Source organism: Microbulbifer regidiadema (SeqCode) (genome assembly GCF_052467605.1).
Genome location: NZ_CP174316.1, coordinates 2,419,035 through 2,649,720, shown reverse-complemented (window position 1 = coordinate 2,649,720; position 230,686 = coordinate 2,419,035). Strand labels below are relative to the sequence as shown.

General features: G+C 50.9%; 202 protein-coding genes, 2 tRNA genes and 2 pseudogenes (2 of these 206 only partly in view). 117 read left to right on the top strand and 89 right to left on the bottom strand.

Annotated elements, in window-relative coordinates; all coding sequences use genetic code 11:
• Together ACJJIF_RS12235 and ACJJIF_RS12230 are read left to right on the top strand one after the other, a co-directional pair.
• On the top strand, positions 1-1,624 hold the 3' portion of the coding sequence (locus tag ACJJIF_RS12235; RefSeq protein WP_444928630.1) for a TonB-dependent receptor. The gene continues 989 nt to the left of window position 1, outside the view; the window shows 1,624 of its 2,613 coding nt (coding positions 990-2,613); its start codon lies off the left edge, out of view; the stop codon is at positions 1,622-1,624.
• Positions 1,625-1,754: 130 nt separating this feature from the next.
• The gene (locus ACJJIF_RS12230) at positions 1,755-3,638 is read left to right on the top strand and encodes a phytase (RefSeq protein WP_444928629.1); all 1,884 of its coding nucleotides are present in this window, start codon (positions 1,755-1,757) and stop codon (positions 3,636-3,638) included.
• A 233-nt stretch (positions 3,639-3,871) separates the two neighbouring features.
• On the opposite strand, the gene ACJJIF_RS12225 is transcribed toward ACJJIF_RS12230, so the two are convergent.
• The 3 genes from ACJJIF_RS12225 to ACJJIF_RS12215 form a co-directional block, all read right to left on the bottom strand.
• Positions 3,872-4,582, bottom strand: coding sequence for an outer membrane beta-barrel protein (locus ACJJIF_RS12225; protein WP_444928628.1), 711 nt, complete (start codon positions 4,580-4,582; stop codon positions 3,872-3,874).
• Positions 4,583-4,714: 132 nt separating this feature from the next.
• On the bottom strand, positions 4,715-5,272 hold the full coding sequence (locus ACJJIF_RS12220; RefSeq protein ID WP_444928627.1) for a replication protein P: 558 nt from the start codon (positions 5,270-5,272) through the stop codon (positions 4,715-4,717).
• 19 nt (positions 5,273-5,291) lie between these two features.
• Positions 5,292-6,593: a DnaT-like ssDNA-binding domain-containing protein gene (locus ACJJIF_RS12215; RefSeq protein ID WP_444928626.1), complete on the bottom strand. Its 1,302-nt coding sequence runs from the start codon at positions 6,591-6,593 to the stop codon at positions 5,292-5,294.
• On the opposite strand from ACJJIF_RS12215, the gene ACJJIF_RS12210 reads away from it, so the two are divergent.
• From ACJJIF_RS12210 to ACJJIF_RS12180, 7 genes are all read left to right on the top strand, one after another.
• Positions 6,587-6,745, top strand: a complete 159-nt coding sequence (locus ACJJIF_RS12210; RefSeq protein WP_444928625.1) for a hypothetical protein — start codon at positions 6,587-6,589, stop codon at positions 6,743-6,745. The two genes, ACJJIF_RS12215 and ACJJIF_RS12210, sit on opposite strands and share 7 nt — an antisense overlap.
• A gap of 49 nt (positions 6,746-6,794) precedes the next feature.
• The gene (locus tag ACJJIF_RS12205) at positions 6,795-9,038 is read left to right on the top strand and encodes a heavy metal translocating P-type ATPase (protein WP_444928624.1); all 2,244 of its coding nucleotides are present in this window, start codon (positions 6,795-6,797) and stop codon (positions 9,036-9,038) included.
• A complete protein-coding gene (locus tag ACJJIF_RS12200) occupies positions 9,039-9,407 on the top strand; it encodes a cupredoxin domain-containing protein (RefSeq protein ID WP_444928623.1) in 369 nt (122 codons plus the stop codon).
• A gap of 156 nt (positions 9,408-9,563) precedes the next feature.
• A complete protein-coding gene (locus ACJJIF_RS12195) occupies positions 9,564-10,391 on the top strand; it encodes a DUF417 family protein (RefSeq protein ID WP_444928622.1) in 828 nt (275 codons plus the stop codon).
• A gap of 373 nt (positions 10,392-10,764) precedes the next feature.
• A complete protein-coding gene (gene gbpA, locus ACJJIF_RS12190; RefSeq protein ID WP_444928621.1) occupies positions 10,765-12,399 on the top strand; it encodes an N-acetylglucosamine-binding protein GbpA in 1,635 nt (544 codons plus the stop codon).
• A 769-nt stretch (positions 12,400-13,168) separates the two neighbouring features.
• Positions 13,169-13,315, top strand: a complete 147-nt coding sequence (locus ACJJIF_RS12185; RefSeq protein ID WP_444928620.1) for a hypothetical protein — start codon at positions 13,169-13,171, stop codon at positions 13,313-13,315.
• 252 nt (positions 13,316-13,567) lie between these two features.
• The gene (locus ACJJIF_RS12180) at positions 13,568-14,575 is read left to right on the top strand and encodes a CsgG/HfaB family protein (protein ID WP_444928619.1); all 1,008 of its coding nucleotides are present in this window, start codon (positions 13,568-13,570) and stop codon (positions 14,573-14,575) included.
• Between the two features lie 607 nt (positions 14,576-15,182).
• On the opposite strand, the gene ACJJIF_RS12175 is transcribed toward ACJJIF_RS12180, so the two are convergent.
• Complete coding sequence (locus ACJJIF_RS12175) at positions 15,183-16,163, bottom strand: integron integrase (protein WP_444928618.1); 981 nt, start codon at positions 16,161-16,163, stop codon at positions 15,183-15,185.
• Positions 16,164-17,036: 873 nt separating this feature from the next.
• Between ACJJIF_RS12175 and ACJJIF_RS12170 the strand changes: the two genes are divergently transcribed.
• The 39 genes and pseudogenes from ACJJIF_RS12170 to ACJJIF_RS11980 all read left to right on the top strand — a co-directional run bounded on the left by ACJJIF_RS12170 (position 17,037) and on the right by ACJJIF_RS11980 (position 46,526).
• Positions 17,037-17,681 carry a hypothetical protein gene (locus ACJJIF_RS12170; RefSeq protein WP_444928617.1) on the top strand — a complete coding sequence of 215 codons (645 nt, stop codon included), beginning with the start codon at positions 17,037-17,039 and terminating at the stop codon, positions 17,679-17,681.
• A gap of 114 nt (positions 17,682-17,795) precedes the next feature.
• A complete protein-coding gene (locus tag ACJJIF_RS12165) occupies positions 17,796-18,128 on the top strand; it encodes a hypothetical protein (RefSeq protein WP_444928616.1) in 333 nt (110 codons plus the stop codon).
• A 139-nt stretch (positions 18,129-18,267) separates the two neighbouring features.
• Positions 18,268-18,594 (top strand): hypothetical protein, encoded by a 327-nt coding sequence (locus tag ACJJIF_RS12160; RefSeq protein WP_444928615.1) that lies wholly within the window; start codon positions 18,268-18,270, stop codon positions 18,592-18,594.
• A 206-nt stretch (positions 18,595-18,800) separates the two neighbouring features.
• Positions 18,801-20,165 carry an IS4 family transposase gene (locus tag ACJJIF_RS12155; RefSeq protein ID WP_507021839.1) on the top strand — a complete coding sequence of 455 codons (1,365 nt, stop codon included), beginning with the start codon at positions 18,801-18,803 and terminating at the stop codon, positions 20,163-20,165.
• A 55-nt stretch (positions 20,166-20,220) separates the two neighbouring features.
• Positions 20,221-20,697 carry a hypothetical protein gene (locus ACJJIF_RS12150; protein WP_444928613.1) on the top strand — a complete coding sequence of 159 codons (477 nt, stop codon included), beginning with the start codon at positions 20,221-20,223 and terminating at the stop codon, positions 20,695-20,697.
• Positions 20,698-21,199: 502 nt separating this feature from the next.
• The gene (locus tag ACJJIF_RS12145; protein WP_444928612.1) at positions 21,200-21,532 is read left to right on the top strand and encodes a hypothetical protein; all 333 of its coding nucleotides are present in this window, start codon (positions 21,200-21,202) and stop codon (positions 21,530-21,532) included.
• A 106-nt stretch (positions 21,533-21,638) separates the two neighbouring features.
• On the top strand, positions 21,639-21,971 hold the full coding sequence (locus ACJJIF_RS12140; RefSeq protein ID WP_444928611.1) for a hypothetical protein: 333 nt from the start codon (positions 21,639-21,641) through the stop codon (positions 21,969-21,971).
• A gap of 100 nt (positions 21,972-22,071) precedes the next feature.
• Positions 22,072-22,341, top strand: a complete 270-nt coding sequence (locus tag ACJJIF_RS12135; protein WP_444928610.1) for a hypothetical protein — start codon at positions 22,072-22,074, stop codon at positions 22,339-22,341.
• 108 nt (positions 22,342-22,449) lie between these two features.
• Positions 22,450-22,785, top strand: a complete 336-nt coding sequence (locus ACJJIF_RS12130) for a hypothetical protein (RefSeq protein WP_444928609.1) — start codon at positions 22,450-22,452, stop codon at positions 22,783-22,785.
• A gap of 108 nt (positions 22,786-22,893) precedes the next feature.
• Positions 22,894-23,196: an IS66 family insertion sequence element accessory protein TnpA gene (gene tnpA / locus ACJJIF_RS12125; RefSeq protein ID WP_444928608.1), complete on the top strand. Its 303-nt coding sequence runs from the start codon at positions 22,894-22,896 to the stop codon at positions 23,194-23,196.
• A complete protein-coding gene (gene tnpB, locus ACJJIF_RS12120; RefSeq protein ID WP_444928607.1) occupies positions 23,190-23,546 on the top strand; it encodes an IS66 family insertion sequence element accessory protein TnpB in 357 nt (118 codons plus the stop codon). Before tnpA ends, tnpB begins: the two co-directional genes overlap by 7 nt.
• Positions 23,547-23,581: 35 nt before the next feature.
• Positions 23,582-25,171 (top strand): IS66 family transposase, encoded by a 1,590-nt coding sequence (gene tnpC / locus ACJJIF_RS12115; protein WP_444932334.1) that lies wholly within the window; start codon positions 23,582-23,584, stop codon positions 25,169-25,171.
• 338 nt (positions 25,172-25,509) lie between these two features.
• Positions 25,510-26,648 (top strand): IS3 family transposase gene (locus tag ACJJIF_RS12110; protein WP_444928606.1). Its coding sequence is split into 2 segments (ribosomal slippage): positions 25,510-25,759 and positions 25,759-26,648, totalling 1,140 coding nucleotides; the frame shifts between segments, so codons are not numbered across the junction.
• A 611-nt stretch (positions 26,649-27,259) separates the two neighbouring features.
• Complete coding sequence (locus ACJJIF_RS12105; RefSeq protein WP_444928605.1) at positions 27,260-27,769, top strand: hypothetical protein; 510 nt, start codon at positions 27,260-27,262, stop codon at positions 27,767-27,769.
• 102 nt (positions 27,770-27,871) lie between these two features.
• Positions 27,872-29,011 carry a hypothetical protein gene (locus tag ACJJIF_RS12100; protein ID WP_444928604.1) on the top strand — a complete coding sequence of 380 codons (1,140 nt, stop codon included), beginning with the start codon at positions 27,872-27,874 and terminating at the stop codon, positions 29,009-29,011.
• Between the two features lie 356 nt (positions 29,012-29,367).
• Entirely contained in the window at positions 29,368-29,826 is a 459-nt protein-coding gene (locus ACJJIF_RS12095) for a hypothetical protein (RefSeq protein ID WP_444928603.1), read from the top strand.
• A gap of 129 nt (positions 29,827-29,955) precedes the next feature.
• Positions 29,956-30,318, top strand: a complete 363-nt coding sequence (locus ACJJIF_RS12090) for a hypothetical protein (RefSeq protein ID WP_444928602.1) — start codon at positions 29,956-29,958, stop codon at positions 30,316-30,318.
• Positions 30,319-30,406: 88 nt separating this feature from the next.
• Positions 30,407-30,847, top strand: coding sequence for a hypothetical protein (locus tag ACJJIF_RS12085; protein ID WP_444928601.1), 441 nt, complete (start codon positions 30,407-30,409; stop codon positions 30,845-30,847).
• 1,221 nt (positions 30,848-32,068) lie between these two features.
• A complete protein-coding gene (locus tag ACJJIF_RS12080; protein ID WP_444928600.1) occupies positions 32,069-32,527 on the top strand; it encodes a DUF6368 family protein in 459 nt (152 codons plus the stop codon).
• A gap of 162 nt (positions 32,528-32,689) precedes the next feature.
• A complete protein-coding gene (locus ACJJIF_RS12075; RefSeq protein ID WP_507021909.1) occupies positions 32,690-34,054 on the top strand; it encodes an IS4 family transposase in 1,365 nt (454 codons plus the stop codon).
• Positions 34,055-34,101: 47 nt separating this feature from the next.
• A complete protein-coding gene (locus ACJJIF_RS12070) occupies positions 34,102-34,362 on the top strand; it encodes a hypothetical protein (protein ID WP_444928598.1) in 261 nt (86 codons plus the stop codon).
• A 68-nt stretch (positions 34,363-34,430) separates the two neighbouring features.
• Positions 34,431-34,814: a hypothetical protein gene (locus tag ACJJIF_RS12065; RefSeq protein ID WP_444928597.1), complete on the top strand. Its 384-nt coding sequence runs from the start codon at positions 34,431-34,433 to the stop codon at positions 34,812-34,814.
• Between the two features lie 255 nt (positions 34,815-35,069).
• The gene (locus ACJJIF_RS12060; protein WP_444928596.1) at positions 35,070-35,684 is read left to right on the top strand and encodes a hypothetical protein; all 615 of its coding nucleotides are present in this window, start codon (positions 35,070-35,072) and stop codon (positions 35,682-35,684) included.
• A gap of 102 nt (positions 35,685-35,786) precedes the next feature.
• Positions 35,787-36,236 (top strand): hypothetical protein, encoded by a 450-nt coding sequence (locus ACJJIF_RS12055; protein ID WP_444928595.1) that lies wholly within the window; start codon positions 35,787-35,789, stop codon positions 36,234-36,236.
• A 125-nt stretch (positions 36,237-36,361) separates the two neighbouring features.
• A complete protein-coding gene (locus ACJJIF_RS12050; protein ID WP_444928594.1) occupies positions 36,362-36,769 on the top strand; it encodes a GFA family protein in 408 nt (135 codons plus the stop codon).
• A gap of 713 nt (positions 36,770-37,482) precedes the next feature.
• Positions 37,483-37,983, top strand: a complete 501-nt coding sequence (locus tag ACJJIF_RS12045) for a hypothetical protein (RefSeq protein ID WP_444928593.1) — start codon at positions 37,483-37,485, stop codon at positions 37,981-37,983.
• A 406-nt stretch (positions 37,984-38,389) separates the two neighbouring features.
• A complete protein-coding gene (locus tag ACJJIF_RS12040; protein WP_444928592.1) occupies positions 38,390-38,821 on the top strand; it encodes a hypothetical protein in 432 nt (143 codons plus the stop codon).
• 112 nt (positions 38,822-38,933) lie between these two features.
• A complete protein-coding gene (locus ACJJIF_RS12035) occupies positions 38,934-39,767 on the top strand; it encodes an acyl-CoA thioester hydrolase/BAAT C-terminal domain-containing protein (RefSeq protein ID WP_444928591.1) in 834 nt (277 codons plus the stop codon).
• A gap of 424 nt (positions 39,768-40,191) precedes the next feature.
• Positions 40,192-40,341, top strand: a complete 150-nt coding sequence (locus ACJJIF_RS12030; RefSeq protein ID WP_444928590.1) for a rhodanese-like domain-containing protein — start codon at positions 40,192-40,194, stop codon at positions 40,339-40,341.
• A 17-nt stretch (positions 40,342-40,358) separates the two neighbouring features.
• A pseudogene (locus ACJJIF_RS12025) lies at positions 40,359-40,457 on the top strand (hypothetical protein); the annotation flags it as partial.
• On the top strand, positions 40,458-40,580 hold the full coding sequence (locus ACJJIF_RS12020) for a rhodanese-like domain-containing protein (RefSeq protein WP_444932398.1): 123 nt from the start codon (positions 40,458-40,460) through the stop codon (positions 40,578-40,580).
• 316 nt (positions 40,581-40,896) lie between these two features.
• Entirely contained in the window at positions 40,897-42,330 is a 1,434-nt protein-coding gene (tnpC, locus tag ACJJIF_RS12015; RefSeq protein WP_444928589.1) for an IS66 family transposase, read from the top strand.
• An 11-nt stretch (positions 42,331-42,341) separates the two neighbouring features.
• Positions 42,342-42,668 (top strand): hypothetical protein, encoded by a 327-nt coding sequence (locus ACJJIF_RS12010; protein WP_444928588.1) that lies wholly within the window; start codon positions 42,342-42,344, stop codon positions 42,666-42,668.
• Positions 42,669-42,770: 102 nt separating this feature from the next.
• Positions 42,771-43,100, top strand: a complete 330-nt coding sequence (locus ACJJIF_RS12005; protein ID WP_444928587.1) for a hypothetical protein — start codon at positions 42,771-42,773, stop codon at positions 43,098-43,100.
• A gap of 139 nt (positions 43,101-43,239) precedes the next feature.
• Positions 43,240-43,710: a hypothetical protein gene (locus tag ACJJIF_RS12000; protein ID WP_444928586.1), complete on the top strand. Its 471-nt coding sequence runs from the start codon at positions 43,240-43,242 to the stop codon at positions 43,708-43,710.
• 82 nt (positions 43,711-43,792) lie between these two features.
• Positions 43,793-44,128: a hypothetical protein gene (locus ACJJIF_RS11995; RefSeq protein ID WP_444928585.1), complete on the top strand. Its 336-nt coding sequence runs from the start codon at positions 43,793-43,795 to the stop codon at positions 44,126-44,128.
• Between the two features lie 874 nt (positions 44,129-45,002).
• Positions 45,003-45,476: an SF0329 family protein gene (locus ACJJIF_RS11990; RefSeq protein ID WP_444928584.1), complete on the top strand. Its 474-nt coding sequence runs from the start codon at positions 45,003-45,005 to the stop codon at positions 45,474-45,476.
• A 70-nt stretch (positions 45,477-45,546) separates the two neighbouring features.
• Positions 45,547-45,870: a hypothetical protein gene (locus ACJJIF_RS11985; protein ID WP_444928583.1), complete on the top strand. Its 324-nt coding sequence runs from the start codon at positions 45,547-45,549 to the stop codon at positions 45,868-45,870.
• Between the two features lie 131 nt (positions 45,871-46,001).
• Positions 46,002-46,526 (top strand): hypothetical protein, encoded by a 525-nt coding sequence (locus ACJJIF_RS11980; RefSeq protein ID WP_444928582.1) that lies wholly within the window; start codon positions 46,002-46,004, stop codon positions 46,524-46,526.
• 262 nt (positions 46,527-46,788) lie between these two features.
• On the opposite strand, the pseudogene ACJJIF_RS11975 reads toward ACJJIF_RS11980, so the two are convergent.
• Positions 46,789-47,037 (bottom strand): annotated as a pseudogene (locus ACJJIF_RS11975) (transposase); the annotation flags it as partial.
• Positions 47,038-47,093: 56 nt separating this feature from the next.
• Positions 47,094-47,705, bottom strand: a complete 612-nt coding sequence (locus ACJJIF_RS11970; protein WP_444928581.1) for a TetR/AcrR family transcriptional regulator — start codon at positions 47,703-47,705, stop codon at positions 47,094-47,096.
• A gap of 133 nt (positions 47,706-47,838) precedes the next feature.
• On the opposite strand from ACJJIF_RS11970, the gene ACJJIF_RS11965 reads away from it, so the two are divergent.
• On the top strand, positions 47,839-48,915 hold the full coding sequence (locus tag ACJJIF_RS11965; protein WP_444928580.1) for an MBL fold metallo-hydrolase: 1,077 nt from the start codon (positions 47,839-47,841) through the stop codon (positions 48,913-48,915).
• 384 nt (positions 48,916-49,299) lie between these two features.
• Here ACJJIF_RS11965 and ACJJIF_RS11960 read toward each other — a convergent pair whose 3' ends face one another.
• The 7 genes from ACJJIF_RS11960 to ACJJIF_RS11930 all read right to left on the bottom strand — a co-directional run bounded on the left by ACJJIF_RS11960 (position 49,300) and on the right by ACJJIF_RS11930 (position 55,528).
• Complete coding sequence (locus ACJJIF_RS11960) at positions 49,300-50,571, bottom strand: alpha/beta hydrolase (protein WP_444928579.1); 1,272 nt, start codon at positions 50,569-50,571, stop codon at positions 49,300-49,302.
• A 146-nt stretch (positions 50,572-50,717) separates the two neighbouring features.
• Positions 50,718-51,464 (bottom strand): copper resistance protein B, encoded by a 747-nt coding sequence (locus tag ACJJIF_RS11955; RefSeq protein WP_444928578.1) that lies wholly within the window; start codon positions 51,462-51,464, stop codon positions 50,718-50,720.
• A complete protein-coding gene (locus tag ACJJIF_RS11950) occupies positions 51,457-53,238 on the bottom strand; it encodes a copper resistance system multicopper oxidase (protein WP_444928577.1) in 1,782 nt (593 codons plus the stop codon). Before ACJJIF_RS11950 ends, ACJJIF_RS11955 begins: the two co-directional genes overlap by 8 nt.
• A gap of 11 nt (positions 53,239-53,249) precedes the next feature.
• On the bottom strand, positions 53,250-53,738 hold the full coding sequence (locus ACJJIF_RS11945) for a DUF411 domain-containing protein (RefSeq protein ID WP_444928576.1): 489 nt from the start codon (positions 53,736-53,738) through the stop codon (positions 53,250-53,252).
• Between the two features lie 108 nt (positions 53,739-53,846).
• Positions 53,847-54,191, bottom strand: a complete 345-nt coding sequence (locus ACJJIF_RS11940) for a hypothetical protein (RefSeq protein ID WP_444928575.1) — start codon at positions 54,189-54,191, stop codon at positions 53,847-53,849.
• A gap of 82 nt (positions 54,192-54,273) precedes the next feature.
• Positions 54,274-55,071, bottom strand: a complete 798-nt coding sequence (locus ACJJIF_RS11935; protein WP_444928574.1) for an oxygen-binding di-iron domain-containing protein — start codon at positions 55,069-55,071, stop codon at positions 54,274-54,276.
• Positions 55,072-55,084: 13 nt separating this feature from the next.
• Positions 55,085-55,528, bottom strand: a complete 444-nt coding sequence (locus ACJJIF_RS11930; RefSeq protein WP_444928573.1) for a pseudoazurin — start codon at positions 55,526-55,528, stop codon at positions 55,085-55,087.
• A 262-nt stretch (positions 55,529-55,790) separates the two neighbouring features.
• Here ACJJIF_RS11930 and radA point away from each other — a divergent pair, with 262 nt between their 5' ends.
• Positions 55,791-57,185, top strand: a complete 1,395-nt coding sequence (radA, locus tag ACJJIF_RS11925; RefSeq protein ID WP_444928572.1) for a DNA repair protein RadA — start codon at positions 55,791-55,793, stop codon at positions 57,183-57,185.
• An 84-nt stretch (positions 57,186-57,269) separates the two neighbouring features.
• Here radA and ACJJIF_RS11920 read toward each other — a convergent pair whose 3' ends face one another.
• The 4 genes from ACJJIF_RS11920 to ACJJIF_RS11905 form a co-directional block, all read right to left on the bottom strand.
• The gene (locus tag ACJJIF_RS11920) at positions 57,270-58,379 is read right to left on the bottom strand and encodes a YHYH protein (protein ID WP_444928571.1); all 1,110 of its coding nucleotides are present in this window, start codon (positions 58,377-58,379) and stop codon (positions 57,270-57,272) included.
• 52 nt (positions 58,380-58,431) lie between these two features.
• Positions 58,432-58,692 (bottom strand): hypothetical protein, encoded by a 261-nt coding sequence (locus ACJJIF_RS11915; RefSeq protein WP_444928570.1) that lies wholly within the window; start codon positions 58,690-58,692, stop codon positions 58,432-58,434.
• A 381-nt stretch (positions 58,693-59,073) separates the two neighbouring features.
• Positions 59,074-60,132 (bottom strand): helix-turn-helix domain-containing protein, encoded by a 1,059-nt coding sequence (locus tag ACJJIF_RS11910; RefSeq protein ID WP_444928569.1) that lies wholly within the window; start codon positions 60,130-60,132, stop codon positions 59,074-59,076.
• A gap of 729 nt (positions 60,133-60,861) precedes the next feature.
• Positions 60,862-62,463, bottom strand: a complete 1,602-nt coding sequence (locus ACJJIF_RS11905; protein ID WP_444928568.1) for an AbgT family transporter — start codon at positions 62,461-62,463, stop codon at positions 60,862-60,864.
• Positions 62,464-62,780: 317 nt separating this feature from the next.
• On the opposite strand from ACJJIF_RS11905, the gene ACJJIF_RS11900 reads away from it, so the two are divergent.
• The 5 genes from ACJJIF_RS11900 (at position 62,781) to ACJJIF_RS11880 (ending at position 73,661) form a co-directional block, all read left to right on the top strand.
• The gene (locus ACJJIF_RS11900; protein ID WP_444928567.1) at positions 62,781-63,482 is read left to right on the top strand and encodes a glutamine amidotransferase-related protein; all 702 of its coding nucleotides are present in this window, start codon (positions 62,781-62,783) and stop codon (positions 63,480-63,482) included.
• A gap of 476 nt (positions 63,483-63,958) precedes the next feature.
• Entirely contained in the window at positions 63,959-66,832 is a 2,874-nt protein-coding gene (locus ACJJIF_RS11895) for a TonB-dependent receptor (protein ID WP_444928566.1), read from the top strand.
• 943 nt (positions 66,833-67,775) lie between these two features.
• Positions 67,776-68,819 (top strand): HlyD family secretion protein, encoded by a 1,044-nt coding sequence (locus ACJJIF_RS11890; protein WP_444928565.1) that lies wholly within the window; start codon positions 67,776-67,778, stop codon positions 68,817-68,819.
• On the top strand, positions 68,816-71,554 hold the full coding sequence (locus ACJJIF_RS11885; protein ID WP_444928564.1) for an ATP-binding cassette domain-containing protein: 2,739 nt from the start codon (positions 68,816-68,818) through the stop codon (positions 71,552-71,554). The genes ACJJIF_RS11890 and ACJJIF_RS11885 overlap by 4 nt, the downstream gene beginning before the upstream one ends.
• A complete protein-coding gene (locus ACJJIF_RS11880) occupies positions 71,544-73,661 on the top strand; it encodes an ATP-binding cassette domain-containing protein (RefSeq protein ID WP_444928563.1) in 2,118 nt (705 codons plus the stop codon). Before ACJJIF_RS11885 ends, ACJJIF_RS11880 begins: the two co-directional genes overlap by 11 nt.
• 577 nt (positions 73,662-74,238) lie before the next feature.
• Here the strand turns inward: ACJJIF_RS11880 and ettA are convergent.
• Positions 74,239-75,903, bottom strand: a complete 1,665-nt coding sequence (ettA, locus tag ACJJIF_RS11875; protein ID WP_444928562.1) for an energy-dependent translational throttle protein EttA — start codon at positions 75,901-75,903, stop codon at positions 74,239-74,241.
• 180 nt (positions 75,904-76,083) lie between these two features.
• Here ettA and ACJJIF_RS11870 point away from each other — a divergent pair, with 180 nt between their 5' ends.
• The 5 genes from ACJJIF_RS11870 (at position 76,084) to fnr (ACJJIF_RS11850) (ending at position 81,555) form a co-directional block, all read left to right on the top strand.
• Positions 76,084-77,190 (top strand): enoyl-CoA hydratase/isomerase family protein, encoded by a 1,107-nt coding sequence (locus tag ACJJIF_RS11870; protein ID WP_444928561.1) that lies wholly within the window; start codon positions 76,084-76,086, stop codon positions 77,188-77,190.
• Between the two features lie 72 nt (positions 77,191-77,262).
• Positions 77,263-78,168, top strand: coding sequence for a 3-hydroxyisobutyrate dehydrogenase (gene mmsB / locus ACJJIF_RS11865; RefSeq protein ID WP_444928560.1), 906 nt, complete (start codon positions 77,263-77,265; stop codon positions 78,166-78,168).
• A gap of 383 nt (positions 78,169-78,551) precedes the next feature.
• Entirely contained in the window at positions 78,552-79,250 is a 699-nt protein-coding gene (locus ACJJIF_RS11860) for an OmpW/AlkL family protein (RefSeq protein WP_444928559.1), read from the top strand.
• A 117-nt stretch (positions 79,251-79,367) separates the two neighbouring features.
• A complete protein-coding gene (hemN, locus tag ACJJIF_RS11855) occupies positions 79,368-80,756 on the top strand; it encodes an oxygen-independent coproporphyrinogen III oxidase (RefSeq protein ID WP_444928558.1) in 1,389 nt (462 codons plus the stop codon).
• A gap of 70 nt (positions 80,757-80,826) precedes the next feature.
• On the top strand, positions 80,827-81,555 hold the full coding sequence (gene fnr, locus ACJJIF_RS11850; RefSeq protein ID WP_444928557.1) for a fumarate/nitrate reduction transcriptional regulator Fnr: 729 nt from the start codon (positions 80,827-80,829) through the stop codon (positions 81,553-81,555).
• Between the two features lie 61 nt (positions 81,556-81,616).
• Here fnr (ACJJIF_RS11850) and ACJJIF_RS11845 read toward each other — a convergent pair whose 3' ends face one another.
• Positions 81,617-82,642, bottom strand: a complete 1,026-nt coding sequence (locus ACJJIF_RS11845; RefSeq protein WP_444928556.1) for an adenosine deaminase — start codon at positions 82,640-82,642, stop codon at positions 81,617-81,619.
• Between the two features lie 316 nt (positions 82,643-82,958).
• Between ACJJIF_RS11845 and ACJJIF_RS11840 the strand changes: the two genes are divergently transcribed.
• Together ACJJIF_RS11840 and fnr (ACJJIF_RS11835) are read left to right on the top strand one after the other, a co-directional pair.
• Positions 82,959-83,825 carry an SDR family oxidoreductase gene (locus ACJJIF_RS11840; RefSeq protein ID WP_444928555.1) on the top strand — a complete coding sequence of 289 codons (867 nt, stop codon included), beginning with the start codon at positions 82,959-82,961 and terminating at the stop codon, positions 83,823-83,825.
• Between the two features lie 224 nt (positions 83,826-84,049).
• Positions 84,050-84,781: a fumarate/nitrate reduction transcriptional regulator Fnr gene (gene fnr / locus ACJJIF_RS11835; RefSeq protein WP_444928554.1), complete on the top strand. Its 732-nt coding sequence runs from the start codon at positions 84,050-84,052 to the stop codon at positions 84,779-84,781.
• 202 nt (positions 84,782-84,983) lie between these two features.
• Here fnr (ACJJIF_RS11835) and ACJJIF_RS11830 read toward each other — a convergent pair whose 3' ends face one another.
• Entirely contained in the window at positions 84,984-85,178 is a 195-nt protein-coding gene (locus tag ACJJIF_RS11830; protein WP_444928553.1) for a hypothetical protein, read from the bottom strand.
• Positions 85,179-85,748: 570 nt separating this feature from the next.
• Here ACJJIF_RS11830 and ACJJIF_RS11825 point away from each other — a divergent pair.
• A complete protein-coding gene (locus ACJJIF_RS11825) occupies positions 85,749-86,450 on the top strand; it encodes a putative adhesin (protein ID WP_444928552.1) in 702 nt (233 codons plus the stop codon).
• Positions 86,451-86,520: 70 nt separating this feature from the next.
• Here ACJJIF_RS11825 and ACJJIF_RS11820 read toward each other — a convergent pair whose 3' ends face one another.
• Both ACJJIF_RS11820 and ACJJIF_RS11815 read right to left on the bottom strand, forming a co-directional pair.
• Positions 86,521-86,964 (bottom strand): SpoIIAA family protein, encoded by a 444-nt coding sequence (locus ACJJIF_RS11820; RefSeq protein WP_444928551.1) that lies wholly within the window; start codon positions 86,962-86,964, stop codon positions 86,521-86,523.
• 28 nt (positions 86,965-86,992) lie between these two features.
• Positions 86,993-87,568, bottom strand: coding sequence for a hemerythrin domain-containing protein (locus tag ACJJIF_RS11815; RefSeq protein WP_444928550.1), 576 nt, complete (start codon positions 87,566-87,568; stop codon positions 86,993-86,995).
• A gap of 730 nt (positions 87,569-88,298) precedes the next feature.
• On the opposite strand from ACJJIF_RS11815, the gene ACJJIF_RS11810 reads away from it, so the two are divergent.
• From ACJJIF_RS11810 to ribA, 12 genes are all read left to right on the top strand, one after another.
• Positions 88,299-88,796, top strand: a complete 498-nt coding sequence (locus tag ACJJIF_RS11810) for an outer membrane beta-barrel protein (protein ID WP_444928549.1) — start codon at positions 88,299-88,301, stop codon at positions 88,794-88,796.
• 218 nt (positions 88,797-89,014) lie between these two features.
• Positions 89,015-90,283, top strand: a complete 1,269-nt coding sequence (glyA, locus tag ACJJIF_RS11805; protein ID WP_444928548.1) for a serine hydroxymethyltransferase — start codon at positions 89,015-89,017, stop codon at positions 90,281-90,283.
• A gap of 147 nt (positions 90,284-90,430) precedes the next feature.
• Positions 90,431-90,898, top strand: a complete 468-nt coding sequence (gene nrdR, locus ACJJIF_RS11800) for a transcriptional regulator NrdR (protein WP_444928547.1) — start codon at positions 90,431-90,433, stop codon at positions 90,896-90,898.
• A complete protein-coding gene (gene ribD, locus ACJJIF_RS11795) occupies positions 90,895-92,040 on the top strand; it encodes a bifunctional diaminohydroxyphosphoribosylaminopyrimidine deaminase/5-amino-6-(5-phosphoribosylamino)uracil reductase RibD (protein ID WP_444928546.1) in 1,146 nt (381 codons plus the stop codon). Before nrdR ends, ribD begins: the two co-directional genes overlap by 4 nt.
• Complete coding sequence (locus ACJJIF_RS11790) at positions 92,040-92,702, top strand: riboflavin synthase (RefSeq protein ID WP_444928545.1); 663 nt, start codon at positions 92,040-92,042, stop codon at positions 92,700-92,702. The genes ribD and ACJJIF_RS11790 overlap by 1 nt, the downstream gene beginning before the upstream one ends.
• A gap of 78 nt (positions 92,703-92,780) precedes the next feature.
• The gene (gene ribBA, locus ACJJIF_RS11785) at positions 92,781-93,902 is read left to right on the top strand and encodes a bifunctional 3,4-dihydroxy-2-butanone-4-phosphate synthase/GTP cyclohydrolase II (protein WP_444928544.1); all 1,122 of its coding nucleotides are present in this window, start codon (positions 92,781-92,783) and stop codon (positions 93,900-93,902) included.
• 93 nt (positions 93,903-93,995) lie between these two features.
• Positions 93,996-94,466, top strand: a complete 471-nt coding sequence (gene ribH, locus ACJJIF_RS11780; RefSeq protein ID WP_444932346.1) for a 6,7-dimethyl-8-ribityllumazine synthase — start codon at positions 93,996-93,998, stop codon at positions 94,464-94,466.
• 65 nt (positions 94,467-94,531) lie between these two features.
• Positions 94,532-94,975 carry a transcription antitermination factor NusB gene (gene nusB / locus ACJJIF_RS11775; protein ID WP_444928543.1) on the top strand — a complete coding sequence of 148 codons (444 nt, stop codon included), beginning with the start codon at positions 94,532-94,534 and terminating at the stop codon, positions 94,973-94,975.
• 10 nt (positions 94,976-94,985) lie between these two features.
• The gene (gene thiL / locus ACJJIF_RS11770; RefSeq protein WP_444928542.1) at positions 94,986-95,927 is read left to right on the top strand and encodes a thiamine-phosphate kinase; all 942 of its coding nucleotides are present in this window, start codon (positions 94,986-94,988) and stop codon (positions 95,925-95,927) included.
• Positions 95,928-95,962: 35 nt separating this feature from the next.
• On the top strand, positions 95,963-96,451 hold the full coding sequence (locus ACJJIF_RS11765; protein WP_444928541.1) for a phosphatidylglycerophosphatase A family protein: 489 nt from the start codon (positions 95,963-95,965) through the stop codon (positions 96,449-96,451).
• 17 nt (positions 96,452-96,468) lie between these two features.
• The gene (locus ACJJIF_RS11760; RefSeq protein WP_444928540.1) at positions 96,469-97,104 is read left to right on the top strand and encodes a retropepsin-like aspartic protease family protein; all 636 of its coding nucleotides are present in this window, start codon (positions 96,469-96,471) and stop codon (positions 97,102-97,104) included.
• Positions 97,105-97,121: 17 nt separating this feature from the next.
• The gene (gene ribA, locus ACJJIF_RS11755) at positions 97,122-97,739 is read left to right on the top strand and encodes a GTP cyclohydrolase II (RefSeq protein ID WP_444928539.1); all 618 of its coding nucleotides are present in this window, start codon (positions 97,122-97,124) and stop codon (positions 97,737-97,739) included.
• 70 nt (positions 97,740-97,809) lie between these two features.
• Here ribA and pulA read toward each other — a convergent pair whose 3' ends face one another.
• Positions 97,810-101,130 carry a pullulanase-type alpha-1,6-glucosidase gene (gene pulA / locus ACJJIF_RS11750; protein WP_444928538.1) on the bottom strand — a complete coding sequence of 1,107 codons (3,321 nt, stop codon included), beginning with the start codon at positions 101,128-101,130 and terminating at the stop codon, positions 97,810-97,812.
• A gap of 497 nt (positions 101,131-101,627) precedes the next feature.
• On the opposite strand from pulA, the gene rsgA reads away from it, so the two are divergent.
• Positions 101,628-102,746 (top strand): ribosome small subunit-dependent GTPase A, encoded by a 1,119-nt coding sequence (gene rsgA, locus ACJJIF_RS11745; RefSeq protein ID WP_444928537.1) that lies wholly within the window; start codon positions 101,628-101,630, stop codon positions 102,744-102,746.
• A gap of 139 nt (positions 102,747-102,885) precedes the next feature.
• Here rsgA and ACJJIF_RS11740 read toward each other — a convergent pair whose 3' ends face one another.
• The 6 genes from ACJJIF_RS11740 to ACJJIF_RS11715 all read right to left on the bottom strand — a co-directional run bounded on the left by ACJJIF_RS11740 (position 102,886) and on the right by ACJJIF_RS11715 (position 111,704).
• On the bottom strand, positions 102,886-103,734 hold the full coding sequence (locus tag ACJJIF_RS11740) for a sugar phosphate isomerase/epimerase family protein (RefSeq protein ID WP_444928536.1): 849 nt from the start codon (positions 103,732-103,734) through the stop codon (positions 102,886-102,888).
• Positions 103,731-105,107, bottom strand: coding sequence for a DUF6005 family protein (locus ACJJIF_RS11735; RefSeq protein WP_444928535.1), 1,377 nt, complete (start codon positions 105,105-105,107; stop codon positions 103,731-103,733). The genes ACJJIF_RS11740 and ACJJIF_RS11735 overlap by 4 nt, the downstream gene beginning before the upstream one ends.
• Before the next feature lie 38 nt (positions 105,108-105,145).
• Positions 105,146-106,456, bottom strand: a complete 1,311-nt coding sequence (locus tag ACJJIF_RS11730) for an AMP-binding protein (RefSeq protein WP_444928534.1) — start codon at positions 106,454-106,456, stop codon at positions 105,146-105,148.
• Positions 106,440-108,359: an IucA/IucC family protein gene (locus tag ACJJIF_RS11725; RefSeq protein ID WP_444928533.1), complete on the bottom strand. Its 1,920-nt coding sequence runs from the start codon at positions 108,357-108,359 to the stop codon at positions 106,440-106,442. Before ACJJIF_RS11725 ends, ACJJIF_RS11730 begins: the two co-directional genes overlap by 17 nt.
• On the bottom strand, positions 108,346-110,196 hold the full coding sequence (locus tag ACJJIF_RS11720) for an IucA/IucC family protein (protein ID WP_444928532.1): 1,851 nt from the start codon (positions 110,194-110,196) through the stop codon (positions 108,346-108,348). Before ACJJIF_RS11720 ends, ACJJIF_RS11725 begins: the two co-directional genes overlap by 14 nt.
• Positions 110,197-110,321: 125 nt before the next feature.
• Positions 110,322-111,704, bottom strand: a complete 1,383-nt coding sequence (locus ACJJIF_RS11715; RefSeq protein ID WP_444928531.1) for an MATE family efflux transporter — start codon at positions 111,702-111,704, stop codon at positions 110,322-110,324.
• A gap of 756 nt (positions 111,705-112,460) precedes the next feature.
• Here ACJJIF_RS11715 and ACJJIF_RS11710 point away from each other — a divergent pair.
• Positions 112,461-114,515, top strand: coding sequence for a TonB-dependent receptor (locus ACJJIF_RS11710; RefSeq protein ID WP_444928530.1), 2,055 nt, complete (start codon positions 112,461-112,463; stop codon positions 114,513-114,515).
• A gap of 85 nt (positions 114,516-114,600) precedes the next feature.
• On the opposite strand, the gene ACJJIF_RS11705 is transcribed toward ACJJIF_RS11710, so the two are convergent.
• The 5 genes from ACJJIF_RS11705 to ACJJIF_RS11685 form a co-directional block, all read right to left on the bottom strand.
• Positions 114,601-116,451, bottom strand: coding sequence for a DUF885 domain-containing protein (locus ACJJIF_RS11705; RefSeq protein ID WP_444928529.1), 1,851 nt, complete (start codon positions 116,449-116,451; stop codon positions 114,601-114,603).
• A 126-nt stretch (positions 116,452-116,577) separates the two neighbouring features.
• Entirely contained in the window at positions 116,578-118,494 is a 1,917-nt protein-coding gene (gene dxs / locus ACJJIF_RS11700; protein ID WP_444928528.1) for a 1-deoxy-D-xylulose-5-phosphate synthase, read from the bottom strand.
• Between the two features lie 95 nt (positions 118,495-118,589).
• A complete protein-coding gene (locus tag ACJJIF_RS11695) occupies positions 118,590-119,483 on the bottom strand; it encodes a polyprenyl synthetase family protein (protein ID WP_444932345.1) in 894 nt (297 codons plus the stop codon).
• Between the two features lie 15 nt (positions 119,484-119,498).
• The gene (locus tag ACJJIF_RS11690; RefSeq protein WP_444928527.1) at positions 119,499-119,753 is read right to left on the bottom strand and encodes an exodeoxyribonuclease VII small subunit; all 255 of its coding nucleotides are present in this window, start codon (positions 119,751-119,753) and stop codon (positions 119,499-119,501) included.
• Positions 119,754-119,839: 86 nt separating this feature from the next.
• A complete protein-coding gene (locus ACJJIF_RS11685; RefSeq protein ID WP_444928526.1) occupies positions 119,840-121,315 on the bottom strand; it encodes a PQQ-dependent sugar dehydrogenase in 1,476 nt (491 codons plus the stop codon).
• 802 nt (positions 121,316-122,117) lie between these two features.
• On the opposite strand from ACJJIF_RS11685, the gene ACJJIF_RS11680 reads away from it, so the two are divergent.
• Positions 122,118-122,687: an HNH endonuclease gene (locus ACJJIF_RS11680; RefSeq protein WP_444928525.1), complete on the top strand. Its 570-nt coding sequence runs from the start codon at positions 122,118-122,120 to the stop codon at positions 122,685-122,687.
• Positions 122,688-122,735: 48 nt separating this feature from the next.
• Here ACJJIF_RS11680 and ACJJIF_RS11675 read toward each other — a convergent pair whose 3' ends face one another.
• The 6 genes from ACJJIF_RS11675 to ACJJIF_RS11650 form a co-directional block, all read right to left on the bottom strand.
• Positions 122,736-123,749: a D-alanine--D-alanine ligase gene (locus ACJJIF_RS11675; protein ID WP_444928524.1), complete on the bottom strand. Its 1,014-nt coding sequence runs from the start codon at positions 123,747-123,749 to the stop codon at positions 122,736-122,738.
• Between the two features lie 4 nt (positions 123,750-123,753).
• The gene (gene mepA / locus ACJJIF_RS11670; protein WP_444928523.1) at positions 123,754-124,695 is read right to left on the bottom strand and encodes a penicillin-insensitive murein endopeptidase; all 942 of its coding nucleotides are present in this window, start codon (positions 124,693-124,695) and stop codon (positions 123,754-123,756) included.
• Positions 124,696-124,771: 76 nt separating this feature from the next.
• Positions 124,772-125,845 carry a histidinol-phosphate transaminase gene (gene hisC, locus ACJJIF_RS11665; RefSeq protein ID WP_444928522.1) on the bottom strand — a complete coding sequence of 358 codons (1,074 nt, stop codon included), beginning with the start codon at positions 125,843-125,845 and terminating at the stop codon, positions 124,772-124,774.
• Positions 125,842-126,882: an FHA domain-containing protein gene (locus ACJJIF_RS11660; protein ID WP_444928521.1), complete on the bottom strand. Its 1,041-nt coding sequence runs from the start codon at positions 126,880-126,882 to the stop codon at positions 125,842-125,844. The genes hisC and ACJJIF_RS11660 overlap by 4 nt, the downstream gene beginning before the upstream one ends.
• Positions 126,873-128,171 (bottom strand): S1C family serine protease, encoded by a 1,299-nt coding sequence (locus tag ACJJIF_RS11655; protein WP_444928520.1) that lies wholly within the window; start codon positions 128,169-128,171, stop codon positions 126,873-126,875. Before ACJJIF_RS11655 ends, ACJJIF_RS11660 begins: the two co-directional genes overlap by 10 nt.
• Before the next feature lie 111 nt (positions 128,172-128,282).
• Positions 128,283-130,064, bottom strand: coding sequence for a trans-sulfuration enzyme family protein (locus ACJJIF_RS11650; RefSeq protein WP_444928519.1), 1,782 nt, complete (start codon positions 130,062-130,064; stop codon positions 128,283-128,285).
• A 538-nt stretch (positions 130,065-130,602) separates the two neighbouring features.
• Here ACJJIF_RS11650 and ACJJIF_RS11645 point away from each other — a divergent pair.
• Positions 130,603-131,103, top strand: a complete 501-nt coding sequence (locus ACJJIF_RS11645) for a hypothetical protein (protein ID WP_444928518.1) — start codon at positions 130,603-130,605, stop codon at positions 131,101-131,103.
• Positions 131,104-131,107: 4 nt separating this feature from the next.
• Here the strand turns inward: ACJJIF_RS11645 and ACJJIF_RS11640 are convergent, their stop codons facing one another.
• The 6 genes from ACJJIF_RS11640 to ACJJIF_RS11615 all read right to left on the bottom strand — a co-directional run bounded on the left by ACJJIF_RS11640 (position 131,108) and on the right by ACJJIF_RS11615 (position 140,725).
• Positions 131,108-133,660, bottom strand: a complete 2,553-nt coding sequence (locus ACJJIF_RS11640; protein ID WP_444928517.1) for a protein kinase domain-containing protein — start codon at positions 133,658-133,660, stop codon at positions 131,108-131,110.
• Between the two features lie 126 nt (positions 133,661-133,786).
• Positions 133,787-136,372, bottom strand: coding sequence for a protein kinase domain-containing protein (locus tag ACJJIF_RS11635; protein WP_444928516.1), 2,586 nt, complete (start codon positions 136,370-136,372; stop codon positions 133,787-133,789).
• A 102-nt stretch (positions 136,373-136,474) separates the two neighbouring features.
• Positions 136,475-137,449 (bottom strand): FHA domain-containing protein, encoded by a 975-nt coding sequence (locus tag ACJJIF_RS11630; RefSeq protein WP_444928515.1) that lies wholly within the window; start codon positions 137,447-137,449, stop codon positions 136,475-136,477.
• A gap of 1,292 nt (positions 137,450-138,741) precedes the next feature.
• Positions 138,742-139,305: a YceI family protein gene (locus ACJJIF_RS11625; RefSeq protein WP_444928514.1), complete on the bottom strand. Its 564-nt coding sequence runs from the start codon at positions 139,303-139,305 to the stop codon at positions 138,742-138,744.
• Positions 139,306-139,317: 12 nt separating this feature from the next.
• Positions 139,318-139,923 carry a cytochrome b gene (locus ACJJIF_RS11620; RefSeq protein WP_444928513.1) on the bottom strand — a complete coding sequence of 202 codons (606 nt, stop codon included), beginning with the start codon at positions 139,921-139,923 and terminating at the stop codon, positions 139,318-139,320.
• Between the two features lie 133 nt (positions 139,924-140,056).
• Positions 140,057-140,725, bottom strand: coding sequence for a hypothetical protein (locus ACJJIF_RS11615; RefSeq protein ID WP_444928512.1), 669 nt, complete (start codon positions 140,723-140,725; stop codon positions 140,057-140,059).
• Positions 140,726-140,887: 162 nt separating this feature from the next.
• Here ACJJIF_RS11615 and ACJJIF_RS11610 point away from each other — a divergent pair, with 162 nt between their 5' ends.
• On the top strand, positions 140,888-142,384 hold the full coding sequence (locus ACJJIF_RS11610) for a dipeptidase (RefSeq protein WP_444928511.1): 1,497 nt from the start codon (positions 140,888-140,890) through the stop codon (positions 142,382-142,384).
• Positions 142,385-142,526: 142 nt separating this feature from the next.
• Positions 142,527-143,429: a 1-acylglycerol-3-phosphate O-acyltransferase, YihG family gene (gene yihG / locus ACJJIF_RS11605; protein WP_444928510.1), complete on the top strand. Its 903-nt coding sequence runs from the start codon at positions 142,527-142,529 to the stop codon at positions 143,427-143,429.
• A gap of 57 nt (positions 143,430-143,486) precedes the next feature.
• On the opposite strand, the gene ACJJIF_RS11600 is transcribed toward yihG, so the two are convergent.
• Positions 143,487-143,924, bottom strand: coding sequence for a host attachment protein (locus ACJJIF_RS11600; RefSeq protein WP_444928509.1), 438 nt, complete (start codon positions 143,922-143,924; stop codon positions 143,487-143,489).
• Between the two features lie 291 nt (positions 143,925-144,215).
• Between ACJJIF_RS11600 and ACJJIF_RS11595 the strand changes: the two genes are divergently transcribed.
• The 3 genes from ACJJIF_RS11595 to ACJJIF_RS11585 all read left to right on the top strand — a co-directional run bounded on the left by ACJJIF_RS11595 (position 144,216) and on the right by ACJJIF_RS11585 (position 145,908).
• Positions 144,216-144,644 (top strand): Hsp20/alpha crystallin family protein, encoded by a 429-nt coding sequence (locus ACJJIF_RS11595; protein WP_444928508.1) that lies wholly within the window; start codon positions 144,216-144,218, stop codon positions 144,642-144,644.
• A gap of 72 nt (positions 144,645-144,716) precedes the next feature.
• A complete protein-coding gene (locus ACJJIF_RS11590) occupies positions 144,717-145,133 on the top strand; it encodes a CBS domain-containing protein (protein ID WP_444928507.1) in 417 nt (138 codons plus the stop codon).
• Positions 145,134-145,332: 199 nt separating this feature from the next.
• A complete protein-coding gene (locus ACJJIF_RS11585; protein ID WP_444928506.1) occupies positions 145,333-145,908 on the top strand; it encodes a PhnA domain-containing protein in 576 nt (191 codons plus the stop codon).
• Positions 145,909-146,001: 93 nt separating this feature from the next.
• Here the strand turns inward: ACJJIF_RS11585 and ACJJIF_RS11580 are convergent, their stop codons facing one another.
• Positions 146,002-146,244 carry a DUF6868 family protein gene (locus ACJJIF_RS11580; RefSeq protein WP_444928505.1) on the bottom strand — a complete coding sequence of 81 codons (243 nt, stop codon included), beginning with the start codon at positions 146,242-146,244 and terminating at the stop codon, positions 146,002-146,004.
• Positions 146,245-146,629: 385 nt separating this feature from the next.
• Here ACJJIF_RS11580 and ACJJIF_RS11575 point away from each other — a divergent pair, with 385 nt between their 5' ends.
• Both ACJJIF_RS11575 and fghA read left to right on the top strand, forming a co-directional pair.
• Positions 146,630-147,763 (top strand): S-(hydroxymethyl)glutathione dehydrogenase/class III alcohol dehydrogenase, encoded by a 1,134-nt coding sequence (locus ACJJIF_RS11575; protein WP_444928504.1) that lies wholly within the window; start codon positions 146,630-146,632, stop codon positions 147,761-147,763.
• Positions 147,764-147,777: 14 nt separating this feature from the next.
• Positions 147,778-148,632, top strand: coding sequence for an S-formylglutathione hydrolase (gene fghA, locus ACJJIF_RS11570; protein WP_444928503.1), 855 nt, complete (start codon positions 147,778-147,780; stop codon positions 148,630-148,632).
• 124 nt (positions 148,633-148,756) lie between these two features.
• Here the strand turns inward: fghA and ACJJIF_RS11565 are convergent, their stop codons facing one another.
• A complete protein-coding gene (locus ACJJIF_RS11565; RefSeq protein ID WP_444928502.1) occupies positions 148,757-149,221 on the bottom strand; it encodes a hypothetical protein in 465 nt (154 codons plus the stop codon).
• Between the two features lie 443 nt (positions 149,222-149,664).
• Here ACJJIF_RS11565 and ACJJIF_RS11560 point away from each other — a divergent pair, with 443 nt between their 5' ends.
• The gene (locus tag ACJJIF_RS11560; RefSeq protein ID WP_444928501.1) at positions 149,665-151,872 is read left to right on the top strand and encodes a S9 family peptidase; all 2,208 of its coding nucleotides are present in this window, start codon (positions 149,665-149,667) and stop codon (positions 151,870-151,872) included.
• A gap of 77 nt (positions 151,873-151,949) precedes the next feature.
• Here the strand turns inward: ACJJIF_RS11560 and katG are convergent, their stop codons facing one another.
• The 11 genes from katG to ACJJIF_RS11505 form a co-directional block, all read right to left on the bottom strand.
• Positions 151,950-154,223, bottom strand: coding sequence for a catalase/peroxidase HPI (katG, locus tag ACJJIF_RS11555; RefSeq protein WP_444928500.1), 2,274 nt, complete (start codon positions 154,221-154,223; stop codon positions 151,950-151,952).
• Positions 154,224-154,606: 383 nt separating this feature from the next.
• A complete protein-coding gene (locus ACJJIF_RS11550) occupies positions 154,607-156,955 on the bottom strand; it encodes a DNRLRE domain-containing protein (RefSeq protein WP_444928499.1) in 2,349 nt (782 codons plus the stop codon).
• 86 nt (positions 156,956-157,041) lie between these two features.
• Positions 157,042-157,554: an Lcl C-terminal domain-containing protein gene (locus ACJJIF_RS11545; protein ID WP_444928498.1), complete on the bottom strand. Its 513-nt coding sequence runs from the start codon at positions 157,552-157,554 to the stop codon at positions 157,042-157,044.
• Between the two features lie 128 nt (positions 157,555-157,682).
• Positions 157,683-159,266 (bottom strand): ethylbenzene dehydrogenase-related protein, encoded by a 1,584-nt coding sequence (locus ACJJIF_RS11540; RefSeq protein ID WP_444928497.1) that lies wholly within the window; start codon positions 159,264-159,266, stop codon positions 157,683-157,685.
• A 169-nt stretch (positions 159,267-159,435) separates the two neighbouring features.
• Positions 159,436-160,038, bottom strand: coding sequence for a glutathione S-transferase N-terminal domain-containing protein (locus tag ACJJIF_RS11535; protein ID WP_444928496.1), 603 nt, complete (start codon positions 160,036-160,038; stop codon positions 159,436-159,438).
• 126 nt (positions 160,039-160,164) lie between these two features.
• Positions 160,165-160,416: an HP1242/YdcH family protein gene (locus ACJJIF_RS11530; RefSeq protein WP_444928495.1), complete on the bottom strand. Its 252-nt coding sequence runs from the start codon at positions 160,414-160,416 to the stop codon at positions 160,165-160,167.
• Positions 160,417-160,726: 310 nt separating this feature from the next.
• Positions 160,727-161,419, bottom strand: a complete 693-nt coding sequence (locus ACJJIF_RS11525) for a TetR/AcrR family transcriptional regulator (protein WP_444928494.1) — start codon at positions 161,417-161,419, stop codon at positions 160,727-160,729.
• Positions 161,420-161,625: 206 nt separating this feature from the next.
• Positions 161,626-162,645, bottom strand: coding sequence for a cytochrome d ubiquinol oxidase subunit II (cydB, locus tag ACJJIF_RS11520; protein ID WP_444928493.1), 1,020 nt, complete (start codon positions 162,643-162,645; stop codon positions 161,626-161,628).
• Positions 162,642-164,030 (bottom strand): cytochrome ubiquinol oxidase subunit I, encoded by a 1,389-nt coding sequence (locus tag ACJJIF_RS11515; protein ID WP_444928492.1) that lies wholly within the window; start codon positions 164,028-164,030, stop codon positions 162,642-162,644. Before ACJJIF_RS11515 ends, cydB begins: the two co-directional genes overlap by 4 nt.
• A gap of 291 nt (positions 164,031-164,321) precedes the next feature.
• On the bottom strand, positions 164,322-164,879 hold the full coding sequence (locus tag ACJJIF_RS11510) for a GbsR/MarR family transcriptional regulator (protein ID WP_444928491.1): 558 nt from the start codon (positions 164,877-164,879) through the stop codon (positions 164,322-164,324).
• Positions 164,880-165,014: 135 nt separating this feature from the next.
• Positions 165,015-165,968, bottom strand: a complete 954-nt coding sequence (locus tag ACJJIF_RS11505) for a DUF1853 family protein (protein ID WP_444928490.1) — start codon at positions 165,966-165,968, stop codon at positions 165,015-165,017.
• Positions 165,969-166,275: 307 nt separating this feature from the next.
• On the opposite strand from ACJJIF_RS11505, the gene ACJJIF_RS11500 reads away from it, so the two are divergent.
• Positions 166,276-167,178, top strand: a complete 903-nt coding sequence (locus ACJJIF_RS11500; protein WP_444928489.1) for a bile acid:sodium symporter family protein — start codon at positions 166,276-166,278, stop codon at positions 167,176-167,178.
• Between the two features lie 182 nt (positions 167,179-167,360).
• Entirely contained in the window at positions 167,361-168,278 is a 918-nt protein-coding gene (locus ACJJIF_RS11495; protein ID WP_444928488.1) for a glycosyltransferase family A protein, read from the top strand.
• Between the two features lie 58 nt (positions 168,279-168,336).
• Here the strand turns inward: ACJJIF_RS11495 and ACJJIF_RS11490 are convergent, their stop codons facing one another.
• The 3 genes from ACJJIF_RS11490 to ACJJIF_RS11480 all read right to left on the bottom strand — a co-directional run bounded on the left by ACJJIF_RS11490 (position 168,337) and on the right by ACJJIF_RS11480 (position 172,874).
• Complete coding sequence (locus tag ACJJIF_RS11490) at positions 168,337-170,697, bottom strand: autotransporter family protein (protein WP_444928487.1); 2,361 nt, start codon at positions 170,695-170,697, stop codon at positions 168,337-168,339.
• 144 nt (positions 170,698-170,841) lie between these two features.
• On the bottom strand, positions 170,842-171,606 hold the full coding sequence (locus ACJJIF_RS11485) for an OmpW/AlkL family protein (RefSeq protein WP_444928486.1): 765 nt from the start codon (positions 171,604-171,606) through the stop codon (positions 170,842-170,844).
• Between the two features lie 338 nt (positions 171,607-171,944).
• Positions 171,945-172,874 (bottom strand): LysR family transcriptional regulator, encoded by a 930-nt coding sequence (locus ACJJIF_RS11480; RefSeq protein WP_444928485.1) that lies wholly within the window; start codon positions 172,872-172,874, stop codon positions 171,945-171,947.
• Positions 172,875-172,987: 113 nt separating this feature from the next.
• Between ACJJIF_RS11480 and ACJJIF_RS11475 the strand changes: the two genes are divergently transcribed.
• The 4 genes from ACJJIF_RS11475 to ACJJIF_RS11460 are packed head-to-tail and all read left to right on the top strand — an operon-like array spanning position 172,988 to position 175,746.
• Positions 172,988-173,203 (top strand): hypothetical protein, encoded by a 216-nt coding sequence (locus tag ACJJIF_RS11475; RefSeq protein WP_444928484.1) that lies wholly within the window; start codon positions 172,988-172,990, stop codon positions 173,201-173,203.
• A 2-nt stretch (positions 173,204-173,205) separates the two neighbouring features.
• Positions 173,206-174,135 carry a sodium-dependent bicarbonate transport family permease gene (locus tag ACJJIF_RS11470; RefSeq protein WP_444928483.1) on the top strand — a complete coding sequence of 310 codons (930 nt, stop codon included), beginning with the start codon at positions 173,206-173,208 and terminating at the stop codon, positions 174,133-174,135.
• A 6-nt stretch (positions 174,136-174,141) separates the two neighbouring features.
• Entirely contained in the window at positions 174,142-174,633 is a 492-nt protein-coding gene (gene purE / locus ACJJIF_RS11465) for a 5-(carboxyamino)imidazole ribonucleotide mutase (protein ID WP_444928482.1), read from the top strand.
• Positions 174,634-174,645: 12 nt separating this feature from the next.
• Positions 174,646-175,746 carry a 5-(carboxyamino)imidazole ribonucleotide synthase gene (locus tag ACJJIF_RS11460; RefSeq protein WP_444928481.1) on the top strand — a complete coding sequence of 367 codons (1,101 nt, stop codon included), beginning with the start codon at positions 174,646-174,648 and terminating at the stop codon, positions 175,744-175,746.
• 3 nt (positions 175,747-175,749) lie between these two features.
• Here the strand turns inward: ACJJIF_RS11460 and mnhG are convergent, their stop codons facing one another.
• The 8 genes from mnhG to ACJJIF_RS11420 form a co-directional block, all read right to left on the bottom strand.
• Entirely contained in the window at positions 175,750-176,091 is a 342-nt protein-coding gene (gene mnhG / locus ACJJIF_RS11455) for a monovalent cation/H(+) antiporter subunit G (protein WP_444928480.1), read from the bottom strand.
• A complete protein-coding gene (locus ACJJIF_RS11450; protein WP_444928479.1) occupies positions 176,075-176,413 on the bottom strand; it encodes a cation:proton antiporter in 339 nt (112 codons plus the stop codon). Before ACJJIF_RS11450 ends, mnhG begins: the two co-directional genes overlap by 17 nt.
• Entirely contained in the window at positions 176,413-176,886 is a 474-nt protein-coding gene (locus ACJJIF_RS11445) for a Na+/H+ antiporter subunit E (protein WP_444928478.1), read from the bottom strand. The genes ACJJIF_RS11450 and ACJJIF_RS11445 overlap by 1 nt, the downstream gene beginning before the upstream one ends.
• 21 nt (positions 176,887-176,907) lie before the next feature.
• On the bottom strand, positions 176,908-178,413 hold the full coding sequence (locus ACJJIF_RS11440) for a Na+/H+ antiporter subunit D (protein ID WP_444928477.1): 1,506 nt from the start codon (positions 178,411-178,413) through the stop codon (positions 176,908-176,910).
• Positions 178,410-178,784 (bottom strand): Na+/H+ antiporter subunit C, encoded by a 375-nt coding sequence (locus ACJJIF_RS11435; RefSeq protein ID WP_444928476.1) that lies wholly within the window; start codon positions 178,782-178,784, stop codon positions 178,410-178,412. The genes ACJJIF_RS11440 and ACJJIF_RS11435 overlap by 4 nt, the downstream gene beginning before the upstream one ends.
• 1 nt (position 178,785) lies before the next feature.
• On the bottom strand, positions 178,786-179,205 hold the full coding sequence (locus ACJJIF_RS11430) for a Na+/H+ antiporter subunit B (RefSeq protein ID WP_444928475.1): 420 nt from the start codon (positions 179,203-179,205) through the stop codon (positions 178,786-178,788).
• On the bottom strand, positions 179,202-181,487 hold the full coding sequence (gene mbhE / locus ACJJIF_RS11425) for a hydrogen gas-evolving membrane-bound hydrogenase subunit E (protein WP_444928474.1): 2,286 nt from the start codon (positions 181,485-181,487) through the stop codon (positions 179,202-179,204). Before mbhE ends, ACJJIF_RS11430 begins: the two co-directional genes overlap by 4 nt.
• A 219-nt stretch (positions 181,488-181,706) precedes the next feature.
• Complete coding sequence (locus ACJJIF_RS11420) at positions 181,707-182,678, bottom strand: glutathione S-transferase family protein (RefSeq protein WP_444928473.1); 972 nt, start codon at positions 182,676-182,678, stop codon at positions 181,707-181,709.
• A gap of 156 nt (positions 182,679-182,834) precedes the next feature.
• Between ACJJIF_RS11420 and ACJJIF_RS11415 the strand changes: the two genes are divergently transcribed.
• Positions 182,835-182,987 carry a hypothetical protein gene (locus tag ACJJIF_RS11415; RefSeq protein WP_444928472.1) on the top strand — a complete coding sequence of 51 codons (153 nt, stop codon included), beginning with the start codon at positions 182,835-182,837 and terminating at the stop codon, positions 182,985-182,987.
• 39 nt (positions 182,988-183,026) lie between these two features.
• Here ACJJIF_RS11415 and ACJJIF_RS11410 read toward each other — a convergent pair whose 3' ends face one another.
• Positions 183,027-183,764, bottom strand: a complete 738-nt coding sequence (locus ACJJIF_RS11410) for an OmpW/AlkL family protein (protein WP_444928471.1) — start codon at positions 183,762-183,764, stop codon at positions 183,027-183,029.
• A gap of 1,137 nt (positions 183,765-184,901) precedes the next feature.
• Between ACJJIF_RS11410 and ACJJIF_RS11405 the strand changes: the two genes are divergently transcribed.
• The 3 genes from ACJJIF_RS11405 to ACJJIF_RS11395 all read left to right on the top strand — a co-directional run bounded on the left by ACJJIF_RS11405 (position 184,902) and on the right by ACJJIF_RS11395 (position 188,789).
• Complete coding sequence (locus tag ACJJIF_RS11405; RefSeq protein ID WP_444928470.1) at positions 184,902-187,130, top strand: hypothetical protein; 2,229 nt, start codon at positions 184,902-184,904, stop codon at positions 187,128-187,130.
• A 34-nt stretch (positions 187,131-187,164) separates the two neighbouring features.
• Positions 187,165-187,473, top strand: a complete 309-nt coding sequence (locus ACJJIF_RS11400) for a hypothetical protein (RefSeq protein ID WP_444928469.1) — start codon at positions 187,165-187,167, stop codon at positions 187,471-187,473.
• Between the two features lie 218 nt (positions 187,474-187,691).
• Positions 187,692-188,789 carry an IS630 family transposase gene (locus ACJJIF_RS11395; RefSeq protein ID WP_444928468.1) on the top strand — a complete coding sequence of 366 codons (1,098 nt, stop codon included), beginning with the start codon at positions 187,692-187,694 and terminating at the stop codon, positions 188,787-188,789.
• Between the two features lie 549 nt (positions 188,790-189,338).
• Here ACJJIF_RS11395 and ACJJIF_RS11390 read toward each other — a convergent pair.
• From ACJJIF_RS11390 to ACJJIF_RS11375, 4 genes are all read right to left on the bottom strand, one after another.
• Positions 189,339-190,601: a hypothetical protein gene (locus tag ACJJIF_RS11390; protein ID WP_444928467.1), complete on the bottom strand. Its 1,263-nt coding sequence runs from the start codon at positions 190,599-190,601 to the stop codon at positions 189,339-189,341.
• Between the two features lie 37 nt (positions 190,602-190,638).
• Positions 190,639-191,526, bottom strand: coding sequence for a hypothetical protein (locus ACJJIF_RS11385; RefSeq protein WP_444928466.1), 888 nt, complete (start codon positions 191,524-191,526; stop codon positions 190,639-190,641).
• A gap of 818 nt (positions 191,527-192,344) precedes the next feature.
• Positions 192,345-195,533 carry a DEAD/DEAH box helicase gene (locus tag ACJJIF_RS11380; protein WP_444928465.1) on the bottom strand — a complete coding sequence of 1,063 codons (3,189 nt, stop codon included), beginning with the start codon at positions 195,531-195,533 and terminating at the stop codon, positions 192,345-192,347.
• Between the two features lie 150 nt (positions 195,534-195,683).
• Positions 195,684-198,659 (bottom strand): DUF2339 domain-containing protein, encoded by a 2,976-nt coding sequence (locus ACJJIF_RS11375; protein ID WP_444928464.1) that lies wholly within the window; start codon positions 198,657-198,659, stop codon positions 195,684-195,686.
• A gap of 1,241 nt (positions 198,660-199,900) precedes the next feature.
• Here ACJJIF_RS11375 and ACJJIF_RS11370 point away from each other — a divergent pair.
• The 3 genes from ACJJIF_RS11370 to ACJJIF_RS11360 all read left to right on the top strand — a co-directional run bounded on the left by ACJJIF_RS11370 (position 199,901) and on the right by ACJJIF_RS11360 (position 202,623).
• Complete coding sequence (locus ACJJIF_RS11370; RefSeq protein ID WP_444928463.1) at positions 199,901-201,100, top strand: pyridoxal phosphate-dependent aminotransferase; 1,200 nt, start codon at positions 199,901-199,903, stop codon at positions 201,098-201,100.
• Between the two features lie 139 nt (positions 201,101-201,239).
• Entirely contained in the window at positions 201,240-201,716 is a 477-nt protein-coding gene (locus ACJJIF_RS11365; RefSeq protein WP_444928462.1) for an Lrp/AsnC family transcriptional regulator, read from the top strand.
• Positions 201,717-202,218: 502 nt separating this feature from the next.
• Positions 202,219-202,623 (top strand): DUF4345 family protein, encoded by a 405-nt coding sequence (locus tag ACJJIF_RS11360; protein WP_444928461.1) that lies wholly within the window; start codon positions 202,219-202,221, stop codon positions 202,621-202,623.
• A gap of 59 nt (positions 202,624-202,682) precedes the next feature.
• On the opposite strand, the gene ACJJIF_RS11355 is transcribed toward ACJJIF_RS11360, so the two are convergent.
• The 5 genes from ACJJIF_RS11355 to ACJJIF_RS11335 form a co-directional block, all read right to left on the bottom strand.
• Entirely contained in the window at positions 202,683-203,513 is an 831-nt protein-coding gene (locus ACJJIF_RS11355) for a sterol desaturase family protein (RefSeq protein WP_444928460.1), read from the bottom strand.
• A 165-nt stretch (positions 203,514-203,678) separates the two neighbouring features.
• Positions 203,679-204,746 (bottom strand): helix-turn-helix transcriptional regulator, encoded by a 1,068-nt coding sequence (locus ACJJIF_RS11350; protein ID WP_444928459.1) that lies wholly within the window; start codon positions 204,744-204,746, stop codon positions 203,679-203,681.
• Positions 204,747-204,749: 3 nt separating this feature from the next.
• On the bottom strand, positions 204,750-205,316 hold the full coding sequence (locus ACJJIF_RS11345; protein WP_444928458.1) for a lytic transglycosylase domain-containing protein: 567 nt from the start codon (positions 205,314-205,316) through the stop codon (positions 204,750-204,752).
• Positions 205,317-205,438: 122 nt separating this feature from the next.
• Positions 205,439-207,166, bottom strand: coding sequence for a proline--tRNA ligase (locus ACJJIF_RS11340; RefSeq protein WP_444928457.1), 1,728 nt, complete (start codon positions 207,164-207,166; stop codon positions 205,439-205,441).
• A gap of 222 nt (positions 207,167-207,388) precedes the next feature.
• Positions 207,389-207,787, bottom strand: coding sequence for an HU family DNA-binding protein (locus ACJJIF_RS11335; RefSeq protein ID WP_444928456.1), 399 nt, complete (start codon positions 207,785-207,787; stop codon positions 207,389-207,391).
• A gap of 288 nt (positions 207,788-208,075) precedes the next feature.
• Between ACJJIF_RS11335 and ACJJIF_RS11330 the strand changes: the two genes are divergently transcribed.
• From ACJJIF_RS11330 to ACJJIF_RS11250, 17 genes are all read left to right on the top strand, one after another.
• Positions 208,076-208,348, top strand: a complete 273-nt coding sequence (locus ACJJIF_RS11330) for an FmdB family zinc ribbon protein (protein WP_444928455.1) — start codon at positions 208,076-208,078, stop codon at positions 208,346-208,348.
• Between the two features lie 77 nt (positions 208,349-208,425).
• Positions 208,426-210,204 carry an aspartate--tRNA ligase gene (aspS, locus tag ACJJIF_RS11325; RefSeq protein WP_444928454.1) on the top strand — a complete coding sequence of 593 codons (1,779 nt, stop codon included), beginning with the start codon at positions 208,426-208,428 and terminating at the stop codon, positions 210,202-210,204.
• 105 nt (positions 210,205-210,309) lie between these two features.
• Positions 210,310-211,053: a YebC/PmpR family DNA-binding transcriptional regulator gene (locus ACJJIF_RS11320; RefSeq protein WP_444928453.1), complete on the top strand. Its 744-nt coding sequence runs from the start codon at positions 210,310-210,312 to the stop codon at positions 211,051-211,053.
• Between the two features lie 150 nt (positions 211,054-211,203).
• The gene (gene ruvC / locus ACJJIF_RS11315) at positions 211,204-211,737 is read left to right on the top strand and encodes a crossover junction endodeoxyribonuclease RuvC (protein WP_444928452.1); all 534 of its coding nucleotides are present in this window, start codon (positions 211,204-211,206) and stop codon (positions 211,735-211,737) included.
• A 50-nt stretch (positions 211,738-211,787) separates the two neighbouring features.
• Positions 211,788-212,399 (top strand): Holliday junction branch migration protein RuvA, encoded by a 612-nt coding sequence (gene ruvA / locus ACJJIF_RS11310; protein WP_444928451.1) that lies wholly within the window; start codon positions 211,788-211,790, stop codon positions 212,397-212,399.
• 24 nt (positions 212,400-212,423) lie between these two features.
• The gene (ruvB, locus tag ACJJIF_RS11305; RefSeq protein WP_444928450.1) at positions 212,424-213,446 is read left to right on the top strand and encodes a Holliday junction branch migration DNA helicase RuvB; all 1,023 of its coding nucleotides are present in this window, start codon (positions 212,424-212,426) and stop codon (positions 213,444-213,446) included.
• An 11-nt stretch (positions 213,447-213,457) separates the two neighbouring features.
• Positions 213,458-213,862, top strand: a complete 405-nt coding sequence (ybgC, locus tag ACJJIF_RS11300; protein ID WP_444928449.1) for a tol-pal system-associated acyl-CoA thioesterase — start codon at positions 213,458-213,460, stop codon at positions 213,860-213,862.
• Positions 213,863-213,866: 4 nt separating this feature from the next.
• Positions 213,867-214,556, top strand: coding sequence for a protein TolQ (gene tolQ / locus ACJJIF_RS11295; RefSeq protein ID WP_444928448.1), 690 nt, complete (start codon positions 213,867-213,869; stop codon positions 214,554-214,556).
• A gap of 20 nt (positions 214,557-214,576) precedes the next feature.
• The gene (gene tolR, locus ACJJIF_RS11290) at positions 214,577-215,008 is read left to right on the top strand and encodes a protein TolR (protein ID WP_444928447.1); all 432 of its coding nucleotides are present in this window, start codon (positions 214,577-214,579) and stop codon (positions 215,006-215,008) included.
• A gap of 7 nt (positions 215,009-215,015) precedes the next feature.
• Positions 215,016-215,810 carry a cell envelope integrity protein TolA gene (gene tolA, locus ACJJIF_RS11285; RefSeq protein WP_444928446.1) on the top strand — a complete coding sequence of 265 codons (795 nt, stop codon included), beginning with the start codon at positions 215,016-215,018 and terminating at the stop codon, positions 215,808-215,810.
• Entirely contained in the window at positions 215,807-217,102 is a 1,296-nt protein-coding gene (gene tolB, locus ACJJIF_RS11280; protein WP_444928445.1) for a Tol-Pal system beta propeller repeat protein TolB, read from the top strand. Before tolA ends, tolB begins: the two co-directional genes overlap by 4 nt.
• A gap of 98 nt (positions 217,103-217,200) precedes the next feature.
• Complete coding sequence (locus ACJJIF_RS11275) at positions 217,201-217,686, top strand: OmpA family protein (protein WP_444928444.1); 486 nt, start codon at positions 217,201-217,203, stop codon at positions 217,684-217,686.
• A gap of 18 nt (positions 217,687-217,704) precedes the next feature.
• Complete coding sequence (locus ACJJIF_RS11270; RefSeq protein WP_444928443.1) at positions 217,705-218,556, top strand: YbgF trimerization domain-containing protein; 852 nt, start codon at positions 217,705-217,707, stop codon at positions 218,554-218,556.
• Between the two features lie 106 nt (positions 218,557-218,662).
• Positions 218,663-219,322 carry a 7-carboxy-7-deazaguanine synthase QueE gene (queE, locus tag ACJJIF_RS11265; RefSeq protein WP_444928442.1) on the top strand — a complete coding sequence of 220 codons (660 nt, stop codon included), beginning with the start codon at positions 218,663-218,665 and terminating at the stop codon, positions 219,320-219,322.
• 35 nt (positions 219,323-219,357) lie between these two features.
• Positions 219,358-220,035: a 7-cyano-7-deazaguanine synthase QueC gene (gene queC / locus ACJJIF_RS11260; RefSeq protein WP_444928441.1), complete on the top strand. Its 678-nt coding sequence runs from the start codon at positions 219,358-219,360 to the stop codon at positions 220,033-220,035.
• A gap of 135 nt (positions 220,036-220,170) precedes the next feature.
• Positions 220,171-220,246: transfer RNA gene (locus tag ACJJIF_RS11255), tRNA-Lys, on the top strand.
• A gap of 107 nt (positions 220,247-220,353) precedes the next feature.
• Positions 220,354-220,429, top strand: a tRNA-Lys gene (locus tag ACJJIF_RS11250).
• 246 nt (positions 220,430-220,675) lie between these two features.
• Here ACJJIF_RS11250 and ACJJIF_RS11245 read toward each other — a convergent pair.
• The 8 genes from ACJJIF_RS11245 to ACJJIF_RS11210 all read right to left on the bottom strand — a co-directional run.
• Positions 220,676-220,948 carry a hypothetical protein gene (locus tag ACJJIF_RS11245; RefSeq protein WP_444928440.1) on the bottom strand — a complete coding sequence of 91 codons (273 nt, stop codon included), beginning with the start codon at positions 220,946-220,948 and terminating at the stop codon, positions 220,676-220,678.
• Positions 220,949-221,098: 150 nt separating this feature from the next.
• Positions 221,099-222,301, bottom strand: coding sequence for an acetyl-CoA C-acyltransferase (locus ACJJIF_RS11240; protein WP_444928439.1), 1,203 nt, complete (start codon positions 222,299-222,301; stop codon positions 221,099-221,101).
• Positions 222,302-222,369: 68 nt separating this feature from the next.
• Complete coding sequence (locus tag ACJJIF_RS11235) at positions 222,370-223,605, bottom strand: acetyl-CoA acetyltransferase (protein WP_444928438.1); 1,236 nt, start codon at positions 223,603-223,605, stop codon at positions 222,370-222,372.
• Positions 223,606-224,046: 441 nt separating this feature from the next.
• A complete protein-coding gene (locus ACJJIF_RS11230; protein WP_444928437.1) occupies positions 224,047-226,332 on the bottom strand; it encodes a TonB-dependent receptor in 2,286 nt (761 codons plus the stop codon).
• Positions 226,333-226,401: 69 nt separating this feature from the next.
• A complete protein-coding gene (locus ACJJIF_RS11225) occupies positions 226,402-226,632 on the bottom strand; it encodes a hypothetical protein (protein WP_444928436.1) in 231 nt (76 codons plus the stop codon).
• Between the two features lie 289 nt (positions 226,633-226,921).
• Entirely contained in the window at positions 226,922-228,583 is a 1,662-nt protein-coding gene (locus ACJJIF_RS11220; protein ID WP_444928435.1) for a class I adenylate-forming enzyme family protein, read from the bottom strand.
• An 11-nt stretch (positions 228,584-228,594) separates the two neighbouring features.
• Positions 228,595-230,112, bottom strand: coding sequence for a carotenoid oxygenase family protein (locus ACJJIF_RS11215; RefSeq protein WP_444928434.1), 1,518 nt, complete (start codon positions 230,110-230,112; stop codon positions 228,595-228,597).
• A gap of 66 nt (positions 230,113-230,178) precedes the next feature.
• Positions 230,179-230,686, bottom strand: partial view of an NAD(P)H-dependent flavin oxidoreductase gene (locus ACJJIF_RS11210; RefSeq protein ID WP_444932298.1) — the 3' portion only. The gene runs 440 nt beyond the window's last position; 508 of the gene's 948 nt are visible here — the last part of the coding sequence; its start codon lies off the right edge, out of view; it ends in the stop codon at positions 230,179-230,181.

The window sequence follows — 230,686 nt, the reverse complement described above, 5'->3', positions numbered from 1 at the left end:
CAAGGACCGCCTGGAAGAACAGGAAATTCTTTCTGCGGTATTGGGGGGGGAGCATAATTTTGAGCTGTGGGGGCTCACTTATGCCCTGGGGTACTCCCAGGCCGAGGAGTCGGAGCCCAATCGACGCGATACGGATTTTGTCTTGAGCGACCTGCGTTTGGGCTATGTTGAGGCCGGTGATACGCCGCAGATGGCGGTGGGCAGTGAGGATATTGAGGCGGTTTTGGACCCCGCCAGTTATGCGTTGGACGAGTTGGTTATTGAAGATAACTTTACGGAAGATAAAGAGATCAGTTTCCGTATGGATATCAGCCGGGAAGTGGATTGGGCTGGAAGTCCTTCAGTCATTAAGTTTGGATTGCACGAGCGGCAGCGGGAAAAGACCGGGGATTTGAATGCGCGGGTATATGATGGGTTTGCAGGTGATTACACCCTGGCTGACTTTTCTCGTAGCAATATTCACTATAACCTGGCGGCATTCGGGCCCGGCGTAAATGTCGCTAGTCTGAACCATTTTATCAGCGCTAACTTGTCTGATTTTGAGATAGATGAGACAGAAACCGCTCTGGCCTCCGCCCGTGATTACGCTATGCATGAGGATATCACGGCCCTGTACGCGATGAACTCGATTGAGTTGGATCGCTCCCAGCTGGTTTTCGGTATTCGCTATGAGCGCACAGAGTTTAGTGCTGAAGGCGTTAATGTGGCGGAGTCAGCAGAGCCTCTGCCGGGGGCCGACTTAATTGCGGACGAGGTCTATGCCACTGAGGTTAATTACGAGCGGGATTACGACCATTTCTTTCCCAGCATTAATTATCGATTTGACTACAGCGATCATATAGTACTGCGAGCAGCCTATTCGGAGTCCTTGTCGCGCCCATCATTTGGTTACCTAAATCCCTCTTCGGGTAAAATTGAATACGATGATGGGGAGCTGGAAGTCGAGGCTGGCAACTCGGAGCTGGATCCCTATGAGTCCCAAAATATCGACCTATCTGCGGAATACTATGCAGATGAGCTGGGAATGTTCTCGGTGGGGCTTTTTCACAAGCGTATCGATAACTTTATCGTAATGTCGGAAGTCTCCAGCAGCGTCGACGTTACCCGCTTTGTGGGTAACCTGGCGGTGGATGAGGCCGAAGTATGGCAGCCGATTAATGGCGATAGTGCCCGTATCAGTGGTGCCGAACTGGCTTGGACCCAGGGTTTTGACAACGGCTTTCTACTCCGGGCCAATGCCACCTTTACCGACTCTGAAGCCGATCTGGGGCTCGATAGCAGCGATCGCAATGATAAAATCTCAATGCCCTCCCAGGCGGATTTTGTCGGTAACTTTATCGTGGGTTATGAACGCGATGCTTTTAGTATGCGCCTGTCCGCCGCTTTCCGCAGTGAGCGTTTGCTGCAAGTGGATCTGGAAAATGCGGCCAATGACCGCTATGAGGAAGATCATTTACAGTTGGACTTATCGGCCCGCTACCGCTTTGATAATGGTCTCCAGTTGACCTTTACCGGAGTAAATCTCACAGATGAACCCTACTATGTTCACACGTCGGGCTTTAATGGCCAGTACGAAGAATATGGCCCGACCTATGCGATTGGATTGAGTTACAGCACTTTCTAAAATTTTTACTGATTTTTGCTATAGGTGTGGTTTCACAATTTGATAAGGCCTCCGCAGGTTTACGGGGGCTTTATTGTTTATAGCAAGCCCCTTTCTGATTGTTGCTTGTCACTCTACAGCGGGTTTTATTATGCGTTTTTCAATTGTCGGCGTTTTATCCTGTGTGGTGTTTCTTGGTTGCGATGTGGGAACTGATAGTAAAAATTTATCCTCGCAAAAGCCCACCTCTTTAAATGGTGTTATCGCAGAACAAATTTTGCCTATCAATTTCTTCGAGCAGCGATATTTGCTGCTGTCTAGTGAAACTCAGGGGCTGCTGCTGGTAGATGAGTTCGCAGAAGTGCAGGCGCAACAACCGGGCAGCATAGAAGCGCTGGCAATACAGCCGAGAGGCGATGGCAACTATTTGATCGCGGCTTACGAGGAGCAGGCAGCTCAATTGCAGCTATATCAACTGTTTGCGGGAATGGGGAGCGCATTACGCTTTGAGCTTTTAGGAAAGTTCGAGAATTTTGCGCCGGTTAGCGCGCTGTGTTTTGCCGTGCAGGAGGGGCGAAATCACCTGTTTGTTATTGGTGAGAGTGGGCTGGGATTTGAGTATCTACTCACTGCTAGTGGCGCGGGCTGGGACCTGACGGAGATTCGCCCACTGTATTTGGGGGAAGGGATTAATAGTTGTGCTGTGGATAGTCGTCGCGGGCGCTTGTTGGTATCACAGCCACCGCTCGGAGTGTTGGCACTGAATGCCGATGCAGAGAGCGATGAGGCGCGCGAGCTTTTACTCTCCACCGAACAGCTGGGTGATGAATTTGGCAGTTTACGCTTGGATTATCAGCGCGATCAAATTTGGCTGCTTGTCCAGCAGGGTATAGTGGCTTTTGACTTGTCAGGGGGTGGCAGTCTAGATCAGTCCTGGGAGTTTCCCGGAAAAGGCGCCGCTTCTCTAGCTGCTTTTAACGATAGACTGGCCCTTTTAGAGGGTAGCCAGCGCGAAGTTGTCTATATTCCGGTAAGCACTAAGCCGGTGCAGGCTACCGCTGATTCGCTGGAGGCTGTGCCCGTTATTTGGGCAACAGGGGAAACCGATCCGGTATACTCCTCGGGGGATGCTGCCGATGACCCCGCTATTTGGGTTAATTCTCACTCGCCAGAAAACAGTTTGATTTTTGCCACGGATAAAAAGCGGGGGCTCAATATTTATCATCTCTCCGGCGGGCTAAAGCAGAACTTTCCGCTCGGAAAACTCAATAATGTCGATATTCGCAAAATCTCTCATCCCCATATGGATGCAATTGCTGTGGCCTCTAATCGCACGGATCCCGGTTTGGATATATTTGCTATTAGAACCAATGGCGAGGTAGAACACTTGGGATACCGGAGTATCGATCTAAGCGATCCTTACGGTCTATGCCTACAGCAGGATGACGATGGGCTTTATGCCTGGGTTTCCGACAAGGGATCCAGCCTGCACCAGTTCAAACTTAAAATCCCAAAACTCGCCAAAGGCGTTGAGATTGAGCGGGGCATCCGCCTAGATAACTATGCTCAGATTGAAGGCTGTGTTGTAGATGACCAGTTCGCAACCCTGTTTTTTGCCGAAGAGAAGCGGGGTATCTGGCGCTTGGATCTAAACGCTGGGGCCGAGGTGGCCCCGGTGTTGGTGGCAGAAGTTGACGGTAAGCAGTTAGTCGCCGATATCGAAGGCTTGGCGTTGTATCAAGCAAATAAAAAAGGATATCTAATGGCCTCCAGTCAGGGTAGCGATACCTATGCGCTGTTCAGCCGTGATGGAAGTGAGTTTCTCACACAGTTTAAGGTGGGAATAAACCCCCAATTAGGGATTGATGGCAGCTCTGAAACCGATGGTCTGGCAATAACCAGTGCAAACTTGGGGGCTCAGTATCCGCAGGGGCTATTAGTGGTTCAGGATGGGCGCAATCGTATGCCCCGCGCCAGGCAGAACTTTAAGTTAATTGACTGGCGAGATATCAATCTTTTGCTGCTCCAGCAATAGAATAAAATTATTTACGGGCTCTTATTCTTATTCCGGGTAGAGTTATTGCTATCTGGTAGATAGCATGTGGGTAAAATAAAAAATTTATTTTTTTGTAATATTAATCTGCTATATGTTTTTATTGTAGTCTAAACGCGGATCTCTTTATGTCAGGGATGTTCAATTGCGGTGCGCAGTACAATACATTATCTGTCGATGGGTGTATTAGCGGGATGCTAGTGGTGCAGTAATTATCAGAATTTTCGTTCCAGCCCCAGAGATAGGCTTTCTGCGTTGAAGTCTACTCCCGAGGCCTCCAGTGTCTCCCATTCCAATCTTAAGGCCCATCGTTTCCCGTAAGTGTAATTCATCCCTATACCATAACCCCAGTGAGAACCGTTATGATTTGTCGAGGTTTTTTGGTTGTAACTGTAGAGTTGAGGCGTATATTGCCCGCTGGGTAACTGTTGTGGAATATGTAATTTTGCCGCTTGCTGTGTGGTGATTTCCCCTCGCCAAAGGCCGCCGCCCAAGCGGGCAAACAGGTTTAAATGAGTATTGAGAGGGTAGATGCCCAGCAGGAAAGAGCTGAGTAGCTGTTTATTGAGCCGATATGAAGCGCGGATATATTCACCGTGCTCATTCTCGGTGCGAAAGCTGACCTCGGCAGAGGAGGGTTTTTGATAATTGAACTCCACAGCGATATATTTGCCCCATTGAAAGCCGCCGTAGAGTTTTATATTGCTGCCATTCTTGTCACATTGATAGCGACCATCGATGGATTTTTGGACAATCTGTGATTTTATCTGTGGGGTAGCAAAGGAACAAAACTGGGTATTTGAGGTTATACCGAGTGTTGCTCCGATATATTTCTGAGAGGGGGCTTCTGCACTGACACTTATAGAAAAAAAGAGTGTTAGAGTGGAAGCCAGGTGGGTTTTTAGTGAATTCTTTAAATATTTCATAACCTGCCTCGTGCTCTATTATTCCAAACACAAAATTAGGTTACGATGATTCACATAACAAGCAGTTGGCGTAAGGGCCATTGGGTTTTGGCCCTGTATTCGAAGATAAGTTAAGAACTTATAGATTAATTTCTAAATACCCAGTTCAGTTCTCAGCTTGGCGAGCCTTTGTGCATTTTCCTGTTTGGATAGCGGCGAGCCAGGGTTTTCTTCCAGTTTTAATTGCTCTGGAGCCGATAATTTTTCGCCTTCCAACACCTTTGCACAGATTTTTCGGTAGTGCTCAGCAAAGACCGGGTAAGCGATGGCTTCGGGATTGTTGGCGAGAAAAAACCAGTTGGATTCACGCCCTGCGTGATACACAGCCAGGTGGCTCCAGTTGTAATTGGTTTTGGGACTGGGTGCATTACAGGCCTCGCGGTAAGCGGCACGGGCTTCCGGCAAACCACTTTCCCCGGCGGCACACAACTGTAACATTTTGTGTACCGTGGGTAGGTATTCACTCTGTAAAATTGCTCGCTTGGCACCTTGCATAATTTCCTGGGGTGCAAAAGCTAGCAGGGCCTCCAGCCACAGGCGCTTGGCGTGGTGAAGCGTTTCAGTATCGGGAAAGGCTGCACTGAACTGGTTGTGGTAATTGAGCTTAAACAGGGCAAAAACTTCATTAATCGCACGCTTCTTTTCATTCAAGACCTCCTGGTTTTGTTCATTACCAGTTTGTGTCTGTGAGTATGTCGCCGATCGACCGGTCGCGGGTGCGCTGGTTACTGTTGTTGTCTTGTGGGTTGCCATAAGAATTTCCTATTGCCAGTTTGTTGCGCTCTGCCCACTGATGGCGCGCGTGCCGCACAAATACGGCGTCCCAGCTTTTTCGTGCGGCATTTTGACCGCGCCAGTAAATAATAAATTCTGCTACTAAAGAGAGCGCGAAGTCGCGATCTATCTCGCATTGGTTCATCAAGTGGCTCAGACAGTCACCACCGGGTTGCCAGTTGCGGGAGATAGGCTTGGCCACCGGGTTTTTCTCAATACCCTGGCAGTAATAGGCCCACTCCTCGCGCGCATATTCGATAAAGAGCTCACCCCAGCGGGCACTGTGGCCCCCGCGCTCGGTCCACTTGTAGATAAATTCCGGCAGTAGCTCGGCGGCAAAACGCGGGTTGATGGCCAGGCGCTGCAATTGCTCCCAGGTGTGTTCGCTGGGTTGCCAGTCGCGGGACATAGCGGTGGGTTTGCGCTTTTCGATAAAAGGCGTGTCCTGCTTCTCCCAGTCCTCCATGATCCAGTCATTGAACTCCAGATCCCAGGAGATGGACTGCTTGCCGCTGGAGCGGTGGTAGTCGAGAAAGCGCTGTAGGCCGCGGCCGACAAAAGTACTGGGGACCCCCTCATCCGCCAGCTTGCGCAGGGTCTCATCGCCGGGCTGCCAGCCGCTGGGTAGGGGCTGCTTGCGCTGGGCGGTAGCGCGAAATGCCTCCCACTTACTTTTCACCTGGCGCAGGAACAGGGAGCCAAAGGAGTGGCGGGGTTCGCCGCGCTCGCGCCAGTAGGTGACAAACTCCGGCAGCTGCTCCCGCACAAAGTGCTCGGGAATGCCCAGCTGGGCGATACGCGCCATGGTTTCACTGTCTGGCTGCCAGCTGGGGGCAATAGTGTTGGCACTGCGATTGGACGGACTTGGAGGGGTACTCAGTGGGCGCTTGTATTCACCGGGCAGGGCAAACTTCAGAATCTCGCTACTGCCAAATGGCGCTGCTCCCAGCAGCAGGGCGCCCTGATTGCGCAAGCTGGTGGCCACCCGCTGGATATCGGCTGCCTGCCAAAAGGGCAGCAGCAGGTACAGCTGTTCCCCTTCAGCGGTATACCAATCCCGACCTCCGTAGGGCTCCAGGGGGAGGAATGGAGACAGGTCGCCGAGTGCGGTAAGCAGCACCGCTTCCTCCAGGCCGACAGTCGCGGCCAGAGAGGGGGAGATGCTTAGGGGTCTTTCGGGAAGCAGGGGATGTGTCATGGCGCGATAATAACATTCCGACGGATCGCATGCGCGATCATTGGCGAATGCTCAGACTTTTCCGGCCCCTGGTGGCAGCCACTAAGCTAAAAGGTGCATTGGCGGCGGACTTTCGCCAGGCCCTGTTGCTGCTAACTATTGCCTTCCCCTAGCGGTAAGGTTGTAACTTTGTCGCTGTAATTGGTGTATTGGGAGAGCAAAATGACGAAGGAGCAACAGTCAGCGCCAACGGTGTTCCGTTTAAGTGGCGTCAATTGTGCCGGCTGTATCAACAAGATTGAGACTGCGGTCAAGGCGGTTGCGGGAAGTGCCGAGGCGCGGGTCAACCTTGCGGATAAAACCCTGTCAGTTTACGGCGCGGTCAAAGCGGAGTCCTGTATTGAGGCCGTGCGCGATGCGGGTTATGGCGCGGAACTTCTGCAATCGAATGAGCGGCAGCAGCGCGCCGAGCAGAGGGCGCAGATACTGCGCCATTATCGACAGCAGCTGTGGCGCTCGGCATTTGCTCTGGGGCTGGGGGTGCCGATGATGGCCTGGGGCTTGATAACCGGTAGGATGTCGGTAAACACCCCTGCCGAGCAGTTGTCCTGGGGCATTATGGGGCTGATGACCCTGGCAGTGCTGGTCTTCTGTGGTGGGCATTTCTTCAGCGGTGCCTGGAAAGCGCTGCGCCACCACAATGCCACTATGGATACGCTGGTGGCACTGGGCACCGGAGCGGCCTGGCTCTTCTCTATAACTGTGGTATTGGTCCCCCAGCTACTGCCGGAGGCGGCGCGGCATGTGTACTTTGAAGCCAGCGCTATGATTATTGGCCTGGTCAGCCTGGGCCAGGCGCTGGAGATCCGCGCGCGCGGACGCACCAGTGCAGCGGTGGAGAAGTTGCTGGATCTCCAGGACACCTCGGCGCGGGTATGGAGAGATGGCCGCGAGCTAGACCTACCGATTGAATTAGTGCAAGTGGGGGATCAGCTGCGGGTGCGTCCCGGAGAGAAAATTCCGGTAGATGGCACTGTGCTGGAGGGCAGCAGCCTGGTGGATGAAGCCATGCTCACCGGCGAACCGACACCGGTGGCAAAGGCTGCGGGTGACAACCTCGCCGCCGGAACCCTGAATAAGAACGGCAGTCTGCTGTTTCGCGCGGAGAAAGTGGGTTCCGATACACGCCTCGCGCAAATTATTGAAATGGTGAAGAGCGCCCAGAGTTCCCGTGTACCCATTGCGCGTTTGGCGGACAAAATATCCGGCATTTTTGTGCCGGTGGTGATGATCATTGCCATCGCAGCTGCGCTGATCTGGTTTAACTTTGGCCCGGATCCCCGCGTGGCGCATATGCTGGTGGTGCTGACTTCGGTACTGATTATTGCCTGCCCCTGTGCCCTGGGCCTGGCGACCCCCATGTCGGTCATGGTGGGAGTGGGCAAGGGCGCCGAGTACGGCGTGCTGGTGCGCAACGGCAAGGCTCTCCAGCAATCCTGTGCCCTGGATGTCCTGGTTGTGGATAAAACCGGTACCCTCACCGAGGGCGCACCGCGCCTGACGAATATCGACAGTGACGGAGACAGCGATGAATTGTTGCGTTTACTGGCGAGTCTGGAGCTGGGTTCTGAGCACCCTTTGGCCGAAGCCATAGTGGCGGCAGCCCGCGAGAAAGCCCTCGAATTGCAGTCTCCTGATAATTTTGCAGCGATCACGGCTCACGGTGTCAGCGGTGATATCGACGGCCATCGCGTGCTGCTGGGAAATAGCAAATTAATGCAACGAGAGGCCATTTCTCTGGGCGCCTGGAGTGAGCGCGCGGCCAAATTGGCCGAAGCGGGGCGCACGGTGATGTACGCCGCCGTAGATGGCAAGTTGCGGGGCCTGATCGCTGTGGCCGACCCGATACGCGCCGATGCGCAAGCGGCTATCGCGCGCCTGGGCAGGCTGGGTCTGCGCATTGAAATGCTGACCGGGGACAATCGCGGCAGCGCTCAAGCGGTTGCTCGACAGCTGGGTATCGAGCGGGTTCACGCAGAGCTATTGCCGGAAGATAAGGAGCGCATCGTTGCCGAATTGCAGAAAAACGGTGAGCGAGTGGGTATGGTGGGTGACGGTATTAACGATGCTCCGGCTCTGGCGCGCGCGGATGTGGGCTTCGCTATCGGCGCCGGCACCGATGTCGCTATTGAGAGTGCGGATATCACCCTGATGCGCTCTTCTCTGCACGGGGTGGCCAATGCGGTGGAGTTATCCCGGGCCACTTTGCACAACATCAAGCAGAACCTGTTTGGTGCATTTATTTATAACTCGCTGGGTATCCCGATAGCCGCCGGCGTCCTCTACCCAATTACCGGTATGCTATTGAGCCCTGTTGTCGCCGGGGGCGCTATGGCGCTCTCCTCTTTGACCGTGGTAAGTAATGCCAATCGCCTGCGCTTGTTTAAACCGTCGGAGGCCCGCTAAATGGCTGTAGTTCTCGTCAATATTGCCGGTGCGCTAATGGTGCTAGCTGTGATTGGCTGGTTTTGGTTGGTGCCGCAGAAGCGGGCCAGCCAGGCCTCGCCCAGCGGGAATAGTGCCCGCATACTGGTTAAGGACGGTGTTTACGAGCCGGATCTTATTCGCCTGCCCGCCGGTGGCGCTGCAATTTTGCACTTTTATCGGCAAGATCCCAGTCCCTGCTCCGAGTGGGTACTGTTTCCGGACCTGGAGATCAGCGCCCAGTTAGCCCTGAATCAGGATACCCCGGTGGAAATACCCACAGCCGAGCCGGGCGAATACCCGTTCACCTGCCAGATGCAAATGTACCGGGGCACGCTGATATTGGAGTAGCGCCAAATACAGCCACCTCTATGGGGGTGTAATAATTCTCCGGGTAAAGACGACAAAGGCTTCGCCCATCCATCAGAACCCGCTGTTCCGCTATTGCGGGAGGCGGGTTCTGATGGATGCTGGCTAAGCCCTAATTTGTTAAGAGGTCGTCAATTAATGTCTTTTTTCCTACGCAAACTTCCCTTTGCCCTGGTCGGAGTCGCCTGTGCGCTGATTGCCGTGGCACTTTTCTCTGGCCAGTGGGGTGGTCTCAAGCGCGTATTTGAATTTTACGGTGTTGCGAATGAGGGGGTAGTTGCCAGCATACGGCTACTGAGCGCATTTGTTTTTTCCTCCGTGGCTATTTTAAGTGTACTTGCTCTGTGCTTAGAGCGCGCTGTTAAGCCCCTGGCGATTTTTCTGATTTTACTTTCACTCGTGCCCCTGCTGAGCCTTCTCGGCAGTGATCATTGGATCGATTCGCTGGGGGGCTTTCCGGCAATTGGTTCGGGGCAGGGCGTGATTAAGTATTTTTCCCTGTTGGTTTTGGGAATCACCTGGTTGTACCGCGATTCTCTGAGTCCACAAAAACTGATATGGCTTAATTACTTCCCTGTTGGCTTGGTATTGCTCTGGATTGGCGGGATGAAATTCACAGCCCTTGAAGCGCAGGGCATCGAGAGCCTGGTAAGCACCTCGTCGCTGCTATCTTGGTTATACAATTTATTCAGTGTGCAAACAGCCTCAAATCTTATCGGTATTTATGATTTGGTGGCTTTGATTGTTTTGGCGTTGGGTATTTATATTCGAAAGCTGTTTTGCTTGGGGGTGCTGCTTTGCGCCGCAGTATTTATAACGACTCAGACTTTTCTCTACACCTTTTCGGGCAGCTGGGTTTCCCCGGGGCAACTAAGTGGTAGCGGTATTTTTATTATTAAGGATCTATGGTTTATTGCCAATTTATTAGTCATTCTCAGTTTTAGAGGTGTCGCGATAAAAGCTTAAGGTTGGTGGGGTTGAAGGGTTCACCTGAAGCCCCGCAGCTTTCCTGTGGATATATTTTCTGTTTTGCTTTTTTATTTTGGAAAAAAGTTCCAATATCCTGCTTTTTTGTTTTTAAAAAAGTTCCTTGGTGTTAAGAATGTTTTTGGTTTTGGTGGCGATCATTTAAGGGTTTGATGTTTTTCGTGCGTAAAATTTACCTTTGGGTGACGGAGCGGGGGTTGTTCAGTGAAATTGCCGAAATAACAGGAACCGTGTCAGTGAGTGGCGGTCCATAACTCTGTCGCTAGCGTTCTAGGATTAACATCCTCAAAAGTAAAAGTTTGTATTCAGCAGGGGAAGGATGTTGAATACAAAGTAATAAATGGGCAGAGATATGATTTTACGTAAGAAAAAACTAGCATCCGTATTTAAACAGCCAATCGTCAATCGCACATTAATGGCCGTGATACTGGCCGGAGCCAGCTCCAATGTTTTCAGTCATGGTTATGTTGAGGTCGGTGATAGTGGTGTTGCTTCCGCACGGGGAACCTTGTGTAAATACGCCTTGGATACCGGTGAAATGAACCTGAATTGCGGTGCTGTTCAGTGGGAACCACAAAGTCTTGAGGGCCCTGAAGGTTTCCCCGATAGCGGTCCAGCCGATGGAGAGATCGCCAGTGCTGGTAGCAGTTCCTGGTCCGAACTTAATGAACAGACATCGGACCGCTGGGTTAAAAACTATATAAGCTCTGGTTGGCAAACCTTTCAATGGTACTTCACCGCCAATCATGTAACTCGCGACTGGAAATACTATATTACCAAAGAAGACTGGAATCCGAATTCAGTTTTGACTCGCGATCAATTTGATCTTGATCCCTTCTGTGAAATAGATGGCAATTATGAGCAGCCAGATGTGAATACAGCTCATGATTGCCAAGTGCCAGATCGTGAGGGCTATCATGTCATTCTGGCGGTTTGGGATGTAGGGGATACGGTTAATGCTTTTTACAATGTTATCGATGTCGAATTTGATGGTGATAACGTTACCAATACCGAGTGGAGTGCTGCAGGCAGGATCAACCCAACCCAGGATTTGAGCGTTGGCGACAAGGTTTATACCCGTGTATTTGACGGCTCCGGTGAAAACTCCTCTTACAGTACTACTCTGGAAATTACCTCTGAGGAGCAGGGTATAGCAGAAAACTGGTCGCATGATTTAGCGGAGCTGATTAACGCAGAGCAGACCGATATCCGTGCCGGTGATTTTGACGGGAATAATAGTTTTGAGCCCCTATATGGTATCAACCAAATTTATCTACAAGATGGCAGCGGCCTGGAGAATGTAGAGATCGGTTATGAGATTAACGAAGAGGCGCCCAACTATGAAGTTACCGTAAGCGGCCTTGATAGTGAATACACGATTACAGGCGGTGCTATTTCGCTAGATTTGGCTCTGAGTGCTAGTGGGGATGTCAGTGTTGAAGTGACTGTGGTCAATCACGATGGCGATACCTTGGCAAGCTACAGCAATGACATTAACGATGGCGATACGGCCAGTACCAGTCTGACGCTGTCTGAAACTGTTGCAGGGCACCATATGGTTGTGGTGGTGGTAAAAGATCGCGATGGCAATATGCTCGATCAGAATACCCTCAACTTCTATTTGGTTGAAGATACATCCAGTGGCGATGACGATTCCTCCAGTGAAGATAGCGATACGTCCCACGGGGATGGCGGTGATTCCAGTGGTGATAATAATACCTCGAACGAAGACGGCGAGACCTCGACGGGGGGTGGTGATTCCTCTAATGGCAATGACCAGACTTCCACTGATCAGGACTACGACTATGTCTTCCCGCAAGGCAATGAAAACTATACGGCGGGTACCAAGGTGTTGGGCAGTGATGGCAATGTCTATGAGTGCAAGGACTCTGCCTACGCTCACTACTGTAAAGAAGTAGAAAGAGGTGCAATACAGTTTGCCCCGGGAGTTGGCGGCAACTGGACAATACTCTGGGAGAAATTGTAATTTAATCTGGATAATATAAAAAAGGCCCCAAATGGGGCCTTTTTTATTTACCTGTTGATTGCTGTTTTTTAACGATAACTTTTAAATTGAGCTAAAGGTATAGAGGCCTTTGGCGACTTCTACATTTGGCGGTCGCCTAAATTTGTTGAAGGGGTTGTAACCCTTTTTAAGCTTCTGCCAAAAAGAATACCTTGATTGTCCCGGTATTGAGCTAAAATTTCCTATTCTAGAGGGAAGGGAATACATAACCCCTGATCACTTTTTGGCCCGACTCTATGTGTCATCAGGGCGCTACCGGTTATTCAGTGGTGCTGGTCATATTGGTTGGGGTATCCCAGATTAAAGGATAGGTGGTATTAGCTCCAGGGATTTAGCCGGTTAGCACAGATAAAGTAAAAACCCCCTTTCAATTTTGGGCCTAGTTTCCCTACTGCCATTTAGTTCTCTTTAAGTTAAACCAATCACTGAGCCATATGTAAACAATAATAAAGTTGGGTTAATCCTTATGGTTTTTTTGTTTGGATAGGGTTCGTGTCAATATTCTTCTACATCTTGAACCTTAGATGGCCCAAGTGGCTTGAGAGATGCTTATAGTCGGGCATTAAATTCAGAGTGATTACTTACTTTGTTGGTACGATAGTGTGGCGTCATTCGGTGTGCTGATTTTACAAGATTTTTAATGACCGTTGTGTTAAATTAGTCTCAAGAAACAGGTAAGTTAATAGTGATCATAAAGATTACTTAATAAACATGAAAAAAGGGAGATGTTGTGAGTAGCTGGGTTCAGTATGGTTGCGTGAAGAAAATAAATAAAAACCAGTTTTCTGAAAATCAGCAATTAGATCTAGAGTCTGAGGGTTCATTGAGTAAATTTTCTATCAGTAAAGTAGATGGTTATAAAATTAATAAGTCATAACTAATATGAAGATCTGTCCTTTGATCGCTTGGTATGAGGCGTGGGAGGGGCGAGTCTTACAGGAAACTAGTGTGGTGTAAAAATAGATTGCTGTTATAGAAAAACCTTGAGATATAGGTCTGAAACATATTTATAATTTGCAAATAGCTATTTTTATAGGTTTTTATGCCTACACTTAGTTTGTCACAGAACACTAGTTAATGAAAATGTAAAAGGCCGTAGTCCCCAGCACTTTCGTCTGGATAGGTTGATGTGTGTTCAGGTGAACAAACGGATAACATTATTAAATTAAATGTAGGCGTTCTTATCAAAAAAGGAGTAAAGAATATGAAGGCTGTATTTGGTTATTTGCTGGTATTTATGGGCTTGTTTAGTGGGCCTGTTTTTGCGCAGAAGGTAACTATAGCAATTGGTGACATTGAATACCGGGCAAAGGACAGTAGTGAAAATAAAAGATATATGGCCTATGGGAATGGTTCAAGAGAGGATACTCGTGCTTTTGTTGATATGCTTACAACTGCTTTGGTTAAAGCCAGAAAATTTGAAGTCATAGAAAGAGATAGAATGGCCGTGATTTTGAAAGAGCAAGGCCTTAGTATGGAGGGAGTAGTTAATGGCGGTTACGATGGAGATGGGTTCAATTTAAAGGGTGTAGACTACATTCTGACTGGAGCTATTACTGAATATGGCGAAACAGCTAATGCAATGAAGGTCGCGGGATTTTCTACTGGCAAAAGGATAGCAACTATGGCGGTTGATATTCGTGTACTTGATGTTGCAAATGGCTCAATAGGCTTCGCAGATACAGTAAGAGCTGAAGCGAAGGGAGGAAATGCTTTAAATGTAACTGGCTTTGCTAGTGTTGGGGACAATAGTAGTGGAGCTTTACTGGGGCAGGTTATGCGGGAAACAGCAAATAATATAACAAACCTAATTGTTTCCACTATATATCCTATAAAAGTTGTTGCCGTGACCAAAAAGGGTGATGTGATGTTGAATTATGGAAACGGCTACCTGAAGGAAGGCTATCAACTAGAAATATACAGCCAAGGTGAGTCCTTCATCGATCCCGATACTGGCGAAGAGCTAGGCAGCGAAGAAGAGTTGATAGGGAAGGTTTCTGTCTTTAGTGCGCAAGCAAAATACTCTAAAGCCAAGGTTATTGATAAAATTGCAGAAATTGAAAAGGGAATGGTTGCTCGAGTCGTTAGTAAGGAGAAGGCCAAGGAAGAGAAGGCTGACAAGAAGAAGCTATGGTAAGTAATTTGTTGCTCAAATAATAGTAAGCCAGCCTGAAAAAATTCATCTGTAATTTTTTCAGGTTGGTAAATTTCACATCTGAGTTGTATCCCTTAATTCCTATAATAATCAACACATTTGACGGTAATAGTGGTTACGGCCCAATTGTAGCTATGTGCTACGAACCCATAGAAAGCTTTTTTTCTGGAAAATCGTAGGCGGGGTTTTGAAGTATGCGAGAGCTCCTTGCTGAATTAAGAGTGTTGCTATTATTCAACTTGAGGCAATACTCCCTCGAAAAGTCCAGTACAACTCGAATATCTATGTCGACTGGTTTATAGGCAGGGCTTTTGTCTTGGTTCCCATGCAGTAACTCGCATCAAAATTTTTGCAAACTATGAAAGAATATCCACCCAGTCAGGTACCCGGGTCTTTTAATTTGGGTAAGGTACAGGAGTAGCTGTAAGCTGGGGCAAGTAGTAATAATTAACAATATAATTACTGAAGATTTGACATTAATGGTATTACCTGGGGACATATTTAATGTAAAATTGTAGACGGATAAAATCAACAAAGCTTGGCCCAAAGCCAGCTACTACTCATAGGCATGGCTGCCAGGAGACTGAAATCAGTCAAGAGGGCTGGTAACACCACGCTCGTGTACACCTATAACATGGGTATAAATCATGGTTGTACTGATATCGCTGTGGCCGAGCAGCTCTTGAATACTGCGTATATCAGTACCAGCACGCAGAAGATTGGTGGCAAAAGAGTGGCGAAATGTATGGCAACTCGCCTTCTTGCGAATATTGAGGGTTGAAACGGCCTTGGAAACAGCTCGCCTCACTTGCTGCTCACCAATATGATGCCGTCGCATCATATTGCTGCGAGGGTCTTGCGCTCGAAATCGAGCGGGGAATACATACTGCCAAGCAGCACTCGTAGCTGCTTGTGGGTACTTTTTCGCCAGAGCGAAAGGTAAATAGACATGTCCATAGCCCTCCGCCAAATCCTGCTGATGTAGAGAAAGCGCATGTGCTATCTGCACCTTGAGGGGCTTAATTAGAGACCGAGGCAGTAGTGTTCTTCGCCACTTCTCCCCCTTGGACTCCCGTACTATCAAACATTGATCACTAAAATCAATGTCCTGTACCCTAAGCCGCACAGCCTCCATAACTCTAAGGCCTGAACCATACATTAATGAAGCAGCAAGCTTATTTGGGCCGCTAAGGTGCTCTAATACGGAGGTTGCCTCTTCATGGCTAAAAGTAACAGGCAATCGCTTAGGCCGATGGCTTTGTTCAAACTTTAGTTGCCCTAATTCAATATCCAGAAACTGCTTATATAGAAAGACAATTGCATTCAAAGCGGTTTTTTGGGTATTGGCTGATACATTGCGATTAGCAGCAAGGTGACTTAACCACTGATCTATTTCAGCCTTTCCGAGATCTTGCGGATGTTGCATCCCATGAAAGCGTATAAAGTCTTTCACCCAGAAACAGTAGGCCTTCTCTGTTTTGTATGCCAAATAGCGAGACCGTATAAACGTCCTAAAACGGTCCATAAAGCGGGATGGCCGCTGGGGTAGCGGAATAGGGATGTCATCCATTTCTACAGCCTCAATACTGTATGGATTAACAGTCTAATAAGTATTTAATCGGGAGTCACCTAGATTTTCGATCAGTTTGACCGTTATTTTTGGCTAAGGGCCGGAATACGTAAAAAATTGATACATTACAAGGGGTTAGGGAAATGCTGTAAAATGGAGATAGTAGTCAAAGTGATCGTTTTTGCATTTGGTACAATCGTTCTAAAAAGGAGGTAGCATACTGATTTTCCTTGGGTTTTGTGTGTTTTTTCGTTAGATTGATTCCAGGATAGTAATCAGGATAATAGTGGTCAGAATGATTACTATATAAATGTTATTGTGGCGGTCGATTTTATTGATTTTTCGTAGTAACTGAAGCTTTAGTGCCACTAAATTGCAGCCGATATTGAGCCCTTTTTACTGGTTGCTATTCAAGCAGTTTCGTTCCTAGGGTATTTGCTCAAGTGTGGTAGAGGTGGGCAGTCTGCTGCAATTTCGTGGAGTGCCAGTAAAATAGGAATTGGTTGGGGAAAGTGCGGTATTCTTTCCCCGTAAATATTGGGCAGCGGCCAACCAAGCTATGGTTGGCAAAGTGCTAGTAGTCGGTCCCGAGCGCGCCAACCATAACCAGGCTAGGCAAGCTCGCCCACCCCCTTCGGGGCTGGGCTGGACAGCCTACGCGTTGCTTCGGCTGCCCTTGCTAGCGGCGTTATTGTGGCGGTCGGTTTTATTGATTTTCCGTGGTAACTGAAGGTTTAGTGCTACTAAATAGCATCCGGTGTTGAGCGATTTTACTGATTGCTATTCAAGCAGTTTCGCTCCTAGAGTGTTCGCTCGGGTGTTGTAAAAAGAGGCAGTCCGCTGCAATTTCGCGGATTGCCAGTAAGATAGGAATTGGTTGGGGAAAGTGCGGTATTCTTTCCTCGTAAATATTGGGCAGCGCCCAGCCAAACTATGGCTGGCAAAGTGCTAGTAGTCGGTCCCGAGCGCGCCAGCCATAACCAGGCTAGTCAAGCTCGCCCAACCCCTTCGGGGCTGGGCTGGACAGCCTACGCGTTGCTTCGGCTGCCCTTGCTAGCGGCGTTAAGCGCAAACATGGAAAGTCCAACTATCGTTAATAATCTTGATGGCTATCTTCAGTGCCTTAGAAGGCTTAGCAACAATGCTTGCGACTTCTGGGCAAATTCGTATGTACATGATGGCAATCTTGAAAAGGGGCTTATAAGCCACCTAAATGGCCAAGATGTGTCCATTGGTAAATCGTATAGAACCAATTACGAAGGCATCAGCGCTGAGTTATCCAAACACGTATTTCAAAAAGTAACCTGTGTAAGTGAAGACCAAAAAAATCTCATTGAATGGGATATAACCGAATACATTGAAATGGCTTGCAGAGAGGTTGATGAAGAAGCCAACCCAATTTACAAAGAACAATCTATGATCTTCCAGGCCAAATCAGAGTTTCATGGTGAATACATCTACTTGGTAGTTCCGGCTTCCAATCAGGCAATAGTTGTCGGTTTTGCAACACGCGCTTAACAAATTGCTGCATCCGACCACCTACACTGTGCTGTACGCTTACGCTAGCACAAAGCAGCTACGCTCCGGTGGCGGCTGAGCAAGGCGTTATGCATTATGGGGGTTTTAGTCAAAATGAATAATGCGGTTAAAATAATGCTAGGTACCTCGAGTGGGATACTCATTGGGATAGGTACCGCTTTTCTGGCAACGCTTTACTCTCAGATTTTTGGGATTGTTATGGGTTTGACTCTACTAATTTCAGGTATTTCTGGCTTAGTGGTTGTCAAGCACCCGTCTAAAGCTTTTTTCTATGCATCGGCTACCTCACAAGTTCTTATTGGTGCTTCCGTTTTTGGGGTAACTGCTGCCTCAAAGCCTCATCTTTTCAATTTTTCGTGGTCTCTTGCTGTTGTACTATTGGCTTTGTTTTCAATTATATTGGGCCGCAAACATGGTCATGCATAACAAGGTTAGGCAATATCAGTCGCTTCGCTCCTTGGACAGCCTGGTCATTGCGCCAGCTGTGCATGGCTTCGCCATTATTGCACAGCCACCACAACAACAAGTCTGCCGTTGCTAACGGCGTTATGTGTAAATTAGAATTATGAAAAATTTAAGAATTGGTGGTTTTTTCCTGCAGTTTCATGGCTATATTCTGCTGGCCTGTTTTGTAGGATTGATATTGTTTTCGTTGTTCTCTGGCGTTGTTGGTGTTTCATTGGCGCAGATTCTTGTACTTAGTATATTTATCGTATTCACCGCAGCATTAATCTTAACCGGTAAGAAAGTTAAGTTAGGAAACCGCAAATATAAGATTATTGGACTTGCGCTTGCCGCTATTAGTCTTGTTACATCTCCAGTGGGCATGATCTTGGGTCTGGTGTCTCTATTTTTCCAAGTAAAGGGAAGTGGTGAATATACAAACACATAACAATCGGCTGCAGCGCGAAGCCCAGCACTCCAGTTGCCTTGTGCTGGTTCGCTGCGCTCCCAGCTCAACACAAGGCAACTTCCGCATTGGGCTCGGCTGAGCCGGGCGCTAAGTTTTATACACAAGTTTTTCCAGTTTTATTATGTAAATCAATAAGTTACAGTTTGTCCTGGTAAGAATTACAGATTTGATTTGATTGGATTATTATGCAGGACTGGGTCATGGACGAAGTAAAAAATCAGGTTATGGGTGATACACGCTTGAATAAGCGCTTGTCCAATATTCTTAGTAGTTTAAGTTCAGATCCAAAGAGTAGCATTCCCTGTGCAAACAAAACTTGGGCAGAAACGTTTGCGGCTTATCGTTTTATCGAAAATGATAAAGTCAACTTTGACTCTATTATGAGCGGCCATAAATCAGCAACTCTTGAGAGAATCAAGGCGCAGCCCGTTGTTCTTATCCCTCAAGATACCACCTTTCTAAATTTTGCCACTGACTTAGAAAGTAAAGAGATGGGAACACTTAGGCGGAAAGAGACCAATCAGCAACTGTTGCACACCTCCATCGCTATAACGCCATCAAGAGTTAACTTGGGTGTCGTTGAGGGCAGTATGTGGCAGAGAGATAAGGAGTCAAGCGCCAATTCCCGCTATACCAAGTCGATAAAGGATAAGGAGAGTCGACGCTGGCTAGACCATTACGAATCTGCTTGTCAGATACAGGAGCGCTGTCCTGAAAGCACAATTGTGAGTATTGCTGATAGAGAGGGTGATATTCATGAGTGGTTTCAACTGGCTGAAGATCAAAGCGAACAGAGGCGGGCGAGCTATATCGTTCGAGCTAAGGCCAATCGCACTTTAGAGATCGATGGAGAAGAAACGGTTTTGCTTTGGGATCATATGAATGAGCAGAAATCTATTGGTCAATACACGGTAGATATTCCCAAGCGGAATGGAGAACCTGGAAGAAAAGCCAAAGTTAGCGTATCCACTACTGAAATACGATTACTAGGAAAAGGAAAATCTAAAAGACCACTTTCTCTCTATGCTGTACTGGCTAAAGAATTAACCCCACCAGAGGGTGAGAAAGGGATTGAGTGGATGCTGTTGACGGATCTTTCAGTTGAAGACTTTAAGCAGGCGAGGGTTATCATTGAGTGGTATCGAAGCCGGTGGGAAATTGAAACCTATTTTCGAGTGTTAAAAGGTGGATGTCAGATAGAAAGTAATCGTTTTAGAACAGAGCAGCGAATGCTGAACTGCATTGCGATCTATATGATTATTGGATGGCGACTACATTCGATAACTACACGAGCACGAAGACTTCCTGAAGCACCGTGTACGAGTGCCTACTCTGAAAAAGAATGGCGTATGATATGGATGATGCGAGATAAAACTACTCCACCAAATGAACCCCCAAGCATGAGGGATATAACCCGCATGCTGGCAGGTTTAGGAGGTTTTTTGGGGCGTAAAGGGGATGGTGAGCCAGGGGTGAAAACCGTTTGGCAGGGATACACCAAGCTACTTCATTATATTGAGGCAGCAGAAGCTCTAAATGGACTTAAATAATGTGTATAAAACACAGGCCGGGCGTTAGGTGACATGTTCATATAAGGGAGATCGCGTGAATAAAGAAGAATTAACAAGTATCTTCAAAAAACTGGGGGCTGATTATCCGGAGTCATGGGCAGACAGTCAAATCGATGAAAATATACCTCAACTAGCAAGATTCATGTTTCTTAAGGGAGCATGGAATGGTGTTGTTCCAGACAATGAAGAATGGATCGATAATGTAATGGGACAATACGATGAAGATGATGATTCTCCATACAGTGGTATGGGGCATTCAATCAAGAAAATGATTGATTGTGGTGTGCCTCGTGAAGCGATCACTGAATTATCAAGATGTATTGCAGCAGAAATGATCTTTCATATTGGTTACATGCTAGATGACCCAGAAAGTATACCTGGAAATGAATATGTCGATTGGGCATTAGTTCAATTAGATGAGCAAGGTAATCCCCAAAATCAAATTTCTGGGTTACACGAGAGTGTTTTAGAAACAGATCCCACTGGGAGAGAAATGTGTCCCAGAGAGTAGCACCTAACAAGCGCGTGCAATCTGACCTCCGGCCACTGTCACCTTTTTTGCCAAAACCCGCAAAAAAGGCGCCAGTAGCCTCCGGCAGTTGACGCGGGCGTTAAATGCCGAGGAAAATTAATGCCAGCAATTAAGCGGCGATTAGCGGTAATAGTGGTAGCTACTACCCTTTACATTGCGCTAAACGTAGTAACTGTTTTGATCCAGTTTATCCCAGGGATGGTTAGCTATTTATTTTGGGGTGTCATCGGCCCGTTGGCCGCGATCATAGCTGCCTGGATTTACCTTAGAATTGGAGTCGAGAGCAGACGAAATTGGGTAATGTCATCTCTAGTGGCCACAGGTTTGTACGTGGCCCTAGGATATTCTTCGCTCTACTATATTGGGAGCTTATGGGCATCTGTGTAAAGCATTTAACAAGCGCAGGCATAGCGACGGCTTTTCTGTTGCGGCTGCGCCTCCACTACAAAGCCGCGCGTGCTGCGAGCGTTAGGCGATAAGAATGGCGATTGAGATTTACTATGATTCAGCTCTTAAAGGCACAGACATACGTGGAGCCGCTATTCATATTGATGATGTTCTTCATGAACAGTTAATAAATTTGTGTGTTTCGAATGAAGTTAAATATAGCCACCTAGTTGCTATAGCTCTTATCGAAGACGATCAATGTCTAGATATAGATCCTGGAAATACAGAACGGTTTATCCTTGAGCTAAGAGCTTTAATGGATGAAGACACTTTGTTTGAACCAGTAAAACCAAGCATTGAACGGTTTATTTGTGTTTTAAATAAGGCAAATGAACATCATAGTAAATTAAATGTGTACCTTGACTGAATTTTACCGCCTAACAAGTGGCGGCAATACGCAGCCTTTGGCTGCCGGACTCAGCACTGTGTGCTTCGTCGTTGCGCCAGGCGTTAGGCGGTAAAGGATCTTGCGATTGGAATCTGTAGAAGACATTTGGAAAGACAAGTCATTTGACGAGTCTAGTCTGTCGGTTTTGGAAGAGATACTCATTAAAGACCCTTGCAAAGTATCTTTTTTTGTCGAACAGTTCCATGAACCAAAAAATAGAGTACTAGGCTGGGATTTCCTTTATCTTATAATCCTATATGCCTTGCCTTACAAACCTGCTATTGATTATGCAATTGGCGAAGAAGAATGGGCAGAGGAAGATTTTTCAGAGTTTGAATGGTACAGCAAGGGAGGTTACTCCCCCGTATTGGAAACTGAATTTTTAAATTGGCTTAGCTACAATGCGCCTAACCAATAGCTGCATCGGACTCGTCAAAGTGTCACGCCTTTTGTTCCAAAAGTCGCGCCACTTTAACTCCCCGTTGAGCTAGGCGTTATAGAGCAGCAGGGTTCGAGTAATGGAAGTACCTATATCCCAAGAATTCGTAAAAATCTGTAAGCAAATTAAAGCCAAATCGTATTCAATCTCCCAGTGGTCCGAAATAGAATCCGATGATATGTTTCACTCAGGTTCTTTTCGTGGTGGCTTTGATGCAGATGAACAGGAGTTCTGCTTTAGCTTTTATGACCAAGCTGGAGATGAGTATTGGTTTCAAGTAAGTCTTTCTTCAATCATAGAAATAGCTAGTGGTATACAGCTTAAAATTGTAGGTAGGGCTGCAGAGTGAAGGCCTATAACAAGGTGCTCAAACACCGTTCCGGCCGAAAGCGGCCTCCACTGGACGCGCAAAAAGCGCGCGCCGTTTAGCACGGCGTTATAAGTCATAGGAAATATCGTGCTTCAATGGGATGAAACAGAATTTGTTGGGATTTTGGAAGTAATCCCTGAGGTTGTCGAGGACGAAGGCGGTGGACCATTTTATGTTTTCAGAGTCCAGGAGAACGGCCTTGAACTAGAACTTACAATATTTCCTTTTGAGGAGGACGTTCGATTCAGGTTGTTCCGAGAAAATCAGAATCATGTCTTGTTCGAATATCAAATAATGGGGTGCAAGTTCGCGCGTCATAACCCTGCACCCAACCAAGAGGGTTACCTTTCGTTCATAAGCAAGACTGGTATCGAGGTCACGCTCTCTGTTAAACCAGATATCGAGATTCTAATTAGTGAGTAGTCAACTTATAACAAGTAAAGGCACCCGGTAAGCGCTCAATAAAGCCCACCTAAAAATCCAAGTGCCCATCCGCTACGATCCTGGTTTTTAAACGATCAGGAGATCTACATGACAGAGCAAAGTAAATCAGGCTTCTGGATGATGCATGTCACTAAGTGGAAGGATAGCGGGCTTTCACAGACAGCCTACTGCCGGGAGCATCAGCTCAGACTCAGTACCTTTACTTATTGGCGCGGCAAGGAGGCCAAGAAGACCCCGAAATTGATTCCGCTATCAGTATCACCGAGATCTACTGATGAAACTGTAGTTGTGACTCTTCCTGGAAATGCAAAGATACATCTCCGTGAATCCACACTCGAACGGACACTGCCAATGGTTTTACACCTACTTCGAGAGCAACCTGAATGTTGAGGCCAAGACAGTCTGCGGAGATCTATCTTTATGCCGAACCTGTGGATATGCGCAAATCTATTGATGGTCTGGCGGCGATAGTGGAAGCAGAGATGGAGCTATCACCAATGCAAGATGCTATCTTTGTCTTCTGTAATCGCGGTCGAGACAAGATTAAGCTTTTGTATTGGGAGCGCAATGGGTTTATCGTTTGGTATAAACGATTGGAGAAACAGCGATTTCAGTGGCAATGGAGTGATATTTCAAAATACCACATACGTAATGGCAAGGATTTAAACCAGCTCCTTGATGGACTTAATATCTGGGAGCAGGAACCCCACCAAATCTTGCACCTTAACTCTGTTATATAGCTGTTCATCACGGTAAAATAGCAGCCATGGAAAACATGGACGCGAAACTATTACCCACCGATCCAGAAGCGTTAAAAACGCTTCTGCTTGAGCAATCTAAGAAAATTTTTGAGCAGGATTCCAGGCTTAAAGAAAATCACAAGCATATCCGCTTTCTCGAAGAGCAAATTGCTTTGCTTCGCAATCAGCGCTTCGGCAAAAGCAGTGAGAAAAGCTCGCCAGACCAGATTGGCCTGTTCAATGAAGCCGAGTCTGAGGCGACAGATAGCCTGTGTGAAGAAGAGGGTGAAGGCGAAGCTACTGAGGCAGTAATAGAGTCTGCTAGTTACACTCGAAGAAAATCATCCGGGCGCAAACCTCTACCTGCTGACCTTCCCCGTGTACGTATAGAGCATGATCTTCCTAAAAAAGAAAAAATCTGTGATTGCGGCTGTGCACTTAAAGCTATTGGTGAAGAAGTCAGTGAACAGCTGGATATTATCCCGGCAAAGATCCAAGTTCTACAGCATGTCCGTAAGAAATATGCTTGTGGCAACTGTGAAGTAGGTGTAAAGACTGCGGCATTGCCTGCTCAACCTATCCCAAAAAGCAATGCCAGCCCTAACTTGCTGGCATATATCACCACAGCCAAGTACCAGGATGCCATGCCTCTGGCGCGTCTGGAAAAAGGTTTTCAGCGTATTCAAGTTGAATTGCCCAGAAGCACTCTGGCTAATTGGATGATACGTTGCAGTCACCTAGTGCAGCCACTCCTTAACCTTTTTAATGACAAGCTAAGAGAAGGGCCAGTCATCCAGTGTGATGAAACTCCTCTACAGGTATTAAACGAGCCAGAAAAGTCCGCACAAAGTAAATCCTATATGTGGATACGGCGAGGGGGGCTCCCAGATCAAAAAGTGATCCTGTTTGACTATTCACCCAGTCGCAGTGGCGCTATTGCTAGCGATTTACTTTCTGGCTATAGAGGTTATCTACAAACAGATGATTATTCTGGCTATTATGCAGTTGCCACAGAGGAGCAAATTACTCACCTTGGCTGCTGGGCACATGCACGCCGGAAATTTGTAGAAGCGCAAGTGACAACCAAAGCTAAGAGTAAGAATAAAAAATCCGGCAAAAGTAAACCCAGTAGAGCTGACATTGCAATCAACTACATTACCCATTTATACAATATTGAACGAAAAGGAAAAGAGCTGAGCGCTGAAGAAAGGTATCAACTGAGACAAAAAGAGAGTCTACCTGTGCTGGACAAGCTGCATGCCTGGCTCGAAAAAACACGTCCCAAGGTAATCCCGAAAAGCACTCTTGGAAAAGCGCTGAACTATTTGCATAAAAACTGGCGCAAGCTACAGATCTACACTGCCAGCGGTAATTTAAAGATCGACAACAATGCAGCGGAGAACGCCATCCGCCCCTTCGTTGTTGGCCGGAAAAACTGGCTCTTCAGTGCAACCCCAAGAGGCGCCCATGCCAGCGCCGCCCTATACAGCCTGATCGAAACCGCTAAAGGCAATGACCTCGAACCTTACGCCTATCTCTGCAAAGTATTTAGTGAACTGCCCAAGGCCCAATCTCTTGAAGATATTGAAGTGTTACTACCCTGGAATATCAAACAGGCAGATTAGTAGGGGGGTATCACACCCCCTACTAATCTGCCAGGTGGGGTTTATTGAGCGCTTACGGCACCCGACGCCAAAACCGCCGCTTCGCTTTGGTTTTGACGCAGGTGCTTTAGGCGTTATATTTCAGAGAAATCATGATAGATAGCAAGAAAAATCCAGTTGAATGGAGTCAATTAATGAGTGAGCTAGAAGATGCACATGAGCATCTAGGTGATCTCATTAAAGAAATGGGATCTAAGGGGAGCGTCGATATCGAGGGCTATTCTATAGATATAGCCTGTAGTGGTCTAATACTTCCGGACACTTCGCTAAGATGGTAAAACTACCAAGTGAGGTGACGTATGACAACAAAAGGTACACGCCGGCAATTCAAGCCGGAGTTCAAGAAAGACGCTGTAGCTCTTGTCTCTGAACAAGGCTATTCGATTTCTAAGGCCGCAGAGGCTGTAGGGACCACTGCTAATAACTTGCGACGCTGGGTAAAGGAGCTGAAGCAGGAAGAGAGCGGAGTAAGGTTGGATGCAGGCGAGCGCGCTGAATTGGATCGGTTGCGACGTGAAAACAAGCGCTTGCGGATGGAGAAGGAAATCCTAAAAAAGGCCAGCGCCTTCTTTGCGAAAGAAATGAAGTAAAGTACAGCTTCATCAAAGAGCAGAAAAGTAGCTTTCCAGTTAGGATGCTTTGCCGAGTAATGCAGGTAAAAAAGAGAAGCTATTACGATTGGTGCCATCGCAGTGATAGCTCAATAGATAGCCAAACATGGCAACTATGCCATCGCTTGAAGGCCTTATTTGCAGAATCTCGGCAGAGCTTGGGAAGCCGCCGACTAATGAAGCTATTACGCAGAGAGGGCTTTAAAATTGGGCGCTATCGAGTCCGAAAGCTAATGAAAAAGCTAGGTTTGGCAGTAAAACGCAAGAAGCGTTTTGCGTTGACGACAGATAGCAAACACCAACTGCCCATTGCAGAGAATCTTCTGAATAGGGATTTTTCGCCGAGTGCTAAAAATCAAGTTTGGGCTACGGATATTACATACATCTGGACGCTACAGGGATGGTTGTACTTGGCGGTAGTAATTGATCTCTATTCACGCCGGATAGTTGGTTGGCACCTAGATCGCCAGATGGAAACGGCTTTGGCGAGTCGTGCGCTGATGATGGCCGTCAATTTACGCACACCACCGCAAGGCCTTCTACACCACTCTGATCGAGGCAGTCAGTATGCCAGCCATACCTATCAGGCGTTGCTGAAGGAGCATGGAATGGTATGTTCAATGAGCCGTAAAGGAAATTGCTGGGACAACGCACCAACAGAACGGTTTTTTAGCAGCCTGAAGCGAGAGTGGCTAACGGGAAATCTCTATGAAACAAGGGTGGACGCGACAGCAGATGTGAGAGCCTATATTGCTTATTACAACTCATGCAGAATACACACAACATTGGGGGATGTAACCCCTATCGAATTTGAGAAATGTGCTTAAAGAGGTGTCCGGTTGGACTTGACCACAACAGCCCATATATATGCGCACTTAAATCGAGCGTGGAATTCCCGTGATTTCAAAGGTGAAATGAGTGAATCTCAATGGGAGGAGTTTCGTTCTTTTCCCTCTGATTTGGAGCCAATCGCGTAATGAAATATAACCAGCGGCGGCACAATCGGCCTTCGGCCTGGACTCAGCACTGCGTGCTTCGCCTGTGCGCCGGACGTTATTGTGGCGGTCGATTTTATTGATTTTTCGTAGTAACTGAAGCTTTAGTGCCACTAAATTGCAGCCGATATTGAGCCCTTTTTACTGGTTGCTATTCAAGCAGTTTCGTTCCTAGGGTATTTGCTCAAGTGTGGTAGAGGTGGGCAGTCTGCTGCAATTTCGTGGAGTGCCAGTAAAATAGGAATTGGTTGGGGAAAGTGCGGTATTCTTTCCTCGTAAATATTGGGCAGCGGCCAGCCAAACTATGGCTGGCAAAGTGCTGGTAGTCGGTCCCGAGCGCGCCAACCATAACCAGGCTAGGCAAGCTCGCCCAACCCCTTCGGGGCTGGGCTGGACAGCCTACGCGTTGCTTCGGCTGCTCTTGCTAGCGGCGTTAGGAAAATATGAAAAAGCAACGTCCCACAATCCCTATTGCTGGATGGAAATTGGCTACTCACCTAGAGGCCACCCGTGAGATTCAAAATCAAAAGGGTGTGCCAGCATACGGTTGTGATTGCGAGTGGTGTTTTAACTGGAAGCATTGTCTAAAGGTAATTCTTCCCGAAGACTTACGGGGGCAACTTACAAGAGTTGGGTTGGAGCTAGATCATCCTACCGATCTATATAAATACGAAAGTGATGAAGGTGGGACCAGCATAAGGGTTGTTTATCATGCTGTAGGTAAAATCCTAGAAGGTCCGAACCAATGGAAAAGTACCGACTTAGGTGAAATGCTTATGTATTCCACCATTAGAGAGAATCCCTATTTATCTCTGGTAGTGTTTCCACAAAGTCAGTCCCATGATGAATCTCCGGTACTAAAAAATACATCTGCAAGTGAACTTGTGCGTATTGATTTACGTCTTGTAATTCCAAACGAGGTAATAAGAAACAATGTGCCAAAATTCGCCTAACAAACACAGGCTGTCGGACGGCAAAACCTTCGCTCCTTTGTCGCTACGGCTTTGCCGCCGCAGCTGTGGGCGTTAGCTTCTTCTCAAACAATGGAGTAAAACTTGTCAGGAAATACTGGTGGTGTTTTGTCTTACTGGAACATGAAAGAATTTTCACCAGATGCAAAACCAAACTCTATATCTGAATTCCCTTTATATTCTGATGCACACATCACTGGCGAGCTTAATGATGAGAAAGGGCCATATAAATTTCTAAATATGATCTCAGGAACTAATGGTCCTGGTTCAATAAATGATGCAATTACACTAAGAATGTTCTGGTATATAGATGACCAGAGTTCATACGGTGTAAAAACAGACACATCGAAATATCATGGAGGGTGGGTCACAGACGAGATTGCAGCTCTTGCTTCATTGAAGCTTGGCATACGTGTCAAAGCGGGAGCTGTAACAAGAAGCTATGATGCGTACTCTGATGATGAGTTTGGAAGACCTAGATCGACGAGAGAAAAGAAACCAGAGATCAATATTGGTATTAGAGGTGCTGTATTACCTAGTGTTGTAAAAACAGTGAATATCTCTGAACTCGGAGACTTATATTCTCTTCACTACCTAGATGAAGAGCAATATATTGCTTTGGTAAGAGCATCAAGAATGTATCAAGATGCATTATGGATTGCTGAAAGCGAGCCTGAGTTAGCATGGTTAATGCTTATTTCATCTTTGGAAACGGCAGCTAATCAATGGTCATCTGAACAAGATACACCAGTAGAAAGGCTGAAGGCATCAAAACCCGCCCTAGCAGAAATGCTTTTCGATAGTGGTGGTGATGTGTTGGTAGAGAAAGTAGCTAATGAGATTATTCACTCTTTGGGTGCTACAACTAAATTCATTAAATTTTGCTTGGAGTTCATGCCTGACGAACCAGAGAAGAGGCCGCCAGAGTGGATGAGAGTGAAATGGACAAAAACTGGTTACAGAGAAATTTTAGGTAAGCTATACGGGTATCGCTCATCAGCTTTACACGGTGGTACGCCATTTCCAGCTCCTCTCTGTTCTCCACCAGACTCCATATCAAAAGAAGAATACCCAACTGAAAAAGGAAGTTTAGGACTTGCAGCACATACACTAGGTGCAAGCTGGAAAGCAGAAGACTTACCAATTTCAATGGATACTTTTCATTACTTTGCCAACGGTGTTCTGAATAAATGGTGGTCAAGCCTTCTGAGTTCCAGAAGCTAACAAGAAAATCAAAGGGACGCCTACGGCGCCCCTTATTTAGGCGCTAAGTTTTATACACAAGTGAACCAGTGAAAGTTACTACTCTGATAAGCTCTACAAGAGTATTGAGAGCTTCAACTCTATCTACTACAGGCAAGATCAGATACCTAAGTAGAGAGGGATGCTGGTTATTATATAACCAATATGCGCTCTACTCCAGGGAGAGCGTTAGATTTAGCGTAAAACTCAAGCGCTTTTGGTCTTACAGACGGTTAAATTTCATCCATTCCAGTCGGGAAGCTAGGCTATTTCTCTGTATGAGGCTTTGAATAGGATTCAAATATGTGTATAAAACACAGTTTAGGCGTTAGGTGAATATGAGATCAATACTTTTAACTATTTTTTTAGCTCTTGCTTCACAAGCGACTGCTTGTGGTGAGTGTGATCTTGTAGATACTTTGAGCCGGATCTCTGAATTCAAAAATATTTCACGAGAGAAACTTTCGCTAGCCATTGACCAAGGAAAGTGGAATAAGTGGAAAAGCGCTTATGCGCTTTGCTACAAAGAAGAGTCTTCACAGTGTTACTTAATTATCTTCGGGGCAGGTGACCCGCATGTAACCGACATGAGTAAAATCGAACATGCAAACCTCGGTAAATTAGGTGCACCAGGAACTAAGTATGAAAACGTAAAAACAACAATAACTAAATGGTTTTATTCGGACGACAGGTTCTTTCAGTTAGAGCTAAAAACCGTTGCTTATAGAGATAGACAGAGACTTACAGTAACAGAACCTGTATTTGTAAAGAAGAATGGCGAACTTATTTATCGGTAAGTCACCTAACCAAGCCAGGCAGTACGCTCCGGCGCTGCGCGCCTCCGCAGGACGGCCTACGCTATGCACTGCGCGCATACATAGCGTAGGCCGCCTCTGCTGGCAACGTTATGTGTCAGGAGAGATAGATTGATAAATATTGGAGATACGAAAATATCGTTTAGCGATATCGTTAAAGGATCAATCGATTGCTCGGGTACGATAAGAATCGAAAGGGAGAATTGTTCAGTCTCTGGAAGTTTTATTTATTCCAAAAATAATAGTCCTCTAGATTCACTTCTTAGCTTATCTTCTGTAGATGAGGTTTCTTGGAAATCAGATTGTGAGAACTTGATAGTTACAAAATGTCGCGAAAACGAAGAGTATGTTTTCAATGTCAATTTATGCATTGATTCAATTGATAAAGATGAATATTGGGAAGTTAAAGTTGTAACAGCTCCTGTTCAAAAAATTAGTGTAAACAATGACGCTATCAAACTTACGTTCAAGTAAAACACATAACCAGTGCAGGCAAAATCGCCCGCAAGCGGGCTGGACCTCCCTGACGGTCGGCCTTTGCTGCAGGCGTTATGTGTAAACCATGATTGACCGAGAATCTAGAAATAAACTTGCTGAGCTTATTCGTCGCTTGGTTGCTGGCATAATTACAAATGACGAGTTTGAAGATGCTTTACCTCAGTCAAAAGATGATGCTGTATGGGGGGTTTTTCATCACGGGGTTTGGTGTCTGTACAGCGATATGAAAGAGTATAAACTTAGAGGCAAAGAGGCACTTTCCAATGAAGAGCGGTCTGTTGTAGCGCGTTGGATTCTTTTCCTAAAGTCAGATATTGAGTATAAGTGGCCCTCTGCTAGTTTCAGAGACAGATTTCTTAACTCAATCAGTTTCGGAGCTTTCGGGCAAAGCACTCTCGAAAAGTGGCAAGAACATGGTGAGTTGGCATATTGGCCTTTCACTGATATAGCTCAGTACAACAAGGCAAAACTGGGTAAAGGGTATCTCGGTGCCAAAAATACATAACAAATCAATCAACTTCGCGCCTACGGCGCCGGACAGCTTGCACTACGCTTCGCTTCGTTCCAGCTGCCGGTTATTGAGGCGTTATTGTGGCGGTCGGTTTTATTGATTTTTCGTGGTAACTGAAGGTTTCGTGCCACTAAATAGCATCTGGTATTGAGCAATTTTACTGATTGCCATTCAGGCAGTTTCGCTCCAAGAGTGTTCGCTCGGGTGTTGTAAAAAAAGGCAGTCCGCTGCAATTTCGCGGATTGCCAGTAAGATAGGAATTGGTTAGGGAAAGTGCGGTATTCTTCCCTCGTAAATATTGGGCAGCGGCCAGCCAAACTATGGCTGGCAAAGTGCTAGTAGTCGGTCCCGAGCGCGCCAGCCATAACCAGGCTAGGCAAGCTCGCCCAACCCCTTCGGGGCTGGGCTGGACAGCCTACGCGTTGCTTCGGCTGCCCTTGCTAGCGGCGTTATTGTGGCGGTCGGCTTCATTGATTTTTCGTAGTAACTGAAGCTTTAGTGCCACTAAATTGCAGCCGGTATTGAGCCCTTTTTACTGGTTGCTATTCAAGCAGTTTCGTTCCTAGGGTATTTGCTCAAGTGTGGTAGAGGTGGGCAGTCCGCTGCAATTTCGTGGAGTGCCAGTAAAATAGGAATTGGTTGGGGAAAGTGCGGTATTCTTTCCTCGTAAATATTGGGCAGCGGCCAGCCAAACTATGGCTGGCAAAGTGCTGGTAGTCGGTCCCGAGCGCGCCAACCATAACCAGGCTAGGCAAGCTCGCCCAACCCCTTCGGGGCTGGGCTGGGCAGCCTACGCGTTGCTTCGGCTGCCCTTGCTAGCGGCGTTATTGTGGCGGTCAATTTTTAGATGGTTTGTAGTTGCTGCAAGTAACAATCTCTACCTGAACACGCTTCGGCAGAGATTTCTCCTGCAAGCTGACACCGCAGTTTCGTTCAAGTGTCTTCGTTTTAAGTCAACAAGCCCTGCAAGTCAGTTGCACCATTGTGGAGTGCCAATCAGCTAGTTAATTGGTGGGGAAAGTATGGTATTTTTCCCTGTAAATTTATCGGGCAGTGGCCAGCCAAAGTTGGCTGGCAGAGAGCAAGTAGGTCGTTCAGTGCGCGCCAGCTATAACCAGGCCAGGCAAGATCGCCCAGCCGGAGGCTGGGCTGGACAGCCTACGCTTCGCTTCGGCTGCCCTTGCTGGCAACGTTATAGCTCTCCGAGAATCTGACATGGGACCAATATCAGATATAATTGTCGGTTATGATATCGATGATGGAATTAAGAAAGACTTCGTCGCCTTCGTCCAAGAACTAGGCGGGGAATTCCATGGCAATGGTATTTTATACAAAGGACGCTCTTTCTTGTTTGGCTTTGGCTGGAATTATCCAGAAGAGATAAAGGAATATTCGCATTTACAAGGTTTGGCCTCAATAATAGCCAAGAACAAAATCCACATATCTGCAAACTGCAATGATCTCAAAGATCATAAATGTTTGGCTGAACTTTGTTACGCTGTATGCTCGAAATTTAAAGGGGTGGTAGAGTTCTGCGACGATTTAAATGATAGAACAGATGATGATTCATTAGCCTCACACCCTCAACACTACAACAACGGCTACACCAGCCAGCTTGGCCCTGATTTAATGAAGATATGGTTACATCATGATGATTTTCATATGGTCAAGTAAAAGCTATAACAAGGCGCTGCTACGGAAAATTTACTCGCTAGCGCTCCTAAGTTTCCGCAGAGCGCGGCGCTAAGTTTTATACACAAGTTTTTTCAGTTTTATTATATAAATCAATAAGTTACAGTTTAGCCCAGTAAGAACGACAGATTTGGCTGGATAATTATGCAGGACTGGGTCATGGACGAAGTAAAAAATCAGGTTATGGGTGATACACGCTTGAATAAGCGCTTGTCTAATATTCTTAGTAATTTAAGCTCCGACCCAAAGAATAGCATTCCTTGTGCAAACCAAACTTGGGCAGAAACGTTTGCAGCTTATCGCTTTATCGAAAATGATAAAGTCAATTTTGACTCTATTATGAGCGGCCATAAATCGGCAACTCTTGAGAGAATCAAGGCGCAGCCTGTTGTTCTTATCCCACAAGATACTACCTTTCTAAATTTTGCCACTGACCTAGAAAGTAAAGAGATGGGAACACTTAGGCGTAAAGAGACCAACCAACAACTCTTGCACACCTCCATCGCGATAACACCATCCAGAATTAATTTGGGTGTTGTTGAAGGTAGTATGTGGCAGAGAGATAAGGAATCAAGTTCTAATTCCCGCTATACAAAGTCGATAAAGGATAAGGAGAGTCGACGCTGGCTAGACCATTACGAAACGGCTTGTCAGATACAAGAGCGCTGCCCTGAAAGCACAATTGTGAGTATTGCTGATAGAGAGGGTGATATTCATGAGTGGTTTCAGCTGGCTGAAGAACAAAGTGAACAGCGGCGGGCGAGCTATATTGTTCGAGCTAAGGCCAATCGCACTTTAGAGCTCGATGGAGAAGAAACGGTTTTACTTTGGGATCATATGAATGAGCAGAAATCTGTTGGTCTATACACGGTAGACATTCCCAAACGGAATGGAGAACCTGGAAGAAAAGCCAAAGTCAGCGTATCCACTACTGAGATACGGCTACTTGGAAAAGGAAAATCTAAACGACCACTTTCTCTCTATGCTGTATTGGCTAAAGAATTGAACCCACCAGAGGGTGAAAAAGGCATTGAGTGGATGCTGTTAACTGATCTTCCAGTTGAAGGCTATAAGCAGGCGAGAGTTATCATTGAGTGGTATCGAAGCCGGTGGGAAATTGAAACCTATTTTCGGGTGGTAAAAGGCGGATGCCAGATAGAAAGTAATCGTTTTAGAACAGAGCAGCGAATGTTGAATTGTATTGCGATCTATATGATTATTGGATGGCGACTACATTCGATAACTACACAAGCAAGAAGTCTTCCTGGTGAACCATGTACGAGTGCTTACTCTGAAAAAGAATGGCGCATGGTATGGATGATGCGAGATAAAAGTTCCCCGCCAAACATACCTCCGAGCATAAGAGATATAACGCGTATGCTGGCAGGTCTAGGAGGATTTCTAGGACGTAAAGGGGATGGCGAGCCAGGGGTTAAAACTGTTTGGCAAGGATATGCTAAGTTACTCCATTATATTGAAGCAGCAGAGGTGTTAAATGGATTTAAGTAATGTGTATAAAACACAGGCAAAGCGTTATGTGTCAATGAGTAGGAAATATGATTGATGTCATTGATGGGTTTAAAGCAGGTGGTTGCGGTAAAATTTTTATCAGACACTTACTTAAGCTTATTTTTACATTGTGTGCTTCAATAGTTCTTGTAGGGTTGATTCGCGTCTTACTTGGGAAAGATGAAATAATACCTCTTGGTGCTGAATTCATAGGGGTTTTAATAGCTTTGGTATTAGTGCACTTAGTTGATTTTATGCGTGCGGTAATTAAAAATGGCGAGCATTCTGATATACCCCCAACCACATAACCAGGCCAAGCAGGCTGGACGGCCTACGCTATGCTTCGGCCGCCCCTGTTGGCAACGTTAGAGAACCAATGAATAACGAACATAGGGCGCGGGATTGGATTAACTTTATTTTAGAGAGATGTCAGTTCCCTGATGCACCAGCGCTAAAGAATCACCTCGATAAAGCCGTGTTTTCTGAGTTCTGTCAGTGCGGTTGTAATAGTTTCAAGGTCCTGGTCCCGGCTTTCACCAAAGCAATTGCAGTTCCAGGTAAATATGGTGTAATTTTTGAGGCAAACTTTAATCTTGCAGAAGCCGGTAAAACGTTAGAGATCCTAATATTCTCAGGAAAATCAGGAATGGTTGAATACATTGAAATAGACTGTTGTGGTAACAACTTGCCTGTTCCAGAAGCAGTTGAGGTTGTTGGGGAACCGTTTCATGTCAGTGCCGGTAGTGCGCTAGCTCTCTAACAAGAGCCGGCACAAGCGCGCACTTCGTGCGCTGGACTCGCAACAAGTTGCTCGCCTGTGCGGCGGGCGTTATTGTGGCGGTCGATTTTATTGATTTTTCGTAGTAACTGAAACTTTAGTGCCACTAAATTGCAGCCGATATTGAGCCCTTTTTACTGGTTGCTATTCAAGCAGTTTCGTTCCTAGGGTATTTGCTCAAGTGTGGTAGAGGTGGGCAGTCTGCTGCAATTTCGTGGAGTGCCAGTAAAATAGGAATTGGTTGGGGAAAGTGCGGTATTCTTTCCTCGTAAATATTGGGCAGCGGCCAGCCAAACTATGGCTGGCAAAGTGCTGGTAGTCGGTCCCGAGCGCGCCAACCATAACCAGGCTAGGCAAGTTCGCCCAACCCCTTCGGGGCTGGGCTGGACAGCCTACGCGTTGCTTCGGCTGCCCTTGCTAGCGGCGTTAGATGTATTAAGGATTCATAGAATGGGGTCATTATTTCGAATACTTGTTGTTGCTGGCGCATTGCTAGCAATAGTATTTTGGTCAATGCCGTTTATAGATTATATGTGGCTATCCAATGATGAGTTACAAATTCTCGATTTAGGTGGCTTCGGTTCAAAGCTTCCCCAAAGTGAAGCTTATTATTGGTTTACGTTGCTACTTTGGTTAGTCATTTCGGCTGGTTTGTACTTCTATAAAAAAATCGCTCGTACGGCATTTGTTGTTTGTCTTATTGTTTTTACATTTGCTGGGCTATTTGATGGCATTATGGTGCTTTCACCAATAGAGGCTGCCCTGTCATCAATTATTACGCTATCAGATGGCGCTATAATCGCAACAATGTATTTCACATCTGTAAATGCCAAATTCAATGAAAACATCTAACCAGGCCAGCCAGCATCGCTCCCTGCGGTCGCTGGACCTCGTTTCACTCGGCCGCTGCTGGCGGCGTTAAATGAAACCAAGCTCAAACTATGGAGATTTATAATGAAAAAATGGATTTATGTAATTTCGGCTTACCTTTTTGTTGGATATTCTCACTCCATATATGCCGATCCTTTTGGAATTGGAAAAGACTACGCCGATATTTGTAGCGCAAGCATATATAACCAGAAGTCTGAAGGTTTTGGTTATTGCCTTGGCTTTTACATTGGCGTTGTAAAAAATTATAACTATGCGTATCAAGCTGGAATTATGCATCCATACAAAATGAGTGATTTAGATTACAGCAACCCAGAAGTAATGGAAAAGTTCGGCGAGATTGGTGATGCATCTTCAAATGGTGTTATTCGTGCATACTGCACCAAAAGTAAAGCAACATACTTAGACGAATTGAAATCTGTAGTTCCAAATATTATATCCGATAGCGAGCTACACAAAATTCCCGCAAATGCCGCAATAATGAAGTCGTTAGAAAAGCTTTATCCATGTGCATAAGCAAAAAATCATTTAACAAGGCCAAGCACAATCGTGCAATGCAAAAAGCGCATTGCACTGGACAGCCTACACTACGTTTCGGCCGCCTGTGTTGGCGGCGTTATGTGAGCAAAAAGGAATGAGTCATGAGCCTAAATCTAAAAGAGGTTGATGGGGTAAAAATTCAGCCAAAGCATTTAGCCTCATGTCATTGCGGCTCTGTAAAAATTGAGCTGGATCTACCTGATGGCCTTATAGATCTTCGGCGTTGTGATTGTTCTTTATGCCGTAGGAGAGGCGCAATTGCTGCGTCAGTTTCGCTAGATGGTATTACTGTCTTAGAAGGACAGGAGCATTTGAAACTCTATCAATTCAATACCAACACAGCGAAACACTATTTCTGCGGTAAGTGCGGAGTTTACACACATCATCAGAGACGCTCCAATCCAACTCAATACGGGTTCAATGTTGCGTGTCTAGAGGGTATAAACCCGCTAAAGGTAGAAGGTATTCCAACCTACGATGGTGTAAACCACCCGGCGGACCGAGGGTAACCCACATAACAATCACGGGCAGTGAAGCTCCGGCCCTTCGGGCCTCTGCGGGACGGGTTACCTTATGCACGTTTTGCGCGGTCGCTTCGCTCCCATTTTCGCGCAAAACGCACATAAGGTAACCCGCCCCTGCCGTGGGCGTTATTGTGGCGGTCGGCTTCATTGATTTTTCGTGGTAACTGAAGCTTTAGTGCCACTAAATTGCAGCCGGTATTGAGCCCTTTTTACTGGTTGCTATTCAATCAGTTTCGTTCCTAGGGTATTTGCTCAAGTGTGGTAGAGGTGGGCAGTCCGCTGCAATTTCGTGGAGTGCCAGTAAGATAAGAATTGGTTAGGGAAAGTGCGGTATTCTTCCCTCGTAAATATTGGGCAGCGGCCAGCCAAACTATGGCTGGCAAAGTGCTAGTAGTCGGTCCCGAGCGCGCCAGCCATAACCAAGCTAGGCAAGCTCGCCCAACCCCTTCGGGGCTGGGCTGGACAGCCTACGCGTTGCTTCGGCTGCCCTTGCTAGCGGCGTTATTGTGGCGGCCGATTTTCAGATGTTCTGTAGCTGCTGCAAGCATCAATCTCTATCTGAGCACTTTTTTCTGAGAGTTTTCCTGCAATTTGGTACTGCAGTTTCGTTCCAGTGCCATCGTTTTAAGTCAGCAAGCCCTGCAAGCCAGCTACGCCATCATGGAGTGCCAATCAGATAGTTAACCGGTTGGGAAAGTATGGTATTTTCCCCTTTAAATTTATCGGGCAGTGGCCAGCCAAAGTTGGCTGGTAGAGAGCAAGCAGGTGGTTCAGTGCGCGCCAGCCATAACCAGGCTAGTCAAGCTCGCCCAACCCCTCCGGGGCTGGGCTGGACAGCCTACGCGTTGCTTCGGCTGCCCTTGCTAGCGACGTTAAACGTAAATATGGAAAGAACCGTAGTATCAATAAGCTGGGCCACCATGTTATTTTTAGTGGTAACAGTGGTTTTAGGTAGGGGAGAACTTCCTGAGCATGCAATTATTCCTGCTCTAAACACCGCAGCCTTTTGGGCGGTTGTTACTGGGCCGTTTTGGCTTATGGGTTTTTCTACAGTTTCACTAATTGCAGGTTGCATTGCCATTAGCAAAGGCCAAGCAGCCAAAAACAACTCTATCGCTCAAAAATATGGCTGGGGTTTAGCGGGCGTGGCGCCTATAGCATTTATATTTACAACCTTAATTGTTGCGGCGCTATTATGAGAGCTGAAACGTTTAACAAGGCGCTGTTGTCACAGCCTTCGGCTGCTGGGACGGCCTGCTGCGCAGTCCGCCCCAAAGCTTAGCGCTAAGTTTTATACACAAGTGAACCAGTGAAAGTTACTACTCTGATAAGCTCTACAAGAGTATTGAGAGCTTCAACTCTATCTACTACAGGCAAGATCAGATACCTAAGTAGAGAGGGATGCTGGTGATTATATAACCAATATGCGCTCTACTCCAGGGAGAGCGTTAGATTTAGCGTAAAACTCAAGCGCTTTTGGTCTTACAGACGGTTAAATTTCATCCATTCCAGTCGGGAAGCTAGGCTATTTCTCTGTATGAGGCTTTGAATAGGATTCAAATATGTGTATAAAACACAGGCTTAGCGTTAAGTATTAAGGTGGCTATGGAATATAGTATTGAGAAAATCGAGAAAGCGCTGCTGGAATATTTTGAAATAAACAGGCAAGGCCTATCAGATAAGAAAATAAAGCTCATAGATATAGGGGTGTTTCCTTGGCACGCTAAAGTGGAAATATCTTTTTACGAGTCAGGTGATAATGCTGCCACCGATGACATTGCAGCATGGGGCCTTTATGACTATGCGAACATGTATGAGGGCGGCTGGGACTCTGGTTTGGAAGTTGCTAAAGATCTCGAAAGTGAATGGAAAAAAGATAATGATATTCTACCTTTCCTTTTTGATTTTTCGAGTGCAGTAACCTCAGCTGAGGTTAGGGCTGTTATTCAAAAACTCAATCTCGAGTCAGGCTTTTATGTACAGATATTAGATCCTGATTCTAGTGATTTTGAGAATTACTGCGAATGGTGGGCGTAGACATACTTAACAAATCAATGAACTTCGCGCCTTCAGCGCCGGACAGCTTACACTACGCTTCGCTTCGTTCCAGCTGCCGGTTATTGAGGCGTTAGCACTACAAAGGAAAATTATGCGTATTAAATCAACTTGTCTTTTTATCTTTTTTTGTTTCTTAGTCAATCAAGCAAATGCGAAAGATTATGAATACATTGTAAAAAAGGTAAATTATAAAAATCTCGTTGCAAATCTTTATCTCCCTGTAACCGATAAAAAGGTTCCCGTGGTTATCGCTATTGGTGGTTCTGAAGGAGGCATCAGCACGGGCGATTCAAATGGAAAAATGATTGCGCCACATGGTATTGCGGTGTTAGGTCTTGCTTTTTTTAAAGAAGATGGCATATCGAAAACACTGGATCATATTCCATTGGAATATACCTTTAATGCAATAGACTATTTAGAAACAGTTCCAGAAATTGATTCGTCAAGAATTGGATTTGTCAGTGGTTCAAGAGGCTCAGAGTTATCTTTTTTAGTTGCATCTCATGATAAACGAATAAAATCTTTAGCTGTAACCACGCCAAGTAAAGTCGCTTGGTATGGTATGACAACGGCAAGTTCAGCTTGGACGTTAAACGGAAAAGATGTTCCTGCACTAAGTTTAGAACTTGATAAAGATGCTCCCCTATTAGACAGGTTTATAGCAGCATTAAAAAACGAGGAAAATGTTAAGAAGGCTATGTTTGCCTTTGAAAAAATCAATGGTCCAATTTTACTTATTTCTGCGGAAAAAGATCATATATGGCCTTCAACGAAAATGTCTAATGATATTGTTAACTACCTGAAAGAACATCACTTCAAGTATTCTGTCGTTCATCATTCCTATCCAACGGGTCACGGTTTCAGTCAAGAAACTGCACCAGAAATTAGGCAGTCGATAATTGATCATTTTTTGCATACGTTGTAGTGCTAACAAGTTGCTAAATTTCGTTCGTAAACTCACTGGGAAAATTACTGCTGGCCGTTCCGGCCAATACGCAGTATTTTCCCATTAGCAAAGCGCTAAGTTTTATACACAAGTGAACCAGTGAAAATTACTACTCTGATAAGCTCTACAAGAGTATTGAGAGCTTCAACTCTATCTACTACAGGCAAGATCAGATACCTAAGTAGAGAGGGATACTGGTGATTGTTTAATCAATATGCGCTCTACTCCAGGGAAAGCGCTAGATTTAGCGTAAAACTCAAGCGCTTTTGGTCTTATAGACGGTTAAATTTCATCCATTCCAGTCGGGAAATTAGGCTATTTCTCTGTATGAGACTTTGAATAGGATTCAAATATGTGTATAAAACACAGGCAAAGCGTTATGTGTAAAACCAGGAGTAAAGTGATGGATCAAATCGATTTCTATAAAACAAAACTAAATTACGAAACCGACTCATGGGATCTTGGCGAGGCAATTAATAATAGAGAGAGCGTAATTGTTATTGATGCTCGGGCAGAAAGTTCTTATGAAGATGAGCATATCCTACAGCAATAAACATTCCCTATAGAACCATGAGCCATGAGACAACATCAAATCTTGATAAGTCCAAGCTTTATGTCACTTACTGCGATGGTATCGGCTGCAACGCATCCACAAAAGGCGCTCTAAAAATGGCAGAATTAGGCTTTGAGGTTAAAGAGCTACTGGGCGGCCTGGATTGGTGGCGCAAAGATGGCTATGAAACCAACGGTATGAATGCGAGTGAAGGCAAAAAAATCGCATGTGGCTGCTAACTACACATAACCAATTGCGGCACAATCGCCGCTACGCGGCTGGACAACCAAACCTACGGTTTGTCTGCCCGTGCGCAAGGCGTTAGAGTTACAAGGAGTCAGGAATGAGGGTGATTTTTTGTTTACTTTTGTTGTAACTACTCACCCCTAACTGCCACCTCATCAAAAAAACTATCAGATTTTTTAAAGCAAAGAAACAGAAAAGCTGAGACAAATGCTCTAAGTAAACTCGCTTTATTGTTATCCGCAACGATCTGAGACACGCCAAAATTTGTGATATCCTACACCTTCGAGATAACGGGTTCACTTTTCGGTTATGGCCAACATTAACAAAACTTCTGTGCGCGAGGAAATGGATCGCCTAAAAGCCGAGTTCCAGCGCCAGTGTGCCGAGAAGTTGTTAAGCCAGGAAAGTCGCCTGCTGCTGCAAAGCGTGTTTACTCTGCTAGAGTTGATACTCGCCATTTTTCTGGAGAAAAAAACGGCCAAGACGAATAAAAACTCCAGCAAGCCATCCTCCCAAACGGACAAAGATGAATCCGCATTGCCCCATAAAGGCAGTAAGGGGAAAGGGAAAACAGAAGCCGTTCAGGCCGCTGATAACCATCGCATCACAGAAACTATCTCCATCAGCGAAGTCCGCTACTGCAGTGACTGCGGCGAAGACCTAACAAGCGTCCCGTGCTTAAGTCATGAACGACGCACTCGTATTGATATTCAGTTTGAAAAAGTAGTCGAGCATGTCGATGCCGAAGTAAAAGCCTGCCCCACTTGCACCCATACCGTGAAAGGCGAGTTCCCTGCCGATATGGCGGGACCATTGCAATACGGCAATGGCCTGAAAGCCTACGCGATCAACCTGTTGGTCTGTCAAATGATCGCCTTAAATCGGGTGCAGAAGGCGGTTAAAGCCATGATCGGGCAAGTGATATCAGAAGCTACTCTGTTGAAATTTGTCCTGCGACTACATGAAGCCCTGGCGGACTGGGAGCAATCAGCTCTTGAGGAATTATTGCAAAATCCCTCGCTTAACGTAGATGAAACCTCCCTGAGGGTCGAGCAAAAGAATCATTGGATTCATGTGTATGCCTCCGGAGATATTACCCTCAAGTTTTTACACCGAAGTCGCGGTAAGGAAGCAATTGAACACATTGATATCATACCACGCTATGGGGGCGTCATTATTCATGACTGCTGGGCCTCGTATTTGTCTTATACCCACTGTGGGCATGGCCTGTGTGGCTCGCATTTGTTGCGTGAATTGACCTTTATCGTTGATGCCAATGGGTATGAGTGGGCGAATGATATGAAACGCTTACTGCAAGCCACCTGCAAAATAGTCTCGGTGAGAAAACGCAAAAAACTGATTAAAAAGGAATACGCTGTTCTGCAACAGCAGTATCGGGAAATTATTGCTAGAGGTGAGCAGGAATTACCCGAGATTCCAGCTAAACCCAAAGGCCAGCGCGGCAAAATGGCGAAGACCGATGCGCATAATCTATGGGAACGCTTGAAAAATTACGAAATGGCGGTTTTATTGTTTGCCAAAGAGAGCCACGTCTCCTTTACCAACAATCGTGCGGAAAGGGACCTGCGCATGTCAAAGGTTAAGCAAAAAGTATCTGGTTGTTTTCGATCGGCACACTATGCACAGGCCTATTGTCGCATTTCGAGCTATTTACAAACTATGGCTAACAAAGGCCATAACCCTTTGATTGCAATTCAGATGGCGCTTTCGGGCCGTATTTAAATCGGTAGGGGGTGAGTAGTTACCTTTTGTTATCAATTTGTACTTATACGATAGGAGAGGAACGAAAAGGTATTAGTTGCCCTCCTTTGCCTACCGATTATGTTGGTGAGGCAGAACCAGAAGTTGAAGCTCAACTTCATATATTGCGTGCATTATTGTTTGAAGAAACTTCTTGGTGTGTACTTTATCCTGAACGTATTTCTTGGTCAGAAGGCTACAAAGATTTTGCCAAATCTGGTGAGCAGGTATGGGAAATCAAAGTCGGGAAAGATAATTTTAAGTTGGTTAAGCACGTGTACTTCAATCCCAATACTAAAAAAGTGCTGGTTCGCGAGTGAAAGGTAACCCTAACAATTACAGCCAGCAGGACAAACCTACGCTTTGCTTCGGTTTGCCTCTGCTGTAGGCGTTAGCTGTACTAGCCAAACGTGTAGAAATTTATGGGCGTAATAGCAATAAGACTAGATCCAAGGAAATTAGAGAATCCTGATACGGATATGCGTTACGATATTCCTAATAAAATTCAGTTGCATTCAGGAGGAACAATAACTGATGACGGATATGATTATTTGGACGAAGGAGACTATATAATGGTTATCTACTTGTCCTCGAAGAATCCTGAGTCAGATGTGGATATCGTAGTCGATATTTTGTCAAGGAATACATTTTCAGGAAATAGCGTACTAGATGTAGCCCAAATTGGAATTAAAAGCTCTGATAAATACGAATTAAAGTATCCTTCTGGTAGCAGCATGGAGGTTAATTTTTAGGAATGACTCAAGAAATCATGTTTTCAAAAACAGCTAACAAGTTGCACCAGTCGACATTTTCCCGTCGCTCCTTTTTGTGTTTGATGGCGCAAACGGGCTCCTCCAAAAATGCGGCTATGCAAGGCGTTAGCAAATATAAATGGAAAATTTAGAAGTAGAATTTGAAAGGCTGATTCTTCAGCACCTCCAAAGTGTTGAAAGTCCATTTGAAAGGGAATTAGAGAAATTGGTTGCAGGTGGTTTTGCGGCATCTGCAGAGGTGTTTCTCATAGCGTATGATTCCCCTCATTTTGATGAAGATTTTCCAGTTTTTGCATGTGCCATGGAGTCTGCTAAAAAATTCAAAGGAAAATCTCAGCGGATACTCTCGAACGAATTCGAATACGTGGTAGTGCCATCGGAGATATACAATGATGAAAAATATGAAGATATTGAGCCTTGGGGATCAGCTTCAAGAATCGTTGAGAGATGGATTTGCGAGAGATGGAAATCCGCTAGTATAGAACTCACTAAAATCCCGGTTGTAATTGGGCATCACGATAGTTTTTTTAAAATAGATGTAATCACAGGGGAGTCCGTTTCATGGGATGCTGTTGTCGAAAAAATATAAAGCTAACCAGTCAGGTCAGGTGATGTAAAATGCTCGCGCATTTTCCACGCTTGCCTTCATGGCTAAGTTCTTGAGGGGTATTTTGAATATTTACATGGTTTCAAGATGGGGTAATGAAGTGCTAGATGAATTTGAACGTGGTCCAGATGGTCCAGATACAAACTTCTTGGTGCGTGCGAAATGCCCCGAAAATGCGGCCCTTTTGGTAAACGAGTATCTTACGTATTATTCTAATGAGGGAGTTCGGGATTACTGCGAGCACATAGCCATGCTTGGAGAAGACAAAATCCATTCCAAAGAAGCTGTGATTCACGGCCCGTTTATATCGCATGCATTTTTCTCAAACAAAAGTACGTACAAAAGTTGGCAGTTGGAGTCAAGAGAAAACAATAAATGGGAGCAGTATGAGCCGGAATGACAAACTTAACAAAGCAAGCCGAAAATCGCACTTCGGTGCTGGACTCGCTATCGCTCGCCTTTGCTTGCGGCGTTAGTGCGACAAGCGAAGCTTGTTGCATCTTGCTGGGTGAAAGTCCCAGCTTGGTAAGAGTTAGCCACTCACCAGTATCGAGTCTTGCGCGTTGTGCGGAGCTTTAAATTAGGAGTATTTGAGAGGCAGGATGCACGAGCGAACAATCAACGTGAAGCGTAGACAGAGAAATATGTAGGCCATAGGGAGTGCGCGCTCCTGAAGTGCTGGTATCGCTTCGAAATGCAAATTCTAGGTGACGAGGCTTGTAACGTGGTCGAAGTCCATGCAAAGCAATCGACTCAGGAGTGAATTTGTTTTCGCTACCTGAATGGCAAGATTGTGGAGATCTAGCGGAGTTCTTAAGCCGTGGCATACATACAGAGATGTAATGAGAACTTGTGAGACCCAAGGTAACTCCCAAAGGAATGGGTAGGGCAGTGTAGCTGAATAAGCGAGACGAACGATGGTGTCTTGGGAGTCGGACCAGCTCATAGTAGTCGGAGGGCGGGAAAGCCGTCTACAGGGCGAAGGGGCTGGCAGTTATATTGAGCTTGCAGTCGATACATACACCGGACATGTAGGGCTGGATATTGTATGAAAACAAAAGTGCAAGCATTACATTCAGTTGAATCTGAGTTTATACACTTCAGTCATTGGGTGAAAAGGCGAAGATGGGAGGAGTGAATAGCTTTAATAGGATTTAGCTGCGCGGTAAATAATATAACTGAGGAGCCGGATGCGGTAATTCCGCACGTCCGGACCTGCGTGGGGGCAGTCGGTAACCGGCTGTCCTACCACTACGTGCTACCAAGAGGAAGAAATGTCGAAGCCGTGGAGTAAATTACAAAAAGAGTTTTACCTACTTCGTGCAGAGGGGCTTAAATTTCAACTGCAGTGTCGTTCCTATCGAATGGATTCTCAAATGGGGAGTACGAGTTGCCCTCGCTACTGGATAACTCTCGGAAAAGATATAATCTGGGATTATCCAAAAGATTTTGTAGGTAAGACACACCCGGATAGGAAACCAACAGAGTGGTATCCTTATGAAACTGATATACCAGATATATCAAATTTGATTCGGGAATATATTGATACCCCCAAAGACGAAATCATGAAAAAGGTTTTTGAAAATGATTGTTGGGGGCTTATAAATATACTCAGAGCTGCTGATAAGCGTATTGGTACTAGGAGATTACCCGAATTAAAGAAGAAAACTGGTAATAAAGCCGCTTTAAAAGTAATTGAGGAGCGTATGTCCACAGCACTAACAAAACAATCAACCGGACTCCGCTAAGCGTGGTTCGCCTTGCTCACAATAACACACTTAGCTCCGCTCGGTTATTGTGGCGTTAGGGATAAAGTCAATGTCTAAGTTTTGGGTGGTTGATACGAAGGCCAAAATTGCACCGGAGAGCTCCTATGAGCAAGACGGTAGCGAATGGTATTACGGTCGCTCAATAGTTCCTGCCAAATCAGCAGAAGATGCTATAGACCTGCTCAAGATGGCATTACGAGATAAGCACGTTGAAGTAGATACCATCCTCGCAGTTGTTGATTACAGTCATCAAAGCTGGGAATCGGATGACGATGAACTCTACGAAACCGTAGAATCCTATGAAAAATCAAAAGCGAATAACGATGTGGTAACTGGGGTATTTGTATCAGGAATGTATTTGGAGACTGAATAGCCATGTCAAAGGGAGCAATGACATTAGCGGAAGGAAGCCAGAAGAATAAATTTAAAACTGAGCCACATTAGTTTTGAATGGCAATCAAGAGAGAGAATACGTTTACGTACTGCATACGACAAACTATCTGTTTGGAAAGCAAAATATGCAGTAAGCGTATCACCATTTTACCCACGCCTAAAAAATCAATTAAGGAAGCAGCTTTAATTGACAATGAAATATGGGTATTTGGTGTTGACGGAACAAGCACCAGTCATATCATTGACGCCGTAACAATTGCAACTCAATTTTATCAGGTCAAACCCAAGGACATACTCAGCAATATTTATATAAAAAATCTAAATGTTGAGGGCCAGAATGAAGGCAACATGCCATTGCTGGTTAAGCTAAATATGTCATTATATGAAAATACAACCAGAGCTTTAATTGGAACTTGCAACCATTTCGGCATTCAATCCGGCATCAATATCCACGTATACAGCTCAAGCATAAACCCTAAGATTTCAAAGTCTGAGTTGCATCAAGCTCTAAGAGCTGGCGGCGCCAAATCCGTAGAAACGGACAGCAGGAAAATTCGCCATAAAGTGGGCAGTAATAACGGCCAAGATTCCGTTCCACTTGTGAGCAATCTTCATGTGGCATCACTGGGTTTTTAAGAATAATTGCATAACGAATAAGGATAGATCGCGCGCAGCCGCGATCTATCCTGTTGTTGGACAAGCCCGTAGCGACCGACTCGCTCTTTATAAGAAAATATCTTTTTGGGAGTGTGGAACATTTTGGAATTTGTTATCGTTCAATTTTTTAAAGACGATCGCCAGCCTTGGCTTCTCTGGTGCCAATGGATGTAGTGTTTTCTACTGAACCCTTATTCCCTCCTTGTTGGTAAGTGGCAATATTTTACTAGAAGATTGCTCATCAGCCCGAGAGCCAGCCCCGGCTAAAGACTTGTACAAACTGCATGGGGGCACTGCACTTTGGGCAACGCATTGACGGTCGACTTCTTGGTTTGAGCGTTTTAAGAACAACTTTGAGGGTCAGCTGTACAAGCTGCAATAATCGTTTGGCATTACTATGCAGAAAGCCGTAATTACGTACTCGCCGAAAGCCCTTCGGGAGTACATGCTGTAGTAGCAGCCATAAAAAATCAGCGCCTAGCAGTGTCCGGAAGTATTAGGTCACAACAGGCAGTGGCCGAGAAAAACTCAGCCACCGGGAGAGGTTTAGGCCTGATAATAACTTAAAAACATAGCCGCAGTGCGCTCGGCAAGTGCTACCTGTTCTGCGGGGCTCGGAGGGGTGGAAAGCTGCAACAGCTGTGGCCAGTAGCAGCCGCCTTTAATCAGGTTGTGAATCTGTCCACTGGCGACTTCTATATCGAGTGGCTTTAGTCGACCGTCGGCGACGGCAGATTTAATCCAGCGCTGTACTCCGGTTTCATGGGCTTTATATTTCTCCATCTCCTTGTGCAAGGCATCCGGTTGATGGAAGAAGTAGTCAAAGGCCATTCGATTTAGCTCAATATACTGCGGCTTGCAGATCGTTTTGATCTCCTGCTCCAGTAAGGTGCACAGTTGCGTTTGCATATCACTGTCCGGGCTATAGTCGCAGCCGGAAGAACGGGTGGCCTGTTGCCAGAGCTCACCGATCAAATACATCACCAGGGCTTCTTTGCTGGCGAAGTGGTTGTATACCGTGCGCTTGGATACTTGGGCGCGGGCTGCCAGCTCGTCCATGCTGGTGTTTTGCACCCCTAGCTCCTGAAAGGCCTGTTTGGCGGCATCAATAATGGCTTGGCGTTTTAGCTCACTTCGGGTCGGTTTCTTTTCAGTCATGGATGTCTCTACTGAATGGGGGCCGGCGGGTTCCTTTGCTGGCGAGTTACTTCGCGCACTATTTTACACTAAATAGTTTACTTTTTTATAGTTAGTTTATACACTGCACTGTATAGTTTACATGGTGAGTGCAATGAAGAAGCGCTGGTGGATTCTGGCAGGAGTGATTGTTATGTCGGTAAGTCTTTTTGGTAGCTGTACAAATCAGGCAAAGAAGTTCCGCAATAGTGATGTTGACTATAAGGTCAGCGGTGGAGGCATGATCGATATGATTGCCGCCTATATCAAGGCAGATCGGGCTGCCCCCGCGCCGGTTAAGCCGATGCCATTGCGCCAGATTCCCACTACAGAGCTCAGGGCCCCGGAAGCTGAGAGTGCCGTCTACCGTCTGGGGCACTCCACCGTGCTAATTCGTATGGATGATCAGTATATTTTGACAGATCCGGTGTTTAGCAAGCGCGCATCTCCGGTACAGTGGATGGGCCCAAAACGTTTCCATCCACTACCTATAGAGATTCGCGACTTACCCTCTATTAAAGTGGTCGTTATCAGCCATGATCACTACGACCACCTGGATAAAAACAGTATTCGAGCACTTAGGGATAAGGTGGAGCAGTTTGTGGTGCCTAGCGGAGTGGGGCAGCACTTGCGCGACTGGGGAATTCCGGCGGAAAAAATTGAGGAGTTGGCCTGGTGGGAATCCTTTGCTCTGGGGAGTTTGCGGTTTACCGCGACCCCAGCTCAACACTTTTCCGGGCGTGGCCTTACCGATAAAGACTCAACGCTGTGGGCCAGCTGGGTTATAGAGGGACGTGAGGGACGTATATTCTTTAGTGGTGACAGTGGCTATTTTAGTGGTTTTCGCGAAATTGGTGAGCGCTTTGGCCCGTTCGATCTGACACTGATGGAAACGGGTGCTTACAACCAGCTTTGGAGTTCGATTCATATGACGCCTGAACAGAGCGTACAGGCACACCTGGATCTCGGTGGGCGGGCAATGCTACCTATCCACAACAGCACTTTTGATCTTGCCCTGCACGACTGGTATGAACCTTTGGAACGTGCACAGGTGGCGGCAAAAGATCAGGGTGTCACTTTGGTAACGCCGATTATCGGAGAGGCTGTTCGCCTGCATTCGCCAGCTACAACGAAGGCTTGGTGGAAAGATGAGATGGCGATGGTTATGGATTTACGCCTGGTGAGTGAGTAGAGAGGTTTGGTGAATTTGATATTAGAACCTGGATGCTGCTGGATTTAGATATCGACATGCTTTCTGTGGGCGAGCTGGAAGTTAAAACCGGCTCGCTTTAGTGCATAGAGTTTATTTTATTCGGTAATAGCAGCTGCCATCCGTCTCTCAGGCTCAACTTCGTGTAGAAAGCGGGTAAAACTATCTTTTGGCCTTTCCAGGCCTTTCGAAGATAGCGTCCGCGATGCCATTCCTCGATGATTACTGCCATGGGCCAATAAATGCACGAAAATTTCATGGATTGACAGTTGTCCAGAATCCCCGTCAGTGAATTGAAAAGCGCTGGTGAAATCCATATATATTTATCCCCCTTTATTTTTGGCAAATAAAAATTTTAATTGTATGCTAGTTGAGTTTGAGTTCTGCTAATTGCCGATTTATCGCCGCCGTTTTACTTTTATCCTGGCTGTGAGAAATTTCTAGTGCTTTCTTCAGAGCATCAGAAGCCTCTAGAATTTCGTTGTTCTGTTGTAACGCCTGGGCCAAGCTTAGGTGGGCATCAATAGAATTTGGCTGGTATTCCACCCATCGCCTTGCGATACTGATAGCTTCTTGGATGCGACCATCTTTCAGTAACAAATTGGAGATATAGCTTAATTGGTTAACATTTCTCCAGCGTGTGGCCCTGGGTAAAATAGGGAAGCCATATTTCTGTGAGTGTGATTGATAGAAATGATCGATATTTTGCAAGGCGTCACCAGGCTGGGATATCAATTCTCGATAATTTGCGGACCATTCTTCGTGGGGATAGTTAAGCTCAATAGCCGATAGTGCAGCTTTTATAAAGGCACCGTAATGATTTTCGTTGTTGAGTATTTCTATTTTCAGCCTGAAGTTTTCTTTCGCGTAAGGTGACAGCTTGGTGTTAATTTGACTTAAGATTTTTTTATAGCGCTTATCTTTACGCATATCACTGTCGGCCATGGCGAAATAAAAAGCACTGATCTTGTTTGGCGAGGTTTGCATACTTTTGGCAATTTCATCAATAAAAGTACTTTCTGAGGTGGGCCCCATGCCAAATATATCAGCCGCAGATAAAAAGAAGTAAGATTGAAATAATCCAGGTTTGTTAGTTAGGGTGTAGAGAGGGAAGGTGCTGCTAGTTGAAATACCAATAATCATTCGATTGTCGAGCGCGCGGTAATTTTCTTTTAAATATGGAAATAGTTCTTCAGTTAGAAATTCACTGTAGGTCTCAGGGTTTCCCTGGGCGCTAAATTTCTCCTCTGTAGTATGCTTCCACATTCCATGTAGGTAGGTTTCCGGTTCATCGCCGCCATCATTAAGGCTGATTACAATACTTTCCGGCATACGTTCTACGCCACTTAGATGCTTTACTATCCCGGTTAAGGCGTGGAAAAATTCTTTGCCGTGAGAGCCATTAATAAAGATAACTGGGTATCTATGCTGCTCTGATGCTTGATGGAACGTTTGCGGTAAATATATGTTGATTGGTATTTCGCGACTCAGGATTTTGGATGAGAAAAGAATTTCATCGCCATAACTCAGGTGTTTGGTCGTGTTAACAGAAGAATGGCTCTGAGGACTCTCAGGTTCTTCTGATAGGCCCACACACAGTAGGGAAACTGCGATTAACAGTATTCGGGGGAAGATCATATCACCGGCATCCTTGCTGAATTTAAATATTTTTAAAAAGGCGATTAAGATCTATTGGATGCTATGACAGATTGGGGAGGCGGTAAAGTTGATTACAGCTGATGTTAAGTGGTACAACTTGTATAGATATAAAAAGTTGGATTTTTTCAAAACCAAGCTCTAAATCCCAATACCCATACGGTTGAATCTACGTCGCCACCTTCCTCTCGAGCGAAATCGGCAGCATTGCCCACTTCCCGTTCATAGTGAACACCTAGGTAAGGAGAAAAGTTTTTGCTGACTTCATACAGCAGTCGCAGGCCGACTTCTACTTCAGATAAGCCCGAGCCACTACCCCGGCCCCTATCATTCTGGCCAAAAAAATTTAATTCGATATTGGAGAGTAAAGTCCACGCCTGTGCCAGTTTTATTTCATATTCGCCCTCCAGGCGGAATGCGCTATTGCCGTTTTCCCCATAAAAAAAGACTGCATCCATTTGCAGGGCGTAGGGGGTTTTTCCGGAAACTCCAAGCGCGGCCCAGTTTCTACTCGCGGTTTCAAGTTGAAAGTCGTGGCGAATACCGAGAAGAAAGTTCCACTTAGCGGAAATTGCCCGGCTGTAAAGCCCCCACAGCTCATTCTTATCGGTTTCTCCATCGCCTCGCTCATAATTGAGCGCTACCACCAGTTTGTTCTGCTCCCCGCCATAACTGAAGTCGCCGCCGATTTCCCCGCCGTTATTACCGCGCAGCTCTACATAGTCGAGGCTGACCTTGGCTATGGGGTTCTCTGCCTGGCTATCGCTTAGGGATTGTCCACTGTACAGTCGCTGCTGGGGCCCCGTCTGGCCATAGCTTGCGGGGATGGTGATTGCCCAGAGTGCCGCCACTGTGCCTGTGGCTAAGTTAAACAATGCGCACCTCCCGATACATAGCGGATCGCTGGTACAGCATTTGGCTGTGTAGTGCCCAGCGGCCATAGGTATCGGCACTGACCAAATAGCTGATGCTAGATCCGGGTTGCGCGATCACAGTGTGTTTTAGGGGTAAATACTCGCCGTCTCCGCTTTCCAGCTCACTCCACAAACCGTGTAAATGCATGGGCTGAGGGAAGGGGGTGTCATTGACCAGGGTAATGCGCAGTCGCTCTTGGTGGCGAAACTGCAGTGGACTGGCATCGTGAAATGTTTCCCCATTGATCGACCACAGGTAGCGTTCAGTATTGCCGGTCAGGTGCAGTTGCAATTCCCGCTGCGGTTCGCGCCGATCCTGCGTAGGGTTGGCACTGCGCAGGTCGGCGTAAGTCAGCACGCGACGGTTATAGCGCTGTTGGTGCTCTCTAAGCCCTATACCGGGATCGGTGATACCGTTTTCCGGCGCCTGCGCGCGATGATCCACCCGGAAGCTATATTCACTCGGTTGATGCGCGATGGGACTATTGCTGCCGAGCCCTGCGGCGGCGAGGTTTTCGTGAAACCAGCCCCCGGTAGCCGTCGCGCTGGGCGAGCTGGAGTGGTTTTCATCCTGAGTGGTTCGATGGGTTTTAAAATGCGCGCCTGTCTCTGCGGGTTTTTCCGTCAGCCCCAGGTCCTGTCGGCTGAGTATGGGGCGGTGATCCATTGTGGGAATCTCTGCGCGCAGGCGTATATCACTGGTTAGGGTGCCTCGCGCATAGCCACTGCGGTCCATCGACTGTGCGAAGATACTGTAGGCCTGTTCGCTTTGCGGTTCGACAATTACATCATAGGTTTCGCCGTTGCCAATCCGCAGTTCATCGACGCTAATGGGTTCGATATTTTGCCCGTCGGCTGCCACCACCTTCATTTTCAGGCCCGGGATACGCAGGTCGAATAAGGTCATTGAGGCCGCGTTAATTAATCGCAGGCGGACTCTTTCTCCGGGTTTAAATAGAGCGCTCCAATTGGCCTCGGGCGTTTGCCCATTGATCAGATAGGTGTAAGTCTCCCCTGTAACCAGGGATATATTGTGGTCGGAGATCTGTTTCCAGTTCCACTGATGCCGGTCTCGCCAGGTTTGCGCCAGCCCTTTTGCGTGTACCTCACGCCATAAATCCGCAGTCGTGCGCTGCTGCTTGTTGTAGTAATACGGGTCTTTTTTTAGGTGGGTATAAATCGTTTGAGGGGATTCATCGCTCCAATCGGATAGGACAACAACGTAATCCCGCTCGTGGGAAAAGGGTTCTGGAGATAAGGGGTCAATGACGATTGCCCCGTAGAGTCCCCGCTGTTGTTGCAACCCGGATTGGCTGTGATACCAATAGGTGCCGCTTTGGCGTAGCGGGAAACGGTAGCGAAAAATTTGTCCCGGCTGGATACCGCCAAAGCTCAAGCCCGGCTCGCCGTCCATATCACTGGGTACCCGGACGCCGTGCCAGTGTAGGGAGGCGCTGCGGGGGAGCCGGTTGTGGACATCCAGGGTGACGATGTCCCCCTCCCGCCAGCGCAGAATGGGAGCGGGCAGGTTGCCGTTAACCGTCAGGGCCTGTCGCTCGCGCCCGGTAAGGTTTACCCGGCGTGAGCCGATCGATAGATCGAAGTGGTTACCGCGCAGGGTTGCCGGCGGGGGTGGGTTTGCGTGCGAGCGCCCCCCCAGTAGAAGGGCACCCGCTCCGAGGCCGGTGACGAAAGTACGCCTTGAGACGGATGCGGTGCGCAGGCGCTCGGTCATTGAGGTCCCTGTTAAAACTGCTCCTGTGCCGTATGCAATTCGGCGTAAATTTCGCTGCTGCCATCTTTGTTAAGCAGCATGACCTGATAGGGCGTAAAGCGGTCTCCCACTTCCATACCGGGGCTGCCCAGGGGCATACCCGGCACGGCGAGGCCAATGGCATTGTGCGGTGGGTTTTGTAAGAAACGCTGTACCAGCTTTGCCGGCACATGCCCTTCGAAAACATAGCCCTGTTCTGACACTGTGGTGTGGCAAGATTGATAGCGTGGTGCGATATGGTGCTGTTTTTTCACGAGGTTGAGATCATCGACATCCTTCGCGACGATATCAAAGCCTCTTTGCTGGGCGTGTTCGACCCAAATTTTACAGCAGCCACAGGTGGCGGATTTGTAAGTGGTCAGGCTCACCGCCTCCTTTTTTGGGGCCGTGTCTTCGGCACAGGCACTCAGGGCCAGGGTTGTCAGTAGCGCGGCAATAGCCAGCAAAATTGAACGGTTCATATCAACTCCGGTGATGATATTTGGGCGCACACAGGCGCGCGGGTATTTATAAAAAATATTGGGGGTAAAGCTGGGGGAAGCGCGTATGCCCTAGGCACACGGGCCCTGTTAAATGCGCAGTATGGGTGGGCGCAGGGCCATTTCCGGGTCAGGGGAGGAATTAAATTCCCGGTAGGCGGTGACCTGTAGGTTGCGACCGTCAGCGGGGATTTTGTCTGGGGTGTTTACCGCAGAGCTGGTGCCGGGCCCTGCGCAGCAGCTGCACTCTACCGTGCAGCTGGATGCGTGGCTGTCGTTGCAGTTGGCAGGAGTTGTCCCGTCACAGTGGGGGGCTTCAGCGGAGGTGGATACTGCTGGGGCTTCGTGCTTTTCTGCACAGGACGACGCCATAGCCTGGCCACCGAAGGCCAGTAGCAGTGTGAGCAAAAATAAGCGGAAGATCCCGGTGTGCATGGCAGTGTTCAGACAGCGAGCCAGCCCGCAGTGTATGGGCTGGCCTCTGTCGGTGCAACCGGTGTGCTTGCCGGGGAGCGGTTTAAGAGCGGCCCAGGGGTAAGCGGAAATCCTGGTGTCGCAACAGGTCCGGTCCGCACTCAAGGCGTTCGAGCCAACTCAAAAAGCGCTCCTTGATATCGTCGGAGGCAAAGTAGCCACCGTGCTGGGGCACAATCATCGCGGGATTGAGCTCCCGTATCATCTTGGCCCAGAGGCGGCAGGTCCAGTTCCCGCCCATATAGCGGCGGTGGAATCCCTCCATCGATGGCAAATGTGCGTCAAAGTCTTTAACTTCGCCCTCTTCACCCCCGAGGGAGGCGCCGATATCGCCGGAAAACAGGATGCGGCTGACCGGGTCATAAAAGCTAAAGTTGCCGCAGGAGTGCATAAAGTGCGCCGGCAATGCCCAGATCTCACTGTCACTGAAAGGGATAATCTCTCCCTTGTCGTCCAGCGGCATAATGCGTTCCTGCCAGCGCTCTGCACCGGCCCGCGAGGCGACAAAGCCGGAAACCAGGTGTGGCAAAAATCGCGACCACAGCTTGGATACCGCCACCTTACAGCGGGAGTGCAGCATCCAGCGGGGTAGCGAAGCGATAATATCCGGGTCCTGGTGAGAGGCCAGGATCAGATCCAGCTCGCTCAGGTTCAAATGGCGGCTGAGCTCAATGGTGAGGTGTGTGTAAGTCAGATCGCCGCCGGGATCGATTAGCGCCCCTTTGGTGCCGCGGCGAATAACAAATTGATTGGCCTGTACACCACTGCTGCCGTTCTGCTCTTTAACCAAATCGCCGAACCGCGCAACCAGGTGATGACCTTTTTCAAATAGGATATCCACGCCGCGACTCCTCTTACTGGACTTGATCGAGGTACTGCTTGAGCCTCTCCTTATTCATGGCAATAGTGGCATTCATCCCCTCGGCATGTTTTTTGGCGTCCTCTAAGTTGGTCGCCTTGCCCACCTGAATCACTCCCACCATACCCAGCGGCAGGTGTGGATCACATTGATACACGTACACGCCTTCCTGGTTCAAAGTGACGGTGACTTTTTCCCCCATGCTGCCGTTCCAGGTAGCGCCCTCGGCTGGGGATAAAACGGAGTGAGTGTTGTGGGCCATATCGGTGGGCAGAAAAGTGACGGAATCGCCCGGTGCCACCGCGAGAAATGCCGGTTCAAAAGTCATCATCCCGTCCTTGCCCTGGTTCAGCATCTTAACTTCGTGATCCGCAGCCAGGGCGGAGGTCGAGGCCATAGCGAGCGCCAGAATTGCGCCGCGAAGAGTAATAGACGACATGCTTACTTCCTGTTCGATGATTGCTCAATGTTATTCAATACCTTCCCAAGAGTGAGGAAAGGCAGCGGCGGATGTTATCTCGGTGGAGGCGAGGTGGATTGATCTAGATCAATCGCACAGATAGACCAATTAGACTGAGAAGATACCAATAGAGAATGCCGGTGCAGGAGAGTCACTTTTGACCGCTGAGCATCACCCGCCCCGGTCGGATAAGAGGTAAACTGTACGTCACTCAATTTTGCTGACTATTCGGGAGAGTGCCTTGGCCACAAAACGTAAAACTGCCTATGTATGTAATGAATGTGGTGCCGACTACACCAAGTGGGCGGGGCAGTGTAGTGCTTGTGGCACTTGGAATAGCCTGTCGGAAGTGCGTCTGGGGCCCGACCACAAGGATAGTCGCGCCGCGAATTTTACCGATGCACAAAGCGGCTACGCCGGCGCTGCCGGTGCCGGCAAAGTGCAGAAGTTATCGGAAATTGACCTCAGTGAACTGCCGCGCATCCCCACTTCCACCTCGGAGCTGGACCGGGTACTGGGGGGCGGGTTAGTGCCGGGATCGGTGGTCTTGATTGGCGGTCATCCCGGCGCCGGTAAGTCCACGGTTTTACTCCAGACTCTGTGCCATCTCGCCACGTCGATGCCGGCGCTGTATATCACCGGTGAGGAGTCGCTCCAGCAGGTAGCTATGCGTGCCAAGCGCCTCGGCCTGCCCACAGATTCTTTGCAATTGCTCAGCGAAACCGATGTGGAGCGTATTTGCCTGGCGGCCAAGGACGTGAATCCGCGCGTGATGGTGGTGGACTCGATTCAGGTGATGCATATGAGTGACGTGCAATCGGCACCGGGTTCTGTGGCCCAGGTGCGCGAGAGTGCGGCCTACCTGACCCGCTTTGCCAAGCAGACCGGCACGGCGCTGATTCTGGTGGGGCACGTCACCAAGGACGGCAGTCTCGCCGGCCCCAAGGTCCTGGAGCATATTATCGACTGCTCCATACTCCTGGAGGGAACGCACGACTCCCGCTTCCGCACCCTGCGCGCGCATAAAAACCGCTTTGGTGCGGTCAATGAACTCGGCGTATTCGCTATGACTGAGCAGGGTCTAAAAGAGGTATCCAACCCCTCGGCTATTTTCCTGCAGAGGGCCGAGGAGATCGCAGCGGGCTCGGTGGTGACCTCGGTGTGGGAGGGCACCCGGCCGCTGCTGGTGGAATTGCAGGCGCTGGTGGACGATAGCAGCCTCGGCAATCCCCGCCGGGTAGCGGTGGGCCTCGACCAGAATCGCTTGAATATGTTGCTGGCGGTTCTGCACCGCCACGGCGGTGTTTTGGTGGGCGATCAGGATGTCTTTATCAATGTGGTCGGCGGGGTCAAGGTGATGGAGACCAGCGCCGACCTGACATTGCTATTGGCGGTGGTTTCCAGTTTCCGCAATCGTGTCCTGCCGAGGGATCTGGTGGTATTCGGAGAGGTGGGGCTGTCCGGTGAGATTCGCCCGGTGCCCTCGGGCCAGGAGCGCCTGCGCGAGGCGGCCAAGCACGGTTTCCGCAAGGCTATTGTGCCCGCAGCGAATCGCCTGAAGAACGATATCGAGGGTATGGAAATGCACTCGGTGAAAACCCTGGCGGAGGCGCTGGCGGTGATTGATATGAGCTGACGCCAGCTCAATCTGGGGTATCAATAGGGCTGGTTTCCCCAGAGAACTGGTGGAAGGCAGTTCTCTGGGGATAGCGTTCTCGGGTTAGGGACGCTTTTTTGCTCCCTTGCGCTGGTTGTTGCCGGGGCCCCGGCGAAAATCTTCCGACGGTGTGCCCTTGTAACAGCGCGGGATAATGGGCCAGTCCTCGGTCAGGAAGTAGGCGTAGGTGCCGTTGGGGAATTCCGGGGTGCGAACCATTCTGCCGTTGCACTCATCCAGAGTGCCGGAGCCAGCCACGTAGTGGTAGTCGTCCACAAAGGTCCCATCGTAGTAGCCACCGGGTTCTTTACTGCCTTTGGGGCGGTTGCCGGACTTCACCTGGTAGCTCGATGTCATCTCTACAATGCCGGATTTCGGCTCCTTACCATCGGCATAGCCGTATAGGGCATAGATGGGGAAGCCATCGGCCGCCCAGCCGATCAGCGGGGAGTGCCTTTCCTGGGATACCCCCAGGCGCTGTAGCAAGCCGGTGGGGATTCCGTGATAGTGGTAGGCGCCATTGGGCTGAACGTGGGCGTAGTTGTCGTCTACACCGAGCTGAATCGCACCGGATAGGGCCTCGTAGCGCCAGCGTCCACGATTGCCCAGATACCATTCGGCGGCACTGGGGTCGAAGGGGACTCCATTTAGGCCGATACCAAAATCCTGTAAGGGAACCGGTGTGGGTTTAGCGGCAATTTGGGGATTGGCCGGAACCCGGAAACTGTAGCGCTGCACCTCGATTTCATGGGGGTTGCCGCGATTGGGGAAGGTGCCAGTCTTATGCTCGGAAATGCCGTTGGCCTCAATAACACGCCAGGGGCCCTGGATACTGATACTCACCTCGCTAAAGGTGATTGGGGCCTGGGTGGCCGGAACAGTTTCCTGTAGACCGTCGGACTGTACGATTGTGTGTTTGCGTGCAGGAGGGCGCCCGCCGCCGCTGTCTTTACCTGCTGAGCGCATAGCCGATTTGCGCTCGGGGACACAGGCGAGTAGCCCGTGTGACTGGGGCAGGTCTCGGCAGCGGCCACTGACCTGACCGTTGTGCAACTCCATGGTGCAGCTAGCGCCACTGGACAGGTTTTGGCAGGCCTTTAGGGCGCTATCGGGTACGTGAGCCAGCGCAAGCGGCGCAATACCGCAAAGCCCCGCAAATAACCACTTCTTCATAATGACATCTCAAGATTTACAGTGCCGCTGGCCGGCCACGATTTATTGGGGATTACTGGTCTTCATTTTCCATAGGGCCCGGGCCACCTTTGCCCTGGCCTTTGCCGCCGGCAGGTACGCAGACTATCTGCTCAGCTTGCGGGGGCTGGCGGCAGGTACCCTCGAGGGTGCCTCTCGGTGTCTCTACAGTACAGGCATCACCTTCTGCCAGACTGCTACAGGCATCAATTGCCTCCTGCGGGGGTTGGCGAGATTGTGCGGAAACATTTGTGGCCAGCAAAAGGGCGGCTACTGAAATCAATATTCTTTTCATCGTGTTCTCCTGTCGTAGGCACTTTGGGGGGAGTCCCACAAACCATGATTTAGCGCTTTGGGCTTTGACAGAGGTTATTGCTGTCGCCCGAAACTATAGGCTCGGGTAGTGGCGATGACCGCTCAATCGAAGGCTGGCTTCTGGGTACCGCCCTGGGACTTGCATCGAAAATAGTTGAGGAATGAGTAAGTAATGTGGACAGCTTGTAAAGAAGTGTGGTGTTGGCCAGGGCGCTCTATGACTGGGAATTCAGGGTTTACGCTCAGCTAGGCAGCGGGAGGTTTTCGCGTTATTGGAGGAGGACACAGGGTATTGGGTCAAATAACCGCGACACCCGCTTTAATCGGGCGGGTGTTGCGGTTTATACCGGCGGGCGGGGATTTAATTTTCGGTTTCCAGTGCCGCTTTTGCGGCGGCTTCACTGAGGAGCTTGCGCCGCACCTTCATCGGGGTCGTTCCAAACCAGCGGTCACAGGCCCGGTTGAATGAGCTCTGCTCCCGGTAGCCCAGCATATCGGAAATTTGGGCCATCGGCGGCAGCTTCCTGCTGAGATAGTGCTCTGCACGCTCACGGCGGATTCGGTCCAGAATATCCTCAAACACCAGTTCCCGATCGCGTAATCTGCGTTGCAGTGTGCGCTTGTGCATGCCCAACTGATTGGCAACCTCTTGCAGACTGCAACGCTTCAGGGGCATTAAGCAGTAGATTAAACGCTCTACCTGGTGAATCAGGTTTGACTCGTTCTGCTCCAGTACTTTATCGATATAGGACTTTAATAGCGGTCTCAGTGCGGGGTTCGATTTATCAGTAGGTTGAGCCAGTTGGCCACTGCTAAGCACTAATTTGTCGCTAGCTTGTGAAAACTGTACTTCTGTTCCAAAGAAGTTTTCATACTGATCGTGAAGCGGCTGTTTAGACTTTAAATGAACCGCCTCTAGATTAAATTTCTCCCCACACAGGATTTGCAATGCCACTACGGAAACCCCGAGAAGAAACTCCCGGAATAGTTCAAGCGGTAATTGGGAGTCTAAAGGTATATAACTTTCTAAATCATTTAGGCAATGAAAAGTTATAAACGTTTGGAGTCCTTTAACCTCCAATTCCACTCGCAGGTTATAGGGCGGAGCGGCGAATTGTTTTACCGCAGCATCGAGGAACTCCCCCAGAGTCAGCGATTGCAATACCGCAGCACCGAGAGAGCTCAGGGCGGCCGCGCCCTGGCTTTTTGCCAGTCTCAGTCCGAAATCCGCACAGTTGAGTTGTCGTGTAGCCCTTTCTACCAGGTCTGTCACTTTGCTCATAGGGAGATATCCCTCGAGTTTCTCAACCTGCTCGGGGTTAATACCGGCGCTGTTAAGCAGTGTTTCCGGGCAGCCGTTTAGCTGGGATACTTGGTCATAAAAGCCGGTTAACAGCTTAGCTCTTATTTGTTGGGTCAATGTCTTCCAAATCCTTCCAAGAACCCAGCCTGAATTAATTATTAGGCGTGCCGGGTCACAACTTCTTTTATAAGCGGAAGTGTTCAACTGATAGGGGCGCCCGATAACCTTAGAAATCTGCAATTAACAGCAAATTCCCGAATTATGCTTTCCTGGGCTTTATCTGACGGATTAATGCAGCCGTCAATTGGCGAATGCCTGTTCTATTTCCTGATATGCAGCTCGCTATGGATATTAGCCAAGACACTAATGACCATAGAGTACACATGACTCATCCTGAGAAATAATAATTGAGATTAAAACAGGGCAGGCGACACTGGCGCAATCCGCCTATCAGTCTCCGCTAAGTATGATTTCAGGGGCTATATTACTTGTTTTTTTTTGCGGATTCGAAGGGCTTGCCGCTTTCAGCGATAAAAAAACTGTCGCCTTATGAAAAAAAATGCTACTTAATTGTTATATATTGAAACTTTATTCCTAAATGACAGCTATAGATTTTTTTTGTTTTATGGTGACTCTATATCTGGGAATAATAATTTTTTTCATATTTTGTCCACTTTTTTACCTCTGCTTAACGATATCTTGAATGACTGGTAATTCCAGAAAGGCTTTAACATTTTTAGGGGGTTATCTGAGGATATAAGTAGTTGAGTGGTGAGAAGAGCGGTCATCTAGAGCAGACAAAAAAGCCCGCAGAAGCGGGCTTTCGATTAAGCTTCGGACAGAGGGTTAACCGCCATAGTAAGTGGCGGCTCCCGGCCCTACTGGCAGTCCGAGGGCAAACACCCAGATAAAGAACAGGGCTGTCCAGCCGATAAAGAAGAAGATGGAGTAGGGGATCATGGTGGCGATCAAGGTGCCCATACCCAGGTCTTTCTTATAGCGCGCGGCAAACGTAATGATCAGGCCGAAGTAGCTCATCATCGGCGTGATGACATTGGTCACCGAGTCACCGATACGGTAGGCCGCCTGGATCACTTCTGGGGCGTAACCCAGTAGCATCAGCATGGGGACAAAGATAGGTGCTGTCACCGCCCACTGAGCCGAGGCGCTGCCCAGCATCAGGTTCACAAAGCCACACATCATAATAAAGAACAGGAACAGCAGTGGTCCGGTGAGACCGATGCTTTGTAGCGTATCAGCACCCAAAACGGCAAAGATGGTGCCCAGATTGGTGATCTTAAAGAAGGCGACAAACTGTGCGGCGAAGAACACCAGGACAATGTACATGCCCATACTGTTCATGCTCTTGGCCATGGCATCAATGACATCCCGGTCATTTTTCATGGTGCCGACAACCCTGCCGTAGACAAAGCCGGGAATAGCAAAGAATACCAGGATCAGTGAGACGATCCCTTTGAGGAAGGGAGAGCCCGCTACCAGACCGGTCTCAGGGTTACGTAAAACGCCCCACTCAGGCACCACCGTCAAAGCGAGTACCGCAGATACACCCAGAACGGCCAGGCCGGCGTACTTGAGACCGCGCTTTTCGGCGTCGGTCAGGGTGCCAACTTTGTCCTGGCTCAGGTCGACGGACGCCTCACTGGGGTCATATTTACCCAGCTTGGGCTCTACGATCTTCATGGTCACCCAGCTACCAACTCCGGTGATCAGGAAGGTACTGACAATCATAAAGAACCAGTTTACTTCCGGGCCTACGGAGTAGGTCGGGTCGATCATATGGGCTGCGGATTCCGTAATCCCGGATAGTAGCGGATCTACGGTTCCCAATAGTAAGTTGGCACTGTAACCACCAGAGACACCGGCAAATGCGGCCGCCAAGCCGGCAAGCGGGTGTCGGCCGAGGGAGTGGAAGATCATCGCGGCGAGGGGAATCAGTACCACATAGCCCAGTTCAGAAGCGGTGTTGGAGATAATACCGGCAAAAACCACAATTACCGTGACGGTGCGCTTGGAGGCCTGTAATACCAAGCCGCGCACTGCGGCACTTAACAGGCCGGAGTGCTCGGCAATGGCTACCCCCAACAGGGCCACCAACACTGTGCCGAGCGGGGCAAAGCCGGTGAAATTCTTCACCAAGCTGGTAACGATCATCCTGAGACCATCGCCACTCATCAGGTTAAAGACCTCGATAACCCCATCTGGTGCCCGGCCGGCGGCGCCCACTGGGCGGGGATCTGGTACTGACAGGCCGAAGTAGGAGGCGATACCGCTAATAAATATCACTCCGACAGCGAAGAGTGCGAAGAGTGTTATGGGGTGGGGGAGAAGGTTACCCAGCCATTCCACCGCATCGAGGAAGCGGATAAAGGCGGTTTTGCGCCCGGGGGGGCTGTCCTGCCGATCACTCGGGGAGGTTGTTGTGGTCATTGTTTGTCCTCAGTCTTAACTGCAAGCGGTCCCAATTATCTCTGGATCGCCCTGTAGCCGAAGGGTTGGCTGAAAAATGTGCTAAAGCCGAGATCATACACAAAACTACTTCAGCTAAGAATGCCCAGAGAGAAATGTTACTCCTAGATAGTGAGGTCAAATGCTATTGAGGCGCTCGATATTGGCAAGAGCGCAGTGATGAAATATGCGTTGCCAGGGGTATCTGTCATCGTGTGCCAATTGCTTTGTCCCGGGACCGCTGATACCTGGATATGCCATAATCCCAATACTAAGCAGTCAATTCAGCGGTGAAAATAATGAAGATTGGAATTTTAAAAACCGATGATGTACGCAAAGAGCTTGTAGGCGAATTTGGGGAGTACCCGGAGATGTTTGCCGGCCTGTTGCGCGACCTGGACTCCGGCTTGGAGTTTAAGACCTATGAAGTCCAACAGGGTCAGTATCCCGTCCATATAGATGAAGTGGATGCATACCTCATTACAGGTAGCAAGACCGGTGTCTATGACGACAAACCCTGGATTGCCCCCCTTATGGACTTTGTGCGCGAGTTACATGACAAGAAAAAGCCGACAATTGGTATCTGCTTTGGTCACCAGTTAATTGCCCAGGCCCTGGGGGGGCGAGCGCGCAAATCGGATAAAGGATGGGGGCTGGGGGTGCATACCTATGAGATGCAAGAGACGCCAAACTGGATGTCTGAGCCGGCAGCCAACTTTAGCCTTTTGGTGACGCACCAGGACCAGGTGGATCAGCTACCGCCAGGTGGGCGGGTATTGGCGTCCAGTGAGTTCTGTCCTATGGCTATGGTGCAAGTAGATGAGCATATACTCAGCTTTCAGGCGCACCCGGAATTTACCAAGCCCTATTCAAATAGTTTGATGGAGCTTCGCCGGGAGGCTTTTGGTGCCGCTGTAGTCGATAAGGGGCAGGAATCGCTGAAGAATGATATCCATGAGAATACGGTTGCTAAGTGGATGTTGGAGTTTTTGCGGAAGTAGAGGCCGCAAGATAAATCTTGAGGTGGGGGGTACCCCACCTTTATAAATACTCGATACCCCCTCTATAGCCTCCTGATAATCAAAGTAAAATCTCTTTCCTTTGAAACAAATCTTTTCAATTGAGTTTTCTCTGCTAAGGGAATAACAATTTGTTGTTTCTTAATTAAAGCTTGCTTATCTGGGTAAGCTGTTAAGCACTTGCTGTTACTGTTTGTGCGGAGTATTAGTCCCCCTTCAGATGCTATAAGTTAAATGGTCTGTTTGTGCGAAAAGTCATGATTTCCCTTTCGTGTATCAAACTTTTGTTTGTTGTTTTTAAATGTCTTTAGTGTTTCACTTTTTTTGAGAGCTGAGTTGTGTTTTTGGGTGTGAATTTTTAATTTATAGCGTTAAGAATAGAGTTTCTCGGGAGCGTTATCTCGATGTGCTGGATTGCGACCTGGTAATTTAAATAAATATAATTTTCTGGGGGTTTTATGGTTTCTGTATATGGCGCTAAGAAGGGGTTTTCTAAAAGTCTGTTGGCAATATCCGTTGCCACTGCTCTGTCAGTAAGTCCGTTTGTTATGGCAGATAATACGACTGGTACAATTAGAGGGACTGTTCTTAGTGTAGAAAAATCTAACAAGATAAAGGTTACAGATATTTCTCGGGGTATTTCTAAAGAGGTTTCAGTGAGTGGTGGGGGAGAATTCAGGGTGGGAAGCCTTCCTCCTGGAGAGTACCAATTAGAGCTTTATTCTGGGAGTGAAGTGACAGACACTCGCTCGGTAACGGTGAGCTTGGGCGGAACAGTTAGTGTCGTTCTCGGTGATAGTTCCCAGATGGAAGAAGTTGTTGTTAGTGGGCAGAGAATCTCACAGCTAGATACAGGGATTGCTGAGTCAGGCTTAGTGATTTCATCAGATGAACTCATAGAGCTTCCTGTGGCGAGAAATTTGGACTCGGTTACTCTGCTGGCACCAAGTGTTTCTAAAGGCGATCGCACCTTTGATCAGTATGGCGGCGGAACTAGTTTTGCCGGTGCATCTATTGCAGAGAACGTCAGCTATATCAATGGGTTGAATACCACTAATTTTAGAAATGGATTGGGTTACTCTACGGTCCCATTTGAATTCTACGATAATATACAGGTAAAGACTGGCGGCTATTCGGCCAAATTTGGCCGGTCCACTGGTGGTGTGATGAATGCCACTACCAAAAGTGGCTCCAATGAATTCAAGTTCGGCACCAGTTTTTACTATGACGAGGAAACAGATACCGCGCCGAATACTTTTGTTGCTGATAATGATCAGGATGAGTTTTCTTCACAAGAGGCCAATATATATTTTTCTGGGCCAATTATAGAAGACCGATTATTCTTCTATGCGCTCTACAGTAATGTCTCGGAAGATAAAGAATACTACGGTATGACGAGTGGTCGGGGATATAAAGAAGAGACCAAGTCCGATTTCTGGGGGGTGAAATTAGATGGTTATATCAATGAGGATCATCGGATAGAGCTTACGGCTTTTAGTGATGAGCGGGATGTTGTTGAAGGGAATTATTATTACGATTCAGAGACAGAAAAAACAGGCGATTATATCGGGGATGTTATCTATGGGCGAGGCGGTTTCAACTGGATTGCCTCTTATATCGGTCATTTGAATGACGATATGACTCTGAGTGTCTCTTATGGGGAAAATACTCAGGATAGAAGTGAAGTGCCCGATAATAAAGGAGTCCCTGTTGTATATTTATATAACCCGGGAAGGATGTCACTGGGTAATTGGGTTGGATCAAGTGTGGAAATTGGAGAGGATACTCGAGAGATGTTCCGGGTGGACTTTTCATGGAATATTGGCGATCACTTGGTAGAGGCGGGTATTGATAACGAGTCCAACTCGCTTACGGAAGATACCTTTTACTCCGGCTATGGGTTGTGGCAGTTGTATCCCGATTATGAGTTTGCGCGCATGCGCTATTATCAGAATAAGGGTGGATTTGAAACGGATTCTTCTGCCTATTACCTGCAAGATACTTGGCAGGTAACTGATGATCTCTCTGTTCAGTTTGGGCTTCGCAATGAAACATTTACCAACAAGGATGCTTCTGGGAGTGAATTTATTGAAATTAGCGACCAGTGGGCGCCGAGGCTGTCGCTTGTCTGGGATCCTACCGGTGAAGGAAATCAAAAATTATTTGCAAATTTTGGCCATTACTACCTGCCGGTGGCATCAAATACTAATGTGAGGCTGGCTGGAGAGGAGCTTTATACTATTCAGGATTATGACTGGGACGGTTCCTGCCTGAATGAGGATTCAACACCTTGCAACTTAAGTAACCCCTACGAAACTTTATACTTCGCCGATGGGAATTTACAGGATGCGCGGGCTCTTGTTGATAAAAATATTGATCCGATGTACCAGTCTGAATACATTCTCGGTTATGAGTATGTTATGGATAATGGTGTGCAGCTAGGGGTTAAAGGTATTTACCGAAACTTGGAAACGGCACTTGAAGACTTAGCGATTGATGCCGCAGTGATTGACTACTATAACTCGACTGGCAGTTGGGATGCATCCAAAGTTGATGGGGCAACTGTTGAAGATGTCTTTGATGGATTTCACCAGTATGTCTTGACCAATCCCGGTAATGATATGCGGATTTATATTACTGAACAGGGCGAGTATATAAATTTATCTGCTGATCAGCTTAATTTTCCTGAGGCGAAGCGACAGTATGGCGCTGTTGAGTTTACCTTTAAGCGACCCTTTGATGGCAGGTGGTCCCTTGATGCTTCATATACTTGGGGGCACAGCTGGGGCAACAATGAAGGCTACGTCCGTTCGGATAATGGGCAGACAGATTCAGGCTTAACAACCAATTTTGATCAGCCGGGCCTGGTGGAAGGTGGTTATGGAGATTTGCCGAATGATCGCAGGCATACGATTAAAGCATTTGGGACCTATAGTTTTGATTTGGGGTTGAGGCTAGGTGCTAACTTTATGTGGCAGACTGGACGCCCCAAAAATTGCTTTGGTATGCACCCCACCGATGAATTTGCGGCGTATTATGATTCTGAGTCATTCTATTGCCAGGGGGAACTTAATTCTCGTGGTAGCTTAGGTCGAACTGATAATTACTGGAATCTGGATCTCAATGCGCAATACCCGATTGAACTCGCTAATAATCAGACCCTACTGGTTAGTTTGGATGTCTTCAATGTATTCAATAATGATGCAGTGATTGAGGTTGAAGAGGTAGGTGACCTAGACGGAACGACAGAGCCTTATGAATACTTTGGCGAGCCGTACTATTATCAAACGCCGCGTAGTATTCGTTTGGGCCTAAGGTATGATTTTAACTAACCTGTTCTTTTGATATCGGGAGTAACTTTTGACTGAATTCAGGTGGGCGGAAAGTCCGCCTGAATTTAAGTGATAAAATAAAATTTCCATGCTGATTTTTGGCGTCTCTGCTTTCTTGGTTTCTTCTATATCTAATTGATTTAGATTGGGTTATTGGTTTCAATCTAGTATTGAATAGGCCTTGATGATTTCAATGGAGGTTGTGGCCGAGGGGCTCTGTTGTAAATAGTTATGGCTATAGCTGAAGAATTGAAAGGGGAGCGCTCCTTTGTAAGCCTCTACCGTTTCGTGGTAATAAAATAAAAAATCTAATGAATTTTGATGGATTTTCTCTTGGTGGAGTGAGAGGTTTTTAAGAGAGCGAATCAGCATTTAACCAAGAGCGATGTTGAGGCCTTATCCTTGTAGAAGTGTTGTAGGTGGTATATATCTTCTATTTGCGGTTGTGCTGGAATTCTAGTTTGCTGGCAGTTAGTGTAATAGTTCCTGGTGATATCTATGCTGGCCTTCTTGACCGCCTGTTAGTATTGCTCCTCTGCCATCTGTTGGTGCTGTCCTTGGTTTGAGTCACTTTTCTTTAGTACGTAAATCTGGCATCTTTGATCTTTTAGTAGAGAAGAGGTGGCAGGTGTTTCTTTCTGCGGGTCACTCTTTTCTAAATGTATCAATAGGTACAGTTTAGGATTGCATAAAAGAAGCTTAATCTTTATATCTTGGTTTTGAAGGAAACCATAATAAAGTCAAGAGGAAAGTTTAAGTTTCTTATCTGTTTTGTGTGATAGCGATTTATAGGTTTTTCACATTGTCAACGCCTTTTTTTTATACCACTCGAGCTATTGTCTCAGATTCTGTCCGTGCCTCGGTAGCTGCTGCTTTATTGGGGGGGCTTCTCCTGATCGCTTGGTCTACTTGGCTCTTTAAAAAAGAAATTACTATCTACAGCGTGAGTGATAATGCGAGGCTGGAGCAGGAGCAGAATACCGTCCATATTAGTACGCAAAGGGTAGGCCGGGTTATTGCTGTTGATGCTGAACTGGGTGATACCCTTGAAGCTGGGGACACATTGATACAACTTGATACATCAGTACTAGATTTGAGCTTGGAAGGTGATACCCAAGTAGCTGAAAGTCTACAGGGCCAGCTTTACTCGGTGCAGCGTGAACAAAATTTACGGGATAAAAAGTTTACTGAAGATCAAAAGGCTATTGATGATCAGTTGAAGTTATTGAAACAGCAGTACCAACTTCAGGTCAGTAACCAAAAAATACAAGCGGATGTTGCCGACCGCTATGAGCAGTTGTTGCAGAAACAGCAAAGTTCAGAGTTGGATTACCTAGCTGCAAAACGAACCTATCAGCAAATGGCGATGGCAACCCTCAAAGTGCAAGCAGATATTAGCGCCTTGGAGGTTCGTCGAGCACAGCTCATCAGTGAATACGAGCTCGAAGTGAGTACCTTGAATCAGCGGGGTCAGGATATTAAAGGCAAACTCGCGGAAGTTGATACCCGTATTCAACAGAATCATCTTGCGATGAGTGAACAGAACTTGCGTGCCCCTATTGCTGGCAGACTGGCGTCACTGGCGAAAATTCGCGAGGGTGAAGTACTGGCCGCCGGACAGCAGGTTGCAACGATCCAAGCAGAGGGGGCTATCTCTATATTGGCATTTTTCCCCCCGGCGCTGGCGCTGGGGCATATTCAGCCGGGGCAGGAGGCCCAAGTAAAGCTGGATGGCTTTTCCTGGACCCGCTATGGACAACTGCAAGCTCGTGTAGAGCGCGTGGCCAGTGCTGTTCAGCAGGGCAAAGTTCTTGTGCAGCTCTCCCTGCAAGGCGAGATGCCACCCCAGCTTCCCTTACTGCACGATTTACCGGCTAGAGTAGAAATTGCCACAGGTAAGAAAACACCTTATCAGCTGCTTTTACAACGAACTGGAGAGATACTCTCAGGTAAAGCTCCCGAAGAGAGTGTGGAGGGGGGAGCGTGACCGCGAGGCAGAAAATACGTTGGCTAGTTCCAGAGGTCGTGCAGACCTCTAATATGGATTGCGGTCCGGCCTCGCTAAAGTGCCTGCTTGAAGGCTTTGGTGTAAGCACTCATTACGGTCACTTGCGCGATGCCTGTCAGACGGATGTAGATGGTACCTCGATAAATACCCTGGAAAAGATTGCGGTAGAGCTGGGGCTGGATGCTGCCCAGATGGTCGTGCCAGTGGATCACCTCCTATTGAACTCGCCTGGATACTTACCCGGGTTGGTTGTGGTGCGGCTACCCAACGGCAATACCCATTTTGTGGTGGCCTGGAGAAATCATCGCGGGGTTGTGCAGGTGATGGACCCAGCCAGTGGTAGACGCTGGCCCAGTGCGCGCCGCTTTTTAGATGAGCTGCACGTTCACACTGCACGGGTGCCCCCTCAGGGGTGGCGAAGCTGGGCGGGGGGGGATGATTTTATTGCCCCGCTTAAAGAGCGTATTGCACAGCTAAAGGTCACCGATACGGTGGCCAGCGCTCTGTGTGAAAAAGCCTTAAAGGATCAAAGTTGGCTCTCCCTGGCCTTTCTCGATGCCTCTATTCGGATGCTTACCTCACTGGTCACCTCTGGTGCGATAAAACGGGGGGCTGAAGTCAGCGCTATTTTGCAGCGGCTATCTGTTGAGTTTTCGACGGATACCAGCCAAGCATTTGTATTAGTTCCGGAGAATTACTGGTGTGCGCGGCCATCTCGCCCGGGTGGAAGTGAGCCTACACAAAACATTGAACTGATGCCGGAGCAGTTGGAGTTCCGTGGTGCGGTTATTGTGAGTGTAAAAGGCGTGCGCAATATCGGTGAGGTTAAACCGAAATCGGAAGCGCTATCGAGAGCTTTGCGAGAGCCGCCGGTGAAGCCGCTCAAGCAGCTCTGGGGATTGATACGTGAAGATGGACTGATTGCACCGCTGACAATATTTATTGCCATGCTCGGAGCCGTAGTAGGGTTGATGTTTGAAGTCTTACTTTTTCGTGGATTGATTGATATCCACAGTGAGTTGGCGACTGAGGTGCAGCGGGCAGGCACAATTGCACTACTACTGGGCTTTATGCTCACCTTAATGCTATTGCAGTTTCCTACAGCAAAAGTTCAAATGATGATAGGGCGCCGCCTGGAAAACCGTTTCCGCATGCGCTTTTTGGCCGCACTGCCGCGAATACCCGATCACTTCTTTCAGAGCCGTCCGACTTCTGATACGGCCGAGCGCTCACACCGCATTGTCGCTTTGAGGAGCTTACCCGCTCTTGGAGCGGGTATTATCTTTAAGATTTTCTCGCTATTAGCTACTGCGCTGGGAATTATCTGGTTGGCTCCTGCGGCGGCACCGCTGGTGCTCGTTATGTCGGTATTGCAGATTGCTGTTCCTTTACTGTTTCAGCCGGTACTCACTGATTACAGTATGCGGGTGCAGACTCATGCCGGAGCCCTGGCGCGCTTTTATATGGATGCCCTGCTGGGAGTTATTCCGATTCGCACCCACGGCGCCAGTGAGTCTGTTCGGCGGGAGCATGAAAATTTGCTTACCGAATGGATAAGGGCCGGATATGCCTCGTTGCGTTTTCAGCTCAATAGTCAGGCGGTGCAGCTATTGGTGAACTGTACCCTGAGTAGTGTATTGGTGATTTATTGCGTTAACGCGCGAGGGGCGAGCCCTGATCTGCTGTTGCTGATCTATTGGGTACTGGCACTGCCGCCACTGGGTGAAGAGATTGCCGGGCTAATGCGCAGCTATCCCCAGCAGCGCAACCTTTTACTGAGGGCGCTCGAACCCCTACAAGCTGTCACTGAGGCGGATGCGGACAACAAGTCCGCCGATAGTATTGAGTTCTCCCCGACAAAGCCGGTGGGTATTAAGTTTGATAATGTCAGTGTTAATGCCAGTGGCCGCACTATTCTCAACAAGGTAAATCTGGAGATTAGCCCCGGTGAGCAAATTGCTATTGTCGGGGCGTCCGGCGCTGGCAAGTCGAGTCTGGCCGGATTGTTGCTGGGGTGGCACAAGCCCGCCAGTGGTCGTGTCATGCTAAATGGCAGTGAATTGAAAGGCGAGTTATTGCAGCGCTTTCGCCTGCACTGTGCCTGGGTGGACCCTGCAATTCAGTTGTGGAGCAACAGCCTGTTAGAAAACCTGAGTTACGGCAATAAGCCCGGTGCCCCGCTTTACCCCATTTTACAGCAAGCGGATTTGCTCAAGCTGGTGGCGGCGCTACCGGAGGGATTGCAGAGCCCGCTGGGGGAAAGTGGTGCCCTGGTTAGTGGTGGCGAGGGGCAGCGTGTGCGCCTGGGGCGTGCACTTGGCCGTGAGGAAACGGCCTGCGTGATCCTGGATGAACCGTTCAGGGGCCTTGATCGCCAGCAGCGGCAGCGCCTGATGAGTCGTGTGCGGGAAGTCTGGCAGGGGGTCACCCTGATTTGTATTACCCACGATATCAGTGAAACCCGGGATTTCTCCCGTGTTCTGGTCGTGGAGGATGGTGGTATCGTTGAGGATGGTAAGCCCAGCGAGCTGCAAGCCCGGAGCAACTCTCGCTATACACAGCTGCTGGCAGCCGAGAGCAGCCTCTGGCAAGAGTGCTGGCAGGGTAGCCACTGGCGTCATTTGCGGATGGCCAGTGGTCATTTGACCGAGATGCAAAGGGGACTTGGCAGCTCTCCAGTCTCCCGGCCTGTGGAGGTCGCTCGTGAGCAGTGAGACATTGATTTCCTATTGCTGGCCCGCATCGCAATTAGAGGCCGCCTTGCAAGCGCTGGCGAAACACTGCGGTTTGCAACCTGAGATGGGAGAGTATAATTCTGCGGAGGGCGTCCTGGAATTACCGGCCCGCTTACAGGCGGGGGCCGAGGCCCTGGACCTGCTGGTAGAACAGGTGAGTTGTGGCTACGCAGAACTGGAGACCATGCTGCTGCGGGCCGCTCCGGCGCTGTTGCGGCTGCGCTTTGGCGAGGGCGACTATTTTATCGCGCTATGTGGTGGCCGGGGGCGTAAGCTGCACTTGCTTACACCGGCTTTGCGAACGGAAAAAATCTGCGTTGAGCCGGTGATTCGCCAGTTGGCGTGCGAGTTGGAAGAGCCCCAGCGCCAGCGTATCGAGCAATTGCTGGATAGTGCAAATATTCAAGGGCGCCGACGCAAGCGAGCCATGGCTGCGCTGTTGCGGGAAAATCTCGCCGCTGTACAGCTGGAGGACTTCTGGCTGTTGCGCTCCCCCTCTCACCGATCTTTTTGGCAGCAGCTTCGCCAGCGCGGTTTGTATTGGCGCTTTGCCGCTATGCTTGCCTGCCACAGTGTCCAGATGGCTATTTTCCTGTGCAGCTGGTGGGTAATCGGCCGAGCGGTGCTCGGTGGTCATATCGATACCGGCTGGCTATCCGCCTGGGTATTGTTGTTGATCACTCAGGTTCCTTTAACCTTGCTCACCGCTCGGCTGCAAGGTGTAGTTTCTGTTGAAACCGGTGCGCTGCTCAAACAGCGGCTGCTCGCCAGTGCCTTGCGTGCTATTCCCAGTCGTATTCGCCATATGGGCACAGGTCAGGTATTGGGTAGAGTTTACGATGCAGAAAATATTGAAGCCAGCGCCTTGCAGGGGGCCTTTTTATTGTTGCTCGGTGCCGTAGAGTTGTTAATCGCGGCCGCAATTTTATTGCTGGGAGCTGGCGGCCTCGTGTATATAGCGACTTTGCCCCTATTTTTAATAGCCGCATTTTTTCTGGGACGGGCGCAGTACCGCAGCCGTCGTCAGTGGACAGTGCAGCGCCTGTCCATGACGCACCGTTTAATTGAAAAAATGATCGGCCACCGCACTCGTTTGGCTCAGCAGGCGTCCACCGATTGGCACCGGGGTGAAGATAGTGAATTGAGCGATTACCTGGAGAGTTCCTCGCATATGGATAACACCATGGCGAGCTTACAAGTTTTACTGCCGCGCCTCTGGCTGCTCCTTGGGGTGATAGGATTGGCTCCCATATTTATTGCTGGCAGTGCCAGTAGCGCCCAGCTCGCCATTGCCTTCGGCGCTATGTTATTGGGGTACCGTGCAGTCCTTAAATGTATGGGGGGCTTTACCAGTGCACTGAGTGCAGCAGTTTCCTGGGAAAAAGTTCGTGAGTTATTTTATCTGGAAGACCTCCAGCTAAGGGGAAGCACGGGCTTGGCAATAGCTATGTCGGCAGGCCAGAAAAATTCTTCGCAACCGCTGTGCTACCTGCGTGATATTCGCTTTACCTATAAGGGGAAGGATCAAGCGGTATTGGCCGGTTGCAATCTCAGTATTTATCCTGGCGATCGGCTTTTGTTGCAGGGCGCTTCCGGCTCGGGGAAGTCTACTCTGGCTAATATCTTGACTGGTATCCAGCAGCCCGATGACGGTCTGCTGCTCTTAAATGGTTACGATCGTACCAGTATTGGTGCCGAGTCCTGGCGCAAAATGGTAGCTTCTGCTCCGCAGTTTCATGAGAATCATGTGCTGGGGGATACCTTTTTATTCAACTTATTGATGGGAGATCAGTGGCCACCACACCAAGAAAGTTTGCGCAGAGCTTATACAATCTGTGACGAGCTGGGCCTTACCCCGCTGTTGAAAAAAATGCCAGCGGGAATGTTACAAACCGTGGGTGAAATGGGTTGGCGACTGTCTCACGGGGAGATGAGCCGTTTATTTATTGCCCGCGCGGTCTTACAGAATGCTGAGTTGGTGGTGTTGGATGAGAGTTTTGCCGCACTTGATCCGGAAAACCTACGTATGGCGATAGCCTGTGTGCAAAAAAATACAAAAACCCTGATGGTGATTGCCCACCCGTAGCTGATTATGTAAGCAAGTTTTTATGAGGCTTTAGCTTCTAATTTTTCTTAAAGTTTAATTGGTTTAGAAGGTGCTCTGCACTAATAGATTTATAGTCTTGGTGTTAAATTGAATAGGGGCTGAGCTGAATTTAATTCTGCAGAGAGCAAAATATTTTATTTACAACTTTCGTACCAATTGAGTGGGGAGCGGTGCTTTAATATGACGTTCATCTTTTATTTTTGCTTTGGCTAGAAATTTTTTGGTCAACTTGAGTGGCTTTTTGCGCCAAATAAAAGTTTTAATTGTGACTGCTCACCCATAATTATTGATTATTGATGGTGTAACCTAGTGTAATCAGGTTAAGCTTAGTGCTATCCAATGGCTTAATTGGATATTTGTTAAAAACAAATTATACGACAGGAGATTTATATGAACCTTGAAACAGATATTTGTGCAGGCCCAGAAATCGGAATTGAGCCACCTCGTATACAAAGCTAAGAAGCTTGATAAATAAACACGAGTTCCAATTGTCAACTCGTGTTTATTGCTTCAACCATAAAAAAGCCCGCGCAAGCGGGCTTTTTTACTTTTGAGATCAGGTCTTAAGCTTCTTATAGTGCATCCGATGCGGTGTCGCGTCTTCACCTTTGCGCTGCACAAAGTCCTCGTGGTACTCGGTGTAGTTACCCTCGAAGAATACCGCTTCACTCTCTCCCTCATAGGCGAGGATATGAGTGGCAACACGGTCCAGGAACCAGCGGTCGTGCGAGATAACCAGGGCACAGCCGGGGAAGTTGAGCAGGGCTTCTTCCAGGGCGCGCAGGGTTTCGATATCCAGATCGTTGGAGGGTTCGTCTAACAGCAGTACGTTGGCGCCCTGCTTGAGGGTGTAGGCCAGGTGCAGGCGTCCGCGCTCACCGCCGGAGAGCTCGCCGACGCGCTTCTGCTGGTCACTGCCCTTAAAGTTAAAGCGGCCAACATAGTTGCGCGAGCCCACTTCGTAGTTGTTGATCTTGAGCATATCGTGGCCGTCTGAGATGGCTTCCCATACGGTCTTGCTGTCATCCAGATTCTCACGGCCCTGCTCAACGTAGGCGACCTTAACGGTTTCACCCATCTTGATCTCGCCGGAATCCGGCTGCTCGGTGCCGCTGATCATACGGAACAGGGTGGACTTACCGGCACCGTTACCGCCGACGATACCCACAATCGCGCCCTTGGGTACGCGGAAGGACAGGTTGTCGATCAGCAGGCGCTCGCCGAAGCCCTTGTTCACTTCTTTAAACTCAATCACATTGTCGCCGAGGCGCTCGCCGGGTGGAATGTAGATCTCGTTGGTTTCGTTGCGGGCCTGGAAGTCCTGGGATTGCATTTCCTCCAGGCGGGACAGGCGGGCTTTGTTCTTGGACTGGCGGCCCTTGGGGTTCTGGCGCGCCCACTCGAGTTCCTTCTGCATGGCTTTGGCGCGGGCCTGCTCGCCGCGCTGTTCCTGCTCCAGGCGCTTCTCTTTCTGTTCCAGCCAAGTGGTGTAGTTGCCTTCCCAGGGGATGCCGTGACCGCGGTCCAGTTCCAGAATCCAGCCGGCAACATTGTCGAGGAAGTAGCGGTCGTGGGTGATAGCAACCACAGTGCCGGTGAAGTCGTGCAGGAAGCGCTCCAGCCAGAATACAGATTCCGCATCCAGGTGGTTGGTGGGTTCGTCCAGGAGCAGCATATCCGGGCGCGACAGCAGCAGGCGGCACAGGGCCACACGGCGCTTCTCACCGCCGGACAGGTTGTTCACATCCGCATCCCAGGGCGGCAGGCGCAGGGCGTCTGCGGCGACTTCCAGGCGGTGCTCCAGGTTGTGGGCGTCCCAGGCCTGGATAATATCTTCGAATTGCTGCTGCTTCTTGGCCAGGGCATCGAAGTCTGCATCGGGCTCGGCGTAGTCGGCGTAGACCTGTTCCAGGCCGGCGAGGGCGTCGATGGCTTCGCGCACGCCGTCTTCCACGTTGCCGCGCACGGTCTTGTTGGCGTCGAGTTGCGGCTCCTGGGGCAGGTAGCCGACTTTGATGCCGGGCATGGCGCGGGCTTCGCCGTTAAAGTCTTGGTCGACCCCGGCCATAATGCGCAACAGGGTGGATTTACCTGCGCCGTTGAGACCCAGTACGCCGATCTTGGCGCCGGGGAAGAAGGAGAGGGAGATGTCCTTGAGGATCTCGCGCTTGGGGGGCACTACTTTGCCCACCCGGTTCATGGTGTAAACGTATTCGGCCATTTGGGGTTCCGTAATGGGTGTTGGAATCGGTCAGATTTTGCGCGCAACTTATCAGTTTGCGTAAAAAGTGCAACCGGGTGCGCTTGCGATAGGCGGATGTACTCGCATGTGGCTGACGTCGAATGTGATCTGTGCTTAACTGCGACGCTATCTAGTACAAGAACGATAAGACGAATAAAAATGGATCAGGATTCCCCGGTATTGTTTTCCCGGCGCGGCGCCCTGGCGATCGCGACCCTAAATCTCCCCAAGGCGCTCAACGCGTTAAATTCCTCCATGATCGATCTGCTGTCGGCACAGTTGGGCCTGTGGGCTGAGGACCGTGAAGTGGCGGCAGTCTGGATCGATGGCAGCGGCGACAAGGCCCTCTGTGCCGGCGGCGATGTGGTTGCACTGTATCGGGAGTCCGCCGCCTACGGAGAGACCCCGGACTACAGCTATACCAGCGATTTCTTCTCCCGCGAGTATCGCCTGGACTACCAGATACACACTTACACCAAGCCGATTGTGGTGTGGGGAGGCGGCTTCGTGATGGGGGGCGGTATCGGCATTATGGCGGGAGCCAGCCACCGAATTGTGACTGAAACCACGCGTATGGCAATGCCGGAGATCACCATTGGCCTGTTTCCCGATGTGGGGGGCAGCTGGTTCCTGAACCGTATGCCCGGACGTCTGGGGCTCTTCCTGGGGCTGACCGGTGCGCAGTTTAATGGCGCTGACGCCCTGTTTGCCGGTATGGCGGACCGCATTATCGGCCAAGCGCAGCGCGAAACCGTCTTGTCGGCACTGGCGGCGCTCAGCTTCGGCGAAAGTGAGGGCGCCAATCACCAATTAATTAGTAACTGCCTTAAATCTATGGAGCTGCCAGCTCTGGAGCGCCCCGAGTCCCCCCTGCGGGAGCACTATGAGCAGATCCAGCAGCTCACGGATTTTGCCACCCTGCCGGAAGTGTGTGCGGCTATCACAGCTTATGGTGGCGAGGATAAGTGGTTGCAGCGTGCAGCTGCTACTTTGGCGGGCGGTTCTCCACTGACGCCGTGGGTTGTGTGGGAGCAATTACAGCGGGCTCGACATTTGTCTCTGGCGGATATCTATCGTATGGAGCTGGCACTCGCGGTAAACCTCTGTGCCAGCGGCCACTTCAAGGAAGGGGTGCGCGCACTGTTAATCGATAAAGATCGCAAACCCAAGTGGCAGCCGGACAATTTAGAGCAAATTACCCCGGAGCAGCTGGAAAGCTGTTTTGTCGGGCCCTGGAACAGTGAGCACCCGCTGGCCGACTTGTAGAGGTTGTATTTACCGAGCGCCCCGGGGGTTAAATACCGGAGCTACCAACAAACAAAATAGGAAGTGGCTTTTATGGAAAAAATAGCCTTTTTTGGTCTGGGTAATATGGGTGGCCCCATGGCTGCCAACCTGGCGAAGGCCGGCTACACCGTGGCGGCATTCGATTTGAGCCCTGCGGCTCTGGAGCAGGCCCAGCGGGACGGCTGCCAGCCCTGTGACAGCGCCGAGCAAGCGATTGAAGGGGCGGATATGGTTATTTCCATGCTGCCCAGCGGCGATGCGGTTAAGGGTCTCTACTTGGGGGAGGCGGGACTGTTGCGGCAACTCCCGTCCAGTACCCTGATTATCGATTGCTCGACCATCTCCGCAGAGGACGCCAGCCTGCTCGGCCACACCGCTGCGGAGTTGGGCCTGCGCGCCATAGACGCCCCGGTATCCGGCGGTACGGCAGCGGCACAGGCGGGTAGGCTCTGCTTTATGTGTGGCGGGGATAAAGCGGCATTCGATGCGGCGCAGGGCCCACTACAGGTGATGGGCGGCAAAATATTCCATGCCGGTGCCGCCGGCGCTGGGCAGGTGGCAAAGATCTGCAATAACCTATTGCTCGCCATCCATATGACCGGTACCGCTGAGGCCCTGCAACTCGGGGTAGATCAGGGCCTGGATGCGGGGGTGCTCAGCGAGATTATGTGTGAAAGTTCCGGCAATAACTGGTCTCTGGCTAACTACAACCCCTACCCGGGCACTATGGAGTGTGTGCCTTCGGCCAAGGGTTATGCCGGTGGTTTCAGTGTGGCACTGATGCTCAAAGATTTGGGGTTGGCGATGGATGCGGCCTCCACCAGCGCATCGTCAACCCCCATGGGGGCGCTGGCAAAAAACCTTTACCAACTGCACGGCGCCAGTGAGGAAAACCGGCAGTTGGACTTCTCCAGTATTCAGAATATGTTCCGTCGCCCGGCGGGCAGGCAGGCCTAGAGGGGGATTACACCACAGTGGGCCCTGGCCTGCTGTGGTGTAACTTTGGCCACTTTTTTGTTTGCAAGGCTGTCGCCTAAAGGAAAAATTTGTACTGGTTCGCAAATTGGTAAATTGGTGCCAGCTAGTACTGGCCGCTCGGTTCCCTCGGGCGGCGAGAGTCGCTATCTTCCCCGCCCCTTTCCGGATATGCCCCCTTGAGCGGTGCAATCGCTGTACTTTGACATGGTGCCAATGGATTTTTTTCCAGGTAATTCGGCAGCTTGATTTGGATCAAGCTGTCTCAAGTAGCCTGCGGTTAACCTGTCTGCGACTTGTGATTGTGCCTGGAGGGGGGCCTTCCTGAGTCGGGAAAAATGCCTAATCGCTTTATGGAGAAGTTAATGAACCGTCTAACTGCTTTTGCGACAGTCGCCTTGACCGCCGCAATTTCTGCACCCGCACTGGCTTATGAAGAGGGCAGTTTTATTCTGCGCGGTGGTATCGCCACGGTAGCACCCGATACGGATTCCAGCGTTCTTTCCCTGAATGGGACCGGCATCAGCCAAACCGGTGTTGATGTTGATAACGGTTCCGCACTGGGCCTGACTGGCGTCTACATGTTCCGCGAGCACTGGGGTGTGGAACTGGTTGCGGCAACGCCATTTAGCCACGATATCGAAGTGGTTGGCGAGGGCCTGGGCAGCTTTAACCTGGGTGAAACCAAGCACCTGCCGCCGACCCTGTTAGTACAGTGGTACCCGATGGAAGCGCAGTCCAATATTCAGCCGTACGTGGGCCTGGGTGTGAACTACACCGCTTTCTTCGATGAAGAAATCAGCAGCACTGCCGATGCCGCTTTCGCAAGCCTCGGCGCCACCGGTGATGCAGAGCTGTCCCTGGACAATTCATTTGGCCTGGCCGCAGAGGCCGGTATCGATTTTACCTTCGGTGCCGATCAACGCTGGCTGTTCAATATGTCGGTGTTCTGGATGGACATCGAAACCGACGCCACCGTCAAAGTGCCTGGCCTGGGTGAAGTGACTGCCAATGTGGATATCGATCCGCTGGTTTATATGGCTGGTCTGGGCTACCGCTTCTAAAAGGTAGCAATAAATAGGTCTGGGGTAGAGCAGTCACTGTGGTTTTCTGGTCGAAGACCCGGTGGCTGCTTTTTTGTTTGTGTCGGCTTTCCAAGCAAACTACCGAACGAGGTGTGAATGAATATGAAGCAAGAGATTAAAAGCCCCGTGGGAGGCTTGTCTGAAGAACTCTTATCCCGCTACAGCGGACCCTGCCCGCGCTACACCTCGTATCCTACCGCCGATCGTTTTCACGCTTTAAATGGCATTGAGCCCTGGGCTGCACTGCAAGATATTCACAGCCTGTCCCTCTATGTCCACATCCCCTTTTGTCGCTCCCTTTGCTACTTCTGCGCCTGCAATAAAGTTATCACGCACCAGTATGGCCTGGCGTCCAGTTACCTGGACCACCTGTTGCAGGAGGCGCAGTGGTACCGGGATAAAGTGGCTGATGTGCCCGTTACCCAGTTGCACCTGGGGGGTGGCACGCCGACTTTCCTGAGCGATAGCGATATGCGTCGCCTGATGGAAGGCCTGGCCGAAGTGTTTGATTTGCGCCCGGGGGATGGGGTGGAATACAGTATTGAAGCCGACCCCCGCACCCTGGAATTAGAGACTCTGGATACATTGCGGGAATTGGGCTTTAACCGTTTGAGCCTGGGGGTGCAGGATTTTGATATCGACGTGCAGCGCTCCATTAACCGTATTTGCAGTGCCGACCAAGTCACTGAGCTGACCGTAGCGGCGCGCGAGCGCGGTTTTGAATCTATTTCCTATGATTTGATTTACGGATTGCCCAAGCAGGGCCTCGACAGCTTGCACCGCACCTTGGATAAGGTACTGGAGTTGCAACCGGATCGTATTGCCCTCTATCACTATGCACACCTGCCCCATCGATTTAAGGCCCAGCGCCTGATTGATACCGATCTGATCCCCTCTGCCGCAGAGAAAGTGGCGATGCAACTGGCCGCTGTAGAGCACCTGGGTCGGGCGGGGTACGAATTTTTGGGGATGGACCACTTTGCCCGCCCTGGGGATGAGCTGGCTAAGGCCGCACACGCCGGTATGTTACAGCGCAATTTCCAGGGCTACACCCTGATGCCGGCCGATGCTCTGGTCGGCTTGGGGGCATCGGCAATCAGCTACAGCCGCGATGGCTACTGGCAAAATTTACACCGTCTAAAGGAATATACTCAGGCAATTGGCGAGGGCAAATCAGCCGCCTGCCGAGGCTGGTTAATGGATGATGAAGATCGTTTGCGCCAGTGGATTATTAGTGAATTGATGTGCCGCTTAAGTCTGGATAAAGAGCTTGTTGAGCAGCGCATCGGCGTCCCCTTTGAGGAATATTTTTCCGAAGAGTTACTGCGCTTACAGCCTATGTTTGACGATGGTCTAATTTATCAGGATAAGCAAAATATTATTGTTACTGAAGAGGGGCGCTGGTTTGTGCGGAATGTTGCCGCTGCATTCGATAGCTATTTGCACAGTCAGCAAACCGATGCGAAATATTCGCGAGTTCTATAGCTGCCGGTAGGAGACGAATGCGTCGACAGCCGTTACAATTGCGGCAAATTAATTTTCCGACCGGTTTAGTATGATGGATTCCTCGGCAGCGGTTAGTTGTGGCAACTGTTCAGTCAGACGTTTATGTTTGCCTGCGGGTTTGTGTCAGCCTGATATTGATCGGCTAGAGCAGATCACTCGTCGAAAAAAAATAGTCAAAGCGGGGGAGACTCTCTATAGAGCGGGTGACCCATTTGCCAATCTTTATGCCATTCGTTCAGGCAGCTTCAAGACGGTGGTGATTGCGGCTGATGGTGATACCCAGGTGACCCACTTTGCTTTACCTGGTGAAATACTTGGGCTGGATGCCTACAGTACCCGGGTGCACCCGAGCTACGCCGAGGCACTGGAAGACAGCAGTGTTTGTCTACTGCCGTTTACCCAACTGGAAATTTTGGCTCAGCAGGTCACTGCACTACAGCAGCAGATTTACAGTATTTTTTCCGAGGAACTGCGCCAGGAAAATGATATTTTAATGCTGTTGGGTAAGCGCTCTGCGGATACCCGCCTGGCGGCACTTCTGATCAATATTTCCAGCCGCTATGCACGCCGCGGATACTCTCACAGTGCTTTTGTGTTATCGATGCCGCGCACCGACATCGCCAATTATCTGGGCTTGACCGCAGAAACCGTCAGTCGGCTTTTCTCGCGTTTTCAGCGCGAGAAATTAATTAAGGTCAGTGGACGATCCGTTGAAATTATCAACTTGATAGAACTCAGTGAGCTTGCGGGTACTCACTGCGGTTATGATGAAGATTAAATCTAGACGCCAATAACCGCTGATGCAGTGTCCTGGCAGTAAAGCCAGGACACCCTCTATTTTATTCGGCTGCGCTAACGGTCTCGATTGCTGAAATGACCTCTGCCCATTTCGCTTTGTCCGCTGCAGAAATATAACTCGCCTTAAAACTGTTAAGGGCTAGTTGTTTGGCCTGCTCTTGAGTCATGCCCAGGCTTTCGCTGAGGGCCAAATAATTTTTATTAACATAGCCGCCAAAGTAAGCGGGATCATCGGCATTGACAGTAACGCACAGGCCCCGCTCGAGCAGCGAGAGAATTGGGTGTTGACTCATATCGTCGTAAACACACAGTGCGGTATTGGATAGGGGGCAAACGGTCAGGGGGATATTTTCTATCTTCAGGCGCTCAATCAGTGCCTCATCCTCAACGCAGCGAACACCGTGATCAATACGGCTGACATTCAGTAAATCGAGAGCCTCTACGATATATTCGGCAGGTCCCTCTTCGCCGGCATGGGCCACTCTTTCCAGTCCCAGTTCTTCGGCCATAGCAAAAACTTTTTGAAATTTGCTCGGCGGGTGTCCCAGCTCGGAGGAATCCAGTCCAACCCCTTTAATCAAGTTTAGATAGGGCTGTGCCGCTTCCAGTGTGGCGATGGCTTCCTCTTCACTCAGGTGGCGCAGGAAACACAAAATTAGATGGCTGCTGATGCCCCATTCATTTTCTGCATCGCGCAGTGCGCTATTAATACCATTAATAACGACTCCGATATCAATGCCTCTGTCCGTATGGGTTTGAGGATCAAAGAATATCTCGGTGTGGACAACATTATCCTCACGGCAGCGTTTGAGGTAAGCCATAGTCAGGTCATAAAAATCCCGCTCGTGGATCAGGACCGATGCACCCTGGTAATAAATATCGAGAAATGACTGTAAGTTATGAAACTTATACGCCGCTCTGATTTCCTCGATACTGGAAAAGGGGATTTCAATATTGTTGCGCTTGCTCAACTCGAACATTAACTCCGGTTCGAGGGAGCCCTCGATATGGAGATGAAGCTCAGCTTTTGGCAGTGCCTGCAAAAAGTTCAAATCGGCAATGGACATAGAAATACCTTATTACGGGGCTATCTTTAAACAGAAGTGAGCGAGAGCTTAAGCGCTACTCGCACACTGGTATGGTCACCGGGTGGTGAATGGGTCGCTATGGTATCAGGTTACGCTTCCGGAGAATAAAGCGGGCGGAGCCTATCATGTAGGGTTTTCTGACTTGGAAGTCTATGTGCGGCCCTTGCTACAAAGCGGGCCTGTTGCTTTGCAGCTTAAAATTACACTGGTGGGTTTACTTTTTGTTGTTCGTAGGTATACTGCACTGGCTAGTTTACATTTTGATCTTGTAATGATTGGTACTGAGGAGAGCGCAATGAGTAAGGTGGCCCTGATTACTGGAACTTCTACTGGATTGGGACAGAGTTTGGCACTGGAAATGGCGAGGCAGGGATTTAGGGTTTATGCCACCATGAGAGATCTCTCCAAGGCCGCGCAGCTGACAAGTACCGCTCCCGCAGAGGGCGCTCTTGAGGTGATGAAGCTGGATGTCACAGACCCGGAGAGTATCCAGCATTGCGTAGATACCGTTATCCGCGATGCGGGGCGCATCGATATTCTTATCAATAATGCCGGTGCAGGCTTTGTAAAAACCACTGAGCATGCAAGTGAAGAGGAAATGCGTTGGGTGACCGAGGTCAACTACCTCGGTGTGGTTCGCTGTACCAAAGCGGTTCTCCCCCATATGCGCAAGGCCCGCAGCGGTCATGTTGTCAATATTTCATCGGTGGGGGGGCTGGTGGGGCAGCCATTTAATGAGCTGTACTGTGCGGCCAAATTTGCCGTAGAGGGCTATACAGAAGCCCTGGCCAGCTATGTGACACCGGCATTTAATATTAACTTTACCGCAGTCGAGCCCGGCGGTATTCACTCTGAGTTTGCCAATAACTTGCTTTCGCAGCTGGAGCAGAGTCAAGGGTACCCCGAAGATGAATACCAGTCGGTATTCAATCACTATATTGGCGGTATGCGTTCGCGCAGCCCGGAGCAAACGGCTGAAATATATCAAACCTCTGATCAGGTAGCCGCCGTGGTTTTACAGGTTGTACAGGCCGAAGAGCCCCCGGTTCGAATCAGAACCTCCCCCTGGGCCAATGAGTTGTGTCACTTTAAGACCGGCTTGGATCAGGACGGCAAAAAACAGCAAAAAATGGTTATCGAGGCCTTTTTGCCGACGATTTAGCACTTTGCTCAATTAGCGGATAAAGATTTCCCTTTATTTTGAAGTCTAACTTCAAGTTAGAGGTTTTTAGGTATAGGGCGACCTACTGGGCGCTGAGCGGGTTACCGGACGTCATTGTAGGGTGAACCCGCTTGCGGCAGTTGGTCACGAAAGGGGAGGGGAGTTACCCGTTTTGTGCCCGGGCTAATAGTACAATAGGCAAAAGGTTTCCCGGTTGCCTCACTATGACCCAGTTATCTGTGCCGGTAAGCTGTAGTAATTGCTCTGTCAGGCGCCTGTGTTTGCCAGCCGGGCTGCTACAGGCCGATATTGATCGACTTGAGCGTATTACCCGCAGAAAGAAAATGATTAATGCGGGGGAGGTTTTATACCGTGCGGGAGATCCATTCCAAAACCTCTACGCGATCCGCTCCGGGTGTATCAAAACGGTGATTATTGCCGCAGATGGGGATACCCAGGTAACGCATTTTGCTCTTCCCGGTGAGCTGCTGGGGCTCGATGCCTATAGCAGTCGGATGCATCCCAGCTATGCGGAGGCACTGGAAGATAGCAGCGTGTGCCTTCTTCCGTTTGATCAGCTGGAAAACCTCGCTCAGGAAATTCCGGCACTACAACAGCAGATCTACAGTATTTTTTCCGAGGAACTGCGCCAGGAGAATGAAATACTGATGCTGCTGGGTAAGCGTTCAGCGGATGCGCGTCTTGCTGCGCTGCTGATGAATATTTCCAGTCGATACGCCTGTCGCGGCTACTCCCCCCGTGAGTTTGTGCTTTCCATGCCGAGAATGGATATTGCTAACTATCTCGGATTGACGGCAGAAACAGTCAGTCGCTTATTTTCCCGCTTTCAGCGAGAGGGGCTGATAAGAGTTAGTGGTCGCACAGTTGAAATTCTCAACCTGCCGGCATTAGGTAATTTGGCCGGCGCTCACTGTGTTTATAAGGGGGAGCAGTAGGATCTGTAGTTGAGCATTCATCTTTGTTGATTTTTCACTGGCTGGATAATAACTGGCTGGTCATAGCCACCTTTCCAGTATGGCACCAGGACGTGTTAAAGAATAAAAAATGAGAGGAAAGGAAGTATGCCTGTTAGAGCGCTTGAATTAATTAAGATTTTCGCGGCGGAAGAAACACAGATCGGTGCAGCCCCAGACTTGATTATTTCTGCTCACTGCGCGGCGACCAAACAGATTTTTTCACCCCAAGAGACACGGAGAAGGCAACCTCTTTTTCTTTTCCCCGCACGGATGTTCCCTGGCTGCCCCAATCTTTTATGGCAAAAGGGGAGGGGAAACCGGTGATATCGGCAGATTTATTGATGATTCGCAGCAGGGCAAAGATGGATAATTCCATACCTGGTAGAGGTTCTTAATATTCTGCATAGAAACAACTTACACTATGAAAATATTTGCCGCTCTTTCTGCCGCATTGAGGTGAGTTTTAGTAATCTTCTTATCGGTACGCTATCCAGGGATAGCAAAGTTCATAGGCCAACCATCTAGTCGGTATTTTTTAAAGATTTTAGTTGGGTTGGCCGTAAAAACTAAGGTGGTGTCTTTTGGATGTTCAATATGAACGCATTGCCACTATTGGTCATCATCTGTTGCCTGATCAAGATATTTTTTATTGAATCCTGCTACTGTAAAGCCTAATAGCTGCTTTAAATTTCTTTTCTAATGACTTCTTATGGTTGTCACACTTCCGACATATTTATATGGCTTATTTCCATAGATTCCCAAATCTATGTTTTTTCGCCCAGTGCCCAGCTTCCAAATTTTTCTCTTCGTGACGCATAGCAAAAAAATACCGAATACCTATTGAGTGTGAATATCTAGTCATTGTAGCCTGTTGGTACGATGGTTTTGCTTGGAGGGGCTCCCTCCTCCTGTTGAACTCGATTTTAGATGGATAGATAGGTGCCATATGCCTGTTCGTGAACTTGATTTAGTCAAAATTTTTGCGCCGGAAGGGACTAATGTAGGAGATGCGCCAGAGCTGGTCATCTCTGCCCACGGTGCCGCCACCAAGCAGATGTTTTATAACAAGGGCCACGGTGGAGATAATTTGCTTTTCTTTGCGCCCCACGGCTATACCCTGGAAGACCCGGGCCTACAGGATGTGGTCGATGGAAAGGCAAAAGTTCACGAGCATATTGCCAAGGGCAAGATGGGGCGCAACTATACCCTGAGCAAGTTCCAGGGCTACCATGGCACTACTGCGGGACAAATTTTTGGCCGTCTATCCCGCCCTTTCGTTGCCGATGACGAGAGTTACGCTCAAATTCAACAAGTTGTGGATAATGCTCACAACCACAATATAAAAGCCATTCGCAATCAGGCGAGATTGCAGCAATATGATTTGAATGATCCATTTCAAAAATCTATGTACGATGCAAAGGTTGGCGCTTCGCTCTATACAACAAAGATGGAGGCTAACTTTTTGACGATTCGCAATAGATTTGGCAAAAGTAATCCAACGCTGGTGGATGTGCTGAATATTTTGCACCGAAATGGGCTGCACTATGACAATATCTACTGCTCTTTCTGTCGCAATGAGCTAACCGCAGGTAATATCTTTATGGGAACTCCTTCCTGGGACAGTAAGCGTCGGAAGGCGAATATTTAGAAAATAACTATCGGATCAGGTTGGGTATAAAAAAAAGGGGGGCGTAAACGCCCCCTTAATCCACTACTTATCAGGAGTGTGTGGAGAAAGCTAATTCCTTTTCAGATTCCCTGTGACCAATATCCCTCTTCCTTGTTTCCTGTAGCCAATCCATGGCCTCTTGTTGCTGTTTGAAATGGCGGACAGTGCCGCTGACAAACCAGCTCCCGACTTTTGTGGCTATTTGCTGCCACTCCTCATCCCCAAGTACCGCAATTTGCGAGAACTCGTTGCCGTGCTTTAAAGCCAGCTTGAATTCGTCCCAGATTGCGTGCATCCCCCAGCCCTCAAAATCCCGGAGATCAATCAGTAATTGGACCTGGGTTTTTTTTACCCCTTGCAGAGCGTATTCCAATAGGGGGGTTATATGCTCATAGTCCCTATGGGTTAATTCTCCGATGGCCTTTATATACAGGAAAAAATCGTCGTTTATACGTTCCATGCCAATGGATATGCCGTGGCGTTTAAGCTGCATTACCATTTCCTCCCTGAGGTTAATCTATCTATGCTAATGCCTGTGCGGGCATCTGAGGTTGGGTCAGATTTTCGTACAGCGATTCATAGATTTTTCTGGTTGCTCTATCGAAATACTTGCAGCTTAATTCGCTGACCTGTTTTTGGATATAGATCCAGTCCGTAGTCCCCAGGTATTGCTCAATCTGCGGAAATATCGCTTCGTTTTCCAGCTCCATATGCTTGTACTGCAATCTGAGGTAGGTGTTGCAGGCTTCCTGCAATACTTTCCGCTCAACCGTGGCATCATTGGCAATGGCATAAAAGAGAGCGCACATATGTTTTGTAGCTGCGGCTATACTTTCATGTTGCATTTGTGCTTCGTAAATTGACTCTCTATCGTGGATCGGCTTGGTCAATAACCGAGAAAATATTAAATCTTCAACCGGGTGATGATATCGGTCCGGATATGCCGATAGGTAATCCAGAGTATCCAAAATTAACGATAGAGTGCTCGGATCGCGGTCGCCACAGTCAAAAAGGTCCAGTAGTAACTGCTCAAAGGTGTTGAGCAGCTCTTGCATCTGTTTATGGTCACAGCACAGTTGTCGGTAGATGGCGTTCATCCCAGACCTCCGCGATTTGTCGATGGCCTATTGTTGCCATTTGGGCCAGGGCAAAGTTGATTTGGATCAAGTGAGGGAGACTTAGTGGTACTATAGGTAGAATTTCCCGCTACCGAGCTGGGGGGAGAGTAATTCTCTGGTGGTTGAAATATTAATCATCTGTGTAAATCCCGCTTGCATGTAATATGCGCGGGTAAATTTGATCGCTAGTTAGGCCGGCCTATCTTCACTTTTTCCGCTTAAGTTTTTGAAGTAGTTTTCCAGGTTTTTTCTTCTAGCGCTATTGGCGATATTTTTCTGCAAGCTTAGGCGAGGGGTTACCCGTTACTTTTTATTTATCGGTATTCGAGGGTTGTTACGGGTTATTTTCACGGGGTGTAACTGTGGGTAGGTTATATGCGTACCCAGGGTGTCGAGGTCGCGGTTGAGTATACAAGCCCGATATTTCGTTTGGCAGTTCACAGAGATTTTATCGACAATAATGACTTGGATATGCGTTTGGAGTCGATATCGATTACAGCCTGAGCGAGTCCTATAGTGTCGTGCTGAAAATACCTCCTCCGTTGAGGTTCTGGGAAGGCTTTGCAGTTTCGCCCCGGCCTTTGGTGAATAGGGGTATCCCATCACAAGCTCCTCGGGCCAGCCTGCCCAATTGAACACTTGTGACTATGATTTCCCCCTTTATACTTCGCGCCCTTTGAGCAGTCTTCAAGGATGTAAGGAGAAGATAATGAAGTTCAATTTCAAAGCGCTGGCCGCAGTTGCCGCTCTGTTGGGTTCCGCTACCGTTCAGGCGCAAGGTGCCTATGTCGGTGGGGTTTTCGGCATTATGGATGTCGATGCCCCGGGCAATAGCCCTTTTAATGCGGGCGTTCGCGCCGGTTATACCTGGGATTCTGGCTGGGGGATAGAGGTAGAAGCTACCGATTCTGTTATTGAAGGTGAGTACGACTATTACTGGAGTGACTATGACTACTCCCTGGCAACCCAGGCAATTTATGCCACTTATCGTCGCAACCAGCGGGACTTTTATCTCAAAGGTCGTGTCGGCTACCTCCGCGAGGAGTTGAGCGTCGATAACTGGCAGGCTCAAGAGTCTGATACAGGCTTATCTGCCGGATTTGGGATAGGCTTTAACTTGACTGATAAGGCGGTTATGGAGCTGGATTACACCCTTATTGAGGCCGATGTGAACTATTGGTCTGGTTCTGTAGTGTATAAATTCTAACCGTTTTGGGGGGAGGTTGGGATGCTTCTAGCGGGCCTTCCCCATTTGCGCATTCATACTGCCCTTGGTGTACAATGCGCGCCTTTCTAAAATGCCCAGGATGCATTGAGCAGTAGGGCCTCCCGCACTGGGAGTCTTTGGTCCTACTCATCAGTCTGGGCGCTGTGGTATCGAGTTTCACAAGCCTCTACTCAAGCCCGCTTTACCGAGGGAACACCATGTTTGATTCATCTGTCACTTTAGCTTCTTACGACCCGGAAATTTGGGAAGCCATCCAGGAGGAGGACTCTCGTCAGGAAGACCATATCGAGTTAATTGCCTCTGAGAACTACACCAGCCCTATGGTGATGGAAGCTCAGGGCAGCAGCCTGACTAACAAGTATGCCGAAGGTTACCCGGGCAAGCGTTACTACGGCGGCTGTGAATATGTGGACAAAGTGGAAACCCTGGCCATTGAGCGTGCCAAGGCGCTGTTTGGCGCGGACTACGCCAATGTGCAGCCGCACTCTGGATCGCAGGCCAATGCTGCAGTTTACCAGGCGCTCTGTGCCCCCGGTGACACGGTACTGGGCATGAGCCTGGCCCACGGCGGCCACCTGACTCACGGTGCCCGCGTTAACTTCTCCGGCAAGATCTACAACGCAGTACAGTACGGCCTGAACCCGGAAACCGGCGAAGTGGATTACGAGGAAGTTGAGCGCCTGGCGCTTGAACACAAGCCGAAGATGATCGTAGCGGGTTTCTCTGCCTACAGCCGCGTGATGGACTGGGCGCGCTTCCGCGATATCGCCGACAAAGTGGGTGCCTACCTGTTTGTGGATATGGCGCACATCGCCGGTTTGGTTGCCGCCGGTGAGTACCCCTCCCCGATCTCCTATGCGGACGTTGTTACTTCCACAACGCACAAAACCCTGCGCGGCCCGCGCGGCGGCATTATCCTGGCACGCGCCAACGAAGAGATTGAGAAGAAGCTCAATTCCGCCGTATTCCCCGGTGGTCAGGGCGGCCCGCTGATGCACGTTATCGCGGCGAAGGCCGTCTCTTTCAAAGAGGCCATGAGCCCGGAATATAAGGCCTACCAGAAGAAGGTAGTGGAAAATGCCCGCGCAATGGCGGAGACCTTCCTCGATCGCGGTATCAATATCGTATCCGGCGGTACCGATGATCACCTGATGCTGGTTGACCTGATTGGCAAAGAGTACACCGGTAAAGATGCCGATGAAGCTCTGGGTAACGCCAATATCACCGTTAACAAGAATGCGGTACCCAACGACCCGCGCTCTCCTTTTATCACCAGCGGCCTGCGTGTCGGCACCCCGGCAATTACCACGCGCGGCTTTGGTGTAAAGGAAACCCAGCAGCTCACTCACTGGATCTGTGACGTATTGGATGCGCTGGAGAAAGGTGATGTCGAGGCAACGATCGCCGATGTGAAACAAAAAGTGCAGGCTATCTGCGCAGAGTTTCCCGTATATAAAAAAGGCTGATCAGCACTGCTGACAGAAAAGCGGCTCAACGAGCCGCTTTTTTTATGTGCCCGGTTTTAATGGCCGCTGCGCAGTGTGTGCTGCGCTCACACTGCGCAGCGGCTGTGGTAAACTGCGGCCCATTTTCCATTCCGGGGATAATCCCACATGCACTGTCCGTTCTGCAGCGCAGAAGAAACAAAAGTAGTCGATTCCCGATTGGTGGCTGAAGGCGACCAAGTGCGCCGCCGGCGCGAGTGCCTGGAGTGCCACGAGAGGTTTACCACATTTGAAACTGCGGAGCTGCTGCTGCCGCGAGTAATTAAACAAAACGGCCAGCGTGAGCCGTTTAATGAAGACAAGCTGCGCGCGGGTATTCAGCGCGCCGTGGAGAAACGCCCGGTGAGTATTGAGCGGGTGGAGTCGGCGGTATCTCAGATTAAACACGCCCTACAGGCGACTGGTGAGCGCGAACTGCCGGCGCGGGCTATCGGTGAATTGGTGATGGAACAGCTGCGCGAACTGGACCAGATAGCCTATGTGCGCTTTGCTTCTGTCTATCGCCGTTTCGAGGATGTCAGCGAGTTTAGAGAAGAGATTGAACGCCTGACCAGTAAGGGATCGAATCCAGAATGAGTCAAACTGCTGTACACAGTGCGGAAGCACTGATGGCCCGCGCTATCCAGCTGGCGGAGCGCGGCCTCTACACGACTATGCCGAACCCGCGTGTGGGCTGTGTGATTGCCGATGGGCAAGGCAATGTGCTCGGTGAGGGCTGGCACCGGCGGGCCGGTGAACCCCACGCTGAGATCGAGGCCCTGCGCGATGCTGGCGATAGGGCCCGGGGCGCCACTGCCTATGTCACCCTGGAGCCCTGTAGCCATACCGGTCGCACCGGTCCCTGTGCCGAGGCGCTGGTCAAAGCCGGCGTAGCCCGGGTGATTTACGGCATGCAGGACCCGAACCCGAGTGTCAGTGGTGCCGGGCTGCAAATATTGCGCGATGCCGGGATCGAGGTGCAAGGCCCGCTCCTGGAGGAGAAGTGCCGCGCTCTAAACCCCGGCTTTATCAAGCGTATGACTCTGGGGCTGCCCCTGGTGCGCAGCAAATCTGCCATGAGCCTCGATGGGCGCACCGCTATGGCCAGTGGGGAATCCAAGTGGGTGTCGGGCCCCGCCGCGCGCGCCGATGTACAGCGCCTGCGCGCCCGTAGCTGTGCGGTGATTACCGGCGTCGAAACTGTGCGTTTTGACAACCCCAATCTCAATGTGCGCGCCGATGAAATGGCGCTGGAAATGCTGGCCGCAGAGCGGGCTGCCGAAGTGCAGCCGCTGCGGGTGATCGTCGACAGTCAGCTGCGCACCCCGGCGAGAGCCTTTATTTTGCAGGGGGATGCCCCCACATTGGTGTGCACGACAGAGCGCGCCGAGGCCGAGCGCCGCGAGCGTATCGAGAAAACCGGTGCGGAAGTTGTGGTGCTACCCCAGGACAAAGAGGGCCGCGTAGACCTGCTCGCCCTACTCGAGGAGCTGGCGCGGCGTCAGTGCAATGAGGTTTTGGTGGAGAGCGGCGCGACCCTCTCCGGTGAGTTCCTCTACCGTGGCCATGTCGATGAAATCATTGTCTATATGGCGCCGAAACTGCTGGGTAGCAGCGGACGGCCCCTGTTTGAACTGCCGATCGAGCGTATGGGCTCGATGCTGCCGATTACGATTACCGATATGCGCGCGGTCGGTCACGACTGGCGCATTACTGCAACAACCGATATCGAGCGCTGATGTTTACCGGAATTATTGAAGCCGTAGGCGAGATCGCCGAGCTAAAACCCCAGGGCGGTGACCTGCGCGTGCGCGTGCGCAGCGGCAAGCTGGACCTGGGCGATGTGCAACTGGGAGACAGTATCGCCACCAATGGTGTCTGCCTCACGGTGGTGGACCTGCCCGGTGACGGTTATTGGGCCGATGTGTCTGCGGAAACCCTGGATGTGACGACTGTGGGGCGCTGGAAAAAAGGCGACCGGGCTAATCTGGAAAAAGCACTGACACCTCAGACCCGCCTGGGTGGGCATATTGTCAGCGGCCATGTGGATGGTATTGGCGAGGTAGTATGGCGCAAGTCCGAGGCCCGCGCCGAGCGCTTCCGCCTGCGCTCGCCGGAAAACCTGGCTCGCTATATTGCCCATAAAGGGTCTATTACCGTCGACGGCACCAGCCTCACGGTCAATGCTGTGGATGGGGCCGAGTTTGAACTCACCATAGTGCCGCACACCTTGCAGGAAACGATTATGACCGGTTATAGCGCCGGTACCCGGGTCAACCTGGAGGTGGACCTGATTGCGCGCTACTTGGAGCGGCTACTCCTCGGCGATGAGGCGGCCAAGCCCAGTAGTGGGGGTATGACCCTCGAATTTTTGGCCCAGAACGGGTTTTACAAGCGCTAACGACAGGCCGTGCACTACGGCGATAACAGCAGCGATAGCCGCTCAATTTGCAATTGATAAATTTATCCAGAGTTAACCATGGAACTAAATACGGTTGAAGAACTGATCGACGATATCCGCCAGGGCAAAATGGTAATCCTGATGGATGATGAAGATCGCGAGAACGAGGGCGACCTGGTGATGGCGGCGGAACAGATTCGCGCCGAAGACATCAACTTTATGGCCACCCATGCGCGCGGCTTGATTTGCATGCCCATGTCCAAAGCGCGCTGTGAACAGTTGGACCTGCCGCTGATGTCGCGGGACAACGGCGCCCAGTTCAGCACTAACTTCACTGTATCCATTGAGGCGGCAGAGGGCGTGACCACGGGTATTTCCGCCGCCGATCGCGCGCGCACCGTTCGCGCCGCTGTGGCCAGAAATGCCAAGCCCAGCGATATTGTGCAGCCCGGCCATATCTTTCCGATTATGGCCCAGCCCGGTGGCGTATTGAGCCGCGCCGGCCACACCGAAGCGGGTTGCGACCTGGCCCGCCTGGCGGGTTTTGAGGCGGCTGCGGTGATCGTTGAGATCATGAATGAAGACGGCACCATGTCCCGCCGCCCGGACCTGGAAAAGTTCGCCAAGGAGCACAACCTGAAGATCGGCACTATCGCCGACCTGATTACCTATCGCGCCCTGAACGAGAAAACCGTCGAGTGCGTCAATGAGCGCAAGGTGAGCACTGAGTTCGGCGAGTTCAAGCTGCGCACTTATCTCGATAAGGCTCGCCGCGAGCGCCACTTTGCCTTTGTCAAAGGCGATCCCACTCCAGAGGAGCCGACCCTGGTTCGCGTACATGTGGGCAACACTCTGCGCGATGTACTCACCATTCGCCGCGGCGATGAAAAATACACACCCTGGACCTTCCGCCACGCCATGCAGCGTATCGAAAAAGAGGGCAAGGGGGTTGTGGTGCTAATCTGCCACAACGAGACCACCGAAGAGATCGAGGAGAGTATCGACTGGCTGATCAGCGGCAAGCAACAGCGCCCCAGCCAGGACCTGGTGTACAAGCAGGTGGGTACCGGTTCGCAAATACTGCGGGATCTCAAGGTGCGCAAAATGCGCCTGATGAGCGCACCGTTCAAGTTCAGTGCTATTTCCGGGTTTGACCTGGAAGTAGAGGAATACCTGAACGTCGAAGCGCCGCAGCTCTAATAGAAGCGCTGCTGCTCGAAGAGAAGAGTAACAACACTAGAGCCTCTGCCCCTGGGAGCGGAGGTTATGGATAAGAAATACGGATTGAAAATTATGAGCAATATTCAAGTGATCGAAGGGGACTTTGTCGGCAGTACGGGCAAATACGCACTGCTGGTGAGCCGCTGGAACAGCTTTGTGGTTGAGAGCCTAAAGGACGGCGCCCTGGACACTCTGCGCCGCAAGGGGATCAAGGATGAAGATATCACTATCTACTACGCGCCGGGCGCGTTTGAATTCCCCCTGGCCGCGCAAAAGCTGGCTGAAACCAAGAAGTTTGATGCCATTATTGCCCTGGGCGCGGTTATCCGTGGCGGCACCCCGCACTTTGAATATGTGGCTGGCGAGTGCACCAAAGGCTTGGCCCAGGTATCCCTGAACACCGGCATCCCCGTTACCTTCGGTGTGTTGACCGTGGATTCCATTGAGCAGGCGATCGAGCGCTCTGGCACCAAGGCCGGCAACAAAGGTTGTGAAGCTGCCGAAACCGCCCTGGAAATGGTTTCTCTAATCGGCAAAATTTAATTGCCGGCGCGCCGGCCAAAGGGGTCGGCGCAGCCCATTCTGTGAAGTATCTACCGGAAAAAACAATGACCGTAACTGCATCCGCCCGCCGCAAGGCGCGTCACTACGCCATGCAGGCGCTCTACCAGTGGCAAATGGCCGGCGCCAGTCTCAATTCTATTGAGGCCGAGTTTCACGCCGATAACGATATGAGCAAAACCGACGTGGAATATTTTCGCGATATTTTCCACGGTGTCGCCAAAAACCTCGATGAGGTGGAGGGGGCTTACGCTTCGCACCTGGACCGCAAAGTGGAAGACCTGGACCCGGTATCCCGCGCGCTGCTGCGCCTGGCCACCTACGAGCTGAAGAACCGTATCGACGTGCCCTACAAGGTCGTGATCAATGAAGCGGTGGCACTGGCGAAGAAATTTGGCCCCACCGATGCCTTCAAGTTTATCAATGGCATTCTGGATAAGACGGCTGCGGAGCTGCGCTCGGCAGAGGTCGCCGCAGACAAGAAGGGCTGAGTCAGCAATTATGTCTAAAGCGCCGGGGGAGTTTGAAATCATCCGCGATTACTTCGCCCGCGCGCCCCAGGGCGAAGGTGTGGCCCTGGGGATCGGCGATGACTGTGCGCTGTTGCAGGCCCCAGCCAGCGGACAGCTGGCCACCTCTATGGATACCCTGGTGGCGGGCCGCCACTTCCCCGCAGATGCCGATCCACTGATGCTCGCCAGCCGTGCGCTGCGGGTGAATATCAGCGATCTGGCGGCAATGAATGCCCGCCCCCTCTGGTTTACCCTCGCCCTGACCTTACCCCACAGCGACTCTGCCTGGTTGCAGAAGTTTGCCTGCGGCCTGTTGGAAACCGCTGGCAAGTTTGGGCTTTCCCTGGTGGGCGGGGACACTACCGCTGGCCCCTTGTCCATTACGATTCAAGTGATCGGCCATACCGAAAAGCCCCTACGGCGCGATGGCGCCTCCGCCGGTGACGATATTTATGTGAGCGGTCCCCTCGGGGCCGCCGCAGCGGCTCTGCCGGTTATTTTGGCCGAGCGGAGTGTGAGTGAGGCGATTCGCAGAGAGGCGGAGCAGGCGTTCTACTTCCCCGAACCGCAGTTAGAGACGGCCGGTGCAATCGCCGCTATTGCCACCAGCGCACTGGATATTTCCGACGGCTTGCTGGGTGATCTGGGCCATATCTGCAAGGCGAGTGGTGTGGCCGCAGAGATCGAGCTGGAGGCCCTGCCCATTGCACCACTGGCCAGTCGGCTGGCCGCAGATAGCGCTGTCGAGCTGGCGGCCTGCGGCGGGGATGACTATCAACTCTGCTTTACCGCACCGGCGGCGGCCGCTGAACAGATTCGCCAGTTGGGTTTGACGCCCATTGGCAGGCTCGTCGAGGGAGAGCCGCAGGTGCGCTGCTCCTATCGCGGCAGACCCTGGATTGCCCAGTCACCGGGTTATCGGCACTTTTAGGGCGACGTTACCGCGCCTTTGTGAGAATTAAAACAATGAGCATTAATAACCCGACATTTTCCCAGCTGTTGCGCGACCCCAGTCTATTGCTGGCATTTGGATTCGGCTCCGGGCTGGCCCCCAAGGCCCCGGGCACTTTTGGCACTCTGGCCGCGATACCATTTTGGTGGTTGATGCAGGACTTGTCCCCGCTCTGGTATTTGGCCATTGTGTTAGTTACCGGTTTGCTGGGCTGTTATCTATGCGATACCGCAGCCAAGAAAATGGGGGTTCACGATCACGGCGGTATTGTTTGGGATGAGATGGTGGGTTACTGGCTCACCATGTTTATGGCCCCGGCGGGCTGGGCCTGGGCGCTGTACGGTTTTGTGCTCTTCCGCATATTTGATATTGTCAAGCCCGCTCCCATCGGCTGGGTTGATCGCAGAGTACAAGGTGGCGTTGGAATTATGCTCGACGATATACTGGCCGCCGTTTATGCGGCCCTGGTACTGCAATTAACCGCGTGGCTACTGGGGGCCTAGATTGATAGGGAAGATCAATGCGCCGTTATTTTTTACCTTTATTGAGTTTTTTCCTCGCCCTGAATGCCCATGCACAACAAGTGCAGTTGAAGGGCCTGTTTGGCGATAGCGCCATGTTGGAAATTGATGGTCGCCAGCGAATCCTCAAAGCCGGGCAGAAATCCCCCGAGGGCATCACCCTGCTGGAGGCGACCACGCGCTATGCGCGGATTAATGTGTCGGGGCGGGAACAAAAACTGACTCTGGATGCCCCGATCGCGACCAGTTTTGCCCAGGCGGCAAAAGCGGAAGTGCGGCTTTCCGCCGACAGCGGCGGGCATTACATGACAGATGCCTGGGTGAATGGCCTCAGAGTGCCGATGATGGTGGATACCGGTGCAACCAGTATTGCGTTCAACTACCCCACCGCTCGCCGCCTGGGTTTGAACCTGGATAATGCACAGGAAATACGGGTTTCCACCGCCAATGGCGTTACCAGGGCCTATCGAGTGCGCCTCAGTAGCGTCACTATTGGTGGAATCAAGCTTCACAATGTCGACGCGACAGTACACTCCGATGACTTTCCCAGCGTAGTGCTTCTCGGCAACAGTTTTCTCAGCCGGGTGGATATGGAACAGCAGGGCGGTGTGCTGCTACTGCGCGCCCGACACTGATTTAAAGAGGTATTAAGTTGACCATTCGTTTTGTGGAATCCTCAAAACTGCCCACCTCTTGGGGCATGTTTGAGATGCACGGTTTCGAGGAAGTGGAAACCGGAAAAGAGCATGTGGTGCTGACCATGGGTGACTTCGATACCGAAGAGCCCCTGCTGGCCCGTATTCACTCAGAGTGCCTGACCGGAGATGCGCTTTTCTCCCTGCGCTGTGACTGCGGTGCCCAGTTACAGCATGCGATGCACCGTATCGCGATGGAAGGCCGTGGAGCTATTTTCTATCTCCGCCAGGAGGGCCGTGGTATCGGCCTGTTAAACAAGATTCGCGCTTACCACTTGCAGGATTGCGGTGCGGATACGGTGGAAGCCAACGAGCAATTGGGCTTTGGTGCCGATATGCGGGATTACTCAATCCTGAAAGCGATGATCGAGCACCTGGGTATTCACGCTATCCGCCTGATGACCAATAACCCGCGCAAGGTAAAAGCGCTGGAGGACCTGGGTATTAATGTGACTGAGCGCCTGCCGCACCAGTCCGGACGCAACCCCCACAATGCCAAGTACTTGTCTACCAAGAAAGGTAAGTTGGGGCATTTGATTGAGCACGAGGACGAAGAGGGCGGAGAGGAGCAGTAGCTTTCACGCTCCCTCAGACACCCCAAGGAAAAAAGGCCGGAAAATCCGGCCTTTTTTAATGCTCTGCCAATTAATCTCTGCGGCGCGGCTGCACAAATACACTGGTAGTGCGTCCAGGCAGGGTAAAGGTGCCGCTGTCCCGGTCAAATTTTGCCCAGTGCAGGCGCGGGTCTACCGAGCGGCGCTGATGCGGGTGTTTGAACAAGTACTCACCACTGAGGTGCGAACTGCTGAATTCCACCGCTTCGTTATCGCCATTAAACAGCACCACAATACGCGCAAAGCGGGGATCGATACTGCCATCGACATCGGATAACTCCATCACAATCAATCCCGGAACCTGCTCGGGTCCGGTGTTGAGAAAGTTGAGGTGCGTCTCTACCGATGCCGCATCGGGTAGGCGAAACAGGGGGGAGCCATTGCGGATTGCCAGCTGTTCGCGAAACAGTGCGGAACTCCACTGGCGCTGGTGGTGCTCGGGGGCCAGCTCCGGATTTGCCAGTAGCGGTTGCATCAGGAGCCAGTTGTCCTCGTTTTTATCGGCGATCGGCAAGCCCGCCCCCCAGTTATCGGTGGCGAGGCTGAAGTCCAGTGCATTAAACCAGTCACCGGAGTTGTAGCTGTCCCGGTCCATCGATTTTGAGCGCAGGAAATCCTGGCCGGCGTGGATAAACGGCACGCCCTGGGCGAATAGCACCAGAGAGTTGCTGAATGCCTGGATACGCACCCGCTCGCCCAAGTCGGCGCTGGCACTGGCTTTGATCTGCACACCGTCGAACAGGGTCTCGTTATCGTGAGCGGCGATATAGTTGATAGATTCCTGCGGGTCGGCGGTATAGCCGCTGGGCTGGCCGTTATAGATCAGCTCGCTGCCGCTAATGATATTGCCGCTGGCATCTTCAAAAGGGTAGTCCGCCAGGTTGCCGGCCAGGGAAACGCGGACTTTATCGGCCAGGGTTAGCAGTGTGGCGCGCTCATCTTCCCCCTCAAACTTGCCGTTGCTGTCGGTGAACAGACCGGTACCAAAGCCCTGCTCCTCAAAACCGCCGAAGGGATTGCCGCCGCGCACCGAGTCGCGCAGGCGATCGTTAAAGGTGCCCACGCCACTGCCGGCCATATTGCCCTGGCGCGCCTGCACAAAGCGGGCATCGTCAGCCACCTCGCCAAAATTCCAGCCCTCGCCGTACAGGTAGATAGCACTGCCATCAACCCCATCGGCTGCTGGAGTCAGCGATTGCAGTGCCGCCTGGGCCTTGAGGATATTGTCGAGGCTGTGGTGCCCCATCAGATCGAAGCGGAAACTGTCCACCTTGTAGGCCCGGGCCCAGGTGAGCAGAGAGTCGATCATCAGCTTTTCCATCATGGCGTGTTCGCTGGCGGTATTGGCGCAGCAGCTGCTCATCTCCACACCGCCCTCCAGATTGCGGCGGTGGTAATAGCCGGGGACGATTTTGTCGAGTACGGAGTTGTCGTATTGGCCGTAGGAGCTGGTGTGGTTGTACACCACATCCATTACCAGGCGCAGGCCGGTGTGGGACAGTCCCTGCACCATTTGGCGGAATTCGCGAATGCGCGCAGTACCATCGGCAGCGCTGCTGTAGCTGCCCTCGGGTACTGTGTAGTGCAACGGGTCGTAGCCCCAGTTAAAGCCATCGCTATCGCGTACAGCGTCCACCTGGGCCTGCTGCTCGCTGCTATCCGGTGCATAGACAGAGAGGTCCGGGGTTTGCTGCTGCTGCGCTCGATCCTCATTGACCGTGGCAAAGTCAAAGGCCGGCAGCAGGTGGACGTGGGTGAGGCCGGCGCGGGCCAGTTTATGGAGGTGGCGCATGCCGTCGCTGTGCCGGCGGGTGAAAGCCTTGAAAGTGCCGCGCTCTGCCTCGGGTACAGTGCTATCGGCAATACTGAAATCGCGCACATGTAGCTCGTAGATGCTGATATCTTCCGGCTGGGTTAACTTGGGCTTGCGCAGCTGATCCCAGCCGTGCGGTTTCAGGTCGCGGTCATCCAGGTTGACGATCTGGCTCTTGCCGCTGTTGATGGAGAGGCTCAGGGAGTAGGGGTCGGTGACCAAGTTAGTTTCAATCTGGCGGCTAAAGTAGGAGTAGACCTCGACCTCGTACAGATAAAAGCGGCGGTCCCACTGGGTGTCGATATCGGCACGCCAAACGCCGCTAGAGTCGTCGCGCTGCATGGGTACTACCTGGTCGGCGCTATCGCTGCTGGAATCCGCAAACAGGTGCAGTTTTACCGCCCGTGCAGTGGGGGCCCAGAGATCGAACTGAATATTGTCCGCGCCGACCCGGGCGCCGAGTTCACCTGCGTAGTAGAAGTGGTCATCGAGGGCGCCTGCCATCTGCACACCGGTAGCGTCGATTAACTTGCCCTCGGCATCGTAAGCGGCGAGGGCGAGCTGTTGGCTGACCAGGTCGCTAATGGCCGCCGGCTGTGGCAGTTGCCAGGCGCTGAAGCTGGCCAGGTGCGGGAATTTTTGTTGGGCGCTGTCCGGTAGGCTGGTGAGCGCGGTGAGTTCGATGGCGCCATCGGAACGGATATCACCGTCCTCCAGTTTTAGCTCGGCACTGTCGCTGTAGTGCAGTTTAACCTTATCGCCCTCCTGGATATCCCAGGCAAAGCTGCTGGCATCCACCCAGTGGGCTTTATCGCTGCTCAGGTCACCCTTGGCGAAGCCGTCGCTGCTGACAGTGACTTCTTTACTATTCGAATCAAAAGCAAAGTAGATCTCGTCGTAGTCGGCGGTTACGGTAAAGCTGACATTGGCACCATTGTTGCCGTAGCTCTCCTCCCAGCCCTCGTGCAGGGCCACCTTAAATTCGTAGGCAGCGGCCGGCAGCGCTGAGGTGGTAAAGGTGTAGGTGCCGTCACCATCGGTATCCTGCATCCAGCTGCGCAGGCAACCGGGCTGCCAGTCCCCCGGGCAACCCAGCAGGGACTGGAAGTTGCCGGCCACAGTGGCGATCACGCTGTTGTGGTTGTCGCTGATCCAGTGGCTTTCATGGTCGTAGACAAACTTGACCTCGCGGGCTTCATCCAGGCTGAGGGAAATATTGGCGCCGTCGCGCTGGCCGCCCCAGCCATAGTTTTCATCCCAGCTGTTGTTGAGGGCAGCCTTGTACTCCCAGTGGCCGGCCGCTACCCAGAAGCTCCCCTGCCATTTGTCGTCGTCGCTGTCATAGCTGAGCTGGGTGGCGGCACAATCCGGTTGCCAGTCGCCGTCGCAGCCCAGTTGGCTTTGCAGGTTGCCGGGGATATTGACGACTGTGGGGTCGGGGGTATCGGAGGCCCAGCTGGGCGCCTGAATGGAGCAGAAGAGTGCGCCCAGAATCAGGGCCGCCCTTGTGCCGGGCCCGGTGAGTTGCTTAATTGGCATAGTTTTCCCCATTTGTTGTTTTTGCTTTGTGGTATTGGAAATATTTTGTGTGGATTTCTCTGGGGTATTGAAGCGCAGTCCTGTGGAGGTGGCCTCCTACCCCCGGGAGGAGGAGAGGAATGAATTGGGCGACAGTAGTGCTTTATCGAGGTGCGGGGAGCTGCGGACTGAGAGTCGAGAGAGGTGAGCCCCCGCAGTTATCGGCATTAGTCCGACGGTTTCCGGCGCTGCCGTTTTAGGGGCAAGTCTTTGGGCTTGCTCCAATCCCCTGGTAATGCTAATTTGCCACTACCCCGTAGCTAGTGCGGCGGCATCCACAATTCAATGACTGCGGAGGATAATTGATGATTGTTACCACCCTCCGTCGGGTCCAGTAGCAGCCCCGAGCTGCCCGCGCCCGACGACAGTTCCCAAACGTCGGGCTTTCCCTGAGAAAGCTCTGTTGACCGTGTTATCGCGGTCGCTTGGCGCTTTGTTGCGCCCAGAGGGTTTCAATCTTGAGTAAATCACATTTTACCCGTTGGTCTGTTAACAGATTCGGCACTAAATCCGCATCCAGTAAAGTTGAGCGGGAATCTTCTCCGCTACAAAAACTTGGCTGGAAGTCTTTTTTCCAACAACAGTTGACGCTCGAAGAATACGAGCAATGTGTGCCGCTGCGAGTTATGGCGGTACACCGCAGTCGCCTGGAACTGGCCGGCGAGCAGGGAGCTATATCCCTGCCTCTAACTGGAAGTCTTGTGGCTAGTTTGCCGGCGGTCGGAGATTGGTTGTTATTAGAAAAAGGCAGTGAATATTTCGTGCGCCTGTTGAGCCGTAGCAGCCGATTTGAGCGCATGGCGCCCGGTGCCCAGCAAGTGCAGATGATCGCTGCCAATATCGACAGCGTTTTTATTGTCTCCTCCCTGAATGACGACTTTAACCTCTCCCGTATTGAGCGCTATTTGGCCCTGGCGCGGGAGTCCGGTTGCCGCCCCCACCTGATATTGACTAAGGTCGACCTGTGTGACGACAGCGCCCCTTTCCTTCAGGCATTGCGCCCGTTTGGGGAATTACCGCTAGCCTTGTTAAACAGCCTGGATCGGGAAAGCGTGGTGCAGCTGCGCCAGTGGTGTTTACCTGGGGAAACTATCGCGCTGTTAGGTTCTTCTGGCGTGGGCAAATCCACTTTGTTAAATGCGCTGTCTGGCGAATCCCTGGCTGAGACCGGGACTATTCGTGAAGCTGATAGTAAAGGTCGCCACACTACACGCAAGCGCTCCCTGCACCCATTGAGTTGGGGGGCGCTGATACTCGATAGTCCCGGAATGCGGGAGCTGGGACTGGTAAATGTTGAAGATGGCGTGGCAGAGACCTTTTCCGATATTGAGGCTTTGGCCGGAGAGTGTCGCTTCTCTGATTGCCAGCACCAGTCAGAGCCAGGTTGTGGGGTACAAGAGGCAATAGCGGGCGGCTCGCTGGATGAGCGGCGTCTGCGCAATTGGCAAAAACTGCAACAGGAGATATGTCGTAACGGTCGAACCCTGGCGCAGAAACGCGCAGGGCAGAGAGCGCTATCCCAAATGTATCGATCTGTGCAAAACCAGGCGCGTAAGCGTAAATATTCAGAGGATTGATAGAACTGGCACCCGGGAGGTTTCCCGGGTGCTTCTCAATGAGTGGAAGAGTTTTAAAGTGGCAGCGCCCAAGGCGGGTGGCGTCTCCTATTGGCAAATTGTGTAAGGTTCCCACGCAGCAGCAAGCAGGCCCAACTCTTTAAATGGCTAGAGGGTCGCGACACTGCTGAAGTTGCTGAATCAGATATCTATCTCTAGCTAATGTTTTTTTGCAGTCATCACCAAACCACTCCAGTGAAGCTTCAATATTGCGAACGCTCTTGTCCGGGTGTTGGCTAATATGGGTTATAAACTCTTGATAGTTAACAGCACCATCAAATAACGGAACAATACCTTCCCGTGAGCCGGAAGCAGAATAAACATTGGCTGGCGAAAATACACTCAGGAATTCAGCAGAGCTTACATTTTTTAAGTGGAGATGATTGATGTCTTGTTTTAAAGCTTCAAACGCTGGAATAATTTCGCTTTTTGACTCCCAGACATGGAGCGCATCAAAGTTGATTTTAAGATTATCGCAGGCGACTCTCTGCAAGAGGCGCGTTGTTGCTGGCACGGAATCCGCGTATGTGTGGGGGTGTGTTTCAATGACCAGATTGAGGTCATGTCGAGACATCCATTGACAGACTTTGCGCAAAGTTTTTGCTAATCGTGCAAAGCTGTGTTCAGCGGTGTTGGCGCTAGCTTCTGAGCCGGCAAAGGTCCTAATTTTCTTTGCACCCCAATGTTTTGCCAAGTAACATAAATGTTCCACTTGTTTTTGTAGCTTTGCTTCAGTGGCGTTCAGTGCCAAGTAATCACTTAACATCGTGATTTTTAAACCATAGTCCGCCAGCCAATCTTTATTATATTCTGGCTGAGAAGTAAGGTTTTTTGCGTGAACTCCCCATAATTCAATTCCTTGGAAATGATTTTGCTGCGCCCATTTTGCCAGATGCTCAATTGAAACTAATTGGTGGCGAAAAGAGATTGTACAAATAGATAAAATCATATGCACCTCTCAAAGGAAGGTTCTTTTTCAGTAGTGGCTGTATGAGTTTGCCACTGTTGATGTAATCTATATAGCTGGTGTTTTATCTTAAATTCCCGCTGATCTTGCTGGTCCAGCAGCTGTATGATTTCTGTTTTGATACCTGTCGCTAGTTCGGGAGAGTAGTTTCCCTCAGTAATACAATTTACTATTTTCATTGAGCGAAATTGAATCTGTTTGTAGGTTGAAACTAGCTCTTCAATAATCTCGCACCATGTTTCAAATTCATCAAAATCCAGGTTTAGTTGCAGCATAAAAAATGCCAAGCCATGTTCGTAGGCATATTTTCGAATGGCCAATACTGGCAGTTGAGTAAGCGCACGGCTTAAGTTGGAGGGGCATAGCTGGCTTTCAGGGGTTAAGTGTGCCTCGATGATTTTGCGTACGGCATCAGTCATCGGATTATTTTCTAAGTTTAAGCAGGCGATAAAGTAATCGGAAATTGACTGGTTTGAGCTTGCTTCAATTTGCTCGCTATCAAAAATATAGCCGCCGGCAACAGCGTCCGACTCGATTGCGTGTAACACTTGTTTTTTATTTTGTTCTCCCTCCCAGCGAAAGTCGGGATCCCACATAAATAACATTTCTGGATCTTGGCTGTTTTCCAGCATGACATAGTGAGGAAACGGATTTTGATTGAACTTATTTTCTCGGTCTGGCAGCCTGTACATGTCTAGCATTACCATTATGTGCTGGTTGGCGAGCTTATTGTCTAGTAATGTTAGTAATGTATTAATGTTATCGCTTTTGCATAGCTTTGGGTTGTACCAGGATCTGACCTCGACAGCATAGATTTCCTTGAACCAATGACGAAAGAAGTCATGGTTCAAGTTCTCAGCGTGATAATTGATGCAATAATCATTATCGATAACAACCTCGGCATCCCAAACACCAAAATAAAATGGTCTATGGTCAACGCGATCATTTGCCTTGATGCATTCGCATAGGCAGCTCACAAAGCAGTGTACTTTGATATCCTCAAATTCTTCTGCCTGCTCCTCAGTTTGTTCTGCCTGGACTATTTTGACGCCTGGTTTATCTTGAGGTTTTGTGTTATTGAGGGAGGTATTCTCCCTGGTCTTATAATCAATCCGGCCCAATATGAAATCACTAAAGCTATCGACCGTATCAAAATCCTTCAAACTTAAGGCTTCATCAGGTATATCAATCCCCAGTTTTAGTTCCAGGCTGATGAGTAGTTGCAGTATCAGTACTGAATCAAGATATAAATCTTCATTTAGCCTGGAGTGAAGCTGAATGTTTTTTGTGTGGGGCAGATTCAGCTCGTTAGTAAGTATGCTCTGAATCGAATCTACTATTTCAGTTTTTTGCATAATTAATATTTTTTGTTTGCCGGATAGATAGCGTATGCTTACTGGTTGAATCTTTTATCCAGGCTTGCTTTATCAGCTTTATTTGTTTCAGCTTGCATGTTTTGTTGGTAGTTGTGTGCGATTTGCTTGCGGTTCACTTTGCTGTTAGCCATTCGCATTATTTCGTCAACCGGCTGTAATATTTGCGGCACCTGAAATGGTGCTAAATGTTGATGGCACCATTGGCGTAATTCAGCGGGGGCTATTGCTGGGGAAGCGACATACTGTAAGCAAGCTCGCTGGCCGGCAAACTGATCATCTACCTTAAATGCCACAGCATCATCAATTTGCGGGTGTTCAAGTACGATGTCTTCTATTTCTGCGGGATATACGTTTAGTCCTGAGATAATAATGGTGTCATCCATTCGTGCCAGAAAATGCAGTCGACCACTATCGTTCAAGTAGCCGATATCCTGTGTTTTAATTATCTTAGTTCCTGATGTGGTTTGTACATAAGCAACTATTTCTCTATTTTTATTATTGAGATTGCCACAACTAATCTCTATATGGGGTAATGGCTTACCCTGGTCATTAGCCGCAGATAAATCCTGCCCAATACTGATACAGCCCGCCTCAGAGCATCCATACTGTTGATATAAGTTTTCCACGCGCTCTTGGATCTGCTCAAACACCTGTTGTGACATAGTGGAGCCTGAAGTCATCGCGGCAAATAGTTTGCTGTTGGTGGGCCACAAACGCAATAAACCCTGTAACATCACTGGGGAAGTGTACAATAGTGGACGCTGACAGCTCTGTAGCTTCTTGATAAGATATTTAGGATTTATATTACTAATGATGAGGGGGGATTGTCCCCGATTCAGAGCAACCATCACACCACAGATTAATCCATAAGAATGGGTAATTGGGCAGGCGATAACCGGCATCATGCTATCTGGCTCGCTGAAGGCTTGGCAATAACTGTTTACTTCAATGTCGATATCTCCCCAGCTGCGCAATATGCATTTGGGCTCGCCGGTGGTACCTGAACTCATCTGAATAATGCCCGCATCAGATTTGTTCAAGTTAGTTGTTGGTATCTCGATTAATTGTGTTAGATCACCATAGATCAGCAGGTCACAGCCAGAGTTTTCTGCCATACGCTTTGCAGTGTCCTGTGGAACACTGGAGTGAATAGGCATGGCAGATATTTTCTTTGATTTTAAGTAATAACATAAAGTTAGCCAGATAAAATTATCTTCCACACATACCGCAATGGCGTCACTCTCGTTAATAGCGTTTATTAAAGTGTAGAGCTGCTGTTGCTCGTTAAAATCTTTTTTGCTGTAAAATTTATCATTTATTGTAAGCATAGGGTTTCTCGGGCGCTGCTGGCGCTGACATTAATGTCTTGGGCGTTTCCTTGTTGGAGTCATGCAGGGCAGCGTCTGCTAGCGAGTTTCTTATTGGGTGGTGAAATTCTGTTTGACGATTCCCGCGGATTTTTTTATCCAGTAGTGATTCGGTTTTGATTTCGAGCTGAAATAAATCGACTTGAGCTATACGCTGCTGCGCAGTTAAGCCTGATTGTTGGTATTTTTTAAAGCTCTGATAAACTGATTTCCAGAAATCAACTTCTGAATATTGATAATAATCTTCAAGCAGTACTGCAAGGTCACATAAATTGAAAACCAATAAGGTGTCTACTAACAGTTCGCGCAAAGCTTCGATGCTCTCCATCCAGTAATATTGGTTGGCGGCGCCAAAGCGATACTCTTCCTCGATATCGGCAAAAATAGGGGCTAGCTCGGGTTGTGCTAAGTAATTGTAAGTGAACTCCATACTTTCATGAAAATCGCGTACTATTACTTTTTCAGGCCAACCGTCTTTATGTTGCAATAAGATATTTTGCCCGTGTGCCTCAATAGCAATGCCGTGATGAACCAATAGATGCCAGATGGGGATAATTGTCTTTTCGAGCAATTGCTCCAACCAATTATGACAGCCATGTTCAGCAATCCAGGGCTCAATAAAAGGGTTGCCATCTTGTTCTATTAAGCTTAGGGCTACAAAAGGTATTACATTTTTATCTTCACAGTATAAGTGCAAACTTTGGCGAAAAATTACACCTAATTGGCTGTCAAGGTCTTCAATCCATGCTTGAGATTTACTCCCGTCGTTTGCGGGTCTTATTCCAGCGTACTCCGCCAGTAAAATCATATTTTTCTTTAGGTAGTTGTCTGAATCCCAAATGCTTGCCAGCCAGTTGGATATAGCCGGTGCAGTACAGATTGTGTGACTTTCTATAGTGCGCAACGAAGAGGTATTAATTATACTCAGAGGTAGTTTTATATTGGCTTTTTCAGGGTGGCTGATATTTAGTAGTGTGCGAATTGAAATGCTGGCTTGGTATTGGTCGCCTGCTTCTCCAAGGTAAAGTACTTGTCCGTCACTAATGGCTGATTCAAGTTTGTCTTGCAGATGTTTCCATTGCCATGGGTGGATGGGTATCAATGAAAAGTCAGTATTATCGGAAGTGATATTGTTAATTTTAGTATTTAATTGCTGGTAACATTGTTCGCCAAGTTCGGCTTCCCAAAATGTTTTTTCATTCGTAGAGTTAAAGCTATGTTTCAAATAGCGGCGTCGAATGGCTAGCCAGTGTAGCTGGAATCTATTGCCAAATTCTGGGCCATATAGTTTGTGGTCTAGCTCGCTAAATCCAGTCCTGGATTTGAAGCATGGATGATAAGAGTGGCCTTCGTCAATTGCAGATTCTAGTTGAGTATAAGTTAATTCGCGGCGGCTTTTATAGCGATTTAAATGTTTGTTGTTCCACTGGCAAAGTTTAACCGTTTGTTCAAGCTCTACTGTCAGTTGTTGTTTTGCTACTGCTGAGACAGGCAAGTCCTCGATAAGGGTTTTTAGTGTTATTGGTTGCCAATCGCTATCTTGATATGATTCGTTTATCTGTAATGTTTGCGGCTTAGTGTCTACATGGTTATTTTTTCTTTGAGCAACAAACATTTCATTTGCATTGATTCTAACTCGGCTAAAGCCAGAAATCCTGCCTAAAGCTCGATAATAGGATTCTCCTAATATAAAATAGAAAAAATTATCGTAATAAGAGTAATCGCAAAGCCGCTCAAACAATAAGGCTTCCAGGAGCTGGCGAATGACTCTGTTCTCTCCAGCTAAGCGGAGGGCCGATTTCTTGGACGGAGAGAACTCCTGGCCTTTTGGGGATGAGTTCTGCGGTGGGTTAGCTGTGAGCAAGAGCCACCTCGTTAGCTTCCTCTGCGTTATTTAAGTATTTTTGGTGTAGGTCAAAAAAAGGATTTCTGATATTGGTGTAAACCGCTAATTCTTTTTCTGCCTCTAGCTCATCAATATCTTCAACACGGGTTAGAAGATTTCCTTTGCAGGGTATGCTGGAGTTGTTGAACAACCTGTTTATAAAGTTTATGCCAACGCCTTTTAATGCCTCATGTTTTAGCTGCTTAAGTTTATTGTAACTTAATTTTAACAGTTGACCCTCATCAATCAGGTTGTCTTGCCCCAGGCGACCGATAACCGAAAACAATTGATTGATAAATAGGTAGTATCCAACGCGGTCTGTGATCATGTTGTCAGGGTAAAATAAGTCAGGATTGTTGCTTAATTCAGGCACAGCTGTGAGTAACTCACCCTGCATTTTTTCTGACAAATAGAAACCCTGATTATCTCGATAGTAGTATTTAATTGGACAGTTTTCATGAATGGTCAATAAAGAATTTTGTTGATGAGCTTCTAGGCCAATACCTTGACTGTCATAAAGTATAATTGTTGGTTCAATCGCACATTGCCAATAACAATTAAACCATTTTAGTGCCGCTTTTTCGGCGCTAACCCCCTGTTTGGAGGCCAGTTTTAACACTTGCTGTGCTAACTTAGATTGAGTGCCAGGTAAAATAGGATCTTGTACTAATGCTGCGATTGAAAGTGTAGGTGATCCCTGGGTGTCTATATCTTTACTAAATGGATTTTGACGTATAATAGTTTCAAATCCAGTTTCCTGCATATGGGGTAGTTTAACGGTAATAAATGCAGGATCTTCGATTAAAGTAAATTGTGGAAATTTTTCCTTGAAATTGCTTAGTGAAAATAATTTTCCAATATTTAGCCCTGGGTCCAGTTCATGAGTCCTGTTTTTTCGTAGTGAATTGGTGATTTTTACGGGGATCGAGAGCTTGATCATATAATTAAGTTCACTACAGTACAAAGTGCGAACTGATGAGGTGGGTGTAAACATCTTACCCATAAGACCTAAGTCAACGATCAGCCCATCGCGCTGTAAGTGTTGAATGTAATCTTGATGTAATAGCCACTGTGCTTGTAGCGGGTGTACAGGTATTAGTTGTTTGTCGATATCTATATTTATATCTTTACCTTCAGCTTCTAACATTCTGTTAATAATTTGCTCAACACTCTCGTCGAAAAAAGAGTCTTGTTCTAGAAGCTCTCTTGAAATAGCAAAAAAGTGTAGTTGAAATTTAGACTTTAATTCCGGTGTATACTTTTCATGCTGCCAGGAGTGAATGCCTTGGCGTGATTTGGGTGTTGGATGGAGCCAGTGTCCAAATAATAGAGACTGTTCAGAGGAGATATAGTCGGAGTTATTGAGACTGGGATCATCTAGCCGCTGAGCTAGATAATTTTGCATAATTTGAAGGCTTTCTAAAGTGCGATTTAATAGTTCAATTTTATTGGCGGGGGTATTTGGTTTGTGAGTTTGATTGCTCTCTCTTGTATAAATGTTATCGATTAACAGCATGATTACAGAGGTAAAATCTATGGGTTGCCAATTCCATTGATTGGCTGATTTTCGATAGCTTTTGGTAAATACATGTCGACCAACAATTGAGCGATAAGAGGCTTCTAGGGCAAGTGTAATTCCAGCTCCGTTCAAGTAGAGTTCTAGCGTATAACCATTTTTTTCTTCAAGAGCTACACCTGTTTGCAGTTGCCAATCAGAACTTGTATGCCAAACACCAGGATCTACTTCTCTTATATATGCATTAGCAAATGCCTGAAAAGAAGCCTTTTCCGCCAGCTCTTTTGCGGTGAATAGCATGACGGTATTCTCCTGGGGGTATTAAATAAAAGAACTTACCTAGATGATAATGATACATATTCTCATCATCAAGCAGGTTTACAATTGTTACTATTATTTTAGAGGTTTATCTCACTTGGTTTTATTTAGGCGGAATTTTGATTTATTTTTAGCTTTGTAGGCCTGTATTGGTAGCAAAAGTAGACGGCTAATAAAAAGCTGCACCATTCCGCTAGCGGTAGTGCAATAATAAATGATAAATCATTTGTTATTGCTGGTAACAATTTCCAGTTGGGCAATATGTAATAAAAAGCAATTAAAAATACGGCGGGGAGGACTAGACTGCGGTTAATAGCAATTAAAGCTGATGGCTTTGGTTGGTGTACTGCTGTTAAGTAACAGGTTAAAACGATATTAGTGCCATTAATTAAAAATAGAGGAAGCAATAATGGTAGCAATTGCATGCTGACCAGAGATATTTCCTGATCTTGCTCATTGGTAAACCAGCCCAGAAAGATTTCGGGCCAAAAAACAAGCAACGCAACAATAATAATACCCAGGCAGATGGTGCTTAATATCGCAATTGACAAAAAAGACTTTACCCTGCTTAAATTCTGAGCGCCAAAGTTTTGACTAACTACGATATGTAATGCATCAGCCAAGCCGTAACTGAGCATAACACTTAAGAAAATGAAATAATTGACCAGAGTAAAGGCTGCTACACCATCCACACCTAATCGCATAATCATCAAGGTATTTAAAATGAAAAAAATAATGCCAACAGATATCTCGTTTATAAATTCTGATATGCCGTTGTAAGCTGAATGGAAAAGTAACTTCCACTTTGTCTGTTGTAACTCGAACTTAAGTGTTCTTTTTTTGCTAAAGAAATAACGGCTCAATACTAAGAGTTGTATAACTTGCGCTATGGCGGTGGCATAAGCTGCTCCAGCCAATCCGAGCTCCAAATAAACGATAAACCAGGCATCGAGCAGGATGTTGAGTACGGCGCCTATGACTAATGCGCATGTAGCTAATATCGGATGGCCATCAGAGCGGACAAAATAGTACAGCACCATTGTGGTTAGCTGTAAAATGAATACCCAGCGAATTATATCGAAATACTCCCTTGCTAATACCGAAATCTGAGCTGAGATATTGAGTATTTCGAAAAGTAGATCATTAAAAGCCAAGCTGCCCAATGCCAGTAGAGTATTAATAGCTGCAGCGGCAATGATGGATTGGCTGAAAATCGCATGTGCCGTTTTCAGGTCTTTTTCACCGATGGCTTTGCCTACACTCACAGCTCCGCCTATTGCTAGCATAATGGCAATAGCTATCAATAAGGTGAAGTACGGGATCATTAGCGTGATTGCAGCGAGAGCATCTGTGCCTATAGTGTTACCGACAAAAAAACCGTCAATCAGGTTAGCGCTCGTTATTGCAACTAAGCCGACTATTGAGGGTAGTACATAGTAAAAAAAAGTTTTGATGATACGACCGGAAAGCGCTGGATTTTGGCTTGACATTAAAGTGTCTCAAATTATGAGAAAAAATAAGTTCTGGGGCGGTATGATATATTCCACTCGCTACAAATAGTAGTGATTGTCATTGGTGTTGATAGGTTTAGCTTGATACATAAAGCTGTACGATAAAGTTTTGATACTCTAAAAGCTAAAAAATTGTATTAGGAATAATACAGTCTGCATTTAATTTTTGTCGGGGGAAAGCCTGACAATGAGGTACATGGCTGTGTTGATATTTGTCTGCGCCAAATATTCAGGTAAGTCATATCTGGCTTGGAGAGCTCCTGTTAAATTAGTATTAGTGGTTAAAAATAGTATCTATATGCTGATGCCTATTGGGTCATCCCATACTAAAGTCGTAGGCCTCTGTACATGGTTTAGTTTTGAAAAATGATATTAAGGTGGGCGGTCAGATGAATAGTACTTTGCAGGTTCAAGGGGTTGTTGATAATCCCTGTAGACTACTTCGATATTATTTTAGTTGGTACGTTATTGCCCGCCAATGGTGACTTGCTGCTTTTGTGGGCTGTACGCAGCAGGGATCAAACACCTGTAATTGTTCTCTCTTCAGTTAATGCTGCGAAAGCGGATAGAAACCTTTCGGTAAGGTACAGATGGTTTTATATCAAAGTCAATTGGCTCCGCTGAGGTTCCTTAAGGGTAGTAAATATAAATTTCTGTTATTGTCTGATACTAAATAAGATGTTCAGTCTATTAAGGGGTGGGGTTGCAGACTTGGGGATTATAAATAAGGTCGCTGTGAATTACATTGCATTGGCTCTGTTTCCAATCAGCTTTTCACATGGCAGTGAAACTCAGATTGAAACCCTCGTTGTTACGGCGGGTAGATATGAGCAGGATATTTCACAGCGGGTGGAGAGTGTTTCTGTTGTAGAGGGTGATCAGCTTAAGAAAAGTGGTAATACCCATATCCAACAGAGCCTGGTGAGTGTACCTGGAGTAAACCTGGCAAGAGGAAATGGACAGGAATACCTGCCAGCTGTGCGCTCTCCAGTATTGACGGGTGCGGGAGCTTGTGGTGGGCTGTTGACAGCAGAAGATGGGATTCCACTGAGAGCAAATGGTTTTTGTAATATCAATGAGCTGTTTGAATCTTTTAGCGAGGTTGCACAGCGTATTGAGGTTATTCGGGGGCCCGCCGGGACGCTATACGGTTCCAACGCACTGCACGGAGTGATCAATGTTATCAGCCGCGCCCCGGATGCGGCTGAGGGTGGATCACTCAATATGGAGGCGGGACCCCACGATTATTACCGGGTGGGTGTGTCAGCGGATCATCACCTCAATAGGCAGGGGGATGGGATAAGTACAGACCTGTATTTGGCCACTGATGGGGGATATCGAGAGCAGTCGGGTCTGGAACAGCAAAAGGCCAGTTTTCAGTACGTCAGCCATATTGGTGATAGCAGGATTCGGACTCGTCTGGTCGCGACAAACCTGAGTCAGGAGACTGCGGGTTACATTGAGGGGGAGGGCGCTTATCGCGATCGCCACTTGAACCGTACAAATCCCAGCCCAGAGGCATTTCGGGATGCCTACGGGTTAAGATTGTATTCCCTGATTGATATACCCATGGATCGGGGGAATCAATTTCATTTGGCGCCGTATTTGCGCAAAACCCAAATGCGTTTTTTACAGCACTATGTGCCGGGCCAGCCTGTGGAGGAAAATGGCCAGGAAAGTATAGGCGTTAGAAGCAGCTATTATCTGGCGCTGGGTGAAAAGCTGAATCTGCTTGCGGGTGTCGACACAGAGCTCAGTGAGGGATACCTCTTGGAAATTCAAGCCAGTGCCACCGAGGGTTCGGAGTTTCTTCAGGCGACTATCCCAGAGGGAAAGCACTACGACTATGGGGTGACCGCTTGGAATATCGCCCCCTATACCTCGGCAAGCTGGCAGCTCAGTGATTATTTGGCAATTACTGCTGGAGTGCGGTTTGAGTCCGCCTATTATGATTACAGCAATAAAATGCTCGCTGGGCGCACCGATGAAAATGGCCTGGCTTGTGACTTCGGTGGCTGCCGGTTTAGCCGCCCGGATGATCGAAAAGATCGCTTCAATAATCTCTCCCCCAAGCTGGGTGCGCTGTTACGATTAAATAATGAACTACAGCTATTTACTCAATTAGCCCAAGGTTATCGCCTGCCCCAGGCGACAGAGTTATATCGATTGCAGCGCGAACAAACTGTTGCAGAGTTGCACCCGGAGGAAATTAATAGCTTTGAAATAGGCCTGAGGAGAGTGGGCGATTCCTTGTCATTTGAGTGGGTGGCCTATGCCATGGAAAAGGCGAATGTAATTTTTCGCGATGCCGATTATTTTAATCAGTCCAATGGCAAGACCCGGCACTGGGGCCTGGAGCTGGCGCTCGACTATGATTTTACGGAAAACCTGCGCTTAGAGGTGAGTAGCAGTTATGCCGAGCACCGTTACGATGATCAGCGGGAGTTACAGGGCGTGGCGTTGGATGGAAACTTTATCGATTCTGCAGCAAAAACTTTTGGCAGTTATCGCCTGCTCTGGTCGCCGAGTGCGGCTATCTCAGCGGAGTTGGAGTGGCTACACCAGGGCAGTTATTTTACCGACCCACAAAATACTCACCGCTACCCCGGACACGATCTACTGAATCTCCATCTGGCCTGGCAGTGGGAACAGTATCAAATTTCTGCACGATTACTGAATATCGCCAATAAGGCCTACGCAGAGCGGGCGGATTACAGCAGTTTCAGCGGTAGCCGCTATTTTCCCGGTGAGCCACGCTCAGTTTATATTGGTGTTAATTTCCAGTGGTAAGGTTGGGATTCGGGCTGTTTAGATAGGGTCTCCTTTTGCAATAGATTTGAAGTCTATTGCAAAAGGAAGGGCCGGTAGGCCTGGATTAGCTGGTGACGGGCTGCTCAATCTGCTGCTCATCGATTTGGACGGACGCAGAGGACTGACTTTTCAGCCAATTGTCCATACGCTGTTCGAGAATATTGAGGGGCAGGGCACCGGCGCCTAACAGAGCGTCGTGGAAACTGCGGATATCGAAATTACCGTTTAGGGTTTCTTCGGCCTCTTTGCGCAATTCTTTAATCTTCAGCTGTCCCAGTTTGTAGGCTAGGGCCTGGCCCGGCCAAATCAGGTAGCGGTCGATCTCGACGGTGACATCGTGGAGCGGCTTGGCGCTGTTCGCCATAAAGTATTCGATCGCCTCCTCGCGGCTCCAGCCCAGCTGATGCATGCCGGTGTCCACGACCAGACGCACGGCGCGCCACATATCGTAGGTGAGGGCGCCGAACTCGCTGTAGGGGTCTTTATATAAACCCAGGTCATAACCGAGGCTCTCGGAGTAGAGACCCCAGCCCTCAACGAACGCGGTGTAGAAGGTCATGCGGCGCAGGGGGTGAATATCCGTTTGCTCTTGTGCCAGGGCAATTTGCAGGTGGTGGCCCGGCATCGCCTCGTGTACCGTGAGCGCTTCCATCTCCCATTTCGGGCGGCTGGGCAGATTGTAGGTATTGGCAAAGAAGATACCCGCGCGGCCCGCTTCGTTGGAGCCGGGCAGATAATAAGCTGTGGTTTGGGCTTGTTCTGAATAGCTGGGTATCGGTTTCACACCATAGGGCAGACGCGGCAAGGTACCGAACAGGGCGGGCAGCTCGGCATCAATGCGCTTGGCAATATCGCGGTAATCCCGCAGTAACCCCTCGCGGCTGGTGTGGTAAAAGCGCGGGTCTGTGCGTAGGAATTCGGTAAAGGCTTTGAAGTCTCCCTGGAAGCCGGTCTGCTGGATAATTCTATCCATCTCCCCGCGAATTCGCTCCACTTCCGCGAGCCCAATGCGGTGGATCTCCTCGGGGCTCAGGTCGGTGGTGGTATTCTCTTCCACTTTATGAGCGTACCAGCGCAGGCCGTCGGGGCGGCTGGTTAGAGCCGTATCCACCTGGGCTCCGGGAATATATTTGCGCTCGACAAACTCCGCCATGCCCTGCCAGGCCGGCAGCAACTGTTTGCTGTAAATGGTGTAGGCGCGCTGTTGCAGGCTTTTGCGCTTACTGGCGGGAATGGTCTCTGGCATCTGCTGAAAAACTGTCAGCAGCGGGCTGTGCTCCGGCGCAGCGGGGACCAGCGCGCGTATTTGACGCGGCAGGTCGCGCAGGGTGATTTGCGGTGGTGTAACCCCCTTGCGCAGCCCCCGGCGCATAAGCCCCTGGGTTTGCTCGATCAGGACTGGCAATCCCTCCAGGCGGCTGATAATCGTTTCGTAATCCGCCACAGTGCGCCTGGGCATGTTGCTGATGACTTCCGGTATACTGCGCTGGATACCGCTCATATGAGTGATCGGTTGCAGGTGATCGGGGAACTGGAAGCCTTTCACTTCTCTTAACAAGTCCTGATACAGCAGTTGGTAATCCAATTGCTGTTCGGCGGGCAGGTCGCTGTGATCGATATTGCGTGCGGCCCCCAAGAGGATTCTGGTCTGTTTCTGTCTGAGTTCTACCGCCTTGAGAGAATCATCCACCCAGCGATGATTTTGCCCGGGGTAGCCTTCATAAGTTGCCTGGCTGGGGTAACTCTCCATAATCCAGCGATAGCGCAAGTCCTGTAGGGCGCTGAGGCGCTCGGAGGCACTGCTCTCCGGGAGTGACTTGTAAGCTTTGCGGAAGGCGTTCTGGTCCATCGCCGCAGCGTTAAGGCTGGCGATCAGTCCCAGGGATGTAAATAGGGCTTTTTTAATAAACGACATAATCCCCTCAAGTAACAGCGTGTGGCCTCAGCGAGGGCCGAGTATTGTGTAAGAGGCGGCTTGGAACCGCTGCCGGGTATGCGAAGAGCAGCCAGCCGCGACGGCTGGCTGTCGTAGTGGCCCGGATTAGTTGGCCGCCGCAGTGCGACTGCCAAAATCCCGGTGATCGATCAGTTGCAGGCGCCGGCGAATTTGCTCCTCGATACCGGAGGCATTGAGGCCGATGGCAGCGAGCAGATCTTTGTGTTTGCCGTGCTCGATAATCTGGTCCGGTAACCCCAGTTGCAGCACGGGCATCGAGCGGGCGCTGCTGTTGAGGTATTCGAGTACGGCGCTTCCGGCACCGCCGGCAATAGTATTCTCTTCGATAGTCACTAAGAGTTGGTGACTATCGGCAAGTTCATCGATCAGCGCTTCGTCCAGGGGTTTTACCCAACGCATATCGGCGACGGAGGCCCCCAGTTGTTCTGCCGCAGCCATAGCCGGGCCGAGCAGGGTGCCGAAGCTGAGGATGGCCACACCGCTGCCCTGGCGCAACAGGCGCCCCTTGCCGATGGGCAGCTCTGTCATCTCCTTGTTGATAGCGGTGCCCATGCCGGTACCGCGCGGGTAGCGCACAGCGGCGGGCCCCTGGTGTTGATAAGCGGTGTAGAGCAGCTGGCGGCACTCGTTTTCATCGCTGGGCGCGGCGATGGCCAGGTAGGGCAGGCAGCGCATAAATGAGAGATCATAGCTGCCCGCGTGGGTGGGGCCGTCTTCGCCCACTAGGCCAGCGCGGTCGATGGCGAAAGTGACATCCAGGTTCTGGATTGCCACATCGTGCACCATTTGGTCGTAGCCGCGCTGCAAAAAGGTCGAGTAAATAGCTACAACCGGTTTCTGTTCTTCGCAGGCGAGACCCGCAGCGAGCGTGACGGCGTGTTGTTCGGCGATAGCCACATCGTGGAAGCGCTCCGGGAAGCGTTTGGAGAACGCCACCATACCGGAACCCTCGCACATGGCCGGGGTAATAGCGACCAGGCGCTCGTCCTGTTCTGCGGTATCGCACAGCCACTGGCCAAAAATATCCTGGTACTTGGGCAGTTTCTTTTTGCCCGGCACCGCCACTTGCACCTTGGCCTCCGGCTCCAGCTTGTTCAGCGCGTGGTAGCCCACCGGATCCTCTTCTGCGGGGCCAAAGCCCTTGCCTTTGGTAGTGGCGATATGCAGAAGCTGCGGGCCCGGTTGGCTGCGCAGGTTGCGCAGGGTGTGCACCAGGTCGTGCATGTTGTGGCCATCCAGGGGCCCCACGTAGTTAAAGCCCAGCTCTTCGAACAGGGTGCCCGGGGTAATCATGCCCTTGACATGCTCTTCGGTGCGCCGCGCCAATTGCCAGGCTTTGGGGATGGCTGACAGTATCTTGCGGCTGCCCTCGCGCATATTCAGGTAGGTCTTACTGGCCAGAATTTTGGCGAAGTAGGTGGCCAGCCCGCCGACATTTTTTGAGATAGACATACTGTTGTCATTGAGAACAACCAACATGTCCCTGCCGGTATGTGAGGCGTGGTTCAGGGCCTCGAAAGCCATTCCCGCTGTCATGGCGCCATCGCCGATCACCGCCACTACCTTGCGGTCGTCGGGGGAGCCCAGGGCCATGCCCAGGGCGGCGCTGATTGAGGTGCTGGAGTGGCCGACGCCAAAGGTATCGTAGGGGCTCTCACTGCGCTTGGGAAAGCCGGATAGGCCTCCCTGCTGGCGCATGGACAACATTTGTTCGCGGCGCCCGGTGAGGATCTTGTGGGGGTAGGTCTGGTGGCCCACATCCCAAACCAGGCGATCCTCCGGCGTATTAAAAATGTAATGCAGGGCGATGGTCAGTTCCACCACGCCGAGACCGGCACCAAAGTGTCCGCCGGTCTGGCCGACGCAGTACAGCAGGTACTCGCGCAATTGGCTGGCGAGTTCTGGTAATTGGCGTTCATCGAGGGCGCGCAGCTGTGCTGGGTCGTCGATCGAGTCGAGAAGCGGTGTCTGCGGGCGTGTGCGTGGAATTTCTTCGAGCATCAAAGGTATCAGTTGCAACAGATGGTGATATTGAGGGGGATTGTATGCCCGTGGCGGGCATATTGCATCCCAAACCCCACGGGCAAAGCTGTGACTCAGTGTCCGCGCTGTACGATATAGTCTGCGAGTTGTTGCAGGAGCTGGGTATCGCCATCGAGACTTTGCAGTGCCTGGGAGGCCTGGGCGTGCAGTTTTGCCAGCTTTTCCCGCGCGCCGTCGACGCCCAGCAGGGAGACATAAGTGGGCTTGTTGCGCAGGGCATCCGCGCCCTGGGTTTTGCCCAAAACGGCGGTCTCTGCGGTGATATCGAGAATATCGTCCTGAACCTGAAACGCCAGGCCAATAGCCCGGGCGTAGCGGCTGATAATCTCCAGTTCGCCGGCACTGGCACCGCCGAGCAGTGCGCCCATACGCGCGCTGGCACAGATCAGGGCGCCGGTCTTGAGGCGGTGCATGGGTTCCAGCTGATTCAGGCTGAGGCTTTGGTCAACGGAGTCCAGGTCGATCGCCTGGCCGGCAACCATGCCCCGGGCTCCCGCCGCAGCGGCAAGCTCGCGCAATAACTGTAGCTGTAGCTGAGGGGTGAGTTGCTCCGCCAGGAGCAATTCGAATGCCAGGGTTTGCAGGGCATCGCCGGCGAGAATGGCTGTGGCTTCGCCATAGGCGATATGGCAGGTGGGGCGACCTCGGCGCAGGTCGTCGTCATCCATGGCCGGCAGGTCGTCGTGCACCAGGGAGTAGGCGTGAATGCACTCCAGCGCCGCCGCTGTGCTATCGCAATGGGCCAGATCAAAATCGATACCCCGGAAAACCTGGGCACAGGCGTAGACGAGGGCGGGGCGCAGGCGTTTACCGGGGCCCAGCGCGGCATAGCCCATCGCTTCGAACAGCTTTTCTGCGCCGTCGACCGGGGTGCTGAACGCCTGCTGGATTCGGCTTTCGACGCGTGTGGAGGAGGCCTGTAGAAAGGCCTTCAGTTGCTCTGGCAAGTTTGCGGAACTCACTTAAACCGGGTCCCCGCTGTTGTCGTCGGTCTCAAAGGGAAGCTCGCGGATATTGCCGTTCTCTTCGATTAGCAGCTTCACTTTCTGCTCGGCTTTGGCGAGCTTCTGCTGGCACTCCCGGGTGAGTTTCACCCCTTTTTCAAAATCAGCGAGGGCCTCCTCCAAGGGGAGATCGCCGCCTTCGAGCCGCTCAACCAGCTGTTCCAGCGCTTCGAGACTCTCTTCAAAAGTTGCTGTTTTTTTCTTCGCCGCCATAGCATCGCCTCATAATTGCCGGGCAACCTTAGCGGCTGGCGCTGCGGGGGTCAATTCTATGGGGGTACCGGTTGGGGGGACCGCGCCTAACGGTTTGCCTGCCGGGACAATAAGTAGTGCGCCAGGGCTTTTTTCTGTACCTGCGTAAAGTTGTAGTTCGGCATCGGAGGTGTGGGGGCGTCGAAGTAGTCGGCCAGGCCCTGCGCCGTGTATTTAGTCGATAGATTGCGCAGGGGAAACTGGGCCTGATGACAGTGGGCGCAATCGTGGGCCCGATAGAGTTGTGCACCCAGTTGCACTGTAGCCGCATTAGTGGAGATTGCGGCAGCCGTCGTTATTTTTTGTAGAGGCGCCTGCCGTGCAGCCAATACCGTTTGGCGAGGGGCTCCCTGGCGGACGCGATAAATCGCACCGGCGTAGTCATCGGAAATATAGATATTCCCCCGATTGTCTTCGGCGATAGCGACAGGGCGTCCGTATACTGCCTGGCGATCCTCGCTGAGAAATCCCCACAGGAAATCCCGCTGCCGAATTTCTCCGTTGTCTCCCCAGTGCAAGGAAACGATTTTGTAGCCGTCTTTCACGCTGCGGTTCCAGGAGCCGTGCAGGGCGACCAGAGCGGCATTGCGATAGTCTGGGGGCTGCTCTGCACTGCGCAGAAAGCGAATACCGAGCGGGGCATTATGAGCGGGAAATTCGTGTACGGGGGGAATTGAGTCGGCAATTTTTTGCTGGATCTTAGGGCTTGCCTCTGCGCTGAATTCCGGATCGGGAATCCGGTTACCGTAGGCGTAGGGCCACCCGTAAAATTGTCCCTGGCGAATCAGGTTGAGCTCATCCGGCGGCAGTTTGTCGCCGAGCCAGTCGCGGCCATTGTCTGTGGCGTAGAGTCCGCCATCTTTTGGCGACCAATCGAAGCCCACACTGTTGCGCAGACCGGTGGCATATATTTCAAGATTATGTCCGTTTGGTTTCATTCTCATGATACTGGCGCGGCGAGGATCTTTTTCCCTGCAAATATTGCAGCTGGAACCACTGCTGAGAAATAGCCACCCATCTGGACTCATAGCAATGGTCTTGGTCCAGTGTCCGTCGTCCCCAAGGTTTTCGAGAATTCGCTGGTAGCGCCCGGCCAGCCGCCCGTCGGAGTGATCAAATGCTACCCGTCCAATGGCGTCGCTCTCGGCAATATATAACCAGTTATCGTGCAGTAATAAGCCGTGGGGCCGTTGCAATTTATCAAGCAGAACTTTTTGTCCGTCGCTGTGGCCATCGCCATTTCGGTCTTTGAATAAAAGGGAAACTTGGCCCAGTTTGGGCTGTGAGACGATAATATCTCCGCTTCGAGTCACACTGAGCCAGCGCGCGCCGGCAACATTTCCGGCAAATAACTGTACTGAATAGCCGTCCGCTGCGCTTAGTCGACCTGCGACTTCTTTTTCTGTTGTTTTAACGCCACCGAGCAGTTGGCGCCAGGGTACGCTGATACCGGAGTTGCAGGCGGCTAAGGCGGCGGAAAGCACCGCCGCCAGGGCAATAAAAAATATTAGCGTATATTTCAACGTTTTCTTCATGGTATTGATTGAACTTGAAAGCGAGATGTTTATAGTTGCCGCGCTTATCTGTTTATCCCTATAGTTAACGCGGGATTAATTTCCTGCCTTCCCTCCCTTTTGTAACAGCTAACCCAGTTTGTGAGATATCTCTTACACGAAATTCAGCAGATTGCCCCTACTTTTTTCTCTCCTGATGTCCATAATTAACTTGCAGGGACGCAAAAGGGACTGCACTACTGCGGCAATGGATAAATGGACTGCGCCGCTCGCCCTAGGGATATGGGCACCATCCTGTGAGACGCACCGCCCGGGCCGGATTGCCCGGGCGGTGTTTTACATTCTGCTTTAGTCTGTCAGTTGCCAGCGGCAACACTTCCCACAATTTACACCTTCTTGCATAAATTTGCTGATATTCCACCAACGGGCTGTGGCTGTCTGGAATTTGTAATAGTTATCCGCTTTAATGTTGACAGACCGGTCAAATTATCAATGGGCCGGCGGAGGGTAGCGCATTCCGTAATCTACCAGCAGAAGTGCCCGTATCTTCCAAGGCTAATTTGCACTTGTGGGCACCTGTATTTTCGTTGGTTAAAAAACTTTCGGACAAGCTCTTGCTGTCTGTGAGCGATTTTTTGTTGTTGAAAGTGGGCGGTTTTTGCCAAGCTGAGAATCGCGACCCTCTTTTTCATCCAGCCTTTTCGAGCTGTCACTCCAAAGCTTCTTTTGTATTTTCAATAAAAACCTTTGTGATCAAACGGAAGCAGTTCCGGGGCTGCCTTGTTCTATTCGATTGTGGGGAGGCGAGGTTATGCATGCGAGAATTTTGCGTTTAAATCTGGCGGGGCAACCGCTGGAGTGGTTGAGTTGGCAAGAGGCATCCTGCCTGTACGTACGCGAGCTGGTTACCTGGTCTCTGGGGGGGATTGTCCAGCGGGTGCGCGGGGGCTTTAATCGCTACGGCGACCGCTCCAGCCTGGATCTGGCCGCGATTATCGCCTGTGGTGGCGCGCGTATGGCCCGCCCGCGCCGGCGCCCCCCCCTGACAAATCGGGCGCTTTTCTTTCGCGATTCCCACACCTGTCTTTATTGCGGCAATAACTTTAAGAGTGTGGATTTGACGCGGGATCATGTTATCCCAGTGTCTAGAGGTGGGGTGGATTCCTGGGAAAATGTGGTTGCGGCTTGCCGGCGCTGTAACCAGCATAAAGGCAATCAATTATTACAAAATCTCGATATGGAGTTGTTGGCTTTGCCCTTCTGCCCCAATGCCGCCGAATACCTCGCGCTGATTAACAGTGAGCGGATTCGCGGCGATCAAATGGAATTTTTACGCGGTCAGTTTTCGCGGCGGCGCCAACAGGGGTGGTTGCTGCACTAGTCTGTCGAATCTAAATATGCAAAAAGAAAAGGGGCGCGAGGCCCCTTTTTATTCCTTATCTTCGTTAGATGAAGATACCGCAGAGCGGATCAGTCCGGTCAGGTACTCAGTGAAATTATGCCCGCGATTTTCCATCATTTTGGGGAACATGGAGTTGGGGGTCATACCGGGGAAGGTGTTTACTTCGTTGAGGTAGAGCTCACCGCTCTCTGTCAGGAAAAAGTCGATGCGGGATAAATCCTTGAGCTTTAGCGCTTTAAAAGTGCGCAGGGAAACTTCGGCAATCCACTGTAGCTGCTCTTCGTGCAGATCTGCCGCTTCGATAAAAGTAACCGCGCGGCTGCCCTCGGCATACTTTTCCTTATAGGTATAAAAAGTATCCGATGGCGCACGCACTTCTCCCGGATGAGTTGCGACGACATCATCGTCATAGTGGTAAACCGCCACTTCCAGCTCCCTGGCTTTCAGCGCTTTTTCTATCAGTACGTAAGGGGAGAGTTTAAAGGCGTCTTCGATCGCAGCCTCCAGCTCCTCTTTGTCACTGACCCTAAAGCAGCCAACGGAAGACCCCTGGTTGGAGGCCTTCACAAATACTTCACCCCAATTTTCCAGGGCGCTGTGGGCTTTTTGCAGTTCCTCGACTTCAAGGCTGTGTAAAAACTCGTAAGGAGTGTTTTCAATGCCGAGGGCGCTGAGCCACAGTTTAGTTTTTATCTTGTTAAAGCAGATTTTGCTGGATTCAGGCGCAGAGCCGAAATAGGGGATACCGAACATCTCCAATTGCGACTGCAAATCGCCAGTTTCCCCGGGGTAACCGTGAATTGCGGGGATGACATAGTCTACCTCCCAGGCGTTACCCTCTTCATCGCGGATTTTGCGATCGTAAAAAATATGGTAAACCCGGCCCTGACTGTCGGTGAGACAGCCATTGCTATCCATCTCCACTCGCAAGAGGGCAATGTCCTCTGCCGCTGATAATTTATCCTCGATAAAATCAGCGGTTCGCAGGGATACGTCGTGCTCGCTGCCGCCACCGCCGCAGATAAGCAAGGTGTTAATCATAAAATTATTCCGTGGTAGTGCCTGCCGAGGGTGCGATTAAAACCTGCTCACACAGCTGCGGCATGGTCTTTGGTTTCGGCTTTTTCTTTTGGGGCTTGGGTTTAGTGCCATTGAGCATTGCATAGAAGTCATCGCTAAACCACCAGTCCAAGTCGCTGCCACAGGCTGCAGTGCTCACCGGCGCCTGCGGTTTACAGTTGCCGCTGCCCTCCGGGCAGGCCAGGCGCACATGAAAATGGTAGTTGTGTCCCCACCAGGGGCGCACCTTGCGCAGCCACTCGTTATCCTCGCCGGATATTTCACACAGGTGGCGCTTGATGGTGGGGTGTACAAAAATTCTTTCGACCCGCTGGTCTTCTGCGGCCAGACGCAGAATTTTGGGCACCCGGTTGTCCCAGTTTTCTGGGATTAAGCGGTGTTTGCGCTCATCGGCCAGGGCGACGGCAGAAATATTATCGCGCTCCCAAGAGGTGAGTGGGCGCTCTGCGGCGCGGCGATCCTGGGAATACCAGATATCCACGTCCAGGCCGGTTTGGTGACTGCTATGTCCACCATTGCCGAAAGGGCCGCCCCGAGCCATGGACATATCGCCGATCTGAATTCTGCCCAGATCTTTCTGCGCCACGTTGTGGGAAAATTCTTTCAGGAAAGTAATCGTTTGCGGGTGGGCAAAATGCCGGTCGCGGCCGGTTCTCACTAATTGATAGCCCTCTCCCCGGAGTGGCAGGGTCTCCCCGCCACTGAGGCAGCCGTTGGTGTAGGTGCCGATACTGGAGGGCGTCTGCGCACTGGGGCCCTCGACCCTATCCCAGTCGTTGGCGCTGACTGTGCCGCTAACCAGCGCAGAGGTGAGAAGCAGAGTGTGGGTTAAGTGCCAGATAAATCCCGCCCTGGGGCGAGTAGCGGCTTCGGTTGTGGATACTGAATGTTGCGATGTCGGGTGCATGGGTCCCTGGATACCAATAAGTCACAGTTGTCGGGCCACCAGAAGTGGCGCCCGACGAGTATAGACAGACAGAGTACTAGCTCTGTGACGCAAGTATCTCTTTACAGTTCCGTATCAGCTGCTCCATTTCTTCATCGGTGCCGATAGAGATACGCAAGTATTCACTGATGCGCGGTTTGTTGAAATAGCGTACCAGAATATTGCGCTGGCGCAGCGCCAGGTACAGGGCTTCCGCGCCGGGCTCCGGGGGCTTGGCCAGGAGAAAATTGGCCTGTGAGGGGATCACTTCAAACCCCAGGTCTGTAAGCGCCCGCTCACTGCGCTGGCGGGTGGCGATGACCTTGCCGCAATTGTCACTGTGCCAGGCGGTATCGCGGATCGCCGCTGTGGCGACTCGCTGGGCTATCGCATCAATGGGGTAGGAGTTAAAGGAGTTTTTAGCTCTCAGCAGCCCCTCGATCAGGTGCTTTTGCCCCATGGCAAAGCCCAGGCGCAGCCCCGCCAGGGCATAGGATTTTGACAGTGTGTGGATCACCAGCAAGTTGGGGTAGCGATCGATCAGTGCCGTTGCGCTCTGGCCGCCAAAATCGATATAGGCCTCATCGATAACGACCACTCTTTCGGGCTGTGAGTGCAAAAGCTGCTCAATTTGCTCTAGAGGCAGGTATCGCCCTGTGGGAGCATTGGGATTGGGAATAATGACGCCCGCTGCGGGGGCCGCATAGTCCTCAAGCTGAACCGAGAAATCACTGCGCAGGGGGATAGTGCGGCTGTTGATATTGAAGAGCTGGCAATAGACCGGGTAGAAACTGTAGGTGATATCCGGAAAGAGCAGGGGCTCACTGCGGCGGAAAAAACTGTAAAAACTCAGGGCCAGTACTTCATCGGAGCCATTGCCCACAAAGACCTGCTCGGCAGAGAGGTTGTGCTTGTCGGCAATAGCGCGGCGCAGCTCACAGGACTCCGGATCGGGGTAGCGGCGCAGCGCATCGGCAAAGTCATGCTGCTCCAAGAGTCCCAAGGCCTGGGGAGAAGCGGGGTAGGGGTTCTCATTGGTATTGAGCTTTATCAGGGTGTCACTCTTTGGCTGCTCCCCAGGGGTATAGGGCTCCAGCTGATCGAGCCCGGGGCTCCAATAAATCTTGCTCATAATTCTACCTCTGCGGTACTACTTGGGTTGGCACTGGAGGAGCCCTCAGCGCTCTCTTCCGTTTCTTTTTTCTCAATGGGGATATCAAACAGATCGGCCGAATTCCCAATAAATTCCTGCATGGGAATAGGCTTACGGAACAGCATATTATCGTATTTCAGTGCAGTGGATATCGATGGAACTTCGCTGAATTCGTCCATATTACTAACGCTTTCCGCCAGTCCCAGGGTCAAAAAAGCGAGGGGCAGTGTCAGTGCTACCGTCCAACGCCAGCCCCTGGCCAGGTTGGTGGCCAAGTAGCAGGCGGACCAGAGCATAGACGGCAATATGATAGCGAGTATCAGGAAGTCCATAACCTGGATACCGGTGCCGACGGCAAAATTGTAATTGATCACCCCCCTCAACCACTCCCAAAAGGTGTAAGTGAGTGCGCCTATGACCGCGATAGACAGGTGGGTAAAAAAGTGGGTTTCGTGCCGGACCACTCTGCCGATAAATGCCCAGACCCCGGCGTAAATCACCATACCAATAATGGCGGTGGAGAGAATATTGACGGCGATGGTCCATTGATAGCTACGCGCGTAACCGAGATAACTCATCAGCACGCTGGCGAAGCCGAAGCACAGCAGCAGCAGAATAGCCCCCAGGGGGTGAGACAAGCTGGAAAACAAGTTCTCCAGAGAGTGGAGCGGGGTGGCTTCGGGCACCGGTTCATCCGTATGAAAAATTCGGAAGCGGGACTTGCCACACTGCAACAGATCACCGGAGGAGATTCGGTGTTGAGCGATGCTATCGGGTTTAACTGACTTGTCTTTCAGGTTTCCCAACAGCTGGCAGCCGTTGACCGAATTGAGGTCGCGCAAGACGTACCGGCCATCCTCTTCCCGTTTGATCTCGGCATGGTGGGCATCGGAGTGGATGTCCTCCAGGATTGCATCGTTATCGTAAGCGCGGCCCAGGGTAAATTTGTCCCCGTCCATTCGGTAGCGCAGCTGCACCCGGTGGGCGCGATTGAGTTCTTCAATAATCAGGGCCATTGGATCTCGCTTGTGAACTTCTGGGTAAAGGCGTCGGCGGACTCCTGGGTAAAGCCGGACAGGGTAAAGTGACTGACCAGCGCGCGATTTTTCTGATCCACACTGAGGCTCAGAAAGAAAATATCGTAGAGGTCAGGAAAATCTTTGTAGCGCCTGACACAATAGCTGGTGCGTGCAATCAGGGGCTCGCGATTGCGATCTGGCTTGGACAGCGGGGTTTGCCCGCCGCGCTCCTGGGAGGTAAAGCCCTGCTGGCAGCGGAAATTGGTTACGTCCTCCTCGCCGGCGCTGTTGCCCGGGTAGAAAGAGTCCATCTGCCCGGCATATTCGGCATAAAAACGTGCAGGCAAAAGGTCCTCGGCTTGCAGCCAGAAAAATTCATACTCGACCCTTCCAGTGTTGAAGTCGTCGGACATAAAAATCACATCCTGTCCGGTGCAGCCTTTATCAATTCGCTTGATCGGGTTGGCTTCGTTATCCAGGGTATTTCCCCAGCATTTAATCGCCGGAATTATTTCACCGACGACCTGAGCTTCACCGAGGGCGCGGCGCTGCCAGTCGGCCCTGAGTATTGAATCGATTATTCGCTGCTGATTATCCAGTAGCTGTTGATAAGTCACCTGCTTTAAGTTGAGCGGGCCACCTTCCGCGCGGTAGTGCTTCAACAGTGTCGACAGCTTATCTACTGGTACCAGGAAGCTGACCTGGTTGCCGGCAGTCGCTACATTAATACCGACTACCTGCCCCCGGGTATTGATGGTGGGGCCACCGCTCATACCGGGGTTGATAGAGCCGGCAAAGTGAATGCGATCGTAGAGGCTGCCGCCGGCGATGCCGTTATAGGTCCCGGGGATCAGAGTCATGCCCAGGTCCAGTGGGTTGCCCAGAGAGACAATGGTCTCCCCTTTTTTGGGGGTGTCCGTCGCCAATTGCAGGTATTCGTTTCCGGGTTTTTCCTGGCGCAGCAACGCCAGGTCATTAACTACGTCAATATCCAGCAAGGTTAATTGCCCGCGGGTGCCGTTAACGGCGAGATATTCCAGGGAGTACTCGTCGGGCTCGCTAACCGCCTGGGCCACCACGTGGTAATTGGTGGCGATAAGTCCATCGGAGGAGATTTGAAAACCCGAGCCCAGGCCGGCTTTTGAATTGGAGGATTTTTCAATCAGCTGAATTTGATAGAGGCTGCCGCGATATTCACTGTAGAGCTTCTCATAGCCTTGCGCCATTGCAGCAGTGGATAAGCAGCACAGAATCCAGGCGAACAGCCACGGGGAAAGTTTCGGCATTTTGTATTGATTAAATTGTGGACAGGAAGGGTGATACTACGGGATCTAAGATAGAGCAACAAGCGCCCATCACCGGCTTCAGCCTAGCGGTGATGGGCTTATTTTAGACAACTAGAGGTAGTCGACGATTTTTGGTTGGTTTTCTATCATTTTTTGATGCGATTCAAGATAGAAGCGGGTGAAGAGTTTGTCGGCTTCTTCTGGGGCGATAAAGCCCTGGCTAAAGCCGGGGCTAACGGGGTCGAGGTGCAGGCGTGCGCAGCTGATTATATGGGCGGCCATCTGTGCCATATTCTCATCGCCGATAGAAATACGAATGGTGGTTGGGAATATACCCGCTGCTTCCATCGCCTCCGGGGAGAGTTCTGAATGCGATGTCAGGGCGGGGCAGAGCACCATGGTATTGGTCTGGCCCAAGCTCACCATCTGCCCGAAAGCGGGCTCTAGCGCGTCAAAGAAACTCTTAAAAGCCTCGGTGGGAATTTGTGCAGCTTCCATATCAATACTGAACAGTGGTGTGGGAAGCTGATAGCGCATCAGTGATTCCCGCAGCCCGGAGTTGGGGTGCGTCTTCACCGCGTGGCTGTTGACGCGAATCTTGCTGTGGCTGGCGAAGAAGTGGCTAAGACTCAAAGTGTTAATACACTTGGTGAGCATACGCATCTCCAGGGTGCGCATACCGCAGTGGACTTCCCAGGCCTTGTCGGCATCCAGGAAGGCCCCCTTGATGTAATAGACATCCCAGAACATGCACTGATCCCAATTCAGGCCCTTTGCGCGGTCGCCTTTGGGGATAAACATACGGTGGTTCTCGCCGATAACCACACCGGCAGTGGCGGCACCGGTGCCGCCGATATCCTTGGTGTAGGAATGGACAACAAAATCCGGTCTCTCGGCTCTGTCTTTGCGGCGTAGAGGCTGGTATAGGAAGGGAGTTGCCAGGGTGGCATCCAGGCTTACCAGAATATTTTCCCGGTGCGCAGTTTTACAGATAGCCGGCACATCCAACATGATCCCGTGGGGGTTACATGGCGATTCAATATACACATGTATTTTTGCCCCGGCGTTGATGGCATTGGTATAGGTTTGTTGGGTGTCCGCAAGTAGCTTTTTGAACTCCTCAGCGGTACTGCCATCAAACCAGGCCAGTTTGATCGACAACTTGTCTTTGCGCGCGTAGAAATCCTGTAACAGCTGGTGCGTGCCGCCATAGATATTTCTGGAAACAATCAAGATATCCCCGTGGCGCAGTTGATTTGACAGGAGTGCGTCGATTGCAGCCATACCGGAATTAAAATTCCAGGCCATATATTCACTGGCTTCAGGACCACACTCCAAATCGACAATGGCATTGGCCAGGGAGATGGAGGTGGGGTTGAGTAGGCGTGAATAAATATCGTGGCTCGGCTCCCGGCCGCGGAAGGCATCATCCACCCACTCGGTGCAGGCATAGATATAGGTGGCAGTACGGGCAATTACCGGAGTTGCAGAAAAAATAGCCGGAATATTATCGAACAGGGGGTAACCACCCCGTGTAGTGATATTGAAGTCATCCCCCTGCAAGCTTTGAAAGCTGGCGCGCAATGGGTTTTGTAGCGTATCCAATAATTTTGCCAGCTGAAAACTCATAAAACGCTTGGCATTGAAATAGGCAATCTTATCGGATTTATCCAGGCGCTGGAGGGTGTCGGTTACCTGGCTCCACAGCTGGCTCAAATTTCCCTGCGCCTGGTAAAGTAGGGTGGCGGTTTGCTCTAACAGTTTGCCGTGTTCCGAGGTTCTATCAATACAAAAGTGCTGCAATTGTTCCCGCGCCAACTCTTTTATATTTTTTGCTTCGGTGCTGTTGCGGCGGGGAGAGAGAATTTTTACATCTTCAAGGTTTGCTTCCATGGTGTCCTCACTAGGTGATGTTTTTTGTTATATGGTGACTCTAACAGCCCTATGCGGCGTGTAAAACACTTGGCGCGAAATTGGCTGTAATTACGCGTGATCGACCTGTAATTCCTGAATCGGTAAAGTAGCGTCCAGTTGAGGGGGTACAGGTGATTGTGGAAACAGTGACCTCGCCATGGAAGGGCAGCCCCCGCAACATACTTCGGATAAATTTATGTTCCTTTGTAGTTTTTGGATATGAAGGGGTGAGGGATTCAGCGCAAGCTGAACGGTCGAGCTGGAAGCGGCAGGTGCAGAGTCTTAGCCGATTCTCTTGGATGAGCTTGTCCGGGCATGGATGCCAAATTTTGCTCTTGATAGTGTTGTTGTAACCGTCGATGGTTGGGACCATCATTTCGGGCCGGCAGTCTTATTACTGCCGGCTTTTTTTAGGAATTAAAGCGGATATGATGACGCGGTCACAGACGTATTTTACTCGAGAAAAAACGTCTTTTGGTGACACCATATAACAAATTTTTAGAGGGGGGATGGAAATATGGTCAATTGTGCTGACTTACCTGTACTTGAACTGAAGGTGCCGGAAGAAGGATTAAAGCTGGATTTGGTTCTTCAGCCTAAAGAGCAAGAAGATGGAGAGCCCCAGTATTGGCCTTTGTTTAATGCAGATAACCCGGAAGAGCATTTCGGTAATATGCACTTCAAAATCCACAGGGGCGCAGTATTGACTCTGGAGGTAACTCTGGATCTGTCACAGGTGCCTGGCCGCGAGTTGGAGTTTGTTCGTTATCGCCAGAACCAAAAGCTAGATGGTCTTATTGCCCTGAGCCCGGATTTTCGCCACCAGTTCCGTGCGCGCGCTCAGGCAGTGGACGGTGAATACACTAAGTTGATAATTAAGGTTAAGGATAGAGAAGATATTCCCGATAACTTCTCTTTCCTGTGGATGTGTGTAGATGCGGAAACCGGTGTGCATTTTGTCTCTGGTGATCCTGAAGTGGGAATTGACCCCTATCCAGTTAACCTTGACAATGTGTGATAGATTAGGGCTCTTTACAGATAGTTTGTAATACTTGCTCAGAGGTTTGGGGTTGGGAACAGAGCTTTTTGAATGCCGGTAAAGCAAACCACTCTACTCCCATCCCCTGAGCTATCAGCTCTTCGCTATAATAATTTGCTGACCGCCACTCTTCGGAGAGGGTATAAATCAGTGCGGCAGCATATTTTATATCGGTATCTTCCGGGGTTTCCTTGAGTAAGCGATTTAAGATTGAAATGGCCTCGGCGGGTTGCTTTAAATTGGCTAATGCAATCGCTCGATATCTACGTAGGCTCAAGCTTGTAGTATCAGAGGTGAGCTGTAAAATCTGTTCATATTTTTTTTCTGCCAACTCATGCTTTCCGAGCATTTGCAGGGATTCCGCGCTTTGATAAAGTGCGCGGAAGCTATTTGGTGAAATAGATAGCACTTTTTCCTGTTGCTTCAGTGCCCCAGTATAGTCCCCCTGTAGGAAGTAGATAGCCCCCAGGTTGCTCTCTGTGGTTATACTGCGAAACTTCTCAGGGATTTTAAGGGTAACTTTTTTCGCAAGTTCAAGATTGCCTTGTTCTAGCTCAATTACGGCAAGTATAGAGTAGGCTGACCAGAATTCGGGATTGATCTTAAGAAGCTTATGTATGGTAATACGGGCAGCATCATAATTGTTCAGTCGTACTTGGTTTATGACAACTAGGTACAAGTTTCGTGTCGAGGGGGTTAGGTCCGCAGCTTGTTCAGCATAGAATAGACCTTGCGCATAATCTGCTTGGGTGTAATGAAATCTGGCGTACTCTGCGAGCAAATGTGCTGACGGGTACCCTTTTGCCTGTAGTTTCTTCAGTAAGGCCTCGAACCCCTCTTTATCTGAACTGGTGGACTTTATGTACAGCTGTGCTTCTAAAATAGCTGTCTTATCCGCACCGGAAGCCTCGGCACCAGCCAGAATTCCAAGTGCGGAAGTTAACAAGCTAGCATCGTTTTTTATTAAGTATAGAGTGGTAGCGATGTGTGCATGTAGAGAGTATAGGTTTGAGTTTTTTGGATATTTACCGATCAGGTTCTTAGTTGCTTCTAAATCTGCGATTTCTGGTGATATTTTGATGGACCTATAGGCAATATCAAGATAATGATTGTAATCTTCTGGCGTCATTCGGGTTTCGAGACCAGATTCTTTATGGTATTTGCTTGAAAATAAATCTATTGCGCTATCCCGAATAGAATATTGGGACTCCTGCCTGTGTTGGTAAGGCAGGAAAACAAAAGATATTTGTTTTTTTACTTGCTTATCTGTCGGGTTAATTAGCTGTATCTCAATATTACAGCGCTGCTGTGCACAGTCCAAACGTGCTGCTAGGGCATCAGTAATACCGCTGTCACGCGAAACTCGCAAGTACTCCTCTAAGTTAGTTTGTCTTCTCCAATCTATACTGACTAAAGCACTAGATTTAAGGTGGCTTGCGGAACTCATAAGCGCCTGGCGCACCATCGCCGTTATCAGCGTGTCCTCAACCTGATCAGTTGCCTCCCCTCTAACTTCAACTGGAAGTACAGCTATATACTTGGGGGGGAGTTGAGAGTAAGTTTGCCAGCCCCAAACAGCGGCAGCGCCAATAATAGCGAACCCAGTCATTAATAGAGCAAGGCGGCTGCGTTTCTTGCGCGGCTTGATTAGCAGCTGGGTCACAGTTTCAGAGTACTGTTGAGTGGATGCATCAATACCGTGATGGCGGACTAGGGACAGGGCTTCATAAACGTGTTGGGCTGAATCCGGGCGCTGACTAGGCTGCTTGCTCAGCAACCTGTCCAGTAGAGCTATCAGTGGCTTCGGGATTTCAGGCCACTGGGTTTGTGGTGGTATATGCGCGGTATTACAGATTTGCTGGGCAAAGGCCAGTGCGTTTAGTTCGCCTCGCTCAAAGGGTTTGTTACCGCAGAGTAGTTCATAGGCAATGCAGCCAAAGCTGAAAAGGTCACTGCGGGCATCCAGGGTTGCACCTTGCACTTGCTCTGGGGACATAGCTTGGATGCTTCCCGCAATATGGTCCTCGCGAGTTAATTGCTGGTCGCAATCCAGGGCCTTGGCAATACCGAAGTCGGTAATCTTCGCTACACCATCAGTGGTGACAAGGATATTCTCTAGTTTTAGATCACGGTGAATAATACCAAGAGAGTGGGCCTTGCTAAGTCCCAGACAGATCTGCATCAGTAAGTCGAGTTTCTCTGCCAGAGTTGCGTCATTTTCGCGCAGCCACTCCTTAAGAGTAACACCTTCAACCAGCTCCATTACGAGAGCTATGCCATTCTCTTCCTCAATCACATCGTACAGACGCACAATATTGGGGTGATTCAAGCGGGCCAGTAGTTCAGCTTCACTGCGGAAGCGGGCCTCAGCAGAGTTACCGCTCAAGTCGGAGCGGAGGCGTTTTATGGCAACTTTTCGTCGGAGTTTGATATCCTCGGCCAGGTAAACGACCCCCATCCCACCTGCACCCAGGGTGCGCTCAACCCGATAACGGCCTTGATATTCCTCAGCTTTCTCCAACGCAACTACGTCCATTGTATTCTATTCTTCTCGGATGGATGGGGGATTTTACCTGATAGTACAATTTCGTGAAGGCATCTGTCGCCTTGTAAAGGGAAATGGTTCACGTTATTCCATACTGTTTGAATTGTTTTTGCTCTATTAGGTGTCAAGCCTACTGGAGCATAATAAAGGGTGACTGTAACGTAAGTCACTAAATTCAGGACTCATACAAAGGTCTTCAAAGCCAGTGGTGGTGAACCAGACTGGGTGAAGTCCCAATTTGAGCGCTTTGCGTATATGCGCTTTAGCGGAGAAGGTATCGCCGCTCGCCAGGTAAATCTGTGCCTGGGTAAAATTCACATAGATGTTATCCGGGGCAGATCGCTTGACCTTTAGCAGGCTCTCCATGGCCAGATCGTGGTGTCCCAACTCTGTATGGGCTTTGGCGCGTAGTAGCAATCCACTCCAGTCTGTTTGTTTATCGGTAAGCTTCAGCGCATGTTGCGCAAGCTTTTGTGCTCTTGGGTGGTCATTTTGGGTCCGTGCTATTTCTGCGAGCAGAAGGAATGCATCTGTATCCTGCGGGCTTTCTTCAACTACTTGGTTGAGGCACTCGCTACTATCGGTCAGGAGATGTTCAATATAAAAGGCTAGGCATAAATTGAACGTATCTTGCGTACCTAGGTTTTCGATACCGAGTTTGCCTAACCATTGAATGGTGGCTTTCGGGTTTCCCTGATCTAGCTCATTGGCCGCCAGTAGGGATACGGCATCGGTATAATTTTTATTCAGTGCTATAGCCTGGAGCAAATACGGCTTTGCCCCTTCCATATCGCCAATTTGTGAGAGTATCCGGGCTTTTTGCCGAAGGTATGTGGGGCTGGTGCGCAGTTGCAGGGCGCGATCAATGGCTTGTAGGGCTGGCTGGTACTGTTCCAGGCGTAAGTTGGCACTCGCTCGCAAGTAGTAGTAGTGGGCCTGGTCCGGCAAGCTAAATTGCAGTTTGTTTAATAAATGTTCAATTCTACTGGCGTCGGCCAGATAGATTGCCAGGCGCATTTGGGCGATAAGAATACTTGGGTCCTCAGAAATTTCACTGGGGACCTTATCCAGAAGCTCTTTAAAGCGGTCTAGCGAGTCTGTGGTCCGGTAATGGTATTGCTGGATCATTACCAGATCACAAAGCAGTTCATAGTAAGGTGCAAAGTAGGCATTCTTGCTGAGAAGCCGCTCAACGGTTTGTATATGCTTACTTACGTTGGCTTCATTGTGGCGCTGTTCCATAACCTGCAAATAGGCGGCATAGTCCCGCTGGCTAATTTTATTGCGGGAATGTTGTCCCTTGCTGGGATGTGAAGGCATCAGAAAGTTAAGCTGCTGCATAATTCGCGCTCGGCTTTCCAATGGGGAGTTCAGTTCCAGCTGCGTATTCTGACTGGCAATGACGGCAAGCTTCTCTGTATCAATCAATTCCAGTGACGCATCACATAAAAGTTGTTGGCAGGTAAGTGACGCCTTGAGCAGTAGCTGGGCATCTAGCGCGCGGGCCTGTTCTTTGAGTGAGGTATTGCCCAACAGCGCTGATTCAGCAGTGGGTACCAGTAACAAGCCCGCTCTGCGGGACAGGTCCTGTTTTACCGCGCCCATTAAATTGCTGGCCAGTAACAGTTCTTCTTTGCTTTGCAGGCTTGAAAAGTTGGGCTCGATAATGCCGATATATTGACTCTTCTGTTCAGTTGGCGGGGAAAGTGTGAGCCTATGGAAAGCAAAGCTAATCGCAATGAGGGCCACTATGCAGACTGCCAGGGAGGCTCCAACTATGAGGTTGCGGGCTCGGGATTTTCTCTTCTGATATAAGTGCAACTCTTCAGTAGTGACGGTGGTGGCACAGGTTTCAGATGGGAGTTGCTGGGGAGACAGTTGGGCCAGTAAGCACCCGAATTCCTCGCTAACCGCGCTGGCGCTGATCGGCCGTTTTTCTGGCTTTTTAGCCAGGAGCTTGTCCAGTAGCTTACTGATTGCCGCTGGCAGTTCAGGGTTCAGCCGTTTTGCCGGCAGGTGGGGGCTATTGATAATACGGTCGACAATCACGAAAACGCTTTCGTGGCTACCAAAAGGGGGCTGGCCGCACAGTAGGGTGTAGGCGAGCATGCCAAAAGCAAATAAGTCGGAGCGATTGTCGAGTGTTTTGCCCTGAGCTTGTTCAGGAGACATGGCGCAGCAACTGCCAGAAATCTGCTCTTCCCTGGTGAGGTCGTGGGGGTCTATCCAGTTTTTAGCGATACCGAAATCTGCGATCTTGGCAATATTGTTGCCATCGACCAAAATATTATCGGCTTTCAGGTCGCGATGGATAATACCGGCTCTATGGGCGCTGGCGAGCCCCGCACTGATTTGCCGCAGCAGCTGGATTTTTTGGTATAGATTGGGATTAAACTCCCGCGACCAAATACCAAGCGAGCGCCCTTCGACGTACTCCATTACCAGGGCCATATTGCCCTCGCACTCAACCACATCGTAAACCTGAACAATATTACTGTGATTGAGTTGTGCGAGTAAAAGAGCCTCTTGGCGGATTCTCTGTGAGGTGGAGGCGTTCTTGCTATTGCATAGGAGGCGTTTAATGGCCACAGGGCGGTTAAGTTGCTCGTCCCGTGCCAAAAAGACAATACCCATGCCCCCAGAGCCAAGGTGTCCTATTACCTTGTATCGGCCTATATAAAACGGCAATTGCTCTGAAGTCATGGATTTTGTTGCGTAGCTCTACTTGTGTTCTCCGCCCTCCTTGGCAGCGTTCTCATATACTTGGGGCCTGCGTATCACTGTAGTGATCGCTCCAGTGTGGTATTAGGCCTCTTCGAGTTGGGTTTTAGCTTCCAGCTGGGCGCCTTTGTAAATTTCAAATATGGGGCAACCTAAACGGATCTCCCAGGAGCGGCGCTCAACCAGGTTTGAAGTGTCTACAGCATCGGGCAGGGATTCCGAGATTTGCTTGCGCGCGCGGAAAATCTGCGTGTTCAGGTGGTTTACGGTGATACCCAGTTCGTGGGTGGCCACCTGAATCGAAACCCAGCCCTGGGAGTCTGGATCTGTGCCCTTTTGCTGGTCCTGTACGCGGGCGCGGGCCAGGTAGAGCAGCAGGTAGTTGTGTATCCTCGCGGGCAGGGATTGCTGCATCCCCTCCCGTTGCAGTTGTAGCTGTACATGTTCCTCGTGGGAGCTCACCGAGAATTTCAGCTCAAAGTCGACAATAGACAGCTGTTGCAGAGACAGCTCTTTCGTTGCGCCTTGGTTATCCGCGAGGAAGAGCTGCCAGCTGTGCAAGCCACAATCGATGCGATCACCATGGTTGATCAGGGTCTTATCACCATCCTCGGCCGAGGGACCGGTGAACTCGTACAGCCATTGCCCGGTCAGGGGGCTGTACTGCAAGCTGGCGAGGGGTTCATTTTCGTCCGGGAGCAGGTGGTATTGCTCTAGCGCTTGGGCTTCCCCTGAGTGAATATCGATCAGCAGGTTCTCTGGCGCGTCGAGGTTCTCAACAATCCAGGCGGGATTGTTCGCCCGTCCAAAAGCGATTTTGTCACCGGTTTGCAGTGGATAACTTTTCGCCGGTACCAGCTGTTGGCCATTTAGCCAGGTGCCATTGCGGCTCAGGTCGCGAAGGTTCCAGTGTGTCCCGGTCCATTGCACAGCGGCATGTATTCCGGATATTTCAGCGCTGGTGATTCGGGTATCCACAGCACCCTGCCGGCGCCCAATGGTATGGTGCGCCATTAAATAAACTGGTTGATCCCTATCCGGATGCTGTAAGCAAGCCATATTCCTACCCTTCTGCCTTGGCCAATCCAATGCTGGCCTGATTGTGACAAACCCTACTCAATTCGGAGTGCTAGTTTACTACCATTCGCGGCGACAGCTTCCCACTGCTTGAGAAACCAGTTACTGGGCGAGCCGATTACCGGGGCGCGGCGTTGCCTTGTTGCCAGTCTCAGAGGGGGCTCCGGTATTGAGCGGTTAAGTCACTAAAAGATTTTTCTTTTGTTACCTTCCCTTTATATCTGTCTCTGCTTATAGAGGGAACGGCATAAATATCGATGATTGTTTCTATTTTCGCTGAAAAGCTATGCCGCCGTCAAAAATCTCGAGCTCCTTTTCTTGCGGTTAGGTGTGAACCGGTTAAGATTTTTATCTTCCCTGTTACCTGCTTGCTGGCTTAATACTGGTGAGAGTGTTTGTCGATTACCCTTTCTTGTGTCAGCGGTGACGCAATATATTTCATTATTATGCACCTTTACTAGGCCGACTTTTACTCCTCCCTTGGCTGGGAGGGGGTTAACTTTTATTGAAAGTCAGCCTCAATTGTAAAAAGAAAGTCCATTATTTATTACCAGGTTGGCACTTTTAACCAGTTGTTTGTCATTGTCCAATAGCTTGAGCTGCTGTATTTGCTTTCACGTACCATTTGCACAATTTATTTAGGTGACATTTTATCGCTAAGGAATCCGCAATTAACGGCGCTTAAGTCTGCTGTGAAAGGTTTGGTGAAAATTTTATTTTTCACCCCATATGGGAGTGTTTGTAGAGCCTTCGCCTGGGTTGCCGTGTAGCTATTTTACTGGTTGCCTTGTGGAATCGATTCGATGAACTGAGCGATAGGTGCGGTATGTCGTTTTCCTCAATGACTGGACTGGTATGAATGGCTGGGGCTAAAGCCTTTGTATGGTTTTACTTTGGTAACGACAGTTTGCAGTGTGACTTATGCGCTACTCTTAACCTTTGGAAGTTAGCGGTTACAAACTTTTAAAGCTTAATTGGTGGATTGTATCTCCCCCGTACAGTTCCCTTTACTACAGGCCCTTGAGTTTCCAAATCTGTCCACTTGATTAGGTACTTTATTTACTCAGCGGCGCTCGGCGTTTATAGCTGTGACTAGAGTCGACAGGTGCTATCTATTTACCTACTGGTTCGGCAGATATTTGCTATGGCTATTGCAGGCAGGGCTACAGGGGGCAGAGTTGTTTTGGTGAGGTATTGAAAGTTTGTCGGATACGGCTGAGGTGTAAGAGAGCCCGGTTGGTGTGCCCGGGCTCAGAAGGGCAGTGCTTTCGCGTTTAGATGCGGATACCTTCGATATCCAGAATCATCTCAACTTTTTGCGAGGCCGGGCCCAGGGACTTGATGCCGAATTCTTTCAGCTCAAACTCGGTAGTGCCGCTGAAGCCCTGGCGGTAACCGCCCCAGGGATCTTTACCGCCACCGATATTGGTCACATCAATGGTGATCGGCTTGGTGATACCGCGCAGAGTCAGCTCGCCATTGAGGCGGGCCTTGCCGTCTTGCAGGGGTTCAAAGCTGGTGCTCTTGAAGGTGGCAGTGGGGAACTTGGCAGTGTCGAGGAAGTCATCGCTGCGCAGGTGCTTATCTCGCTCAGCGTGGTTACTGTTCAAGCTGGTTACATCAATATTGACATTGATGGAGGATTTTTCTGGCTGCTTTTCATCGTAAGAGAAGGAGCCGCTAAAGTCATCGAAGCGACCATACAGCCAGCTGTATCCCAGGTGTTTGATACGGAACTGCACAAAGGCGTGAGCCCCTTTGGTATCGATCTTGTATTCCGCTGCTTGAGCTACAGTCCCCATCAGGGCTGCAATCAGAAATACAGAGAGCTTCTTCATATCGCTTTTTCCTTATTTAGTGGTTGAGAGTGTGCTTTGTAGGTGTGAATGATCGTTTGCTGGGTCTTTTGCACGGATACCCAGGATTCTGCGCAGTGTGGCATCGCGGTCGATAAAGTGGTGTTTGAGGGCCGCCAGGATATGCAGCACTACGAGCCCAATAAGCCCCCAGGCGAGGATTTCGTGAATAGATCCCGCAATGTCTTCCTGATTGGGCAGCCCCTGTAGGGTTGCGGGGATGCTCGCTATACCGAAGACCTCGATCGGGCGGCCATCGGCAGTAGAAATCAGATAGCCGGAAACCATGATTGCCAGCAGTAGTAAATAAATCAACCCATGTGTGGCGCTGGCCGCGAGTTTCTGCCAGCCCGGGGTTTTCGGGCTGGCCGCTGGAGATGGGTTGGCAAAACGCCAAACTAGCCTGAAGGCCAGCAGTGCAAATAGGATAACCCCTACCCCTTTATGGATTTCTGGGGCTTGGCGGTACCAGGGATCGTAGTAGGACAGCTGGCGCATCCACCAGCCGAGAATAAAGGTCCCGATGATCGCAGGGGCCATTATCCAGTGGAGGGTGATGGCTACCCAGCCGTAGCTTGAGGAGCTGTTTTTGGCCTGCACGTCTCTCTCCTATTGGTAATGCGTCGCACTTGGGTTTGCCAGGTGCTGCTAGGGTACAGCCTTTGGGCCCTGGCACCAATGGGGAGTTCCTGAGTATGGGAAAAGAATCAAAGATAGCGGAGGGAGTGGCAGTTTATATTTGATGTCCCGGAGAGCCCTGGCGCTCCGCTGCCTGGAGGATGCGCTCACAAGACAGGCGGTCCAGAGAGGCCGAGCGCTGCGCCAGTTGGTCTGCCAGCCAACCGGTGGAGTGCTGTTCATGCTCAAGGGCCAGCTGCTCCAGCTGCCAGATGACCTTCAGTAAGGTCTCTCGCTCAAACCCCATCTCGCTTCCCTGGCTGGTAAACAGCTGGGGCTCCAGCCGCTCCAGATCGTTGCGCCTGAGCATTAACTCGGCATAGGTAGGGTACCAGCGGCTGCTAAAAGGCTCAGGCCGCTGAGGGTAGTCGAAGGTGATACGCAATCGGTTGCCACCGGCATCCTCAAGCAGGGGGGTATCCTGCTCATAGGCGGGCAGTGCTGGGTTGTTCCGCAAAATATCCACAATAGCGTGCCAGCTACTGGCGCTTTCATAGCAGAGCTTTACGGGTTCGAGCAGCTCCCGGGTTTCCCTGCGGTTTTCCAGGGAGAGTTTTTGTCCGGGGCGGTACCAGTAGAGATCGAGGCGCTGCTCATCGGCGAGGTCTGCGAGATGCGCACTGGTAAGCGGCTCTTCGGACAGGGCGCTCAAGTGGGCAACGGCCTGCTGTACACTGAGCCACTGTTTGCGGTGGAAATGTTGCTTATTACCTGGAATTCCCATTCTGCTCTCCCGGCGCAATTTTACGACCTGGAGTTCCTAGTTTAGCAGGGCTTGCCGCCACCCCCGTCAGTATTGTGCCTTTGCTATGCCGGGGGCAAAAGTTGACAATTCAAGACTGCAAGAGGGGTAGAATGGCACTTTTCCTATCGAAGGCTGCCGAGCATGAGGCTATTTGCTGGTTTTTTGTCACTGTTTTTATCTGTACAGGTGTGTGCTGATATCTCCCCTGTCGCACAGAAAACTGCGGACTACGCGGTCGAAAAATATGAAGGCGCGATGACCGATACACTGGCGCAGCTGGTTCAGTTTGAAACTGTCGCGCGCGAAGGTGTGCCCCTGGCAGATAATCGGGCCTTTACCGAGTTTAAGCGAGCTTTAAAAGCGAAAGCCCGGGAACTTGGGCTGGAATACCAAGACCACGGTTATGTTCTTGTTGTCGCTTTAGGCGAGGGCGATGATAAGGTGGGTATTGTGACTCACGGGGACGTACAGCCGGCCAATCCGCAAAAGTGGCAGATGAGCCCATTCGTACTGGATCGGAAGAGTGAGCCCGGCAAGTTGATCGCCCGGGGCAGCGAGGACGACAAGGGACCCATCGCGACAGCGCTCTATGCGATGAAGGCGATCAAAGACCAGCAGGTGTCAATGAAGCGCCGGGTTGAGCTATTGATTTACTTGGCTGAGGAATCAGACTGGACGCCCTTTAAAACCTTCTTAAAGACCTACCCGATACCCGATTACAACATCACCATTGATGCCAGCTACCCGGTGGTCATTGCCGAAAAAGGGTGGAGCGAGATACAGGTGACGGCAAACAGCGAATTGCCGCCATCTTATAGCGGCCCCTACTTGGAGGGCTTTAGTGGCGGCTACTTCCGAAGCCAAGTGCCGGATCATGCTCAGGTCACGCTTGTTAACCCCAAAGAAGCTCAGATAACAGCGATACGCGCCCGCGCTGAAAAGCACCGGGAACTCGAATTTGAGTTCGTCGCTGTTGAAAATGGCTATCAAATTACTGCCAAAGGTCGGGCAACTCACAGCTCCGAGCCCGAGCATGGCGTGAATGCGATTGCCTACCTGGCCGATATTTTGAGAGGCCATAACTGGCCACTGAATCAATCTGGAACCCTTGTTCACTACCTGAATGACTTAGTGGGTACCGGCATTTATGCCGAAAGGTTTGGCAATATCGCTTACACCGATGACTTTATGGGGCCGATGACGGCAGCCGTGACTATGGTCAAGGACGGTGAGCAGGGGCTGACCAGCTTTTTGAATTTGCGCCGCCCCACAGGAAAGAGTGCGGATCAGTTGGAGAGGGAAATACACTCGGCACTGGAGCGCTGGCAGGGGCGTCGGGGAGTCGCATTGGGCGAGACCAAAGTTACCCTGGGGACGCCCTATCGAGTTGATAATGCCCCCCATGTGGAGCCATTGTTGGATGTATTTCGTCACTTTAGCGGTATTGAAGAGGCGCAGCCGGTTTCAATTGGCGGTTCAACGAATGCCAAACTGCTACCCAATGCGGTAAGCTTTGGTCCCTCAATGCCAGGTAAACCCTATACCGGGCATTCTGAGCATGAATTTATCAGCGTTGATCAGTTTCGCATGAATTTAAGAATGTATACCGCGATGCTGATTGAGATCGGTAACTTATAGGTCGTATTACAGATATAGTGCGATCGGGGGAGTTTGCTGGATTTCGTATCGGGTAAACTCCTCTATAACACAACAATAAATGGGAGGGCTCAGGTCTGTATTTTGCTCCTGAGTACCCCCCTCTAAACAAATAGAGAGTTCGATGTTCAATTTTCTCCCTTCATTTTTTCTTTTGTTACTATCTTCATTACTGTTGGCTGCAAATACGCTTGTGTGCGGGATTCCCGTATTGCTCTTTGCTTTTTTCCGCTTAATCCTGCCATTTGCTTTCTTGCGAAGGTTTTTTACTGAGTTTTTTATTTTCTGGGCGGAAATGTGGATAACCCTGAATAAAGGCTGGATGTCTCTGACCCAAAGAGCTCAATGGGATATCGAGGGTATCGATAACCTGGATAAAAATGGCTGGTATCTGGTAACTGCCAACCACCAAAGTTGGGCGGATATCTTTGTGATGCAGTCAATTCTTAATCGTAAAATTCCTCTGCTTAAGTTTTTTATTAAACAGGAGCTGATTAAGGTCCCTGTGATAGGCTTGTGTTGGTGGGCGCTGGACTTTCCTTTTATGAAGCGCTACAGCAAAGAATACCTGAAGAAACACCCGGAAAAACGCGGTCAGGACCTCGAGGCAACCAGAAAGTCTTGTGAAAAATTTAAACTGATGCCCACCAGTATTATGAATTTCCTGGAAGGGACAAGGTTCAGTGAGGAGAAGCACAAGAGGCAGCAATCGCCATTTAAGCACCTGCTGAAACCAAAATCCGGTGGCATAGCCTTTGCTATGCACTGTATGGGAGAGCAGTTAAATCAATTGCTGAACGTCACTATTGTCTATCCGGATGGTGTGCCGAGCTTTACTGATTTTCTCTCCGGAAAATTAAAAAGAGTGGTGGTCCGGGTGGAGCAGATTCAGTTGCCCAGCCGATTTTTTGAAACGGACTACACCAGCAATCAGGAGTTTCGTGTGGAATTCAATCGTTGGGTCAATAACTTGTGGATAGAAAAAGATGCCTTGATTGATAAGTTGCTGACAAATAGCAAGACCTGAGTTAAGTGTTGAGAGAGGCTTTATAAGCCTCTCCAGGTTGAACAGTGCGTACGGCGACTACAGCCAAATTGGAAGCTGCGCCCGAATTTCTTCGGGCTCACATGCCACCAGATTTTTTCCGGTTTCTCCTGCAATGGTTGCCCGGGTTGGTGTTTTCAGTACATCTCTCAGGCTGCCAACCATATAGGGTTCCGCGACAATATACAGTTTTTCGTATTGACCCTCCTGTCTTCCCCTCTCCAGGGTGTGCGCGATTTCCCTGGCGAAGTTCTCCCCACTGCGACGGTGTAGTGCCGCAGAGTTGCCGACCGAATGCCTTCCCTGTCCATGGCTATCGAAACTGCGTCCGGGAGCGTCACTCTCCACATCTCTACCGGAGAGGCGCGATTCTGGGTGGAGGAGTGCCTGGATTTCATTGAGATTTCCCGCGCGTTTGCTGGCTTCGAAAATTCGCGCTTGGGACTGGTTAGCCACAAGGACCCATGCTAAAGCCATAAGCCTATCCTCGTTTAACTGCCTTCTTTAATCCTAGTCAATGGGGCTATTGGCCACGAACCCGGGTTGGGGAATACCCCCGGATGATAGAGGCGAGGGTGTGTTTTATTTTATAAATAAACGAAATATAAAAAATCCTATCTATTCCTTTTGTAATGGTTTTTATCGGCATTTAATCCATCCGTTTGTCACAGTATTTCCTAGAATTTACTTAAGATGTAACGGGCGCAAGATCGGTCCACTAAATTTTTCTGGTGCCATTTGTGTCTTGAGTAACAAGAGGTTGTGGATATGAGTCTAATCCCCAGAGGTTCCCTATTAGACCTCGACAATATGTTTGAACAGATGCTCTCACCCAGCCGCGCCATCGGTTCTGAGCGCGAGGGGTTCTTTTCTCCGCGTATCGATGTGAGTGAACGCAAGAATATGTATGAGATTAGTGCCGAGCTGCCGGGAGTGGGTAAGGATGATATCAGTGTAACTCTGGAGAGTGGCGTCCTGACGTTGGAGGCCGAGGTGCACCGTGAAGTTAAGGAGGAAAAGGAAGGCCGCGTACTTCGCCAGGAGCGCCGTTACGGCAAATTCTTGCGCAGCTTCAATCTTGGTGAAGATGTTCGAGAAAGTGAGATTGATGCAAATTTCAAAGATGGCATTCTCACTCTAACGGTACCAAAGCATGAGGGGCGCCCGCCACAGAGAAAGCGGATTGAAGTGCACTGATTACTGGCGTAAAGAGTGCAGGGGATGACTTTCACTCTTTGTGACCGCTGGCTAAAGAGGCTTGACTGACCTATGAAAGTTAAACACGCAATGCATGGGGGCGCCACTTGGTGTTCCCCGGATACGCCATTACAGGAATTGGCCAAAATTTTACGGGATGAAGATATTGGCGCTGTGCCCATCGGTGAAAATGACAGACTGGTGGGTATGGTGACCGATAGAGATATTGTCTGTCGCGGTGTGGTTCAGGGAGGCAATCTCGATTCACTGTTTGCCCGGGATGTTATGACCGAGGGCATTGAATGGTGCTGGGAGGAGGATGATCTCCTGTCTGCGGTACACAAAATGGAGCAGCAGCTGTTGCGCAGAATGCCGGTACTCAACAGTGAAAAACGCATGGTAGGTATTCTCAGTTTGGGGGATATCACCAGTGCTATTGCCAGTAAGCAAGGCGGGCAGTTCGCCGCAGCGGTCTCTTCACACCACTGAGCGGGCCATTAATCCACAAGCTCCGCAGTCGCCAATAGTGCGGGCGACTGCGGTCAATATTTGAGCGTTAGTGGGCTTTATTCAGAACTTTCCTAGTGCTTGTGTTCACCACCGATCCCGATACTCGGTAAATAACAGCTATTGGAGAGGCGTAGAGGAGTAATCAGTCGTATAATCCCCACTTTTTTTGAGGTTACTTATGGCTGTGACTCAGGAGCAGTTGGTGCAACGCAGTGGCAATCAGTGCGAATTGTGTAAAGCAGAAGATGGCCTGGCCGTTTATGACGTACCCCAGTCAGAGGGTTACCCAAATACGTCTGTATTATTGTGTCAGACCTGTAGGGATCAGCTGGAGAATCCAGCACAACTGGACAGCGCTCACTGGCAGTGCCTGTCAGAGTCTATGTGGAGTACCGAGCCGGCAATTCAGGTGCTGGCGTGGCGTATCCTGAAGCGCTTGTCCGGAGAGACTTGGGCTCAAGATCTCTTTGATATGTTGTATCTGGATGGCGATCTACTGGCCTGGGCGGAGGCCGGGGTGATCCCAGAGGCTGGGGAGTTGGTGATCCACCGGGATAGCCATGGTGTTCAGCTACAAGCTGGAGATAACGTGGTTATTATCAAGGATTTGGATGTAAAGGGCAGCAGCCTGGTGGCAAAGCGGGGGACGGCTGTGCGCGGTATCAGCCTAACCGATAACCCCGAACATATTGAAGGGCGAGTCGAGGGACAGAGAATTGTTATTCTGACAAAGTTTGTCAAAAAGAGCGGCTGATAAGTATCACCAATTTATCTGCGTCTGCCTGAAATATTGAGCATAAGAAAGTTTGCCTTTCTTATGCTCAAAAAATATTTTCGACTTTACTGATTAGCTAATAATTTTTAGCGCAAAGTAGGGCGTAATATTGAAAACGAGAATGGCGATTTTGTACTGGGCCAGATACTGAAAGTATGCCCGACCCAAATCCTGCTCGTTAAGTGTAAATATTCGTGCGTGCACTCGGGTAATTGGCTTTCTCAGGCAGACAAGCCCGAGAGTGGATAGCAGTAAGATTCCTATATTTATCACCGAAGCCCAACCCAAAAGTAGCGTTAGATTTTCAAGTTCCATAGATGCTTGCCTCTCGTATAAAATCCTTAGGGAGTCTCTGCATAATTCCGTGATGCCACTAGCTTGCAAAAGTTCCCTGGACTTACCTGGGCTCAGGCATTTATCGTCGAATAAATGGTGATCTATCGAGCGGGGACGACTCCGCAAGCCACTCGGCCAGATTATATAATACCGCTATTGTCCTCTGTTCCTTTTTTCGCCGAGTGCTAGCATAGGTGAGCGCTGGGTGAGTATCCTTACGGTAGCTTATCAATATTAAAATTTTTGGCGATAGTATTTCATTTTTGCCAATTCTACCCAGTTGCTAGCGTCTCGCTTTGCACCAATAGTGTCGGGGGGCTATGCTGGGCTCCACTGGAGCGAATGACGAAAGGTAGACTTGAAAATGAGTGCAGAAACAATCCGCTGTAAAGCCGCTGTAGCTTGGGGACCCGGAGAGCGTTTGGTTATTGAGGAGGTCGATGTGATGCCTCCGCAACGGGGCGAAGTTCGTGTGAAATTACATGCCACAGGGGTTTGCCATACCGACGCATTTACTCTGTCGGGAGATGATCCTGAAGGGGTGTTTCCGGCAATTCTCGGTCATGAGGGGGCGGGTATTGTTGAGTCTGTTGGAGAGGGGGTGACCAGCGTATCTGTGGGAGATCATGTTATTCCCCTATACACCCCCGAATGTGGCGAGTGCAAGTTTTGTCTTTCGGGAAAAACCAATCTATGTCAGAAGATTAGGGCCACTCAGGGCAAAGGTCTAATGCCCGATGGTTCGACACGATTTTCTGTAGATGGAAAACCGATTTTTCACTATATGGGTTGCTCCACCTTTTCGGAGTACACCGTCCTTCCCGAGATATCGGTAGCTAAAATTAACCCTGAAGCGCCCTCGAATGAAGTGTGTCTACTGGGTTGTGGTGTGACTACTGGCATCGGCGCTGTGACCAATACCGCCAAGGTTGAGGCGGGCTCCTGTGTGGCAATTTTTGGCCTGGGGGGGATTGGTTTATCCGCCATAATTGGTGCCAAGATGGCCGGGGCCTCGCGGATTATTGGTGTCGATATTAATGAGGACAAGTTCCCGCTGGCAAAGCAGCTGGGAGCTACTGAGTGTATCAATCCCAAGGCCTATGATAAGCCGATACAAGAAGTGATTGTCGAACTCACCGATGGCGGTGTGGATTATTCTTTCGAATGTGTGGGTAATGTCAACTTGATGAGGGCTGCGCTGGAGGCCTGTCACAAGGGATGGGGAGAATCCATCATTATTGGTGTGGCTGGCGCTGGGCAGGAAATCAGCACTCGACCATTCCAATTGGTTACCGGGCGCGTTTGGAGAGGGTCTGCCTTCGGTGGTGTAAAGGGCCGCTCTGAGCTGCCCGCTTTCGTCGAGCGTTATCTGGCCGGAGAATTTAAATTGAATGACTTTATTACCCATTCAATGCCTCTGGAGAAAATTAATGATGCCTTTGACTTAATGCACGAAGGTAAGAGTATTCGCAGCGTTATTCATTTCGAGCAAGCTTGATAGGGGCTGTTAAAATGTCGATTGAATTGCTTAGTAGCACCAAGTCATTTGACGGTTTACAGCAGCGTTACCGGCATGAATCCAGTGTGCTCCGCTGCTCAATGGTCTTTTCCATTTTTCTGCCACAGGATGCAGAGGGAAATACACAGCGCAAGTATCCCGTCGTCTACTGGTTATCAGGTTTAACCTGCACGGATGAAAACTTTAGCCAAAAGGCTGGTGCCCAGAGAATCGCTGCGGAGCTGGGAATTATCCTGGTGATACCGGATACCAGCCCCAGGGGAGAGGGTGTGGCGGATGATCAGGGGTACGACTTGGGGCAGGGCGCGGGCTTTTATGTGAATGCAACCCAGGCGCCCTGGAAGCAGCACTATCAAATGTATGACTACATTGTCGATGAACTTCCAGACCTGGTTGAACAGCATTTTCCCACCAGTGGCCGACGCAGTATCTGTGGACACTCTATGGGAGGTCACGGTGCTTTGGTTATCGGCCTGAGAAATCCCCAGCGCTATCAATCGATCTCTGCTTTTAGCCCAATTTGCAACCCGATTGCTTGCCCCTGGGGAGAGAAGGCGCTGGCAACCTACTTGGGGGCAGATGTTCAGAGCTGGGAACAATACGATGCAACTGTGCTAATGGGGCGCGCTATAGAGAAACCCCCGATTTTGGTTTCCCAAGGGGAGCAGGATCAGTTTCTGGAGGAGCAGTTGAGGCCCCACGCCCTGCAAACAGCGGCGGAGACCAGTGGTTATCCACTTCGGATAGAGCGCCATGCTGGCTATGACCACAGCTACTATTTTATTGCTACCTTTATTGAAGAGCACCTCAGATTCCATGCGGATGCTTTATTAAGCGGGCATAGTTGATAGCGGCCCAGGGCAGTGGAGTGAGTCCCTCAGAGAAAATCTGAGGGACTATTTGCCTAAGGGGGAATGTCCTTACTAAAGTAGCATCGGGCAAAGATGTGCGGTTTAGGCTGGAAGTATGGGCCTAACGTGTGGCTGCCCGGCACTCGCCAATAATCTCAGCTCTGTTCTGGTCAAAAGTTTGTTCGATCAGGAACCAGCCATTGGGACAGAAACCACTTTCGTTCAGTAGGAGTTCCATTCTCTGTCTTGCAACTCTCTTCACGCTTTTCGGACTATCGCCGCTGGGGCCGCCACCATTATCGGGGCCACCACCACCGGGGCCACCACCACCGGGACCGCCACCACCGGGACCGCCACCACCGGGGCCACCACCACCGGGGCCACCACCACCGGGGCCACCACCACTCGGAGCACCGCGCCTGCCGCCTTTAGGGCCAGATCCTATGGTGGCCTTATAGGTAAAGCGGCGGTGGCCCAGTTCGGTGATATCTGTAATAAACGACTCAGTAGTGGGGATCTCCGGCGTAGAGCTACAGCCTGCGGCGACGAATACCACAGCGGCAGATGCAAACAGATGGATCTTCACTATTGTTACCCCATGTTTTGATAAAAGCTTAAGTACGACATTAGCTAACCACAAATGTTGGTTAAGCAGAGTAAATATTTGTAAAGGGTGGCTATGGCAGCAGGATTGTTTGCGCTCAACGCTCGGGTGGTGAGGTGCTGCATATCTCAGAGGGTTCCGTTGTAGAATCCCACTACGGTTTGCTATATCCACAATATAGTTGCATTTGCCGGGGGCCTCAGAAATTTGTGATGTCTCTATTGATCAGAGCCATCCACAGTGCGGTGCCACTAGTAGAAAATCTGCATCTTTTAAAAGCGGGGGCATAAGCCGCTGTGCCCGCCCGTTGGGACGGTTCCGAGAGTCGCACTGATAAACGCAATCAGCTAGAGGCCCCTAAGTATTCCCCAGATAGCAACGTGGTAAGTGATTTGCCAACAATATCTAATATAAAGAGTTTCCTCATGAAACAAACACTGCTTGCACTACTTGGCTGTACATTTGCAGGAATAGGTTCTGCAGAGCCACTGACCATTGAACGATTATTCTCCGATCCTGCCCTGAGTGGCACCGCTCCCCGGGCTCTGGAGTACTCTCCCGATGGCCAGCGGGTAACTTTCCTCAGGGGGCGAGCGGAAGATTACAACCGCTACGATCTCTGGGAGTACAACCTGAAAGAGGGTCAGTCCCGGGTACTGGTCAACTCCGACAGCCTGCACAGTGGCAGCGAAACGCTTTCGGATGAGGAAAAGGCCAGGCGAGAGCGCCAGCGAATTTACGGCAGTGGCATTATGGAGTACAGCTGGTCAGAGGATGGCCGGGCACTATTATTCCCCCTGGCCGGTGATATCTACTATTACGACCTCAAAGACCGATCTTCGCGCCGGTTGACGGCAACGGAAACCTTTGAAACCGATGTAAAGGTCTCTCCAGAGGGACGCTTTGTTTCATTTATTCGCGATCAGAATATTTTTATTGTCGATTTGCACACCGGTAAGGAAAAGCAGCTGACGAGCGACGGCGATGAACATATTAAAAATGGTATGGCCGAGTTTGTTGCCCAGGAAGAAATGGGCCGGATGAGCGGTTATTGGTGGTCACCGGATGATCGGCATATTGCCTTTCTACAGGTTGATGAGTCTCCCGTTGATCGAGTTACTCGCAGTGAAATTTATGCGGATCACATCGAGATGATACAGCAGCGCTACCCTGCCGCTGGCCGCGCGAATGTGAAAATCCGCCTCGGTCTTATCGATATTGATTCGGGGGATATCCGCTGGATCAACCTGGGAGAGAGCCAGGATATTTATATTCCCCGGGTACAGTGGGCCCGCGACCATCTGTTAACCTTCCAGTGGCAATCCCGCGATCAGCAAAAGCTGGCACTTCGCGCTTATAATCTAGACACAGGGAAAACCCGCACACTGCTGACTGAATCCAGCGACACTTGGGTTAACTTGAGTGACGACCTTTACTTTCTGGAAAACAGTGATGCGTTTATTTGGTCATCGGAGCGGGACGGTTTTAAGCATCTGTATAAATATGATTTAAGTGGTAAATTGCAGGCGCAACTGACTGCCGGAAATTGGGTGGTCGATGAATTGGAGGCGGTTGATGAAAAGAGCAATCGCCTGTATTTCACCGCTCGCAAAGATACTCCCACCGAACGGCACCTCTATGCAGTTTCCCTACACGGAAAGGGGGATATTGAAAAAATCTCACAGCGTAGTGGTATGCACGCTATTGAGTTTTCCGAGGATGCCTCTGGGTATATCGATAAATTTTCCAATGTTAGTACGCCTCCCCAGGTAAGCCTGCACAGCGTCACAGGAGAGAGGGTTACCTGGCTTGAGGAGAACGCAGTCAATCGCGACCATCCCCTTTACCCGTATAAGGATCAATGGATTGCCCCAGAATTTGGCAGCATCGAGGCGCCGCATGGGCAGGCGCTTTATTACCGTTTATATAAACCCGCCGACTTTGATGCGAACAAAAGCTACCCGGTTATGGTGTTTGTCTATGGCGGTCCGCATGTTCAGGTAGTGACCAACAGCTGGGATAAACTGTTTAACCAGTATATGGCGCAACAGGGATATATTGTTTTCTCCCTGGACAACCGTGGTTCCGCCAACCGCGGTACTTCTTTTGAGAATCCGATCTTTAAGAAGATGGGATCTCCTGAGGTAGAAGATCAAATTACCGGTGTTGAATTTTTGCGTACCCTGCCTTATGTCGATCAGAATAATATCGGTATCTACGGCCATAGTTATGGTGGCTATATGACTTTGATGAGTATGTTCAAAGCCGCTGACTATTTTAAGGCGGGGGTATCGGGTGCGCCGGTTACCGACTGGACACTCTATGATACTCACTACACTGAGCGCTATATGGGCAATCCAAATCAGGATGGAGATGCCTACCAGGCCTCTTCGGTATTCCCCTATGCGAAGGACTTGCAGGGTGAATTGCTGATTTATCACGGGATGGCCGATGACAATGTGCTGTTTACCAATACCACCAAACTCGTCAAGCAAATGCAGGATAACGGTCAGCAATTTGAATTAATGACCTATCCCGGCAAGAAACATAGCTTGCGCGGCAAGCAGACTCGTATCCACCAATACAGCATGATTAAGCAATTTTTTGATCGGCATTTAAAGGGGCAGGATTAATGCCCGGCTAACCTGTCAAAGAAAAAACCGAGGCTAGCCTCGGTTTTTTCTTGCTCTGCTATTGGTGTTTACTGTTCTTATAGATGCGGTTGATCAACTCGATCCAGGTTCATCACCTTGCTCCAAGCTTTTACAAAATCTTTAACAAATTTATCTGCGCCGTCACTGGCCGCATAAACTTCTGCTACTGCCCTCAATTCAGAGTTTGCGCCAAAAATAAGATCGACCGGAGTGGCGGTCCATTTCACTTGGCCGCTTTTGCGGTCTTTTCCTTCATAGATTCCCTGTGATTTTGCCGACTTGGACCAGACGGTGGACATATCGAGCAGATTGACAAAGAAATCGTTAGTCAGTGTACCGGGGCGCTGAGTCAATACGCCATTCTGCGAGGCGTGTGTATTCGCATTGAGAGCGCGCATTCCGCCGACAAGCACGGTCATCTCAGGTGCGCTCAGCGTTAACAGGCTGGCTCTATCGACCAATAGCTCTGTGGGTGTCCTTCCGTAACCATCGCCGTAGTAGTTGCGGAATCCGTCGGCCAGAGGCTGTAATACCGCAAAAGAGTTGACATCAGTTTGCTGCTGGGAGGCGTCGCTGCGTCCAGGTGTAAAAGGCACCTCAATTTTGTGCCCGCCCTGGGCGGCGGCTTTTTCAATGGCCGCCGCACCGCCAAGCACAATAATATCTGCCATTGAGACTTTTTTGCCCCCGGGCTGAGCGCGGTTAAACGCCTGTTGGATTTTTCCGAGAGCTGTCAGTACCCGTGACAATTCATTGGGATCATTTACCGGCCAGTCTTTTTGTGGGGCCAGGCGAAGCCGCGCACCATTGGCACCACCGCGAAAATCTGAACCGCGAAAGGTTGAGGCCGAGGCCCAGGCGGTCCTAACCAGATCGGGAACGCTAGGGCCGGCTGCGAGTATTTTTGCTTTGAGGTTATCGATATCCTCACTGTCAATTAGCGGGTGATCCACTTTGGGGATAGGGTCTTGCCAAATTAAATCCTCGGCGGGGACCTCAGCGCCCAAATAGCGCGCGCGAGGACCCATATCCCGATGGGTCAACTTAAACCAGGCCCTGGCAAAAGCGCGCTGGAACTCTTCTGGATTTTCATAGAAGCGTTTGGCAATTTTCTTATAGCTGGGGTCGAACTTCAGCGATAAATCGGTGGTAAACATGATGGGCGCGTGACGCTTGTTTTTATCGAAAGCATCGGGCACCAGATTGGCGGCATTGGGATCAGCGGGAACCCACTGAACGGCACCGGCTGGGCTTTTTTCTTTGACCCACTTGAATTTAAACAGGTTGTCCAGATACTGCTGGCTCCAGTTGACCGGAGCCACAGACCAGGCCCCTTCCAGGCCGGATGTCATAGTGTCGCCCGCATTTCCTGTGCCGCACTTATTTTTCCAGCCGAGCCCCTGTTGCTCGGTTGGAGCTGCGGCGGGCTCAGGGCCGAGGCAATTGACTTTCACCGCCCCGTGAGCCTTGCCAAAGGTATGGCCTCCGGCAATCAGGGCTACAGTTTCCTCGTCATTCATAGCCATGCGGGCAAAGGTTTCCCGGATATCCTTGGCGGCAGCCAGCGGATCGGGATTGCCATTGGGGCCCTCGGGATTGACGTAAATAAGGCCCATTTGCACCGCCCCCAGGGGCCTGTCCAGCTCGCGCTCACCGCTGTAGCGCTCATCGGCGAGCATCTTGGTTTCGGGGCCCCAGTAAATCAGATCCGGCTCCCAGTCATCTACCCGGCCTCCGGCAAATCCATAGGTGGGAAAACCCATGGATTCCAGTGCGACATTGCCGGTGAGTACCATAAGGTCGGCCCAGGATAGCTTGCGCCCGTATTTCTGCTTGATAGGCCAGAGCAGGCGGCGGGCTTTATCCAGGTTGGCGTTATCGGGCCAACTGTTAAGGGGGGCGAAACGCTGTTGGCCGCCACGGGCGCCGCCGCGACCGTCGCCAATCCGATAGGTGCCGGCGCTGTGCCAGGCCATGCGGATCATCAGTGGGCCGTAGTGGCCGTAGTCTGCCGGCCACCAGTCCTGGGAGGTTTTGAGTAGTGTTTCGATATCCTGTTTTACCGCTTTGAGGTCTAGGGTTTGGAATTCGGCGGCATAATCGAAGTCGTCACCCATTGGATTGGATCTTGGGGAGTGCTGTCTGAGCGGGCGTAGATCCAGCTGATCTGGCCACCAAAATCGATTGGATTTTGGCTGGCCCTCTACCGCCCCTTCAAGAGTAACCGGGTCAGTAACCACTTCCTCTTGGGTATCTGCGCCATAAACTGGCGCGATAATAAATATTGAGATGATTAATGCGATACCACTACCACTTTTTTTTATGAGCATTGAGAGTGTCTCCACAAGATCGCTGATCTATTCCCTGACTCGCTATTTGTTGGATGGTGAAATAGCGGACGTTACTACCTCTGAAGCTGTTTTAGCTATTTATTCAGTTTTTTACTGGATGGTTAATATAACTGTCAGCTTAATAATATATGAGTTTGAAAATACTGAGACTAAAAGGAGCTTATAAGGTGGATTGATAAAACTAATCAATACGTATTATTTGAAAATATTGGAATTGTCCGAGATGGGAGCGGTTGATGTATCACTGAATTTAGACAGCTTTCGCCAAACCGCTCTCTTTTTTTGGCGTAAAATTTGTGCGGGTTATCGAGAGGGACACAAATTGCGATACACGGGCTCCCCTTAGGGGAGCCCTCAAGGTATTAATTACATAGGGTGTGCAGGGTAAGAAGTGGACTCTGTCCGCTTTCTTTAGAGCTGATATCCAGGCCGTTAATGCCGCCCTCTGAGGCGATAACCAGGCCGTAGTTGTTATTGTTTAGCCAGCTGTCAATAATTCCCGAGGCGCCCAAATCAATCTGGTGCCGGCCGCTGGAAGAGGGGGTAAAGCTGCTCACTTGCAGTCCGAGCATTGAGCTACCGCCGACAGAATCCCATGTGGCTGACTCCTCCTGCCAGCTTTGTGTTGCTATGTAGATGCCATAGCTGTTATGGGAAGTGTTGGTGACATTCAACTCCAGGATCGCCTCCTGATATTGGTGACAATTTAACTCGGACAAATCAAAGCGAATAAGGCTGTATAGCGTACCGTAGATTAAATCACTGCCATCGGCGAGGAGTCCGGCACTGTCACCGTCAAAATTATCATCCTCCTTTCTGGATGAAATAAAGGCATCGTCGGAGGCAACTTGGGATATCTCTTCACCGACACTGCCACTGCAATCCGCCGCAACTCTGAGTGCTGGTGCGAGCCCGGTTTCTTTTGAAGAGAAATCTACACCATTACTGCCATTTAATGAGGCAATAACCAGGCCGGTATTTCCATTATTTAGCCAGCTATCCAGAAGTGTCGAGCTACTCAAGTCTAGGGTTTGTCTGCCGCTAGACGAAGGAGTAAAGCTAGTTGCCAACTGTGAGAGTGCCGCCGATCCGCCGACTGAATTCCAAGTGACAGAATCTTCACTCCAGTCGGATGTAGCCAGATAAATGCCGTACTGATTGCTGGATGTATTGGTAATATTTAATTCCAGTTCAACCGAGCCGATCGCTGAACAATTGGTAAGCTTGGAGAGATCAAATTTAATTAATGAGTAAAGGGTTCCATAAGTACTATCACTACCATCTGCCAGTAGGCCGTCCGCGTCTCCGTCAAAATTACTGGAGGCGTAGCGGGATGAAATAAAGCTATCATCAGTCACCGCTAGTGACAGCTCACCACTGCCTCCGCCATCTTCGACAATGACACTTCTGCCCGCACTATTCTGTGCGAGAGCCATGGCTTCACCAATTCGATTAGCACTCCACCAGTTGATGTTTTCGGGTAGCACAAGGGGATTATCCGCACGCTCTTCGCGTGTCAGGGTGCTGGCGCTGTCATCAAATTGGGCTGTGCGGACCGTCAGCGTATCGACGTCGACTTGGATCACTTTAAATTGCTGAATGCTGGCCATATCAATGGTCCAAAATTTGGCATCATTGGCCGAGCGGGCAGGGGCTCCCCAGCTCCCCTCACCGACATAGACAGTGCCTCCAGAGTCACTCGTGAAAAAATCGCTGTTACCGGGGGCAACCACTTCGGTGAGCTTGGTCAAATGGGTATCTGACTCGACTACCAGATTCATGGCGTAGTCATAAAAGGGCTGCGCCCACCAGTTAAATAGTGTGGGGTTATCGGACTTGCCACTGTAGTGGGGAAACATCGGTTTGTGATACTGGGCAAAACGCCAGCTGCTATAGGCGCCAGCTGTGGTTAAATCATTTTCCAGCCAGTTATTCATCGCGGTGGCATAGGATGACCAGCCGCTCTCCTGAAATTGGCTGTTGAGTGTATAGACCCGCAATAGGGGGGAGATTTGTACCGCGCCATAGGTATCGCTGGGGTTGCAGTTGCCATCGCTATTAAAGTCGACACCAAACACCTGACAGATGGTGGAGTAGTTGTCATCCTCATGATTGCCATGGGTGGGAATTAACGGGTAAATACGTTGATAGCTATAACCGTCAATTTCATCATCGGAGTAAGTCAGGGTCCAATCCTGTAGAAATTCGTCCATCTCCGAGGCGCTGTTGGCATTGGTAAAGTCACCGCCATGCATAACGGCCAGCGGACGAATTTTGGCGAGTAGTTCATTACCCTCGCGCCGGGTTGTGTGCCCGGTACGGGTGTCACCGCCAGCAACGATTACAAAGGGGGCTTCTTCGGCCGGGGCGGTTTTAAACCAGAATCGATCACCGCAGCCATTCTGGTCGCAGACTCGGTAGTATACGGGGGAGTCTGCGGGTAAATTTTCCAGCCTAACAAAATAGCTTTTCAAGCTACCGTCGAAGGTATGCTCCGAATCTACCAGTTGTGTATTCCAGCTATTTTCATTGGTCGAGTAACCAAATTTAAGGTAGGGGTTATTACTGTTGCCATTCGGTGAAAATCCAATAACAGCACGGGTGGAGGCATCGCCATCCCAGGCCAATCGGTGATATTTGCTCGCTGAGTTGGCATCTATTGCCAGGCATAGAGTCGAGATAGCAAAAGCAGTGCTTAAGAATCGTCTCATGGGGGATTCCTGTAAGTAGTGGTTATTATTTGAAAGTGCAGCACACCGAAAGAATAGTTGTGAAAATTGGGTGCGCTGCGCAGGAATTATTGTGGATATTTATTACAGGTCGTTGAATGGCTGGAAACCAGGCGTACAAAAGCGGCGTTTCTATAGGGGATTGTGACGGTTTTTGCACTCATAAAGTTTACCGCCCCCGCACCGGTGTGCAGATACTGGTAGACGCCGTATAAAGGCCTGTCGGCATTGCGGGTCCAGTAATCGCCCCGCTGTGTTTTGGGGAAATACTCGCTTGCTATTTGCGGACTGCCGGATTTGCTTTCCCGCAGGATAATGGAGCGCAGCTCAGTAATATCGGGAAGCCTCCAGTTTTGTGTGGCACAGAGCTTTTGCCGGTTGGTATGGCGAATTAAATCTTCGGTATCACAGCGGCTCTCTTCAAAATAACAGTCTCCATTATTTTCGACACCGTTCTCATATTGATACCAGGAATAGGTCCAGCTTCCATCGTGGATGCCTTCGTCGTCTGTTTTTACTTCCCAGAGAAGTCCGGTATTGGTATCGCAGATACAGGCCCAGGGCCCAGCCCAGGCCCCCATAGCGGCCCCCTGTCTATCTATTTTGACCAGGTGGTACGGTGTCGGCAGAGGCTCTGTTGGGCTGTGCAGGACTGCGGCAGCGATAGCAAATAAAGGTATAAGAAATATGCAAAATATACGCACAATCATTATTGCTCCGCCAGTCTAAGTTTTATCGGTTGGGCATGTCGTGTGTGGGCGATCTGGGAGTGGTCAAATGCGGAAACCCACAGGCAGATACCATCTTTAACCGGTATATCCAGCGTCGACCCCGTATCCAGTTTACGAACCACTTCCATGGACCAGTAACCGTCTTGCCAAATAGCGCGGGCTCTCACATCGGCTCGGTCCCCCTCAAAGCGATTGGAGGTATAGAGAACTGAAGGCATGGTGGTGTTACTGGGGTAAGTATCCTCTTTGCGTTGATAGGGTTGGTACTCAAACCAGGCAATGGTCCAGTCGCTATTTGAATCTGCATGCTGGTATGAGGTTAGGGAGGATGCTTGCTTGGGAAGCCGCTTGGGTGTGACTTTGTTCGGGGAGTACCACTGCCAGTTCATCAGGTAGGCACCGGATTCTTTACCATCCTGAAGGTAGCCTGCGGTATAGCGGCGCGCCCCGGGCCTTACAATATCAGGTTTACCTATGTAGTTATCATCGGCCAAGTGCATTTTATTGGTTCTAACGGCTTTCCAGTGCCAAAGATCGTGAATTTGCTCTGAACTACTGTAGTGATAGCCCTTGCCATGCCAATTTGCCGGTAATTGCGCCAGGGGCTTGCGCCCCAAATGAGAGGTGCCCGAGGCGCCAAATTCACAGGAATTGGACAGCAGCATGGCGAATTTATCTTCGTAATAGCGGGTTTCATTAAAATTTTGAAAACCTTGTTGTTGTATCTCCCAACCGGAGTCCACTTTTTTTAATGGGAGGTGTTTTAGACTTTCAGTGGGGTCTTCCCAGGTGATATGGAAAAATATTTCCTTCTGATTGTATGCTGCTTTCAAGCTGACGGTTGAACTACCATCAATAAAGTTGGCGCCGCCATCGGTATAAATCTCCAGGGGTGAAGCATGGGACCATATGGATTCCTGTGCTAAACCATCAATGGTTATAAAGAAATCCGGATCTATTTTTTTTGCCGTCAGACGGTGGTGGCTGTTATTTGTGATTAGCAGCCAAAGCAGTGCTGTTATCGAAGCTATCGATAGATAGCAAATTACAGGTGTTCGATAGCCTGTTCTGATTTTGGGTAACAGATAACCCAAAATTTTTAGACCGTAGGTCGATAGATAAACACCGGCGTGGAGGAAGATATAAAGTAGAACGCCAAGGGCTGCGAGAAAATGTATCTGGCGAGCTGTGGAGATGTAATCGTTACCAACAAATAACATCCAACCGCTAGCGACTATGCAGGCAATACAAAGTGTACCGGCGCGAGTGATTGTCCTGTGATACCTGGCGGATGCTTTACGGTAGGATCTCTTTTTATGGGGAGATTGAAGCTTGCTTGTTGATTTGTAGAATAAATAGCAAAAAAAGATGGCTGAAATCACTATCGCTGAAAAAAAGTGAACACTGTGAACCTGTCCCTGTGGCAGCAGTTCTTCGATATGGCCAATACTGGATTTGCTTAGGGTCGATATCCGCAGCCCGGTTAGCAAGCTGGTGAAAGTTACAACAATGGCCAGGCTGTGCAGGGTGATCCAAAGAGTATTCTTCAGTTGCTTGGCCATGGGGGGCTTCCAAAAGCGCTGAGGCTAGTAGAAAAGTGTGGCATTTATATTAATAAAATAAGATGGCTGCACGGTTAAGCTGATTGCTCTTGTCGGGTGTAAGGCTGTGGCCACTTGCGAAGAGAGAATGGGTGAGCGCTACAATTAGTGCCTGCTGAGATTTTTATAGCTACTCATGTAGCTTGCACTTGGCAAGGCTCGCTCTCTTTTCCAATGCTTCTGACATTGCGGTTAATTTGGGGTGGTCACTTCTCCAGTCAAAATTTTCATGGCGAAAATCAAGATAGGATAGTGCCGAGCACAAATTAATATGCGACAAACTAAAATCGTCAGGCAGTATGGCCAAGTGCTTTTCCAGGTATCCAAGCGACCGCTCTATTGCGCTGAAGTAACGTTGCCACCAAAATTCAGAGCGAAGATTTTCCCGCGCCCGCAACTTTTCCATTTGCAAATGTACTGCTGCGTCCATAAGCCCCGAGCTGACGCTGTGAAACGTGACTAGATTCCAGTTTTTATCCAGTGATGCGGAAAGGTGACCATCGCCCAGGCTTTTATCAAGAAATGCGCAGATAGCCTCACTATCAATGACTGAAGTGCCATTATCCAGTGTCAGGCAGGGCACCTTTCCCAGCGGGTTGCTGGAGATTAGCTCACCTTCATTGTGAAAGGGGTGAGAGAAATGCTCTGTTACCACCGCGTGCAGATTATGCTCTTGCACGACAATACGGGTCTTCCGCGCAAAAGGGGAAGAAAAGGTCAAGTACAGATGCATAGGCCAATCCTGTCCTGTCAGAATTCCCAGCCAGTACCCGCGCAATTTCGCCGCGTGAGGAGCCTCTGAATCACTCAGTGATATTTCTGTGGATTGTGCAGAAGCTCTCTGCTGCTAATACATACCCTAGTGATGGGTAATCGCAGATGTGATGCGGTGAAACAGGTGCTGTTTTAGGTAGGCTCTTTGTTTTTTGAGGCTGGAATAGTGATCGTCATCGGTGCCGATGCCGCTATCCTGAAGACCTCTTATTTGTTTATCCAGTTTGCTGTAGATATCGTTTTCAAGTTTGAACTGTATGTCATCTTCCATGAGCTGCTTGATTGTGTCTGCATATTCTGGGAAATCCACCGAGAGCTCGTGTGAAGCAATGGGCATAAGAAACCTGCGCAATTGGTATCAGTTGGTTAAAGTGTAGGTTCGGTCTTACCAGTCACAAAAATGCAATTTTAGCGCTGGTCCTATTTGTCAGTATAGGTACAAATTGAAGTTTAGATGCCGTTATATATAGCTGTCAGGTATATATAAAAATGGAAGCTATTCCGTTAACCAATAATTGGTATTCAACTTGTTTTGTCTAGTAGCGGCGCTTTGTCAGGTGGGAATGGGGAGTGAGTGCCAGGGCAGGCACAAAAAAGCCCGGCTATAAACCGGGCTTTTATTGTGGCTAGTCGCCTTAAGGTTCCGCTTAGGCGGAGGCCTCCAGAGGGGCGAAGCGCAATTGACGCCGCTGTAAAAGCTCGCCGAGATAGAGCTTTAAGTAGGCGGCAGCAGCTCGCTTGCCTTCTGCTGCGGCGTCTTCGGTTATCTTCCCAAAGCGGGAATAAGACTGGGAGCAGAAAGAGTCGTTGATGTTGATGGCACACATAAACCGGTCTCGCCAATCCTGGGAGGGGGGTAACTCGAACTCCCGAGACAGGTTCTTAATAAGAGTATCTGCAAGGCGCCAGCTGTTTTCCATTTGTAGTTGGCGCAAGGCCCAACTGGACTGAGGTCCAAAATGTACTTTCAGTGCTGCGAGATTCTCTTCGTAGTAGCTGCGCACAAGGTCGCACAACTGGTTTAGCATGTCTTGCCAGCTTTCCGATGGGGAAAAGTCTGAATGGCCTAAAACCACGTCACCGAAAGACTTGTAGTGACGTTCGGCCAGGGCGGTTAAGCTGGCATCTACACTTGGGAAAAAGTGATAAACAGACGCTGCCGGAACACCTGCAACCTGGCTTAGGTTTGCCAGACTGATATCCGTAGAATCTTGTTCAGTAATTAATACTTCAAGGGCGTCAAGAAGCTTTTCATACTTCTCTCGACCATTCTTGCGTTGTGGTTTGCGCGGACTGGCAGTATCGCGCCGGCTGATAGCTCGTCGATCGATTTGGTTCAAATTACCTCCCCCTTTAGACAAGCGGCACTGGCCATGGGCTAGCATACGCTTTACTTCCATGTAAAAAATTGTCTTTTGGAATTGATTATTATAATCGTACCAAATTCGGACGGGCAAGAAGAACTTGTTTGATTTGTGGGATAGTTCCACATTAATAAATTAAAATCGGCTAATAGGGGGTTCCTACCAGCCGATTGAATAGTGATTTAATGGTAATGTAGCTCTGTTGCCTTTCCGCGAAAGACGTAATAGGAGAAAACGGTATAGGCAAGAATAACGGGAACTACGATAACAGCCCCCACAAGAATAAATTGTAAAGACGCAGTAGCGCTGGCGGCCTGCCAAATATTGAGTTCGCCGGGGACAATATCCGGGAAAAAGCTGAAGGCCAGACCACTAAAGCACAGCAGAAAGATAAAGACCACGGTGAAAAAGGGCAGGGCTTTATGTCTGTCGGCCGGTTTTGGCATGCGGGCGAGCAGGATGTCATTGAAGATAAAGGCAATAAAACACAACGTGGGTACCAACAGTACAAACATAACCAGGGGGTAGGTAAACCAGCGATCAAATACCGTAGGATTTACCAGCGGGTTGATAGTCGATACCGCGATCACCCCGAGCAGAGTGGCTCTGCCGGCGCGACGAGTCCAAATCGCGGCCCGTTTTTGCAGTTGCGCTTCGGTTTTAAGTACCAGCCACGCGCCACCTATATAGGCGTAGGCGGCGGTAACGCCCAGGGCACTCAGCGCTGAAAATAGTTGTGCAGACCAATCGGGCTTAAAGCCGATAACGTATTGTCCCAGCATGTAGCCCTGTGCCAGACTGGTAATAATCGACCCGGCTTTAAAGGTCCTATCCCAAATCAATTTCTTGTCGATGGCAGCTTTGGCACGAAAGTCGAATGCGACTCCCCGCATAATAAGCCCGACCAACATAATCGCTGCGGGAATATACAGATGCATTAATACCAAGTTGTGGGCGATCGGGAATGCGATCAATAGCAACCCGATCGCCAGTACCAACCAGGTTTCATTGGCATCCCAAAACGGGCCGATGGAGGCGATCATGGTATCTCTGCGCGATTCATCGGTTTCCCGCATGGGCAGCAGTATGCCTACCCCCAGATCGTAGCCGTCGAGTATGGCATAGACCAATATCGCCAAGCCCATCAGTGCGACAAAGGCGACCGGCAGCCAGTAAGCTGCGGCAGATGCGCTATCTGTCATTTGCTCTCTCCCCGGGTATTTCCTTCAGTGTCTTTATGCAGGTTGCTCAGGCTGCTACCGGCAGATAGCTCCTGGGTTTCAAACTCTTCAACTTTTACAGATTTCAGGGCCATCACTTTCAGGGTTCTTATGTAGGCAAAGAGCAATATCACATAGACAGCTAAATACAGGGCGAGGGAAAACCCCACGTGTGAGGGCGGAACAGAGGTGACCGCATCGGCGGTTTTCAGCACTCCGGTAACCAGCCAGGGTTGCCGGCCAATCTCTGTGACATACCAACCGGCCAGGGTGGCAACCCAACCGGAAAACGTCATCGCGACCAGGGTTTTTAGCATCCACTGGGGCAGTTCGCCTCTGCGCAGGAGGTAAACCCCAGTCCAAGCGGTCAGCAGCATGAGAATGCCCACGCCCACCATAATGCGGAAGGCGAAAAAGATCGGCGCAACTGGCGGGTGATTATCGGGAAATTCATTGATCCCCCGGATTTCCCCCTCCCACTCGTGGGTGAGGATCAGGCTGGCCATTTTGGGAATGCCAATCGCCCAGTGGTTGGTTTTTTCCTCCCCGTCGGGGAGCGCAAACAGCAGTAGCGGGGCGCCGCGTTCCGTTTCCCAAACCCCTTCCATCGCCGCGACTTTTTGCGGCTGGTGCGCAAAGGTATTGAGGCCGTGCAGGTCACCGACATAGATTTGAATCGGAATAAAAATGGCGGCGAGGGTCAGTCCGGTCTTCAGGGCGAGCCGGGGGGCGCGCTTGGGGTCTCCCTTGAGGATTCGATAGGCGGAAATTCCCGCGACAAAGAACGATGCCGTCAGGCCCGAAGCGAGCAGCATATGTGTGAGCCGGTAGGGGAAAGAGGCGTTAAAGATAATTTCCAGCCAGCTGGCCGGGTAGGCGACGCCATCGCGTATCTCGAAGCCGGCGGGTGTTTGCATCCAGGAGTTGAGGGCGATAATCCAAAAGGCGGACAGTGTGGTTCCCGTCGCGACAATAAATGCCGACAGGGTATGTATTTTGCTGGGCACCTTATTAATGCCAAACAGCATAATACCGAGGAAGGTCGCTTCGAGAAAAAACGCAGTCAGTACTTCATAGCCCAGCAGTGGGCCGGCGATATTGCCGACCTGGGCCATAAAGCCCGGCCAGTTGGTTCCGAACTGGAAGGACATGGTGATACCGCTGACCACGCCGAGGGCAAATGTCAGGGCAAAGACCTTTACCCAAAAACGATAGGCGCGCATCCACACCGGGTTATTGGTTTGGTCGTAGCGTAATTTAAAAAAGAAAATGATCCATGCGAGTGCAATGGTGATTGTAGGAAAGAGAATATGAAAGCTGATATTGGCGGCAAACTGTATCCTGGATAGGATCAGGGTATCTAACATGGGAGCCTCTGCTGGTCTGAGATCTTTGAACCAGTGAGCCAATAAGCACCTCCTGTGCTAATTGGCACTGCAAGAAAATATAGAGGCAGGTGTATGTTCCCGCGTATACAGTCTTGCAGGAGCCGATCTTGGATCGGCAGCGGCACGGCCTTGTGCCGTTTTGACCCGGCAGCTATCTGCTGCCGGGTCAAAATATGCCGGGGTTACTGGCCGTAGAATTGGCCCTGTGGATTTCTCCCCGGAACAAGTGTTTTGCAGACTGCGGTATTGCCCGCAGCGGTGTTTTGCGGGCTAACCGGGGGCGCTCTGTCCACCGCTTATCTTACTTTTGAGCTCCAGCAGCTTGACGATACCGGAGCCCAGCTTCATCAATTTAAGCAGGTCCTGGTGTTCTAGCTTGCTGAGGGTGTTGGCAAACTCTTCCAGTAGCTCCAGCAAACTGTACACCTCCTGAATTTTTTCCTGGGCCTGGGCATCCAGTTCATCCTGGGGCTCATTGAGTAGCAGTTGGCGCAGTAGGCTTAGGGTGGGATCGAGCTCCCGTTTGCGGCGCTCTTCAAAGACGGTGCGGGCGAGGTCCCAGATTGACCCTGCGGCGGTGAAATAGTCTTTGCGATCGCCCGGTTGGTGGTGCAATTCAATCAGGCGCCAGGCCTGCAATTCCTTGAGCCCCATACTGACATTGCCACGGCTGATTTTGAGAGCCTGGGCCAGTTGCTCGGCGTTCAGAGGTGCGGGGTGAATGGTGAGTAGGGCAAACATCTGCCCCACCGTGCGGTTGAACCCCCAGCGGCTCCCCATTTCCCCAAAGTGCAGTACGAATGCCTGGGCTTGATTCGATAGTTTCATTTACTTCTTAAATTTCAGAAATTTCTGAAAATTGTAAATGTAAATTGATTTATGTCAATCACCCAGCGTGAAAATAATGCGAGCCCCACCAGGAGGCATCGCGGGCTCGCTCGGAGCGGTTGGGAGTGATTGACGTTAAGGAGGCAAGCCCGCTTCGGCGCGCCGGTGCCAGTCATCGGGTACGATAAAGCCTCGGCAGGCTTCGCCGCTGGAATCAATAGCCGCGATACACAGGGGTTGGGTAAACCCTGTGGAGCGCAATGTCTCCACCAAGCGCTCTGCACTGATACCCGCGAGATGGCCCTGCGGTGCCAGCCAGGCCCGTTTGGGAAGTGGCAGCCACTCGTGGCTAGCAAAGGGGGGCTGATCCTGGCAGAGCGCGCGGAACTCGGACAAGGGCGCCCACCAGAAGGGGTGGTTGGATAGCTGTTGAAGTGTATTCAGGGGCTTAAAGAGCCTTCCCGGCATCAGCGCCCACTGTCGATCTATCTGCAAGCCGTGATCTCGCAGCAGTGACTGCACTCCCGGTGTGCGAATCAGTGGGAGTTGGTGATCTGCCATCCTCGCCAGTTTGATATCCAGCCGGTCTTTGAGCCCGGGGCCTACCCAGTGATGCCTTGCCACCTGGAGGTAGAATTTCACCGCAATCTCCCAGTGTTCACAACGCCTGCTGGGCAGGTGTTGTACGACAAAGTCGAGCTCGCCCAGTGTTTTGCCATCTTTCCTCAGGGGGAGGTTCTGGTGGCGCAGTTCGTAGTCTGGGTGTTGGCGAAAAGCAAATGACCAGAGTCTCTCAAAATATGTGCCCAGGCGATAATTGGGTTTATTGCGGTTGAGTGTGTGCAGGTAATCTTGCAGCTCCGGGGCGAGCGCCGCTTTTACTCGGTCGCGGCAGAAGTATTCCAGTAGCTCAACTCGCCGGGCGGATGGGAGCCAGGGCAGTTTAGTTGCCGCGCCTATCCCTGCAATGGAGGCCTCGCCTGGGGGAATATCAGCGCTGCCCACAGACCAGAGCAGGTTGTTCCAGTGATCTACCCGCCCGTGTAGCGAGGGGGGGATCGTGGTGATGGGTTGCGTTTCCTGAGCCATTAAAGTTCTGTATATTGCCTGAGGTGTCTGTGAAAGTGAGAGCTACAGAGACACCAAAAATAGAGTGTGGATTGGTGGGGGGCTCTGAGCTTATTGGAGAATACTTCACCAGCTAAAAATAATAATTACACTTTTAACCCTCTACCCGAATGCCCCAATAACCAGCGTATTAGCGCTGTTGAAATAACGCCTCTGGCAGAGGTGTTTCTGTCTTGCTGTCGCTATCTCTCTCCAGTGCAAACTTTATTGTACTGGCTGCTGATGTGGCTTGGGTACGGTTGTTCAGTGACTGTTAGCGGAGACAATCATGGAGTCAGGCCCCCTTATCTCGATCGGTTTGCCTATATCGCTGTTTATTATCATGGTGGGTATAGGGATGACCCTAACCGCCAGGGACTTTCACCAGGTCACGGTCAAACCGGTTGGCCTTATCGTCGGCACCTCTGCGCAAATCCTGCTGATGCCCGCAATCGCGATAGCCCTGTGCTGGGGGTTAAATTTGCCACCGGCCATTGCTGTCGGCCTGGTCATTATTGCGGCCTGCCCGGGAGGTACGACATCAAACCTGTTTACTCTGCTGGCTCGCGGCAATGTGGCGCTCTCCATTGTGTTAACGGTTTCCGCCAGCTTGATTACTATCGCCAGTTTACCGCTTTTCACTAATTATGCGCTTCGCACCTACTTTGGTGCCGAGCAGAGCATCGCCCTGCCTTTTGCCAGCACCGTGGCGATGTTATCCAGTATTGTCCTCTTACCGGTCGTTATTGGAATGTTATTCCGCGCCTGGAAGCCACACTTGGCTCGCCGGGCAGAGGGGCTTGTGAGTATTTTTGGTGGAGTGGTGCTGCTGGCACTGGTGGCGGGGCTTATCTGGGGGATTCGCGATCGCCTCGCAGACTTGATGATTCAGGCGGGGCCCTCGGTCATTCTATTGAATCTGTGCGGTGTGATACTGGGACTTTTAATCAGTCGAATAGTTGGTCTGTCGAAGCGGGAGGGGGTGGCGATTGCCACGGAACTCGGCATTAAAAACAGCACTATCGGAATGATGGTCACGCTTACCCTGCTGCACTCCAGTGAGATGTCAGTGCCCTCAGCGGTCTACGGTGTATTGATGTTCCCGTCAGGTATTCTACTGGCGCTATATGGCCGCCGCAGCGCAGAGAGAAAATCCCCCGCTGAGACCGGGGAGACCGGTGAAATAGGCTAGGAAATGTTGCATTTACTGAAAACTGGGCCATACCTGTACTATTGAGGGTATGCTCAACCCCGGCAAGCGGCTCCCATAGGCATTGGTGAGCCGCTATCGTTTTAGCGGCTGTTTTAGTGTAGCTATTATTGCCAGGGCCTTGGCATCGAGATGTATCAATCCCAGGGTTTCAATATCAGTATATGTTTAAGGGTTTTGCGCCGAAGCGCAGTAAGAAAAATACCATCAATAATAACCTAAAATTAGATGCTTTATATTGGCGGCGCCTATTGGAGCAGTCGGCCCTGGGGAGTCATACTTCTGGTGTGGGTAATACGGCTAAACACAATATTATTGTGTCGCTAACGAGTTACGGTAAGCGTATTCACGATATTCACTTGTGTATTGAGAGTTTATTTCAGCAATCCCTCAAAGCAGATTTAATTGTCCTCTGGTTATCGGTTAAAGAGTTTCCCGGGCACAGCTTGCCCAGTCTTTTGACGAAACAGTTGCAGCGGGGCTTGCGGGTCGAATTTGTCGATGAAGATCTGGGGCCTTATACAAAGTATTTTTATGCACTGCAGCAGTTTCCCGATAGCCTGATTATCACGGTGGATGACGATATCCTCTATCCGGTGGATACCATCGATATGCTATATCAGTCATATATAAAATCCCCAGAGTATATTTTTTGCCATCGCGCCCACAGAATTGCTGTCGATAAACAGGGCAATATATTGCCTTATCGCCAATGGCGGACAACGCGCGAGAGCTGGCGCTGCGATATGAATGTTAAACCCTCCTACCGGGTTTTTCCCACCGGAGTTGGAGGTGTTTTATATTACCCCGGTGCACTGCACCCCGACGCCCTGAATAAGGACAAATTTTTAGCGCTGTGTCCCAATGCGGATGATATCTGGCTCAAAGCCATGAGTATGCGGCAGGGGGTCCGCTGCGCAAGAGTCGCGGACGTTCGTTTTTGGCGGGATAGGTTTTTAACCATTCCCGGATGCCAGGCCAGCGGGTTAAAAAAGCAAAATTTAAAGGGGAAAAGTGGCAATGATAGAAAAATACGCAGCGTTTTTTCTGAGTATCAGCTGGCGCGATTGCTGTTAGAGTAAATGCGTTGTGACTCGAAGAAAATTTGGTTTTTTACAAAGCTGTCGCTTTAATCTGGTATTACCATTTATAGCGAAAACCCAGTTCCAGCCCCCCAGAAAAGCTATCCCCCCAATTTTCCAGACTGCTGCTGTAATAAATTTCTGAATAGATGGAGCAGTGGTCCCCGCACTCATCGTAACTGGCGCCCAGGCGCAATTCGCCGTACCAAGTATCTGGTTTTTGCTTGAGGCGGGCCCCGGATACCAGTAGGTCGGTGCTCTGATCGACATTGTAAATTAGGCTCGGCGTTACAAACAGGGAAAACCTTTCCAGAGGGCGGGAGCCATACATATTGTGACTGCTTTTGTGTTGGCTCTTGCGTTTTTCAAAGATACTGCCCAGGCGCAAGAGGAAACCATTGTTGTTGATATCTGTGGTTTGCACCCCGTAGATATCCTGTAAATCATTGGCCTCTTCCGAGGTGTAGATTAATTGGGCGTGGGGTGTCCAGGAGTAGTAGTCCCGCAGCCTAAAGCTCCTGCCTCCCTCGATCGATAGGGCATAGCCAAATGCCTCATCGCTATTGTCGAGCTGGCGCAGTGGTTTGGAATCCATTTCAAAATCAAACCAATTCAGCTTTAACTGGCTATCGATAAAAGTGCCCCCTGCGCCATACCAAGTGATAAAAGCGCTGACACCATAGTTACTGGCGTCGATAGAGCCATCACCAAAAAATGAGTTGACCTCGTTTTTGGAGTCACCGTAGTGCAGCGCTGCGCTGCCAATCAGTTGGCTGCCATAGACGGAGACCCCGATAGGCAGGTCAACCCCCACTTGTATCTGGTAATAGCGCTGTTTCCAGTCGGCGCGGGTGCTGGACTCCTTGGGGAAGAGGGTTGTGTGGCGGGCGGAGTTCCTGATCCACAAACCCCGCCGGTCTACAGCCTGCTCTTGGGCGTCGCTGTACTCGCTAGTGACCAGGTCCAAGTAGCTGCTCGCGACCCAGTAGCGGTTGCCCAGGCGGCTGCGCAGTGAGGTGGGGATATTAAGTGTTCTGAGCACTTGCGGGAGGGTTTCGTAGAGCACCGAGGCGGGCTGCCAGCGCGCCATACCGCCGTTGGGAAATACTGAGGAGTTATCCACCGTTGAGCGCAGATACCAGTTGCCATCGGAGTTTTCCGCACTGCCGTGCTGGTGCAGTGTATAGCCATAGGCACCGCCGATAACTGCCGGCTGATTATCTTTGCTGACAAAGTCCCCCGCCAGGATAAACTGGGCATTGGAGTCCCCTGCCACCGAGACCACTTTAATCCCCTCTCCGCCTGTGCGCTGCCCCTTGCCGGCGCGGTTAAATATTACAAGGGTCGTGGTGCCGCTGCTGTCGCCTTCCACGATTAGTTGATCACTGTGCGAGAATTCATCACCGAGGGCTGCGTCGAGCCACAGGCGCCCGTTGTCGGAGCGGTAATGGCCGTAGTTACCCTGGCTGTCTGTGGCGATTACCAGGGTATTGAATTGACTGTTGGACAAGTTAATGGTGCCGTTGTTGGAGATATCACCGGACACCACATAGCGCTCACCGTCAAAAGAGGCCTGTCCACCCCAGCGAATATCGAGACCGAGGGGGTTGCCCTCCGTATCGAGCCCCCCGCCAACTGCGAGGTTGCCGCTAAAGTGCATTTTAGAGCTGCCCCAGACGGAGACTCTCTCCCAATTATGTAGAAGGGTTCCATCGACGGAGTAGTCCAATTTAAAAATTAGACGGTCAATCTCCCCATCGTCTGCACTGAGGTCATCGCCACCATCCAGTAGTACATCGCCATCGAAAGAGTGCGCATCAATTAGCAGGGTGTCTGACCCGGAGCCGCCGCGAACTTCGTTGCTGATCCCCTCATCCCAGTAGATATAATCATCGCCACTACCGGCATCCAGGTAGTTAAAAATAAAACCGCCATCCAGGGTAATGGTATCGTTACCCTCTCCCCCCCAGACGTGAAAGGACAGCCCGTCGAGCAGGGTCAGGGTGTCGTCCCCAGCGCCGCCGTGAATGCCTCCGCCGCCCTGATAGGTGCCCACATCACTGGAGCGTTCATCGAGAATAATTGTATCGTTGCCGGCACCACCGTCGGCTAATTGGGTAATTATTCCCCCGCTAATATAAATTTCATCATTCCCGTCACCGGCAAATACATTGTCTGCGGTGCCGCCGCTTAGGCTGATGCGGTCGTCGCCGGCGAAGCTAGTTATATTTGCGCCATTGGGATCATTATTCTCATCACAATTAATTTGATCGGCACCGGCTGTTCCGCTGTTGCCGGGATTGCACTGTGCCAGAGATTGGCTGGCGCAAATAACCAGCGGGGGAATTGTCAGAGCGAGCAGGCTCCGCTGCAAGCGCCTGGGGAAATAAACCCGGTATCCAGTGTTGGTCAGTGACACGGTTATTCCTTTTATCGCGCCAAATTATTGCCAAAAATAGTGGCCGTGTAACGGCGCAGTAACGACTGGGCCTGAAGGAAAAATACACTGCGCGCAGCTGAGAGCGATTCGTTGCTGCGCGACCCACTCAAATAGAGCGGTTAATTAAAATTTAGTGCCAATGCCAAAATTAATAACCCAGGGGTTGTAGTCAAAGTGGGCGTAGAGGCGATCCCTACCCAACTCTGTGGGGAAATCGACGGTAATGTTGGTGTCCGCCAGATAATACATTGTGGATAAGTTGAGCAGGATAGGGTATTTCCAGTCGCGGAAATCGAAATTAAAGTCTACCCCCGCCTGTAGCCCCCAGTCCCAGGAGTGCCCCATATTGAGTGATCCCGGCGCGACCGACAGCCCGGAATCTAACAGGTATTCGTCAAACTGATGGCTAATTTCCACGTTGTGGAAATTGGTGTAGTTAATCCCCGCGCCCGCGTAGGGGCGCATTCGATAGGAGAGGTCCAGGAAATACCAGTTGGCAAAGAGTAGAGTAGAGGCGGTGCTAAAATCGCCGATCTGGATTTGGCTGCGCCCGGGATTGCCGGTGAAGTTATCCAATTTTGCGCCATAGTTGGCGCCATTAATATGCATTAATTCAACACCCCAGCGCTCGTTGGGGCGCCAGACCGCAGATATTTGCCAGGCATGGGCCGAATCGATTTTCCAGCTGCTGTTGTATAAATCCCACTGCTGTAAAACCCGGTATTTAAGCGCAGTGCCCTCATCGTTTGGCTGAACATAAGTCAGGCCGAAACGAACAATAAATTCCCCCCAATCGACATCGCGCCAATTATCTTCAGCTTGAACGGAGAGTGTTGACAGGGTAAAGAGTAGGGTAATTATGCCTTTATTAAAGTCTTTTGCAGTCATCGTGCTATCCATCTTGGCGAGGTCGGACACAGATACAACAGAGAATCTGCCCCAGTTTTTTACTGGGTGAATATTGGTGCTACTTTGGCTGGGGGAGCCCCTGAATAATTTCGCACTACCTCCGCAGTCTTCAGAGACCGCCCCAAGGGGCCTTCAGAATTATTCGGAGACCCCCTAAGTACTGAAAAAAGTAGCAGGGCTGAGCCAGCGCGCAGGGAATTTCTCAAATTTTGAGGACTAAATTGTAGCGCCGGCCCGCTGCGGAACTTGCCTACCCCAGATTGGGTTTGGGGCAGGCTCGCAGCACCGGTAGGGGGCTGCCGGGGAGCAAGGTGGAATTATGGGAGTTTGCCCAGGGGCACCTTTTCCAGGTTGCGGGCGTATTCCAGGAACTTCTGTGCCGCCGGTGACAGGGGACGCGATTTGCGCCGGGCCAAATACCAGTGAGTGACAATGGGAAGCGCCTCGACATTGAGTATGGACAAGCCCGCGCGCCCGCCAAATGCCAGGGTGTGCTCCGATAGAATCGAGACCCCCAATCCCGACATCACCGCGTGCTTGATGGCTTCATTACTTTCAATGGTCATGCGCAGCTTGAGGTCTATATTGCGTTTGTGCAGGAATTGCTCGATGGCGTGGCGGGTACCGGAGCCCTCTTCCCGGTGCAGGAATGGACACTCTGCAAACTCGTGCAGGGAGATACGCTTGCGGGAAGCCAGCGGGTGATTTTCCGGGGCGATTGCCAGCAGGCGATTGGGCAGAAATTCGACCAGCTCCAGATCCTGACTTTTGGGTGGGTGGCTGAAAACGTAGAAATCGTCTTCATCCTCACCGGTGTAATCGATAATCTGCTGGCGGTTGCCCACCCTGAAGTGAATATCCAGTCGCGGATAGCGCTGGTAAAACTCGCCGATCAGGTGGGGGATAAAGTATTTGGCGGTGGTCACCACCGCCAGTTGCAAGCTGCCGGTGTCCAGTCCGCGCAGCTGCGACAGCTTCAGGTCCAGGTACTCGTAGCTCTTCAGGATCTCCCGGGCACTCTCCACCAGGGTCAGCCCGGCCTCGGTAAATTGCAGTTGCCGGCCCACCGAATAGTAGAGGGGGAGGCCCACCGCCTCGGAGAGTTTGGCCAGCTGCATCGACACGCTGGGCTGGGTGAGATGCAGGGCCCTGGCGGCAGCGCTGATATTGCTCTGCTCATACACACAGAGCAGGATTTCCAGCTGGCGGACGGTGCCGATACGGGCGTGCGCTCGGTTGAGGGGCACAACATCACCTATATAGATTTTGAGTTATGGATTGCATAATAAATATCTATTTTTATCTATCAATAGCAATCTTGATAATGCGCCTACTTCAACAATCAATAGGGGCATTATCGATGCAGCGATCACAACTCTTTTTTGGTGTCATTGTCGGCTTAGTCGTGCTCTGTGTAGGCCTGTCAGTCAACCTCGCCGGTATTAACGGGGTTCCGCTGATGGCTGTGGGCTTGGTGGTCGTGCTGGCCAACGTCGCTTACTGGCTGATGGCGCAAACGCCCAAGCGCATACGTATCGCCACGGGTCGCGCCCACCAGCGCCGGGGACAGCCCTAGAGATGCAGTTGGATATCGTTGTCGGCTTTTTCTTACTGGGTGCCTTTGCCCAGTTGGTGCGCAGTGATTTGAGCTTGCCCAAGGGCCTCTACCAGAGCTGTGTGATCTTCCTGCTAATTGCGATCGGCCTGAAAGGCGGCGCCGCCCTGAGTGCCTATTCCGCAGCGACCCTGGTGCCGCAAGCCCTGGCGGTAGTCGCCTTTGGCGCTCTGCTGCCCCTGCTGGCTTTCCCTATCTTGCGCTGGATCGGCAAGTGGTCCCGTGTGGACGCCGCCGCAACTGCGGCTCATTACGGTTCCGTCAGTGTTGCCACCTATGCGGTAGCTGTGGCGCTGTTGCAGTCACAGCAGATCGACTACGAAGCTTACTTCCCGCTGTTTGTCGCCCTGCTTGAGGTACCGGCGATCATTATCGGAATCCTCCTGGCGCGCCAATCCATGGGGAATGGAGGCAAGCGCCGGGTATTTCACGAGGTCACCTGTAACCAGGGAGTGATGTTGCTTCTCGGCGGTATCGCGATTGGCGCCTGGGCCGGTGAGCGCACCGCCTCTGTCATGCCTTTCTTTGGCACCCTGTTTCATGGCATATTGGCGCTTTTCCTGCTGGAGATGGGGCGTGTCGCTGCGGCGCGTCTCGCCGATGTACGCGGGCAGGGAGCTTTCTTACTCAGCTTTGGTATCTTTATGCCGCTCATTGGTGGTGCGGCGGGCGGTGCCTTGGCAAGCTTAATGGGACTGTCTCCCGGTGGTATTTTCCTCCTTGCGGTACTCGGTAGCAGTGCTTCTTATATTGCTGTGCCCGCAGCTATGTCCGTTGCTCTGCCGCAGGCCAATGCCAGTGTGTCGATCACTTTGTCCCTGGCCGTTACTTTTCCTTTCAATGTGCTGGTGGCGATACCCGTCTATCTGGCGCTAGTTCAATACTGGAGTTAATCGCAAGTGAAGCCGATTCCCTTTGAAAAAGTCACCATCGTAATGGGCTCCCGCTCAGATTGGGCCACCATGAGCAACGCGACTAAGCCTTTGGAAGAGCTTGAAGTTCCCTTTGCCACGGCCGTGGTTTCTGCTCACAGGACTCCCCAGCGCATGGTTGAATTTGCCAGCCGCGCCCACGAATCCGGCACCGAAGTGATTATTGCCGGTGCCGGCGGCTCTGCCCACCTACCGGGTATGATCGCTGCTATGACGCCCCTGCCGGTAATCGCGGTGCCGGTTGAGAGCCGCTTTATGACGGGGATGGACAGCTTGTTGTCTATCGTACAAATGCCTCGCGGTGTCGCGGTAGCCACCCAGGCGGTCGGTGCCTCTGGTGCCTACAATGCAGGTTTGATGGCTGCGCAGATGCTGTCTTTGGCCGATGCGGAGTTGCAGAAACGCCTGATCGCTTGGCGCGAGCGCCAGACCGAGCAAGTTCCGATCACGGTTGAGTGATAGGAGATCGTTGTGAGTAAGAGACGAGTCGCCATTATTGGCTGTGGGCAGTTGGCACAGATGATGGCCCAAGAGGGGCAACCCCTCGGCGTGGAGTTTAGTTTCCTGGCCGAGACCGGTGAAAATACTGACTGTGTTAAGGGACTGGGGACTATCGTAGAGATGGAACCCGGACAGGACGCGGAGGCGTTGTATCAGGCCCTCGGGCGCCCGGAAGTGATTACCAGTGAGAGAGAGCAGGTGAGTGTGGACTTGCTGCGCGCTTTGCAGGCCTTCTGTCCGGTATACCCGGACCCGCATATTACCGAGAAGGCCCAGCACCGCCTGCGCGAGAAGCGGGCCCTCACCCAGTCGGGTCTGCCCGTGGCTCCTTTCGCTGCGGCGCGGGGTGAGCAAGAACTGCGGCAAGCCGTCGCTCAACTGGGCTACCCGGCCTTTATCAAGAGCTGTGAAAATGGCTACGACGGCAAAAACCAGTGGTGTGTGAAGAGCGCGGCGGACCTGGACGCTGCGATTCCCCAAGCTGGGGATCAGGAATGTGTGGTCGAGGCCGGGGTGAATTTCGCCTGTGAGGTCTCCATTATCGGCGCCCGCTCCGCATCCGGCGAAATTAAAGCCTACCCGCTGACGGAAAATCGCCACCGCAATGGCACCCTGCTACTGTCTACCGCACCCTACAATAACCCGGAGCTGCTCCGCGCCGCCGAGGGTTACCTGGAGACTTTGCTGCAAGACTGGGACTACGTGGGTGTCTTGGCCGTTGAGTGCTTTGTTTGTGAGAGCGGCTTGATCGTCAACGAAGTGGCACCGCGAGTTCACAACAGCGGTCACTGGACCTTTGTCGGCCCTGAGGCCAGCCAATTTGCCAATCATATCCGCGCGATACTGGATATGCCCCTGGGGGATACCAGCTGTCCGCAACCGGTTGCGATGGTCAATATGTTGGGGGTTGATGTGGCCCCGCAGCAGGACAACGATGGTGTTTGGCTGTACGGCAAAGCCCTGCGCCCTGGGCGCAAAATGGGTCATGTCATCATACAGGACGCAGATATGGATCATTTGCGCCAGCGCAGCGAAAGTATGATTGAAGAGCTGTACGGCGAGAAGATTTAGTCGCTACTGAATATCGCGCGTCGGACTCTTGAACTTGGAACCGGTACCCCGCCACATGGGGGTGCCGGCCCGGTAAGCTGCCCGGGCAATCATATGGACACCGATTGGCACCGTGAGTAGTAAAAATAAAATAGCCGCGATAGCCCTGGCGGTTACCTGCGCGTCGCTAAAAAGAATTGCCACACCCGCCAACAATAAGCCACAGCACACTGTGGCGCCCTTTCCCGATGTACTCATACGAGTGTAAAAATCCGGCATTCGCAGTAAGCCCAAAGCGGCACTGAAGCCAAAAAAGCTGCCCACCAGAATGATCAGGGCGATAAAAATCTCATCCAATGTCATCATGATCTTTATGCGCGTGAGTTACTGTGCGTGAGCCACTTTTCTCAATAAAGCGGGCAAAGGCCACACTTACCAAGAAAGCCACCAGGGCCAGGGCGATAGCGGCGTCCAGGTAGACCGGCTGCCCCGAGGCGATGGCCAGTAGTGCGCAGTAAGCCACCGCGAGAATATTGAGAACATCCAGAGCCACCACTCTGTCGGCGAGTGTGGGGCCCAGTGCGATACGCAGGAAGCACATCACCAGGGCCAACAGTAGCAGCAAGGAGGCAATATTGATTGCCGCTGCGACCAGGGGCGAGTGAATATCGATAATCGTGAGAAACATCAGGATACCGCCTCCTTCACTCGCCGGGCAAATCCCTCGCTAATTTCCCGGCGGAAGGCATCGGGGTCACTGACAAACATGGTGTGTACGATTAAGGCATCATTATTGGGGGTGACATCCAATACCATAGTGCCCGGTGTCAGGGAAATTAAGTTGGTGAGAATAAAAATCTGGTTTTTATCCAGTTTCTCGATCGGCAGTCGCACGATAAGGGGTTTGCTTTGCAAGCGCGGCGAGAATACCTCGTAGGCGGCGCGCAGGCTGGATAAAACCAGCTCCTCAAGGAAGAAAAAGCACAGCCGGGCCAGGCGTGGCAGGCGGGCAAAATAGCTTTGCGAACCGGGCAGCCTGGGGGAGACCCGCAGGGCCAAAAAACCGATTAGAAAGCCAAAGAAAAAATTTGTCATGGACGCATTGCCAGTGAGGGCGGACCAACTGATCGCGAGCAGTAAATTTAATAAAAAAGCACGCATCTCTATTTACTCCCCCCGTTTTTAGGGCGTGTTGTCGGGCAATACGGCGTTAAGGTAATCGTCTGGCTGTAATAGCTCCCCGGCGGCCCCCAGGGAGTACTCAATAAAAGGCTCGGGGAGAAATCCCAGAGCCAAGGTGATCAGTGCGAGGAGTGCGACAGGCAGCAGCCGCTGTAAGCGCTCTGCGCCACTGAGGCTGTACAAATTCTTGCACTGTTCCCGGGGGTGCGCTTTCCAGAAGGCCTCCGCCCATATTTTGCTCATGGAAAATAAGGTCAGCGCCCCGGTAATCAGTGCCACAGCGGCGACGATATAGGCGGCCTGATCCAGACTCGCCTTGACCAGCAGTAGCTTTGCCCAGAACCCGGACAGCGGTGGGAATCCGGCCAGGCTAAATGCAGCAATAAAAAAGAGTGCAGAGAGGAGTGGACTGGCGCGATATAGACCTCCGATTTCATTGAGTTCATAGCTGCCGGTGAGGCGCTGGGCGGTACCACTGATCAGGAATAAATTCGTTTTTGCCACAATATTGTGGATCATATAGAAAACAGAACCAGCCAGCGCCAAAGGGCTGTTGAGTGCCAGCCCTAAAATCAGAAATCCAATCTGACTGATAATATGAAATGCCAGTATCTTGCGAAACTCATACTGTGCCGCCGCGCCCAGCACCCCGGTCAGCATGGTGAGTAATGCTGCTCCCAATAAAATATTCCGGGTAAATTCCAAGTCATTGGGGAAAATTAAAGTAAAGGTGCGAATCAGCGCGTAGACCCCGACTTTGGTTAAGAGGCCGGCAAATACAGCGGTTACCGCCACCGGTGGCGCATGGTATGAGGCCGGCAGCCAAAAGAACAGGGGGAATATTGCCGCCTTGATGCCAAAGGCACAGATAAATATAACCGCCAATGTGGCAATAGCGACGGGATTTTGTACCTCGGCCAGGGAAATATGCAGCTGTGCCATATTCAGGGTGCCGGTGAGGCCATAGAGCAAGCCGATAGAGGTCAGCATCAACAGTGTGGACACCAGATTTAACGCCACATATTTAATCCCGCCATCCAGCTGTATCTTCTCCCCTCCCAGCACCAGCAGGGCAAAAGAGGCAATCAGCATGACCTCAAACCACACATACAGATTGAAGATATCGCCGGTGATAAAGCTGCCGCAGACACCGGCCAATAACAGCTGAAAAAAACTGTGAAAGCCCAACTTAACCCGCTTCTCATCGATATCTGAAACTGCAAAGAGTGCGACACACAGGCCGACAATAGCGCTGATCAGCAGCATGATCGCACTGAGCCGATCGGCGACCAAGGTGATGCCATAGGGGGCCTGCCAGTCTCCCATCTGCCCGGCCTGGGGACCGTGAAGCTCCACCCAAACCAGGATAACAATACTGGTGCACAGTGCGGCGAGACATCCCAATATGGAAATGGCAGCGCTGACATAGCGACGGCCGCGAGCGGCAAAGGCGAGTAATGCCGTGGTAATGGGAATTAAAAATGGCAGGGCCAATAACCAGCTCAAGGGGCTTGTTTCCTCTTGGTCGGTACTGGTTCGGCAATGCGCATACTGTCCACATCCAGTGTGCCCAGCTCGCGGTAAGCCTGCGCGATTAGGGCCAGGGCAAAGGCCAGCAGGCCAAAGCCAATCACGATGGCGGTGAGGATCAGGGCCTGGGGCAGGGGATTGGCGACAATAATTTGCGGGGCCTCCTCTCCTTTGGGCACCAGTGGCGGGGAGGCGCGCGTTAAGCGCCCGGCGATAAAAATTGTCAAGTTGGCGGCATTGCTGATCAGCACCAGACCAAATAGATAGTGCAGCAGGTGGCGGGCCAGCATAAGGTATACGCCAGTAGCGAGTAGAATACCGACGACAACGGCGAGGGGCGCTTCCATATCAGCAGGCCTCTTCCAGGGCAAAAATCAGAGTGAGTACGGCTCCGAGTACAGTCAGGTAGACACCAATATCAAAAAATAAAACATTGCTGATAACAATTCCGCCCGTTGTCTTGCTCCCGAACAGGGTAAACCACTGCCCGGAAAAGGGTCCATCCCCATAAAATAATGCCATTAACCCGGAGAGCCCGGCGATAGCCACACCGCAGGCGGCCAGTGTCCCGGGCGCTACGCGCAAAGCGCTCTGCGCCGCTTCCACGCCCCAGGCGATAGCAAATAAGGCAAAGGCAGAGGCGGCAATTAATCCGGCAATAAATCCCCCGCCCGGATAATTGTGTCCGCGCAACAGCATATAAACGGAAAAGAGTAAAATCAGCGCTACCAGCACCCGGGTAGCCGTTTGTAGAATAATAGAATTCACTGCTTGCCCCGTTTTAAATGGTGACCGAGTAAAATCACCGCAGCAATAGCTGCGGTAAATACCACAATGATTTCCCCGAAGGTATCCAGTGCGCGAAAGTCCACCAGAATCACATTGACGATATTGCGGCCATGGGCTTCCGGTACTGCCGCCGCCTTGTAATACTCGCTTACCGGGCTCTCGAAGGGAGTTTGCAGAACCACCAAAATGCTCAGGGTAAATAAAATACCAACGGCGCTACCCAGCAGGGCATCTCTGGGGCGAAAGCCCACTTTTTTATCGGGGCTAAATACCGGCAGGCGCGGGAGTATCGCGGCAATTAACACCAGATACAGGGTTTCCACCAGAATTTGAGTAATCGCCACATCCGGTGCGCCAAAAAACAGGTAAATTAATGCGATACCAACACCTAAAGCACCGAGCGCACAGATAGCGGTCAATGGCCTGCGGGCAATGCCGGCGGCAAAGGTGCCGCCAATAGTGAGTAGTATGGCGGCCCACTCCTTGAGATTTAGGTTCGGCTGGGTAAGCTCCAGGGAGAAGTGTTTTGTATGTATAAAGGCATAAATTAGGGCCAGTGAGAGGGTAATAAAAATAACACTGAGATAGCGCCGCATAATGCCGTGTTGCAATAGGCGTGTTTGCAGTGCGGCAAAAGATTTGAGCAGTGCCAATGATTTATCCCAGAGTAAATCGGCACTGGTGGGGGCATAGCTAAAGTCCCAATCCAACCAGGTGCGAATACGCTTGAGGTTGAGATACATAATGACCCCGAGCACAAAGGTAAGGATGCTCATCAGTAGCGGAATATTAATGCCGTGCCAGAGTTTCAGATCGATAGTTTCCGGCAGCCCGAGTATTGCCGTCAGCGCAGGTTCCACCAGTCCACCACCGAGCAGATCCGGCGCCAAACCAAAGGTCAGGCCAAAGGCGCTCAAGACCAGCGGACTTATCCACAGGCCGGGCGGCGCCCGCTGAATACGGCTGGTATCGCCGGGGGCTGGGCCAAAGAAGGGTTTGATGGCCACCATACCGGCCACGGTCACGGTCACCGCATTGGCAAAGATGGCCGCAGTACCCACCAGAGCCGGCTCTGAAGCCACCGCCAATGCACCCTCATATTTCAATTCTTTGCCGATAAAACCCAGAAACGGTGGAAACCCAGCCATGGACAGTGCGGAGGCCAGAGCTGCAACAAATGTCAAAGGCAGCAGTTTGGCCAGGCCGCGCAGCTGGGTTAAATCCCGGCTACCGGTCTGCCGATCGATAATACCCACCACCATAAACAGCGCGGCTTTGTAGAAAGAGTGCACCAGTAAAAAAGTAATAGCCGCAGCGACGGCCGCTGAAGCATCGGAGCCCAGGAACATGGTAATGGTGCCCAGAGCGATAACCGTGGTGTAGGCGAGGGCCAGTTTTAGATCCGTCTGACGCAGAGCGGCCACGGCCGCCACAGCGGCGGTGGCGATACCGGTGCAGGTTAAAATCCACTCCCAATAGTCGGTGTGTGCCAGTACCGGGTGCAAGCGGGCGAGCAGATAAATACCCGCCTTAACCATGGTGGCAGAGTGCAGGTAGGCACTGACCGGTGTGGGGGCCGCCATGGCATTGGGCAGCCAAAAGTGGAATGGCAACTGTGCCGATTTGGAAAATGCCCCGACAAGCACCAGTAGCAAAATAGGTAGGTACAGTGAGCTGGATTTAACCTGTTGCGCCTTGCTGAGCAGCACCTCCAGGTCATAGCTGCCGACAACCTGCCCCAATAGCAGGAAGGCGGTGAGAAGGCACAGCCCCCCCAGCGCGGTCACCAGAAGAGCCTGCAATGCTGAGCGCCGGGCCACAGCGCTGGTGTGATTGAAGCCGATCAGGAGATAGCTGGCAAGTGTCGTAATCTCCCAAAACACAAATAAAGTGATCAGATCGGATGCCAAGACCAAACCTAGCATGCCGATCATAAAGAGATACAGGTAGAAGAAAAAACGCCGCAACAGGGGATTGCCGCGCAAATACTCCGCTGCATAAATGGTGATAAAAAAGCCGATGCCACTGATTAATAGGGCAAATAAGAAGCTCAGGCCATCGATATAAAAGCGCAAAGATACCCCCAGTTGGGGGACCCAGCTACAGCCAAAGGAAAGTTCTCTGCCGGCGGAAATATCCGGCAGGTGATAGAGCAGTGCCAGGGCAATCATGGCCGGAGGAATCGGCGCAAGCAGAGCAATCACTCTGCCCGGCGTTTCTCCCTCTGTATCGCGACTTTCGTTGTCGCCAGCTGATTCCATTAGGTTATTCCAAATAAAATGGATAGCTTGATTGCAAGCGTTAGCGGCTTAATAGTTTAGGGTAAATTTTCTATCTTAGTGATTGGATAAAATTGCTCTATGATTTTTAGTTTTTTTCAGCTGAGTGTTAAGGGGACCTCTGCTTTATCTTGTTGCTGCACTATTGGCAGGCCGAACTACAGTGCAGTCAGGTTGCCCCAGGGCAGAAGATAAGTATTTTTATCCCCGCTTGTGAGGGCTGCTGTAATCAATGGCCGGCCCTACAGGTACTATCTGAGTTGGATTGATGGATTTATGGCTGAAATAGTAGTGGCGTTTGATATGGTGGAAATTGACTGTTTCCGCCACCTGGGGCCACTGGTATAGCTCGCGAACATAATTGCGCAGATGGGGAAAATCCTCCAGGCGTTGCCGGTTGCATTTAAAATGACCGTGATAGACGCAATCAAAGCGGATAAGCGTGGTGAACAGGCGCCAGTCGGCCTCGGTAATCTTGTCGCCTACCAGGTAGCGCTGTTTGCCTAAGCGTGCTTCTACCTTATCCAGAGCGCCAAATAAATCTTGGTAAGCCTCTTCATAAGCGGATTGTGTGGTGGCGAAACCGCTGCGATAGACGCCGTTATTAATGTTTTCATAAACTAACTGATTGATGCTCTCAATTGCCGCTCTTTTCTCTTTGGGGAAAAAGTCTTGTGTGTCGCCGGTAATGGTATTGAACGCGCTATTGAACATACGAATAATTTCGGCGGATTCGTTGCTGACGATACAATCTTGTTGCTTGTCCCACAGTACCGGTACAGTGACGCGACCGGAGTAATCGGTTTTATTGCGGGTGTAAACCTGATGCATAAAGTCATAGCCGAAAAGTGCGTCGCCACTGCTGCCCTCACGGGAGTTAAAGCTCCAGCCCTGATCGAGCATATCCGGGCTCACAATAGAGAGGCTGATATGGGCTTCCAGCTTTTTCAATTTGCGAAAAATCAGGGTGCGATGAGCCCAGGGGCAGGCCAGGGATACGTACAAGTGGTAGCGCCCGGGCTCCGCCTTAAAGCCACCGACACCGCTGGGGCCGGTGCTGCCATCGGCAGTTATCCAGTTGCGCAATTGCGTCGCTTCCCGCTTAAATGCGCCACCTGAATCTTTAGTGTCATACCACTGGTCGTGCCACTGGCCATCGATTAACAATCCCATGTCTTACTCCTAAGTAGCGCTTACCTTACGTAAACTTTCCGCTGGATTGAGTGTGTGTTTTTTAGTGTCCGTATTGAAATATCTGGCGCCAAGGGTTAATTGCCGCCAGATTTATAGGGGGCAGAATCTAGGGCGTCGCTGGAGATATTGACAGGTGTGGATAAAGTGGCCGTATTCATTGTGTCGCCTTGTAAACTGGGGATTTATCGCTACAGCCGGACAGCGGCTGTGGATAACAGGCAGTTTACAGAGGCTCGCCAGAATGAAAATTGGTTAAATTTGCTCAAAGCTTTCGAAAAAATCGAATAGTAGAGGTTTGGCCCTGGGCTCTGTGAGATAAGTAGCCCATTAAAAGTGATAGCCGATACCTACGGAGTAAACCCAGGGATCGACATCGACATCGACATTGATACGGGTGTAATCGTTATCTTCGTTGCGGAAGCGGATTTTTGCCTTGGTATCGATACTTAGGTACCAGATTGCCGCATTGAAGAGCCAGCGGCTCTCGCGCCCAAAGGCGACATCCACGCCGACCTCACCGCCCAGGCCCCAGGAGTTACTCAGGCTGAGTTTTGCCTGTGACTCTGCGTTGAGTACGGTGTCGAAATAATTTTGTGCCGTATGGCTGATATCCTCGTCGAAGAAATGGGTGTAATTAATACCCAGGCCAATATAGGGCTGCACCCAGGACTCGGTGCATACCGGGTACCACTGCAGGCTCAGGGTGGGAGGGAGCTGTTTGGTGTCCCCCAGTGAAACCCGCCCCAGCGGAGCGCCGGTATCCGGGTCCGGTAAGCCGCGCACATCCAGGTCGTGGCGGAAAGGTGCCGCTGCCAGCAGCTCCAGCCCCCAGTGATCTGCGAACAGCCAGGTGCCGGTGATACTGACGGAGTAGCCGCTATCCACATAAACCTGGGTGTAGTCTAAAGGAGTGCCATTTAAGCGCAGGCGATTTGAATCATCGTTGGGATCAACCCCTGCGGCACCGACGCGAACGATAAAGTCGCCTTTTTTATAGTCTGCCACGGCTGGATGGGTGAGCAGTAGGACGGTACAAAAAGCGATTGTCAGATTGATTCCTTTCATGTCCAACATTCCACAGGTGCGATAGAAAAGTAGGGTTGTAAACCGTGAGTGATAGGGATACCGCAATCTACTACCAGTGTAGATGTCTTGAGGCTAGGTGTTTGTAGTGAATAAGCGCTGTGGCGCGATATTTTATTGATAGTGCTTTCAAGGCGTTAGCCGGGAAAAAGTGCCTGGTTTCAAGTGTGGGTAATAGGGTGATTCAGTGGGTTTTCACTTACTGTTTACTTAGAGGAAAGAGCATACACCGCACTTGATACCCAGTGTGTGTACTTTTCTGGATAGGTAGAAAATATCACTACTTATAATCCTGAATACTAGGGGCTAGAGAGTCGGTGAATAATAGGCTTAAGATAATACGGCTCACAGGGCGTCTACCCTAGAAATCATCTGTCAATATGACGATGTCTTTATTGTCTCGCCCTAGGGCCGGTGGCGATCCTTATAAACGTAATTCGATTGCCTTAGTTTTCTTAAATATTCTTTGTAGTTTGTCGTAAATTTCTATCGAGCTGAATTTTTGCTTTTGAATTGCTCTGTGGGTTTAAGACTCGCCAGCTTTTCCAGATTTCAACCTATCAGATTCTTTTGTACTATTTTTAATAGTATTTGACGACTTCTAATAGCGCTATCAACTCTTTGTTTGTGGCTGTTTCTATTTCTGTGTCATTTTTCGGGAGGTGGAACATGGGTGCCAATAAATAGGCCTTGGCTGTGGGTGCTTGCGATTGCGATATGGTGGGCGGGGCTGGTGTGGTATGACGAACTAGGTGTAGATGTAAAATAGCTATAGAAATGTCTATTTTTTCAGGTTAAAGGTATTTTTTATCTCTATGTTTATAGATTTTATATAATGACGGTCCATTGAGTAGATTACACCATAAATAGTTTTGCATGCCGGCTAGTTGGTACGGATCGACAAAATGTTCCCATGTTGGCGAAAACCAAGTAACTAAAATTAGTTTGTTATTCCTGTCGCTGAAAAATATTAGTACAACTGTGTCTGCCTTTGTTGTTTCAAGGCGAAAATAAATAACTTCATATTCAAAAGTTATCTGCAGGATGTGATTTTGTCCATTTTTTATAGATAATGAGGTTGGGCAGGCCTGTTTTAAAATATAAGAGAGGGGTTCTTGGATGAATGTAGAGGGTTCTCAGTTAGCGGCTTATCCAGCAATGAAAGCGCATGGTTTCAGGGCTGTCGGAGATAACTCAGTGGGCTATTGCTTGCTTTCAGACTCTAGAGAGGGCTGCAAGGTTTATATTGTTGCAGCCATCGCCGAGAAGTTTGCCAGTTGGCTTACCAGAAGTGGCTACAAAGGGGCAGTGGTAATGTCTCGCCTTGCGCAGCTGCGCGCCACCACTGGTGGCTTGAAGAGCTGTAACAATACCAGTAATGCCTTTGAGTATATCGATATTATTGAGAATTTGCAGATCGGTTATAAGATTATTCAGCCCAGCGTGGATAACCGGCGTAGTGCTGTATATATCACCCGTATTGATTTTATCGATCATGCTGAAGGGGATATAACGCCGGGTTTGTATAATGTTGATTATAAAGCTACCAGGGATGAATGGGTGCTAGATAGGAAAGAACAAGCCCAAATCCGGCGTAGCAATATGGCCATTAATGGGAACTGTCGACATGCTGAAGTCGCAGCCAGAGATATTATGCCGGAGATGGTGAATGAGACCTATAAGGATGTCAGCAGCAGTCAGGGGATTAAAGACGAGGGATTTGGTTTGTTTTATAGTCCGCGTCCGCTCTACAGCGGGGACCAACACGGGAAGACCGCACAACATAACCAGGTTTCTTTTGAAGTGAGTGCCAATAAGTTGGATGGGCTGATGTTGGCGGCGCAAAAGGAAGGAAGAACTACCCAGTGGGTGATTCACGGTGATGGCTGCCATTTATTTCGCCAGACCTCACGGCGTTTGCGAGGGCAGACACTGGACAAGCATACGGTATTCTTTGCTGCCCCCAAGGGCAATTTTCAAACCTTGCTGCCATTGGTGTGGGGCGCGGGCTTAAAGCTTCATGAAGAAGTCTTTAAATACCATCCCCATGACTGTAGTCAACCTCTGAATCGGATTAACCCACGTATTTCTAAAGAGATAAGGAAGTTTGGCCGTGATTATAAGGGAATCGCAATGACGGCCTTAATGAATGCGCAAAGTTCCGTTGAAGCGGTGATAGGATATCTATTATTAGCATCTGCTGCGGCTGTTTTTATGTTTACGGTTGAGTTTGATGGTTGGATTGTGGGCTCTGGCGTCCTTGCTGTTGTTGTTGTCGTTATTGTCGCTATCTTTGCTATCATTACTGCTGCTACCGTTGTTGCCGTTGCAGTAGAAAAATTTCTGGAGTTAAGAAATATACTGGCTAGTTACGCCAATGATCCTATCTTGAATCCCCATATGTCCCCTTTTAAAAGCGCGATCGAGCTGTATGTTCTTGCAAGTTCAGAGAATCGTGCAAGGGGGGGATCATTCCTAGAATTGGTTAAGAGGTTGTGCAGGAAGACTGTACAGAGAGACTGTGCAGTGATAAAAAAACTGCTATTGTGGCCGTCCATTCACAAACGCTTACCGACCGCTTGGCAGGCCAGTAAGCTAAATATTTACGGCCCGGACTTTGAACGGGCGCCTTGGAAGGAACTTAATCTTTCTGGAATAAAGCTTAAGTTTAAAAACCCATCGCAAACCGAGATGTTTCTCAATAATATCAGGGTGCGGCAGATGGCTATCTACAAAAATCAATCCTATAGTCCTCCCTGGGATGGCGGTAGGACTAGGACACTATATAAGAGCGGCTGGGTCTATACTGACGGCCTGTCCGGTGATGGCGTTGTTGGGGGCGGTATCTTACAGATGATTGTTCAGTGGCGGGATTTAAAAAAATATGGTTTACAGAGCTTGTTTATTCCCGAACAGTTGGCAGTGATTTTACTGGATGACTTTGAGAAAGATTACGGAGAACGAAATAGGCAACTGCGCGAAGGCGATTATCTGGAGCCCTACAATCCGGAAGTTGATATTTGGTTGTACCCAAAAACTGTTGAAGAACTGAACCCAACGGAACACCGGGGTCTAACTTGTTATTCTTTTTCAATATGGCAGCCATTCGAAATGAAGAGATATACATGGGTTGCCGCTATTACCGATGAGCATCTCCTCGAGTTTTCCTATATGCCCAGTGCCAGCGGTGTACATCACCTGGCGGATGACAATAATTTTGCAGAGGTGGTGGAAAGAACGGTGCGGGAGTTTACTGAGAATCTTTATATTACCCTGACGCCAGATGCCGAAAGGCAGCGTCAGGCGGCTTTAAGTAAAGCCTCTAAACTGGCACAGCAGCGGGCTTAAACCTGGCCCAAAGTTTGTGTAGAGAAACTGTACGATGCTAAAAAAACTGCTACTGTGGCCACCCATTTACAAGCATCTGCGGGCCGCATGGCAGGCCAGCAAGCTAAATCTTTACGGCCCGGATTTTGAGAAAGCCCCCTGGAAGGAAATTGATCTTTCCGGGATCAAGCTCAAATTTAAAAATCCACCTCAAACCGAGATGTTTCCCAATGATATCTGGATGAAGCGGATAAATATCTACGACGATCAATCCTATAACCCCCCTGGGATGGCGGTAGGACTAAGATGCTATACAAGAGTGGCTGGGTCTATAGCGATGGTCTGTTCGGCGACGGGGTTGTGAGGGGCGGCACCCTGCAGATGATTATTCAGCGGCGGGATTTAAAAAATACGACCTGCAGAGCCTGTTTATTCCCGAGCAGCTTGCGATGATTTTACTGGATGATTTGACTAAACGCCATGTGCGATAAATCATTCTTACCAGGCGGGAAGCTAGTGTAGTGTATTAAATATATTGCTGATATATAATGTGAGCTTAATTTAGCGATTAAGTGAAGACCAATGCCAGCTCAAGTTGAAATCAATTTATCACCGGAAGAAAAAAAGCAGTTAGAAAAGAATATAAAAAGTCGAAAAATATCGGTGAGATTGGCTGAGCGGTCAAAGATTATTTTGCTCGCTGCCAAGCAGGTTCCCAACTACCAAATTGCGAAAAAGTTAAGCATTGATGTCAATACGGTGGGCCGATGGCGCAATCGTTTTGCAGAAAAGCGTCTGGCAGGTATAGAGAAGGATTTGCCCAGGGGGGCTAATCATGGCGGTAAGAATTCAGAAGAGCAGGCAAAACTCCGCTCGAAAATTATCAAGATGACGACAGGAAGTAAGCCAAAGGATGGGACACACTGGACAACGCGAGGCATGGCGAAAGTCTTAGGAATTAACCACTCTTTTGTCAGCAGGGTATGGCAGGAAGTGGGCCTTAAGCCTCATCTAACCGAAAAGTTCAAGGTGAGTAACGATCCTGCTTTTGAAGAAAAATTACGCGATGTTGTTGGCTTGTATATGTCACCGCCAGAAAATGCTGTTGTCTTTTGTGTGGATGAAAAAAGCTCGATTCAGGCCCTGGATCGGACACAGCCTGGACTACCCATGAAACCGGGGCGGTGTGGCACTATGACCCATGATTATAAACGTCACGGGACAAGCACTCTTTTTGCCGCCCTTAATACGCTGACTGGTGAGGTCATAGGTGAGTGTAGAAAGCGCCATCGTCATCAGGAGTTCTTAGGCTTTTTAAAGACCGTAGAAAAGCAAACACCTAAAGAACAGGATCTTCATCTTATCGTCGATAATTACGCGACTCACAAGCATGAAAATGTAAAGCGCTGGCTCAAGAGAAACAAACGAGTTCATCTTCATTTTATTCCGACCAGTTCATCCTGGCTAAATCTGGTAGAAAGATTTTTTGGATTACTCACAGAGAAGCAGTTGCGCCGAGGGGCATTCACCTCAGTCAAGGAGTTGGAAACGGCTATCGTGAAATTTATTGAAACACATAATGAAGCCAAGAAAGCTTTTGTGTGGACGAAATCTGCTGAGGAAATTTTATTGAAAGTGGAGCGTGCACGCCAAGCACTCTCAAATCAGCAATCTATTTAATACGGTACACTAGTATAAAAATAAAAATAAAAATAAAAATGAGGATCATGGGGATTTTATCAGGATTTGGGCTATCAATACTGGATAGATATTTATAGTCAAAGATATCTCCTTTGGTAGCCCCTTGGAAAATAAATAAAACAAAATAGATGTAGAAGAAGTGTGTTATTGCCCTTGCTGTATGTTCTTTTGTTGCGGCTGATATGGCTAATTTAAACATTGCTTTTTAATTCCGTGTTCTTCCGAATATCCATATGGTTTGATTTTTAGGTGCATTTAGAGTATCAGGTGATCGAGTGAGGCTCTGTCGGTGTTGGGTAGGGTCGGGAAGAAATACTGGCTTTTTGTGGAGACTGAGCGGCTATATCGGCGGGCCAGAGGTGGCTGTATAGATCTGTGCGCTGGCTGGGCCGGTGAGGATCTCTGGGGGGCAGCCATCGGTGAGATCCTCCAGGGTGGTAATATCCGGTTGGCGCCATCAATTACCCCTGTGGCCCTTGTTATTGGTACTGTGTTTTTCGCCAATCCACTGACAAAATATTAGGCTTTTTACGCAGACATTTGTTCAAGTAGATCTTCATCACTCTCATACCAATACTCATTGCCACGGCCAAAAGTACTGCTTGCAGTCGCCCTGATTGCGCGGAAATTATCTCGCCACTTGGTGAATTGAGTTTTTCCAACGGTAAAGGCAACGAAGGCTGTACCACCGACTTTAAGTGCAGGCCCAAGCTCTGTATTAGCCATAAGCGTGCCGATAGACTCGATCAAGGGTTCGGCTTGCTTTTGTAGTGCGCTAAAGCCACTTTTCTTTAACGCGGTTGGGCCGGCCCCGGCAGCTGTGGCCATTGCTCCGATGGTAGCCACTTCATACCAGGAATTGCGCCACGCAGCCGTTGTTTTGAAGTTTCGGGTGTTGATATTTTTATCTACATAAGTGAGGCCAACGACACCACAGAGCTTTTCAATTTTGTCGGGGCTTGCGCCAACAGGGTTGGATAGAAAAATTTTCTGTCCCGCCATTTTCATACGTAAGCCGCGCACAATCTCTTCATCTTTGGCCGCAAAACGGCTTAAAGAGGGCGCAGTTTGTAAGACTTCCAGTGAACGCTGAAAAGTTTTGGCCCCCTCACCATGTATCAACCAGTTGACCGACTCGCGGGCATCGGCCGCCTGTTGGATCAGGGAGGTCAGCCCATCGATCGAGGATAATTCACCGTGCTCCCCTTTACTAATCCAATAGAGGGAGTAGTGGTTGTCAACTTTGGCAATATCTTTGGGGAGTACTTCTTTTCCACCATAAGCCTTTTCAATATGCTTGATAAGCATTTTGCCCGCTGAATCATTTGAGGCAAATTTTCCACTTACAGCGGCATAGTGTGCGCCATTCCATTTGTGCCCAAGCGTCATTTTTTTCTTGGGTGCTCTATCTGTGGACCACTCATCAGCGACATTTCTGACACCATAGAGGCCTGTTCCCTGGCTTGCTGTATCGGAATGTAAAGCGTTATCGAAATGAAGCTTATTGATCAGCACATCGCCGTTGTCTATATAATACTCTATAGCCATACCGTTGCGGCGCAAATAGCGGATAGTTCCGGCACCATTGGCGCTTTGGCTGCTACCAGTATCGGCGTTGAGGCTAATGAGTGCCCGCATTAGTGTTGAGGAATAGTAATTGGTAGTTGCTTCCAACTTTACCTTTTCATACATTGGGTAGTGAGCATTATTGACATAGACGTCACGGCCTCGCTTTATTCCCATAGGGGCCATCTCAACTATTTTGGTCCAACCTGCTCTAAAGGCGGGCATAATATCTCCTTGTTACTGCGTCATAGGATACTAGAATTTACTGGGGTGTGAAGCTTGGTGGTGGAGTTCCCTTTTTAACGATAACAAAAGGATCTTCTCCATTTTCCTCATCGTTTTCACGGAATTCATGATAAACCCAAGGTTCTGGATTGCGGGTTTCACTAAATTTTGAATCTGGATGCTGTTGCAGAACCTCTCGCCTTCGCTGCTGCATAGCTGGGCTCAACTCTAAACTCAAGGTTGAGTAAATATCGCTCATTAAATGATTCATGGCGCTAATGCTATAGTTAGCTGGAGCATAACCAATGGCATTGAAGTAAATGTCAATAAAGTATTGGTCATCTAGCGGGGCGTATAGTTGTGAGCTATACATGGCTTCATTAAATGGATTTGCCAGGATCTCAGCGTCGCTACACTTTCGGTAGGCTTCACAATATAGCCAGTCAGTGCCATTTATTGTTTTTTCCTGCCAATTTACCGGGGTTAATCTGGGCCATGCATTAATATTTGCCGGACCATATTGGAAATATAGGTTTCTCAATATGACCTGCTCTAAATGGCTCGGATTAAAGCAGGTCATACTTTCCGGTAAATCATCTACCCGATATACCCGTATCGATAGGGTCAAGAGGCCATATTCGGTGGAAATCCAGGGCGGTCCATAAAAACCCCAGTTGCGCTTAATAATGGATTGGCCGGGCATTCTGCCCTCTTGATACCACTTGCCGCGGCTTAAATCGTCATAGGCATCTCGGTTATAGATATCGATGCGAGGGCCATAATACTGGTCATCAATCTCGGGAACACTATTAGGCGGTAATGAGATACTAAGGCGATTACCAGATAAGTTGGCAGAAAGTGTTTCAAGTTTGTCTCGATTGGGTACAAAGGGTTTTTTTCTAGAGGCAAAGAGGCGTTCAAACATAGACTTGGTGGTTCCTATCCACAACGCTAGCGCTTACTGGATTTCGGCTGCGCTATTATAGTGTCGACTATATTGGAAAGTGCAAACTATTTCGCGTTTTTATAGTGAAGAAGTTTTCATTTGAGGTACGTTCGTACAGTAAGCTCTTGACCCGATGGTCAATGGCTGGTTGTAGTGAGTTGTTTCCTTGAGATCTGACAAGTGAGTACCATTTACCCTTTTTTCTTTCATTTTTAATTTCTTGGTGCTGAAATGTAATCCGTGTCTTAGAAGAATAAAAATAAAACATAGATTTGTTTTTCTTTGAGAATAAAGTAGGTATATGTTATTTGTTTTCTAATGGAGCTTGATTGGTGCTGGTGAAAGGGTGGCTCTAGTAGAAGCCAAATAAAGCTAAAATTATATAGCTAATATTTAGGAGGGTATTTTTCAGGTGTTCTATTATTGGCCTTGAGATGGAAAGCTATGATCATGGTTTTACAAACCTCCACTGCGCTGAGTTTATTGGTTTAGTCGTTAAGTTTTCACAGGCGTAATATAGGCTTTAAGGGCTGTTTACTAATCACCAGAGGCTTGCCAATCTGAGTGGTGTAGTCCTTTTAGAGAGGTACGGCCCTCAATTTCGGCAGCGGAGGCTAACTGAACAAAGAGGGCATGGTGTTAGGCAAGAAAACCAAAGCTATCAAACGGGTTGGAGCCTATCGCTAACACATTCGCTCCAATAGCCGGTGCAGTTGGTTCCGCTGGTGTAAAGAGGCCTGGGACCACTTGGCTTCGCGAGGAAGCCAGGGGCTCTATTAGAGCCCCTCTCAAGTGATTTAATCCTGAAACAGTGACAACCACTGCTCCGAATCCAAGGCAGCACTTTTTCCATCTTTACTGTAAATCGCATCTGCCAGTGCCTGCTTGTGCGCCTGCATATCGATGATTTTTTCCTCGACGGTATTTTCGCAGATTAACTTATACACAAACACCGGTTTGTCCTGGCCGATGCGGTATGCGCGGTCGGTTGCCTGGTTTTCTACCGCCGGATTCCACCAGGGGTCGTAGTGAATGACGGTATCAGCGGCGGTGAGGTTTAGGCCGACGCCACCGGCTTTCAGGCTGATCAGAAATACGGGAACTTCACCATTTTGGAAAGCGTCGATCGCTTCCTGGCGCTTGCGCGTGCGCCCGGTCAGTTTGACATAGGGGATTGCGTGCTCATCCAAGGCGCTGGAAATTTTGCCGAGCATCTCGGTAAATTGGGAGAATACCAGTATCTTGCGGCCTTCCTCCACCATCTCTGGGAGCATATCCATCAGTGCTTCCAGTTTGGCCGACTGCTTAACTTTCTTCGCTTTCTCCAGTTTAACCAGCCCGGGATCACAGCAGATTTGCCGTAATTTCAGTAGGGCATCCAAGATTTCGATATGAGAGCGATTGAGTCCCTTCTTTTTCATCAGGTCCCGAACCCGTTTCTCCATCACCGAACGCACGGTTTCATACAGTGCCGCTTGGGAAGAGTCGAGGCTAACCCGCTGAATGATTTCTGTCTTTGGCGGCAGTTCGGTGGCAACTTCCTGTTTAGTGCGGCGCAAAATAAATGGAGTGATTCTCTGGTTTAAAATTTGCTGTTTATTTTCATTGGCCTGTTTTTCAATGGGGGTTCGGTAAAGGCCGTTAAATCTTTTTTGGCTGTGTAAAAAGCCGGGCATCAGGTAGTCAAACAGTGCCCACAGTTCGCCCAGGTGGTTTTCCAGTGGTGTTCCGGTCAGGCATACCTTGTGGGTGGCGCTGAAGGTGCGCAGTAATTGTGCCGCTTTGGATTTGGGGTTTTTAATTACCTGGGCTTCATCGAGAACCAATAGGTGAAAGTTGTAGTCTTGTAATAGCTCACTGTCCCGTACAATCAGTGGGTAGGTGGTTATCACCAGATCTGACTGGGGAATAAGTGGGAAATTCTCATGCCGGTCAGGGCCGTGGAGTAACAGTGATTTTAATGTTGGAGCAAAGCGCTGGGCTTCGCTTAGCCAGTTGCCGACTAAACTGGTGGGCACCACCACCAGGGCGGGGTCGGTTAAGCGCCGGCTCTCCTTCTCTTTAAGAATATGTGCGAGCCCCTGTAGGGTTTTACCGAGGCCCATATCATCGGCGAGAATACCATTCATATTGAGTTTGCGCAGGTGTTGCAGCCACTCAAAGCCCGCCTGCTGATAGGGGCGTAACTGTGCCCTAAGTGCCCTGGGGGGTTTGACGCTTTGTGGTCCCTTTTGCAGGCTTTTCGCCAGCGCTTTTAGGTCTTTATTGCTCTGCCAGGCGGAATCGGCATTCGGTATTTCTGGTACCGCAAACTTGGGCACTTTGAGGTTTTGGGATTCACTGTCGTACCACTCTTCTAAAACCGCACACAGGTTGTGGAATAGTTCTGTGGGTAGACGGATATATTGACCCTCGTCCAGAGGCAGCAGTATTTCTTCGTCGTCGCCAGCGCTGTAGCCCAGCTCCAAATATTGCAACAGTAGCGGGAGCAGGGGAATGGCTTGGCCCTCGATATCAACTGTGGCGCTGAGGGAAAACCAGTCGTTGTCGGCGGGTTCAGTTTGCCAGTCCCAGTCGTCAATTTCGTGGACCGTTAAAGAGAAGTTATCGTCGATCTCAATAAGCCAGCCCGCGTCCTCAAGCTGCGGGATACCCTTGGTTAAAAATGTGTTCCAGCGTTCTATAACACTTTGGCCTGCGCCCTCGTCAGAGAAGTATAGGGTTGGTTCCCCGGCGCCATCGGCCGCCAGGCTCCAGCGCCAATGTAATAACGCATGCAGCTCTTTGGCTTCATCCTCAAGATCCCGCTCGACTTGATATAGTTTGCCCCCCTGCGTGTAGATATTGTTTTCTGCGTAATTCTCGGCCAAAAGCTCTGCGGCACTGATCACGAGTGGGCCATATTGGATATGGAAACTGGCAGTGTATAGGTTGCTATGCTCTTCCGGTACGGGAGTGGATTTAAGGACTAGGCAGGGCTGCAATGGATCGTCAATTATGGTGATCGGAAGTGACTTGGGTGCGGGCAGGTTACTACTAGCATATTGATGGTTGAGGAAAGTTAATGCATCGGCCATTTTATCTTTTGATATGGCTGGCATAGCGCTAAGCTCATTGAGAGCCTCACCATCAACAGGCGTGGTAATCGGGCCGATGCTGTTTGTTTGTGGGGAATAATAGAAAGGTGGATTGGTGGGGATTAAATTCCAACTTTCAGGGAGCTCGGGCGCTTCTAGAGTTAATTTTGAATTGTCTCGGGTCTCATCCCAACTGAGATCTAGGGCGACGGCTTCGCCCCACTGAATAGGGCTTAGCGTGTGGATATTGCTAAAAAAACGCTGGCTGTGCAGCAGGTTGTTCAACAGGAGAGCACCTTCCTCTCCGGAAATAGTTTTTTTGAAGCTGGATTGTGACAGCAGCTGCTGAAGACCAAAGATTTTTTGGTCGATTTTGGAGGTGGCGAGGCCGCTATTGATATGGAAATACTCGCGCTGGGGTTTGCCATAACCGCCATTTTTAAGGCGTCGAGCGGAATATACGCTCACCTTGACGCGCGCCGGGGTATATTCGTCATCCCAATCCAGGGTGTATAGCAGATCCCGGGCTGAGGGGCCGCTGAGAAAAACTTCTTGCGGCCGCTCCACGATGCCTCTTTGCCATTGTTCCCAGCTATCACTTTTCGATGAATTTTGTTGTTCACTAGCGGCCGCCATCAAGACCGCAGCTACATGTTTACAGTTATAACCTACCGGGCAGGAGCACTCGCCATCAATTTCCAATGTCCCCGAAATAGGATTTTCACTGATCTCTATATACTGTTCGTAGTGACTGGCATAGGAGCCTGTTACCCTGCCGCTAATAGTTTCACCATTAGGTGAAACGATAAATTCCTCAACATAGCCATTGCGGAAGTAATTTTTACCTCTGGTTAAACTATTGGTGGGAAGTTGGCTGGATAGGCTGCTAAAACTTATTGGGATGTTCATTTTTTGTTCTATACGATTACTGCTGGCTGGCGATTGAGGCTCGTCGAATACGGCTGGTGCTAATGGTACCCGTTTTTTTAGCTATTTGAGCGGCTAATTTCAACAGAGGCTATCTATACTTATGGCATCGAGAAGCAGGCCGCCGACTATCTAGATAGTCGGCCTATTCCCTGTTAAAAAGCGTTGATACTGAAAGGCTGCACCCAGCATACATAGTCCCACCAGCATACAAACAACTATTTTTTGTATCAGGGAGAAGTCCTGCATATCCCAAAGCACAATCTTTAATGTCGCTACGCCATAGAGAATCAGCGACAGCTTCAGCAGCTGTTGCGTGTCGGGCTTTAAGCTCTGGAATAGCAGTAGGGTTGCATGGGCCACCAGGGCGAAAGATACCGCTGGCAACCACATCGTATCGAGTAGTTGTGCCAGTAGAGCGATATAAATAATCGCAGCGGCAATATGTACCAGCCACAAACTAGTCATCCGCTTGCCGGGCCAAACGGCTTTGCTGGCTAGGGATTTGTAATACACCAGTAGTATCGCAATTCCCAGGGAGAACAGGTTATAGGCCCCAACCCACTGGGCGGTGTGAGATTGGTTAATAACAGCAATGATTTGACCGAAAGTGATCAATCCAAATAGGCACAGTGTCAGTAGATAGATCGGCGTGAGCTGATTGCGCAGTGGTGCCAGCCTGGGCATAAAGAAAAATAAACTGGCAAAGTAGCACTGGGTTAGCAGCAAGGACAGGGCAAAATCACGGCTCAGGGCGTAACCGATAATCAGTAATACCGCTGCGTAATAATAGAAGGCCAGCGGAAATAGCGGTTTCAGGGCCCGGTGGATTGCCTGCTGCCAGTCTCTACCGCTGGGGTGTCGTTTCAGGCCCTGACCGAGGGATAAAAACCCGATAAAACTGCCGATACCCAGCAGCAGTCCCCCCATCGCCATACCTTGCCAGTCGCCGAATTCCCGCAGGAGGCAACCGCCGATAGCGACAAGACTGGCACTGGCAAGCAGAATACGCAGCTCGAGCTTCAGATGTGCCATTCTGAGCTGGGTGTAGAGAAATAGGGCAATAGCGCTTGAGAGCCACAGGGCCATAGTGAAGTAGTCACTGGCTTTATACAGTATGGTGGGCAGGGCAATGACTGGCAGCAAGGCATAGAACAGTTTGCGTAGTTTCAGAGCCAGCTCCCGCCCAGGAGAGCGTATATCCAGGTGGTGGTACAGCTCTGCGATCAGCCAAAGCCCCAGGAATGCTTCGATACTGGCGATTTTACCGTAGGGTATTTGATCGTAGAAATGCAGGTTGCCCACCACCGCTGCACTGGCCAGTAGGGGAATAAATAACAGCAGGTAATGCCAGAGCCCGAACCACTCGCTCAGTCTCGAATTGATGCGCTGGCCGCGCCAGATCAGGAATACCATTGGCAGTGGTGCCAGCAGCCACATGCCTTCCGGCCAGATAATACCTACCGACAGCAAAAAGCTAGCCGATAACAGCAGGGCAAAAGCGTGGTCTGAAACCCGGGTGAAATAGTGCTCTCGGGGCGTGAGCTTTTCAGCGCTATAGCGCAGCAACCGGGTGAGGGCAAAGGCGGCAGCGCAGAGGGTAAGCCAGTTTATCCAGCCGGCGTCGGGCTCTAGGGATAGGAGCACTGGGGCGGGCACCAGGCTTTCCGCCACCCAGGCCAGGGCCTGAAAAAATAAGGTTATCCCCGCAAGTGCAAGAGCGATATAGCCCTCAGAGCGCACGCTGATAAAACCGAAGTGCGCGCCGAGATAAACCAGCATAAGCCCCTCAAGGCACCATACGCCGCCGAGGAACTCCGGGCTGCAAAGGGCCAGAAAAGCCAGGCCCGCCAATAGGCCGCTATGGAGTAATGCCATTGCGAGAACGCTGCGGGCAGAATCACCATTGCTGCGGTAGCCAAATAGCTGGGATGTATAGATTGCGAGTACTGCCCAGGGGATAAGATTGAGCAGCCACAGGATGCCCAGTGCATTGGCACTGGGTGCCAGGGACCAGCTGATATGAATAAATAGCACCAGGTTTGCTACCAGCATCCCGAGGCGCCTCTTATCCAATTCCCTGTCACTCAATCCGGCTAAAATGTAGTGAGTAAATCCATAGAAGAAACCATGCAGTATCAGCAGCAGGCTCCAGGGAGAGGCGGCTTCATCGAGTCTGGCAATTGAAAACTCAAGCATCCCCGCGCTGAGTGCCATGGTAACCAGGGCCAACTGCCGCCAGCGGATCAGCTTGGACAAGTGCAGCATGGCGAATGCGAGTACCAATAGGTAGCTGAGATAGATAACTGCGGATGGATCAAAATGGTTGGCGACCAGTGGCATGCAGGCCCCGCCCAGCAGGGTCACCATCGACACAACCCGGGTTTCAAAGAGCAGGGCGAGTAAATAGGATAGCCCTGTAGTGACAACCAGCAGCCCTACACCGATAGGGATGGGGACCAACTGATAGTAAGGCCCGGCAAAATAGCCACACAGGTAGAGCAAAATCACCCCCAGTGCGATCAGCCCGGAGCCATAATCTGCCATATGCGGCATACGCCGTCTGAAGACCACACCACCGACAGTAGTTGCCGCAGCTACCAAAAAGCCCAGGATAACTTTGCCGGTGGGGCCCAGGTAAGTATTGAACGAGAACTGTAGTAGGTAGGTGAAACCAAACACTAGCGCCAGGATACCGGCAGCGGTCATAAAAAAGACCGGGGCCTTACCCTGGCTGTGGTAATGGCGGTAGAAGCTTATCAGGGAGTCCCATACCCGGCTAACCGGTTGCAGAAGCGGGTCTAACAGACTTGGCAGTGCCTGTTCAATCCACGCCCCCAGGCGCAGTGCAGCTGGGGTTCTCTGTGGGCGGGGTGGCGTTATTGTCGGGGGCGCCGTCTGCTCTGTAGCCTGGGAACCGACTAGCTGGGTCAGCTCATCTTCAGGCTCCTCCGCGACAGGAACTGGGGCTGCGGATTGACCGGTTGTGTCCTGCTGTATCTGTGCCTCTAGTGCCGATAAGCGTTGTTCGAATATTTCTAGGCGGCGGCGGTTGTCCCGCTCCAGCAGGGCCAGCTCCATACGAAGTGATTGCAGTTCACTTTCCATAACTTGCTCGAAGTATTTTTTTCTTGAGGCTACCTTGAGCGATCTCTTGGGGCAAGTGCTACCCGGTCAGAAGAAGAGAATTCACGGCATCTGATATAGGCCGTGAATACACCTAGGCAAGCTCGTAAACGGCATTCACACCTTATACGATAGTTCTTTCTCTTTTCTTTTTAGTGTTTCTAGTGATATGCTGGGCTATTTTATCAATTTTATACTGATATTAATGCCTGTAAAATAAATTCTGACAGCTTTTATCTCTGTACTTGCTCTCAGTATGCTTTGCTATTTATAAATTGGTGGTCAAGTATGGCTGGGGGGAAGTTGGCTGCTTACTTTCTTCTCTACTTAATAGCTTTATTTGTTACTACAGGGTAGAAGGAAAAAATACACAGCGTGCGGTGAATACATCTTCGTACTCATTTAATAGATACCGTATCCCGCTGCCAGGCGCAGGATATCCTTTCTTTTTTTCTAATTTTATTTAATCAAGAGCGAGTAGGTAATTAGTTTTCTGAAAAAGGTAACTGGCAGTAACCTTTTTTCTATGGAATTAATAAGCCCCGGTTTTGTGGCTGGGATATATCAGTGCTGATTTCCGCAAATGAGAAATAGAGTAAAAGCAAAGTCAGTAATTACTTATCTTGTGTGTGATTTTTAATTCGTGATTCAGAAATAATAATTAGCCTGTTTTACGGCAACGCCGGTGGCGGTTACTTTTGAATAGCAAAATCGCCCCAGGTGCAGAGATATTACGAAATTATTGAGAAACTCCCTGGGTAAAAGGCTTTTGGATGGCGGCAGCGAAAAAGCGTGTTGTACTGAGGCTCAGTGCCGGTCAGGCGCAGCGTGCACAGAGGGGGCTTGTTGCAGCCGTAATAGATATCCGCGCACAGTTGGCCGTATATTATTTTTAAGTTTGACCTATGGGTCCGCTCAGGTGCTGATTAAGCCTGCTCAATTGCAGGGTTGTGGGGGGAGGCTTTCCGGTACAAGACATCGCCGCGCTGTACTCGCTGCCCGCGCTCTGTTGGCGCCCAAATTTTAACCTGCTGCTTTCTGCTTTTGGAACCAAATGCCTATTTTGAGTCGCGAATCACTTGCACAGCGCTACCCCCGCATTATCTGCGGTAATCCCCGGGAAAACTCCTCACTAATGCGAAATTGACGGTCATATAGCGGTATCGATTACTCCGATGGTTGTTACCTTAGCCCCTATAAATGGCTGCTAAATAGTGAAGAACGTGACAAATTTTACCCCCAGGTTCAGCTTGCAAAGTGAGGCTTTGAATGGCGAGGACGCAAATGTTTGGGCTGTGAGTGATCGCGCGCATGAACTCGCGGATAAAGGGGAGGATGTGATCTTCCTCTGCGTGGGTGATCCCAACTTTGACACCCCCGAACCGATCCTCGACTTTGCCCGCGCCCGCCTGGGGGTGGGACGCACTCATTACTCCCCCGCCGCAGGGGAACCGATGCTGCGCAGGGCCATCGCGGATATCGAGAGCAAGGTTTCCCCGCACCCCTGTAATCCAGACGATGTCGTTGTCTTCCCCGGTGGAACCAATGCTATCTATGCCGTGCTCGCCTGCCTGCTAAATCCCGGTGAAGAGATCGTGATTCCCGAGCCGATGTATATCGGCTATGTCCCCATCTGCGATGCGTTGCGGCTGTCGGTAAAGCGGGTGACCTGCCCGGCTGAGACGAACTTTGCTTTTGATGTCGAGGCCATTAAAGCCTCCATCAGTGAGCAGACCAAAGTCGTGATGATCAATACGCCGGTAAACCCCACCGGTGCTATGGCTACGCCGGAGCAGCTGCGCGAATTGGCGGCCTATTGCCGCGAACGCAATATCTGGCTGGTGTGCGATGAAGTCTACTCAATGATCACCTTTACCCGCCGCCACACCTCCCTGCGCACGGCGGCGGAATCCCTGGACAATATTGTGGTGGTCGATGGCCTATCCAAATCTCATGCTATGAGCGGTTGGCGCCTGGGCTGGGCCGTGGCCCGTGGCCCCCTGGTGGACCGTCTGATCGCTTTTGCTGGGGCGACTATCTTTGGTTGCCCGCAGTTTATTCAGGAGGCGGCGGCCTTTGCCCTGGAGTTTGATAGCTACTTTGTAAAACAGATGCGGGATGCCTACCAGCGGCGCCGTGATCTGATTGTCGAGAGAGTTGGGCAAATACCGGGCCTGAGCTGCTACAGCCCGGAAGCGGGGATGTTTGTTATGGTCGATGTCTCCAAAGTCTCCAGCTCCGGCCAAACTTTTGCCGAGGCCCTGTTGGATGCCGAGCGCGTCTCCGTACTGCCCGGCGCCCCATTCGGCAGTAGCTCCGTGAATCATGTCCGCCTGACCTTGGCTGCTAATGAAGCTGAGTTGTCGCGCGCCCTGGATCGCATAGAGCAGTTCGTCACCAGTGGTAACCGCCAGGCCGGTTAGGCCTTTGCTGGGACTCTGGTTGTCGCTCAATTTACTGTTGAGCTGACCACAAGTTTCCCGCGCCGGTGGCTGGAATGTTTATGCCACCGGCGAATACCGCTATCCTTGCCCCCTTTCAGATTCAAAAGAAAACAGCTCCGTGAAAATTGACCGGCATAATTTGCGTATTTTGCAGGCTCTGCAATCGAACGCGCGTACTAGTAACCTGAATTTGAGTGAAAAAATTGGATTATCGGAAAGTGCCTGCCTGGCCCGGGTCAAGCGCCTGACCAGCGAGCGCTATATCCGTGAGTTCTTCGCCGAAATCAACCTGGATAAAGTGCGACATGCAGAGTTTTACGTAAACGTCGCGCTAAAGCGGCAGGACGCCCGTACCAGCGAGAATTTCCGACGCATTATTAGCGATATCCCACAGATCGTTTCCTGCGTAAAGATGTCTGGTGAGTTCGATTATATGCTGCACTTTGTCTGCCCGGATGCGGCAGATTTTAATCGGGTCTCAGAGCAGTTGCTGGCCAATGAAGACGCGGCTATCTCCCGTATGACCTCACATCTGGTGATTGAAAAAACCAAGCCTTTTACCGGCTATCCCCTGGAACTCCTGTTTCAGGACTGATACAAAATTAACCGGTGCCCGCTAGCTCGGGTGCCGGTGAAAGCCTCCGCTTTCAGTCTATCCCCCCTCCGGCCCGCACGGCTGCCCCAATCTGTCACACTTCGGCAAACAATAGTGCCCGCGCTCTCGCTGAAAAACCCGGCTCAGGCCTATTTCGCGGTTGAACACGCCCCCTATGCAATCACTCGATTAGGAGCTGGGTAGCCGACAGGGTGGATTGGTTTGCCCCAGTGCCACTTGGGGCGGAGGCGAGCAAGATACAATATCGAGTGGCTTTACCGTGATATGACGCCTAAAAGCACAGTTCTTGGCTGGATGGGCCGGGGCTGCCGATTAATAGTATTTTCGCTAGAGAGATACGAATAAACCCATTATTTTGTACCAAGTTGGTGACTTGTTCCTGAGAGTGGCGGGCTGTGCCTCATATATACTGTGGCAATAGTCGAAAGTGGTGGCGGCCCGCTGGCAAGGGGCCGGGTAACAGCAATAAGAGGGGAATCGTTTGAAATACTTGGGAAGAGTCTACCTGACTCTCAACTTGTTGGTTTTTGCTTCTATTGGTCTCTGGGCCCTGTTTAAGCCGCAGAGCCTTGCAGATGAGGTGAACTTCTCCTTTGTCCGCCCCGATGCGCTGCCCGAGTTTATAGCGACCTATGGCGGATTTATGCTGGCTATAGCGGTAATGCTACTGGTGGCATTAGCTATGCGCCCTCATCGCAGGGTCGCCTACGCTGCGCTGTCTATCGCCTATATCGGTTTCGCTTTAGGGCGCCTCTACGGGATGTTAGTTCTCAGTGGTTTCGACCAGCGCAATTTGGCGCTGCTGGCGGTCGAAGTCGTCGCCATTCTCTGGGGGCTTTACTGTTACCGGGAATCCCGCTGGTTGCCCTTGCGGCACGGTCACTAGCGCGCTTGCTGGAATAATTGAGAGGAAGCCGGGAAAATCCCGGCGCCTCTTTAACTGGGCTAAGCGTGTATTTTTACCCCTTCTACTCCGTTATTTTCTAGTGTGCCCGCCTCTTCTCCCCCGTGTAACTCACCATCCACCGCTTGCCGGAAGACTTGCTTGTAGTCCTTGAATTCGGTGCCCATCCAGCGATCCCACCAAGTGAAGTAAAAGCCGTAATTGCCCTGGAAGCGCTGGTGGTGCAGATCGTGGTGTGTGGTGGTGGTCAATCGGTCCATGGGGCCGTCGACCCAGCTGCGGGGGTGGAATTCACGGCCGGTGTGCAGCATGGCATTGCGGAAGATGCTGATAAATAGGAATGTGAGCCAAACTGTGGGGTGCAGGGGGAGTATCAGTGCAACGATCGGGGAGAAAATCCCCATCAATACGGCCTCCCCGACAGAAAAACTATAGGCGGTCCAGGGCGTAGGGATACGGGACTGATGGTGCAGGCGGTGAAAATGCTTAAAGATTCTCGGGTGGTGCATGCCCCTGTGGGTCCAGTAAAAGTAGGTATCGTGAATCAGTATCAGTGCGGGCAGGCTGGCCAGATTCCACCAGAGGGGGTAGTCGCTCCACTGCCAATAAAAATGGGTCAAGCCCTGGTCGTGTAACAGGGTGGTAATCACCCCGATCAATGTGAAAATACACACGGTCAGTAGCGAGTAGCTCACCTCCCGGCGAATATCCTTCCACTCGGCGCGGCGCTTTTGAATGCGGCGCCGATTCATCCAGGTGCGAAATAGCCAGCCGGCCAAAATGCTCATTACCGATGCGGCCAGTACATAGCGAAATAAACTCATCTGGAAGTGTTTGGCTGCGTCCTGGGATATATCGACTAAGAAATCCATATGCTCACCATCATTATTCTTTTATTGAGGGGGAGACTCACCGGTATTCAAGCGGGCCCCGGTGAGCCGGGCACTTAGCGGCAGGGTCGCTTTCACCGCGTCTCCAGTCTGGGAGCCTTTCACTTTGGGGGCTTGCGGAAAGTGAAAAAATGCTGACGGATTTCTTCAGGAGGGCAGATTTTCTCGGCGGTACTCGGTGGGGGTCTGGTTGTGGCGGCGTTTAAACGCCGCGTTGAACGGGCTTAACGAGCGGTAGCCGATATCCAGGGCAATGGTGAGCACCGGCAAGTGGGCCTGCTCCGGGGCCGCCAGGCGCCGACTGGCTTCATCGATACGAAACTGATTCAGGTATTCGTTGAAATTGCGATAACCCAGGTGGCGATTAATGAGCACGCGCAATACATGTTCGCGAATATCCAGCTGTTCTGCGAGCTCCCGAATAGTGAGGCCGGTGTGGCGATAGCCACCGTTATGCATATGTTCCTGTAACTTTTGCAGCTGCGCTTGCTGTTGTTCATCCAGTTCCGGCACTGGGGGCGAGGGCTGCTCCTGCTCTTCAGGCTCGCTCGCTTTCGGGCGCGGCAGGGAGTCCCCCAGAGCGCTGGGGGATAGGGCCAGCAGCCACAGGCAGGCAATCAGTGATAACAGACTGGCAAGTAGTGCGTGCAATGTCGGTACGCCACTGGGCAGCGGGCGGTAGGCAAAAATGGACTCTGCGCCAATGACCACCAGCATATAGGCGCCGACGGCGATAAGTAGGATTGTGCGCAGATGGCGGCGCTCCGCAACCAGATCCAGGTGGAACTGCCTCTGTAAGGTCAGCAGGCCGAGACTGATCAGGCCGAGCTTGAGCAGCTGCGACAGGGTAAATAGGGGGGATTGCTGCTCTGGCGTCAGTGGCAGTGGTGCGTGGTGGGCCACTATGCCGATAACCAGTGTAATACCAATCGGAATCCAGCCCCACAGGGGGAAAGGCTCTTCTTCGCGGCACAGCAGGTGGGTAAACAACCAAAAGGTTGCGGGGATCAGGGTTATCGGCAGGTTGAGTAAAAGAGCGGTAAATCCACTCAATTGGGGCAGGGTGGGCCACAGTAGATAGCAGATGATCCCGATAAGTAGCGCCAGTAAGTAGCGCCCGGCAACAAGCTGGTAGTGGTGTATCGCCACTTTGGTTGCCGCCAGTAATAGAAGGGCACAGGCGCCGCCGGAGAAAAATAAGTAGCCGGCGGTCATTGCTTATCTCCAGCGCTCGGCCCAGGCATCCAGGACCTTGCTGCTATAGGTATGGCGGCCGTAGCTACCATTGTAATAGGCGAGGGCGTTGGCCAGGTTGCCTTTGGCTTTTTTGATGTAGTGCTTGAGGATGGTACAGCCGTATCTCAAGTTGGTGTCCATATCGATCAGGTTGTCGTCGGGCCGGCCGATTTCATTTTTCCAGAACGGCATTACCTGCATCATACCCAGGGCGCCGACACGGGAGATCGCATAGGGGTCAAAAGCGCTCTCAATTTGGATCACCGCCAGGACGATTTCCGGGCGCAGTCCCGCGCGGGTTGCCTCCCGGTGTACGGCTTTCAGTACATGCATGCGCCGCTTGGGGTCTTTGATATAGCGGGATAGAGGCTGGGATTTGGACATCAGCCACACCTCCGCATCGAAGCGGTCCACAAAGCTGTCGGCTTGGGTGATCGCATCCTGTAGGGCGAGGCGTAATTCCGGGTCTATCTCGTTGCCACTGCTTTGCGCCTGGGCAGTGCAGCAGGTCAGGCAGAGCAGCAAAAGGGCGGTGGCTTTTTTTATCATGGGGTGATTCTACGAAAAGCCCGGCAAAATGGGCAGGGTGTTTTTGTGACGCCGCCGGTAAAAAGCACTTTTGCTGTGGAAGGTGCCCGGCCCGCTCAGGTGCGGGCCGGGACGCTGGCTAATTACTGGTTAAATTTTTCCAGTAACACTTCTTCGAGCTGGGAGACGGCAAATTCCTGGCTTTCCGCATCGCCGCGCCCTTTATATTCCACCACACCTTTTTCCAGGCCGCGATCGCCGATCACAATGCGGTGGGGAATACCAATCAGTTCTACATCGGCGAGCATAGCGCCGAGTCGCGCTTTGGTTTCGTCCATCAACAGCACATCGATACCTTTGCTGCGCAGGGACTCATACAGGTGCTCGCACTTCTCTTTTACCGCATCGCTCTTGTGCATATTGATCGGCACAATGGCCAGCTGGAAGGGCGCAATCGCTGCGGGCCAGATAATGCCGGAGTCATCGTGGTTTTGTTCGATGGCCGCAGCGACAATACGGGAAACGCCGATGCCATAGCAGCCCATGGACATAACCTGCTCTTTACCGTTTTCATCCAGAACGGTGGCATTCATAGCGCGGCTGTATTTGTCGCCCAGCTGGAAAATGTGGCCGACTTCGATGCCGCGCTTGATTTCCAGGGTGCCCTGGCCATCGGGGCTGATGTCGCCCGCGACTACATTGCGCAGGTCCTCGACGCGACCCAATTCCACATCGCGGCCCCAGTTCGCACCGGTAAAGTGGTAGTCATCGCGGTTGGCACCACAAATAAAATCGGCCAGGTGCGCCGCAGAGCGATCCACAATGATTTCGATTTTCATGCCAACGGGGCCCAGGGAGCCAATATTGCAGCCGAGTTCTGCGGCGATGCGCTCTTCCGGGGCAAACTGGAGCGGGCTGGCGACTCCGGCCAGTTTTTCGGCTTTCAGCTCGTTCAGCTCGTGGTCGCCGCGCAGTACCAGGGCAATTAATGGGGCGGTTTCCCCCTCCTCGCACTCGCCCAAAACAATTAGGGTTTTCACTGAGTGAGCGGGGTCGCGGTTTAGGAATTCACTGACATCGGCGATGGTTTTTTGCTGCGGCGTATGAACTTCCTGCATTTCCTCGCTCGGGGCGGGGCGCTCGCCAGCGGGGGCGACGGCCTCTGCCAATTCGACGTTGGCGGCGTAGCGGGACCCTGTGGCGAAGGCGATATCGTCTTCACCGCTTTGCGCCAGCACGTGGAATTCGTGGGAGCTGGAGCCGCCGATTGAGCCGGTGTCTGCCAGTACCGGGCGGTAGTCCAGGCCGATGCGTTCAAAAATTCGGCAGTAGGCGCCGTGCATAATATCGTAGGTTTCCTGCAAGGAATCCCCGTTTACGTGGAAGGAATAGGCATCCTTCATGGTGAATTCGCGCGCGCGCATCACGCCGAAGCGCGGGCGGATCTCATCGCGGAATTTAGTCTGTACCTGGTAGAAGTTGGCCGGCAGTTGCTTGTAGCTATTGATCTCGTTGCGGATCAGGTCGGTGATAACTTCCTCGTGGGTCGGGCCCAGGCAGAAATCGTTGTTGTGGCGATCCTTGATGCGCAGGAGTTCGGGGCCGTACTGTTGCCAGCGGCCGGACTCTTCCCACAGCTCTGCCGGTTGCACGACTGGCATCAGTACTTCGAGGGAGCCCGCGCGGTCCATCTCTTCGCGCACAATGCGCTCGACCTTGCGCAGTACCCGCAGCCCGGTGGGCAGCCAGGTGTAGAGACCTGAAGACAGGCGGCGGATCATACCGGCGCGCAGCATCAGCTGGTGGCTGATTACCACTGCGTCGTTGGGAGTTTCTTTTTGGGTTGCGATGAGATAACGAGATGCGCGCATAGGAATTATATGGATTCTATTACGGGTAAGCTGGCTATTTTACGCTATTCGCCGGGCAATAAATATTGTCTGCGGACGCTATTGCCGCGAAGCGGATTGCCTTTTGCTCTACCGGGGTATCGGTTTAACAGGCGCCTGGGCACCGGCCTGGAATCTGTTCACCTGGGGTGAATAAAAAACCCCGCATAAGCGGGGTTTTTAAGCTGAGGCTTACAGAGTGTATTAGTTCTCTGCCATTTCCTTCAGCTTCTTCAGCGGGCGAACTTTAACCTGGATGCTGGCAGGTTTTGCCTTGAAGGTAGTCTCTTCACCGGTGAACGGGTTGATGCCTTTGCGAGCTTTCTTAGCTGGCTTTTTCACGGTGGTAATTTTCATCAGGCCCGGCAGGGTGAATTCACCCACGGCACGCTTCTTGATGTGGCCTTCGATGATATCGTTCAGCTCGTCCAGAACAGATTGAACCTGCTTGCGGGACAGTTCGGTGTTTTCAGCAATCTGATTCAGTACTTGGGTTTTAGTGTACTTTTCCTTGATTGCCTTTACTTTCTTGACCGGTGCAGCTTTGGCCGCAGCTTTCTTGGCCGGGGCTTTTTTGGTAGCAGCTTTCTTAGAGACAGCCATGGATTACTTCCTTCTTTGTTGTTCGGTATGTATCCGGTAAAAGTGTGTTTTTTCTCCCGCTGCGCTGCATCCGTTACGGGTGTCTCAGCGGGTGATGGGGGAAGTATATATAGTTTTTGTTCGGCCGCACGAAGAAATACTAGAAAAACAGTGCTTTTTTTACCTTTTTTAGCCTTACGTCGCCTTTATGGGACGTTTTACCCAGGGAAAAGACTCGTGCAGCTTCTTACCTCTGTAGGCCTCATGTATACTCTCTCCCCCTTTTTTTAAAGCACCAGGTACTGTGTAATGCCGATCTATGAATACCAGTGCAATGCCTGCGGCCACGAAATGGAAGCTTTGCAGCGTATGAGTGATGACCCGCTCAAAGACTGCCCAGCTTGCGAGCAGGCCGAGCTGCGCAAGAAAATCTCAGCGGCTGGGTTTCGCCTGAAGGGCGCCGGCTGGTATGAGACCGATTTTAAAACTGGTAGCAAGAAAAACCTCGCTGGCGGAGACTCTGCCAATAGTGGCAAGGCCAAAAGCGACAAGTCTGGCGCAGCGGCGGCAAAGACGGCCTAGGCGAGCTGTGCGGAGCGGTCCGCGCGGTGTACCCTCTAACTAATCTTTTCACCTATCGATAACGGGAATTTTCATCCATGCGCAGCGATTACTGTGGCGTCCTTCGTTCAGCGGACATTGACCGCGTAGTAACCCTCTGTGGCTGGGTCGATCGCCGCCGCGATCACGGCGGAGTGATTTTTATCGACCTGCGCGACCGCGAGGGAATTGTACAGGTGGTATTCGACCCCGATGCGGCCGAGCACTTCGAAATGGCCGATCGCGTGCGCAGCGAATATGTCCTCAAAGTGACCGGTCGTGTGCGCGCCCGCGCCCCTGAGGCCTTAAACCCCAATATGGTGACCGGTGAAGTTGAGGTTTACGGTACCGAGCTGGAAATCCTGAATACCGCCGAGACAGTGCCCTTCCAGCTGGATGAGCACACCGAGGTGGGTGAAGATATCCGCTTGAAATACCGCTACCTGGATCTGCGCCGCAACGAGATGCAGAACAACCTGTATTTCCGCTCCAAGCTGACGACGGCGATCCGCAATTACCTGGATGAGCACGGTTTCCTCGATATCGAGACTCCGATCCTGACCCGCGCTACGCCAGAGGGCGCGCGGGATTACCTGGTGCCGAGCCGCACCCACGAGGGCAAGTTCTTCGCCCTGCCGCAGTCCCCGCAGCTGTTTAAGCAGTTGCTGATGGTTTCCGGCTTCGACCGCTACTACCAAATCGCCAAGTGTTTCCGCGATGAGGATTTGCGCGCGGATCGTCAGCCTGAATTTACTCAGATCGATATTGAGACCTCGTTCCTCGATGAAGAGGAAATCATGTCGATTACTGAGAACATGGTGCGCAAGCTGTTTAAAGAGTTGAAGGGTGTTGATCTGGGTGAATTCCCGCGCATGACCCACTACCAGGCGATGCTGCGCTACGGTTCCGATAAGCCGGACCTGCGTATTCCACTGGAGATGGTGGAGATCAAGGATCTGATGACCGAGGTGGACTTCAAAGTGTTCTCCGGTCCCGCCAATGATCCGAAAGGGCGCGTTGCCGCAATCAAGGTGCCTGGCGGTTGTAAGAAACTGACCCGCAAGCAGCTGGACGATTACGGCAAGTTTGTCGGTATTTATGGCGCCAAGGGCCTGGCCTACATCAAGGTTAACGATCGTTCTGACCTGGAAAATGGTCTGCAGTCGCCAATCGTTAAATTCCTGCCGCTGGAAACTCGCGCAGCTATCCTCGATCGCCTGCAAGCAGAAGATGGCGATGTGATTTTCTTCGGCTCCGACAAGGCCAAGATTGTCTCCGAAGCCCTGGGCGCACTGCGCTGCAAGCTGGGTGAGGACCTGGATCTGTACACCAGCGAGTGGGCGCCCCTGTGGGTTGTTGCCTTCCCGATGTTCGAAGAGAATGACGACGGCAGCCTGACCGCATTGCACCACCCCTTTACCGCGCCTTCCTGCACCCCGGAAGAGCTGGAAAAGAACCCGCTCGAGGCCCTGTCCCGCGCCTACGATATGGTGCTCAACGGCACCGAGTTGGGCGGGGGCTCTGTGCGTATCCACGACCAGCTAATGCAGGAAGCGGTATTCCGCATCCTCGGAATCGATGCCGAAGAGCAGCGCGAGAAGTTCGGCTTCCTGCTGGACGCGCTCAAATACGGCGCGCCGCCCCACGGTGGTCTGGCCTTTGGCCTGGATCGCCTGGTGATGCTGATGACCGGTAGCGATTCTATTCGCGATGTCATCGCGTTCCCGAAAACCCAGAGCGCAGCCTGTGTGATGACAGATGCTCCGGGTGCCGTAGATGCAAAACAGCTGCGTGAGCTGAGCATCCGCCTGCGACAAAAAGAAGAGAAAATTAGCTGATTTTTCCCCGATGGGCCGAGCGAAGCGGGCCCATCCAATCGTAGTGGTGGGCGATCCGCTTCGCTCTTTGGCCCATCCTACGCACTGACTGAAGAGAGACGGAAGATGGCCGGACACAGTAAATGGGCCAATATTAAGCACCGCAAAGCAGCTCAGGATGCCAAGCGGGGCAAGGTCTTTACCAAGATCATTCGCGAACTGACGGTAGCCGCCAAATCGGGCCCCAACCCGGACGATAACCCGGCGCTGCGCGCCACTATCGATAAGGCGCTCGGTGCCAATATGAAGCGCGACACTATCGACAAGGCCATCGCCCGTGGCGCGGGCAATGCCGATGGTGAAAACTACGAAGCCGTGGTTTACGAGGGCTATGGCGTTGGCGGTGTGGCAGTTCTGGTCGAGTGTCTGACCGACAACCGCAACCGCACGGTGGCCGAAGTGCGCCACGCCTTCACCAAGCGCGGTGGCAACCTGGGTACCGACGGCTCTGTGAGCTACCTGTTTACCCGCAAAGGCCAGATGTATTACGAGGCCGGCGTGGATGAAGATGCACTGATGGACGCGGCTCTCGAAGCCGGTGCTGAGGATATCGAATCCAGCGATGACGGCAGCGTTGAAGTCACCACGGAATTCCAGGACTACCTGACGGTTAAAGACGCTCTGGTTGCGGCCGGCTTTACCCCCGACAGCGCCGAAGTTGCGATGATTCCCTCCACCACCATTCCGCTGGATAAAGACGGTGCAGAGAAGGTGCTCGCCCTGATCGAGATGCTCGAAGACCTGGACGATGTACAAAACGTTTACACCAATGCGGATATTTCCGCAGAGGTGATGGAGGCGCTGGGCTGAGGCCCACCCTCTAAGCGGGGCGGACTGTGTTCCGCCTCGGCTTTTTAGCTTTTCAAGTCCCGGTTACTCGCCCCCTCTCTTGACGCCTCCCGTCCACCTTGGGACACTCCCACTACTATATAAACATACAGATATTTGGGGAGCTGCCTTTTGACCCGAATCCTGGGTATTGACCCCGGCTCGCGAAAAACGGGCTATGGAATTATTGATGTGGAGCGGGGTAAGGCCCGCTATGTGGCCAGCGGAGTGATTCGCATTCCCGAGGGCCCGCTACCGGAGCGCCTTAAGCTGATTTTTGATGCCGTGAGCCAGATCGCCCAGCAGTATCGGCCCGCGCAGATGGCGATCGAGAATGTCTTTATGTCCAAGAGCGCCGGCTCTGCGCTGAAGCTGGGCCAGGCCCGTGGGGCGGCGATTGTGGCCGGGACCAATAGCGGCCTGGAAGTAGCCGAGTATGAGGCTCGCAAGGTCAAACAGGCGGTGGTGGGCAACGGCGGTGCGGATAAATTGCAGGTGCAGCATATGGTGAAAACCCTGTTGTCTCTGCCGGCGTCGCCCCAGGAGGATGCCGCCGATGCACTCGCCGTGGCCCTGTGCCATATGCATACCGAGCAGACCCTGGTATTTACCGCTGGCGGTGCGCGCAGTCGCTTTCGCCGCGGCCGTCTCAGTGTGAGCGGCTGATAGAATGGGCCCGGATAAAGGCCGCAGACAATATAAACCTGGAATAACACATGATTGGAAGATTGAGCGGCACCCTGGCCGCCGTGCAGCCTCCCCTGTTGTTGGTGGATGTGCAGGGGGTGGGCTATGAAGTACTCGCACCCATGACCACAATTTTCGAGCTGCCCGCCCTGGGACAGCCGGTACAGTTGCACACTCATCTGGCGGTCTCCGAAACCGCCCAGCAGCTGTATGGTTTTATTCGCGATGGGGATCGCAAATTGTTCCGCACCTTGATCAAGGTCAGCGGTGTGGGTCCCAAGATGGCCCTGGCAATTTTGTCCGGGCTGGACGGGGCGGCTCTGGCCCGCTGTGTCGCGGAGGACAATGTGGCGGCACTGGTCAAGGTCCCCGGCGTGGGCAAGAAGACCGCCGAGCGCCTGATCGTGGAGCTGCGGGATAAACTGACCCCCGACTTTGGCGACGCCAATGATCTCCCCCTGATGGCCGCCGCAGCCGAGCCCAAGGTGGATCACGCCGGCGAGGCGGAGAGCGCCCTGGCGGCTCTGGGCTACAAGCCTACCGAGGCCAGTAAAATGGTGGCCCGCGCCAGTAAGGCGCAGCCGGATGCGGATAGTGCGACCCTGATTCGCCTGGCCCTTAAGGGAATGGCCCCCGCTTAATCTGAGTGTCCTGGAGTTGTTGCAATGATCGAAGCCGACCGCCTGGTGGCACCGGAGCCCGTGGGGCCCTCGGGCCAGGAAGAGCAGTACGACCGCGCCGTGCGCCCGAAAAGTCTGGATGACTATGTGGGTCAGCCGGTGGTGCGCGAGCAGATGGAGATCTTTATCCAGGCCGCCAAGCTGCGCAAAGAGGCCCTGGATCACACCCTGGTATTCGGCCCGCCGGGGCTGGGCAAAACCACCCTGGCAAATATTATCGCCGCCGAGATGGGGGTGGCCATTAAGACCACCTCGGGCCCGGTACTGGAAAAGGCCGGCGACCTGGCGGCGCTGATGACCAATCTGGAGTCGGGGGATGTACTGTTTATCGATGAGATCCACCGTCTCAGCCCCCATGTGGAAGAGGTACTGTATCCGGCGATGGAAGACTATCAGCTGGATATTATGATTGGCGAGGGGCCAGCGGCGCGTTCGATCAAGCTGGACCTGCCGCCGTTCACCCTGGTGGGGGCCACCACCAGGGCGGGCCTGCTCACCTCGCCACTGCGGGATCGCTTCGGTATTGTGCAGCGGCTTGAATTTTATAGTGTCGAGGATCTCACCAGCATCGTGCGCCGCTCCGCCGGTCTGATGGGCGTGGAGATGGATGAGGGCGGTGCGCTCGAAGTCGCCCGCCGCGCTCGCGGCACCCCGCGTATTGCCAACCGCCTGCTGCGCCGCGTGCGCGACTACGCCGAAGTCAAAGGCGATGGATCTGTGGATTCCGGTATCGCCGACGCCGCTCTGAATATGCTCAATGTGGACTCCCATGGCTTCGACCAGCTGGATCGCCGTATGCTATTGGCGATGATCGAAAAATTCGATGGTGGACCGGTGGGCATAGATAGTCTCGCCGCAGCGGTCAGTGAAGAGCGGGATACCCTGGAAGATGTACTGGAACCCTATCTGATCCAGCAGGGTTATATCACCCGCACACCACGGGGGCGGGTGGTCACTGGCCTCGCCTATGAGCACTTCGGCCTGCCGAAACCCGATAACAAATTGTGAGAGAGGTTGGGATGAAGGACGCTTTCAGTATCCCACTGCGCGTTTATATTGAAGATACCGATGCGGGTGGCATCGTCTATTACGTCAATTATTTGAAGTATATGGAGCGCGCGCGCACAGAACTGCTGCGTTCTCTCGGGTATGATAAGCCGGCGATGCCGGAGCAGGGGCTGTTGCTGGTGGTGCACTCCGCCGAGATCCAGTACCGGCGCTCTGCACTTCTCGACGATGCATTGCGCGCTACCGCCTCGATTGGCAAACTGGGTCGCGCTGCGGTGACTTTTGAACAAAAAATCTGGCGCGGCGATGAGCTAATTTGCGAAGGTGTGGTCAAAGTTGCCTGTGTCGCTGACGACAGCCGCAGGCCCTGTGCCCTGCCGGAACCTATTTATTCAGCATTAAAGGCAGTTATTTAAGAAGATGAACGCCGGTGAACAACTTTCTCTTTGGGGGCTAATCCAGAACGCCAGCCTGTTGGTACAGCTAGTTATGTTGCTGTTGTTGCTGGCCTCTGTGGTGTCCTGGGTCATGATTATCCAGCGCGGACTCTACCTGTCCCAGGCCAAGCGCGCCCTGAAAAATTTCGAAACTCGCTTTTGGTCCGGTGCCGACCTGAACAAGCTGTTCCGCGAGGGCAATGAACAGGCGGAAAAGGGCAGGGCCGATGGCGTTGAGTCCCTGTTTCGCGCCGGCTTTGCCGAGTTTACCCGCCTGCGCCAGCAGGGCAGCAGCAGCCCCGAAGCGGTGATGGCGGGGACCGAGCGGGCCATGCGTGTGGCCATGTCGCGGGAACAGGAAAAGGTGGAGATGAACTTGCCATTTTTGGCATCGGTGGGTTCTGTCAGTCCCTATATCGGCCTGTTTGGCACCGTGTGGGGGATTATGAACTCCTTCCGTGGCCTCGCCACTATGCACCAGGCCACTATTGCCACGGTCGCGCCCGGTATCAGTGAGGCGCTGGTGGCTACGGCTATGGGCTTGTTTGCGGCAATTCCCGCAGTGATGGCTTTTAACCGCTATTCCGCCAAAGCGGAGTCGCTGTTGTCCAGCTACGAAACTTTCGCCGAGGAGTTTTCCTCTATCCTGCACCGCAAAGTGCATTCCGGCTGAGTAGTGAATAGGCGAACCCTATGAGTGTGTTTCGCAAGGGAACCAAGAAAAAGCTGGTCTCCGAGATCAATGTGGTGCCCTACATTGATGTGATGCTGGTACTGCTGATTGTCTTTATGGTCACGGCACCATTGTTGATGCAGGGCGTCAAAGTGGACCTCCCCAATGCGCCCTCGGCGCCGATGGAGGAAACCGATGAGGAACCGCTGATTATTTCTGTGCGCTCCGATGGCACCTATTATCTAAACTTGGGGGCTGACGAAAAGAGTGCCAAGCCACTCGAAGAGATTAAACAAACGGTCGCTAAGGTATTGCGCCAAAAGCCGGGCACGCCGGTTTTGGTATGGGGTGACACCGAGGCCCGCTACGGCCTGATCGTCAATGCCATGACCGAATTGCAGCAGGCGGGAGCGCCCAGCGTCGGTCTGGTGACAGAGCCACCTCAGGGGTAGGGTGCCGGTGAATAAAGGCTTTTATGCATTGGCGATTATCATCAGCCTCGCTCTGCACGGGGCGTTGATTATCGCCATGACCTACGGCTGGGAAGCCAGCAGCATGCCCGAGCGCAAACCGATGCCAAAGTTTGTGCAGGCCAAGCTGGTGACCATCGAAGCGGCAACGCCGCAGAAGAAACTGCCAAAAAAGGTCGATAAAATAAAACAGCGCGCTGAGCGCGAGGCGGAGCAAAAGCGCAAAGCCGAGGTCGAACGTAAACGCCGCGCGGCTTTGGAGCAGAAGAAAAAGCGCGAGGCGGAACAGAAACGCAAGGCGAAAGTCGAAGCTGATCGCAAGGCGCAGGCGGAAAAGGCCCGTCGCGAGAAAGAGCAGCAAGAGAAGGCGCGCAAAGAAAAAGAGCTAAAGGAGAAATTGGCACAAGAACGCCAGAGCTCCTTTGATGAGGCACTTCAGGATGAAGAGGACCTGCTGGATGCGAATGAGGCCGAGCAGGCGGTGATGTCTGTCGGCCAGGCGATCCAGCAGCAGATTGAAGCGGTATGGAGTCGCCCGCCCAGCGCCCGCAACGGTATGCTTACCAAGGTAAAGATAAACTTTGTCCCCACCGGCCGGGTGGTGGCAGCGAATATTGTCGAGGGCAGTGGCAACGCCGCCCTGGATCGCTCGGTACTGACCGCCATTAAAAAGGTGGAGGTCTTTCCCGAAGTGGCCGACCTGGCCCGGGAAGAACCGGTGGTATTCGAGCGGGAAGTCCGCACAACTATTTTGAACTTTAAAGTCGAAGATCTACGCCAATGATCAAGAGTTTACTCAAGACAGTCATTATTTTTGCAATCGCCTCGGTGAGTCTGGGGGCTCGGGCCCAGTTGGTGGTGGATATCACCAGCGGTATCGATGACCCCACACCGATCGCCGTATCCCCATTCAGTTGGTCTGGTGGCGGGGTACTTGCAGAGGATATCTCCGGGATTATTTCCTCGGACCTGCGCCGCAGCGGGCTCTTCTCCCCGGTGCCCAAGGAGGACATGCTGTCCTTCCCCAAGGCCCCGGAAGATGTAGTTTTTCGCGATTGGCGTATTCTCGGCACCGAATACATAGTGACCGGCCGTATTGAGCCACAGGCCGGCGGCTACCTGCTTACCTTTGACCTGGTCAATGTATTTGGCCAGCACAAAATGTTCACCAAGCAGGTGCGCGGCGGCCAGAGCCAACTGCGGGATATCGCTCACCGCGCCGCCGATGAAATCTTTGAAGCCATTACCGGTATTCGCGGCGCCTTCTCTACCGAGATGGTCTATGTGCGGGAAGAGACTCGCGGTGGCAAACCCAGCTACCTGCTGATGCGCGCGGATATCGATGGCGCCCGTGCCAAGCCGGTTCGCCGCTTCAGCGCGCCGGTGATGTCCCCCATGTGGTCGCCCAATGGCCAGGAACTCGCCTATGTCTCCTTTGAGACCGGGCGCCCGGCTATTTTCCGCGAGAACCTGCGCACCGGTGAGCGCAAGCAGCTGACTAACTTCAAGGGCATCAACAGCTCGCCGACCTGGTCCCCAGATGGAACCAAACTGGCGATGGTGCTCTCCAAGGACGGCAACCCGGAGATCTACGTGCTGGATCTTGTTAGTAATAAGTTGACAAGAATGACAAGGCACTTCTCTATCGATACCGAGCCGAACTGGATGCCAGATGGTAAATCGCTGATTTTCACCTCCGATAGAGGAGGAAAACCACAAATTTACCAATTGACTCTTGCCACTGGTCAAGTCGACCGCTTAACCTTCGATGGCGATTACAATGCGCGGCCCCGTGTTTCTCCTGATGGAAAAACATTGGTTATGGTGCATCGCAGTAGGGGTGTATTTACCATCGCTACGATGGATATCAACTCGGGCAGAATGCGTGTCCTTACGGAGACCACTCTGGACGAGTCCCCCAGTATTGCACCGAACGGGGCCATGTTGATGTACGCTACCAAACGCGGGGATAAAGGTATTCTGGCAGCGGTGTCGCTGGATGCTGGGGTGAAGTACAGCCTTCCCTCTCAAAGAGGGCATGTCCGTGAACCGGCCTGGTCGCCATACTTTGAATAAGGTGGGGCGCCCGACGCATTTATGCGAAGGGTGTAAATAAGAGTAACTAAAACTCTTTTAGAATTTTCGATAACACTATATATAAAGCGGAGTAGCTTATGTTGAAATCAGTAAAAACAGGCCTTGGGTTAGCCTGTGTACTAGCAGTAATGGCTGGTTGTAGTAACACTAACACCAGCGAAGGCAGTCAGGAGACTGTAGATCAGACGGATCAAACAGCGGTTGAAACCACCAATGTTGATACCACTCCTGAGCCTCAAGCACCTCTGGAAAACGTAGTTTACTTCGATTTCGACCAGTCTCTGCTGAAGCCCGCAACCCGTGAGCTGCTGATCCGTCACGCCGACCGCATGCGCGACAGCGCCGGCGCCGTTCGCCTGGAAGGCCACGCTGACGAACTGGGTACTCGCGAGTACAACCTGGCTCTGGGTGAGCGTCGTGCCAATGCCGTTCGCGATTTCCTGGTACTGCAAGGTGTAGACGCAGCCAACCTGGAAGTTATCAGCTACGGTGAAGAGCGTCCGGCTCAAATGGGTTCTAACGAATCTGCCCGTGCGATGAACCGTCGTGTTGTTATTAACTAATCGTCAAAACGGATGCCAATGGCTTTAACGATTAGAAAACTCGCGATCGCTGCAGCCCTTACGGCTGCGGCATCGCCTGTTTTTTCCCAGGCCCCGATTGTTGACCTGTCTTCCAGTAGCCAGGACCAGTCGGCCACCCCCTATACCGATGAAGCGGAAAGCAGTGCCTCGACACAGCTCGCCCGCGCCGGTATGTCACCCCCCCGGGCCCAGGGCAATCCCCAGGCCGAAGCCTACTACCAAATGCAGGTTTTACAGCAGGAAGTGCGGGAGTTGCGTGGCACAGTTGAAGAGTTGCGCCATGAGATCAAGCGTCTCAAACAGCAGCGCACCGAAGATTATATGGATCTGGACCGGCGCATTGCGCGTCTGAGTGGCACAGAGCCTGCGGCTCAGCCGCCGTCTGCCGCCGAGAGTGCGGTCCCGTCCACAGATACCTCGCCCGCACCGGCGATGGGTGGGGCTGCGATGCCGCCCAAGCCCCAGGGGCCGAAGGACGGTAAGAGCGAGCGCGACCGCTACCAGGCCAGCTTTGGACTGGCGCGCAATGGTGATTACAGTGGTGCCAGTGCCGAGTTCAAGAGCCTGTTGCAGGACTTCCCCAATGGCCAGTACGCCCCGAATGCGAACTACTGGTTGGGTGAGATAGCACTGGTTCAAGGCAATCTGGAGGAGGCCCGCGAGTGGTTCGTAGCGCTCCTCGACGGCTACCCCAATTCCGGCAAAGTCTGGGATGGCCGCTATAAACTGGGCACTGTTTACCACCAGCTGGGCGACCAGCAGAAAGCCCGCAACCTGTTGGAGCAGGTGGCGGCCAGTGATGCCAGGGCCTCCAATCTGGCGAAGAAGTATCTCCAGGAGAACTTCTAACCGGCCTTAACTACCGAGTGCCATCGCTGGTTTTTTGAGCAGAAAAAGCCTATGATCCCGCGCCCGGGTGGCATGTGCCACTCGGGCGTTTTTGTGTCGGATGTGTATGACCAGTCTTTCCAAAGAATCACTCAGAATTAGTGAAATTTTCTACTCCCTTCAGGGGGAGGCGCGAGAAAGTGGCCTTCCCACGGTGTTTGTACGCCTGACGGGCTGCCCGTTGCGCTGTACCTACTGTGACTCCGAGTATGCCTTTTACGGCGGTGAGCGCATGACCCTGGAGCAGATTTTGCAGCAGGTGCAGAGCCACCCCGCCCGCCATGTGTGCGTTACCGGCGGTGAGCCCCTGGCCCAACCCAATTGTTTTCCCCTGATGAAGGCGCTGTGCGATGCGGGCTATGCCGTATCCCTTGAGACCAGTGGCGCCATGCCGGTGGAGAAGGTGGATGAGCGGGTCTCGAGAGTCGTCGATTTGAAGACGCCGGCCTCCGGGGAGCAGCACCGCAACCGTATGGAGAATATGCAAGTACTCACTCGCCAGGATCAGGTTAAGTTTGTGATCTGCGATCGCGGGGACTACGACTGGGCTCGATTCACCCTGGATCAGTACCGCCTCCCCGAGCGCGTTGGCGAGGTGCTTTTCTCTCCCAGCTACGAGCAGTTACAGCCGCGCCAATTGGCGGAGTGGATACTGGAGGACGGGCTGCAAGTGCGCATGCAGATGCAAATGCACAAGCTGTTGTGGGGCGATATCCCGGGCGTGTAAAGCGCCGCTGGGCCACATCAAAAAAAGAGGAAAAAATGACAGCAAAGAAAGCGGTAATCCTGCTATCCGGCGGCCTGGACTCGGCCACCGTACTGGCCATGGCTCGCGCCGAGGGCTACGAGTGTTACGCCCTGGGCTTCGATTACGGCCAGCGCCACGAGGCAGAGCTATTGGCGGCGCAAAAGGTAGCGCAGAACCTGGGTGCGGTTGAGCACAAGGTGGTCAAGCTCGATCTGCGCTCGATCGGCGGATCGGCCCTGACCGATGACTCTATCGAGGTGCCGGAGGAGGAAACCACCGGTATTCCGGTGACTTATGTGCCGGCGCGCAACACGGTATTTCTGTCTATTGCCCTGGGCTGGGCAGAGGTGCTGGGCGCTCAGGATATTTTCGTGGGTGTGAACGCTGTGGATTATTCCGGCTACCCGGATTGCCGCCCTGAATATATCGAGGCCTACGAGAAGATGGCCAACCTGGCGACCAGGGCCGGTGTCGAGGGCAGTAAGCTGTCTATCCGTGCGCCGCTGATGGATATGAGCAAGGCGGATATCGTCACCGAAGGGTCCCGTCTCGGGGTGGACTACAGTTTAACGGTATCCTGTTATCAGGCCCTGCCGGATGGTGCTGCCTGTCGTCGCTGCGATAGTTGCCGCCTGCGAGCCGCCGGCTTTGCCGAGGCCGGCCTACAGGACCCGACGGTCTACGTGCCGTAATTGGCCGTTGACGTCAAATTTTGGGGTAAATACCTAACTCCTTAAATTTGTTAGATTTTTTTTCGAGTTAGGTATTGTGTTTTCGAAATAGATCCGTAAGATACGCAGCTCCTCACAACGAGGCATCGAAAGAAAGGGTCGTTAGCTCAGTCGGTAGAGCAGTTGGCTTTTAACCAATTGGTCGCTGGTTCGAATCCAGCACGACCCACCATTTTTTCGATAGGGATGCCCAAGGCAGACCGCAGCGCTTTTACACTTCTGCGCGAAGGTAAAGGCAACCCGAGTTGGACCATTACCAAGTCAGTCCAACCATCCTGGGGGTCGTTAGCTCAGTTGGTAGAGCAGTTGGCTTTTAACCAATTGGTCGCTGGTTCGAATCCAGCACGACCCACCATCTCACAAGTGTTTCAGAGTTGGTCATCACCAACAAACCTCTCAATATGTTACCAGTGTGTGAGCTTTCATATCACACGTCTTAGAACCGCTTTCAGTCGCAGTTTACAGGCTTTGTTAGCCGCCTCAATCAGGTTCAGTTTTTCCGGCCCACTGTTATTGAGGTTAAACCTCTGCTTGCCGGTTTTTGGTGACGGAAACACCCAATCACGGCCGTTACCGCAGCGCTGATCCACAATGCTATTGTTCACCGGTTCAGGGTAACGGGCTGATCTTCGGCATTCTTGGCCATCCCTCCCGGGATGATCAAGATGGACACTCCATATCCGACTACCTCATGCTCCCACTCCCGTTTGAGCTGACAGGCCTTCTCATCCCCGAGATCGGTGTTGACTTTGAATTCGCAGGTTTCAGCCGGGTCCTTGCTCGGTAAACTGAATAACTTTGCCTGTTCATCCCAACTGGGCGAGTAGGGCTTTGCCGACGTATCCCCGATCTCTTCCATGGTGATCTTAGGCACTTGAAGGTCCGTAGCTCTTTGACCTTCGGTTAGGTGGTACTTGCTTTTATGGTGCTCTATATAGAAGGCGGTAATACCCATTTGCGCAAGGAATGTGAATAAATGTGAATAGTTGCCCCCCCCGTCTTGGCAGACCGAACTGCCCCGGGTCTATAGGCGCTCAATCATCAGGGCCGTACCGGCCCCGGCGGCACCGCTGGCTGCAACGATACCGCGGGTAAATTGCCTTCTTTCCAGTTCATCGAGCAGGGTACCCGTCATGATGGCGCCGGTTGCCCCGAGGGGATGGCCCAGTGCGATACAGCCGCCGTTGACGTTCAGTTTGCTGTCGTCGATGTCCAAGTCGCGCTGGCACTTTATCATGGTGGCGGCAAAGGCTTCGTGAATCTCGAACAGGTCGATGTCCCGAGCGTTGAGGCCTTCCCGTTTCATTAGCTGCTCTGCGGCTTTGACACAGCCGGAGATAACCGTGCGGTTATCATCATTGACGTTTACCATGGCGCATATTCTGGCTCGCGGCTTAATGGCCAATTTCTCGCCTGCCTGATCCGAGCCGATTAACAGAACCGAGGCGGCATCGGCCATGGCCGGTGAGTTTCCGGCGGTATGCACGTGAACAATCTCCTGAAGCTGGGGAAATCCCGCCCGTAGCGCCTCGTCGACGCCCTTGGCTCCCAGCTCGGCAAAGGCCGGTTCCATGTTCGCCAGGGAGTCCATGGTGGTTTGTGGGCGGATGACTTCGTCTGAGCTGACAGTGATACCCTTAATCGGATTGGTCAAGGGAATGATCGATTTGAAATAACCTTGCTCCCTGGCGTTTGCCGCTTTTTTCTGGCTGGCAAGTGCGATGGCGTCCGCCTGTTGCCGGGTGACTTCATACAGTGAGGCGATAAGGTCTGCACCGCAGCCCATCATAAACATACCCAACTGGGTGGCCAGTTTGGCATCCATAAAGGGGGCGGCTTTATCGGAGAGCATGGGTACGCGGGACATCATCTCGACACCCCCGGCCACAACCAGGTCGTCCAGTCCCGACATCACCTTCATGGCGGCCGTATTGATGGCATCGATTCCCGATGAACAGTAGCGATTAACAGTCATGCCCGGGATGTGAACAGGCCAGCCGGCATAGAGGGTGGAGGTTTTGGCAATATTGGCCGCCTGTTCTCCCGCTTGCGTCACACAGCCCAGGATGACATCACCTATATCAGAGGGATTCAGCCGGGTCCGCTCTTCCAGTGCCCGATAAAGCGTTGCCAGAAGGTCGTATGGCGTGAGTTCGTGAAGGCTGCCGTCGGGGCGCGCTTTTGTGCGCGGAGTGCGAATCGCATCGTATATATAGGCCGATCTCATACTGGCTCCGGTGGTATTGAGAGTGTCAGTTGATTTAAAGACCGAAATAATTTTTCAGGGCACTGAATTTACAATTTGCCGACCACAAAGGTGGCGCAGGTGGTGGCACTGCCGCCCAGGTTGAAGATGCCGACGTTTTCAGCGGCCTCCACTTGGTAGTCGCCGGCCTTAGCGTTGACCTGCTTGTAGGCGTCCAACATCATGCGTACTCCGGTGGCGCCCACCGGGTGCCCGAGGCCAATCAGGCCGCCACTGGGATTGATGGGCAACTTGCCGCCCATTTCAATTGCGCCACTCTCAATCGCTCTCCATGAATCGCCCGGTGGCGTCAGACCGGAGTGATCGATGATCATGTACTCCGTCATGGAAAAACAGTCATGCACCTCCATTGCATCCAGGCTGTGGATATCCGGTAAACGGGCTCTTTTCAGGGCATCGTCGAAAGTACCCTTCACATGAGGGAAAACCAGTGGTTGATCGCGGCCGATTTCCAGTTTTCGGGCCATCAACATGGGCGCGCTGCGGTGTCCCCAACCCTTGATGGCGGGGATGTCGGCCAGGGCAAGGCTGCGGGACTTGGCGTACTGGCGGGCATACTTTTCATTGGCGAGAAAAACCACTGCTGCTCCGTCGGTAATTTGCCCGCAATCATGTTTACGCAGGCTGCCTTCGATCAGTGGATTATCCTTGTCGTCATCACTGAAGCTCTCGGGCGTAAATTTCCAATGCCGCGTTTGCGCATTGGGGTTATTGCGGGCGTTGTCAAAATTGATTTCTGCTATGCGCCTGAGATGGTTGATATCAGTACCGTAACGCCGCTCATATTCTTCGAATAGCTGACTGAACAAGTGCGGCCAGGGGTAGGTGCAATCCTGATCTTCTCTCCCGCGCCAAGCGGCCGCCCCCAGATGATCGGCGCCTGTCTTTCCGTCGACATTTCGCATCAGCTCGATACCCAGAACACAGGCCAGATTGTAGTGCCCCGCCTCCAGGTCTCGCATCGCCGCCAGCAGAGCCATTGAACCCGAAGCACAGGCAGCTTCGTGCCGCGATGTGGCTATGTTGTGCAGAGCGGGGTGAACGTGACCAAAGTAACCACCGAGCAGAGCCTGACCGGTGAAGAGATCGGATACAAAGTTCCCGACATGGGCGACATCGATATCATCGGGATCGATCCGTGTCTCCTGCAGGGCGTTGTTCAGGCAGGTTTCGAACAGGTCGTAGAGGCCTTTGCCCTGGCGTGCCCAGTTGACTGCAAAATCAGTTTGGCTACCGCCGAGAATGTAAACGGGGGCGTGGTTCATAGTGTGTTTCCTGGGCTGGATTCTAAGTGGTTGTGGGCTGATATCTGGCAGGACAGCTGGCTGTTAAATGTTTCCTGGCCTTCTGTATCCAGAGTGACCGGATTAACGCGGCCTGGCAGAAGGTGGTGATCAGGGCGCTGTGCAGGTAAGGATTCACGTTGTGGCAGTGGTTTTCCTTGATCGTCCACGCCGATGTGTTGTGGCCCTCGAACTCCTTGGTCTGTGACGTCGATGTCATAGTGTTGCCTTTCAGCGATTGTTATAACATGTGACTTGCATTGTAAGACTGTAGAGGTGGGTTTAATACCGAAACGGTGTTTTTTGGCTGTCGTGTTTGACTTGTTTCAAGTTGATTTATACGGGCGAGAAAGCGTTCGTTTGAAACAGAACCCCCCGTCTGTAACGAGGATTTTCTCAGCTGCCGGAAACCGCTTTTTGTTTTCAAAAACTTTTTGTGACAGTGACACCATAAGTTTTCGGCGGCATATATTTCTCAGAAGTAATACCGGTCGGGTCCACAATGCGATGGGCAATCTGATCCTTGTCCCCGAGGTTTTTCCCCCAGGCGCCAACACTCAGCAATTCATCGGCACTGTGCCAGGTAACAGTGGCACCAAGTCTGCCGATGGCATCCTGTTTAACCTTGTTGTCGTTGGATGAGGAGGTGTAATACTCGCTTTTCCAGCTGTAATTAACGTTGAAGTCCAGCGTGCTTCCCCCTGACAGGGGCAGGGAATAGTCAGTGTCCAGGGTGGTAGATTCGTCAGAGGCGTTTGGCAGCGTATTGCCCGTAAGATCTGCGCCGGAGGCGGTAATAAACTCTTCGTAGCGGGCTTCTCCGCTGTTAAAGCTGGCATTGATTAGCAGGTTTTCCGTTGGGGCAACGGTAATACTGGCTTCAAAGCCCTTTGACTTTGCTTGAGCATTATTCAACACCAGGAGCAGGGTCGGCGTAAGTTCAAATACCTGCAGGTTGTTGTAATCCATATGGTAGAAGGACAGGTTAAACTGCAGGCGGTTGTCATACCAACTGGATTTCAGGCCCAGTTCAATGTTTTCCACAATTTCCGGGTCCACGGTCTGGGTCGCATTGCTCGCAAGGTTGGTCTGCGAGGGAAAGGCACCGCTTTTAAAACCCTCGGCGTAGGTGAGATAAACCATTGTATTTATGCTGAAATGATAGTTGATTGAGGCCTTGTGCGTCACTTCCGACCAGTCTTCCTCGCCTTTGACCGGCGCGGTAAATTCCGGAAGAATCAGCGGTACGCCAGTCGGGAAGCCGGTGCCCAGCAAGTCCTGCGCATCCTGGGTAATCTCTTTTTCATCCCGGCTCCAGCGAATGCCGTAGGTCAGCGTCCATTGATCGCTCAGTCGCCAGTCCAGCTGGCCATAGGTGGCCAAGCTGGTGGTGGTGTTGTCCTGCACAAAGAGCACGTTGCCTATGGGGGCCAGTCCCAACTCCTGCAGGGGCACACTGAATTGGGTGTAGAATTGCTCGTCGCGCTCCACCTGTTCCTCCATATAGAACACGCCGGCGATCCAGTCGATATTTTCATGGGTGCCGGAAAGACGGAATTCCTGGGAAAACTGTGAGGCTTCTTCATCCACGCCGTCAATGACGTTTTCCGGAACCGTGAGAACGGCGGTCGGTTCGTTCAGTGGGAGGCCGGTCAGATCATCCACCGTGGTGTAATCGCTGGCGCGCCAGGCGCTGATAGAAAGCAGGCTGGCCCACTTGAGGTCGTGCTCAATGCGGGCCATTACCCCCTGGATTTTTCTCTCCTGGCCCGTGTCGAACTGTGATGCGCATTGCCGTTTGTCCGCGTTGTAGGCTTCGGACATGCCCAATGCCCACAGGGCGCCGGTACCCAAGATACCCTGGTCCAGGTTTTCAAGGTGGCGACAGCTGCCGTTACTCTCATCTTGCGAGTAGTCCGCGCTTAACAGCAGGGTGGTATCACTGCTTACATCGAACAATAGCTGGGCGCGTAGACTCTGGTTGTCGATATCGCCCAGCTCATCGCCACTGCCGGCAGCGCCGGCGGAATTACCGATAATAGGACTGTTGGTGAGGCTGGTTTCGTTAATGATTTCGGCGTCGGTGATGACATTCTTGTAAAAGCCGTCGCGCTGTTTGGTGGCAATACTGATTTTGCCGGATACCGAGTCGGTCAGGCCGCCGTTCAGTAACGCCTGGGCGTGAATCAGCCCCTGGTTACCCGCAGTCAGACTGAGCTTTGTGGAAGGCTCCTGGGTGGGACGGCTGGTAATAAAATTGATGGCACCACCGTTGGTGTTTTTGCCGTAAAGGGTGCCCTGGGGACCGCGCAGGATTTCTATACGTTCCAGATCGAACAGATCAAAGCCGCTGCCACCGGTTCGACCGATATAAACCTCATCGATAAAGATGCCTACGGCGGAATCGCTGGCTGCCGAGTCCGAGGTGTTGCCAATGCCGCGAATAAAGATCCGGGGCTCTCCCAAATTGAATTGGTTAAATGAAATACCGGGTGTTGTCATGGCGACATCGTCCATGCCTGTGATCTTACCGATACCCACATCGTCACCACCGATGGCGGCGACGGACATGGGAACATCCTGAATACTTTTGGTGCGTTTTTCCGCTGTGACCACTACTTCCTCGATCTCGTAGGTGGCCGCAGGTGTTGCTGTTATGGCGCAGGCTAAGAGTATTACTGGAACAGTTATAATTGTTTTAGTAGCCATTTTTACTCTCTGTGACTGTTGTACAGTTCTTCAAGTTGATTGGGTACTGTTTGTTATCCCCTGGCGCTGTCAGGGCTCGGTGCACTGATAGCTTCCAGGTTTATCGACATCCTTGCCGGCGATTAAGCTGGCGGTTTTGGGGTGGGCGCAAATAGGGCGCGCTCTAATCAAACGCTTGCTGGCACAGCGTTGCTCTGCCATAAAACTGTCGGGAATTTCACCGGTTTCCACCCGGTTGGCGACGATTTCCGGGGGATCGAATTCCGCCGGTGCATTAATCTTCCCGGCCGTAGAGATCATTGGACAGCAGGTAGCGGTAGCCGGACGAGGCAGCTACGCCTGGGCCGGTTTCCCTTTGCTGCCAAACAGCCAGATGTCGGTGTAGTGCTCGGAACCCGGTGTTAACGTTGGACTGATGACGTTGTCTTTGCCATCTTTGACGCCACCTTAGAGACGGTTGAGCATGGCCGATTCCTTTTCTGTAAAGCTGCCTGTGGTGTTCTGGGAGGCCGTATCCCGAGTTATGCTGTCACACTGCAGTTGCGCGAAGTCGAATTGGCACTGTCGCGGATCATTGATAACGCCGTCTTCAGATCAATTTTTCCAGTTGATGACGTAAAACCTTGCCCAGCGGATTGCGGGGAATGGCTTCGACCATCACCAGCTTCTCCGGCAGTTTGAATGGGGCCAACTTCTGATCTCTCAAATAGCTGACAATGTCTTCAAGTTGCAGTGCCCGGCCGGATCTGCTTACCACGAATGCCGCTACGCGTTCTCCCATCACTTCACAGGGATAGCCGGCGACAGCGGCTTGGGCAACGTCTTGATGGGCGCATATAAGATTGTCCAGCTCTGCCGGGGCGATGTTCATGCCGCCGCGAATAATCACGTCTTTGCAGCGTCCGATAAAGCGGTAGAAGTCAGGTGTGTCTGAATCGATTTCAAACAGGTCACCGGTGCGGAAGTAGCCGTCTATGGTAAAGGATCGGGCGGTTTTCTCCGGGTCTTTGTAGTAGCCATCGAATACGCCGGGGCCCTGGATCTGGAGTTCTCCCTGGTGCCCGGGCTCCTCGATAAGCTCACCATTTTCGGGATTGACCAGTCGGGCCTGCATGATAGTACTATGGCGGGGAAAGAGTCTGGCGCGCTTGGCGGGACTGTCGGTTTCATTGGGTCCACAGAGCAGGCTGACACCTTCATTGGAACCAAAGTGGTTAACCACCTCAATATCGAATCGCTCTTTAAATCCCGCCACCATCCATTCGTCCAACGGTGCAGAACCGGAGCCAATAGCGCGAATACCGCTGAAATTGCAGCTGGCTAGCAATTGATCATTTTTGAGCAGGTTGTTGAGCAGTGCCGGTGGTGCGAGGGTGTAACTGATCTGCTCTTCGACGATCTGTAGTAAAAACACTGGCAGATCCAGTGGATGGTGCAGCACCAGTTTGCCACCGCTGTAGAGCCAGCTGAGGAACAGGCCACCGATGGAGGCCATATTGATAAACGGGAATGGGTTGAGTAGGGCTTCACCATCCTCGATGCGATTGCCTTCGTAGGTGGCCCGCCCTACGGCGAGCCATTGATTGTGGGAGCGGGGAATCCCCTTGGGTGATCCCTCAGTCCCTGATGTCCAGCAGATGGTCAGTATATCGTTGGCGGAAATGTGGGTATTTTCGCAGTAGTGTTTGAGTGTCGATTGATCGACATCTTTTCGCAGGGCGTTGCTCAGATTGACACAGCCCTCGGCCTCTCCCCACAGCAGCAGTTGCGGTGCCTTCGGGAGTGTGGTGACCCGATCTATGGCGGCTTGCAGGTGATCGAGAAACGCGGCGCCTTTGAGTTCGGCAACACCGATCACCGCGCTGGGTTCGAGAATGCGAATAATGTCCGACAGTTCGTGTTCCTGATACTGAACGGCCACCGGGCTGACGATGACTCCCAGGCGCGAAGCCGCCATATACACCAATACCAGCTCGACGATGTTTGGCATCTGCACCAGCAGGATATCGTCTTTGCCAATGCCCTGTTGCAGCAGTACTGTCGCCAGGCGATCGATCTGCCGGGTGAGTTGACGATAAGTGAGATGTTGTGGCTCGCCACCGGTCAGATGCACTTTGTCGGCCGGGTCAACCAGCGCTATTTCCTCGGGTTTTTTCGCCGCAGTTTTGTACAGTAGGTCGTGTAGTCGGCGGCCGTCCCAGCGGCCCTGCTGCTGGTAGAGATCGAGCTTTTCTTGCGGGGTAATAATCATAGCTCCCCCGCCTACTTGTAGATATCTTCTCCGCGAACCCAGTTGGCGTGAAAACCATAGGGCATGCGGTGGGGCATCTTGATTTTGCAAACAGGTCCGGGGGTAATGTCGCGGGCATCGAAAATCAAACAATAGGACGACCAATCATTGGTGTCGGTTACAAAGGTCGTGAGGTAGCCGTCGTCTTCCGGATCGTTGCGGGTGGCACCGCGTTTGGGGCAGTAAGGTGTTTCACTGCCGAACACCCCTCGACCGTAATCGTAACGCTGGATATGACCGCTTTCGAGGTCGTATTTCAGCAGCGCACCGAAGGCCAGGGTGCCGACAGCGTCGTTCTTTCTGGTCATAATGTACTGGTTAAAACTGAAGCGGCTTTTATAACCCATGTAGAGTGGGTTGGCGCGACAAAATTCGGAATTAGTAGTATCGATATCGCCTTCGATCACTTCCCCAGTTTTCATATTGAACTTCCACACATACATGTTGGCTTCCAGGCGCATGTAGGCCAGCATATGGGACAGGTCACCGTCGCCAGGGTCGGCCTTGGGCATGGGATTGGTGGACCGGCAACCCACCTGCACCACCCAGTCGCCTTCCTCCCAGCAATTGACCACATGCAGGATGTAGCAGGGTTCGCATTCAAACCATTTGACTTCGCTGCCTTTGCCGTAGCGAGGTTGCACACCAAAGCGAGTGGGAATATCGCGATGAAACGCCACAACGCGCTTGCGGTTTTGTTTCAGGAGTTCTACATCGTGGAAAAAGGGGCAGTCATGGAGGATGACAAAATTGGGGGTGACTCCGATATCGTGTGGCAGCCGCGGCCCCGGCAATTCGATATTTTCCTGGTGGATGATATTGCCCTTTCTGTCGGCAATGCCGTAGCTCATGTGCGGAAAGTCATCGAAGTAATCAAAGAAAATTAATTCCTCCTTTTCCCAGTCCAGCTTTGAATGGGCAGACAGGGCGCGCTTGAGCTGACCGTTGAGCGTCTCCCGCCCTCTGGTTTCGAGGGTGGTGGGATCGAGCTTGTAGGGAATACCGGCGTTGTACCACAGCGATATAATGTGATCGTTAAAGTACATCACATCGGTGTTGGAGGTGTCTTTGATGGGAAAACCCGGCAGTGTGAAATCGAAAGGCCCCATCACGCCCGGCCAGATACTTTTACTTTCCTCTAATTCCAGTTTGAGTGATTCGGTCTGAATCCATCGATTGCGATAGCTGGCTTCGCCGTCTTTAAAAAAGATGCCGTACAGCATGCCGTCGCCATCGAATGGATGATAATTATGCTTGGGCTTGAACACTGGATTGGGGCCGTTGCGAAGATAGGCGCCGTAGAGGTCTGCGGGAATCTCGCCGCTGACAATCTCAAGCTCGGCACTTTCGGTTTCCACCGTGGTAGGGGCGTAGACACCGTGTAAATAGGGATTGTCTATCTCTGCCGTCCAGCCCGGCGCATCGGGAGGCAGGGAGCCGTCCCGGGCGCGGGTTATAATATTTTTTTCGGTCACTTCCAGGCTTGTCATGAACGCGGCTCCTCAATCCTAATCTGTATTGGCTGTAGCGGTTTTACATTGCCGTGGTGAGGCCGTTCAGAGGCAGGCCATACGGGCTTTGGAGGTTCGGTATTCGTTATCCAGTTCTTCCACAATAGCGGCGATCCGAGCTACGCCGGTGGAAGCGCCCACCCCCTGGCCGGCGGTCCAGATATCCCTCCAGCGCTTGTTGTCGGCGCCGTTGCTGGCAAAGTCGATACTTCCCTGTGCGGGCATATTAGCGGGATCGTAGCCGCCGTTGATCAGTGACTGCCGCATCCAATTGGCTTTGACGCCGGTAATGGCGTCGGAGGTGACGATGTCGTCGGCATTGGAGTCGACCACCATCTCCTTGTAAGCCTGTTGGCACATGCTCTCAGTGGTGGGGATAAAGCGAGTGCCGAGATAGGCGATATCTGCCCCCATGGTCTGTGCAGCGTGAATGGCGCGGCCGGTGCTGATACCTCCGCCGAGCACCAGTAAGCCATCCCACCATTGGCGGATTTCATTGACAAAGACAAACGGCGATAGGTGGCCGGTGTGACCGCCGGCACCGGCACTGACC

Bases quoted from the DNA above. Each gene is read 5' to 3' on its own strand.
- ACJJIF_RS12230 (WP_444928629.1), top strand. From the start codon at position 1,755: ATGCGTTTTTCAATTGTCGGCGTTTTATCCTGTGTGGTGTTTCTTGGT.
- ACJJIF_RS12225 (WP_444928628.1), bottom strand. From the start codon at position 4,582: ATGAAATATTTAAAGAATTCACTAAAAACCCACCTGGCTTCCACTCTA.
- ACJJIF_RS12215 (WP_444928626.1), bottom strand. From the start codon at position 6,593: ATGACACATCCCCTGCTTCCCGAAAGACCCCTAAGCATCTCCCCCTCT.
- ACJJIF_RS12205 (WP_444928624.1), top strand. From the start codon at position 6,795: ATGACGAAGGAGCAACAGTCAGCGCCAACGGTGTTCCGTTTAAGTGGC.
- ACJJIF_RS12200 (WP_444928623.1), top strand. From the start codon at position 9,039: ATGGCTGTAGTTCTCGTCAATATTGCCGGTGCGCTAATGGTGCTAGCT.
- ACJJIF_RS12195 (WP_444928622.1), top strand. From the start codon at position 9,564: ATGTCTTTTTTCCTACGCAAACTTCCCTTTGCCCTGGTCGGAGTCGCC.
- gbpA (WP_444928621.1), top strand. From the start codon at position 10,765: ATGATTTTACGTAAGAAAAAACTAGCATCCGTATTTAAACAGCCAATC.
- ACJJIF_RS12175 (WP_444928618.1), bottom strand. From the start codon at position 16,163: ATGGATGACATCCCTATTCCGCTACCCCAGCGGCCATCCCGCTTTATG.
- ACJJIF_RS12165 (WP_444928616.1), top strand. From the start codon at position 17,796: ATGAATAATGCGGTTAAAATAATGCTAGGTACCTCGAGTGGGATACTC.
- ACJJIF_RS12160 (WP_444928615.1), top strand. From the start codon at position 18,268: ATGAAAAATTTAAGAATTGGTGGTTTTTTCCTGCAGTTTCATGGCTAT.
- ACJJIF_RS12155 (WP_507021839.1), top strand. From the start codon at position 18,801: ATGCAGGACTGGGTCATGGACGAAGTAAAAAATCAGGTTATGGGTGAT.
- ACJJIF_RS12145 (WP_444928612.1), top strand. From the start codon at position 21,200: ATGGCGATTGAGATTTACTATGATTCAGCTCTTAAAGGCACAGACATA.
- ACJJIF_RS12135 (WP_444928610.1), top strand. From the start codon at position 22,072: ATGGAAGTACCTATATCCCAAGAATTCGTAAAAATCTGTAAGCAAATT.
- tnpA (WP_444928608.1), top strand. From the start codon at position 22,894: ATGACAGAGCAAAGTAAATCAGGCTTCTGGATGATGCATGTCACTAAG.
- tnpB (WP_444928607.1), top strand. From the start codon at position 23,190: ATGTTGAGGCCAAGACAGTCTGCGGAGATCTATCTTTATGCCGAACCT.
- tnpC (WP_444932334.1), top strand. From the start codon at position 23,582: ATGGACGCGAAACTATTACCCACCGATCCAGAAGCGTTAAAAACGCTT.
- ACJJIF_RS12105 (WP_444928605.1), top strand. From the start codon at position 27,260: ATGAAAAAGCAACGTCCCACAATCCCTATTGCTGGATGGAAATTGGCT.
- ACJJIF_RS12095 (WP_444928603.1), top strand. From the start codon at position 29,368: ATGAGATCAATACTTTTAACTATTTTTTTAGCTCTTGCTTCACAAGCG.
- ACJJIF_RS12085 (WP_444928601.1), top strand. From the start codon at position 30,407: ATGATTGACCGAGAATCTAGAAATAAACTTGCTGAGCTTATTCGTCGC.
- ACJJIF_RS12080 (WP_444928600.1), top strand. From the start codon at position 32,069: ATGGGACCAATATCAGATATAATTGTCGGTTATGATATCGATGATGGA.
- ACJJIF_RS12075 (WP_507021909.1), top strand. From the start codon at position 32,690: ATGCAGGACTGGGTCATGGACGAAGTAAAAAATCAGGTTATGGGTGAT.
- ACJJIF_RS12070 (WP_444928598.1), top strand. From the start codon at position 34,102: ATGATTGATGTCATTGATGGGTTTAAAGCAGGTGGTTGCGGTAAAATT.
- ACJJIF_RS12065 (WP_444928597.1), top strand. From the start codon at position 34,431: ATGAATAACGAACATAGGGCGCGGGATTGGATTAACTTTATTTTAGAG.
- ACJJIF_RS12055 (WP_444928595.1), top strand. From the start codon at position 35,787: ATGAAAAAATGGATTTATGTAATTTCGGCTTACCTTTTTGTTGGATAT.
- ACJJIF_RS12050 (WP_444928594.1), top strand. From the start codon at position 36,362: ATGAGCCTAAATCTAAAAGAGGTTGATGGGGTAAAAATTCAGCCAAAG.
- ACJJIF_RS12045 (WP_444928593.1), top strand. From the start codon at position 37,483: ATGGTATTTTCCCCTTTAAATTTATCGGGCAGTGGCCAGCCAAAGTTG.
- ACJJIF_RS12040 (WP_444928592.1), top strand. From the start codon at position 38,390: ATGGAATATAGTATTGAGAAAATCGAGAAAGCGCTGCTGGAATATTTT.
- ACJJIF_RS12035 (WP_444928591.1), top strand. From the start codon at position 38,934: ATGCGTATTAAATCAACTTGTCTTTTTATCTTTTTTTGTTTCTTAGTC.
- ACJJIF_RS12030 (WP_444928590.1), top strand. From the start codon at position 40,192: ATGGATCAAATCGATTTCTATAAAACAAAACTAAATTACGAAACCGAC.
- ACJJIF_RS12020 (WP_444932398.1), top strand. From the start codon at position 40,458: ATGGCAGAATTAGGCTTTGAGGTTAAAGAGCTACTGGGCGGCCTGGAT.
- tnpC (WP_444928589.1), top strand. From the start codon at position 40,897: ATGGCCAACATTAACAAAACTTCTGTGCGCGAGGAAATGGATCGCCTA.
- ACJJIF_RS12005 (WP_444928587.1), top strand. From the start codon at position 42,771: ATGGGCGTAATAGCAATAAGACTAGATCCAAGGAAATTAGAGAATCCT.
- ACJJIF_RS12000 (WP_444928586.1), top strand. From the start codon at position 43,240: ATGGAAAATTTAGAAGTAGAATTTGAAAGGCTGATTCTTCAGCACCTC.
- ACJJIF_RS11990 (WP_444928584.1), top strand. From the start codon at position 45,003: ATGTCGAAGCCGTGGAGTAAATTACAAAAAGAGTTTTACCTACTTCGT.
- ACJJIF_RS11985 (WP_444928583.1), top strand. From the start codon at position 45,547: ATGTCTAAGTTTTGGGTGGTTGATACGAAGGCCAAAATTGCACCGGAG.
- ACJJIF_RS11970 (WP_444928581.1), bottom strand. From the start codon at position 47,705: ATGACTGAAAAGAAACCGACCCGAAGTGAGCTAAAACGCCAAGCCATT.
- ACJJIF_RS11965 (WP_444928580.1), top strand. From the start codon at position 47,839: ATGAAGAAGCGCTGGTGGATTCTGGCAGGAGTGATTGTTATGTCGGTA.
- ACJJIF_RS11960 (WP_444928579.1), bottom strand. From the start codon at position 50,571: ATGATCTTCCCCCGAATACTGTTAATCGCAGTTTCCCTACTGTGTGTG.
- ACJJIF_RS11950 (WP_444928577.1), bottom strand. From the start codon at position 53,238: ATGACCGAGCGCCTGCGCACCGCATCCGTCTCAAGGCGTACTTTCGTC.
- ACJJIF_RS11945 (WP_444928576.1), bottom strand. From the start codon at position 53,738: ATGAACCGTTCAATTTTGCTGGCTATTGCCGCGCTACTGACAACCCTG.
- ACJJIF_RS11940 (WP_444928575.1), bottom strand. From the start codon at position 54,191: ATGCACACCGGGATCTTCCGCTTATTTTTGCTCACACTGCTACTGGCC.
- ACJJIF_RS11930 (WP_444928573.1), bottom strand. From the start codon at position 55,528: ATGTCGTCTATTACTCTTCGCGGCGCAATTCTGGCGCTCGCTATGGCC.
- ACJJIF_RS11920 (WP_444928571.1), bottom strand. From the start codon at position 58,379: ATGAAGAAGTGGTTATTTGCGGGGCTTTGCGGTATTGCGCCGCTTGCG.
- ACJJIF_RS11915 (WP_444928570.1), bottom strand. From the start codon at position 58,692: ATGAAAAGAATATTGATTTCAGTAGCCGCCCTTTTGCTGGCCACAAAT.
- ACJJIF_RS11905 (WP_444928568.1), bottom strand. From the start codon at position 62,463: ATGACCACAACAACCTCCCCGAGTGATCGGCAGGACAGCCCCCCCGGG.
- ACJJIF_RS11900 (WP_444928567.1), top strand. From the start codon at position 62,781: ATGAAGATTGGAATTTTAAAAACCGATGATGTACGCAAAGAGCTTGTA.
- ACJJIF_RS11895 (WP_444928566.1), top strand. From the start codon at position 63,959: ATGGTTTCTGTATATGGCGCTAAGAAGGGGTTTTCTAAAAGTCTGTTG.
- ettA (WP_444928562.1), bottom strand. From the start codon at position 75,903: ATGGCCGAATACGTTTACACCATGAACCGGGTGGGCAAAGTAGTGCCC.
- ACJJIF_RS11870 (WP_444928561.1), top strand. From the start codon at position 76,084: ATGGATCAGGATTCCCCGGTATTGTTTTCCCGGCGCGGCGCCCTGGCG.
- mmsB (WP_444928560.1), top strand. From the start codon at position 77,263: ATGGAAAAAATAGCCTTTTTTGGTCTGGGTAATATGGGTGGCCCCATG.
- ACJJIF_RS11860 (WP_444928559.1), top strand. From the start codon at position 78,552: ATGAACCGTCTAACTGCTTTTGCGACAGTCGCCTTGACCGCCGCAATT.
- hemN (WP_444928558.1), top strand. From the start codon at position 79,368: ATGAATATGAAGCAAGAGATTAAAAGCCCCGTGGGAGGCTTGTCTGAA.
- fnr (WP_444928557.1), top strand. From the start codon at position 80,827: ATGATGGATTCCTCGGCAGCGGTTAGTTGTGGCAACTGTTCAGTCAGA.
- ACJJIF_RS11845 (WP_444928556.1), bottom strand. From the start codon at position 82,642: ATGTCCATTGCCGATTTGAACTTTTTGCAGGCACTGCCAAAAGCTGAG.
- ACJJIF_RS11840 (WP_444928555.1), top strand. From the start codon at position 82,959: ATGAGTAAGGTGGCCCTGATTACTGGAACTTCTACTGGATTGGGACAG.
- fnr (WP_444928554.1), top strand. From the start codon at position 84,050: ATGACCCAGTTATCTGTGCCGGTAAGCTGTAGTAATTGCTCTGTCAGG.
- ACJJIF_RS11830 (WP_444928553.1), bottom strand. From the start codon at position 85,178: ATGGAATTATCCATCTTTGCCCTGCTGCGAATCATCAATAAATCTGCC.
- ACJJIF_RS11825 (WP_444928552.1), top strand. From the start codon at position 85,749: ATGCCTGTTCGTGAACTTGATTTAGTCAAAATTTTTGCGCCGGAAGGG.
- ACJJIF_RS11820 (WP_444928551.1), bottom strand. From the start codon at position 86,964: ATGCAGCTTAAACGCCACGGCATATCCATTGGCATGGAACGTATAAAC.
- ACJJIF_RS11815 (WP_444928550.1), bottom strand. From the start codon at position 87,568: ATGAACGCCATCTACCGACAACTGTGCTGTGACCATAAACAGATGCAA.
- ACJJIF_RS11810 (WP_444928549.1), top strand. From the start codon at position 88,299: ATGAAGTTCAATTTCAAAGCGCTGGCCGCAGTTGCCGCTCTGTTGGGT.
- glyA (WP_444928548.1), top strand. From the start codon at position 89,015: ATGTTTGATTCATCTGTCACTTTAGCTTCTTACGACCCGGAAATTTGG.
- nrdR (WP_444928547.1), top strand. From the start codon at position 90,431: ATGCACTGTCCGTTCTGCAGCGCAGAAGAAACAAAAGTAGTCGATTCC.
- ribD (WP_444928546.1), top strand. From the start codon at position 90,895: ATGAGTCAAACTGCTGTACACAGTGCGGAAGCACTGATGGCCCGCGCT.
- ACJJIF_RS11790 (WP_444928545.1), top strand. From the start codon at position 92,040: ATGTTTACCGGAATTATTGAAGCCGTAGGCGAGATCGCCGAGCTAAAA.
- ribBA (WP_444928544.1), top strand. From the start codon at position 92,781: ATGGAACTAAATACGGTTGAAGAACTGATCGACGATATCCGCCAGGGC.
- ribH (WP_444932346.1), top strand. From the start codon at position 93,996: ATGAGCAATATTCAAGTGATCGAAGGGGACTTTGTCGGCAGTACGGGC.
- nusB (WP_444928543.1), top strand. From the start codon at position 94,532: ATGACCGTAACTGCATCCGCCCGCCGCAAGGCGCGTCACTACGCCATG.
- thiL (WP_444928542.1), top strand. From the start codon at position 94,986: ATGTCTAAAGCGCCGGGGGAGTTTGAAATCATCCGCGATTACTTCGCC.
- ACJJIF_RS11765 (WP_444928541.1), top strand. From the start codon at position 95,963: ATGAGCATTAATAACCCGACATTTTCCCAGCTGTTGCGCGACCCCAGT.
- ACJJIF_RS11760 (WP_444928540.1), top strand. From the start codon at position 96,469: ATGCGCCGTTATTTTTTACCTTTATTGAGTTTTTTCCTCGCCCTGAAT.
- pulA (WP_444928538.1), bottom strand. From the start codon at position 101,130: ATGCCAATTAAGCAACTCACCGGGCCCGGCACAAGGGCGGCCCTGATT.
- ACJJIF_RS11740 (WP_444928536.1), bottom strand. From the start codon at position 103,734: ATGATTTTATCTATTTGTACAATCTCTTTTCGCCACCAATTAGTTTCA.
- ACJJIF_RS11735 (WP_444928535.1), bottom strand. From the start codon at position 105,107: ATGCAAAAAACTGAAATAGTAGATTCGATTCAGAGCATACTTACTAAC.
- ACJJIF_RS11730 (WP_444928534.1), bottom strand. From the start codon at position 106,456: ATGCTTACAATAAATGATAAATTTTACAGCAAAAAAGATTTTAACGAG.
- ACJJIF_RS11720 (WP_444928532.1), bottom strand. From the start codon at position 110,196: ATGCTATTCACCGCAAAAGAGCTGGCGGAAAAGGCTTCTTTTCAGGCA.
- ACJJIF_RS11715 (WP_444928531.1), bottom strand. From the start codon at position 111,704: ATGTCAAGCCAAAATCCAGCGCTTTCCGGTCGTATCATCAAAACTTTT.
- ACJJIF_RS11705 (WP_444928529.1), bottom strand. From the start codon at position 116,451: ATGTCGTTTATTAAAAAAGCCCTATTTACATCCCTGGGACTGATCGCC.
- dxs (WP_444928528.1), bottom strand. From the start codon at position 118,494: ATGCTCGAAGAAATTCCACGCACACGCCCGCAGACACCGCTTCTCGAC.
- ACJJIF_RS11690 (WP_444928527.1), bottom strand. From the start codon at position 119,753: ATGGCGGCGAAGAAAAAAACAGCAACTTTTGAAGAGAGTCTCGAAGCG.
- ACJJIF_RS11680 (WP_444928525.1), top strand. From the start codon at position 122,118: ATGCATGCGAGAATTTTGCGTTTAAATCTGGCGGGGCAACCGCTGGAG.
- ACJJIF_RS11675 (WP_444928524.1), bottom strand. From the start codon at position 123,749: ATGATTAACACCTTGCTTATCTGCGGCGGTGGCGGCAGCGAGCACGAC.
- mepA (WP_444928523.1), bottom strand. From the start codon at position 124,695: ATGCACCCGACATCGCAACATTCAGTATCCACAACCGAAGCCGCTACT.
- hisC (WP_444928522.1), bottom strand. From the start codon at position 125,845: ATGAGCAAGATTTATTGGAGCCCCGGGCTCGATCAGCTGGAGCCCTAT.
- ACJJIF_RS11660 (WP_444928521.1), bottom strand. From the start codon at position 126,882: ATGGCCCTGATTATTGAAGAACTCAATCGCGCCCACCGGGTGCAGCTG.
- ACJJIF_RS11655 (WP_444928520.1), bottom strand. From the start codon at position 128,171: ATGCCGAAACTTTCCCCGTGGCTGTTCGCCTGGATTCTGTGCTGCTTA.
- ACJJIF_RS11650 (WP_444928519.1), bottom strand. From the start codon at position 130,064: ATGGAAGCAAACCTTGAAGATGTAAAAATTCTCTCTCCCCGCCGCAAC.
- ACJJIF_RS11645 (WP_444928518.1), top strand. From the start codon at position 130,603: ATGGTCAATTGTGCTGACTTACCTGTACTTGAACTGAAGGTGCCGGAA.
- ACJJIF_RS11640 (WP_444928517.1), bottom strand. From the start codon at position 133,660: ATGGACGTAGTTGCGTTGGAGAAAGCTGAGGAATATCAAGGCCGTTAT.
- ACJJIF_RS11635 (WP_444928516.1), bottom strand. From the start codon at position 136,372: ATGACTTCAGAGCAATTGCCGTTTTATATAGGCCGATACAAGGTAATA.
- ACJJIF_RS11630 (WP_444928515.1), bottom strand. From the start codon at position 137,449: ATGGCTTGCTTACAGCATCCGGATAGGGATCAACCAGTTTATTTAATG.
- ACJJIF_RS11625 (WP_444928514.1), bottom strand. From the start codon at position 139,305: ATGAAGAAGCTCTCTGTATTTCTGATTGCAGCCCTGATGGGGACTGTA.
- ACJJIF_RS11615 (WP_444928512.1), bottom strand. From the start codon at position 140,725: ATGGGAATTCCAGGTAATAAGCAACATTTCCACCGCAAACAGTGGCTC.
- ACJJIF_RS11610 (WP_444928511.1), top strand. From the start codon at position 140,888: ATGAGGCTATTTGCTGGTTTTTTGTCACTGTTTTTATCTGTACAGGTG.
- yihG (WP_444928510.1), top strand. From the start codon at position 142,527: ATGTTCAATTTTCTCCCTTCATTTTTTCTTTTGTTACTATCTTCATTA.
- ACJJIF_RS11600 (WP_444928509.1), bottom strand. From the start codon at position 143,924: ATGGCTTTAGCATGGGTCCTTGTGGCTAACCAGTCCCAAGCGCGAATT.
- ACJJIF_RS11595 (WP_444928508.1), top strand. From the start codon at position 144,216: ATGAGTCTAATCCCCAGAGGTTCCCTATTAGACCTCGACAATATGTTT.
- ACJJIF_RS11590 (WP_444928507.1), top strand. From the start codon at position 144,717: ATGAAAGTTAAACACGCAATGCATGGGGGCGCCACTTGGTGTTCCCCG.
- ACJJIF_RS11585 (WP_444928506.1), top strand. From the start codon at position 145,333: ATGGCTGTGACTCAGGAGCAGTTGGTGCAACGCAGTGGCAATCAGTGC.
- ACJJIF_RS11580 (WP_444928505.1), bottom strand. From the start codon at position 146,244: ATGGAACTTGAAAATCTAACGCTACTTTTGGGTTGGGCTTCGGTGATA.
- ACJJIF_RS11575 (WP_444928504.1), top strand. From the start codon at position 146,630: ATGAGTGCAGAAACAATCCGCTGTAAAGCCGCTGTAGCTTGGGGACCC.
- fghA (WP_444928503.1), top strand. From the start codon at position 147,778: ATGTCGATTGAATTGCTTAGTAGCACCAAGTCATTTGACGGTTTACAG.
- ACJJIF_RS11560 (WP_444928501.1), top strand. From the start codon at position 149,665: ATGAAACAAACACTGCTTGCACTACTTGGCTGTACATTTGCAGGAATA.
- katG (WP_444928500.1), bottom strand. From the start codon at position 154,223: ATGCTCATAAAAAAAAGTGGTAGTGGTATCGCATTAATCATCTCAATA.
- ACJJIF_RS11550 (WP_444928499.1), bottom strand. From the start codon at position 156,955: ATGAGACGATTCTTAAGCACTGCTTTTGCTATCTCGACTCTATGCCTG.
- ACJJIF_RS11545 (WP_444928498.1), bottom strand. From the start codon at position 157,554: ATGGGGGCCTGGGCTGGGCCCTGGGCCTGTATCTGCGATACCAATACC.
- ACJJIF_RS11540 (WP_444928497.1), bottom strand. From the start codon at position 159,266: ATGGCCAAGCAACTGAAGAATACTCTTTGGATCACCCTGCACAGCCTG.
- ACJJIF_RS11535 (WP_444928496.1), bottom strand. From the start codon at position 160,038: ATGCATCTGTACTTGACCTTTTCTTCCCCTTTTGCGCGGAAGACCCGT.
- ACJJIF_RS11530 (WP_444928495.1), bottom strand. From the start codon at position 160,416: ATGCCCATTGCTTCACACGAGCTCTCGGTGGATTTCCCAGAATATGCA.
- cydB (WP_444928493.1), bottom strand. From the start codon at position 162,645: ATGACAGATAGCGCATCTGCCGCAGCTTACTGGCTGCCGGTCGCCTTT.
- ACJJIF_RS11515 (WP_444928492.1), bottom strand. From the start codon at position 164,030: ATGTTAGATACCCTGATCCTATCCAGGATACAGTTTGCCGCCAATATC.
- ACJJIF_RS11510 (WP_444928491.1), bottom strand. From the start codon at position 164,879: ATGAAACTATCGAATCAAGCCCAGGCATTCGTACTGCACTTTGGGGAA.
- ACJJIF_RS11505 (WP_444928490.1), bottom strand. From the start codon at position 165,968: ATGGCTCAGGAAACGCAACCCATCACCACGATCCCCCCCTCGCTACAC.
- ACJJIF_RS11500 (WP_444928489.1), top strand. From the start codon at position 166,276: ATGGAGTCAGGCCCCCTTATCTCGATCGGTTTGCCTATATCGCTGTTT.
- ACJJIF_RS11495 (WP_444928488.1), top strand. From the start codon at position 167,361: ATGTTTAAGGGTTTTGCGCCGAAGCGCAGTAAGAAAAATACCATCAAT.
- ACJJIF_RS11485 (WP_444928486.1), bottom strand. From the start codon at position 171,606: ATGACTGCAAAAGACTTTAATAAAGGCATAATTACCCTACTCTTTACC.
- ACJJIF_RS11475 (WP_444928484.1), top strand. From the start codon at position 172,988: ATGCAGCGATCACAACTCTTTTTTGGTGTCATTGTCGGCTTAGTCGTG.
- ACJJIF_RS11470 (WP_444928483.1), top strand. From the start codon at position 173,206: ATGCAGTTGGATATCGTTGTCGGCTTTTTCTTACTGGGTGCCTTTGCC.
- mnhG (WP_444928480.1), bottom strand. From the start codon at position 176,091: ATGATGACATTGGATGAGATTTTTATCGCCCTGATCATTCTGGTGGGC.
- ACJJIF_RS11450 (WP_444928479.1), bottom strand. From the start codon at position 176,413: ATGTTTCTCACGATTATCGATATTCACTCGCCCCTGGTCGCAGCGGCA.
- ACJJIF_RS11445 (WP_444928478.1), bottom strand. From the start codon at position 176,886: ATGCGTGCTTTTTTATTAAATTTACTGCTCGCGATCAGTTGGTCCGCC.
- ACJJIF_RS11435 (WP_444928476.1), bottom strand. From the start codon at position 178,784: ATGGAAGCGCCCCTCGCCGTTGTCGTCGGTATTCTACTCGCTACTGGC.
- mbhE (WP_444928474.1), bottom strand. From the start codon at position 181,487: ATGGAATCAGCTGGCGACAACGAAAGTCGCGATACAGAGGGAGAAACG.
- ACJJIF_RS11420 (WP_444928473.1), bottom strand. From the start codon at position 182,678: ATGGGATTGTTAATCGATGGCCAGTGGCACGACCAGTGGTATGACACT.
- ACJJIF_RS11410 (WP_444928471.1), bottom strand. From the start codon at position 183,764: ATGAAAGGAATCAATCTGACAATCGCTTTTTGTACCGTCCTACTGCTC.
- ACJJIF_RS11405 (WP_444928470.1), top strand. From the start codon at position 184,902: ATGAATGTAGAGGGTTCTCAGTTAGCGGCTTATCCAGCAATGAAAGCG.
- ACJJIF_RS11400 (WP_444928469.1), top strand. From the start codon at position 187,165: ATGCTAAAAAAACTGCTACTGTGGCCACCCATTTACAAGCATCTGCGG.
- ACJJIF_RS11395 (WP_444928468.1), top strand. From the start codon at position 187,692: ATGCCAGCTCAAGTTGAAATCAATTTATCACCGGAAGAAAAAAAGCAG.
- ACJJIF_RS11390 (WP_444928467.1), bottom strand. From the start codon at position 190,601: ATGCCCGCCTTTAGAGCAGGTTGGACCAAAATAGTTGAGATGGCCCCT.
- ACJJIF_RS11385 (WP_444928466.1), bottom strand. From the start codon at position 191,526: ATGTTTGAACGCCTCTTTGCCTCTAGAAAAAAACCCTTTGTACCCAAT.
- ACJJIF_RS11380 (WP_444928465.1), bottom strand. From the start codon at position 195,533: ATGAACATCCCAATAAGTTTTAGCAGCCTATCCAGCCAACTTCCCACC.
- ACJJIF_RS11375 (WP_444928464.1), bottom strand. From the start codon at position 198,659: ATGGAAAGTGAACTGCAATCACTTCGTATGGAGCTGGCCCTGCTGGAG.
- ACJJIF_RS11355 (WP_444928460.1), bottom strand. From the start codon at position 203,513: ATGGATTTCTTAGTCGATATATCCCAGGACGCAGCCAAACACTTCCAG.
- ACJJIF_RS11350 (WP_444928459.1), bottom strand. From the start codon at position 204,746: ATGACCGCCGGCTACTTATTTTTCTCCGGCGGCGCCTGTGCCCTTCTA.
- ACJJIF_RS11345 (WP_444928458.1), bottom strand. From the start codon at position 205,316: ATGATAAAAAAAGCCACCGCCCTTTTGCTGCTCTGCCTGACCTGCTGC.
- ACJJIF_RS11340 (WP_444928457.1), bottom strand. From the start codon at position 207,166: ATGCGCGCATCTCGTTATCTCATCGCAACCCAAAAAGAAACTCCCAAC.
- ACJJIF_RS11335 (WP_444928456.1), bottom strand. From the start codon at position 207,787: ATGGCTGTCTCTAAGAAAGCTGCTACCAAAAAAGCCCCGGCCAAGAAA.
- ACJJIF_RS11330 (WP_444928455.1), top strand. From the start codon at position 208,076: ATGCCGATCTATGAATACCAGTGCAATGCCTGCGGCCACGAAATGGAA.
- aspS (WP_444928454.1), top strand. From the start codon at position 208,426: ATGCGCAGCGATTACTGTGGCGTCCTTCGTTCAGCGGACATTGACCGC.
- ACJJIF_RS11320 (WP_444928453.1), top strand. From the start codon at position 210,310: ATGGCCGGACACAGTAAATGGGCCAATATTAAGCACCGCAAAGCAGCT.
- ruvA (WP_444928451.1), top strand. From the start codon at position 211,788: ATGATTGGAAGATTGAGCGGCACCCTGGCCGCCGTGCAGCCTCCCCTG.
- ruvB (WP_444928450.1), top strand. From the start codon at position 212,424: ATGATCGAAGCCGACCGCCTGGTGGCACCGGAGCCCGTGGGGCCCTCG.
- ybgC (WP_444928449.1), top strand. From the start codon at position 213,458: ATGAAGGACGCTTTCAGTATCCCACTGCGCGTTTATATTGAAGATACC.
- tolQ (WP_444928448.1), top strand. From the start codon at position 213,867: ATGAACGCCGGTGAACAACTTTCTCTTTGGGGGCTAATCCAGAACGCC.
- tolR (WP_444928447.1), top strand. From the start codon at position 214,577: ATGAGTGTGTTTCGCAAGGGAACCAAGAAAAAGCTGGTCTCCGAGATC.
- tolB (WP_444928445.1), top strand. From the start codon at position 215,807: ATGATCAAGAGTTTACTCAAGACAGTCATTATTTTTGCAATCGCCTCG.
- ACJJIF_RS11275 (WP_444928444.1), top strand. From the start codon at position 217,201: ATGTTGAAATCAGTAAAAACAGGCCTTGGGTTAGCCTGTGTACTAGCA.
- ACJJIF_RS11270 (WP_444928443.1), top strand. From the start codon at position 217,705: ATGGCTTTAACGATTAGAAAACTCGCGATCGCTGCAGCCCTTACGGCT.
- queE (WP_444928442.1), top strand. From the start codon at position 218,663: ATGACCAGTCTTTCCAAAGAATCACTCAGAATTAGTGAAATTTTCTAC.
- queC (WP_444928441.1), top strand. From the start codon at position 219,358: ATGACAGCAAAGAAAGCGGTAATCCTGCTATCCGGCGGCCTGGACTCG.
- ACJJIF_RS11240 (WP_444928439.1), bottom strand. From the start codon at position 222,301: ATGAGATCGGCCTATATATACGATGCGATTCGCACTCCGCGCACAAAA.
- ACJJIF_RS11235 (WP_444928438.1), bottom strand. From the start codon at position 223,605: ATGAACCACGCCCCCGTTTACATTCTCGGCGGTAGCCAAACTGATTTT.
- ACJJIF_RS11230 (WP_444928437.1), bottom strand. From the start codon at position 226,332: ATGGCTACTAAAACAATTATAACTGTTCCAGTAATACTCTTAGCCTGC.
- ACJJIF_RS11225 (WP_444928436.1), bottom strand. From the start codon at position 226,632: ATGATCTCTACGGCCGGGAAGATTAATGCACCGGCGGAATTCGATCCC.
- ACJJIF_RS11220 (WP_444928435.1), bottom strand. From the start codon at position 228,583: ATGATTATTACCCCGCAAGAAAAGCTCGATCTCTACCAGCAGCAGGGC.
- ACJJIF_RS11215 (WP_444928434.1), bottom strand. From the start codon at position 230,112: ATGACAAGCCTGGAAGTGACCGAAAAAAATATTATAACCCGCGCCCGG.